This window comes from Anaerococcus porci (assembly GCF_009696575.1).
GTDB classification, from domain to species: domain Bacteria; phylum Bacillota; class Clostridia; order Tissierellales; family Peptoniphilaceae; genus Anaerococcus; species Anaerococcus porci.
The window spans coordinates 1-230686 of sequence record NZ_VULQ01000002.1 but is presented as its reverse complement, the minus strand read 5'-3'; the positions used below and the strand labels follow the sequence as shown (position 1 = coordinate 230686).

The following is a 230686-nucleotide window of genomic DNA, read 5'->3' as shown; positions in this document are numbered from 1 at the left end:
CTTTCACCCCTATACGTTGAAAAAATATTTGAAACTATAAAGATTTTAAAAGAAGAAGGCTCTACAATATTATTAGTTGAGCAAAATGCTAACCTTGCTCTCGACATATCAGACAGGGCCTATGTACTTGAAACTGGTAGGATAGTAAAAGAAGATAAGGCAGAAAACTTAAAAAACGACCCAAGCGTTAGAAGTGCATATTTGGGAATATAATTATAGGAGTCTTATTTTAGACTCTTATATTTTTTTCTTTAATTTAAACAAAATATCTTGATAATTCAAACAGAATAATTACACAATTATATAATAAACTTTACAAACTTGTTTTATAGTAATGATAGATAAGAAATAGGAGGTTATTTATGAAAAAAAATAAGTTAATCTTAGCTTTAATTATTGCAAGTACAAGTAGTATAGTTCTACCAACTTCAAATGTCCAAGCAGCTAATATTACAGATGTAGAAGGTCAAGAAACTAAAGAAGTTGTAGAAAAAAATATAGCTGATATTCCAAAAGATGATGAAGTTACATATCCAAAAAATGAAAAAGATACAAGAGAATCCGATGGAACAAATAAATTCAATAGGGCTACTGAAACTGAAAGGGAAACTTTTGGTGAAGATAAGAATGTAGTAAATATTGATAAAAATGTTAAGGCTAAACTAGATGAAACTAAGGGAGAATATGGTAAAAAGAATGGTGAATATGCTAATAATAAGCTTAAAGCCATAGATACTCCTGTTAAAAACGTAGTTATAAATCCAGGTGAAAATGAAAATAAAGTTGCAGTAACTTGGTTTGGCAAGTCAGAGATAAGGGATAGTTCAAGACTTTACTTTAATGGAAAAGAATACAAACCTGAAAGGGCAAGAAAGACAGGGGACTCTAATGGTTACTCTACTTATACAGTTCTTTTAGATATAAAACCAGGTGAAAATTATGAATATTATATAAAAAATGATAATTATAAAACTGAAAAGAAAACACTAAAAACTAAAGCTTTAGGAAATGATAATGAATTCTCCATGGTTTTAATTGGAGATCCACAAATAGGTTCTGGTGATAGTGTATGGGATTCTAAAGGACTTAATAAAAATACCCAAGCTAAGGTAGATCAAGATAAAATCGACTTTGCTAAGACAATAGAGATTGCAAGAAAGCTTGACCCACACTTTTTTTTATCAATGGGTGATAATGTTGAGATTGCAGGATATGAAGGAGAATATGATTACTTCTTTGATAATGACCTATTTAGAGAAAAAATATTCTCATCAGTAGTTGGAAATCATGAAACTTACATTGATAAGAATGATACAAGCTTACAAAATACTGTATTTTCTGATCATTTTTATCTTCCAAATGAATCAGAACTTGGATCAATTTCATATGAAAATGAAGATGGAACAAGAACATACATACCTGGAGATTATTGGTATAGCTATGGAGATACTCTTTTCTTAAATATAAATTCAAATGAAAGAGATTCAAATATCCATTCTAAATTTATTGAAAAAGCAATAAAAAATGCCGAAGAAAAAAGAGGTTCAAACTTCTCGTGGAAAGTTGTATCCTTCCATCATGCTCCATACTCCACAGCAACCCACACCTCAGATGATGACATACTTCAAAGAAGAAGTGAGCTAGTAAAAATATTTAATAATAACAATATAGATCTAGTATTGAATGGACATGATCATATTTATGTAAGAAGTGGTCATATGCTTGCAGGTGAACAGGCCCTAGATTTTGAAAAAGCTTATGGAACACACAAAAATGATCCTAATGCAGGTATTAAAGATAACTTCACAAAAACGTATAATAACTATATCTATGATAATGGTAAAGTAGTGGTTGATGGAATAAGTTTAGATTATGGTTCTAATGAAGTTACAGATCCTAGGGGAACACTGTTTTTAACAATGTCTGCATCAGCAGGAGCAAAATTTTACAATCCTATTGGAGAAGATCAATGGTTTGTTCAAAGATCTTTAGATGATAGAAGTCAATTATTCTCAAAACTTACTTTCTCTAAAAACCAGTTTAGACTTCTAACAATGGATACTGATGGTAATATAGTAGATTCATACACAATAAATAAAACTGACGAACATATTAAAAATCCTAATAATAAAGAAAAAACTAACTTTAGCAAGCTTGAAGCATATATAAGAAAAATTCAAGGAAAAAAGCTTTTACTTGATAAGGAGAATATAAGAGCATATAACTATGCAATTGAAAATGCAATCAAGGTATTAAATGATAAGAATGCAAGTCAAGAAGAAGTTGATAGTGCAATAGAAGTTCTTAACACAAGATTATCAGGTGTAGAATTTCTAAGAGAAGATAATAAAAATACAGACAATAAAGACTCAAAAGTGGATAAGAATGTAAAAGATTCTAAAGATAAATATTGCCAAAAAGATAAGGAAGTATCTATAAAAAAAGAAATAAAAGCTCAAAAGACAAAAGTAGAGAACTTTAAAAAAGACTCAGACTTTGAAAATAAAAATTTCATTAAATCTTCTAATGTAAAAACAGGTGTCACATCCCTATCTTCAATCTTAGGATTAATTTCAATATCAATACTTGGCTTATCTAAAAGTAAAAGAAAATAACATTTAAGTAAGAAGACCTCTAGCAGGTCTTTCTTTACTTGTTTTTTTATTTCTTTTTCTGTAAACTAGATATAGTTTAGAAAGGATATGAAATGAGACTAAGGTTTAAAGAAAACGCCATTCCAGAAATGAAAGAAAATCCACAAATATTTTTTGGTGGAGAAGATAAAAAGGGAAAGTGGCACGAAGAATTTAATAATAAAGAAGAAATTCATTTAGAAATTGGGGCAGGACGTGGTGATTTTATAAGTCAAATTGCGTTTAATAATAAAAATACCAACTTTATAGCCCTTGAAGTAAATACTAATGCCTTTGTAGTAGCAAGTAGAAAGATTAAAGAAAATGAGCTTAGAAATGTAAGAGGACTTATAGCAGATGCAGAAGACCTTGAAAAAATTTTTGAAAAAAATGAGATAGATAAGATATACCTTAATTTTTCAACCCCATGGCCTAAAACCCGACATCACAAAAGAAGACTAAGTCATAAAAGATTTTTAGATAGGTATAAAAATATAGTGAAAGACAAGGCTGTAATTGAGCTTAAGACTGATAATGAAGATTTTTTTCTTGCATCAATTAAATACTTTGAAGATTTTAGTATGACAATTTTAGAAGTTGATAGAGATTTAAGTGAGGAAAAAAGCATTTATATTAGTGAATATGAAAGAAAATTTAGAGATAAAGACATGCCTATTTTTTATGTGAAGGCAAGGTTCAATCTATGAATATAACTATAGTAAGCGTAGGCAAAATAAAAGAAAAATATTTTAAGGATGCTATAGATGAATACAAAAAAAGGCTAAGTCCCTTTACTAAGCTTAAAATCACAGAAGTTTCAGACGAAAAAGCTCCAGAAAATTTATCAGAAGCTGAGATTGAAATCGTTAAAGATAAAGAAGGAGAAAGAATATTAAAAAAGATAAATGATACTGACTTTGTCATAAGTCTTGAGATAGAAGGCAAAAGTATTTCGAGTGAGAAATTTTCTAATATGATAAAAGATGAGATGAACTTTGGTGGAGGTCGAGAACTAATTTTTGTGATAGGTGGTTCTAATGGTCTTTCTAAAAAGATAAGTGATAGGGCAAATTATAAATTGTCTTTTTCAAAAATGACCTTACCTCATAAACTTATGAGACTTGTTTTAATTGAGCAGATTTATAGGGCATTTAAAATAATAAACAATCAACCTTATCACAAATAAAACTAAACAAGCTATTGTAGTATGAAAAATTCATATTACAATAGCTTATTTTTATTCTTCTATAATTTCAATTGAAAAACCTTGTGGATCTTTAATAAAGTAAAACTTTGCTGATCCATCAGATAAGCTGCCTATTTTTTGGCTTACAATACCCATTTTTTTGTGTTTCTCGTAGGCTTTTTTAAAGTTTTTTACTCCAAAGGCCATATGTCCATAATATGAACCATGTTTATACTTACGTCCATCATGATTATAAGTTAATTCTAGCTCATATTTCTCATCTTCACTCGCCATATAAATTAGTGAAAATTCATCATCATCATCATCAAAATCCTTTCTACTTGTTATATGCATATTTAACGCATCTTCGTAGAATTTTATACTTTCTTTATCGTTATCTGTGTATATACATGTGTGTAAAGCTTTAAATTTCATATTACCTCCTAAGTATTATTACTATACCCAAATATAAAGGAAATTATAAGTTATCTAATTAAAATGAATATTTATATAGGTATTGCTATACTTTATTTAATTTTTAAAGTATAAATTAGCAAATAAAACGAATGAGAAATTCTTAAATTAATGGCTAGCTTTAATATACTTATCTTTTGCCAAAACAAACGGAAGTGGTATAATTAAAAATATATCAAGCAAAATTTTATATAATAGTATTACAAAAAAATAAAAACTCTTAAAAAATATTTGACAAGATTGCAAATAAAGCTTATACTATTAAAGTAATGTTTAGCCCAGATAGCTCAGTCGGTAGAGCAGGGGACTGAAAATCCCCGTGTCGGTGGTTCGATTCCGCCTCTGGGCACCAGTATATGCGGAAGTGGCTCAGTGGTAGAGTATCGCCTTGCCAAGGCGAGGGTCGCGGGTTCGAATCCCGTCTTCCGCTCCATAAGGCGCCATAGCCAAGTGGTAAGGCAGAGGTCTGCAACACCTTTATCCCCAGTTCAAATCTGGGTGGCGCCTCCACACAACAAGTCCTCGAAGAGGGCTTTTTTTGTATCTAAAATGAAAGGATATATATGTTAATTATTAGCCATAAGTCAAGAAAAGAATTTACAGATTATTTAGATTTTAAAAAAATCCCATATATAAAAACTATAGACAATCCTAATCTTGATGAAAGAATAGCAGATCATCCAGACCTGTCTTTGTGTAAGGTAGATGAAAATACTATTATTATAGATGCTAGTGTAAGCTCGTACTATAAGGATAAACTTCCTCATATTAGAATTATCAAAGGAGAAAAAGTGTCATATAAATATCCTAATGACTCTATATATAATGTAGTTTCCTTTAAAGAATTCTACATTCACAATAATTTTACTGAAAAAAATATAAGAAAATATTTTAAAAATAAAGACCACTTGTTTGTAAAACAAGGATACACTAGATGTTCTACAATTGTTTTAAATGACTCATTACTTACATCTGATTTAGGTATATATAAAAGACTTAAAGATAAGCTAAAAATTTATCTTTTAAATGAAGAAGAAATTGAGCTTGATGGATTTTCTAAAGGTTTTTTGGGAGGATGTTTTGGGCTTGTAGATGAAAAAATTGCCTTATTTAATGGAAATATAGAAAGATTGTCCTCATATGATATAATTAAAAGTATAATAGTTAAAGAAAAATTAGATTTATTATATCCAGACAGTAATTTATTAGATACTGGGTCATTAATTTGGATTTAGTAAGGAAGGAAATATGAATATAGTAAAACCACAAACAATAGCAGGAGTTATGGAACTTTTGCCAGAAGATCAAATAGTATTTGATAAAATCAAAAATACAATAGAAAAAACTTTTTTATCTTATCAATTTTTGCCAATTGATACACCAGCAATAGAAAAAAATGATATTTTATTTGCCAAGGGTGGTGGAGAAACTGAAAAACAAATATTTGCCATAGATTCATCAAAAAAAGATATGTCTTTAAGATTTGATCTTACAGTTCCTCTTGCAAGATACGTAGCAGAACACTTTTCTGAATTAAATTTTCCATTTAAAAGATATCAAATAGCAAAAGTTTATAGGGGTGAAAGAAATCAAAAGGGAAGATATAAGGAATTTTACCAATGTGACATAGATATAATTGGAAATAATTCTTTATCTATCCACAATGATGCTCTTATACCTAAGGTTATTTATGATATATTTCAAAAACTTAATTTTGATGGGATAACTTTTCATATAAACAATAGAAAATTATTGAATGGATTTTTTGAATCTCTTGATATAGAAGAAAAGGAAGAAGTTTTAAGGACAATTGATAAAAAAGCTAAGATTGGTGATGAAAAAACAAAAGAACTTTTAGATGAAATTGTTGGAAGTGAAAAAAGTGAAGAGATTTTAAAGCTTATTAACACAGATAAAGGCAATGAAGCAACTTTATCCTACCTTGAAAACTTAGATTTGAATGAAAATTATAAAAAGGGTTTGAAAGAGCTAAAGGAAGTATATAAGTATATGCTTAAATTTGGGATTGATGATAAGTCAATTCTTATAGACTTATCTATTACAAGAGGGCTTGATTATTATACATCTACAGTTTATGAGACATTTTTAGATGGATATGAATCAATAGGCTCAGTTTGCTCTGGTGGAAGATATGAAAATTTAGCTGAAAACTTTTCAAAACAAGCCCTTCCTGGAGTAGGATTATCAATAGGTCTTACTAGATTATTCTACCAATTTCAAGAACTTGGGCTTATTGAAAAATACAGGGAGAATTTTACAGATTCTCTTATTATACCAATGGATGAAAGCCTAAATTTCTATGCAATAGATATAGCAAATAAGTTAAAAGATGAAGGGTTTAAGATTGATATTTATCTTGAAGATGGCAAGTTTAAAAAGAAGATGAATTATGCAGATAAGATAAATGTCAAGAAAGTAATAATAATTGGTCAAGAAGAATATGAAAAGAAACTAGTTTCTATTAAAAATATGGAAAATGGTGAGCAAGTAAGTGTCGATATTAATAAAATATCAGAATATTTAAAATAGAGGAGTATTATGACCTATAAGATAATTACCGACAATTCAAGTGATATGAATGTTGAATTTTTCAAAAATTCTAATATTGTAACCATTCCTATGCAATCTAGTATGGGGGATAAGATTTATGAAATAACAGGAGATAAAATTGATCTTTTAAATAGTTTTTATGAGCATATGATAGAAGGAAATAGTGTTTCTACAAGTCAGGTCAATTTAAAGGCTTTTGAGAGTTGTTTTGAGGATATTCTAAAAGATGGGAAAGATGTTCTATATTTAGGTATATCTGATAAGCTATCTGGAACTTTTCAAAATGCACAAACAGCAAAAGAAAATTTAAAAGATAAGTATAAAGATAGAAGAATTGAAATCTGTAATCCTCGTCAAGCATCAACTGGCGGAGGTCTTATGATGGAAATTTTAGAAAAAAAACAAAAAGATGGTCAAAGTCTTGATGAACTTTTGGAATTTATAAAAGAAAATTCTAAATTTCTTGCATCCCAATTTGGTGTGGATAGTTTAAAATACCTATATAAGGGTGGAAGAATTAGTAAAACACAAGCGGGAATAGGAGATTTCTTAAGAGTAAAACCACTTATTCATATTGATGATGAAGGTGCGTTGGCTATATTAAAGCTTGAAAGAGGAAACAAAAAAGCTTTAAAGACTCTAATAAGTAATTTTAGGGATAATTGGAGAGATGATATATCTAATAAAGTTTTAATAGGTTATGCCTACTATGATGAAAATGCCAAAAAGTTAAAAGAACTTTTAGAACAAGAATTTCCAAATGCAGAAATTAAGCTTGCACCAATAGGTTCTCTTATAGGAAGTCATGTGGGTCCAGGTATGTATTCAATTTCATATTTTGCTAAAAAAAGATAGGAGATTCATGTTAAAAGATAAGAAAAATGCCATAATTTTTTCCTTGATTGCAATGTTATTGTGGGGAAGTGCAATTCCTTTAATAAAATCAACATATATTGAGCTTGGTGTAGAAAGTTTTGATACCTTTTCTAAAGTATATATAGCTGGAATAAGGTTTTTTATGGCGGGTATACTTGCCTTTTTATACGCAATTATATTAGGAAAAGAAAAAATATCTTTATCGAGAATAAATTTAAAGTTTGTTATTATACTTGCACTTTTTCAAACAAGCCTTCAATATTTTTTCTATTATATAGGACTTTCTAATACTACAGGTGTTAAGTCATCTATAATCCAAGCATCAAACTCATTTATGATTGTCTTGATATCACTTGTACTTGTTCCTGAAGATAAGTTATCCATAAATACAATTTTTGCCTTGATTATAGGAACATTGGGTATAGTTTTAGTAAATTCGAATAAGGGATTTGGTGGTGGATTTAAGATAACAGGTGAAGGTTTTATTTTTACATCAACGTTTATAAATGCCCTATGTTCAGTTTTAATAAGAAAATATTCAAAAGGTCAAAGTCCATACCTATTAAATGGCTTCGCTCTACTTATAGGCTCCTTGCCTTTGTTAATATTTGGTAAAATTCTACAAGTTAATGAACTCTATTTTACTCCTAAGGCTCTTATTATGTTATTATATGGTGCTTTTATAACGGCTACTTCATTTACTATATGGACAATAGTGCTACAAAACCATTCAGCGAATAAGTTTGGAGTATTTAAATTATTTATACCAATCTTTGGTTCAATCTTATCCGTTATAGTATTGGGTGAATCATTTACAATAAGACTATTTTTTGGACTGATTTTAGTACTTTTAGGTTCATTAGTATTAATAAAAGGAAAAACTAAGAAAAAAGTTATTGAATAATTAACTGGCCCCATAAATTGTTTTTTGATATGTAATCTTTTTATTGGATAGACCTAGTAAAAGGACCATATATAATTAGATACAATTTATGGGGTTATTTTATTGATTCTTATTAGATTTTTTTATTATTGGTCTTTTTAAATTGTTTGAAAGCTCATAAATAGGTCTTATTAATTCAAAATTTTTTTTATCCTTATATCTTACAATCTTCATTAAGTCGAGTGCCCAATTTATAAGATATTTTGATAGGTAGAAAGCATATATATCATTTGCAAGTATAGATCGTCTACCATTTATAACTATATCGTTTCTAATTTCTTTAAAGTAGTCTATAAGTACCCTTCTATTGTATTTATTAAATAGAACTTCAATTAATGCTATAAGGGATACTATATATTTATCTTCTATATAATTTATGGTAAAAACTATAGTATTATCAAAATTTAATACTATATCTTCATTTTTTTCATGTCCTTTATAAAATTCAAAATATTTATCCCTATCAAATCCTTCAAAAAAATTAGGATAAAGTCCATAGGTGAAATTTGAATGCTTAAGATATTCTTTAAAAAAAGAAAGGTCATTTGAATTATCAAATATAGTTATGAAAATTGGAGAAAGAATTACTAAAAGTCTTAAAATTTCATCATCTTTATCATTTTCTATAAGAAGTTTTATTCTATCAGATTCATTTGATTCACCAAATTTATAATAAGAAAGTTTTTTTAAATTTTTCCTTATTTCAAATGAATTCTTACCTTCATAAAAAAAAGCTTTCCCATCCTTAAATATTATTACTTTCATTGTCTAATATTTTCGAATTTTGCCTTAGTTACTTTTGCCAAATCTTTTGGATTAAGAACTATGGAAACACCAACTTTTCCACCTGATACAATCATTTTATCAAGCTCTTTTGCACTATCATCAATAAAGACAGGAAAGTTTTTTTTCATAGCAAGAGGACTTGTTTCTCCTCTTTGGTAGCCTACAGTTGACTTTAACTTCTTGGTTGGAAGGATTGATATGGATTTAACCCCAGCAATTTTAGCAGCCTTTTTCATATCAATTGAGTCATAACTTCTTACAAGATATATTATTACATATCCATCCTTAGAAAGACAGGCTATAGTCTTAAACATAATATCAAGGTCTTCATGAGCTTTTTCACCTGCATCCACAGCAGAGATAAATTCTCCATCTAAGTCGTATTCTATCTCTTCATATTCTATATTATTATTTTCTAATATTCTCATCGCATTTGTTTTAGTATTTGCCATAATTAACTCCTCATAATTTTATATTACTCTAATAATCCAAAAAATCATTTTTTATGATTCTAAATGGGTATAGATTAATTATAAGAAACTAGGAGATTATAAATGATTGAAAAAATTATAATAACATATATCTATCATTCATGTTATACTGTAGAGATAGGAGACTATTTTATTATATTTGACTATTACAAAGGAGTTTTAAATATACCAGAAGATAAAAAGGTTATCTTTGTAGCAAGTCATGGACATTCTGACCATTATACATCTGAAATACTTAAAATACCTAATATGGAAAAATATACCTATATTCTTTCAGAAGACATTGCTTACTTAGAAAGTGAAGACAATATTATATATATAAAGGATAGTAAGCTTGGTATAGACCAATTAAAATCACTTTATTCATCAAAAAATGTTCTTTTGATAGGAAAGGATAGGTATAAAGATATTAAGATAGGTAAGGAAAGCATTGGGATAAAAACATTTGGGTCAACCGATGTAGGAATATCTATTCTACTTTATGTAAGTGGAATATCTATATTTCATGCAGGAGATTTAAATTATTGGGCATGGAAAGATAATGATGACAAAACTGATAAGAAGGAGTATTATTCTTTTATCGAAGAAGTTGAAAAGATAAAAGAATGCTCAATAGATATAGCCTTTTTCCCAGTGGATTATAGACTTGAAGAAAATTATTACAAAGGACCAAAGATTTTTGCTAATAGCGTAAGTCCACAATTGATGTTTCCCCTTCATAGTGGAGATCATGAAACAATAAGTCAAAGATTTAAAAGAGAAGTAAAATTAGATTCTACTATTTTTAGGCCAATAATAGATAAGGGTCAAAAAATAATAGTAGATATAAAGGAATAAGAGGTAAAAATGGAAAAAATTGCAATTTTGGTCGATTCTGGATCTGATATCGACATAAAAAAAAGCGAAGAATTTGGCATTTATATGATGCCTTTTTATGTGAATTTAGATGGAAAATTTTATAAGGAACAATTTGAGCTAAGTCCAGATGATTTCTATAAGTGGATGGAAAAAAATGAAAAATTACCAAAAACTTCAATTCCATCACCTGGAGAATTAAAAGAAAAATTTGATCAGATAGTAAATGATGGATATGAAAAGTTAATTATTATAACAATTTCTAAAAACTTCACTGGTTTCTATAACTTATGTAAGCAAATGGACTATAATAAACTGGATATTAGGGTGATAGACTCAAAATCAGTGGCCTTAACTACAGGTCTTTTGGCTATATATGGTAAAAAGTTAATTGATGACTGCTTAGATATTGATGAAATTGTTGAAAAAATAGAAAAAAAGAAGCAAGAATCAAAAATATTTTTTACCTTAGATACCTTTAAATATATAATAGCTGGTGGTAGGGTGCCAAGAGCCTTTGGCAAGGTTGGAGAATTACTAAATATAAAACCTATAATCTTGTGTGACCCAAATGATGGGAAATATCATATAGTTAAAACATGTAGAGGTGAGAAAAAGGTTATAAAAGAAATGGAAAAATTAGCCAATGAATACTTGGGTAAGCTTGATAAATATTATATGATAATATCCAATGCAGGATATAAAAGAGGGCAAGAAATTTTAGAAGAGAAGCTTGAAAGTTTTAAAGAAAAATCAAGTCTATTTTTAACATCTAAGATAGCACCAAGTCTTGGGGTAAATACAGGACCAGGTCTATTTGGTTTTGGATTTTTGCCATTGGATTGATTAATAGTAATAAATAAAGACCTGGCATCGCCAGGTCTTTTGTAAAATTCACTTATTTAATTTCTAATGAGTTTTCCCATAAACCATGAATGTTGCAATAGCTTAGTGCAAAAAGTGTACCTTTTTTCTCGGATTTAAATTCACCTACTGCCTTTGGTACTGAGTAAACTTCGGATTCACCATGAGCTGAGAAATTATAATCTGCTACTTCTATAGGTAACTTGCTACCTTCTGGAATGAAAAATACTTTTATCCAAACTATATGGTGCTCTAGTGTATTAGGGTGTTCAATTTCTGTTCCTACAGCAGCAGAAACTTCATATTTACCTTCATCTAGTTCTTTGTATTCTAATTCTGGTACGTGTTTTTCGTTTTTCCAATCACCTGATTGTACTGTTTGTGTTAATAACATTTATTCCTCCTAAAGTTTTTATCTACATTTTTATTATTACCCTATTTTTATGAAAATTAACATTAGTTTTAATTTCTTTTTAAAATGAGCTCTTATTTGATATAATAAACTTATTATGGAAAAAATTTTAATTACAACAAGCTTTGGACTTGAAAGTTTGGTTAAAAGACAATTACAAGAGGAAAATTTCAAAAATATAAAAGTAGATAATGGAATGCTAACTATAAACGGAAGTCTAAAGGATATGGCATATCTTAACCTATCATTAAGAGAGGCTGATAGAGTCTATTTAGAAATAAAATCTTTTGAGGCAAAAACTTTTGATGAACTTTTTGAAAAAATGAAGGCTATTGATTGGTTTGATTATATAAGAGAAGATGATAATTTTATGGTCAATGCAAGAACATTTAAGTCAAAACTTCATTCAATACCATCTATTCAATCAATAGGGGAAAAAGCTGTGATTGAATCTTTACGAAGAAAGTATAAAATAGGAACTTTCAAAAAGACAAACGCTAGGGTAAAAATTGAACTAATGATTGAAAAAAATGTGGTATCAGTATGTTTTGATACATCTGGAGATGGACTTCATAAGAGGGGCTATAGAGAAGATTCTGTTAAGGCACCTTTAAGAGAAAATCTTGCAGCGGCCTTAGTTGATCTTTCATTTTATAAATATGATAGGTTTCTAGTGGATGGATTTTGTGGATCTGGAACTATTCTAATAGAGGCTGCAAGGAAAGAAAGAGGAATACTTCCTGGAATAGATAGGAATTTTGATTTTACTAAGTACCTATTTTTTAATACTGAAGAATTTGAAAAAATAAAAAAGGAAGCATATGAGCGAATAGATTTTTCTAAAAAGCTCAATATTTTAGGGTCTGATATTTCAAAAAGAGCAATAGAGCTTTCTAAAATTAATGCCTTAAATGCTGGAGTTGAAGAAGATATAACATTTATAAATAATAACTTTAAAGATATTAATCTGAGGGATAATTATGGAATCTTTATATCAAATCCACCCTATGGAGAAAGACTTTCAAGGTTTGATACAAAAGAAGTAAATAATCTTATAAATAATAAGTTTAAAAAACTTTCTACTTGGTCTTTGTTTATTATTTCATCAGATAAGAATATTGACAAAAATATAAAAAAAAGACTATCAAAGAAGAGAAAACTATATAATGGAGGTCAAAAAGTAGATCTTTATCAATATTTTGGAAAAAAAGCCCAGATTTAAATAGAAAAATGTAAATTTAAGGGTACTATAAATACAGCAATAATTGGAGGTGCTTATTATCACAAATGAAGATAAAAAGACAAGTATAAGACATAAAATCTTAGTTTTTGCTCTTATTGTACTTGGAATATATATTATAGGAGGAGTAATATTTAATTTTATTACCCTACCAAATACTTATGTTAACGGTAAAAATGTATCTTTTGCTTCAAAAGATACTGTAGTAGGAGATTCAGTTGATGATTTTGAAATTAATATTGAGGGAGAAGACGAAAGAAAATTAAACTTTAAATCCCAAGATGTAGATTATAAAGCTAATATTCCTAAGGAAGCAAGTCTTGATCAAAATCCCTTAAAGTGGCCTATAAGTTTTTTTACTAAAGAAAATTATAAATTTGATTATAATATAAATTATGATGATAATAAACTTGAAGAAATAATTAAATCATCAGAGCTTATGAACAATATAACCAAACCAAAAGATGCAGAAATAGCATATGATGGTCAAAAATTCATATTAAAAAAAGAAGTTTTAGGAAATGAAATTGATTATAATAAGCTAAAAAGTGCAGTGGTAGACGCCTTACAAACTAGAAATGCAAACATAAAACTTGATGATTCTTTTTATAATAGACCTAAAAGGCTTGCAAATGATTCTAATATTAAAAAAGAATTAAAAGATGCAAACGAAGTTTTGGCTTTGAGTTTTAAATTTAATATTAATGGTTTTGATAAGAAAATTGAGGGAGAAACTCTTGCTGGCATGATTGAGGATAAGGATGGAAAGCTAAGCCTTAATTATGAAAAAGTATATTCTTATGTAGAGAATATGGCCGAAGAAACTAATACCTATGGAAGAAATAGAAAGTTTAAGGCAACAGATATAGGAGAAATCACTGTAAATCCTGGAGTTTATGGATTCAAACTTAATATAGATGAAACTATAAATTCCCTTTATGATGCTTTTAACCAAAGGAAAAGCCAAGAAATTGAGCCAGTTTATGAAAGGTATGGATTAAAAAGACTTGAGGATGGAACAGATTTAGGAAATACCTATGTAGAAGTTGATCTTTCTAGACAGCATATGTGGTATTACAGAGATGGCGAATTATTATTATCAACTGATATAGTTACAGGAAGGTTATCAGAAAATGCTCTAACTAATGTAGGTGTAGGTTCAATTCTATCAAAAGAAAGAAAATCAACACTTAAGGGTACAGATTTTGATGGGTCAAAATATGAGACCCCAGTTGAATATTGGATGCCTATTGGTTGGGATGGTGAAGGATTCCACGATGCCCCATGGAGAGGAGCCTTTGGAGGTAATATTTATCAAAATAATGGTTCTCATGGTTGCTTAAATATGCCACCATCACAAGCACAAAAATTATTTGAACTAGTAGATGTAAATACACCGGTAGTAGTATATGAATCATCTACTTCATATTCGCCACAAATGGCATATTAAGGATTTAAAAAGTGCTATCTTAATGATAGTCACTTTTTATCTTTATATAAGAATATATAAGTGAAAGGAAGAAAAATTGATAAAGATTGAAAATTTAAATTTTTCTTATAAAAATGAATCTGATGAAAATATTGAATATACTCATGCTCTGAAGAGTTTATCACTTGAGATTAATGATGGGGAATTTGTTGCAATTCTTGGTCACAATGGATCTGGGAAATCAACCCTTGCAAAACTTTTAAATGGACAAATATTTCCTACAAGTGGTGATATATGGATAGCAGGTATGAATACAAAGGATGAGGATAAAATTTGGGATATAAGAGAAAAATGCTCTATGGTATTTCAAAATCCTGATAATCAAATGGTTGCAACAACTGTAGAACAAGAAGTTGCCTTTGGACCTGAGAATCTACAAGTTGAAAATCCAAAGCTAAGAGAAAGAGTAGACGAGGCTATAAAGCTTGTTGGTATGGAAGATTATGTTAAAAAATCACCATCAGAGCTTTCTGGAGGTCAAAAGCAAAGAGTTTCTATAGCAGGTGTAATCGCCATGTTATCTGATTGTATAATATTTGATGAGCCAACAGCTATGCTTGATCCACAAGGTAGGGCTGATGTAATGAATATAATAAAGACTTTAAATAAGGATATGAATAAAACTGTAGTTCATATTACCCATTACATGGAAGAGGCAGCTATGGCTGATAGGATAATAGTTTTAAATGAAGGTAGAAAGGCTCTTGAAGGAAGTGCTAGAGAAGTGTTTTCTAAAGTTGATGAAATGAAAGCTTTAGGACTTACAGTCCCTCAAGTTACAGAAATTGCTTTTAAACTTAGGAAAGATGGCTATAGATTTGATAAATTACCTTTAAATATAGAAGAATTTTTGGAGTTAATATGAATATAGAACTAAATAATGTTGACTATATCTACAATGAAGATACTAAAAATCCATCTTATGCCTTAAAAAATATAAATTTAACCATAAAAAAACATGAAATCATAGGTCTTATTGGTCAAACAGGTTCAGGAAAATCAACCCTTGTTCAACTTTTAAATGGACTTTTAATCCCAAGTAAGGGTGATGTTATTGTAGATGGAGTAAATACAAAGGAAAAAAATAAAAGAAGAGATATTAGATTTAAGGTAGGACTAGTTTTTCAATATCCTGAAAATCAATTATTTGAAGAAACTGTAGCAAAGGATATAGGATTTGGTCCTAGAAATATGGGACTAGATGATAAAGAAATAGATAAGAGAGTAAAATCATCTATGGAAGCTGTAGGTCTTGATTTTGAAAAAATAAGTGAGAAATCTCCATTTGAACTTTCAGGAGGTCAGCAAAGAAGAGTTGCTGTAAGTGGTATTATATCAATGAATCCTAAAGTATTAGTCCTAGATGAACTAACAGCAGGACTTGATCCTAAAGGAAGAGATGATATATTCGAAGAGATTTTAAAGCTTTATAACAATGATCCAGAGCTTACAATTGTTTTAGTTTCTCATTCAATGGAGGATGTGGCAAAGTATGTGGATAGGGTTATTGTAATGAATAAGGGAAAAGTATTTTCAGATAAGTCAACCTATGAAACATTTACAGAGACAGATTTATTATCAATAGGCCTTGATATACCACAAGTATCAAAATTTATGAAAGCTCTTAGAAAAAATGGTGCAAATGTTAGAGATGATATATATACTGTAGATGATGCAGTAATTGAGCTTAAAAGATATTTGGAGGCAAAAAATGAATAACATAGCAATAGGTCAATACCTACCATATGATACCTTTATTCATAGACTTGATCCAAGAGTTAAGCTTGTTTGTTCATTATTATTTATAATAACAATATTTTTTGTAGAAGACTTTATTGGATACATTCCATTTGTAATTATTCTAGCTTTAATGATTTGGGTTGGAAAAATACCTGTAAAATCTCTTGTAAAAAGTATTAAACCTTTGATTTGGATACTACTTATAACTGGACTTATTAATTTATTTACAACAGAAGGAAAAGAGCTTTTTACAATATTTTCTTTAACAGCAACATATGAAGGTCTTTATAAAACAGTATTTATGTTTATAAGGATTATAATGATTGTTGTATCCACATCAGTACTGACATTTACTACAAGTCCTATGGAATTAACTGATGGACTTGAAAAGTTATTTGGACCTTTAAAAAGATTTGGTTTTCCAGCTGGAGAGCTTGCTATGATGGTTTCTATTTCTTTAAGATTTATTCCAACTCTTTTTGAGGAAGCTCAAAGAATAAAAATGGCACAAATGGCAAGAGGAGCTGACTTTGAAAGTGGAAATATAGTAAATAGGGCAAAGAATATGATTCCTCTTTTAGTTCCATTATTTATAAATTCTTTCAAAAGAAGTGATGATCTTGCAACTGCTATGGAGGCAAGATTATATAGAATAGGACGAAGGCGAACTAGACTAAATGAAATCAAAATGTCAAATATAGATTATGTAGTTCTTATTTCTTTTATAGTATTTTGTGCTATTGTAATAGCTATATATTTCATATAATATGTCTATACAAAATATTTTACTAAGCATCCAATATGATGGAACAAATTTTTCTGGATTTCAAATTCAAGAAAACAAAAGAACTATACAAGAGTGCCTAGAAATTGCAGTAAGAAACGTAACAGGTGAAAAAAATAGGATAATTGCTGCAGGTAGAACTGATAGTGGAGTCCATGCAAATTTAATGTATGTAAATTTTTTAACTGCCACAGATATCCAGGCAGATAAGTTTCACTTCCACTTAAAAAAATTCTTACCAGATGATATTCTGGTCCTATCATCAAGAAAGGTAGATAAAAATTTCCATGCAAGATTCTCTGTAAAGACTAAAACCTATAAATATGTGATATCACTTGAAAAAGTTCTTCATCCTATTTATAGAAATTATATGGAAAATATAACTTATAAACTTAATTTTTCTTTATTAGAAAAAGGACTTTTAATATTAAAGGGTGAACACGATTTTAAAGCATTTTGTATTAATGAAAAAAATGATACAATAAATACAGTTAGAACTATTAAAGATTGCTACTTTAGAGTAGAAAATAATAAGCTATATTTATTTTTTATAGGTGAAAGTTTTCTTCATAATCAAGTTAGGATTATGGCAGGTAGTTTAATTGAGCTTTCTCGAGGTAAAATAAGCTTAGAAGATTTTAAAAATTATTTTAATGAAGAAAATACTAAAAGAGCTAATCCTACTCTGAAGGCAGGAGGCTTGTACCTTGATAATATAGACTATAAGTTTTTGATAGGAGACAGTGATGAGTAAAGAGAATAAAAAAGAAAAAAATAAATTCAAATTAGATAAAAAGCAAATTGGCTTGGGCTTATTTGCCTTACTTATACTAGCCTTAATATTTTTTTTAACTAGGAATATAAATTTTTCACGAGGCTCAGAAAAGTCTTCTGATGAGATAAGCGAAAACTCTTATAATTCATCAAAAATCATGAGAGTAGACTTAAATGATATCAAAGAAATCCAATTTGACCTTAAGACTTGTGATGTAAGGATAGAGGAATCTTCAACAAATCCTTATGTTGAATATACAAATTTATACAAGGGTGATTCGTCTTATGAAGTAGATGTAAACTTTAAGGATGGAAAATTAATAATTTCTTCAAATATAAAGGGAAAAGAACTTTATATGAAAAATAAAATCCAAATAGTCAGGATATTTCTACCTAAAGATAGTACTATAGAAAAGTTAAGTGGCAGTGTAGGAGCAGGCGATATTAAGATATCATCTTTAAATGTAAATGACATGGATCTCAAACTTGAAAGTGGTAATATAAGTTTTGAAAATTCTAAACTTGTAGGTTCAGTCACAAATAATGTAGGTTCTATATTAGTGAAAGAGTCTGAACTTAAAGATACGTTATTTAAAACATCTATTGGAAATATAAGACTAGAAGATTCTAAGCTTTTAAGCAATGAAAGTTTCACATCTGATAACGGAGATATAATAATAAAGACAAAAGATCCTATTGAATCATTTAATATAAAGGCAAAACTTAATATAGGAAATTTTGTTATCGGGAATGTATCTTATAGAAATATATTAGATGGGTATGTCTTAGATAATAAGAAAGACAAGACAATAGATTTAACAACTAAGGTGGGAGATATATTGTTTAACAAAGGTGAGGGAGATAAAATAGAAGATGAAGAATATTTCACATCCCCTAAGTCAAATAATAGTGACGAAAACTTTGAGACTCCAGTTGATAAATCAGAAATTAATAGTCCTATTAATAAAGATGAAAAAGATAAAAATGTGGAAAATAATGATAATAAAGAAAATAATTAAGTTTTATGCTTAATTATTTTTTTTACCTAAGAAAAGGTGGAGAATGGATATTTTAGAAAATTTAAAAAAGTATTTTGGATATGACTCTTTTAGAAAGGGACAAGAAGAGCTTATAAGAAATATCTTGAATGGGAAAGATTGTCTAGGGGTACTTCCAACAGGAGGTGGTAAGTCAATATGCTATCAACTACCAGCTTTAATGATGGAAGGATTAGCCTTAGTTATAAGCCCCTTGATTTCACTTATGAAAGATCAAGTTGATTCTTTAGTTGAAAATGGTATAAAGGCAGGATTAATAAATTCAAGTCTTGATATAGAGGATTATAGAAATACCCTAAGGAAAATTAAAAATGGAGAATTAAAAATCTTATATATATCTCCAGAAAGATTAGAAAATGATTTTTTTATCTCGTTTATTAAACAATGTAATATATCTTTTATAGCTTGTGATGAAGCCCATTGTATATCACAGTGGGGACATGATTTTAGACCATCATATAAACTCATTCCTAAAATTTATGATCAACTTGGAGGAAATCTTCAAATTACAGCATTTACTGCTACAGCTACCAAAAATGTAAGGGATGATATAATTGAAAATTTAAAACTTAAAGACCCCTTTGTAAAAATCACAGGATTTGATAGAGAAAATATACTATTTGAAGTGAAAAAACCTAATGATAAACTAAAATTTTTAGAAAATTACTTAAAAGACAAGGCTGATTTATCTGGAATAATTTATGCATCTACTAGGAAAAGAGTTGATAAGACCTATATGAAACTTAAAAATAAAGGATATAGGGTAACAAGATATCATGCAGGTCTTAGTGAAAATGAAAGAAAAAATAACCAAGAGGACTTTTTATATGATAGGAAGAATATAATAGTAGCAACAAATGCTTTTGGTATGGGTATTGATAAGTCAGATGTAAGATATGTTATACATATGAATATGCCAAAAGATATGGAGTCTTACTACCAAGAAGCTGGTAGAGCTGGAAGAGATGGGGAAAAGTCTGATGCAATTCTACTTTATTCTGGACAAGATATAATAGTTAATAAGTATCTTATATCACAATCACAAAATAAAGAGTATCAGTTTGTAAAGCTTAACAAACTACAAAGTATAATTTCCTATGTCAATACAAATATGTGTTTAAGGAAGTACATCCTAAATTATTTTGGTCAGGATGCAGAAGATTCATGTAATAATTGTTCAAATTGCTTAGACACTTATGAAAAATTAGATGTAACTATAGACAGTCAAAAAATCCTATCTTGTATATATAGGCTAGATCAAAGATATGGAATGACTACTGTAGTTGACTGTCTTAAAGGATCTAGAAGTCAAATATCTAAAGAAAAAGGCTTAGATAAGATATCAACCTTTGCAATTATGAAAGATTCATCAAAAAAATATATCAAAGATTTAATAGGTGTTCTAGTTGCAGATGGGTATATAAGGGTATCAGGACTTGAATTTCCTATTTTAAAACTTACTGAAAAGTCTAAAGAGGTCTTGTTTGACAAGAAAAATATATTTATTAAAAACATAAAAGAGGATAAGTCAAAAATAAAATATTCCACAAATTATAGTAATTATGATTTATCCCTCTTTAATAGGCTTAAAAAACTCAGATTAAATTTATCCAAAAAAAGAAATATACCCCCATTTATAATCTTCTCTGATGCATCCTTAATAGATATGGCAAAAATAAAGCCACAAAATGATGAGGATTTTTTAAGAGTAAAAGGAGTAGGAGAAAAAAAACTTATCCAATATGGGGATATATTTATAAAAGAAATAAGCGAATACCAAAATGAAAATAGGTTAAATTTAAAAAATTCTCCTAAATTAAATGATATTAAAAGTTAGGCTTATACATGTACACATTTATCAGTTTTATTCAAAAAAGAGTATACATTAATTCGAAAAGCTAGGTTTCTTGATGAATAAAATTCAAAATAAAAGCACTATGAAGTATTTGTAAAGAAAAATTAAAAATTAAATTTCAATAGAAATAAAAAAGAAGAGTAAAATACTCTCACTGCTATATTTAGAATAAAAAATACCAGAGATAGTAATAAACTAACTCTGGTATAAGGTTTAACTTTATTAGCTTACCTTAAATTTTTTTAAAAGATTTTGTATAGTGATTATAATAAAGTAATAGAATTTTTTCTTAATTCATCTAACATTTCTTTTGGCCAATATGAAACTTGCACTTCTCCAATATGAGCTTTTTGTAAAAAGAACATACATAGCCTTGATTGGCCAATTCCACCACCTATAGTTTGAGGTAATTTACCTTCTGCAAGCATCTTGTGGTAGTCAAGTTTCATCCTATCTTCGCAATTTGAAATTTTTAATTGTTTTTTAAGGGTTTCTTTATTTACTCTTATTCCCATAGATGATAATTCAAGTTGCTCATCTAAAACTGGGTTATAAACTATTATATCTCCATTAAGTTCCCAGTCATCATAATCAGGAGCTCTCATATCATGTATTTTATTATTAGAAAGCTCTTTACCTATTTGCATTAAAAATATAGCCTTATATTTTTCACATGCAAGTTTTTCTCTTTCCATACTATCTTTTGCATCAGGAAACTCATCTAATAGCTCTTGTGAAGTAATAAACTTTATGTCGTTTGGTAAAAGTTTTAATCTTTTTGGAATAAGCTTGCATAGATATTCATCTAGAGCTCTTAAAGTATTAAATATAGTTAATACTGTAGCTTTTAGATATTCGATATTTCTATCTTCTTCTTTAATGATTTTCTCCCAATCCCATTGGTCTACATAAAATGAGTGGGTATTATCAGGAATTTCACATCTTCGGATAGCATTCATATCAGTGTATAAGCCTTCATACATTGCAAAATTATATTCTTTTAGTGCATATCTCTTCCATTTAGCAAGTGAGTGGACAATCTCACATGACTTATTGTCAGCTTCAGGAAGGGTAAAGCTTACAGGAACTTCAACACCAGATAGGTTGTCATTTAATCCAGTTGAATTTTCTACAAATAAAGGCGCTGAAACTCTCTTTAAATTCAAATTGTTAGATAGATTTATTTGGAAAAAATCCTTTATTTCTTTAATTAATAATTGTGTCTTATATAAATTTTTATCACTTTGATAGTTTTCTGGTATTCTTAACTTAGACATATACTCTCCTATATTAAATTATTTACTATTAAATTATATTGTTTTTAACCTAAATTACAAGAAAAACTAATAATTAACATAAATTTTACAATTACCTTATCTAATCAAAATAAACTTTCCTTATTATCTATTGTGAAGTTACAAATATTAAAGGAGTAAATAATGAAGATTAAAAATGCAAAAGTATTAGTAGCTGCTCTTTCTTTATCAATGATTTTGGTGGCTTGTGGAAATAGTGAAAAAAGCAATAAAACTAATGATACATCAAGTACTGAAACAACCGAATCGTCAAACACAGATAAACTTACTTCTGAAAAAGGTAAAACATCTGAATCTAACCAAGAAGATTTTGATATTACTGTAGTATCAAGAGAAGATGGTTCTGGAACAAGAGGTGCATTTATAGAACTGGTAGGACTAGAGGCTAAAGAAGGTGGAGAAACAAAAGACCTTACTACTGATGAAGCTGTAGTTCAAAATTCAACTAATAGCGTTATGCAAACTGTATCCCAAGATCCATCAGCTATCGGATATGTGTCATTAGGTTCTGTTAATGATAGTGTTCAAAAAGTTAAAGTAGATGGAGCTGAAGCTACAGAAAAAAACATTGAATCTGGAGAGTATACATTACAAAGACCTTTCAACCTAGCTTTTAAAGAAGATAAATTAGATGAACTTGGAAAAGACTTTCTAAACTTTGTATTAAGTGAAGATGCTCAAAATATAGCTAGTAAAGAAGGATATATTAAAGTAGAAACAAAAGACTATAAACCAAAAGAAGTTGAGGGAAATTTAACAATAGCTGGTTCTACATCAGTGACTCCTTTAATGGAAAAACTTGTTGAAAAGTACAAAGAAATTAATCCGAAAGCTAAGATTGAAATTCAATCTACTGGTTCATCTGCAGGGATAGAATCAACAATATCAGATGTAAGTCAAATAGCTATGGCATCTAGAGAGTTAAAAGATGATGAAAAAGAAAAATTAACTGTTGAAGTTATTGCTAAAGATGGTATTGCAGTTGTAGTAAATAAAGATGATACAAAAATCAATAATCTTACAAAAGATCAACTTAAAAAAATATTTTCAGGAGAAATTAAAAACACTTCTGAATTAAGTAAATAATTAAAGTAAAGGTGGGATTGTTGCAAAATTATGAATATTTAATTCATTTTGCAACAGCCCGTTTTTTTTGAAAATTTTAATAAATTTTACATAGATTTTACAAAAGATTTATCTATTCGATACAAGAATTTAATAATATTATCTATAGAAAAATATTAGGAGTATATATGATTAAAAGAATTGTATTAGGCTTGACCTTAATATTTTTTCTTAGCTCTTGTTCATCAACAAAGTCCAACGTTGATGAAGGTGATAATTTTGATATTACTGTAACAAGTAGGGAAGATGGGTCAGGAACAAGAAAAAGTTTTATAGAACAAACTGGACTAGTTAAAAAAGGAAAAAATGGAGAAGAAGAAGATATGACCACAGATAATTCAATGGTAGTAAACTCGACAAACGGAGCAATAAAAGCAGTATCAATTGATAAAACCGCTATAGCCTATGTTTCACTTACTGCCTTAGATGATTCTGTAAAGCCTGTAAAAATTGAAGGAGTAATCCCTAGTAAGAAGACTATTGAAAGTGGAGAATATAAACTTCAAAGACCTTTTTCCTTAGTTTATGACAAGGAAAATTTATCAGATGTAGCTAATGATTTCTTAGAATTTATAAAAAGTAAGGAAGTTAAGGATATTATTGAAAAAAATGACTTGGTAGCACTTTCAACAGAAAAATCATATCAATCAAAAAACCTTGAAGGAAAATTAACTATAACTGGCTCTTCATCCTTAAGTTCTATTATGGAAAAACTTTCTGAAAAATATGAATCTTTAAATAAGGATGTTGACATAGAAGTTTTATCAAATGAATCCCTTACAGGACTTAAAAATGTAAAAGATAATGTTGTAGATTTAGCTATGGTTTCAAATAAGCTAAGCGATGAAAGTTTAAGCTTTGAAGTGTTTGCAATAGACGGTATAGCAATAATTGTTAACAAAGAAAATAACTTTATAAATGATTTAAGTATAAAAGAGCTTAGAGATATTTATAAGGGAGAGATAATTAATACAGGAGAGTTGAAAAAATGAAAAATACAAAAGAAAGAATAGGGGAGATTATATTTTTATTTTCTGCTATTATGGCTATTTTTCTAATAATTCTTATAACATTTTTTATATTTAGGTCTGGTATAAGTTTTATTAGCCAATATGGTTTGATTAATTTTATATCTGGAAGTAAATGGGCTCCAACTGCAAAACCACCTTATTTCGGTATTGGTCCTATGATTATAGGTTCAATTATTGTAACAATGCTATCAGCCTTAATAGCTATACCTTTTGGTCTATCTATTTCAGTGTTTATGGCTTATTATTCTAAAAAATCTTATGGATTTCTAAATGGACTTATAAATTTAATGGCAGCTATTCCATCAATTATTTATGGTTTTTTCGCAATGATGGTACTAGTACCGCTTATAGCAAAAACATTTAAAACTGGTGGGATGAATATGCTTACAGCCAGCCTACTTTTATCAATTATGATCTTACCAACTATGATTAATATTTCTCAAAACTCCCTTGAGCAAGTTCCTAAAACATTTTATACAGGTTCTCTAGCCTTAGGAGCTACTAAAGAAGAAACAATAAGAAAGATTATGATTCCATATGCTAAAAGTGGTATTTACTCATCAATAATACTAGCCATAGGAAGATCTATTGGTGAAACCATGGCGGTTTATCTAGTAATTGGTAATCAACCAAGACTACCGGGATCTTTACTAGATGGTGTTAGAACTCTTACAACAAATATAGTTTTAGAGATGGGATATGCTTCAGGACTCCATAGAGAGTCACTAATTGCAACTGGTATGGTATTATTTATATTTATCTTAATTATAAACATAATATTCAATTTTATTAGAAATAAAGACCAAGCTAAGATGTAGGAGTAAAAAATGAAAAAATCATTTAAGATATTAATTTATGCACTATCAATGTTGGGATTTGCAGCAGGTGGGATTATTATAGCCTATATACTTATAAATGGTATACCTAACATTTCACCTTCGTTATTTGAATTTGAATATACATCTGAAAATGTATCAATAGTTCCTTCACTAATTACAACATTTTTTACAATTGTAATAACCTTAGTAATTACACTACCAATAGGAATTTTTACAGCTATTTACTTATCTCAATATGCAAAAAATAAGTATTTAATAAAAGCTGTTAGATTTGCTACAGAAATATTATCATCAATTCCTTCAATAGTATATGGTTTATTTGGTTATTTATTTTTTGTAGATACCTTAAAACTAGGCTACTCACTTATAGCGGGATGTTTGACTGTAGCAATAATGATACTTCCAACCATAATTAGGACAACAGAAGAGGCTATACTAAATGTAAATCCACTTCAAGCACATGCTTCTCTTGCTCTTGGAGCAACTAAAATACAAACTATATTTAAAATAATTATTCCAGAGGCAATCAATGGTATACTTGGAGGAATATTTTTATCAACGGGTAGAATAGTTGGTGAGTCAGCCGCTCTAATATATACAATGGGTACAGTAGCAAAAACACCAATCTCACTTCTTGATTCGGCAAGGACAATGGCAGTACACATGTATGTTCTTTCAACAGAAGGTTTTCACGTTGAGCAAGCTTATGCAACAGCGGTATTACTTTTAGTATTTGTCATAATTTTGAACTTTATATCAGGAAAGATTTCAAGGGCTATTGTAAAATAAGGAGATATTAATGGAAACAAATAAGATTAAAAATGAGGATTTAAATAGTTTAGATAAAGATAAAAAAAGAATTAAAACTTTTTTTGGAGATGAAATTTATAAAACCCCAAAAAGAAAGACAGCTATAAATGTTAAAGGCCTTGACTTATATTATGGAGATTTTCAAGCTCTTAAAAAAATAAATATGGAAATTAAAGAAAAAGGTATAACAGCCTTCATAGGTCCTAGTGGTTGTGGTAAGTCAACAACACTAAAATGCTTCAACAGAATGAATGATCTAGTTGATGATTGTAAAATTGAAGGTTTAATTGAAATAGATGGGAAAGATATAAATAAAAAGGATGTTGATGTTGTAAGATTGAGAAGAAATGTAGGTATGGTATTTCAAACACCTAACCCTTTTTCAAAATCTGTTTATGATAATATAATTTATGGGCCAAAAATAGATGGAATCAAGGATAAAGATGAGTTAGATTACATAGTAGAAAAATCTCTTAAGGCAGCAAGTGTTTGGGATGAGGTTAAAGATAAGCTAGATCGAAATGCACTCTCTTTTTCTGGTGGACAACAACAAAGGATTTGTATAGCAAGGACTTTATCAGTAAATCCAGAAATAGTTTTAATGGATGAACCAACAAGTGCACTTGATCCAATATCTACTGCTTCTATTGAGGAATTATTAGAAGACTTAAAAGAAAAATATACTATAGTAATTGTAACTCACAACATGCAACAAGCTGCAAGAATTTCTGATCAGACAGCGTTTTTTTTGACAGGTGAGGTTATAGAAATGAATGATACAAAGGAAATTTTTAATGACCCAAAAGACAAAAGAACTGAAGATTATATAACAGGAAGGTTTGGCTAATATGAGAACAAGGTATATAGAAGACTTAGCTAATATTAGAAAGATGGAAAAGAATGTATCAGAGTTAATTAAACTTTCTTATGATAGGTTTAAATTATATATAGAAAATGGACAAAAAAACAACCTTGAAGAGATAATTGATCTTGATCATGATATAAGACAATATGCAGCTGATATAGAGAGATTTTGTTATGACATATTAGCCTTACAGCAACCAGTTGCAAGAGACTTAAGATTTTTACAAATGTCAATTAAACTTGCCTCTACTTATAAGAGAGTTTCTAATCACATAGCTCAAGCAGCAGCCATACTGTTGGAATTTCCTTTAAGAGATGAAGAAAAAGACTATGTTGATGCCTTTATTAAAAATCAAAAATTAATGAATGAAAATGGTATAAAAAGTTTTGAAAACAATGATAATGAGCTAGCCTTAAGGACAATTGAAGATGATGAAATAAACAATGAATTATTTGAGGATTGTATCCATTATTTAGTAAAATTAACCAAACAAGACCAAATTTCTCCAATGGAATTATCTGAAAAAGTTTTATTCTACAAGTATTTTGAAAGACTTGGAGATAGGCTTGCTAAAGTTGCAGATTACACTACAAGATTATGATATATGTGGTAGAAGATGACAAGGCTATAAGAAATTTAGTTATGTATGCCTTGTCAGAAAAGGGATATGATGTAAGAGGTTTTGAAAATGGTCTTGATGTAGTTGATCAGGTCAAAGATGATAAAGTAGATTTGTTGATACTTGATATAATGCTTCCTGGAAAAGATGGTATGGAGATTCTTGAACAAATAAGAGAATTTTCAGATATACCAATAATAATGCTTACAGCAAGAAATGATGAATATGAAAAAGTCCATGGTCTTGAAAGTGGAGCAGATGATTATATAACCAAGCCTTTCTCAATTCTTGAATTGATATCAAGAGTTAAAGCGGTTTTAAGAAGAAGTGATAAAAACGATAGGCAACATTTAAACTATGATAATATTGAAGTTAATATAAAAAAGAGAACAGTAAAAGTTGATGGAGAAAAAATAGAGCTTACCTATAAAGAATTTGAAATGCTTTTACTATTCTTATCAAATATAGGTAATGTTATCACGAGGGAAGACTTTTTGCTTAAAATATGGGGATATGATTATGAGGGAGAAACAAGAACAGTTGATGTTCATATAGCAAGTCTAAGAAATAAGCTAAAAAATGCTGGTTTACACATAAAAACAGTAAGAAACTTAGGATACAAACTTGGAGAAATATGAAAAAGATAATAAATAGAAATATTAATATAATTTTCACATCATTAATAATTCTATGCCTTGTTATCACTAATTTTCTTTCATATAAAGATAAAGTAAAGGCCCAAGAAGAATTTATAATGTCTTCTTTGGGCTTTATTTCTTATAGAGAAATTAGTAGTAATGAGCTTAAAAAATTTAAAGAAAGTTTTAATGATTTGGAAATACTTTTAAAAAATGAAGATGGTCAAATAATATATGACTCTGGTATTAATAAGATTAAAATAAAAAATTATGAATTTGAAAACAATAATATGGTAAAAAAGTCTAAGAAAAATTATTTCTCTTATAATACAAACCTTTATGCTATGAAAATTAATAACAAAATACTGGCTATAGGTTTTAAAAGTCCATCATTTATAAATTATTTGATTAGAAGGACTCACATATATTTATTAGCTATAGTTTTTATTTTATTTATAAATAAAATTCTAAGCAAGTCAATATATAGGGATTTGTTATTTCAATTCAAAGATTTATTTAAAAATAGCGAAATATTTGATGAATTTTCAAATAATCCTAAAGAATTTTTACTTAAGGAAAAGAATAAAATAGAAAACTTAGAAGCTCAAAATGAATCACTATTATCAAAAATCATGAATATAGAAAAAATCACATCTAATATGGAGGAAGGTTTTATATATTTTGATAAGAATGGGAAGGTAATTATCATAAATGACCAAGCTAAAAACCTTTTAGGTGTGGGTGATGATGTAAAAATAGATAATTTAATTGATAATGATGATTACAAGCTTACTTTAAGACAAACTAAGCTTTTAAAAAAAGGTAAGGATATAGACCTAGACCTTGATGAGATTTCTATAAAGCTATTTATAGATCCTATAGTTTATGAAGAAATAGATTCATACATTATTTTAATTATTGATGATTCAAAAAATAAGAGAGCAGAAGTTATGAGAAGAGAATTCACTGCAAATGTAACACATGAACTAAAATCACCCTTAACTTCTATAAATGGATATGCTGAACTTATAGCAACAGGTCTTGCCAAAAATGATGATGTTAAAAAGTTTGGAAAAATAATTAATGAAGAAGGAAATAGGCTGTTAAATATAATTGATGATATTTTAAAATTATCTAAGCTCGATGAAGAAAATTTAGAAGAGGACAGAACAATTATCAATGTAAAGGATATTGCTGATAAAGTTGTTATCAAATTTAAAAGAATTAGTGATAAGAAGAATATAGAAGTAATAAATGAAATAAATGATATATGTATAAGAACACATGAATCGCTTTTTACAGATCTAATAACAAATATATATGAGAATGCCATCAAGTATAATAAGGTTAATGGAAAAATATTTTTAAAATATCAAGTTGATAAAAGAAATACTAATTTAATTATAGAAGATACGGGTATAGGTATTAAAAAGGAAGATACTAAAAGAATATTTGAAAGGTTTTATGTGGCGGATAAGCAAAGAACAAGAACACTAAAGTCTACAGGTCTAGGATTATCTATTGTAAAACACATATGTAATTATCTAAACTATAATATAAAAGTAGAGAGTAAGTATGGATATGGGACTAGATTTGTTATTTCCATTCCTAATAATTGATTTTATTATTTCAATATATTTGATATAATTATGTCAAGTAATTATTAAGTTTAAGGAGAATTTATGAAGATACAAGTTTGTGCAGGAGCAAGATGTACTATGTTAGGCTCTGACATAATTTTTAATAGACTTTCGGAGTTTGTTGAAGAATTTAATAAAAGAATTGAAAATGATAATTTAGAAATAAGTGATACAAAAATTGAAATATCCATGATTACCTGTTATGAGGAATGCAAAAAGAATAAGAAAAATGCACCTATTGTATTAGTAGATGATAAGGTATTTACTAATGCTAAAACCGAAGTAATAATGGAATACATACTAGATACTGCTTTTGAAGCAAATTTTAATTAATATTTGTAAGAAAGATTGGATTAATTAGATGAAAGAAACATACATAAATATTTTAAATATTAGAAGAATGGCGTTTGAGCATATAGCTAAAATTGCCTTTGAAAATAGGCCATTATATGATATAGCTACAGAAGTTTTTGATATTCTTCCAGGAGAAGAGGCATCATATAGGGAAAATATCTTTAGGGAAAGAGCTGTTATGGGTGAAAGACTAAGGATGGGAGTAGGTCTTGATGCAAGAACTGCTGATAAGACAGGAGCTATTACAGATGGACTAGATGATGAAGATTATGATACAAGAAAGTATGAACCACCCCTAGTTTCTGTTATAAAGATAGCCTGTGAATCATGCGCTGAAAACAAGGTAGAGGTAACCAATACTTGTAAGGCTTGTATTGCCCATCCATGTGTAAATGTATGCCCAAAAAATGCTATTACATATACATCAGATGGTTCTATTATAGACCAAGATAAGTGTATAAAATGTGGTAAATGTGTTCAAGCTTGTCCGTATAATGCTATAGCTCATACAAAAAGACCATGTGCTGAGTCATGTGGAGTTAAGGCAATAAATAGTGATAGTCTTGGTAGGGCTGAAATAGATGAAGATAAGTGTGTAGCATGTGGTAGGTGTATAACTGCTTGTCCATTTGGTGCTATATCTGATAAAACAGAGATCTACCAGTTGGCTAAGTCACTTTTAACTAATAAGCATGTTTATGCTATAGTTGCTCCATCCTTTGTTAGACAATTTGGACCTATGGCATCTACTATTCAAATAAAAGAAGCTATTAGACAACTTGGATTTAAAGATGTTATAGAAGTTGGGCTTGGTGCTGACCTTACAACATTAAATGAAGCTCATGAATATGTAGAAAGTGTCCCAGATAAAATACCATTTATGGGAACAAGTTGTTGTTATTCATGGAAACTAATGGTAAAGAAGAAATTCCCTGAAATAAATGATAAAATTTCAGAGTCTTCAACACCAATGATTTATTCAGGAAAACATATAAAGAAAATGGACCCTGAAGCAAAAGTTGCTTTTATAGGGCCTTGTATATCTAAAAAACTCGAAGCAAGAAGACCAGAAGTTGCAGAAACTATAGACTATGTAATAACCTATGAAGAACTTATGGGAATGTTTCTAGCAAAAGATATAGATCCAGCTGAAATAGAGATTGATGAACAGTGGCAAGATGCATCAGAAACAGGAAGAAACTATGCTGTAAGTGGTGGGGTAGCAGAAGCTGTTAAAAAAAGAATTGCTGAAATTAACCCAGATCTTGATGTGAAAGTAGAAAAAGCAGAAGGATTAGCTGATTGTGTAAAGCTTGCACAAATGGCAAAATTAGGAAAAAAAGATGGGCTTCTTCTTGAAGGAATGGCGTGTGTAGGTGGATGTGTAGGAGGTCCTGGTACCTTGATATCAGAACTTAAGACATCAAAGGCTGTTAAACAATTTGCTAAAGAGTCAATCTATAAGTCACCATATGACAATAAAAATATTCCAGAAGAAGATAAACCAAAAGATTGATAATAAAAATGGGAATGTTGCAAAATGAATTAATTTTTGCAAATTTATTACAAGTCTATCTATGGCAATTGTTAGCAAGTATTCTTGTTCTCAATTGCCTAGAAAGTTACTTGTGATTTCATGCAAATTTTTAAATTCATTGTTGTGCAATGATCCCATTTTTAATTCTTATTAAATTTCTTGATTGTCTAGGTCTTCTTTTATAGCTTTAGCTAAATTTTCAATGTCTCTTTCTTGGTTTTCAGTCATGGAGGAATTTATAATAAAATCTTCTCCTATATATTTATGTTTACCACTTTCAAGAATGGACTTAGCTATATCTAATGATTTTCCACCCCAAGAATAGTTGTGGATAAATGAAATATGTCTGTTTTTATAACCTGTACCTACAAGTTCTCTTAAAAAAGCGTCCATTTTGTGATAAAGCTCAGCGTTATAATTCATAGCAACAAAAACTTGATTAGAATATTTGTGACTATCTGCAATTATATAAGAAAAATCAATATCTGATACATCTCTTAACCTGATATTTTCAACTCCGAGTTCATCAAGCTTAGATGCAAGTAGATCGCTTGCAAGCTCTGTATTTCCATACATAGATGAAAAAATAATATTAACACCCTTAGTTTCAGGTTTAAAGTTTGCCCATTTGTCATATTTATCCAAGATAAATGAAATAGAATCCTTATCTTCATAAACAGGTCCATGAAGTGGGAAAATAGCGTTTATTTTGAAACCTGATACTTTTTTTAATAAGTTTGTAACCATTTTTCCATGCTTGCCGACAATATTAATATAATATCTTCTATTCTCATCAAGCCAAGAATCATTATTAATATAGTATTTAGCTTGAATGTGTCCTTCTATGACATTAAAAGAACCAAAAGCATCAGCTGAGAAGAATAATCCTTCAGTAGTTTCATAAGTCATAAATACTTCTGGCCAATGTACCATAGGTGCAAATATAAATTTGAGATTTCTTTTGCCTATATTTAATTCATCCCCATCCCTTATCTCAATAAATCTACCATCAACAAACTTATCGTTTGGATAAAACTGTTTAAAAAATTTGATAGATTTAGCGTTTCCTACAAATTTACAATTAGGATAAGTTTTTAATATAAAGTCAATAGAACCACAATGGTCAGGTTCCATATGTTGAACAATTATGTAATCTAAATCTTCACCGTTAAGAACATAGTCAACATTTTCTAAGAAAGTTCTTAAGGCAGAAGAATCTACTCCATCCATAAGAACATTTTTTTCATCTTTTATAATATATGAATTGTATGATACACCATTAGGTAGAATGAACATATTTTCAAATCTTTTAAGTCCTCTATCATTGGTTCCAACCCAATAGATATTTTCATAAACTTTTTTTGTAAATTGCATATAACCTCCAATATTTTTACTACAGATATTATACCTTAAATAGGTTAAAAATAAATATCTTTTAACTATTATTAATAAAATCTTTATTAGCTAATTAAAATATTTTTAAAAATTAAAAAAACTTTTTCATAATATGAAAAATAAATTTTTAATATCTATTGTAGAGAAAAAATTTTGAATCTTATAAAAATGATTAAGAATCTAAATTTAGGATATATATTAAATGGGGTACTTGATAGTTGACAAATATCAAATATTTTTTATTAATATTCTTAAAACATATAAAAAATAAATATATTTGACAAAAAAACATTTTCAAGATAGAATGATACTGTAAAGAAAAATGGATATTATATTTTTTTAGGAGGAATATATGCGTTTTAAAACAACAGCAGAGCATGAAGCTTTACGTAAAAAAGTAAGAGAATTTGCTGAAGAAAAAATAAAGCCAATTGCTTTTGACTTAGACCAAAATAACGAATACCCAGATGATATTGTAAAAGAAATGGGTAAATTAGGATTTTTAGGAATTCCTTATCCTAAAGAATATGGTGGTCAAGGTCTTGATGTTATAAGCTATGCTATAACAGTAGAAGAATTATCTAGAGTAGACGGAGGTGTTGGTGTAATTTGTTCAGCACATACATCTTTAGGAACATGGCCAATTTTTGCTTTTGGTACAGAAAAACAAAAGAAAAAATATTTAATTCCACTTGCTAAAGGGGAAAAGATTGGAGCATTTGGTTTAACAGAAGAAAATGCTGGTAGTGATGCTGGTGGTACAGAAACAACAGCTGAACTTGATGGCGATAATTATATATTAAATGGTAAAAAAATCTTTATAACAAATGCGCCTAAGGCTGATACATATGTTGTATTTGCAGTAACAACACCTGGTATTGGAACTCATGGTATATCTGCATTCATAGTTGAAAAAGATTTCGAAGGATTTACTTTCTCAGACCACTATGATAAGTTGGGTATAAGATCATCAACAACTGCAGAACTTCATTTTGAGAATGTTAAAGTTCCTAAAGAAAACTTACTAGGTAAAGAAGGACAAGGATTTAAAATTGCTATGGCAACCCTTGATGGTGGTAGGATTGGTATAGCATCTCAAGCATTAGGTATAGGTCAAGGAGCTTATGAGTCAGCTCTAGGATATGCTAAGGAAAGAGAACAATTTGGTCTTCCAATAGCTCATCTTCAAGTAAATACCTTTAAACTTGCTGATATGGCAACATATCTAAAAGCTGCAAGACTTATGATTTATTCTGCAGCAGAACTAAAAGAAAATCACGAAAGATATTCAGCAGATGCAGCTATGGCAAAACAATTTGCATCAGATTTAGCTGAGAAAATAACATCAGAAGCTCTACAATTATACGGTGGTTCAGGATTTATCAAGGGTATAGATGTAGAAAGATTCTACAGAGATGCAAAGATTACACAAATTTATGAAGGTACAAATGAAATAATGAGAGTTGTAGTCGGAGCTCACACAGTAGGAAAAGCACCTAAGATGAAAGCGGCAGGTTCAAACAAGAAGTCTGGACCCATCGCAGGAGTTAGAAAACGTGAAATCTATGAAGGAGATCCTAAAGAAGCAGTTAAAAACCTTGTGGCAGCACTTAAAAAGGACGGATATGACTTCACTGTAGGCATTGATCCTTATACACCTGTTCAAGAAGCTGAAAGAATAGTAGTAGCTGGACGTGGTATAGGTGATAAAAAGAATATGAAACTTATAGAAGATTTAGCATATCAAGCAGGAGCAGCTATTTCATCATCTAGACCAGTCGCAGAAACATTAAAATATGTTGATCTTGATAGATATGTAGGTATGAGTGGTCAAACATTTAAAGGAAACTTATATATAGGTGTAGGTGTATCTGGGGCAGGACAACACTTAAAAGGAATTAAAAATGCTTCAACAATAGTTGCAATAAATAACTCTAAGAATGCACCAATCTTCTTAAACTGTGACTATGGTATAGTAGGTGATGCTATGGAAATTCTTCCACTATTAATTAAAGAACTTGACAATGGTGAAGAAAAGAAACCAGCACCACCAATGAAGAAAATGAAAAGATCTAAACCAAGAAAAATGGCACCTACAAACCCAATCTATGTAGATACAGGTTCTGGATACGAATACAATCCTGAAGAAGGAGATCCAGAAAATGGAATAGAACCAGGAACACCATTTGATAAATTACCAGATAATTGGGTATCTCCAGTTTCAGGTGAAGCCAAAGATCAATTTATTAAAATGGATGTACCAGAAGATAGAAAGTAGTTGGAGGAATATATGTATACAGTTAGAAAAGTTACAGACGACTTATATTATGTAGGTGGAGACGATAGAAGACTAGCTCTATTTGAAAATATTTTTCCTATAGATGGTGTATCTTATAACTCATACCTATTAATGGATGAAAAAACAGTATTAATTGACTCAATAGATTGGGCTGTTACTAGAGAATATATCATAAATATATCTAGAGTTTTAGGAGATCGTGATCTTGACTATATGATAATCCAACATATGGAACCAGACCATTGTTCTGCTATAGAATTAATTCTTCACTATTATCCAAATGTTAAAATAATTGCTAGTGAAAAAGCTGTATTATTTATGAGACAATTTGGATACCATATAGATGATAGATATATAGAAGTTAAAGAAGGGGATTCAATCTCATTTGGTAAGCATGAATATACATTTGTAGAAGCACCAATGGTTCACTGGCCAGAAGTTTTAATGACATATGACCTAACAGATAAGGTACTATTTTCAGCAGATGCTTTCGGATCTTTTAAATCAAATGATGGAAGACTTTTCGCAGACGAAGTTAATTGGGATAGAGATTGGTTAGATGAAGGTAGAAGATACTATACAAACATAGTTGGTAAATATGGTACCTTTGTTCAAGCAGTACTTAAAAAAGCTGCAACACTTGATATTAAATATATTTGTCCACTTCATGGTTTAGTATGGAGAAAAGACTTTGGATACATTCTTGATAAATATGATAAATGGTCAAGCTATCAACCTGAAGAAGAGGGTGTACTAATAGCTTATGCATCTATGTATGGAAATACAGAATATGCTGCACAAGCTCTAGCGTCAAAATTATGTGATAGAGGAATGACAAATATTTCCTTAAGAGATGTATCAAATACAGATGTTTCATATTTGATAGCTGATGCATTTAAATATTCAAATATAGTACTTGCTTCAGTAACATATAACCTTGGTATCTATCCAAAGATGAAAGACTTTATCCATGATATGGCAGCACTAAATATCCAAAATAGGGCAGTATCACTAATGGATAACGGTACATGGGCACCAACAGCAGCTGATAAGATGGAAAAATTCTTAGATGAAGAAATGAAATTAATAGACGTTCTTCCAGAACAAGTTAATATAGTTTCATCACTTAAATCTAATAAAGAAGCTGATATGGATGCATTAGTTGATGGTATATTTGAATCTATGAAGAAAAGAAGAGAAGAAATCCAAAAAGCTAAAGAACAAAAGAAATAAAAATAAAAACAAAATTGCCACAGGAAACTGTGGCAGTTTTTTTCTAAAAAGATATAATTAGAAAGTAAAGACTTTTTATGAGAGGTTTTATTGATGGATTATTTAAAATTAAGAGCAAGTAACTTTGAAATAAAAATAGGAGATATATCCTATAATAAAGAAATAATAAAAAAAGCTATAAAAGCGGCTGAAAAAGAAGGGGTAAATATCCTACTTTTCCCAGAGTTATCCTTAATAGGAGCAAGCCTTTATGATGGGTATAAAAATGAAGAAATTATAAAAAAATCCAAGGATGCTTTGATAGACTTAAAGAGATTTTCTAAAGATTATGACCTAATATTTAGTATAGGTCTTGTAATAAAAGATGGCTATGATCTTTTTAATACAGTCTTACTTATTAAATCTGGAGATATCTTGGGAGCATTTACTAAAGATAAGTTAAAAGATTATGAAAAAAATATCTTTTCTACTAAAAAAATAGACTGTATTAACGTAGAAGATGATTTTGTTGTAATTTTCAATCAAAAATCAATAAATATAGATGGTCTGAATATAGCACTTTCTATTGGGGAGAATGAGTATAAGGAAATCGCTGATTCTCTTATTTCAAAAAGTGAAGATAAAATTGATATAGTCCTAAATCCAGCATCATATATTAGATATGCAGGCTCTTTTAATGATGTTAAGAATAAAATAGAATTTTTATCCCAAAATACACTTTATTTATCAGCAAATTCAGGTTTGGGAGAAAGCTCAACAGACTTTGTATATGAAGGATTAAATATTATAGCAAATGATGGAAAAATCAAAAACTATAAGAGAAACGAAAGTGTGGATATAGTAAAGGGATTTGACCTTAACAAAAAAGAATTTCTAGATGGGCATCACTTTAATAATTTAGTAAATGATTTAGAATATTATGATAAATTTCCATATCTTCCAAAAGATTGTGATAAGAAAATGTATGTAGAAGATGTATTTGACATAGTTTCATCAGCTCTTATACAAAGAATGAAGGCTATAGGGTGTGAAAATGTAATTTTAGGATTAAGTGGTGGTCTTGACTCAACCATGACACTTTTATTTATAGTCCATGCTTTTAAAAAGGTGAATTTACCTTTTGAAAATATTCATCTTTATACCATGCCTGCTTTCGGTACAAGCAAGAGAACAAAATCAAACGCTTATAAACTATCCGAAGCTTTGGGCATAAAACTTAATGAAATAGTTATAAAAGATTCTGTAAATCTTCATTTAAAAGATATAGGACATGATGGCATAACTAAAGATATTGCATATGAAAATTCTCAAGCTCGAGAAAGAACCCAAATTCTTTTTGATATAGGTAATATGAAAAATGCATTGGTAATTGGGACAGGAGATAAGTCAGAAATCTCTCAAGGTTTTGCAACCTACAATGGCGATCATATGTCATCTTATACCCTAAACTCATCACTTACAAAAACTGAACTAAGATATATAGTTTCATACCTTGTAGAAGTTACAGAAAATGAAGATTTAAGGCAAGTATTAGATGATATTCTAAAAACCCCTATATCACCAGAACTTAAAAGCAATGATGATGGAAACATAAGCCAAAAGACAGAAGATATAATAGGACCTTATGAACTTATAGACTTTTTCACATATGAATTTTTAAATAATATTAGTGCAAAAGAAATTTATAAAAAAGCAAGTGTAGCTTTTAAAGAAGAATATAGCAAAGAAACTATTAAAAAGTGGTTAATATCCTTTTATAAGAGGCTTACAAATAGTCAATTCAAAAGGTCAGTATCTGTTGATGGACCAGCTATAACTAAGATATCTTTTTCTCCTAGGACTGGATTTATGTTACCATCAGATATGAGTTCTAAAATATTTGTAGAAAGCTTAGAAACTATATAATGAGAAACTTAATATTAATATTATTTTTGATTTTACTATTAGCTCTTGGTCTTTACCTATACATATATTATCAATGTAGGTGGGCTAAAGAAGTTAAGGTAAATTTATTAAGTGATAAAGTAGATAAGAAGTTAAAAATCACTCAGGTAAGCGACTTTCATTCCAATGTATTAAAAAATATGGATTATTTCAAGAATAAGATATTAAAATTTAATCCAGATATTATTATTCTCACAGGAGATATAAATGATTATGGAGTAAAAGAAAAATTTGATAAGGCAGTTGATTTTCTAAAGGAAATATCAAGCCTCGGTATAAAAACGTATTATATTACTGGTAATCATGAAGAAGCAGGACCTATGCTTGATGAGTTTATCAGTGAAATTGGGATGTTAAATATTGATTATCTGAAAAATGAAGGGGAGATTTTAAAACTTAAAGATAATTTAGTATATGTATATGGTATTACTTATTACAATTATGATTTTAGTAAATATGAACCTGAAGATAATAGTTTAAATATAATATTGAGCCATTACTCAAAAAATGTAAGAGATAATATAGATGATAGTATGGACTTTGTATTTTCAGGTCATACCCATGGTGGTCAGGTTAGAATTCCTTTTATAGGGGCCTTATTTGCTCCTGGAGAAGGAGTTTTTCCCAAATTTGATAAGGGAGTAAAGAGATATAAAAATACGACAATATATATTGATTCAGGGCTAGGAAATACCCTCATGAATTTAAGGTTTTTAAATAGGATACAATTTTCAAATATTACTATTAATAAGCGTCAGTAGTTTAATGGTAAAACAAAAGTGTCCGAAGCTTAAGATGGGGGTTCGATTCCTCTCTGGCGTGCCATTATTTATAAGATAGCTTATTTTTAGTATTTACAAGCTATCTTATTTTTTGTTCTTATGTTAGCATGAATTTTTGAAACTTTTCGGCGCTTTTTTCTTCTTATGCCTTGGTTATATGAATATAGATATTCTCGCTGTACTGTGACCTAGTTTATATTGTAAATTTTTGATACTATCCCTACTTCAAATAACAAAGATACGTTAGTGTGTCTTAAAGAGTGGAGTTTTATTTTTATTGATTTGTATTTTTTGATTACTCTTTCAAATCTTTTTTTGAACTGTTTAGTATTTTAAGTCACCTGATTGAGTAATACAGATGTATTCTTTTATATTTAATATTCTTGATTCTAATTGTGTTAGATGTCATTATCTTAAATGATTTGCTTATTGAAATAGTTTTATATGAACTTTTGGTTTTAGGACTTGCTATGACCTTTTTGCTTTGGATAGATTTTTGTTTACTATAAGGTTTTTTAAAAAAAGTCTATGTCTTGTACTTTAAGGTAGGATTTCTTCTTTTCTTAGTCAAGTATATATTATATAGACTAAAGAGGAATAGAAAGAAGGACAAGCCTTATTGTTAGTCAAGATTATTACAATGCCCATTTTTCTGATAGGGTTTGGCGAGATACGAGGGAATTATCAAGACGAATTGAAAGAAATATTGAATCGGTTGTAATTCAAGGTAAAAATCCTAGAGAGTTTGCAAGAAAACTAAGGGATTTAGTTAGTAAGGATATTAAAAATATCACAAGTGCTACTGAAAGGTTAGCCTATACAGAAAGCGGCAGGGTATGGATTCAAACACAAATAGACGCTTATAAAGAAGGTGGATATGAGTATCTAGAAGTAATGACAGAGCCTACGGCTTGTCATCATTGTAGTCCTCACGACGGTGATATTGTGAAGATATCAGAGGCAGTGGAGGGGGATAATATTCCACTTTGGCATCCAAGGTGTAGATGTACTACTGTTGCTTATTTTGATGATAAAATTGACTTGGGCAAATTTGGAAATGTAGTTGATGTTGATGATTTAGATGTTGATTGGGATTTATCATCAATTCATGCATTTGAAAAAATGGAATCTAGGAATATTAGTAAAACATTAGTTGAAGATATTATTAAAAATGGTAAAAGCGTGGAGCAAATTCCAAACGAAAAATACGCTTATGTATCGCCAAAAGGTGTTGTAATATTGCGAAAAGATGGTAAATTGATAACAACATGGAGTGAAAAAGATTTTGATGATAATATGAAAAATATTGTAAAAAAGTTATTTGGAGATGATAAGTGATGAAGATAGATAATATTATAAAGGAATGGGATCCATATTCTCTATTTCCTTATGCACCTCAAGATGAGTATAACTACGAGATAAAGCAAATTAAGAGTTTTATAAAATATGATAAAAATATTGATAACTTAGCAAAATTTTTAGAGAGTATTTTTGATGTAGAAGTTATTTATGATGAAAACAAGAAAAACTTTTTGGAAATTGCAAAAGAATTAGTATAATAGAATTAATCATAGAGGTTAAGAAATCTGCCGATAACGCTATTTTATAGAAATGTGGGAGAGGAGGCAGTCCCACCTATGTTTAAAGCACATTCGAGTTAGGATGTGCTTTTTTAGTACGAATTTATCTATTATTTAATTTCTTTCTTGACGCACTACTAAAACAGTAGTATTATTGTAGTGCGAGGAGGGATTAATGGCAGATAAAGTGTTAAATTTTAAAATACCTGAAGAATTGCACAAAAAAATTAAAGAAGAAGCTGATAAAAAGAGCTTATCAATGGCTGCATTAGTAAGGTTAATATTAATTGAATATTTTAAAAACAAGTAAAGAAAAAGACTAACCACCATCTCCACCATAAGGTTTCACGGACAGTGATTAGTCTTTATTTACAATAAATATACCATAAAAATTAAAAAAATCAACAAGACACATGGTGCGACCCGAAGGAAATTCCTTTTAAGGGGGTCACATATGTGTCTTGTTTTGTTTATATTATACCATCGTTTTAGAAATTAATCAAAGGAGAAAGATATGGATAGTTACAAGTTTCAAAAAGCATGTAAGGAATGGCTTATAAAATATTATTCTGAAAAGTTTGGTAAAAGTTTAGAGATTGAAGATATTTTTGTGGTTTGGTCTTGTAAGACTTTGCAAAATAATAAAGTGTTGATTTCTACCACCTTGTTTGATGGTGTGTATGTTGAGTGTACTTATAATGGAGATAAACAAGAAACTTATTTTGATATTTATAAAAAGCAAGAAAACATATTAGTTAGTAATGGAGAACTAATAGGATAAAATAATTAATTAATTAAGGCGGTTTGTACCGTCTTTTTTATTGTCCAAGCTTTAATGACGTTAAACTTTAAGGATAGTTAAGCATTATAACTTTAAATTATGGAGGTAATTATGGCAGAAGAGGTAAGATAAATTGATAGGAAGTACACTATATATATTGTTGTGAGTGTTTTACAAGTATTATTATAACTTTGGCTATTTGAGAAGTTTTGTGTGTCAGCTCCCCCCTGATTGAAGTGTACCCTCTTTACTGGACAAACCAGTAAGGAGGGTATATATCAGATAGCTTGTGAGCTGATACACAAAATTTTACACAGTCTCATTTCATTAGGTCTAACTTTATAGTCACCTTAGATTGCAACAGCTTTTATATGAGACTTTCTCTTCTTATTTCTTTAAAAAGTATAGAGTTTTCTTTGAATATATGAAGGTAAATATCTTCTGTTAGCTCTTTTAGTTTTGAGAAAGCACGTTTGTAAGTGTTACAGGCATCTTTTGGTGGGGTGAAATTTTTTGTGACTTTTTTTAGATTTCCTATTAAGTCTCCCATATCTTCGTGTTCTTTTTCTAGGTCATATATATGTGAAAGTATATTTTCACAATCTAGATTTTCAAATTTAGGAAAGGTAATTTTTTCTTCTTTTGCAAGGTGAGCTTTTAGGTGTCCCTTTATTTGTAAGAATATAGTATAGGTCTCTTTTAGCTCATATCCATGATTTTTATAATGAACTAGAAGAATCTTACTTAAAAGTTTGTCGATATCTTCAAGCATCTCTCTTTCTATGTCATGGTGGTAACTTTCTATATGACTTATCTTATCTTTGGTATTTTTATCTTTAAATTCATCAATACTTAAGTTTTTGATACTTTTATTTTCTTTTATAAATTCTTTAAGTTCACTTAGTATTTTATCTTGATTTAGCTTTCTTTTTTCTGTTGCAATTTTAAGACTGTCATCTCCATGGCAACAATAGTCAATATCTTTTTTGTTGAAATAATCTATACTTTGTGGTAATTTTTTTACTATATCATTTAATCTATCATCTAATTTTATTTCATTCATAATACTTCCTTTCTTTTTCTATATATAGAATAATATAAATATAAAAAAATTTCTGTAACTAAAGTTACAGAAATAGATTGTAGAAAGATTAGATAAACATCTTAGTTTTATTTAATTTTTTTGTTTCACTTTAGTGAGTTAAGCGAGCACGAGTGAAACAAAAAACCACCTGCTATGCAGGTGGGGGAATTAAGCTTTAGCTTCAAGCAACAAAAAAACTACAAAAACTATAATTGTTATATTCTAAACTGACCTTCCAAATTGTTTTTTTATGTCCGACTTTTGGGGCTAAGTTCATTGTCCAGTAAAGAGGGTAAATATCAAAATTTGGATATTGTTGCCAGTATTCATATTTTATAGGTTATTCAAACTACCAGCTAAGCTGATAGTTTTGTTTATTTATTTTCTTTAATATATGATATTACATCTTTAATTAAATCTTCTTTTTTATGATAAATTCTTGGTTTTTCAAATATATTTCCCTTCTTGTCAGCATAGGAAAGTCCTGTAACAAGTTTATTTATATATAAGAAATCATTCTGAAATATATCATTTTTCATTTCATTAAATTTATCATCTTTTTCATTTCCTTCAAGTCTAATATCAGTATAAAGTTGAAAAATAGCCATACCTCTCTCAAAGGCTATGCCCATTTCTGCTGCAAGACCCAAATCTTTGGTATCCATAAGGCCTATTAATATATCAGATTTTTTAAGTCTATCATAATCTGCTAAAAGTATCTCATAATTTGCAGCGAATCCTTTTGATTTATCATTTATATCCTCATTATCTGCAGGATTGTATAAATCAATTTCTGGAAATTCTTTTTCTATTTTTTCTTGTATTTCTTTAGCTTGCCATCTTTGACCTTCTGTGAAAAGATCACATCCTAAATATACTTTCATTTACTTATCCTCCTTATAATCATATACTAATTATATTATATCAAAAAAATTTTTAAAATTTACTATCATTAACAATCAAAGTATAATGTTATAAAAATAAATATTATAAAGGTGGGATTCAATGAATAAAATTGATTTTCTTAAAAGAATTGGACTATTTATTTTAGGTCTTTTTATTATGAGTGTTGGAATTGCAATGATAAAGTTTGCAGAACTTGGAGTTACTCCAATATCATCAATACCTAATGTTTTTAGTATAAAAACGACAGATATTAGCCTTGGAAAATTCATTATTATATGGAACATATTATTAATTATAGGTCAAATTTTGATTCTTAGAAAGAATTTTAAAATATATCAACTTATACAAGTTCCAATTTCGTTTTTATTTGGATACTTTACAGATTTAGGACTCTATTTTATATCTAATTTCAGAATTGACTCTTACCTACAATCTCTAATTTTTCTAATTATAGGTATTCTTATCCTAAGTCTTGGTATAAGTATAACTGTTGTAGCAGATGTTATCTTAAATTCTGGAGAGGCTTTTGTCAAAGTTATATCTGAGAAAAAAGATTTAGATTTTGGTAAGGTTAAGATTGGATTTGATACATCATGTGTAATACTTTCAGTTATTTTGTCACTAATATTTTTTGGAAGTATAGAGGGAACAAGAGAGGGGACAATTCTATCGGCCCTACTTACAGGTTCCATAGTAAATATTATCTTAAAACATATAAATGATCCTTTGCTTTCAATACTAAATATAAAAAAATAAGGGAGGTATCCCTTATTTAAAACTTATATTTATTTTATACTCTTCAAGATTCGCATCTACATTAAGTATCTCTTCAATTGCTTTCTTGCATTTTTTATTGGCTTCATCAAGTAAGCCTTTATCTATAGCTTTTTTTTCTACGACTTTCTTTTGAGTTTTAGAAAAATCATTATAATCTTCTACCTTAATTGGATTAAAAATAGAAGTTTTTTGATCAAAAACTTTCAAAGAATCTTCATAAATTTCATGGGAAAGAACCTTTGAATCAGGAAGACTTATATCAATATTCTTTCCTCTAATACTTATATCCATATCATCTAAGTCGACTCCAAAATTAATAAGACCATCATATGCTACTATAAATTTCTTTTGGGTAAAGGGTATATCAAATCCATTAAATTTATTTGAATTTTCAAATTGAGCCATATTTGTATAAGAATATTTAAGTGTAGTTAATTCTTTAACTCCTTCAATTTTACTTGTGATTATTTTATCATCTATTCTAGTTTTTTGATTTTCCTTATAATATTTAAATCCAAGAAATATAAGAGCTAATAATAAAAGTATTGTTAATATATTTTTGATTTTTTTACTTAATGAATTTCTCATAACTCCTCCTCCAATTATTTATCACTATACCCTTATCTTAAAATTTTCAACTTGAGAATTTTAAGATGTTTTAAAAAGTTTGAAATTGTTCTTGACTTTTAATTTTTACCTTGGTATTATGAACATGAACTAAGGATAAGCTCAAGAAAATTGGGCGAAAGTGTACCTAGGGATCTGTTAATTCAAGACCAAGCGGTACGATATTTTTTTGAAAGTATTACACCAGAGGGATAAAAGCCCAGGAGGATAGGTTTCTTAGCCTATCCTTCTGGGTTTATTTTGTGCACTTTAGTGAGTTGAGTGAGCGAATGCGAGCGAAATAATAAACCACCTGCTATGCAGATGGAGGAATTAAGCTTTAGCTTCAAGCACCAAAAAATCCTCCAAAAAGTATAATTGTGATAGTCACATGCACAATTAAATAAAGGAGGATAAGTTGGACAAAAACACTTTATCACATACCAAATGGAGATGCAAATATCATATAGTTTTTGCACCGAAATATAGAAGACAAGTAATATACAAACAATTAAGAAAAGATATAGGAAGTATACTCAGAGAACTATGTACAAGAAAAGGAATAAATATAATTGAAGCAGAGCTTTGCCCAGATCATGTGCATATGCTATTGGAAATCACACCAAAATATTCGATATCACAAATAATGGGATATTTAAAAGGCAAAAGTTCACTGATAATCTTTGATCGTTATGCTAACTTAAAATATAAATAAGGAAATAGACACTTCTGGTGCAGAGGATATTATGTAGATACAGAAGGAAGAAATGAAAAGAAAATAAAAGAATATATACAAAATCAATTAAAAGAAGATTACTATGCAGACCAAATAAGTATAAAAGAGTACTATGACCCGTTCACGGGAGAGTCAGTAAATAAAAAAAATAAAAAAACTGCTTAAGCAGTAGTTGGGATAGTGTTGCATGTGACAGAATACTCGACAGCCCCAATAGGGGCGTGCCTATATTCGCGCCTTATAGGAGCTGTGCAAACTACCAGCTAAGCTGGTAGTTTTGATTTATATATAATCAAAATCTTATTAGAAAAAATAAATGACAAATTAATTGCAATATGATATAATACAATATATTAATATATTTAGAAAGGAAAAACTATGAGAATAAATACAATATGGATAACAGGTGCTCATGGTAGATTAGGCTCTACCTTAGTTAGATACCTAGATCCACTGGAAGCTGAAATTATAGCTACAGATAAAGAAGAAGTAGATATTACAAATCAAAATGAAGTTAATTTATTTATAGATAGAAATAGACCAAAAATTATAATTAACTGCTCTGGACTTTCTAAAAGACAAGAATGTGAGGATAATCCAGATAAGGCATATTTATTAAATGCGTTGGGAGCAAAACATATTGCCATATCATCCAATAGAGTAAGGGCAAAATTAGTTCACTTATCGACAGCCGATGTATTTGATGGAGAAACAATTCATCCATATAAGGAAATTGATACACCAAAGCCAAAAACAGTTTATGGAAAAAGTAAATATTTGGGTGAAGAGTTTGTAAAAACATTTGCTAATAGTTATTTCATAGTTAGAGTATCAAGACTTTATTCTAGAGAAAATAACTTAGTTGAAAAAATTATTGAACAAGCCAAAAGTGGTCTTGTTAAAGTTCCTAAATCAAGATATGGATCACCAACTTCCACTTACGAACTTACGAAATTTTTATTATCCATAATGGGTACAAATGCTTATGGAATATATCACGCTTCATGTGGAGGAACTTGTTCTTTTAAAACTTTTGCCCAAAAAATAATAGATTTTACAAAGATAGAAGCAGAAATTGAAGAAATTAGGGATAGTGATAGGGTAGAATTTGAACCTGCTTTTAGGGGGATGGATAATTACTTCCTAGACTTACTAGGTAAAAATACTTTTAAATCTTGGGAAGATGCCCTAGAAGACTATCTAAGAAAGGAGTACGGCTATGGAGCGTAAAGTAAATAAAAAAACAGGTCTTACTTCAAAAATATTTATAGCACTTATATCTGGTATGATACTAGGAATTATAATGCACTACTTTGTACCAGCAGGACATATCAAAGATGACATCCTAATTGAAGGGGTCTTTTATGTGATTGGACAAATGTTTATAAGGGCTATGCAAATGCTTGTTGTCCCTCTAGTATTTTTCTCAATCGCAGATGGTTGTAGAAATATGGGAGATACGAAGACTTTAGGTAAGGTTGGTATAAGAATAGTATCATTTTATCTATTAACCACAGCTTTGGCTATAGTTATTGCATTAATTATAGCATCAATAATTGGACCTGGTAAGGGAATGAATATGAGTCTTGGATCAAATGAATTTGCAATGGAGACAGCTGAGAAAACTTCAATGAAAGATACAATTCTTAATATGATTCCAACCAATCCAATAGAAGCCTTAGCAAAGGGAAACATGCTACAAATAATAATATTTGCAGTTATAGTCGGACTTTTGATAGCTGGAATGGAAGATAGGATGGAAACTTTAGGAAATATTATAACTGAAATGAATGATCTTATGATGAGCATGACCATGGCAGTTATGAAAATTGCTCCAATAGGCGTATTTTTCCTTATTGCAAGAACTTTTGCAAATTTAGGATATGATGTAATCTTATCCATGTTATCCTATATGGCGTCAGTTATATTAGGTTTAGGATTCCAGCTTTTTGTAGTCTATTTATTATTACTTACCGTTTTTGTAAGAATAAATCCTTTTGTTTTCTTGAAAAGGTACTTTCCAGTAATGACCTTTGCTTTTTCTACAGCTTCATCTAATGCAACTGTACCAATAAATATACAAACCTTAGAAGACATAGGTGTAGATAAAAAAATATCATCATTTACTATCCCATTAGGAGCTACAGTAAATATGGATGGTACAGCAATAATGCAAGGTGTAGCTGTTGTATTTATAGCAAATGCTTATGGAATTAACTTAAGTTTAAATGACTTTTTAACAGTAATATTAACAGCAACTATAGCATCAGTTGGTACAGCTGGTATACCATCAGTTGGTCTAGTAACACTTTCAATGGTACTTACTTCAGTAGGACTTCCAGTTGAAGGTATAGCAATGATTATGGGTATAGATAGAATTCTTGATATGGCAAGGACAGCTATTAATATCACAGGAGATGCTGCAGGTACAATAATAGTTGCAAATACTGTAGGAAATTTCGATAAAGAGAAATTTAATAAAAGAACATAAAAATAGGTTTTTAATGCTTTCATAGTATAGATAAATTTATAATGAGTTAGAAGTGAAATTCTAGGAGACTGTGTAAAATTTTGTGTATATAGACCTCCTGATTGGGATAAAGAAAAGCTAATCAGGAGGAATTTTTATGCCAAGAAAAAGACCATAAACAAGAGTAAGTAAAATAGCGAAAATATTAATTTAAGAATATCAATCCCAAAATATACAAGATATTCAACAAGAACCTAAAGAACTTTTAGATAGCACAATGGAAGGAAATATTAAAGTCCTAACTTGATGAGCATATATACTATAAATACCGTCAAAAAACACTAAGTATAAAAACAAGAAATGGTTCCAGCAAGAAAAGAGTTAGGTCATCATATGGCAACATAGATATATCTATTCCACGAGATAGAGAAGGAAGTTTTAAACCATAGACTTTAAGGAAATATGAAAAAGATATTTTCAACATAGAAAATCAAATAGTATCAATGTATGCAAAACACATGGAACATAGTCAAAAAAGTAGACAAATAAATAGAACTGTAGGTCATTTGTCTAGACAAATGATGCGAAATATTTTATTGTATTGTTAGGAGGTCTTTTAGGACTATTAAACGTTATGATGAAGATTTTAAAATGTCCATTGTTTCTCTTCATGAGAATGGTCGCTCCATTAATTCTCTCGCTAGAGAGTATGGTGTTTCAGTTTCTACCGTTGCTAAATGTACTAAGCTGTATGCTAGTGTTTCTACTGAGACTGGCGAGGTTTTTACTGCTAAGCAAATTAAAGTATTGCAAAAAAGAAATGCTATCTTAGAGAAAAAAATTTAATTTTAAAAAAAGCCATTGCCATATTCAAAGAACGATTAAATGCTATTCACACTCTTAGGTTTGAGCATAAATTATCTACTCTTTGTAGGGTTTTAAATGTTAATGGGTCTACTTATTACAAGCATTTTTATGCTCCTGAGTCTAATAGAAGGGTTAGTGTAAATGATAGTGCTTCTAGATAAAATTTAGTTAAACAAGATTTTTCTTCCAGTATGCCTAATTGTGTTTGGGTTTTAGATATTACCTATCTTAAAGTTAATGGAAGGCATGCTTATCTTTGTGTTATTATTGACTTGTTTTCTAGGAGTGTAGTTTCCTAGAAGCTTGATTTTTCTATAAAATCAAGTCTTGTTTGTGATACTCTTAAGTCTGCCTTTATAAGAAGTGGTAATCCTGAAAATCTTATCTTTCATTCTGACCAAGGTAGCCAATATACGGGCATGATTTTAAAAATTTACTTGATGAATTAAGCATTACAGCTTCTTTTTCTAAAAAGGGATATCATTATGATAATACTGTTTTGTGAGTCTTTCTTTAAGTTTTTGAAGAAGGAATGTACAAATAGAAGGTCATATGAGTCTTTGGATGAGTTAAGAACTGATTTATTTGACAAAAAATTATACTGAGTGGGTCTGTAAATAGTTTTGTGTATCAATAGATGTTCATTCCTATAGGAATGGAGCCTATCTTAATTTTATATGAACTTAACAAACTGTCAAATTTTCATGAAAATTTGCAGCTGATTTTATAGTTTTTTTACCTGTTTTTAAAACCTCCCTTCAAAAAATATTGATAATTGGGATAAGATTTGATCCCAGCCACAAATTCTACTTGCCCATTTGCTTGAGGCATCTACCATTGCAAGGTACAAGCTTTTTTGTAGTGCGCAGTCATTTGGAAATATTGTTTTATTTTTAGTTACTTTTCTTAGTTGTCTATTGAAGTTTTCCTTTGTCTTTGTTGTATGTATTAATTTTCTTATTCCTTCTGGGTATTTGAAGTAGGTTAGAAGTTTAAGTCCAATTGTTTTGCCATGAATTTACACACATAGGATACTTTTTACATCACTTATCTTCAAATATGTCTAGGTTTGTTAAGACTAGTTCTTCTGTTGGTGCTTTACACAATCTCTTTGTCGACAATCTGAGGCCATCTGGCCTAATTTTTTTTGAGCTTTTTTTGGCAATCAGGACATATTCCTGTAAATTCAAAATTGTGTCCTTTTATCAAAAAGCCTGTTTCTGATTCTATTTCGTCTTCTATATTATGTATAGGACAATTATCTAAAATAAACCTCCTATTACAACTTATGCAAGTTATGAAGTGTTTATGGTTAATATCATTTAATTGAAAATATGATATACCGTCTGAATTTGTATTTTTTAATAGAAGATTTTCATCAGCCATTGTATTTAGATTTCTATAAATAGTTGATAGATCTAGATTTTTATTCTTTTTTTTACATATATCAAAAATTTCTTCAGCAGAAACAGGTTCTTCATTTGCAATAATAATTTCTAAAATTAATATTCTTTTTTTGGTAACTCTCAACTTCTTGTCTCTTAGTATTTCTTCTATATTCACCATTTTCACCTCTATTTTAATAATATACCATATTGACAAAAAATAAAATAATAATATAATATTCACTGCAAATGATTTGCAAGAAGGAGGTTATATGAAAAGAAAATTACTAGGTATCTTGTTAGTGCTTTGTGTATTTATAACAGGGTGTGCAAAAAATGAAACGAAAGATAAAATAAATTCAAATGAAGTAAATAAAAGTGAAAACAAAGAAACTATTTATGCATCTTTTTATCCTATATATAATTTAACAAAACAAATTGCAGGGGATAAGTATAATGTAGAATCTTTTACTAATCTTAATACAGAAGTTCATGATTTTGAACCATCAGCAAAAGAAATGGCAAAACTTTCAGGTGCAAAGCTTCTTATCTTAAACGGAGCAGGTTTGGAATCATGGGCAGATAGTGTGAGAAATTCAGTAGATGTAGAAATTTTAGACTCATCAAAAGGTGTTGATTTAATAAAATCAGAAGAAGATGACCATCACCATGAAGATAAACACGATAATCATGAAGATGAGGATAAACATGATCACCATGAAGAAGGGGATCATCATGAGCATGGTTTATACGATCCACACATTTGGTTGTCTCCTAAGAATGTAATAATTCAAGCTAATAATATAGCTAATAAATTAGGAGAAATAGATTCAACTAACAAAGAATATTACCAAGAAAACTTTGAAAAAATAAAAAAAGAACTTGAAGAAATTGACAGTAAGTATAGTGACTTATTAAAAAATAAGAAGAATAGAAAGATTTTAGTTGACCATGAAGCTTTCTCATACCTTGCAAGAGATTATAATCTCGAACAAATTGCCTTAACTTCAATTACATCTACTAATGAAACAGATGCTAATACTATGAAAAAAGCTATAGACTACATTAAGGATAATAATATAAGTGTTGTATTTTATGAAAAAGGTGGTTCTGATAAAAATGTAAAAACTCTTGCCGATGAATTATCTATTGATATAAAGCCTATAAACACTATAGAATATGCTAATGATGAAGATTTGAAAGAAAATAAAACTCTTCAAGAATTACTTAAAGAAAATCTCGAATTAATAGAAAGCAGTCTAGAATAAATGAAAGAGGTAGAAGTTAAAGACTTATATTTTTCCTATAATAAGGAAGATATCCTTAAAGGGTTAAGTTTTGACCTTTATCAGGGAGATTTTTTGACGATTCAAGGTGAAAATGGATCGGGAAAATCTACTTTAATAAAATTGCTATTAAATGATTTAAAAAAGAAATCTGGAGAGATTAAGTTGTTTGGAGAAGCTATAGAAGACTTTAATGACTATACAAAAATTGGTTATGTACCCCAAATCAATGATTCCAGTAAATTGTCCTTTCCCATAACTAGCAGGGAATATGTAGTATTAAACTTATATAATAAGTTCAATATTTTTAATAGACCAAGTAAAAAGTGCTTTGAAAAGGTAGATGATATTTTCGATATTTTAAATATAGGGAATTTGATAGATGAGCCCTTTAACAAGCTTTCAGGAGGACAGGCTCAAAAAGTTATGATAGCTAGAGCTATGGTCAATGATCCAAAAGTACTTCTTTTAGATGAGCCTACAGTTGGGGTTGATGAAAAATCTAAAAGAAAATTTTTAAAGCTTCTAACACACTTAAATGACAAACACAATATCACAATTCTTATGATAAGTCATGAGATGGATATTGTAAGAGATTTTTCAAAAAGAGAAATTAGACTTAAGAATGGAAGGATAGTAGATGCTTAGTTATGCATTTATGCAAAGAGCCCTACTTGTAGGACTAATGCTTTCTATAATAATACCTATGATTGGTATTGTGATGATAAATAGAAGGACATCAATGATAGGTGATGCTCTTTCTCACTCATCACTTGCAGGGGTTGCCCTAGGACTTATAATTGGTATAAATCCTATATTTACATCTGTATTAATATGTATTATAGCAAGTTTTGCAATTGAGTTAATAAGGAAAAAATTTAATAGTTTTGGAGATATGGCAACAGCAATTATAATGAGTCTTGGTATAGGACTTGCAGCTATTATGTCGGATTTTACACCTGGTGGAACGAGTTTTGAATCATTTTTATTTGGTTCAATAACAAGTGTATCTAAGGAAGATTTAATTATAGTAAGCGTGATTTTTTTACTAGTATTATTATTTAGTCTTTACCTTTATTATCCACTTCTTTATAATTCTATTAGTCCTTTAATGGCGAGACTTTCTGGAGTTAATTCAAAACTGGTATCATCTATATTTACATTTTTAACTGCAATAACGGTTGCTATTTCAGCAAAAACAGTAGGAGCTTTGATGATATCATCTTTAATGGTTTTACCTGTTGCAAGTTCACTTATGATATCAAAATCATATAAGGAAACTTTTATAAAGTCTATAATTATAGCAATAATTTATATGATGTTAGGTATATCAGCAAGTTTTTATCTAGGAATAAAGCCAGGAGGGGCTATAGTTGTTATAGCAGTAATTGGAATGGTACTTTCTTTAATAATCCAAAAATTCAAAAAGATGGGTTGATGCAAATTGAATTAATCTTTGCAAAATCAATTACAAGTCTCTCTAAGATAGTTTGATCTTAATGAGAAAGTAAGTTTGTTAGCAAATTATCTAAGAGAAACGTGTAATATTGCAAAGATAGAAATTTACAATATGCATTGACTCTTTTTTTGTGCTTATTTTTCTATGTTATAATTATTAAAAGAGATAAATAGAAAGGTTAGATATGAAGATTATAATTTCACCTGCAAAAAGGTTTATACAATATGATAGAGAAAAAACAGAAGATTTAATATTTGAAAGAGAGACAAGAGAGCTTGTAGAAATGATGAGACAATATAGTATTTCGGATCTTGCCAATATGTTTTCTTGCAACGATGAGCTTGCTATAAAGGCATATTATGACTATAAGGAGTTTGATTTTGATAATTTAAAAAATCCAGCTCTTTTTTCCTATGATGGTTTAGTTTTTAAGCAATTTAATAAAGAAGATTTTAATGATCTAGATTATTTAAATAATCACGTTTATATAATATCAGCACTTTATGGTTTATGCAGACCCTTTACAGGTATAAGTGATTATAGGCTCTACATGGATTCTAAAAAATTAGATATGCATGGATTTTGGGCTGATAAGATTTATAAAAAAGTATATGAAGATGAAGACTATATAATTAATCTTGCCAGCAAAGAATATTCCTCTCTATTAAGAAAATATCTAAAAAAAGGGCAAATCCTTCTGACCTTAACATTTAAAGAGAATAGAAATGGCAAGATAAGGTCAATAGTATCTTATACAAAGCAAATGCGTGGAAAGATGTTGAAATATCTTATTAATGAAAAAATAAGTGATATTGAAGATATTAAAAAGATTCAGATAGATGACTATATTTATGATCAATATAACTCAACAAAAGATGAACTTATTTTTGTGAGGGAAAATTAATGAGAATTCTTCACTTATCAGATCTTCATATAGGTAAAATGATTGGAAATTACTCTCTACTTGAGGAGCAAAAGTATGGATTGGATCAGATTCTTGATATTGTTAAAAGAGAAAATGTAGATTTAATTATCATTGCAGGAGATATTTTTGATACATCCATTCCAAAAAATGAAGCTATGAAAGTTTATGATGACTTTATAAATAGTCTTGTTTTCAAATTTAAAAAGAAAGTAATTGCTATAGCAGGCAATCATGATTCAGGAAAAAGGTTAGAAATTTCTAAGAGTTTTTTTGAAAAATCAAATTATTTTGTTTATGGAGACAGTTTTTTTAACAAAATTAGTTTTGAAGATTCATTTGGTACTATTAATTTCTATCCTATACCATTTATATCCCTTGCTCGTGCAAGAAGTGAAATAGATCCAAATATAGAAAGTTTTAATGACTTATATAAGATACTACTTAAAGATATTGATTATGAGGATAGAAATGTTCTTATAAGCCATTGTTATGCTAATGAAAGTGCAAATGAAGATACATTAGAAATACAAGAGGGAGAAAAACCCTTAAGCATTGGTGGAAATGATGCAATGGATGCTCATTTATTTATGAAATTTGACTATGTAGCATTAGGACACCTCCATAGAAAGCACTTTGTTCTAGATGAAAAAATAAGATATTCTGGAAGTTTTATGAAGTATTCTTTTTCAGAAGTAAATCAAAGAAAAACTGTGAGTATAATAGACTTAAATGATAATCTAAAGATAAAAGAAATAGAGATTAAAGCTTTAAATGATTTTAGAGTAATAGATAATTATTTTGAGAAAATCTTAAAAATGAAAGATTCAAATGATTATATACAATTTATCTTAAAGGATAAAAACCCAATTGATTCACCGATGGCAAAGTTAAAGCTTAAATTTCCAAATGCTGTTAGTATAAAATATCAATATGATCAAAACCTAGATATAAGTGACAAAATTGATATAGATATCAAAAATTTATCAACTCTTGAAATAATTAAGAAATTTTATGAATTTAAAATGGATGAGAAAATGCCGGAAAATGAAGAAAGTATACTAAAAAGGGTGCTAGAATGAAGCCTATAAGTTTAGAAATGTATGGTTTTATGACATACAAGAATAAAACTTCTATAGATTTTACAAAGCTATATGATTCAAAGATATTTCTAATATCAGGAGATACTGGTAGTGGAAAAACTTCAATTTTTGATGCTATTAGTTTTGCCTTATTTGGAGAAATTCAAAGAGAAGGTTTTGATAAAAAAGATATAAGAAGTGATTTTTTAAGTGGCAATGATAAAGAAACTTATGTAGATTTGAAATTTGAAATAGATAGAAAACTTTATAGGGTAAAAAGAATTCCAAATCAAATAGCCAAAAAGACAAGACATAATGTAAGTGTAAAACATAGTGCACAATTGTATGAATATAAAGATAGTAAGGAAATACTATTAGCTGATAAGATAAATGATGTTGATAGGCTTATAAAAGAAATTATTGGCCTTGATAACAATCAATTAAATAGGGTCATGATTCTTGCCCAAGGAGAATTCTCAAAGTTTTTAAAATCCTCATCTGATGATAAGGCGGAACTTTTATCAAAAATATTTAGAACTAATATCTATAAAGATATAGAAGAATTATTAAAGGAAAAAAGTAGGGACTCTAAAAAAAACCTTGATAACATATCAAAAAGTTTGAAAATAGAAATAAGAAAAAATGAATTTCTTGATGATATAATTACTGATGAGCAAATAGAGCTTAAAGACTTTAAGATAATCTATGATATTATAGATAATTATAGTAAAAAAGCAAGAGAAAAATTATCTAAAATAGAAATTGAAAAAAATAAGGTAAATATTAATCTTGAAGATAAAAACAAAGAATATAGTTTATACAAAAATCAAAATGATCAAATTAAAAATCTTAATAACTTAAAAAATGATAAAAGTAAACTATTAATAAAAAAAGAAGATTTCTTAGAAAGAAAAGAAAAATTGTACTTAAGTCAAAAAGCAGATATGCTTTATCCTTACTACAAAAACTTGTGTGAAAGTAAGAAAAATATTAAAACATATGATGAGAAAAAATCTCAAAATAGAAAAAAATTAGAGTATTTAAAAATATCAAAAGAGTCTTTGGATAATGAAAAAGATGAGATAGATAAAGTAAAATCATCACTTGGTAAAAAAAGAGAAAATATTTTAAAGGCTAATGAGATATTAAAAGACTTTGATGAATTAAAAATATTAGCAGATGAAGTAAATAAATTTAAAAAAGACTTTGAAAAATCGAAAGAATTAAAATCCTTGATAGAAAAAAAAGATGAAGAAAGAAATTTACTTAAAGATAAAATCAATGAAAAATCAGATATTATAATTAAGCTTAATGATAAAATTCAAGAATTAAATGATAAGGGACTTAAAGCAAATAAGATAAATCATGAAAATAAAAATTTATATAATCTTTCTGTAGAAAATGATAAAAAAATTGAAGAATTTAATATATCTAAAAAAAATATTGTAGACTTATCTAAAGACTTAGAAAAGTCTAAAAGCTTACTTAAAAAAGCTAAAAACATAAGAAGAAACAAAATAATTAATACTTTTAGAAAAGAGATTGATGAAAGGGGAGTCTGCCCAGTCTGTGGAAGTATCCACTATGAAAAGATTACCTTTCTAGATATAGAAGATTTAGACTTTGATAAGATAAATGAGGAATATATAAGTATTAGAAACAATATAGAATATGAAAAAAATAGAAAGTTTTCTATAAATTATGACCTAAAAGAATCTAACTTTTATAAAGGAAGACAAATAGAATTAGATAAAAATCTAGACAAATTAAAAGATGAAATAAAGGAAGCAAGAGAGAAGTCAAAAGATATAAGTGATGAGAAAGAAATCTTAGATAAAAAATTAAATGACTTAAATGAAGAAATAGATTCTTATAAAAAAGAGCTTTTAAGATTTAAAAATTTTGATGATATTGAAAAACTTGAGCAAAAATATGATATAAAAAAAGAGGAATTAGGGATTTATAATAATGATGAGATTTTAGAAAAATCAAAAAAAGAAAAATATTTACTAGAGCAAGATGAAAAAATGATTAAAGATTATGAGGAAAAACTTTATGCAATAGATAAAGAATATGAATCATTAATCTCTTTAGATAAAACATATGATAGTTTTATAGAGGAAAATAAAAAAAGAAGAGACTTACAAGAGGGGGAATTTAAGGAGAAATTGAATAAACACTTTGAAAGTAAGAAGGAGTTTTTATTAGTACTTAGTAAGGCTAAAGAATATTTATCTAAAAAAGATGAAATTGAGGAATACTTTAATAAGCTTAAAACTATTGAAATAAAAATTGAAAGTTTGGAGCAATATAAAGATAAGGAACCAATTGATTTAAATATTGTTTTAGATAGGATAAGTTTATTAAAAAGTAATGTTAAGAAAATAGATGATAAAATATTTGACTTAAAACTAAGATTATCTAAATTATCTAATACTAAAGATCAAATAGAAAGTATAGATAGAAACCTAAATGAACTTCATAAAGAAGATGCAATTTTGTATAAGTTATCAAAGATATGCGATGGTTCATTGTCTAAGAAAAAAGGTGTAGAAAAACTTAATCTTGAAACATTTGTCCTTACTAATTATTTTAGAAAAATTTTACATTATGCAAATATTAGGCTTAAAGATATGACTGATGGACAATTCATTATGAAAAGAAAAACTGAAAGTTCTGACAAAAGAAAAAACTTTGGTCTTGATATAGAAATATTAGATGCCAATACTGGAAAACTTAGGAGCGAAGCTTCACTTTCTGGTGGAGAAAGTTTTATTGCATCACTTTGCTTAGCCCTTGGTCTATCAGATGCTATTAGTCAAGAAAATGGTGGTATTAAAATAGATACTTTATTTATAGATGAAGGTTTCGGAACATTGTCTGATGATTATTTAGATAAGACTATAAGAACTATAGAAAAACTATCTTATAACAATAAATTTATAGGTCTAATTTCCCATGTTAAGGAATTAAAAGATGCAATTGATGCAAAAATTGAAGTCACATACTCAAAAACTGATGGTTCAAGTTTGGAGGTCATTGTATGATTAATATAATTATGAGTAAATTTCCAGAAGAAAATTCACTTTATATATATAAGGAAATAGAAAATAAACTAGAAAATAAGGAAAAATCTTTTTTAATAGTTCCAGAACAATATACTCTTGAAAGTGATATGGATTTTATAAATAGCATAAAATTTAATGCTGTTATGGATGCTAAGGTTTTATCATTTAAGTCTTTAATTACTTACTTAAAACAAAGACTTACTATAAATAAAAAAGAGAGCTTGAGTAAAACATCTAAGACAATTATTATTACATCTATTTTATACAAATTAGATGATAAGCTAAAACTTTTTTCTAATAAAGCTGATGATGTAGATTTTGTAAATGAGTTATCTGAATTTTTTTCAAATATCAAGGAATACTATTTTGATGATGATTTTTTTAAATCAATAGAAGAAAATGACAATATAGACTCTATGACAAGACTTAAATTTAAGGAAATTAAGCTTATTTATGACAAATACTGTGAGAAGATTAAAAAAACTTATCTTGATAGTGAAGATGAGTTATCTTTTATAAAGGAAAATATTAAAAATTGTGAATTTTTAAAAAACACTAATTTTTATTTTGATAAGTTTGATTTATTATCTGATTTAAGACTTGATTTTATTAAGGAATTAATAAAAATAGGAGCAAAAATAAGTGTATCTATATCTGTAGATAAGGAATATTATGAAAATAATATGTCAAATGACTTGTCCATATTTGATCAAGGATTTAATTTCATAGAAAGATTAAAAGAACTTGATAAGATAAGGATTATACCAATAAATAAAAGAGATTCTTTTGAAGATATAAAACATCTTTATGAAAATTTTGAAAAATATAGGCCAAAAATTTATCCTAAAGAGCCTCAAAATATATATTTTCTCGAGTCTATTTCATCAACAAATGAAGTCGAAAATGCAGGTTTAATTATAGAAAAACTAATAAGAGAAGGAACTTCTTTTTCATCAATAGCCATAGTAATGGCAAATGCCAGTGAGTATGAAAATATTATAAAAAGAATTTTTGATAGGCTTAATATAGCTATATTTATAGACAAGTCTAAAAAAATGACAGAAAATTCTGTTCTCAAAACTTGGCTATCTTTACTTAGGATAATCGTCTTTAACTTTAGAAAAGAAGATTTAGAAAGCTTTATTAGAAGTGGTTTGCTAGATTTTGGAGAAAATTCCCTTCAAAGAGTAATTAGCTTTCAAAATTATATGAGTGAGAGAAAAATAAAAGGTTCTATGATTTTCGAAGACAAGTATTTTGAACTTGATGAAGAATATTATGAAGGGAAAAAAGAGCTTAAAGATGAGAAGCAAAAAGAACTTTTAGCTGTAAATTCTATTAGAAAATCAATAGTTGAGCTTATAAAACCACTTTATGAGTATAGGAAAGACATACATAAGGCAAGTGAACTTGTAAATCTTATATATTATACACTCGACAACAATCTTATAAAAAATGGATTTAGACATTATCAAGACAATATTAAAGAAAAAGATCTTTCTATATATGAAGAAAATAGTCAAATATGGAATAAGTTTATGACTATATTAGAGCAAGTTGTAGCTATTTTAGGTGAAGGTATGATTAGTTTAAATATGATATATAAGCTTATAGAAAAAGCTTGTGAAAATACTACAATATCAATCATTCCACCTGCCATAGATCAAGTATTAATTGGGGATTTTGATAAAGATAGAATCAATGATAGGGATATTAAAATCTTTATTGGTATGAATGACCTATATTTTCCAAATTCTAACAATTCATATACTTTAATTTCTGAAAAAGAAAAAAATCAACTAAAAAATGAAAATATAAATCTTAAAATATATGAAGACAATAAGGATGATAAGAAATTACTTAATTTATTGAGGATGATAACTACATCTAAGAAAATTTTCTTTTCTTATTCTCTCATAAATAAGTCAAATGAAGCTATGAATATTTCATCAAGTCTTGCTGATATCATACAGATTTTTCCAAAAGCAAGTATAAGAAAAATAACAGGCCAAAGATATGACCTATTGAAGTATTCAAAAGATAAGCTTGATGAGTTTTCTTATGCAAATCTGTGGAAGGTTAAAAGAAATGAAAAAATAAAGGATGATGAGAAAAATATAACAAGAACCTATCTAAAATTTAAAAAAGATTCAAAGGAAGATAAAATTTACAATGATGCCAAAACAAGATCTTATGGCTTATTTTTAAAGGGCTTTAATTATAGTAAAGATAAAAAGATCTTAAATAAAAATATAGCATTTAATTTATATAATAAAAATAAGTTCACTGTATCAGAAATAGAAGCATATGCCAAGTGTCCTTATAAGTATTTTGTAAATTATGGACTTAAAGCAAGAGACTTAGAAAGCTTAGATATTGACTATATGGAACTTGGTAACATAGTTCATTATAATATGGAGAAGATTTCTAGAAAACTTATAAATGAAGATATAGATAAGATAGATAAGGAAAGTTTAGATAAGCTTGTAGAAGATAACTTTAAGCAATCCATTAAGCTTTCACTTGATAAGGTTAGGGCAAGTGATAATAAAAACAAATTTATTCTATCAAATATATATGAATCTAGTAAGAATTCATCTAAAAAAATACTAGAACAAATTAAACAAGGTGAATTTAAGATAGATACTGTTGAAGAAAAGTATGGAAAAAATCAAGCCTACCCAGAAGTCTATGTAGATGGTAAAAATTATCTTGAAGGAAGAATAGACAGAATAGATAAGTATGGCGACTATATAAGAATAATAGACTACAAAACTGGTTCAAAAGATATAAAAATTGAAAATATCCTTAATGGAATTGAACTTCAATTGTTTGTATATATGATTTCTGTAAAGGGAAAAATTTCAGAGAAAAGTAAAGATTATTTAAAACCTGTAGCAAGCTTTTATCTTCCTCTAAAAGATGAGGTCAAAAGTCTTAAGTCAAGTTATGATAAAGAAAATATAGAAAAAATTTATAATGATAAACTTAAAATGAATGGACTTATAATTAAGATAAATGAAGAAGTTTTAAAACTTCTTGATACAGATTATGATGGGAAAAATTCAGATATATTTAAAATTCAAAGAGGAGCAAAAAATATATTTACTGTAGAGGAAGAAGAAGTTCTTGAAAGGTTTATTAAAAAACTTATTTCAAATTATATAATAGAAATTAAAAGTGGAAATATAGCCCTAAATCCTATAAGGATAAATGAATCTACTTATGAATGTCAGATTTGTCCATATAGATCTATTTGTAAATTCGACTATAGTATAGATCAAGACAAATTTAAGGATATAGATAAGAACTTAAGTATTAAAGATATAAAAAAGGAGCTCGATAATGAGTAAGTTCAATCCTACAAAAGATCAAGCCTTAGCCATTAATGAAAGAGGTAAAAATATAATTGTTTCGGCTGCTGCAGGAAGTGGTAAAACGAGAGTTTTAGTTGATAGGGTAGTAGGACTTATGCTTGAAGAAAAAATCTCAATTAAGGAGATGATTATAGTTACCTTTACCAACAAGGCTTCAGTTGAGATGAAAGATAGGATAAGACTTAAATTAAATGAACTTTTAAATAAAGAAAATTTTGATAGGTCTTTTATAAAAGAGCAGATTAGATCATTAAATGATGCTTATATAAAAACTCTTCATGCTTTTTGTGCTGATATGTTAAGGGAGAATTTTTATCTAGTAGATAAACTATCTCCTAGCTTTAAGATAGCAAGCGATTCACAAGAAGCTATATTAAGAAAAGATGCAGTAGATGAATTATTTGAAGAAAATTATGCCAAAGATTATGATTCATTTAGGCAATATTTACATAATTTTGCTAAAAGTCGTAATGATGAAGATGCTAAATATGTAATAGAAAAAGTCTATGATTTTAGCCAAAGTCAAATTAATCCAGAAAATTGGCTTGATGAAAAGCTAAATATAGATAATGATTTTAATAAATTTACTGAATTCATAGAGAAAAAGGTAAAAGATTTACTTAAAAAAGCCATAGTCCTTGAGACTTATATAATAGATAGGGCTATGAGAGATAAGTATATTTCAATGATTGAAGAAGATAGGAAATTATTTGAAAAAATATTAACTCATATAAATGATGGCAATTGGGATAGAGTGGTTAATTTATTTGATAATTCGCTAGCACGTATGGTAACAAAGTCAAAAGCAGATGATCCTTATAATAACTCCTATATAAAGCAAAAAAAGAATTCATATAAGGATGATTATAATGCTTTAAAGGAAATGATTAAAAATACAGATTCTATTACAAGGTCATTTTTTAATCCTTTAGAAGAGAGATTACTAAAAGAGATAAATAGACTAGTAAAAGATTTTTCGAAGATATACAAAAGAAAAAAAAGAGAGAAAAATTATTTGGATTTTTCTGATATGGAGCATGAATTTATAAATTTATTAGAAAATGAAGGTTTAAGAAATAAACTTAAATCTGAGTTTAAATATATATTCTTTGATGAGTACCAAGATTCAAATGATATACAAAATTATATAGTTGATAAAATTAAAGGAGATAACAATTTGTTTTTTGTAGGAGATGTTAAGCAGTCAATTTATGGCTTTAGAAATGCAAGACCAGAATTGTTCTTAGAAAAACTTGACTTATATGAGAAAGATTCAAAATCTACAAGGATAAACTTATCTAAAAACTTTAGAACTGATAAGGATATAATCGATTTTAATAACTATATATTTGATAGGCTAATGACAAAAGATTTATCAAATATAGCCTACAAAGATGATAATCATAGGTTAAATCCTCACAATAAATTTGACGATCCATATCCTAAGGTTTCTATAAGAGCATTAAATAAAAATATAAAAGAAGAAACATATATAGTAAATGAGATAGAAAATCTTATAAAATCTGGAATCGAATATAGAGATATAGCAATCTTACTTAGGTCATCATCAAAGTCCTATCTAATTGAAAATGAGCTAAAAAAAGCGTCTATACCTTTTGTATCTGATATATCTAAAATATCATTTAACACAATAGAAGTTGATTTCTTTATTAATATATTAAAATATATAGCAAACCCAAAGGATGATATAACCCTTTTAGCTATACTTAGAAGTGAGATATTTAACTTTAGTGAAGATGATTTATCTCTTATAAGGCTAAAAGGTGAGGGAAGAGAATTTTATAAGGCTTTTGAATCCTATCATGAAATGTTTGATGATGAAATTGCCTTAAAGATTTCGGATTTTTTAACAATCTTTACAGACTTTACCTATATATTATCTTTATCAAACCTTTTTGATTTTGCTAATACTATTTTTGAAAAATCAGGACTATATGATTTTCTTAAGGCAAGAGATAGGGGTGATGAAAGGGTAAAAAATATAGAGGCTTTTATAGAACTAATGGATGATTATGATAAGACTAATGATAATTCATTATTTGGATTTTTATCATATGTAGATAATCTTAAAGGACAAAATAAAGGAAATCTTCAAAGTTCAAGAGATTTATCAGATGAAGAAGATCTTGTAAGAATTATGACAATACACAAGTCAAAGGGTCTTGAGTTTAAGGTTGTAATTCTTGCAGATTCAGCTAAAAGATTTAATACCCAAAATAGCAAAGAAGATTTACTATTAGATAAGGATTTAGGAATAGGAATAAATGTAGCTGATTGGACTAATAAGGTTAAAATCTCATCAATAAGAAGAGATTTAATACTTGAAAAGTCGAAGCTTTCTGATAAAAGAGAAGAAATGAGAGTGTTATATGTAGCCCTAACTCGTTGTGAAAGAAAACTTATAATAGTTGGTAAAAAAGATTTGGATGAAGACAGCCTATTAAAACTTGATAGTAAAGATTCTCTTCTAGATTTGAATTCCTATATGGATTGGATTATAAAAATTCTTATGGAAGATAAGATTATGGGTGAGTTTATTGATAAGGATTTTACAACAGATTGCTTTTCAGGAGGTTCTTTAGAAATTTCTTATATAAACGAAGAGATTAAGGGTATAGAAAAAGAATACTTGTCTGTAGATGATTTCATAGATTCAAAATCAATTGATGAAAATATTTATAAGGATCTTAAAAAAATCCACGATTTTACTTATCCTAAACTTGATGAAACTAATAGATCTTTGAAAAAATCAGTAACAGAAATTGCTAAAGATTTTGATAAATCTAGTGAAGGGTATGAAAAATCATCTTTTGATATAAAGGAGATTGAATTGGATTTTAGAAAACCATCTTTTATTGATGATAAGATTAAACTAACTCCAACAGATAAGGGATCTTTAATTCATAAAGTTTTTCAAGAACTAGAAGTGAAAGTTTACAGTGAGAATGAAGTTAAAGAACAGCTAAATAAGTTGGTAAATTTGGGAAAAATCAAAAAAGATTATTTAGCTTATATAGAAATTGATAAGATTTTGGCTTTTTACAATTCAAAAATAATAAAAGATCTTATAAAGAAAGATATAAATATAAAGAAAGAAGAATCTTTTCTTATGAAATATTTTGACTTTTATGTAAATGGTCAGATAGATATGATGTTTGAAAAGGACGACGTTATACTTATAGATTTTAAAACTGACACTATAAAAAGAGAAGGCTTTTATGATAGACAACTTCAAATATATAAAGAAGCTATCGAAAAAGCCTTATCTAAAAAAGTTTCAAAGTTATATATATACTGGTATAACTTTAAAGAATTTGAGGAAATTAATAAAATCCACCATTAATATCAAAAATAGAGCCAGTAATATAAGCTCCTTTATCTGATATTAAAAATTCTATAAGATTTGCAACTTCTTCTGAATTTGCAAATCTTTTTTGGATTAAATCTTCTTTAAGATATAATATATCCTCATATGTAAGGTCATTTTTTGTCATGTCTGTATCAACTATACCAGGAGCTATGGCGTTTACCCTTATATTTGATGGTATAAGTTCTTTTGAAAGAGCTTTAGTAAAAGCATTTATACCTCCCTTCGACGCTGAATAAGCAACTTCCATACTTGATCCGAACTCACCCCATATAGATGAAATATTGATAATGACCCCATCTTTATTTTTGATCATATTTGGAATAGCTCTTTTTGAAGTAAGGAATATAGAAGAGAGATTTGTATCTATAAGTTCCCTCCATTTTTCATATTTCATATCTTGTATTAGTCCAAAGTATGAAATTCCAGCATTGTTAATGAGTATATCAACATTGTTGAAGTTTTTTTCAGCTAAATCAAATAGTCTATTTATGTCTTCTTTCTTTTTTACATCACATTTAACAGCTATAACAAAAGGATTGTCCTGTCTAAGTTCTTCCATAAGCTTAATAGCTTTTTCTTCACTTTTATTATAAGTTAAGACCAATTTATAAGATTTATTTAATTTTCTTGCTATAGCTTCACCAATTCCTCTTGACGAACCTGTAATAATTACTGTTTTCATACTTTGATTATAACATAAGAATAAGGGTAATATATAAAAATAGGAGGTTTATATGAAGTATATTAAGTTAAATGATAATAAAAAGATACCTCAAATAGGTTTAGGAACTTACAAAATAACAGAAAGAAAAGTGATGGCAAATGTTATAGAAGCTGCCTTTGAGTCTGGCTATGAATATATAGATACAGCCAAATTTTATGATAATGAAGATATAATAGGGGCTGAGCTTAAAAACTCCAATAAGAAAAGAGAAGAATATCAACTTGTAACAAAGGTTTGGCCAACATATTTTGGAGAAGACTTAACAAAAAAATCTATAGATGAATCACTTGAAAATTTGCAGACAGATTATATAGATATTATTTTATTACATTGGTATGGTAAGGATTATGATAAGGCTTGGAAGGTTTTTGAAGAATATAAAAGGCAAGGTATTGTAAAATCTATTGGAGTATGTAATTTTGAAATAAAGCAACTAAAAGAGCTTTTAAAAATAGGAGAAGCTCCAGTTCTTGATCAACTAGAATCAAGCCCTCATTTTCAAAACTCTAAAACGCTTGAGTTTTTAAAAGAAAATAAAATTGTCCACCAGGCATGGTCACCTCTTGCTAGGGGAAGATCTAATCTTTTGGAAGAAGATGTAATAAAGAATCTTTCTAATAAATATAATAAAACACCTGCCCAAATAGTTTTGCGTTGGCATATAGAAAGAGGAACCATGGTTATACCAAAATCATCTCATCCTGCAAGGATAAAAGAAAATATAGATATATTTGATTTTGAACTTAGTGATGATGATATAAAGGCTATTAAATCATTGGATATCCAAAAAAGATATTCTAATGATCCTGAAGATGAAATTTGGCTTAAAGAGCTACTAACTAAATAAGTTGATAAATTGTTTAAATTCACTTGTTTTAGTTGAATATTTATTAATTAAAAGTTTTTAAAAAAAGGTTATTTGGATCTGTAAACAATTCACAGATCCTTTTTTAACCTCAAAAACACTTTAAGTTTATAATAGCAGTAGTTTTCGGATTATTTATGATTTAAATTTATCTCATTTCATAGATTTCTTTTATTTCATTTTCATTTATTCCAACCATGGCTTCTCCCAAATCTTTTGAAATCTCAAGAATTATCTCGGGATTATCATAGTTTTCTACAGCTTTTACTATAGCTTTTGCTCTCTTTTCTGGATTTCCAGATTTAAAAATACCACTTCCTACAAAAACGCCATATGCACCTAATTGCATCATGAGGGCAGCATCAGCAGGTGTTGCAACTCCACCAGCAGAAAGATTTGCTACAGGAAGTTCTTTATGTTCTCTTACATATCTTAATAGATTAACATCTACTGCCAAGTCTTTTGCATAAGAATAGATTTCATCATCATTAAGAACTGAGATTCTTTCAATTTCTCTATTTATTTCTCTCAAGTGTCTTACAGCTTGAACTATATTACCAGTTCCTGCTTCTCCTTTTGTTCTAATCATAGAAGCACCTTCTGAAATTCTCCTTAAGGCTTCTGATATGTTTCTTGCTCCACAAACAAAAGGAGTTTTGAACTTTGTTTTATCAATATGGTTATAGTCATCTGCTACTGTTAAAACTTCTGACTCATCTATATAGTCAACTCCTAGAGCTTCAAGAATTTGAGCTTCAACAAAGTGCCCAATTCTTACTTTCGCCATAACTGGAATTTTGACAGCTTTCATAATTTCTTCAATCATCTTAGGATCACTCATCCTAGATACACCACCAGCTACACGTATATCTGCAGGAACTCTTTCAAGAGCCATTACAGCACTTGCACCTGAATTTTCTGCAATTTTTGCTTGTTCAACATTCATTACGTCCATTATTACTCTTTTTTTATATCTTTCATTTAAATTTTTACTAGTCATAATTTTCTCCTTTCTTTAATTACCTATAATTATATGTTAAACTGTAACTAATAAAAGCAACAATATATAGAAAATAAAGAGGTACAGATGTATTTAAATTTAAAAAATGATGAATCTTTCCTATATGAGAAGATATATAAAGCTTTAAAAGAGAAGATTATTAATGGGGATATTATGGCATATGACAAGCTTCCTTCTATTAGAAATTTATCAAAGGACATAAATGTTTCTGTTAATACAATAAAAAAAGCTTATTATAAATTAGAAGAAGAAGGTTATGTTGAAGCAGAGGATAAGAGTGGCTTTTATGTAAAAAAAATTGATGATTTAATTGTCTTAGATAAGAGAGAAAATTTTAAAGAAAGTGATTATATAAAAGTTTATAAGTATGATTTTGGTATAAGTGGGGTAGATTATGAAAACTTTCCTTATAAGATTATGCAAAAATACATGAAAGAAGCTATCGATAAAAAAGATATTAAAATTTTAGATAAGGGATCTTTTAAGGGATATAAACCTTTAAGGGCTGCTATATCAACTTATCTTAAAAGTGCAAGGAATATAGATATATCTTATTCAAATATCATTATATCATCATCAACAGAACACTTATTTACCCTAGTGAAAATGCTTTTAAATGACCAAAGTCTTTATGCCTTTGAAAATCCAGGTTATGCTTTTGGTAATAAGTTTTTCACCTTTGATTTAGAAAATCCAATTCCTCTTGATATGGATAAGGATGGGGTAAGGATAGATAAGATATCAGACTTTAAGTCAATTTGCGTTTTTGTAACCCCATTTCATCAATTTCCTATGGGTACAGTTATGTCTATTCAAAGAAGAGTGGAGTTACTTAATTGGGCTTCAAAGTCTGAAAATAGATATATAATTGAAGATGACTATGATTGTGAGTTTAAATTTAGAGGTTTTCCTATAGAAAGTTTAAAGTCTATGGACAAAAACTCTGATGTTATATACTTTGGATCTTTTTCAAAGCTTCTAGCCCCATCTTTAAGAATTTCTTATATGGTTTTACCTGATAAGTTACTTAAAAAATATGAAGAAAATTTTAAAGATTTATCAAATACAGTTTCCAACTTTTTACAAAAGGCCCTAGCATCATTTATAGAAAGTGGTGAATTTGAAAAACATATAAATAGGATGAAAAATATTTACTATAAGAAATTCGAATTAATAGTAAGAAAAATTGGAGAAATTAATGAAATTAAATTTATTTCAAAACCAAATTCACTTATACTTCCCATTGAAATAGACGAGTCTGTCGATATTGGTAAATTTATGTCCTTACTAGAAAAAAATTCCATAAGGATAATACCTTTAAGTAGGTTTTTATTTAATAAAAAATTTAGCCTAGATTGTTTTTTTATATTAGGTTTTGCCAATTTGAGCGAAAAAGAAATTATGGAAGGATTTGAAATTATAAAAGATATAATTTCAAAATCAAAAAAGAATAGGACCTAAACCTATTCTTTTAAATTATTTATTCTCTTTGTTTTTGATGTATTTATCAATATTTTCAGCAGCTTTTTTACCAGCTCCCATAGCAAGGATTACTGTTGCAGCACCACTTACTGCATCTCCTCCTGCAAATACACCATCTTTTGTTGTCATTGTTGAATCATCTATTATAATTCCACCCCAAGATTCGGTTTCTATATCATCATTGGTTTGTTTGATAAGTGGGTTAGGGGATTGACCTATTGAAATTATTACAGAATCGAAGTCTACTTCTTCATATTTTCCAGTAGGTATTGGTCTTCTTCTTCCAGACTTATCTTCTTCTCCTAATTCCATTATTTCAAGTTTAACTTTCTTAACCCAACCATTTTCTCCTTCTATTTCGACAGGATTGTGAAGGTTCATAAAGTTTATTCCTTCTTCTTTGGCGTGGTGACTTTCTTCAGCTCTTGCAGGCATCTCTTCAAATGATCTTCTGTAAACAACAGTTACATCAGCACCCATTCTTTTAGCACTTCTTGCAGCATCCATTGCTACGTTACCACCACCTACAACACATACTTTCTTACCTATGTGAACTGGTGTGTCATATTCTGGGAATTTATATGCCTTCATTAGGTTCATCCTAGTTAAAAACTCATTTGCAGAGTAAACTCCATTTAAGTTTTCACCCTCAATTCCTAAAAATTTTGGAAGTCCTGCACCTGTTGATATATAAACTGCCTCATATCCTTCTTCAAAAAGTTCATTTATCTCTTTTGTTCTTCCTATTATAGTATTTCTTTGAAGCTTAACTCCAAGACCAATTACATTTTTAAGTTCTTTTTGAACAAGGGTTTTTGGTAGCCTAAATTCAGGTATACCATACATTAATACTCCACCAGCAGTGTGAAAAGCTTCAAATAAAGTAACCTTATATCCAAGTTTAGCAAGATCTGCTGCACAAGAAAGTCCTGAAGGACCACTTCCTACTACAGCGACTTTTTTATTTTGTCCTGTAACTTCAACAGGTTTATTATAATCTTTATTCATATGATAATCTGCTACAAATCTTTCGAGTCTACCTATTGCTACCGCTTCTCCGTTTTTAGCCCTAGTACAAACACCTTCACATTGATTTTCTTGAGGACATACTCTTCCACATATGGCAGGAAGGTTATTTGTACTTGCTATTATTTCATAAGCCTTATCAAGATTACCTTCAACAACTTGATGGATAAATTCTGGTATTCTTACAGATACTGGACAACCACCTACACAAGGTTTGTTTTTACATTGAACACATCTTTGAGCTTCTTCTTGAGCCATTTCTAAATCATAACCTAAGGCTACTTCCTCAAAGTTTTTATTTCTAACACTTGGATTTTGTTCAGGCATAGGAACCTTAGTTTTACTCATATTAAATTTTGCCATTTCTTATATCTCCTGTTAGTCTACAAATGTGTTCTCTTTCTTCTTGTTGGTAATTACGACCCCTATTCATAGCTTCATCAAAGTCCACTTCAAAGGCATTAAAATCAGGTCCATCTACACAAGCAAATTTCATTTGACCACCTACAGTTACCCTACAGCATCCACACATACCAGTACCATCAACCATAATTGAGTTTAAAGATACTATAGTTGGTATATCATATTCTTTTGTTACAAGAGCTGTATTTTTCATCATAATCATTGGACCTATTGCCAAGACTAAATCATATTTTTTTCCATTTTCTATATTTTCTTTTAAAACTTCTGTAACAAATCCTTGTTTTCCATAAGAACCATCATCTGTTGTAATATATAGATTATCAGAAGATTTTTTTAGTTCATCTTCAAGTATAATTATGTCTTTGTTTTTAAAGCCCATTATTACATCAGTATGGGCACCTATTCTATGTAAGTATTTTGTTTGAGGATAAGCTATAGCTGTTCCAAGTCCTCCACCGACTACACACACGTTTTTACCCTTATATTGATCAAGTTCAGTTGGTTTTCCTAAAGGACCTACAAAATCTAAGAATCCATCTCCTGCCTTTAATTCATTCATCCTAATGGTAGTTCCACCAACAATTTGAACGATAATTGTAACATTTTCATCATCGGTTTCAGAAATAGTAAAGGGAACTCTCTCACCCTTTTCATCTATTCTTAAAATTATAAATTGACCAGGTTTTGCTCTTTTAGCAATATCTGGAGAATTTACAACAAACTTAATGGTTGAATTATTAAGGTTTGTTTTTTCAATTATCCTTGCCATGTTTCCTCCTATATGTTTCTCATTAATATTTTAACAATATATCAAAAAAAATCAAGTGAATTACTTAATATTATATAGTAAAATAGTATAATATCTATGATAAGGAGGAGAAATGGAAAATAGAACATATTCTGATAAAGAATTAATCAAAAAGTTTATTCCTTATTATAAAAACTATAAGGATATACTTGCTAAAGATTTGTTTTCTGCATTTTTGACAACTGTATGTGAACTTTTGCTTCCTATACTTTTATCAATATTGACAGACAATGCATCAAACTCTAGTTTAACTTTTGATATTATTATAAAATTAACATTACTTTATATTTTGACAAAATTAGTTGAAGTAGCAGGTAGGTATTTTATGCAATCATATGGACATATTATGGGAGCTCATATAGAAAAGGACATGAGGGCTGATATATTTAAACATTTTATGACTATGTCAACAGCCTTTTTTAATGAAACAAAGATAGGTCAGCTAATGAGTAGGATGACTACAGACCTATTTGATATAACTGAATTTTCTCACCACTGTCCAGAGGAATTTTTTATAGGTTTTATAAAATTAAGTATATCATTTATTGTTTTAATGACTATAAACATACAACTTACACTTTTGATATATATAATAATTCCGATTATGGTTTATGCAGCGAGGATTAAAAGAAGAGCCTTTTCAAAATCTGTAAAAAGTGAGAAAAAACAAATAGGCGAAATTAATGCTTCGATTGAGGATACTCTTTTAGGAATTGATGTTGTAAAATCTTTTGCTAATGAAGAACTTGAAAAGAAGAAATTTAAAAAAGGAAATGATAAGTTTGTAGATATTAAAAAGGTAAAATACTACAACATGGCAAGCTATAATTTGATTAATCAATTATTTGCAGGACTTATGTATGGAGTTTTGATCGTAGTCGGGGGATATTTTGTTATCAAAAAAAGCATGAGCCCAGGTGACTTGGTTGCATTTGTTTTATACCTTAATACTATTATTGCTACAGTAAATAGACTTGTGGAGTTTACTGATCAATACCAAAAAGGTATAACTGGTATAGAAAGATTTAATGAGGTTATGAATCTTAGAAGTGATATTTTTGATAGAGAAGATGCGAAAGAGCTTAAAAATGTTAAAGGTAGCATTGTATTTGATAAGGTGTTTTTTAAGTATCCAGATCAAGCTGAAGATGATCCTTGGATATTAGATAATATATCCTTTAATATAAATGTAGGAGAAAATATTGCCTTAGTAGGTCCATCTGGTGCTGGTAAGTCAACAATAACTAAGCTTATACCAAGATTTTATGAAGTAAATAAAGGTGAAATTAGAGTAGATGGAATAAACATTAATAATTTAACTTTAGAATCTTTAAGAAATAATATCGGTATAGTTCAACAAGATGTTTACCTATTTGGGGGAACCATAAGAGAAAACATTGAATATGGTAAGGAAAACACCACAGATGAAGAAATAATTGAAGCTAGTAAGCTAGCAGGAGCCTACGACTTTATTATGGATTTTCCATATGGTTTTGATACCTATATTGGTGAAAGAGGAGTCAAGCTTTCAGGAGGTCAAAAACAAAGGATATCAATAGCAAGGGTATTTTTGAAAAATCCGCCAATATTAATCCTAGATGAGGCTACATCATCGCTTGATAACACAAGCGAGGCAATAGTTCAAGAATCTCTTGAAAAGCTAACCAAGGGAAGGACTACTCTTACAATAGCTCATAGACTTTCCACAATTATTAACGCAGATTCAATTATTGTATTAACAGAAGATGGTATAGCTGAAAGAGGAAGCCACCATGAACTCTTAGATAAAAAAGGTGTATATTATAAGCTTTATAATTCTAATAACGAAGATTTATTTGGTTAGACATTGAAATTATAACTTGGTATAATCAAATAATAGGAGAGAAAAAATTGAAAATTATATTTGGAAAATTCATCCATAGTATAGCTTGTGCATTAAATTCAATATTTAATTTATTAATTAATATATTAAATGCTATAGTTATGATTTTTGAAGGATTAGGCCAAGTTCTTATGCTAATAGGTTGTTCGGTTATTTTTATATTTCCGATATTTTTCATAGCCTTGCCATCTGAGCTTGTGTTTTTAATCTTACTTATAGCAGTAGTTCCCTTTTTAGGAAAGTCCTTTATTTCACTTTTAAGGTATGGAAACTATACCCTAATAGAGTGGATGTATGATAAGGCGGATAGCCTTATTACTGGAGATAAAAAGGGTTTTGATAATATATCTGATTATGCTAATAAGTATAGGATGGAAAAAGAAAGAGAAAGAAGAAGAAAAGCTGAAGAAGAAAGACAAAGACAACAAGAAGAATTCAATAAAAGATTTGAAGAATTTTTCAAAGGATTTAGCTTTACAGGCTATGATTCTAATGAAGGCTACAGTGGATATAGGAATAATAATGGATATAAGGGTGCCTTTGTAAATGATTTAGGCTTTAAGGAAAAGTATGAAAATTATTGTTCTATTTTAGGGGTTAATCCTAATGCAGATCAGTATGAAATAAAACTCGCCTATAGAAAGCTTGCAAAAAAATACCACCCAGATGTAAGTGATGATCCAAATGCCACAGAAAAGTTTCAAAAAATTAATGAAGCTTATAATTTCTTATCTCAAGAAAATATTAAAAAGTATAAAAATATGTAGGACTATATCTAAAACTTTCCTTATTTTTTTGAGGAAAGTTTTTTATATTAGAAAAGGAAACTAATATGAAACATAATGAAGATGATATAAATAAACTTTTAGAAATTTCGTCAAGAGCAGGAGCTATGATGCTTAAAAATGGAGCGGAAATTTATAGGGTTGAGGATACTGTAGAAAGAATTATAAGATCTTTTTATGATGCAAGAGATATAGATGTATTCGCAACCTTCAATGCTATGATGTACTCATTTAATGTGGATGGTAAAACCTATGCAAATGTTAAGCGTGTAAAAAATAGGGGTAATAATCTTATCTTGGTTGATAAAGTTAATACTTTTTCTAGAAATTTTTGTAACCATGAATACAGTCTTGATCAAGCTCTATATGAATTAGATAAGATTAGGGATTCATCAAAAATTAAAAAATATATAAATATTATAGGAGCTGTTCTTGCATCAACGGCCTTCCCTATTTTAGTTAATAGCAAGAATCCTAATTTTATAGACTTACCTGTAACCTTTATAGTTTCTTTAATAACTTATATCCTCTTTATAGGAGTAGAAAAGAAAATGTTCGGTTATTTTATAGAAAATTTCATTGCAGGGCTTTTAGTTTCAATCTTAACTATTATAATAGGTAAGTTTGTTGTAGGATTTAATTCGGCAAATGTTATAGTATCTTCAATGATGCCTTATGTTCCTGGATTTACCTTAACTAATTCAATAAGAGATTTAATGAGTGGAGATTCTACAAGTGGACTTGTTGGAATAACTATGAGTTTATTTGTATCCTTAGCCTTGGCTATAGGTGTTGCAGTACCAATGACGATTTTTTAAGGGGGAAATATGCACTTATTTTTAGGATTTATCTTTTCTTATATTTCATCAGTAGGATTTGCTATGTTATTTTCATCCCCAAAAAGAGCTATTAAATTCTCAGCACTAGCTGGTGCAATAGGATTTTTAATCTATAACATAGCAGGAGATTTAATAGGAGGGGTTTTTCTTCCAATATTACTTGGAGCTTATGTTACAGGTATTCTTGGAGAGATATTTGCAAGAGTTTTTCACATGCCTGCTATATTATTTATAATTCCGGGCATAATAAACTTAGTTCCAGGAAAGGGAATATATAACACCTTATTTTATTTTGTAGATAACCAAAAGTCCTTAGCTTTCACAAATCTATTTGAAACACTTGTAACAGCAAGTGCAATTTCATTTGGGATTTTATTAGCGTCATCTATATCTAAGTCACTCATGGGTTTTAAATTTAGAAAACCAAGTAAAAAATATGATTGGAGAAAGAAAAAATGAAAAAAATAATATATTTAGCAGGTGGATGTTTTTGGGGAGTTGAAGCATATTTTAAGGACATTAAGGGAGTTAAAAATACTAAAGTAGGTTATGCTAATGGAAATACTGAAAAAACAAGTTATGAAGATTTAAAACAAACAGACCATGCTGAAACTGTAGCCGTTCAATTTGATGGAGATGAAAAAACACTTAAAAGAATACTTGACTATTTTTATTACATTATAGATCCATTTTCTATAAATAAACAAGGTAATGATGTAGGACGTCAATATAGGACAGGTATCTATGCTGATGATGAATTAAATTTATCATTTGCTAAGAAATTTTTAGAAGAAAAGCAAAAAAATGAAGATAGAAAAATAATGGTTGAAGTAGATAAACTTTTAAACTTTGTAGTAGCTGAAGACTATCACCAAGATTATTTAGAAAAAAATCCTAGAGGATATTGCCATATTGATTTATTAGATAAACCGGATCTAGACTAATCTAGGTCCTTTATTTTTTCCAAAGTTTGCTTAAAATAAATCTTTTGAAATTTTTATTAAATATCTTTCTAATACTTAATATATAATAATATACAAAGAAATTTTGCTTTTTAAAAACTTTACCATACAATGCTTGTACTAGAATATTTTTTGTGATATTATTCTAAAAAGAAAGGATAGTATGGATTATATCAATAGAAATAATTTAACTCAAAATCAAATAAAATTAATGGATTTAAAGGTTCGATTAGTTAAGGCGTTTTTTGAGCTTAACTTTTCAATTACAGGTTACAATAAACTTAGTCAAAAATCTTATGATTCCAAAAGTTCAAGCGATAGGATATTTATGGATTCTTATATTTACTTGTCTAAAGATAGGCTTTTTGATTTTGTTTATAAATTTGATAAAAATAAATTAGATAATTTTTCTTACAATCCAAATGACCCATCTATTGCAAGTTTCTTAAAAGAAATTGAAGATATTAAAAAGTTAGATGATGATGAAATTAAGATATTAAAAACTAAAATAGAAAGAAGAATTAAAAAAATAGAGGGGGCTGCAAATGATATTGAATATATGTTATTGGGTTCTCTTCCAAAAAATTACTATAAAAGTTAGGAGAAGATTATGGCAATTAAATATGATATAGTTGAAAATTTAGGTGTACTTTCCACAAATGCTAAGGGTTGGACAAAAGAATTAAACCTTGTTTCATGGAATGAAAGAGATCCAAAATATGATATTAGAGACTGGAATGAGGATCATACAAGGATGAGCAAGGGTATTACCTTAACAAAAGAAGAAGCTGAAGTGCTAAAAGAAGTATTAATTGATGAATTCAAGTAAAAAAGAGGCTGTTGCGAAATTATGAACTTCTATCATTTCATCATTACAAGCGACTAATAGACAGTTTGAAAATAGCCTGCCAGCTCATGGAGGCCAAATTGTCATTGTAATGATTTTGGAACTATTAATTCATTTTGCATCAGCCTCTAAATTTTTATTTTAAACTCGCTTTTATAAACCAAATTTCTTTATTATAAGCTTCAATGTGCTCTTCCATAGTATTAGTTATTTGAAAATCATCATTTTTATCTGCTTCTTTTCTTATTTCTAGAGCAAGTTCTTTAAATTTATTTAAATCTTCTAGATAAATTTCTAAAGCTTTTCTAATTTCTATATCTTCAGATTTTGAAATTTCATCAATTGTTGTAAGATTAAGATATGATTTTAGGTCTGCGTTTGGATAGTAACCTTGCATTTTTTGAATTTCTGCAATTTCATCATATCTTTCAAAAAATGCATTATATTGGCTTTCAAAGTATTCGTGTACTCTAACAAAACTTTTGCCTACTATATTCCAATGAAGATGGTGTAGTTTTATGTTTTCAACCATTATGTTTGCTAAATATATATCCAATTTTTTATTCATTATATACTCCTTTTTTAATTTGATTTTTAGAATCATTTTAATTATAGTATGATTATATTATAATAAAATATATTCAACAAGGAACAAATATGTTAGTTAAAAATAGGAGATTTATGAAAGAATATAGTAAAGGTTTAGAGCTTATTGAAGATTTATTTAGCAAAAGATGGGTGCCTGAAATAATTCATTCTATAGGAATAGGTAATAATAATTATAAAAAAATTCTAGATTCTATATCTTATATTTCTCATACAGAGTTAAGTAGGAAGATAAAACTTTTATTAGACTATGGAGTCATAAAAAGAGACGATAAAGATAAGGCGTATAAGCTTACTCAATTTGGCTTTGATGTAGACCATGTTTTTGGTCATATTTATGACATATCTGACAAGTATTTAAAAAGGGATTAAGATTTAAATTAAGAGATTTTAAAGTATAATACAGCTTAGGTGATATTATGATTTATTTTGATTATGCTGCAACTTCAATAAAAAGAAATGAAATACTAGAATATATTTTAAAAAATAAGGAAAATTTTGATGGGAATCCAGATTCTCTTCATACATATGGAAGAAAAGCTAAAAAAATCCTAGAGGACTCAAGAAGAAAGATTGCAAAGTCTATCAAAGCAGATAGCAATGATATAATTTTTACATCTTCTGCTTCGGAGTCTAATAACACAATCTTATCTAATTTTAAAGATGATTTAATTATAACATCTAAGATAGAACACGATTCTATCTTAAATGCTGTTAATAAGGATAAGACTATTTATTTAGATGTGGATAAGGATGGATTTTTTACACTTGATGATTTAAAAGAAAAGATGACAAGCGATGTCAAGCTTGTATCTTTGATGTTTGTCAACAATGAAGTAGGCTCCATTGAGCCTGTTAAAGAAATAGGGAAGTATCTAAAAGAAAGAGATGTTTTCTTTCATATCGACTGTGTTCAAGCTTATGGACATATAGACATAGATGTTAATGAACTAGCTTGTAACTCTCTTTCTCTTTCAGGGCATAAGATAGGCGGTATCAACTCATTTGGAATACTTTATGCTAATAAAAGTATAAAACCTCTTATAAGAGGAGGAGAGCAAGAAAAGAATAGGCGTGCTGGAACAAGTTTTGTGATGGGAGCTTATTCTATGGCAGAATCTATAGAAAAAACCATAAAAGAAAGAGGGAAAATAAAAGAATTAAAGACTTATTTTGTAGAGAAATTAAAAGAATCTAACTTTATTTTCGAAATAAATGGAAGCCTAGATAATTCGTCAAATCACATACTAAACTTATATTTTCCTTATGTTAAAAATGAATTTTTGTTAACATTTTTAGATATGCATGGTGTATGTATATCAGTTGGTTCTGCTTGTAGAGCAGGAAGTATAGAAGCAAGCAATGTAATTAAGGCAATGTATAATGAAGATAGGGCCATGCATTCAGTAAGATTTTCTTTTGGTTTTACAAATACAAAAGAAGATATAGATTATACATTTGAAATTCTTAAAAAGGTTAGGGGTATAGATGGAGAAAACTGATAAGAAGGATATAAAGGTGGTAGTTGGCGTAAGTGGTGGTGTTGACTCATCAGTTGCAGCCTTACTTTTAAAGCAAGAAGGTTACGATGTAACTGGAATATTTATGAAAAATTGGGATGAAGAAGATGAAAATGGGGTTTGTACTGCAGAGGTTGACTATGAGGATGCAGTTAAGGTATGTAATCAGATAGGTATTCCATATTATTCTATAAATTTTGAAAAAGAATATTATGATAGAGTTTTTTCATATTTTCTAGATGAGTATAAAAAAGGAAGAACTCCTAACCCTGATATAATGTGTAATAAGGAAATTAAGTTTAGAGCCTTTCTTGATTATGCCAAAGATTTAGGAGCAGACTATCTTGCTACAGGTCACTATGCAAGAGTTGAAAGAGATGGAGAAGAAGTTAAAATGCTAAGGGGAGTTGATAAAAATAAAGACCAAACTTACTTTTTATCTCAACTATCCCAAGATCAAATAAAAGACGTTCTTTTTCCAATAGGAGAACTTGAAAAGAAAGAAGTAAGAAAAATAGCCAAGGAAAATAATCTTGCTACAGCAGATAAAAAGGATTCAACAGGAATTTGCTTTATAGGCGAGAGAAATTTTAATGAGTTTTTATCAAACTATCTTCCTGCTAAGAAAGGCAAAATTGTAGATATAGATGGAAATGTTATGGGAGAACATTATGGACTAATGTATCACACCATAGGTCAAAGAAGAGGTCTAGGCATAGGTGGTGAAGGAGAAGCGTGGTTTGTTTGTGGTAAGGACTTAGAAAAAAATGAACTTATAGTATGTCAAGGAAAGAATAATGAGAGATTGTTTTCAAATAGGCTAATCGGATCTTTACTTTCAAGTTTGTCATCTAAGGGCTTTGCTAAAGAATTTGATTGTACATGTAAGTTTAGGTATAGGCAAAAAGATATAAAATCTAGGGTAAAAATCTTAGAGGATGGTAGGGTTGAAATAAAATATGATAAGACAAAGGCTGTAACTCCAGGTCAAGCTGCTGTATTTTACGATAATGATATTTGTCTTGGTTCATGCATAATAGATGAAGTTTACAATGATGATAAAAGATTGAAAGTTTAAAAGAGTAAGTTTGCTTGCTCTTTTTTATTTATTTAAATATCTTAACTTTGGACAAAAAGTCTTAAAATGCTATAATTTATATATGAATATACTAGCAGATGAAAATATTAGAATAGACAAATACATATCAAATAAATTTGAAGAAATCCCAAGAGAAAAAGTAAAAGATTTTATAAAGGATAAGAAAATCCTGGTGGATGAGAAAAAAGTAAAGCCGAGTTATAAACTTGAACTTGGAGATATGATAAATATATCAGATGAATTATTTAAAAAGCCAGAAATAAGGCCGGAGAAGATGGACATAAAAATCATCTATGAAAATGAGGATTATGCAATTATTGATAAAGACGAGAATGTAATGGTCCATCCTGCAGGCTCTATAGTAACAGCAACCCTAGTTAATGGCTTATTAGAGAAGTTTGGTTATGACAATCTGTCTCATATTGGTGGAGATGATAGACCTGGTATAGTTCACAGACTTGATAAGGATACTACAGGTTTAATGCTTATAGCCAAAAATAATAAATCATATAAATATTTTAAAGACTTATTTGAAAAGAGGAAAGTAGATAAGGAATATTTTGCCATATGTCATGGGATTTTTGACAATAAAAAAGATACAATTGAAACCTTTATTGACAGGGACCCTAATAATAGGAGAAAAATGGCAGTTAGACCAAGTGGAAGAAAGGCTATAAGTAAGTATGAGGTTATAAAAGAAGCTAATGGTTTTTCTCTAGTTAAGGTAAAAATTCTAACAGGAAGGACTCATCAGATAAGAGTCCATATGACCTATATAAATCATCCTATTTTAGGAGATCCTGTTTATGGAAATGTGGGGCATAAGTTTAATTTAGAGCACCAATTATTACATTGCCATAAACTTGGTTTTGTTGATCAAAGCGGAGAATATAAAATCTTTGAAACAGAGGTTCATGACGATTTTAAGAAATATCAAAAAGTTTTAAAATTAGGAGATTAGCATGTATTCAAAAATTAATACTGTAAGTCTTCTTGGCCTTGAAGGTAAGGCTATAGAAGTAGAAAGCGATATCACATCAGGGTTACCTGCCTTCAATATCGTAGGTTTACCAGACTCATCTATAAAAGAATCTAAGGACAGAATAAGGGTAGCCTTAATTAACTCAGGTTATAAATTTCCCCAAGGTAGGATTACTATAAATTTATCTCCTGCAGATATAAAAAAAGAAGGTACCCAATTAGACCTTCCCATAGCAGTATCTCTTTTAAGAAGTATGGGAGTAATAAAAAAAGAGAGAAACGACTTTATCTTTATAGGGGAACTTTCTTTAGATGGAAGAATCCTTCCTATAAGAGGAGCACTTGCTATGCTTATATCTATGAGAGAAAAAGGATTTAAAAATTTTATTATTTCTGATGGAAATAAGGATGAATGTTCAATTATTAAAGATTGTAATACTTATCCATTTATTAATATAGAAAGTCTGGTTACTTATCTTAATGGTGAAGTAGAAAAAAATCCATATAAAGCTAGATTAAATGATAATATTGAAGAAGATAAGTATGACTATGATTTTTCAGATATAAAGGGGCAAGATTCTTTAAAAAGAGCTTTGCAAATATCAGCAGCTGGAGATCATAATTTATTGATGATAGGTGCTCCAGGAAGTGGAAAAACTTTCTCTGCAAAACATTTACCGTCAATATTACCTGATATGGACTTTGAAGAAAAAGTAGAAGTTACAAAAATATATTCTGTAATGGGACTATTGGATGAAGGAAAGCTTATAAATAAAAGACCTTTTAGGTCCCCTCATCACTCTGCAAGTGAAGTTTCTTTAATAGGTGGAGGGGCAAATATACCAAAGGCAGGAGAGATAACACTTGCTCACAAGGGAGTATTATTTTTAGATGAATTTCCAGAATTTTCAAAAAAAACTATTGAGGCCTTAAGAGAACCTTTAGAAAATAGAGAGATAAACATATCAAGGTCAATGGCTAGTATAAAATATCCTGCAGATTTTATTTTGATAGCAGCAATGAATCCATGTCCTTGTGGAAACTATGGAAATCCTTTAAAAGAATGTACATGTAGTCACAATGAAATTAGAAGATATTTATCAAAATTATCATCTCCAATCCTTGATAGGATTGATATACATATTGAAATTAAGCCTGTAAAATATGAAGAATTAAAAGATAATATGAAGACTAAATCATCAAAAGAGATGAAGTTTGAAGTCCAAAGGGCAAGATTAATTCAAGAAGAAAGGTATAAAAATGAGTCCATATCTACAAATGGAGCCTTAAATACTAGACTTATGAAAAAATATATAAAATTAGATGATAAATTAGAAAAAATAGGACAAATGGCCTTTAACAAATATAATTTTTCAGTAAGAAGCTATAATAAAATAATTAAGATGGCAAGGACAATTGCTGACCTTGAAAATTCTGACATGATTTTAGATAAGCACTTATTAGAAGCCATAAGGTATAGGTCACTTGATGGTAAGTATTGGAGTGTCTAATGGATAATAATTTAATAAATATTAATATTGACCTTTATATAAATGATCTTATAAAAAAAGCTCTTAAATATAATTCATCAGATATTCATATAGAACCTATGGATAAGACTTTTGCTAGAATTAGGTTTAGGGTAGATGGGAAGCTTATAAATATAACCGAGATGACATATGAAGAATATAAGAAGCTTATAACAAGAATAAAGCTTTCTTCAAAGCTTGATATAGCTGAAAAGAGAAGACCTCAAGATGGGTATTTAAAGCTTGATAGGTTTCCCCATATAGATTTTAGAATATCATCCTTAAATACTATAGTTGGTGAGAAATTAGTTTTAAGAATTCTTTCTCTAGATTATTTTAAAAAATCTTCCAACCTTTTAGGCTTTAGTGAAAATTCAAAAAATATATTACAAAAAGCCATAAAAAATAAGTCGGGTATGATTATTTTTACAGGTCCCACAGGTTCTGGTAAGTCAACTTCTTTATATTCACTTCTTAATCATTTAAATGATGATAGTGTAAATATAGTTACAATAGAAAATCCAGTCGAAATAAATGTTATGGGAATAAATCAAATATCTGTGAATAACAAGATAGATTTTAGCTTTGCAAATGCCCTAAGATCTATTTTAAGACAAGACCCAGACATAATAATGATAGGTGAGATAAGAGATCAAGAAACAGCGAAAATGGCTATAAGGGCGGCAATTACAGGTCATTTAGTGCTTTCAACTCTTCATACGACTGATGCCATATCATCGATAGCGAGGCTTAGAGACTTGGGAATTGAAGACTATCTTATAGGTCAATCTGTTTCAATCTTAGCAGGGCAAAGGCTCGTAAGGAAACTTTGTGATTGCAAGATAAAAAGAAAGATAACTATAAGTGAATATAATTTGTTAAAAAGATATTTTGATATTAAAAAAGATCAAGAAGTTTATGATGCATGCGGTTGCAATAAATGTAATGACGGATATTTAGGAAGGGAGGCAGTAGAAGAGGTATTGGTATTTGATGATGATTATAAGAAGCTTCTTTTAGAAAATAAAGACTATAGTAAAAATGAACTTGATAGGTTGTACAAGATTAAGGATTTCAAGTCTATGACTTACAATGGTCTTAGGAAAGTTCTGGATGGAGTTACAAGTTTCAGTGAAGTTTTTGATTCCATATATTATATTGATTAAAGAAAATTATATTAATCAAAAAGGGTGAAAATTATTATATAAGTTTTGATAGCATAATATTAAACTATATTAGTTAATATGGGTAAGGTTTGGTGAAATTATAAGAAGATTTTTATAATATAGTATTAATCTTATAGTAATAAATGTCTATTATAGTCATATTTGATATATTTTTATCTTTTGTAAAACGTAAGTTTCAATACTTGCGTTTTTTTAGTTTAAATTTAATATTTTCTAATTTTCATACTATATTAATATATCAACTATTATACTTTTAATTTGTAAAAGTTCTGAAATACATTGGAAATAGTAGTTTTCAGATGTTTTTTTAGAAAAAATGTAGCACTATTTACTATTTTTTATAAAGTTTGCAGTATTTACTCATGTATTTAACTTTAGGATGAAATAAAATAAGACTACAAGGTGGTGAAAATATGAAACCTGAAATAGTAGCAATGGGAAATGGTTCTAAGCTATGTTCGTTCTGTATGTTTATTTTTAGTACCAACTCTCATTGAATTTGATGGAATTGTTGAATTTGTAGCTTTCTTCTGATAAATAGAAGACTTTTATTTTACAAAAATTAGATTTAAAATCTTATTTATGTAGTCTCAGATATAAAGATATTAAAAAATTATTATAAGCTCTTATTAAAAACTATGAGAGATTTTAAAAAATTAAATAAAGTCATTACAAATATAAATAATAAGTATAATTTTTTATCAGATGAAAGACTGAGTTCCTAATGTTAAAAATTGTGGGTAGTTTAATAATAAATTAAATTATAAGTTTAGGAGACTATTTATATGAATATAATTGAAGTTAAAAATATGAGCAAAAATTTCAAAAGTAAAAAGTTATTTAATGATTTTTCTATAGAAATTGAGGCAAATACAGTCCATGCAATAGTAGGTCCTAATGGTTCTGGGAAAACTTCTCTTTTAAGAATACTAACTGGACTATATGACAAAGATGATGGAGAAGTTAAAGTTAAGGGAAATCATACAATGCTTCTTGAAAATGACTATTTGTATGAGGATAAGACAGGACTTGAAAATATTAAGATATATGGATTATATTTTGGATATGGTCTAGATAATTATCAAAAATATTCTGACTTGTTAGAAATTACAAATGATCTGGGTAGAAATGTTTCTACATATTCTAAAGGTATGAAGAGGAAATTGTCTTTACTAATTATTGTAATGATGAATAGAGAGATAATATTTTTAGATGAGGTTACTAGCGGAGTAGATCCAATATCAAGAGTTGAGATAAGAAAGCTCATAAAATTACTAAAGGATGAAGGTAAGACCATAGTAATTACTAGTCATGACCTGTCAGAAATTGAAAAAGTAGCAGATAAGGTTTCCATGATAAAATCAGGAGAGCTACTTTTTTCGAAGAATATAGACGAAATAAAGGGAGAAAGCTTAGAAGATTTATTTATAGAGGAAGGTAGAAAATGAAAAATAAGATGAATATTAATAGGGCTTGTCGCTACTATTTAAGTAAAGACAGGGATTTTATTTTAAATTTATTATTATTTACTTTGATTTCCCTTGGCTTTATTTTTTTACTATATAAGGGGATCTTTGATTCAAGAGGAAATGATTATATTATATTAATGCTATATGTACTAATGCTTGGAATTTCACTAATTATGTCTAATTCTATGGTTGTCAATTTAACAGTCAAGGATAAATTAAATAAACGTATAGAATTTATTCTAGCATCAGGAGTAGATATAAAAGATGTGATTAAAGCCTATGGGGTAGAAATGTGGAGACTATCTTCCATTGTTCCCTTTATGTTGTTTTTTCTAACTTATGTCCTAGTAGACTTTCAAATCGAATTTAAGTGGATTGTGGGTATATTTGTGACAATGATAGGAATGACATATTTTGAAATACTATTTTTTAATATTATAAGTTTATCCCAAAAAAACTTTAAGTTTTTCAAAAATATAGTTTTCTTTGGAACAACAATTTTAATTTACATGATAGGCACATTTTCAGAGAAGATTCTCTCTTTAATAGAAAAATATAATCTAAACCTTATCTATATAATATTAGGGATAAATCTAGGATTGGGATTAATTTTTGCAATCTCGTCCATGAAAGATTTAAGCAAGATAAACAATGAATCTGTAATTAATAAAGAAGGGTCATGGTCATGAAATTAGTTATTGATGATCTAGGAAAGCTTTTAGATAAAAATGCCGTATTAATGTCGATTATGGCACTTATCTGCTCCTTTATGGCTCTGTTTTTTACTGATGAAGGAAGCCAAGAAATAAACAATATTATAGATATAATTAAAATTGATGGGATTGTAATACTTTTCCTGATTTTTGGAATAGAACTCGCTAAAAATACCTTGGTAGCAGATAAAATTAGCAAAAAGCTTGAATTTTTACTTGCAAATGGATTTTCTATGAAAAAAATTCTAGCCAAATATTTGTTTAGTATCTATTTAGGAACATTAATTATAGTTCTTCCAAGCTTAATATTAAATTTACTAAAACTTGAGATTAGCTTAATTATTATTTTAAATTTGATTGTATCAAGTTTTCTTTACAGTCTAATAATCGTCTTGATAATACTTGGTACTATAAACATGAATAAAGTAAATTCTCTCCAAATTCGCTTGATAGGACTATCCTTAGTAGTCATGATATCTTCTGTCCTAGTATATAATTTTACAAATTCCTTGCTTTGCTACTTGATGACTAAGCTTTTGATTTTAGGATCAATAATAGTATTTTTGGGTATAAATATCAATAAAGAAAGGATTGTAGTTAGCTACTATTGAGATATGTATAAGAAATTAGAAAAAATTGTGATCAGCCATTTAATGATAATTTTATTTTGGGGTCTTCTTTTTAAAAACAAGATGTTAGTAAAAGAAGGCCCGATTTTGAATGCAGTTTCACTTATTTTAGTTTTTACTTTATATGGACTTATATACACAGAAATTTCAAATAAAAAAATACCTCAAAGATTTTCTGTTTTGGTAATTTTTTCGTCACTTTTGCCTTTGGGTTTGATTCTAATAAATGATTTACCTTATAAGCTTGCCTTTTTTCTTATAAGTCTTATCTCAACAAGCCTATTTATTAAAAGATACATAATTTTAGATAATGTAAAATATATAAATATCTTGCCTATATCTAGAAAATCCACCCAAATATTTACTATTGGACTTGTATTTTTTATTTTTGTGGTGATTTATTTATTTGATATAGATACGGTAATGATAAATATATTTATCCAAATAATTTTCCTTATTACAGAATTTTTCTTTATCTTATTTTTAAAGGAAAAAGAATTAGCTTTTGAGAAAACTTTCAAACTTTATTACCTGTCAGACTATATGGCGAGTGAAAGAGATGAATTTGCAATGATTATCCATGATGATATTATCCAAGATATATTTGCAAGTAAAAATTACCTTTCTTCCAAAAATCCTGATATAGAATATTCAAAAAAGATTTTGACTAGTCTTGAAAAGAAAGCAAGAAATATAATGAAATTCTATCAGTCTTCTTTATTTGAAAAAGCTAATCTGGAAACATCATTATCTGCAATATTTGATAATGTATCTTCTTTATATCCAAATAAAAATATTAAAATTACTAAACTTATCTATAGTGATTTAACAGAAGATAAAAAATTAATTAGGTTGATTTCAATAATATCAAAGGAACTTATAAATAATGTATATAAGCATTCCGATGCGAAATATTTATCTTATGAGCTCTATAAAAAAGGAAATCTTGTTTATATAGAGATGGAAAGTGATGGCGCAAGTCTTGTTGATTTTAATAAAATTAGGGAATCAAAAAGAGGAGTTTTGCTTCTTAATCTATTAATAGATTCAAATTCAGGAAATATTTCTTATGGATTAAATAAGGATATACTTACAACTAAAGTTTCCTTGGAGGTGGAAAGAGATGAAAATTATTTTGTTAGATGACCATAAAATATTTGGGGAGTCCCTTAAGATGCTTTTAGAAGAGCAAGATGAAATTTCATGTGCTTATGTATCAAAAGCTCAAGAGTTTCTAAAAATGATAAAAAAAGAAACTTATGATATTTTCTTAATTGACATAAATCTAAAAGATGATAAGACTGGTCTTGATTTAATTAAAGATTTGCTAGCTGATAACCCCAAACAAAAGATAATAGTTTTAACATCTTATGATTTAGATAATTACAAGGATATGGCCTTTAAGTTAGGAGTAAAAGATTTTATAAATAAGTCTGTAGAAACCCACGAACTATTAGAAAGAATCAAAAATGTATATAAAGGAAACTATAAGATAATAGACAAATATATAGCTGATCCTCTAACAAAACGAGAGATAGAAGTATTAAAAGAGTTAATAAAAGGAGAAAGTAAAAAGGAGATTGCAAAGAAGTTATTCATAAGCGAGAGAACTCTTTATAATCATATAGCTAATATCTATGATAAGTTGAGAGCCAAGAATATAGTTGAAGCTTATAATAAAGCAATGGAAATTGGATACATTAATCCAGTTATGTAAAAATCATTTTACAATTAATTAAGAAGATATTAATACATAATTAGGTAATCAGTTGATAATAAAATTTTCAAGTCTATCTTAAACAAAATCTTCATTCTATTAATGGAAAAAGAAGGAGATAAGTATTTAAATAATAAATCATATCGAAAAAACTGCTGGAAAATCGTATCTTAATTGATATCCTAAATTAGACTATATAATAATCAGCTATGAGATGGATTTTTAAGCTGTTAGTTCACTATATATCACCGTTAATTGTTATAAATGAGCAAGTGGGTAAGATTTTTTTAGAATTTATATAAGACTCTAATTTTAATAAACGATATTAGTTAATATGGTAATAGCTTATGGAATTATGGAAAGATTTTTATAATATAGTATCAATTTTTCTAGGAATAAATGTTTATCACAGTCATATTAGATATGCTTTTATCTTTTGTAAAAACGTAATTTCCAATAATTGCGTTTTTTTTAAATTTAAATTTGACTTTCTCTGACCTTCATAGTATATTAATATTAGCAGTTGAGATGTATGACTGCTAAACAATATGGAAAAATAATTTGATGGAGGATAATATGGCAAATTTAAAGAAATATGACTATGGTTTTTTGGACAATAATTTTAATGACTTTTATAATATGATTGATTCATTCTTTAATGGAAATGATAGAAGATCATCTTTGGTAAATAATACTACTTTTAAGGTAGATATAAAAGAGGATGATGAATCATATAAAGTTATAGCTGAAATGCCAGGATTTACAAAAGATGATATAAACATTGAAATTGATGATGATAGGTTAACACTTAGTGCAGAGAAAACAGAAGAAAAAGATGATTCTAATAATGAGGAAAAATATATCCATAGGGAAAGAAGATCATCTAAGATGACAAGAACAATGCATTTTGAAAATATAGATTCTGAAAATATTGAAGCAAATCTTAGTGATGGACTTCTAGAAATTAAACTTCCTAAATTAAATAAAGACAAATCTAAAAAAACTATTGAAATAAAATAATTTATTTAATATTTTAGATAATTTCAAACATACTCATAAAAGTGCAGGATAGTACCTGCATTTTTTTATGCCATTTTTTAGAATACATTTATGGTATAATTTAAAGTAAGAAATAAAAAAATGGAAGAGGACTTGATGAAAGATAAGAAAAAACTTGAACATTTGGCCATAATTCTTGATGGAAATGGAAGGTGGGCTGAAAAACGATCACTTTCAAGATCTTTAGGACATAAAGAAGGCTCAGAAAATGTTGTAGATATAGCACTTTATGCAAAAAAAAGGGGTATAAAATACCTCACCTTATATGCCTTTTCTACAGAAAATTGGAAAAGACCTAAAATTGAAGTTAATTATTTAATGAAATTATTAGCAAAATTTATAAAAGATAAAACAAATTTGCTAATGGAAAATGATGTAAAATTAAATATTATTGGAGATATATCTAAATTGCCAGATAAAACTATAAAGTCCTGTCTTGATGTGTGTAAACTCACAGAAAATAACAAAAGTCTTGTTTTAAATATGGCAATAAACTATGGTGGAAGAAGTGAACTAGTTAAGGCTTTTAAAGATATGGCTAAGGATGGTTTAGATTTTAATAATATAGATGAAAATACTATTTCATCTTATCTTTATACTAAAAACATGCCAGATCCTGATCTTTTAATAAGAACAGGTGGAGACTTAAGAATTTCAAATTTCTTAATATATCAGCTTGCCTATACAGAATTTTATTTTACAAAAACTTTATGGCCTGATTTTAAATACAAAGACTTAGATGAGGCTATTGATTCTTATTTAGGACGTGATAGGAGATTTGGAGGATTGAATGAACCTAGCTAAAAGACTTTTTGGAGGGGGGTTAATTTTAATTTGCTTAATTCTTATAACATATTTTGGAAGACCATACTTTGCTGTAGGTTTTACTATTTTTTCATCTATAGCAGTATATGAGCTTATACAAGCATTAAGAAATATAGACTATAATGTTCCAAAAAGATTTGCTCTAATAATTAATGCATTTTTTATGGTAAACGCCTATTTTGGAGATCCTAATATATTTATAGTAGGTATTATTGCCATTCTTATATCTATATTTGTATTTATGATATTTAACAAAAAGTTTAAGATGCAAGATTTTTTTGCCCTTCTTTTTGTAGTTACCTATATATCTATATTTATGTCAAATGCAATTCGTATAAGGGATGTTAGATATCTATATATGCTATATGTTATAGCTTGGGGTTCTGATACTTTTGCCTTTATTTTTGGAGTAAGTATTGGAAAAACTAAAATTAAGGCAATTGAGAAAATATCTCCTAATAAGACTTTAGAAGGTTTTATTGGTGGAGTATTTGGAGCTATTTTATTGAATTTAATTTATATAAAAATAATAGGCTTCGAACAAAGTCTTTTATTGGTCGTTTTATTTACCATAGTTTCAGCAATCCTTTCTGAGACAGGTGACTTGGTAGCTTCATTTATAAAAAGAAAATGTGGGATAAAGGATTATGGTAACTTAATTCCTGGACATGGGGGCATACTCGATAGATTTGACTCTATTTTATTTATAAGCCCTTGTATGTTCTTATTTACCCTTATATAGGAGAGAAGATGAAATCAATAATTATATCTATAATAATGTTCTTATTTTTGATATTAATTCATGAATTTGGACATTTTATTGTTGCTAAGAAAAGTGGGATAAAGGTAAATGAATTTGCCATAGGTATGGGACCTAAAATTTTTTCTAAACAAAAGGGAGAAACCTTATATTCTATAAATTTATTACCTATAGGTGGTTATTGTGCTATGGAAGGTGAAGATGATACTAGTGATGATGAGAGGTCGTTTGATAAGGCGCCAGCTTATAAAAGATTTTTAACTATTCTTGCAGGTCCTCTTATTAATCTGATATTTGCAGCTTTTATTTTTACTTTTGTAGTTTTTAATACTGGTATAGCTTCAAATTCAATTGGTGGATTTACAGAAAATTCACCAGCAAAAGAAAGTCTTGAAATCAATGATGAGATTATAGGGATAGCAGGGATAAAAGTAAATGAATTTTCAGATATATCAGAAATATTAACTACTTATTATAAGACAAATTCTAAGGATAAGGAAGTGTCAGTTAGGGTTAAAAGAAACGGTGATATTATAGAAAAGAAAATCAATCCAAAGTTTGAAAATGATATGCCTTTATTAGGTATAACACCAAAACCGAGAGATGTATCTTTAATAGAAGCTATTGGTCTTGGCATAAAACAAGTTTTTCAAATGATAGGGATGCTTTTTTCAATACTTAAAAATCTTTTTACAGGTAAACTTTCTTTTAATGCCCTTTCAGGTCCAGTTGGAGTTGTTAAGGAAATGGGAAGGCAAGTTAATTTAGGTTTAATGAATATATTATTTTTTCTTGCCTATATATCAGTAAATTTAGGATTTTTTAATCTTTTACCTATTCCAGCTCTTGATGGCTCAAAGTTATTTACATCTCTATATGAAATGATAACAAAGAAAAAAATCAATAAAAAACTTGAAGAAAGAGTAACAATAGTTGGATTTGTCCTTCTTTTATCTTTAATTTTAATAGTAACAATAAAAGACATTATAAACTTATTTTAAAGGAGTAAAAATTGAAAAAAACAAGAAAAGTGTATGTAGGAGATGTTGCCATAGGAGGAGGATCTCCTATTTCTATTCAATCAATGACAACAAAAAAAACTAAGAATATAGATGAGATTGTAGAACAAATCAATGCGTTTGAAAAAGCAGGATGTGATATATCAAGATCTGCTGTAAATTCTATAGAAGATGCTAAGGCGATAGGTGAGATTAAAAAAAGAACTAACCTACCTTTCGTAGCAGATATTCAATTTGATTATAAACTTGCTATAGCTGCAGTTGAAAATGGATGTGATTGTCTTAGGATTAATCCTGGGAATATAGGTGGCTCTGACAAAGTTAAAATCCTTGTAGAAAAGTGTAAGGATAAAGATATACCAATAAGAATAGGTGTAAATTCAGGGTCTGTTCATAAGGATATGATTGAAAAATACCATGGTGTAAATGTTGACTCATTAGTATATTCTGCACTTGAAGAAATTAAAACATTAGAAGATTTAGACTTTTACGATATTGTTATTTCAATAAAATCATCCGATGTAAATACAATGATTGATGTTAATAGAAAAATATCAAAACTTTGTGACTATCCACTTCATCTTGGAGTTACAGAAGCAGGACCACTTTACCAAGCCCTAGTTAAATCATCTGTAGGAATAGGTTCTTTATTAAAAGATGGAATAGGAGATACTATAAGAGTGTCTATAACAGGTGATCCTTTAGAAGAATTAAAGGCCGCCAAAACTATACTTAAATCTTTAGGTTTAAGGCGTGATGGAGTAGATCTTGTATCCTGTCCTACATGTTCAAGAACCACAGTAGATTTAGACACTATAGTAAAAGAAGCTGAACAAAGATTAGAAAGTCTTAAACTTAATCTTAAGGTGGCTATAATGGGATGTCCTGTAAATGGGCCTGGAGAGTCAAAAGAAGCTGATTATGGTATAGCTTGTGCAAATGGATATGGTTTTTTATTTAAAAAGGGAATAACACTTAAAAAAGTGAAGCAAGAAGAAATAGTAGATACACTTATAGAAGAAATATTGAAAGATAATAAAGATGAAAATTAGCCTAAATTCTTTAATACAAAGTAAGACTGACCATTATATAGAAAAAGCTACTTATTCTAAAAAATTAAATAAGCTTAAGCTTACTATTGTTGGTGCAAGTGATGAAAATATAAAAGAAAAACTTGAAAATTATTTTTCTTATACTAATCTTTCTTTAAACTTTGTAGAAACTAAAGCTAAAAAAGACATAAGTGAATCTATAGATGAATTTTATGAAAACCAACCCCTACCAGCTTATATTGATAATGGTTTATATGATGATATCTATGATATGGAAAGATTTGATGAAAAAAACCAGGATAATAAAAATAAAGATTCAAAAGAACTTTCAATAAAAGTTGAACCTAAAAAGGACGAAAGCTCTGAAACGAGTTTAAGAGATAGAAAAAAAATAGAACTCGAGTATATGATTCAAAATGCAAGGAATCAAAGGACAGAAAAAAAGGAAGAAAAAAATTCATTCGATATACTAAAATATGGCAGAAATATAAAATCTGAATTATTTAAGATAGAAGACATATATGATAAAAAAGGGCTTAATCTTTCTTTAAAGGGAGAAGTGTATGACATAGACATTTTTGAATCAAAAAGAGGCAACTTTATCTATTCATTTGACCTTGAAGATGAAAGTGATGCAATAGCTTGTAAAATGTTTGTAAATCCAAGAAATAAGGCAAAACTTGATAAGCTAAAGGATAGTGTTTACGTTCAAGTTGAAGGCGTACTAAACTATGACAACTACGCTCATGAAGATGTTTTTACTGTAAATTCTATGATTGAAGATACTAAAAAACTAAGACTTGATACTTATCCTAAAAAAAGAGTAGAGCTAGAAATTCATACAAAAATGACAAACCTAGATGGTTTTGTAGATATGGACCAGTTAGCTTCAAGACTTAAATCTTGGGGGCATGAGGCTTGTGGTATAACTGATACTGAAACCCTCCAAGCTTTGCCAGATATGTATGGTAAACTTAAGAAAAATAATATTAAAATGCTTGCAGGAAGCGAGCTATTACTCGTAGATAGAGATTTAAGAATTCTTACAAACAATCACAAAAAGGATATTTCCAATATTTCTGATATAAAAGATGCTGATTTTGTAGTATTTGACCTTGAAACTACAGGACTATTTAGGTATTCTGATAAGATTACAGAAATAGGTGCTGTGAGAATTTCTAATGGAGAGGTTGTAGAAGTTTTCGATGAGCTAGTTAATCCGGAAAGAATTATTCCTGATAAGGTAGTAGAGCTTACAGGTATAAAAAATGAAATGGTAATGGATAAGCCAAAAATTGATGAGGTTCTACCGAAATTTTTGGAATTTTCTAAAGATGCAATTCTTGTTGGTCAAAATGCTGATTTTGATATAGGTTTTATAAGAGAATCTTGTGAAAATTTAGGCTATGAATTTAAGCCTGTATATATGGACACTCTTCCTATGGCAAGGGCAGTATTTCCTGATATGGGAAGATTCTCCCTTGATAAGCTTGCTAAAAAGCTAGGACTTAGTGCCTTCAACCATCATAGGGCAAGTGATGATGCTTTAGCAACAGCCAAAGTCTTCATTAAACTTTTTAAAAAAATGAAAGACCTTGATCCAGAAATTAAAATTTTGAATATAAATAAATTTAAAACAGACTGGTTAATTGCAAGACATGAGGATTTTTCTTCTATAATTTTTGCAAAAAATTATACTGGACTTAAAAATTTATATAAGATAATTTCTGAATCTAGGATGAAGTACTTTTATAGGGAGGCAAAGACACCCTTTGATATTGTAAAAGAAAATAGAGAGGGTCTAATCCTTGGTTCTGGAGGAAAGGATGGTCTCTTATTTAAGGCTATAAGAGATAATTATGATGAAGAAATAATTGATGAAATTTGTGAGTTTTTCGACTTCTTCCAAATTGAAGCTATGGGAGTTTTTGCTGATGATTTAGAAAAAGGAGAAATAAGAAATAAAGAGCAGATTATAAATATTAATAAAAAGATAATTATGCTTGGTGAAAAACATAATAAGCTTGTAGTTGCAACAGGTTCTGTAAGGTATATGGATAAGAAAGATTATGTACTTAGAAATATTCTTCATAAGGGTCAATTTTTTCATTATGAGGAGAAAAATCCACTTTACTATCTTAAAACAACTGATGAAATGTTGGATGAGTTCTCATATCTTGATGATAAAATAAGGTCTGAGGTTGTAATTGATAATACTATAAAAATATCAGAATTAATTGATGATATAATGCCAATTCCTCATGAAACTTTTCCTCCAAAAATAGAAGGATCTGATAAAAAGCTGAGAGATACTACTTATCAGAAAGCTTACTCTATATATGGAAATCCACTTCCTGAAATTGTGAAAACAAGACTTGATAAGGAACTAGATTCGATAATTTCAAATGGATATGCAGTTTTATATATAATTGCGAAAGAGCTTGTGGAAAAGTCTAATAAAGATGGGTATTTAGTAGGATCTAGGGGTTCTGTAGGTTCATCATTTGCAGCTACCATGGCAAATATTACTGAAGTAAATCCATTAGCACCACATTATATTTGTCCAAAATGCAAGCACTCTGAGTTTATAACAGATGGCTCTATTGGAGCCGGAATTGATCTTCCAGATAAAAAATGCCCAGAGTGTGGAGCAGATATGTTAAAAGATGGCCATGATATACCATTTGAAGTTTTCCTAGGTTTTGAAGGGGATAAGGAACCTGATATAGACTTAAACTTCGCTGGAGAATATCAACCAACTATCCACAAATACACTGAAGAACTCTTTGGAGAAGGTAAGGTATTTAGGGCTGGGACTATAGGTACCATAAAAGATAATACAGCCTTTGGTTATATTAAAAAATATATGGAAGATAAGAATATCAGTCTTTCAAATGCACAAATAAGAAAATATCAAAGAGGACTTTTTGATGTAAAAAGAACAACAGGTCAACATCCAGGTGGACTTATGATAGTTCCAAATGACAAGGACATATATGACTTTTCACCTGTTCAATATCCGGCTGATGATGGAAGTGATGATATAAAAACAACTCATTTCACATATAATATGATGCATGGAGTTATATTAAAGCTTGACCTTTTAGGTCATGATGTACCAACAATTATTAGAAGTCTTCAAGACTTAACAAATACAGATCCACTAAAAATTAAGATGGATGATGAAAATGTAATGAACATCTTCTCGTCAACAAAACCTTTAAATATAGTCCATGATTTTTCAAACAATGAAATTGGAACATTGGGTATACCTGAATTTGGCACAGGTTTTGTAAGAAGCATGCTTAAAGATACTTTTCCAACCAAATTCTCAGAAATGACAAGAATATCAGGTTTATCCCATGGTACAGATGTATGGCTAAATAATGCTCAAGATTTGGTTAAGTCAAATAAAGCTGATTTTAGTCAAATCATTTCAACCCGTGATGATATCATGAATTCACTAATTAATTTAGGACTTGATAAGAAAAAATCATTTCAAATAATGGAAAAAGTTAGAAAAGGTAAACCATTAAGTGATGAAATCTTAGCATATATGAGAGATAATAATGTTCCAGAATGGTATATTGAGTCTTGCCTTAAGATAAAGTATTTATTTCCTAAGGCCCATGCAGTAGCATACTGTTTGATGAGTTATAGGATTGCCTACTATAAGGTATATTATCCAAAGGCCTTTTATGCAACTTATTTTACTACTAAACTTAATGACTTCCAATATTCAGTAATAATAAAAGGACTTAAGTCAATTCAATATGCTCTTAATGAAATAAATGAGCTTGAAAAACCAACACAAAGGGAGAAGAATCTAAGGAGCTTATTAGAGGTTGCAGAGGAGATGGCTGCAAGAGATATAAAAATAAAAAAAGCAGACCTATATAAGTCTGAAGCTTGTAAATTTATCTTGGATGAAGATGGAGAAATTCTACCACCACTTTCTGCGATTGATGATGTATCAGAGGCCATGGCCAAAGATATAGTAGAAGAAAGAGATAAATCTAAGTTTATTTCAATAGAGGATTTAAATAAAAGAACCTCTCTAAATAAAAATGCCTTAAATTCACTTAAAAATCTAGATATAGTTGACGGAATCCAAGAAGAAAATCAAATGTCTTTATTTGATTTATAATAAAATGGAGAATACCTAAAAGGTATCTCCATTTTTCCTTTGGATTTTTTTAATAGTCTTTTTAATTAATATAGATGCTTTTGTACTTAGCATAGATGGTGATTTCAAAATAGCAAAGTCATTAAAAAATATATCTTTGGCATTTTTAATAAAGTTAACATTATTTTTTTGTCTAAATGATATTAGAGATGTCCTATAACCACGAATCCTTAATTCGTTTATTTCTTTCTTTACAAGTTTTAAAGCTTCATCTTTCTCATAAGAAATATTTCTTCTTAGTCCCTTTTTATATATAGGTTTTAAATCAGATGGGTTTAAATCGCTCATAAAAATACTTATTCTATTTGAAACTTTCTTATCCATAGATCTGTAAGCCTTAAAGGCTGTACTATCCCTATTAAATCCTCTTCCATGATAGGAAAATACCTTATTACTATCTAAAGACTCATCAAAATCTTTAAGAATGTTTATTATAGTATAATAATCATAGGAAAGATATGAAATAATTCTTATTTTTATATTTGATAATTCTAGACTTTTAGCGAGGATATAAGCTGATATAGCTATATCATTTTCCATGCCAATCATTGATGCTGAAGAATCAAGAATAAGATCAACTGAAAGAGAGTTTATTCTTTTATAGTCTTTTCTTTCAAAGATATCTCCATTATTTAAAATTGCTCTATAAGAAAGCTTTGGATTAAGCCTACCAATTTTTGATATATAAGTATCATCATAGCTTATATTATTGTTTATTTTTCTAAAGCTCTTACTTAATTTTCTTATTTCAAAATCATATTGGGATTTTTTAGAATAGTATTTTTTCTTATTTTTTGCTATTGCCTTCTCTAACATATTTCTACTTTCTTTATCTTTAATCTCTTCTTTAATGGACTTAGTAAACCGTAATCTTTCAAGTTTATCTTCATCTTTACAAATATCTTGCTCAAGAATACTTAGTTTTTTATAATCTATAATTGACTTGCCAAATAATTTTTCAATTTCATCTTTCTTTTTTTCTCTTTTTTTAAATTTATAAAATGATAAGGGATTTTTAATATTATAATCCAGATTGACATATGAAGGATTAATTGCCCTTTCAAAAGAATGAGGAGTTTTATAATTGAAATGCTTTCTAAAAATCTAAGTCTAATCTCTTTTGCCTTAATATCATTATCAAAATCAAAGTATTTTTCATATATACTTTTAAATTGATTTTTTAAAGATTCTTCATCATTAATACTATAAAGATCTTCTAAAAGGTTAAGCTCACTTTTTTTAAGTCCCTTAAATTCTTTATTCAAAATATTGGCCATATGCTTTGATGTAAGTAGATAGACTTTTATATTCCTATATGAAAGAGTTCTTCTATTAAGATCGTTCTTATTAGAAAAAAAATCTCTAGCATAGTCATTTCTTAAGTTTTGAATGTTTATTCTTTTAGTATGGTTAAAAATATAATTTTCAAGACCAAGCCAGCTTAAACTATCATATCTATCTTGATACTTTGATTCTTTCCATGTGTTAAATAACTGCTCTATATTGTCCTTTCCAAATACCTTATAGGATAGACCAATAATCATATTAAAATAAAAACTTGGATTAGAACTTATATCATTGCCTACAAATATAGGATCAATAGAATAGTCTTCTGCCATATCCCATATAAGATTATAAATTCTTTTCCTATTGGCGTTTTTAAAGTCATTCATTAAAAACATCCTTATAGTATGTTCTATCCTTAAATCTTGTCATAATTAGATCCTCTATAAGTTTTTTTTCAAATTCATCAAAACTTTTATTAACTACGGTGAGTTTAAGTGCATTTTTAAGGTTCAAGCCTTCTTTTATTAGGTCAAAACTATCAAATAAGGATCTCAAGTCAGGACTTACAGTTAAAAGCTCCCCATTTTCAGCTTTAAGCCTTAGGTCAAAGAAAAAGGATGTAAAGTTATCTATATATTCATCTTTCATATTTTTATATTGACTTTTAATTAATAATTTCAAGTCATCTTTTTTTATTATAGGCATTTGAATTATGACAAATCTAGATAAAAGAGCTTCATTTAAATCTCTAGTTCCCTCATAATCGTAGTTCATTGTAGCTATAAATCTTGTGGCAGGATGAAGCTTGAGATTTTCATATCCAGGAATCTCTAGCATTCTCCTGTAGTCAAGAATTTCATGAAGAACGGCGATTGCTTCATTTTTTGCCATATTTATCTCATCTAAAACACCGAATCCTCCATATTTAGCAGCTTTATAAATTGGACCAGGTCTAAATATGATTTTTCCATTTTTTAGAGTATCACCACCAATAAGGTCATATGCATCAATATTTATATGAAAGGAAGAAGTCCATAAGGGTCTATTAAAAAGATAAGCTAAGTTTTCAACAAGTACATTTTTGCCTGTTGACTTATCTCCAACTAATAGGAGGTTTTTCCCTGCAAGAATTGAACTTATAGCTTCTTTATAAATTTCTTCACATACATAAGGAAATTTTGCTTTCTTAATTAGGTCTTTGACACTAGGATCTATATCGTAACTATCTCTAAATATTTTAATTTTATTTTCTAATTCTTCATTAATCATTTCTACCACCTAAGGATATTATACTTAAATAGATTAACATTTAAATTGAAAATGTTATGCTTAGTAGTATAATAAAAATAGAAAAAGAGTGGACAAATCCACTCTTTTAATATGTAAAGGGGAAGGTTATGGATTTAATAAGTAGATTAAAAGAAAATTTAGAAACAGGTATTAATAATCTTGGCTATGAGCTTGTAGATTGTGAGTTTGTTAGTGAAGGTAAAAATAAAATATTAAGATTTTTCATATATAAGAAAGGCGGAGTTACAATTGATGATTGTGAGAAAGTATCTAACTTCTTAAATGAAAAATTAGACGAATTAGACCTTATAAAATCCTTCTATTATCTAGAAGTATCTTCTCCTGATCTTTCAAGACCCCTAAAGACTGATAGAGACCTTGAAAGAAATAAAGATGAGCTTTTAAACGTTAAGCTTAAAAATGGGGATGTTATTCTTTGCCATATCAAAGAAATCAAGGATGATTATTTGTTATTAGACAAAGAAGGAGAAGATTTAAAAATTGCTAAAAGTGATATCAAAACTATCAAAATAGAGATAGTATTCTAGGGGGAAAGATGAATAAAGAATTTATATTAGCCTTAGAGGAAATAAAAAAAACCAAGAATGTTGATAAGAAGATAATTCTTGAGGCATTAGAAAAGGCCTTGGTTAAGTCTTACCAAAAAAACTATGATAACAATGAGAATGTTGATGTAAATATAGATGAAGAAACTGGTGAGATTGAAGTATATTCTCTAAGAGATGTAGTTGAAGAAGTAAGTAACCCTTATGCAGAAATCACTTCGACAAAGGCTAAAGAGATTGACTCAAAGCTTAAAGTTGGAGATGTATGTAGGGTTAAAATTGCACCTAAAAATTTTGGAAGGGTTGCAGCACAAACAGCTAGAAATATTGTTATACAAAAAATTAGAGATGCCCAAAGAGATTCTGTTTACAGTGAATATCTAGATAGGGCCAATGATATTATAACAGGAATAGTTCAAAGACAAGATAAGTATAATGTATATATAAATCTTGATAAAATTGAAGGAATTATCCCTACAAAAGAGCAAGTTGATAGTGAAGTATATACACCTAATCAAAGAATCAAGCTTTTAATTAAGGATGTTAAAAATACAACAAAAGAACCTCAAATAATTCTCTCAAGAAGAGATAAAAACTTGGTTGAAAGATTATTTGAATTGGAAGTTCCGGAAATAACCAATGGTATAATTGAAATTTATGCCATAGATAGGGAAGCTGGTTCTCGTACAAAGATTGCTGTATATTCAAATGATCCTGAAATAGACTCTATTGGAGCATGTATAGGGTATAAGGGAAGTCGTGTAAATTCTATAGTAGAAGAATTACAAGGTGAGAAGATAGATATAATAAATTATGACAAGGATATAAAAGTTTATATAAAAAATGCCCTATCTCCAGCAGAAATTATAGATGTCCATATAAATGAGAAGAAAAAACAATCTTTAGTCATAGTAAGAGAAGATCAACTTTCATTAGCCATAGGTAAAGAAGGTCAAAATGCAAGACTTGCTGCAAGGCTTACAGGTTGGAAGATAGATATAAAAAGTGAAGCAGAATATAAGTCATTAAGCCAAGCAGAAATAGATGACATACTTGGCCTAAATGAAGAAGAGGCAGAAGAAAATGAGTCTGAAATAGTAGAAGATAGTAGTAAAAATCTTGACGATGAAACTGCTACAAAAGATATATTAGAAAATGATTCAAACTTAAAAGAATTAGAAGAGATTTCTAAAGATAATAAATTAGAAGATTTTGAAGTGTCTGATAAGGATGATCCAGATGATGATGATTTACTTAATATAGAAAAAGAAGATTTAGAATCCTTATCAGATGATCTAGATTCACTATTGGATGATTCAAACGATTATTTATAGATTTATTAAACTAATATGGTGAGATAATGAAACAAAGAAAAATACCACAAAGAAAATGCATAGTTTGTGGAGAAAACAAAGATAAAAATGAACTTATAAGAATAGTTAAAAACAAAGAAGAAGGAATAATACTTGATCCTACTGGAAAGAAAAATGGTAGGGGTGCCTATATATGTAAGGATGAAAATTGTATAAATGAGGCAAAAAAGAAGAGAAAATTAGAAAAAGTTTTTAAAACTGAAATTAGTGATAATCTTTACGAGGAGATAATTGCTATGAAATAAAAGAGGTGATTATATGGCTAAGAAGCTTAGAATATATGAATTAGCAAAAAAATACGATGTAACTACTAAGAAAATGTTAAGTTTGTTAAATGATGAATTTGGACTTGATATAAAATCACACATGTCTATGTTATCAGGGGATGACTTAGCAATAGTTGAGGAATATTTTAAGGAAGAAGAAGAAGAGGAAGAGGAAGAAGTTATAGAAAATACAAAAGAAGAAAAAAAGAAAAAAGATAAGTCTCAAAACAAAGACAAGACATTTAATAAAAACAAGAAGAGAAAGAAAAATAAAAAGCAAAATAAAAGGTCAAAAAAGTCAACAAAAAGACAGGCAAAAGAAGACAATAATAATGATGATGGAATAATTCAAATACCAGAGTCAATATCAGTAAAGGCTTTTGCTGATAAAATAAATGAAAATGCTAACCAAGTAATAATGAAACTTATGGGACTTGGTGTAATGGCAGGTCTTAATGACCAAATAGAATTTGACCAAGCAGAACTTATTGCACTTGAATTTAACAAAGAAATCTCAAAAGAAGAAAAATTAGATGAAATTGAGATGCAAGAAAAAGATCTTGACTTTGAAGATAATGAAGAAGACTTAGTAACTCGTCCTCCAGTAGTTTCAGTAATGGGTCACGTAGACCATGGTAAAACATCAATCCTTGATGCTATAAGAAATACACAATTTGCATCAGGAGAAGCAGGTGGAATAACCCAACATATAGGTGCATCAACTGTAAATATCAATAATAAGGAAATTGTATTTTTAGATACACCAGGCCATGAAGCCTTTACTCAAATGAGAATGAGAGGGGCTCAATCAACAGATATAGCAATCCTTGTTGTAGCTGGTGATGATGGGGTAATGCCACAAACAATAGAGGCTATAAACCATGCTAAAGCTGCTGAAATTCCAATAATAGTTGCAATTAATAAAATGGATAAGGAAGAATCAGATTCTAATAGAGTAAAACAAGAGCTTACAGAATATGGTCTTATTTCAGAAGATTGGGGTGGAGATACTATTATGGTAGAAGTATCTGCAAAAACAGGTGATGGAATAAAAGACTTACTTGAGATGGTACTTCTTGTTGCTGAAATGAGAGAGCTTAAGGCAAATCCAAATAGGGATGCTGTAGGTATAATAATAGAAGCCCAACTTGATAAGGCAAGAGGAGCTATAGCAACAGTCCTTGTACAAAAAGGAACACTCCACGATAAAGACTACGTAGTAACAGGATCTTCATCAGGAAGAATAAGAGCTATGTTTAACTCAAAAGGAGAGACTATATCTGAAGCAGGTCCATCAACACCAGTTCAAATCTTAGGTTTATCTGATGTTGCTGAAGCAGGAGATAAGATATTTGCTGTAGAAGATGAAAAAACAGCAAGAGCCTATGCTGATCGTGCTAAAGAGCAAAAAAGAGAAGAAAGACTTATCCAAAAATCAAACACTAATCTTGAAGATATGTATGAAGGTATTGAAGAAGGTGAGCTAAAAGAACTTAATATCATAGTTAAAACAGATGTTAAGGGTACTGTAGATGCAGTAAGTTCTTCATTCGCTAAGCTATCAAATGAAGAAGTATTTGTAAATGTAATTGCAGGAGCAGTAGGTGGTATTACAGAGTCAGATGTCCTACTAGCTCAAGCTTCAAATGCTATAATCATAGGATTTAATGTACGTCCAACCCAAGGTGCTTTACAAATGGCTGAAGAAAATAATATTGAAATAAGAACATATTCAATAATCTATGAAGCTATAGAAGATGTAGAAAAGGCCCTTAAGGGTATGCTTGATCCTGAATTTGAAGAAAAAGTTCTGGGACGTGCCAAAGTTCAACAAACATTTAAAGTTCCAAATGCAGGAACCATAGCAGGTGTTCTAGTAACAAATGGTTCTATACCAAGAAGAGCAAAGATAAGATTATTAAGAGATAATGTAGTAATCTTTGATGGAAATATAGAATCTATGAAAAGATTCAAAGATGATGCAAAAGAGCTCAATAATGGCTATGAGGGTGGTATAGGTCTTGAAAAGTTCAATGACGTTAAAGAAGGCGATGAATTAGAAGCCTATGAAATGATAGAAAAAGAAAGAGATTTATAATGGATAAGAGAAGAAGTTTGAAAATATCTTCACAAATGCAAAAGGAATTATCAAAAATACTTGCAGAAGATATAAATGACCCTAGGCTATCAGAAAATGTCATAGTATCCATTACTGAAGTTGAAGTTACAAATGACCTTTCATTTGCTGATATTTATGTATCAGTATTAGGAGATGAGAGTAAAAAAGAATCAGTAATAGAGGCATTCGAAGATGCAAAAGGATTTATCAAAAGACTTATAGGTGAAAGAATGAGACTTAGGTCTATGCCTAAATTTAGGTTTAAATATGACAATTCTATAGAGCGTGGTGTCTATATGGATAAACTAATTGCAGAAACAATTGCAAAGGATGAGAAAAATGCCGGAAATAGAGAAGATTAGCAAAAGTCAACTTGATAAATTTAAAAAATTAATTGATGAGGCTAAGAATATTGCAATATCTGCCCATATAAATCCAGATGGGGATGCGCTAGGTGCATCCCTTTCTCTTAGGAAATCTTTAGAAAAATATGGTAAATTTGCTGAAGTTATACAAATCAGTGAAGTAGATAATTACCTAAAATTTTTTCCTGATTTAAGTCAATATAAAAAACCAAGCTTAGACGAATATGATTTATTTATAATAGTAGATTGTTCAGAATTTGATAGGATAGATAAGGCAATAGAAATATGCGAAAAATCAAAGAACACTATAGTAATTGACCATCATAAAGGTGGAAAGATAGATACAGACTTAAATATAATTTACTCAGATTCTCCAGCCACATGTGAGTTAGTTTATGAAATAATTAAAAGACTCAAACTTCCTATAGATAATGAAATAGCAACACTTCTTTATATAGGTCTGGTAACAGATACTGGAAGATTTTTATACTCGAATATAAGTGAATTAACTTTTCTTACAGCAGCTGAACTTATAAATGAAGGTGCAGACTATGAGTATGTTTATAAAAATCTCTATCAAAATAAGGAAATTTCTAAATTAAGATTTGAAAATCATATCCTTTCTAAAGTTGAATTCAACAAACCATATGCCCTAGTTGGGGTAAGTAAGAAAATGTGTGAAGACTTTTCGATGCAAATGGGAGATAGTGAATCAGTTGTAAATATGCTTAGAGATTTAAAAGGAATTGAAGTGGCCTGTCTTATAAAAGAGTATGATGATGGTGAATATAAGATTTCTTTAAGAAGCAAAGAATGGCTAGATGTATCCAAAATTGCAAGAGATAATAATGGAGGAGGACACATTAGAGCGGCTGGCTTTTCACTTTATGAAAAAAATATGGAAGATGCCTTAGATACTATGAGAAAAATCTTAAAAGAGGCCATAGATGACTAATGGAATTCTTTTAATAGATAAGGAAAGTGGGATATCATCTGCAAAGTGTGTCTATATGTTAAGAAAAAAATTATCTATAAAAAAAATAGGTCATGCAGGCACACTTGATCCCCTAGCAACAGGACTATTACCTCTTCTAATAGGTAAAGCGACAAGAGTTTCAAACTTTTTGATGGATGAAGTAAAAGTTTATGAGACTCTTGCCTTTTTTGGCGAAAAAACAGATAGCCAAGATAAAACTGGTAAAATAATTGCTAAATCATCTAATTTATTTAGCAAAAAAGACTTAGAAATGACAATTAAAGGTAAATTTATAGGAGATATTGAACAAATACCTCCCATGTATTCTGCCCTAAAATATAATGGTCGCAAATTATATGAGCTTGCACGAGAAGGAAAGAATGTAGAAAGGAAAAAAAGAAATATAAAAATCTATGATTTTGAAATCCTTTCATTTGACTTTCCTTTTGCAAGATTTAAGATTACTTGTTCAAAAGGCACTTATATAAGAACACTTGTAAATGATTTGGGAGAGGAATTAAAAACTTTTGCCAATGTACATGAGTTAAGACGAATAAAAGTGGGAGATTTCCACATAAAAGATTCTATAAAAAGCGAAAATTTAGAAAATATTCCTATGGTTAAGATAAAAGAAAAAATAATTCCAATAGATAAGGCCTTATTAAATATGGACAAAATAATTCTAGATAAATCAAATTTAAAAAAATCTATAAATGGTATGACAATAAAACTAGCCAATAAAAATGATATAGAAAATATTAGGGTATATGTGGAAGATGAATTTATAGGAATAGGAAAGATTTCAAATAATGCATTGAAACTAAAGAGGGTATTTTATGAAGGATAATATTAAAGTATTTGACCTAGACAATAATCAAATTGAACTTAGTCCTAAGGCTGTAAGTTTGGGAAATTTTGATGGAGTTCATAGGGGACACCAAAAACTTATGAAAGAAAATATAAAAATATCCAGAAATTTCGGACTTACTCCGTCTGTCCTATTGTTTAAAGAAAATACCAAGAATATATTAAATGGAGAAAAAGAATATCTGACAAGCCTTGACGACAAAATAGAAATATTAAATGATATGGGAATAGAATGTTTCTGTTTTTTAGAATTTTCAGAAGAATTTAAAAATTTAAGTCCCAGAGAATTTATCAAAGAAATCTTATATGAAAAACTAAATACCAAGTATGTCATAGTTGGGGATAATTATCGCTTTGGGAAAATGGCCAAAGGAGATATAAATACATTAAAATCATATGAAGAGGACTTTGGCTATAAGACAAAGGTGGTAGATTTTGAGCTTGATAATGGAAGAATTATAAACTCAACAGATATAAGAAAAATGGTAAAAGATGGGGAAATAAAAAAAGCAAACTTTGATTTGGGACATCCATTTAAGATAAAGGGAAAAGTTGTAAAGGGAGCACAAAGAGGAAGATTATTGAATTTTCCTACAGCAAATCTTATGCTAAACTTCAACTATATAAAAGCTAAATCTGGAGTATACTTTACAAGAGTAAGAATAGATAAGGAAAGCTACTTTGCCCTAACAGATATAGGAACCAATCCAACCTTTGGTCCAAATGATATAAAAATTGAAACCTATATATTGGATTTTTCCAAAGATATATATGGTAAAAATATGACCGTAGAATTTCTAGAATACTTTAGGCCTGACTATAAATTTAAAAATGCAGAAGAGCTAATCGAACAAATGAAAAAAGATAAAACTAGAGGATACAATTTAATAGATAAATATAGAAAAGAGTAGTTTATAACTGCTCTTTTTTATTTAATTTAGAAATATTTTTAGTTTGATAATATATATAATATATACATAATTAAGTTTGTGAAAGGAGAAAACTTATGAAAAATTCTAAGAAAATAGCTGTGGCATCTTTATCATTTATATTGGCTTTACCTACATTTACTAGTTTAGCAAATAGTTCAAATGTAGCGGTAACTGGATCTAATACTATAAAATTAGATGAAAAAACTGAAAATGAAGAATTAAAATCAGATATAGGTCATATGGAATACAAATCAGAAAAAAATTCAGACCATAAGATTAATAATAAAGAAGAAAAATCTCAAGAAAATAAAAATGCTGACAAATTAGATTCTGAATTAAAAGAAAATCTAAGTATTAAAGAAGAATCAAATTTAAATAATGATGTAAATGCAAAGTCAAACTTAGAAGAAAGAACGAAACTATAACTAATCTTACTAATTCTAATGAGAAAATCAATATAGAAAATGATTCTAACAAAGAAGAAACTAAAAATGCTAAATCATCTCATGAAATTGATGATATTTATCAAAAAGCAATAAAAGACTACACAAAATCTAACTTAATTCCTGTTGTTTTAAATATGCATAAAAATTTTGTAGAAGATAGATCTGAGTATTATATATCAAAAGAATTTGACGATAAGCTAACCAAAAAAGCTAACGAATTGAAAAAATTAATTAAAGAAAATAATATTGATATAAATGATAAAGAATCATTAGTTATGGCTAGTGATGATATAATAAAGGTTGCTAGAGAACTAAATTATATGTTTAGAACTGGAAAAGAAGACTTTCATTCAAAAATATTTCATGGCTTGAGCCTAAGTGGTAATGGTAAGAATAATAATTTAGATGGTAGCAAAAAAGACACAGGTAAAGAAGAAACAGGAAAAGAAAATTTAGGCGAAAAACCGGGAACAGAAGAACCAGGTGAGAAACCAGAAAATAAAACAAGCAAAGAAATAAAATCTATAAGAAAATTAAATAATAATGAAGTATCAAATCCAAAAACTGGTGTTTCTAGTCTTTCAAGTATTCTTGGACTAATTGCAACATCAAGTATTGTCTTATTTAAATCTAAGAGAAATAGATAAGTTTTAAAATAATCTATAAATAAAAATGCACTAAACTGAAAAACAGTAGGTGCATTTTTATTGTAGATAAAAACTAGAAAGAATTTATTCTAGTTTGTTATGAAATTATAATAGTATATACTCATTTAGATATCAGGATTAACCTATTGATTTTCCAGCTTTAGGACCAGAGTCTAGAGTATAGATTTTTTCTATATTTATTATTATAGTTGCAGCCTTTGGTTTTACACCAACAGTTTTTTCTGCAAGAGCTATATGTTCATCATCTGTATAAGATTTGGCTCTTCCTTCAAATCTATATCCATGATTATTGTCTCTATCAACATAACAGATAATAATTTTACCATTATCCTTGATATTAGCATGATGTCTACCACCAGTATTTTCACAGTAGATAAATTTGCCATCTTCAAGTATTCTCATGGTTCTTTTAGGCCCAATGTTAGGAAGTCCATTATTATCAACCGTTGCTATATAGGCAAGTTGTTTTGAGATTAATTCTTTCATATCATCAGTAAATTTCATTACATACTCCTTACTCGTTAATTGATAATTAAATTCATTATCAATTATATTTTATAATAATTTCATAAAAATTACCAGTATTTTTTAAAAAAAGTTGAATTTTTTAAGTCAAAAATATCTTTGCAAAATAAAATATATTTGGTATAATATCAAAGATACCTTAACTATGGATTAAGTTTCCTCGAACTGTTTCATGGTTTGGGCGTATTGAAATTTAGGAGGATAGATATATGTTAAACAAAGAAGAAAAAACACAAATAATAAAAGATTTCCAAAAAGATGAAAAAGACACAGGTTCACCAGAGGTACAAATTGCTATTCTTACAAAAAGAATCAAAGATCTTACAGAACACTTAAAGGCTAATAAGAAAGACCACTCTTCAAGAAGAGGACTTTTCAAAATGATTAGACGTAGAAAAGGTCTTTTAACATATCTTATGAATAATGATATTGATAGATATCGTCAAATCATTGAAAAACTTGGATTAAGAAAATAGTTAAATATGGCGGGATTTTCCCGCTTTTTTTGTAGTTAGGAGAAAATATGGAAAAAACTTATGAATATAAGTCACAACATGGATCAGATTTTTCTATAAAAATCGGAAAGCTTGCTGAGCAAACTAATGGAGAATGTATAATAAGACGTGGTGATACAATTCTCTTAGTTACTGCTGTTGCAAGTGATAAGCCAAGGGAGGGAATTGACTTTTTCCCATTAATTTGTGACTATCAAGAAAAACTTTATGCTGTAGGAAAGATACCAGGTGGATTTATTAAAAGAGAAGGCAAGGCTACTGATGATGCGGTTTTGATTTCTCGTCAAATGGATAGACCTCTTAGGCCACTATTTCCTGAAAACTTCTATAACGATGTACAAGTTATAGCAACACCATTTTCAGTTGATGAAGATAACGAACCAGATTGTATGACTACAATTGGTGCCTCAATTGCTTTGGGAATATCTGATATCCCATTCTTTGGACCAGTTGCTGCAGTTAATGTTGGATATGTAAATGGTGAATTTGTTGTAAACCCAAATATGAATCAAAGAGAAAAAACTTCTTTAAATCTTACAGTAGCAGGTACCGCAGATGCTATCAACATGGTAGAAGCTGGAGCAAATGAACTTTCAGAAGAAGAAATGCTCGAAGCTATGATGATAGCTCACGAAGAAATAAAATCAATGTGTGCCTTTATCCAAACTATTATAGATGATATTGGTAAAGAAAAGATGGAAGTTGAAAAAGAAGTTGAAACTGAACTTCAAAGAAAAATTAAAGATAAATATACAGAAGAAATCAAAAACTCTATAAGAACAACTGATAAGGTTAAAAGAGAAGATGATATATTTAAAATAGAAGAAGCTTGCAAAGAAGACTTCTTAGAAGAATATCCAGAAAGTGAAGATGAGATTCACAAGACTGTAGATTCTATCATGAAAAAAGAAGTTAGAAGAATGATTTCTATTGATAAGATTAGGCCCGATGGACGTAAGATGACAGAAATCAGACCACTTTCTGCAGAAGTAGGTCTTCTACCTCGTACCCATGGTTCAGGTTTATTTAAACGTGGACAAACTCAAGTATTATCAGTTCTTACTCTTGGTTCGCCTGGAGAAGAACAAGTTATTGACTCTATGAATAGAAAAGAGGTAACAAAAAGATATATACACCAATATAATTTTCCACCATTTTGTGTAGGAGATATAAGACCTCTAAGAGGTCCAGGAAGACGTGAAATAGGTCATGGACGTTTGGCAGAAAGAGCTTTAATACCTGTCTTGCCGGATCAAAGTGATTTTCCTTATACTATTAGGGTTGTAAGTGAAGTGCTCTCATCAAATGGTTCATCATCACAAGCTTCAATTTGTGGTTCAACACTTGCCTTAATGGATGCAGGTGTACCAATTAAGAAACCTGTGGCAGGTATTGCTATGGGACTTATAAAAGAAGATGATTCTATATCAATTCTAACAGATATACAGGGATTGGAAGATCATCTAGGCGATATGGACTTTAAGGTAGCAGGGACTAAAGATGGTATAACAGCTCTTCAAATGGATATGAAGATTGCAGGAATCAATAGAGAAGTTTTAAAAGATGCTTTATATGATGCCAAACAAGCAAGATTTAAAATCCTTGATGTTATTACAGGAGCAATAGAAAAGCCAAGAGATGATCTTTCAAAGTATGCACCAAGAATTTTTTCCATAGACGTAGATCCAGAAAAAGTTAGGGATGTAATTGGTTCTGGTGGAAAGACTATCAATAAAATAATTGATGCAACAGGAGTTAAGATAGAAACTGAAGATGATGGTCATATAACCGTTGCATCAAATGATGGTGATAGTGGAAAAAAAGCTATAGAGATGATTAAGTCAATAGTAACAAATCCTAAAGCAGGAGATATTTATGAAGGTGAAGTTAAAAGAATTATGAACTTCGGTGCCTTTGTAGAAATTGCTATAGGTAAAGAAGGACTTTTACACATATCTCAAATCGATACAAAGAGGACTGAGAAGGTTGAAGATGTTTTATCAGTTGGAGATAAGATAAGAGTTAAGGTTACAGATATTGATAGACAAGGTAGGATTAATCTTTCAAGAAAGGCCCTACTAATAGAAGAAAAAGAAAAATCTAATAAAGAAGATTAATAAATATACTAACTACAAAGATATTAAAGGAAGGCCCTTTGTGGCCTTGTCTTAAATATTTGTAGAGAACTTGAAGCTGCCTAATGGCAGTTTATTTATTTTTCTTGTTGTTATATAATCTAAAGAGAGGTATATATGGCAAATACTAATAGCAATAGGAAAAGAAAAAAAACTAAATATAATAATGGTAAAAAAGAAAAGAATTTTAATAAGAAATCATTTTCAGTTTTTATGATGTTCTTATCTTTTGTTTGCTTCATTTTCCTACTTCTACCAAATACAGGAAGTTTAGGAGATTTTATTACATATAATAGTTTTATGGCCTTTGGACTTATTTCATACCTGGTTCCTATTTCAATATTTATAAGTTTCTTATATGCTTTTTTGGACAAATATATTAAAAATATTAAGATGTTTTTAATATCCTATATTCTTATACTTTTTACTGGTATAATTTTATCTTTAAAATATCTATCAAGCTCTTTGGATATTTCACTTAGAAATACAGAAAAAATGATAAAAACTAGTGGAGGTTTAATAGGTACAAGGATAGGTTATCACTTAGAAAGTTTTATAGGTGTAGTTGGAATAATCTTATTTTATTTAATTCTTTGGTTTATATTATTAAAAAATATTAGTGGACTATCTTATAAGGATTATTTTATCACGATAAAAGATAAGATTATTATAATTATAAGTTTTACAAGTGATAAATTTAAGAAAGTATACAATAAAATCAAAACAATTATAAGAGAGAAAAAACTTCAGAAAATAAAAAATGTAAAATTCAAGCAAAATGTAAGAGATTTTGATAAAGATAAGCTTATAATTAATTCAAAAAAATCAAATAAAAAAGAAAATTCAGATGAGAATAAAAAAGACATAGAAAACAAAAAAAATGATGATTTTGACAAGGTTTTTGAAACCGCAAAGATAAATTCATATAAGTCGAAACAAGTTGATTTTTCAGATTTTGATGAAACTTATAAACAAGAATATAGCATAAATTATAAGTATCCTTCGATTGATCTTTTAGATGATAGGGATGATTCAAGTGAAGAAGATAGAGAAGATATAAAAGATAAGGCCCAAAGAATAGAGGAATGTCTTGATTCATTTGGTATAAAGAGTAAGATTGTTCAAATAAATATAGGACCTACTGTAACTTGTTTTGAATTAAAGCCACAAAGAGGGGTCAAAGTATCAAAGATATTAAATCTTTCTGATGACCTTTCCTTAGCTCTTGCAACAAGTGATATAAGAATAGAAGCACCGATTCCTGGGAAAAGTCATGTTGGAATTGAAGTTCCAAACTCACAAAAAGAGGTTGTAGGCCTTAAGGAAATGATAGCAAGTGATGAGTTTATTAAAAATGATAGACAACTTCCATTTGTCTTGGGTAAATCTATATCAGGAAGACCAATGGTTTCTGCTATTGAAAAAATGCCTCATCTTTTAGTGTCAGGAGCAACAGGCTCTGGTAAGAGTGTTTGTATAAATACAATAATTATGTCAATTCTTTACAAGCATTCTCCAGACGAGGTAAAACTTTTACTTATAGATCCGAAGATAGTAGAGCTATCCATTTATAACGGTATACCACACCTTATAATGCCAGTAATAACTGATCCTAAAAAGGCTTCATCATCTCTATTTTGGGCGATAAGGGAGATGGAGAGAAGATATAAATTATTTGAAGAAAATCATGTAAGAGATATATCATCATATAGAGCATATCAAGAAATGGATGAAAAAATCGAAAAACTTCCATATGTTGTGATAATAATAGATGAGTTATCTGACCTTATGATGACAGCGGCAGGTGAGGTTGAAGATTATATAACAAGACTTGCTCAAAAGTCTAGGGCATGTGGTATACATTTAATAATAGCTACACAAAGGCCTACTGTTGATGTAATAACAGGTACTATTAAGGCAAATATTCCATCAAGGATTGCCTTTGCTGTTACAAGTCAAATTGATTCAAGAACAATTCTTGATATGAGTGGAGCTGAAACTTTACTTGGTAAAGGAGATATGTTATTCTCCCCATCTGATGCAATGAAACCTATGAGAATTCAAGGTGCTTTTGTTTCAGATTCTGAGGTTTTAAGGGTGGTTAATTATATAAAAGAGTCCAGAGAAAATGAATATGATCAAAAGGCTATAGAAACAGTAGAGGAAAAGACCAAGGTAGTTGAAAATGAAGATGAAGATGAACTAATTGATGAAGCTATTGAGATAATTATTAGTGAAAATACTGCATCAGTTTCACTTTTACAAAGAAAGCTTAAGATAGGTTATGCTAGAGCTGGAAGAATAATTGACCAGCTTGAAAATAGAGGAGTTATAGGAGGCTATGAAGGAAGTAAACCTAGAAAAGTTTTGGTAGATGAATCTTATTTAAAAGGAGAATGATATGAATATAGCTAATAAAGTTACAACAGTAAGAATGTTTATGGTTCCAATATTTGTGGTATTATATTTAATTTTTGGTAAAATGTATAATATAGTTGCAATAATTTATGCTATAGCAGCTCTTACAGACGCTCTAGATGGACATCTTGCAAGAAGTAGAAATCTAGTTACGACATTTGGTAAGTTTATGGATCCACTTGTAGATAAAATTTTAACTATGGCAGGTTTTATTCTATTAACTTCATCAAATATAGTTCCTAACTGGGCAGTTATTTTAATTATAGCAAGAGAGTTAATAATCACAGGGCTAAGAACACTTGCAGCAAGCAATAATATTACAATAGCAGCAAGTAAAGGTGGAAAGGCTAAAACTCTAAGTCAATGTATTTCTACTGTTTTACTTTTATTAAACAATAACACACTAAATTCTATTGGACTAGTAATATTTTATCTAGCTGTAATTCTTACAGTTTATTCAGGCATAGATTATTTAGTTAAAAATAAAAAAGTACTCAACTTAGATGATATGTAAAGGATGTGAAAAATATGGCTAACGATAAAGAGAAAGCTTTAAGTCAGGCATTTAAAAATATTGAGAAAAAATATGGTAAGGGTGCAATCATGAAAATGGGCGAAGCACCTAAGATTGATGTATCTGTAATACCAACTGGGGCAATAAACCTTGATATGGCTCTTGGGGTTGGAGGACTTCCAAGAGGAAGAGTTGTGGAAATATTTGGACCTGAATCATCAGGTAAGACAACTCTTACCCTTCATTGTATAGCAGAAGACCAAAAGCTAGGAAATACTTGCGCTTTTATAGACGCAGAGCATGCCCTAGATGCTGAATATGCAAAAAGATTAGGGGTTAATATAGACGAACTTATCCTATCTCAACCAGATACAGGAGAACAAGCTCTAGATATAACAGAATCTTTAGTAAGGTCTGCAGCAGTAGACTTAGTTGTAATAGATTCAGTTGCAGCCTTGGTTCCTAGGGCTGAAATTGAAGGAGAAATGGGAGATAGCCACATGGGTCTTCAAGCAAGACTTATGAGTCAGGCTTTAAGAAGACTTACTGGTGTCATTTCAAAATCTAACACAACTGTAATATTTATAAACCAACTTAGGGAAAAGATTGGTGTTATGTTTGGTAATCCAGAAACAACAACAGGTGGTAGAGCTCTTAAATTTTACTCATCAGTAAGACTTGATATAAGAAGAATAAAAACAATCCAACAAGGTGACCAAATGATTGGTAATAGAACCCGCGTTAAAGTTGTTAAAAATAAAGTGGCTCCTCCATTTAAGGTAGTAGAATTTGATATTATGTATGGAACTGGTATATCAAAATCTGGAGTTATTTTAGATGCTGCAGCAGATAAGGATATAGTAGAAAAGGCTGGTAGCTGGTATTCTTATAAGGGAGAGAAGCTTGGTCAAGGTAGGGAAAATGTTAAAGAACTACTAGAGAAAAATGAAGAGCTTTTATCTCAAATAGAACAAGAACTTAGAAATTCTATAAATCCTAGTAAAAAGGACAAAATAGAAGAAGATAAAAAAGAAGATACACAAGAAGAGCTAGACATAGAAGAATAAAAGAAAGCTGTTGCAATTAATATTTTGCGACAGCTTTTTTAGTCAAATAAGGAAAGTTGGGTATGGTTATTTTTTGAAAGATTTGACAAGGAAATACCAAGAAGCCTGAATTTTTCGTTTGAAATAAGTTTTTCTAACAAATCTTTAGAAATAGAAGCTATATCCTCTTTTTTATATATAGGAACTTCTTGAGTATGAGATCTGGTATGAGTTTTAAAATATTCTGTTTTAATTTTAAGATTTAAAGTATAAGCTTTAATATCCCTATCATTCATATCAGATTCAAGTATTTTAGCGATTTCATCTATATAAGAATGAAGAATTCTCAAATCCAGGGTATTTTCCTTGAAAGTGAACTCTCTTCCTATAGATTTTCTTTTAGATGATATTTCTACTTTCCTATTGTCTTCTCCTCTTATAACGTGGTATACATAAGAGCCTTGTTTTCCAAAAAGATTTTTTAAAAATTCTTCATCTAATGATAAAAGGTCTTCTATTTTGTGAATTCCTATATTTCTAAGCTTCTTAGTTGACTTTCTTCCAAGGCCATGAACTTTACTTATATCCAAATCTTTAAGTATATGAGGAATATCAGAGGAGTTAATTTCTTTAATGCCTAGGGGTTTATTCCAATCACTTGATATTTTAGCTAAAAATTTATTATAGGATATACCAATAGAAACACCTATTCCGGTTTTTTCCATTACCTCTTTTTGAATTCTTTTGGCTTTATTAATTCTGTTTTCTTTATCTTCAACTAAGAGATAAGCTTCATCTATAGAGACTTGTTCTTTTATTTTGGCATATTTTTCTATAATATCAAAAACCTCTATTGATTTTTCCTTATAATATTTTTTGTCGACACCAACTATTACTAGATTAGGGCAGAGTTTTTTGGCTATAAAAACTGGCATAGCAGAGTGAATACCATACTCTCTGGCCTTGTAATTTGCTGTAGTAATGATTGATTTATTAGAAAGTCCACCAACAGCCATAGGATGATTTTTAAGTTTGGGATATCTAACTTCTTCACAAGAAGCATAGAAGGCATCGCAGTCTATATGTAATATATTATTCATTTTATCACCACAAACATTATACTCGTTTTTTAAACTTTTAAGATAAGTATTTCCTTTATGGACTAAAGCGGTATTTATTTGTTATAATTAAAAAAGGTGATATATATGAGAATTGATAAATTTTTAAAAAATTCTAGAATAATTAAGAGAAGACAAGTAGCAAAAGATGCATGTCTAAATGAAAGGGTTAAGCTAAATGGGGATTTGGCAAAACCGGGAAGTCTTGTAGAAGTGGGAGATATAATTGATATAAGCTTCGGTAAGAGCAATCTTAAAGTAAGGGTTCTTGAGATAATTGATGGTGCCAAAAAAAACAACGCAGAAGCTATGTATGAGGTTATAGATGAATAAGTATGAAAGATATATAAAAAATAGAAGAAAAAAAAATACACGCTTTTTACTTTTTGTAATATTAATATTTTTTATAGTATTTTTTATATCAAGGTCTTACAATCAAAGCCTACAAAGAAAATCAAGTGATTTAACTGAGCAGATAAAAACTACTGATAAGAATATAAAAAGTGTTAAAAATGACATAGAAAATATTAAAAAAGATTATGAGAATAGAAATACCGATACCTTTAAAGAAAAAATAGCAAGAGAAAAATTAGGCATGGTAAAAAAGGATGAATATGTCTACAAAGACAATAATAAATAGGTTTTTGCAAACAATAAGAAGAGAAAATCTAATAAATAAAAATGATACTATAATAGTTGGAGCAAGTGGAGGGCCTGATAGCCAGTTTTTAATCTATCTTTTAAATGAAATAAAAAAGGACTATGAACTTGAAATTATCCTTGCCCATCTGAATCATTTACATAGAAAAGATGCTTACAAGGACGAAGAGCTTGTAAAAAAAACAAGTGAAGATTTAGGGCTTAAATTTTATTCTGACCATAAGTCTATGGATGAATATGCTAAAGAAAAGTCACTTTCGTCTGAAGAAGCTGGAAGAGTTTTAAGGTATAAATTCTTTGAAAGAATTAGAAAAAAAGTAAGTGGAAATAAGATTGCCATAGCCCACAATATGGATGATCAAGCTGAAACTGTTCTTATGAGAATAATTAGAGGTACTGGTATTGAGGGACTTAGGGCAATGGATTATAAAAATGAATTCATAATAAGGCCTATAATGGATTTTTCAAAAAGTGAAATTGTAGGATATTTAAATGAAGAAAAAATCCCCTACCATATAGATTATACCAATCTTGAGATTGACTATACTAGAAATAAAATAAGACTTGATATAATCCCAGAGATAGAGAAAATAAATCCGAATTTTAAAAATTCTCTTATCTCACTTTCAAATCTTGCAAAAAGTGATGTAGATATATTAAGAGATATTGAAGATAAAAAGCTTAATGAAATAATAGTAAAAAAGGATAAAAACTTTATATCCTTTGATAAAAAGAGTTTTGAAAGCTTAGATAAAGGTCTAAGAAATAGAATTTTAAGAAGATCTATTTCACATATAAATGGAAATATTAATAATTTTTCCAAAAAAAATCTAGATGACTTTTCACAAATTACAAGACTAGATTTAGGAAAGAAAATTATTAAGAACGACTTAATACTTTATAAAAATTATAAAACTTATGATTTATATAAAAATACTTACTATAATAAAGAAGAAGGACTTATATTTTTAAATATAGGTGATATTAAAGAGTTCTCATCTTATAAAATAAGCTTACATTTAGTCAATAAAGAAGATTTTAAAAGCATAAATAAAAAAGGATCAGTTTTTTTTGATTATGAATTAGTGAATTTGCCTATTAAGATAAGAAGCCGAAGGTCTGGTGATAGCTTTAATTTTTATAATAACAAGAAAAAAAAGTTAAAGGATTTCTTTATAGATGAAAAAATAGATAAGAATATGAGGGATAAAATACCCTTAGTTTTTATAAATGATAAATTGGTTTGGATAGTTGGTCTTAGAAGGTCTGATGATTATAAAATCACTCATAAGACAAAGAAAATTTTGATGATATGTGCGGAGGAAGTATGAGAGAAGAATTAGAAGAAAAAATAGAAAAAGTCCTAATAGATGAAGAAAGTTTGACTAAGAGAATAAAACAACTTGCAAGTCAAATTAATGAGTATTATAAAGATAAGAATGAACTTGTAATTGTTGGGATTTTGAAAGGTTCAATTATGTTTATGGCTGAGCTTTCTAAAAATATCAATATTAATTGTACTTTAGAATTTATGGACGTTTCAAGCTATGGGGCATCTACAGAATCATCAGGAAATGTTAAGATTATGAAAGATCTTGATACAGATATTACTAATAAGGAAGTTTTATTGGTAGAAGATATTATAGACACAGGTAGGACTTTAGAAGCACTTAGGAGATCCCTTGAAAAAAGAGGGGCAAATTCAGTAAAAATTGTAGCACTTCTAGACAAGCCTGAAAGAAGACTTATAGAAATTAAAGCAGATTGGGTAGGATTTAAGATACCAAATGAATTTGTAGTAGGCTTCGGTCTTGACTATAATCAACTTTATAGAAATCTTCCTTTTATAGGGGTTTTAAAAAGAGAAGTTTACGAGTAAAGTAATAAGGAAAATATACTTATAAATTTGGCTTGTTTCATTAATGAAAAAAGCCTTATTTTTTAAGTTTAAATAAAAGGAAAGGAAATATCATATGAATAATCAATTTGATAAGTTTATTATAATAATTTATCTAGGACTTATAGCTTGGCTTATCTATAAGTTATATAAGTCAAAAAAATCGAAAAGAGAACTTGAGGGTGATGTAAGAGGATTTGGTAAAAGATCAAGTACAATGGAGTATATCCTATTTGCGTTATTAATCTTTACAGGTGTATTTAACTTGTATACAGGATTTAAGACAAAAAATCAAACAGCCCTAATTACAGCTACTGTAATGATAGTAATGGGTATAGTGTTTTTTCTAAATACAAAATCAAAACTTTATGTAGCAAAAAATGGTCTACTTTTAAATGATTCTTTTTATACCTACAAGGAACTTAAGAAATGGGGATTTGATAAGGAAAAAGGAGATCTTGTAATAATTACAAAAAAAGATCATCAAGAAGGAAGAGAACAAGCCCAAGTTAAAGTTGAAGATATAGAAGAGATAAATACACTTATTAGAAAATATAAGCTAGGTAAATAGCTTGAAAAATTACTTTAAGTGATGTATTATATTAGAGTTAATATAATAACGATATGAAAATTAGGAGAATGTATGCTACTTGTAGTAGATGTTGGAAATACAAATACTGTTATCGGTGTTTACAACAAAAATAAATTAAAAACAAGATTTAGAATAACAACGAATCTGATTGCAACAAGTGATGAGTTAGTGCAAACAATCTATAATATACTTGTAATACATAATATTGATAAGAATAATATAGAAGCTACTATTATTTCATCAGTTGCTCCAGATGTCCTTTATTCATGGCAATCAGCCAATAGAAAGTTTTTCGAAAGAGAGGCTATGATTGTAGGTATTGGAACAAAAACTGGCATTGATATAAAATATGATAATCCAAGGGAAGTTGGTACTGATAGAATAGTAGATGCTGTTGCTGCATATGAACTTTATGGTGGACCTACTATAGTTGTAGACTTAGGAACTGCATCAACTTTTGATGTAGTAAATCAAAAAGGCCAATATTTAGGTGGCTCAATTGCTCCAGGATTTAAGACAAGTCTTGATGCACTAATATCAAGAACAGCACAGCTTCCAAGAATAGAACTCCATGATCCAAAGACTGCCATTGCTAAAAATACAATAGAATCAATAAATTCAGGAATGGTTTATGGTTATATAGGTCTTATAGATGGAATTATAGGAGAGCTTATAAAAGAAGTAATTGAACTCGAAAATGTCAGTGAAGAAGATATTAAAATTGTATCAACGGGTGGTTATTCTGAGCTTCTAGCATCTGAAAGTAGGTATATTGAAATAATAGAAAATGATCTTACTTTAGAAGGCTTAAGATTAATATATGAGAGAACAATTAAAAAATAAACAGATTATGCTAGCTCCATTAGCTGGTGTATCAGATGTAGGATTTAGGTTAATCTGTGAAAAATATGGGGCAGACAAGACTTTCACTGAGATGGTTTCTTGTAATGCCCTTTATTATGATAATAAAAAAACAGATGATCTTCTTTTTATCTCTGAAAGGGAAAAAAATTGCAATGTTCAAGTATTTGGTAGAAAGCTTGATGTAATAGAAAAAGTTATAAAAGATAAAATTGAAATAATGGATAATATTTCTGAAATATCATTTAATATGGGTTGTCCTGTTGCAAAAATCACAAAAAATGGTGAAGGATGTCAACTTATGGCTGAACCAAAAAGAGTTGAAGAAATATGTAAAATACTGAGAAAATCTTCTAAGAAAAAACTAAATATAAAGTTTAGACTTGGTATAGATGAAAATAATAAAAACTATTTAGAAATTGGAAAAATTGCCCAAGATTGTGGAATAGACTATGTAATTTTACATGCAAGAACAAAAGAGCAATTTTATTCTGGGAAAGCTTCTTGGGAAGATATAAAAAAACTTAAAGAAAATTTATCCATACCAGTTATTGCAAATGGGGATATATTTTCTGTAGAAGACTTTATAAATATAATGGAAGAGACCTTGGCTGATGGGGTAATGCTTGCCAGAGGGGCTATGGGTAATCCATTCTTATTTAGAGAAATTAAAGAATATATAAAAAATGGCAATTATAAAAAACCAAGTCCCAAAGAGCTTATAGATCAAATTATAGAACAATATGAATTAGAGCTTTTATACAAAGATGAAAAGCTTGTAATAACTCAAATGAGAAAACATGTATCAGCTTATTTAAAAGGGCTTGAAAATTCTAGTAAAATACGTGATAAAATAAATAAATTAAAAAATATAGATGAAGTTATGGATGTACTTAACAATTATAAATCTATGTTGAAAGGATGATAAAATGTCAGAACAAAAAGAAGTAATACTATCAAAAGAATATTTACAAAAATTGCAAGATGAACTTGAATATTTAAAAACTAAAAGAAGACCAGAAATAGCTGAAAAAATTAAAGTAGCTAGATCTTTTGGTGACCTTTCAGAAAATGCTGATTATGATGAGGCAAAAAATGAACAAGGTGAAGTAGAATCAAGAATTGCAAAAGTTGAAGATATGATAAGACATGCTAAAACTTTTGAAGAAAACTTAAACTCAGAAGAGGTAAATGTTGGTAATGAAGTTTTAATCTATGATGAAGAATTTGATGAAGAGTTAACTTATAAGATTGTAGGTACTGCTGAATCTAACCCCTTAGAAGGATTGATATCAAACGAGTCGCCTGTAGGTGAAGCTTTATTAGGTAGAAAAAAGGGTGATAAAGTAGAAGTAAATACACCAAATGGTAAATGTTACTATGTAATAAAAGAAATAAGGTAGGAGACTTTATGGCTAAGAATATGAATCAAGATCCTAATGAAATGCTTCAAATTAGAAGAGAAAAGCTTGAAAAACTCAAAGAAGATGGAAAAAATCCATATGAAATTGTAAACTTTAGAAATAGAACTTTATCAAAGAATATTAGAGATAACTTTGAAGAATTTGAAGGTAAAAACGTAAGAATTGCTGGAAGAATAATGGCAAGACGTGGTCATGGTAATATGAGCTTTATGGATATCCAAGATTCAAAAGGACAAATCCAAATAGTAAATAGGAAAAATATCATGGGAGATGACTTCAGAGAAACCAAAGCTTATGATATAGGGGATTTAGTAGGGGTAGAAGGTAAAGTATTTAAAACAAATCAAGGAGAAATTTCCATAGAATCAGAAAAAAGTGAACTTTTATCAAAATCACTTCAAATCCTACCAGAAAAATGGCATGGTCTTAAAGATCCTGATATTAGATATAGGCAAAGATATGTTGACCTAATAGTAAATCCAGAAGTTAAAGAAGTATTTATTCTAAGAAGTAAAATAATTTCAGAAATAAGAAAGTTCTTAGATAATAGGGGATATCTTGAAGTAGAAACTCCAATCTTAAATACTATAGCAGGTGGAGCTAGTGCACGACCATTTATTACTCACCACAATACCTTAGATATAGATATGTATTTAAGAATTGCAAATGAACTATACTTAAAAAGACTTATAGTAGGTGGCTTTGACAAGGTATATGAAATGGGTAGGATGTTTAGAAATGAAGGAATGGATACAACACATAACCCTGAATATACCTCAATTGAGTTATATGAAGCATATTCTGACTATGAAGATATGATGAAAATTACAGAAGAAATGATTTCTCAAGTTGCTCAAAATGTTCTAGGAACTACAAAAGTTCAATATGGAGAACATGAAATAGAACTTAAAGCTCCTTGGAAGAGAATTACAATGATTGATTCTATAAAAGATGCATGCGGAGTAGATTTTAATGAGATTAAATCATATGAAGATGCAGTTTCCATTGCCAAAGAGAAAAATGTAGAAGTAAAGGATACATGGGGAGAAATAGTAGCAGAATTCTTTGATGAATTTGTAGAAGATACTTTAATTCAACCTACATTTATATATGATTACCCAGTAGACATATCTCCTCTTGCTAAAAGAAAAAATGATGATGAAAATCTAACTTATAGATTTGAAGCATTTATATCAGGAGCAGAGATCGGAAATGCTTTCTCTGAGCTTAATGATGCTGATGATCAAAGGGGTAGATTTGAAAAGCAAGTTGAAAAAAGACAAAAAGGTGATAGCGAAGCCCAAATGATGGATTATGACTTTGTAAATGCACTTGAAGTGGGACTTCCTCCAACAGGTGGATTAGGTCTAGGAATTGATAGAATAATAATGTTACTTACAAATCAAAAATCTATAAGAGATGTTTTACTATTCCCAACAATGAAGCCAGTAGGTAAGGAAAAGGTAGAAAACAGGGATTCATCAAAAGAAACTTACGACAAACTTACGACAGAAAAAATTGACCTTTCAAAAATAAAGATAGAACCTTTATTTGAAGATATGGTTGATTTTGATACATTCTCAAAATCTGATTTTAGAGTTGTAAAAGTTAAGAACTGCGAAGAAGTTCCAAAGTCAAAAAAACTTTTGAAATTCACATTAGATGATGGTTCAGGAAAAGAGAGAACTATTTTATCAGGTATCAAAGATTATTATGACGCAGATTATCTAATTGGAAAAACTTTGCTTGCAATTTGTAACCTTCCTGCTCGTAAGATGATGGGAATTAACTCGGAAGGTATGATTATATCTGCTATTTGTGAGAATGATGGAAAAGAAAATCTTAACTTAATAATGTTGGATGATAATATTCCAGCTGGAGCAAAATTATATTAAAAAACATGATAAAACTAAATAATATATTATAAATTGGGTTATTGCAGAATGAATTAATCGTTACGAATCATTACAAGCTCCTTCAAGACAATTTCACCTCCTTAAGAGGCAGTCTATTCTCATTGTCTATGAGTAACTTGTAGTGATAAAACGTTAGAAATTCATAACTTTGCAATAGCCCTTTTTTGTTCTAATAAAGGAATTCATACATGAATTTTAATTGGAGAAAAGTTTTGTTTTCGTATAGGTTTAGTAAATAGATTTATATATAAGAATTAGTGGATTAATGAAAAGATGTATTATCTTTATTTATTACACAAATTAAATTATTGATATATTAACTAACAAAGATGATATCTATGAGAAGTATATGAATTAAGGAAAAAAATTAATTATAACCTAGAGCAAGAAATATAAATATAGGTATTCTTTGGTTTGGCTTTTTGCTAGAATACACAAAAGTTAGCTGTAATTGATAGAGTCCGTATAATTGTGTAAAAAGAAAAAGGTCATTTGAAACCCAAACTAGTACAATGTTTTTAACCACAAAAACCAACTAGGAGGAACAAATGATCCAATTACATTTTACAATTAATCAAGAAGAAATACAAAATTTAATTAATGAATCTGTAGATAATAAAATTGCCAAATCTATCTTAACAAAAGTTTTTAACGAGCTTATGGAAAAAGAAAGAGATGAATATTTAGAAAATACAGCCTATCAAAGAGATCCTAGTAGAACTACTTATCGTAATGGATACTATGAACGTGACTATACAACCAAAATAGGAACATTAACTTTAAGAGTACCTAGGACAAGAGATGGTAAATTCTCAACAGAAGTCTTTGAAAGATATCAAAGAAATGAAAAAGCACTACTAGTAAAAGTAATAAAAGAAACATTCGTAAATGTAATATGGCAAAGATGCCAGGTACATTATTATGGACTAGACTGGTGTTATTAAGTTTGATAAAATAAAATTAGATTTTACTAAATATGTGCTAAATAATGAGATGATTTTATACATTAATGAAAAAATGTTTGATAATATCAAAAAAATGATAGTATATGAAAGACACTTACTGATTTAAAACCTTAGGATTATAACGATTATATGATGGTATTTTCTATTTTAAATGGAAATAATATTTTGACTTTTGAAGGAGAGTGATTTACATATGAATTTAGCGGATCCCAAAGATATTACTGTTAAAATAGTTTTATTGATACCGATTATTTTAACATTATTTTCTTCATATATGATAGATAAGACAAATGGAAATATTATAGCAGGATTTAATACTATGGAAGAAGACAAGAAAGAAGAGCTAATAAGAAAAGGATATCTATCTAAAGTCAAAAAAATGACTTTTACAATGAGTATACCTTTAGTTATTGCCTTTTTGTCTAGTTTTTTTGTTAAGAATATTAAGCTTTATAATGATATTCTTATGGGAGCATGGGGGTTGTCTGGAATAATTACGATTTTAGGAATTGTAGTTATAAATTATTCTATGAGAAGTTAATATTTTTTATAAATTGCTAATAAATAAGCCAAAATAACGTATTAACCGTAGATAGAGAAATTTTCTATTTACGGTTTTTATTTGATGAAAAATCTAATCAAGTAATATGATTTAGCAACATTTTACGAATATATGGAATTTCATATAGGAATTAAAACTACATTAGAAGCTTATAAGCAGAATTTTTATTTTAGGGATTTTAAAGAATTCCCTTTGTAGAATGAGTATGGTAAAAGACTTGAGTTACTTATTTATGTTCCATCTATTAAAATTTGAAAACATTATAGAATTTTAGTGGATGTGGTCATTTGAAATATATTAAAAGATAATTAATTATTATTTTAAATATAATTATATTTTCATTGTATTATATTACGATATATTTATTAATTAAGTATTAATTGACACATACTAATAATGATGTATAATAAAAAAGTAAATGATTTCAATTTTTCTAAAGAGGAGTATATATGAATAAAAAAATAAAATTAACAGCTTTGGCTGTTGCCTTGTCATTAGCTTTTACAGCTTGTTCTAATAATAACAATAATACAGCAGAAACAAAATCAAATGCAGTTACTTCTGCAAAAAGCGATGAAGCTTCAAATAAAAAAATAGCATCTAATGAAGATAAGAGCAACGAAAAAAGCACATCTAATGAAGAAGATTCCAAAGCTAGTAAATTTTCGAGTGAAGATATAGTTTTAAGAAGATCTTTATCAGCTCCACATGGGGAGGGCTCATTTGCTAGAACTGTGGTGGTTACTCAAGCAGATAAGATAATAACAGCATCTTTAGATGAATTCCAATATTTTGATGAAAAAGAATTTAAAGCACTTCCAAATCAAGATGGAGAAAAAGAGTTCAAAAAAGGGGCTAAAGAAGGTAAAATCTTAGGTTCTAAGGTAGAAAATAGCGATGCTTACTCTAAACTAATGGAAGAGAAAGCTGGTTCAACTGTTACTATTAAAGATAATTTCAAAGCAATTGAAAACTTTGTTTCAGGAAAAACCATCTCTGAAATAGAAGAAGTTATAAATAATGCTGAAGATGGAAAAGCTATAGATGCAGTAAGTGGAGCAACTCTAGTAGATACAAAAGCATATCTTAAGTCTATAGTTTATACAGCAAAAAATGATAAATTTGCTGTAAAAGCCGATACACAAAGTGTTGACAATTTAACACTTAAATCAGCATTTGGAGGTAGAAATACAGATAATTCAGTATCAGATGTATTTGTTTTATTACAAAATGATAAGATTGTAGCAACATCAATTGATGAATATCAATATTTTGGTGAAAAAGGTGTTCCAAATTCAGATAAAAAGTTTGGCGAAAACTATGCTGATAAGAAAAATCAATTGGCTTCTAAACTTGAAAACGATAGGGAATATTCAGCTCTTATGAAAGAACATGCTAAAGCTAAAAATGACATATCTGAAAATTTCAAGGCTATAGAAGAGTATACAAAAGGAAAAACAGCTGAAGAAATCAAAAAGATAGCAGATGAAAATGAAAAAGGAAAAGCTATAGATGAAATTAGTGGCGCAACTCTTACAGATGCAGTTGGTTATCTAGATGTAATCTATGATGCAGCAAGTAAATAGAAATTAGGGGCTGTTGCAAAATTATGAATTTATAACGTTTCATCATTACAAGTTACTCATAGACAATTTGAGAATAGTCTTCCAGCTCATGGAGACAAATTGTCGTTAAGAGCTTGTAATGATTTTGGAACGATTAATTCATTCTGCAACTGCCTCTTTTTTTGTGATAATTTAACTTTTATATTAAATGCTAAAATATTATAAAAGGAGTTAATATGATAAAAAATATAATATTTGACCTTGATGGGACTATTTCAAAATCAGGAGAAGGTATTATTAAGGCTTTTGAATATAGTCTAGATAAGATGGATATAATTTATAAAGTCGATGATTTAAAAAATATATAGGCCCACCACTTAGAGAGTCTTTCGTAAAAGAAGTAGGAGAAGCCAAGGCAGATGAAGCAGTAGATTATTATAGATATTATTATTTTGAAAAAGGAATGTATGAGACAAGTATGTATGAAGGAATTGAGGAGTTAATTAAATACCTATACAATAATTCTTATAGACTCTTCGTTGCTACGAGCAAGGGTAGGGAATCTAGCTTAAAAATACTTGATTATTTTGGAATAGGTAATTATTTTACTTATGTAGAAGGTTCTACAGAAAGTTTGAATACAAAAGTTAGGGTTCTTGAAAGTCTACTTAGAAAAAATAATTTAAAAAGAGATGAGTCTATAATGATAGGTGATAGGCTATATGATATAAATGCAAGCTTTAAACTTGGACTTAAATCTATAGGTGTAGAATATGGATATGGTAATATAGGTGAATTTAAAAGGGCATCTTATATAGTGAAGGAGCCTTTAGAAATTAAAGATATATTAGAAAAAATTAACTAAAAGCTTAAGCTTTTAGTTAAAAAATTCTTTATAAAGTTTTTGGATTGCAAGTTTTTCATTTTCTTTTTTGATAAAAACAAAAAGAGAGTTATTGCTTGCACCTTGTATTATTGCTTCTAATTTAATATTTTCTTCATCAAAAGTTTTTGATATTTTATATAGGGTTTGTGTCATGATATTCTTTAATCCCTCCCCAACAATTGCTATAGCTGAAAGATCGTCTATTATTTCAAATTCATCAAAATCAAAGTTTGTTTTAATAGTATTTATTATATTTTGCATCTGAAATTCACTAGTTATGTATTTCTTACGAATTAAAATAGATAAGGAATCTATGCCTGTAGGTATATGTTCTACTGGTATATGTTGATATTCAAATATATCAAGAAGCTTATTAATATATCCTACTTGCTTGTTCATAAGATATTCTGTAATATTAAAGGCAAGAAAATCACCAACATTTGATATACCTATAATTGGGTTTTCCTTAATATTATTTCTCTTAGTTTCTATAATGGTTCCACCATTATTAGGGTCGTTGGTATTTTTAACTTGTATTTTTATATTATTCTTCAAAAGAGGTGCTACTGCATCTTCTTGAAAAATCTCAAAACCATTATAGGATAACTCCCTCATTTCCCTATATGTAATATTTGTTATAGGTTTAGGATTATCAATTAGATTTGGGTGGGCAGTATAGATGTATGACATATCTGTAAAGTTTTCATAAATATCACATTCTAGACCACGAGCAACGATTGAGCCGGTTATATCTGAGCCACCTCTTTGGAATGTTATAATTTTACCTTGAGGTGATATAGCATAAAAACCAGGAATTATAAAAAGTCTATCATCATCTTTAAATCTTTTTATATTATTATAAGTTTCTTCTAAGATTATAGGTTCATTTATTGTGTGTTCAACAAGTATTCCAGCCTCTTTTGGTGATAGATAAGAACATTTATATCCTAAGGAACTGATATATTTTGCAATTAGTCTTGCGTTAAAGTCTTCTCCGCATGATTTAATTGCATTTTCGAGATAAAAAGAATCATCTATTTCATCTAGGTATTTATTTAAGATAAGTCTAAAATCATCAAGTAGCTTTTCATCAAGTTTAAGATCTAAGACAATCTCTTCATATCTTTTTATAATATTTTCGAGTTGTTCTTTATATTTTGGATCTTTATTCCTGTACTTCTCATATAAATCTATTAATAGGTCTGTAACCTTAATATCATTACTATATCTTTTTCCAGGTGCAGATACTACAACAGCACAAATCTCTTTATCATTTAAAACAATATCACAAACTTTTTTAATTTGTGTAGAATTGGCCACTGAAGAGCCTCCAAATTTTGCGGTTTTTTTCATAATATTCCTTTCTAAATTTTAAATATTTAAATTTAATCATTATTATACATTAAAACATATTTGTTTAGCAAATCATATTTCAAATATGGCTATTTTTATATTTTCATATAAAATATATATTATAGGAGGAAATATGCTAGGAAAAGATTTTTACAAGAAGGAAACACTTAGTCTTGCTAAAGATTTAATTGGAAAGACTTTAGTAAGAAATATAAATAATATAAAAATGAAATCAAGAATTGTAGAAACAGAAGCTTATCTTGGGGTAAATGATAGGGCTTGTCACACCTTTAATGATAAGATGACCGAAAGAAATAAAATATTATATATGGATTGTGGAACTCTTTATATTTATCAAACCTATGGAATTCACTTTCTTCTAAATATATCCAGTTTTGGGGAAAAAGTTCCAGAAGGAGTTTTAATAAGAGCAGTAGAACCTTTGTCAAATATAGATCAATTTGCTATTAATAGGTTTAATAAAAAATACAATGAATTATCTAACTATCAAAAGAAAAATATCACTAATGGACCAGCAAAGCTTACCAAAGCTCTAAAAATAGATAAAGATTTAAATGGAAAAAATATTTTTTCAAGAAGTCTTTATATCGAAGATTCCAATTTTTCTTTTGAAATAGAGGTAGATAGGAGAGTTGGTATAGATTATGCAAAAGAGGCGAGAAATCTTCCGTATAGATTTTTTATAAAAAATAATCCCTATGTCTCTAAATTTAAACAAGATTAGGCCCATAATTATAAAATATTTTAGATAATAATAATAAAATATTTGACTTATAGGACTATTAGTGATAAATTATTACATAACAACTTAACAATGTAGTCAAGAGGTCGCGGTTATGATTAGTAAATCATTGAAAGGCATAACCGCCGAAATACCCCATGGTGTTGGTTGTATTCAAAATATGGATGCAACTGTCAATAAGGATGTGCCAATCCTTATTGGAGAACTTACTATATTGCGGCGAAAGGAAATCATGGGCCTTTTGCTCATGATTTTTTTAATGGGAGGATTTATGTTAGATAATAATTTTGAAAATAAAGATGGAATTTTGTATATAGGAGGAGTAAGTGTTGAAAAACTTAAAGATAAATATCAGACTCCCTTATATATATTCGATCAAAAAAGTTTAAAAAATAGGACAAAGGCTTTTGTAGATAATTTTAAATCTTTAAAGTTTGATACAGAGGTGGTTTATGCTACTAAGGCTTTCTCAAATCTTTATGTATTATCACTTTTAAATAATTACAATATTTTATTTGATTGTGTTTCAAAAGAAGAGATTTTTGTATGTCTTAAAGCAGGAGTTGACTCTAGTAGAATTCACTTTCATGGAAACAACAAAAGTAAGGATGAGTTAGAATATGCAATAGATAAGAATATAGGACTTATAATTATCGATTCAGTCGATGAGTATTATCTTTTAGATTCTATATTAAATGAGAAAAATAAAAAGATTGATGTTTTAATTAGAATTAATCCAGATGTTAAGACTGATACTCACAAGTTTATACAAACTTCTAATGCCGATTCTAAATTTGGTTTAAATATTAGAGATAAAAATACAAAAATCTTTATAAGTAAATCCTTAAAAAATAAAAACATGCATATACTTGGCTTTCATGCCCACATAGGAAGTCAAGTTAAAAATCTAGATTTTTTCAAAGAAGAAGCAAAAATTATGCTTAAATATATGAAAGAAATTGAAGAAGATAATTCATATAAGTTTAGTCATATTAATTTAGGTGGAGGTTTTGGAACAAAAGAAAGAATTGAAGATAGGGATTTAGATATTGAAGTATTTTTAAAAGATTATATAAAAACAATAGAAAACTTATTAGTTTATTATAAAATAAATATAAAAAATGTTGGCATTGAGCCTGGAAGAAGCTTGATTTCAAAATCAGGTTCTATGCTTTATACAATTGGCTCAACAAAGAAAACACTAGAAGGATTTCCATTGATTTTTGTAGATGGAGGCATGAGCGATAATATAAGACCTAGCCTTTATGATGCTAAGTATTCGTCTATTTTAGCTAATAAATTAAATAATGAGGCTAATATAATTTATAGAGTAGGTGGAAAGCTTTGTGAGTCAGGAGATATACTTATTGATGAGGTGAAACTTCCTAAGGTAGAAAGAGATGATTTACTTCTTATCCCATATTCTGGTGCCTATACTTATTCAATGGCATCAAATTATAATAAGCAAAGAAAGGCGGCGGTTGTATTTGTTGAGGATGGATGTGATTATTTAGCTGTAAGAAGAGAAAGTTTGGATGATTTAATTAGTAGAGACGAAATTTATAAAGGAGAAATTAATGAAAGAATTTAATGTAGCGGTAGTTGGAGCAACAGGTCTTGTTGGAAGAAAGATTTTAGAAATACTCGATGAAAGAAATTTTCCTATAAAAAATTTAAGAGCTCTTGCTAGTGAAAAAAGTGCAGGAAATAAAATTAAATTTAGGGGAGAAGATGTTACAGTTGAAAAGCTTGATGAAAATTCCTTTTCAAATAAAGACATTGATCTTGCCCTATTTTCTGCTGGTGGAGCTGTATCTGAAAAGTATATTCCAATTGCTATCAAAAATGGCGTTAAATGTGTTGATAACTCATCATTTTTTAGGATGCATAATGATGTAATCTTGGTTGTGCCAGAAATTAATAAGGATAAGATTACAAAGGATACTATGTTAATAGCAAATCCAAATTGTTCTACAATTCAATCAGTCTTGGCACTTAAACCAATATTTGATAATTTTAATATAAAAAGAATTGTCTATAATACATATCAAGCGGTATCTGGTGGAGGTGAAAGAGCCTTAGAAGATTTATACAATAAAACAAATTATAAGTGGAAATATAAGATTTTTAATAATGTTCTTCCACAAATTGATGACTTTACAGAAAATGGATATACAAAAGAAGAAATGAAAATGATAAATGAAACAAGAAAGATTCTTGGAGATGATAGTCTAAAAATCACTGCAACAACAGCAAGAGTTCCTGTTGAAAATTCACATGCTATTTCAATAAATATTGAGCTAGATAAGGATTTTGATCTTGATTACATAAAGAAAATTCTTGAAAATCAAGAAGGAGTAAAAGTTGTTGATGATATAGAAAATGAACTTTATCCTCTTCCAACTAAGGCCACAGGATACGATGATGTATTTGTAGGAAGAATTAGAAGAGACTATTCATTAGAATATGGATTAAATTTATGGTGTGTAGCTGATAATATTAGAAAGGGAGCAGCAACGAATGCAGTCGAAAATGCAGAACTTTTAATGGAGGTATAGATGTTATTTGAAGGTAGTGGTGTTGCAATTGTAACGCCCTTTAATGAAGACTTAAGTGTAGACTATGAAGCTTATAGAAATTTAATCAAGTTTCATTTAGAAAATCATACAGATGCAATAGTTGCTCTTGGTACTACTGCTGAAGCAGCTTGCCTTAGTGAATGTGAAAAAATGAAACTTATTGATATTAGTATAGATGAGATTAAGGGTAAGATTCCATTAATAGTAGGTACAGGCTCAAATAATACAAATGAAGCAATAAGATTTTCTAAAAAAGTATCAGAAATTGATGGGGTTGATGCACTATTACTAGTGACTCCTTACTATAACAAGTGTAGCCAAGAAGGTCTTTATAAACATTATAAAGAAATAGCTAATAATTCGATAAAGCCAATAATACTTTATAATGTGCCAGGAAGAACTAATGTAAATATTGAAGTAGAAACAGTAAAAAGGTTAAGTAAGATTGAAAATATTGTTGGAATTAAGGACGCTAAGGGAGATTTAGCTTATACAACTAATCTTAGAAAAGTACTTCCTAAAGATTTTGCTATATATTCTGGAAACGACGATGTAATTACACCTCTTATGAGTGTTGGGGGAAATGGAGTTATTTCTGTTCTTGCAAATATATATCCAAAAGAAGTTCATGATTTAGTTAAATATGCCTTAGATGGAAATTTTGAAAAATCAGCAAGTATTCAATTAAAATATTTTAATCTTATAAAAGCCTTATTTGTGGATGTAAATCCTATAGGGATTAAATTTGCAGGATCTGTATTAAAACTTTATAAAAATGAACTTAGACTTCCTCTTACAAAAGCAAGCGAGAAATGTGAAATTCTAATAAAAAATGCCTTGGAGGATTTAAATGATTAGAGTACTGGTATCAGGTGCAACAGGTGCAATGGGTGAGGTTCTAATTGATCTTATAAAAAAATCAGAAGATTTCAAAGTAAGCGCTGGTTTTTCTAAAGAAGATAAAGTGTGTGATGAATTTACTATTTATTCTGATATAAAAAAAATAAAAGAAAAATCTGATGTAATTATTGATTTTTCATCTAAGGATAGTCTTGATTCGATTTTATCCTTAGCCTTAGATAAAAATATTCCATTAGTAATTGCATCAACTGGATTTGATGATAAGGACCTAGAAAAGATAAAAAAAGCTAGCGAGAAAGTTCCTATTGTCCAATCTGGAAATTTTTCGCTAGGCGTAAATGTAATGGTATATGTATCAAAACTATTATCAAAACTTTTAGATGGTTTTGAGATTGAAATTATTGAAGCTCATCATAATAAAAAAAGGGATGCACCTAGTGGGACTGCAAACATTCTTTTTGATGCTGTAAATGAAGCAAGGGATAATAAACTTTCTAAGCTTTATGGAAGAGAAGGATTTTCTGATAGTAGAAATCCAAATGAAGTTGGCATCCATTCTTTAAGAGCTGGAAGTATAAATGGTGACCATGAAGTAGTTTTTGCAGGTCTTGATGAAGTAGTAAGTATATCTCATCACGCTCAAAGCAAAAAAATATTTGCCATAGGTGCTTTAAAGGCAGCAAAGTATATTTTAGATAAAGAAAATGGTTTAATAGATATAAAAGAAATTTTAAATATAGGAGAATAATATGATAAGAATAGGAATAGTTGGTTATGGAAATTTAGGGAAATCATGTGAAAGTCTCATAAAAAGATCAGATGATATGGAACTTTTTGGAATATTTACAAGGAGAGACTTAAAGGAAGATAAGTTTTATTTATTAGATGATATTAATGATTATAAGGATGATATAGATGTATTGATACTTTGTGGTTCATCTGATAAAGATATACTTATTCAAGCCCCTAAGTTGATTGAAAATTTTAATACTGTTGATAGCTTTGATACACATAAAAAAATCTATGATTACTATAAAGAAATGGATAAACTAGCAAAAGATAATAAAAAGACAGCATTAATATCAACAGGTTGGGATCCAGGTTTATTTTCTTTAATTAGAACCTATGCTGAGTCAGTACTTGAGGACGGAAATACCTATACTTTCTGGGGAAAGGGTATAAGTCAAGGACACTCTGCTGCAGTAAGATCAATAGATGGTATAGCTGATGCAAGTCAATATACTATTCCAAAGGAAGACTACATTGAAAAGGTAAAAAATGGTGAAAATTTAGAATTTAAAGCAGAAGATGCTCATGTAAGAGAGGTTTTTGCAGTAGCCAAAGAAGGATATGACCTAAAAGAATTAGAAAAAGAAATAAAGTCAATCCCTAATTACTTTGATAAGTATGAAACAAGTGTTCATTTTATAAGTCAAGATGAACTCAACAGAAATCACAAGGGAATGCCTCATGGAGGAAGAGTAATTAGAAGTGGTAAGTCGGCTAATAATAACCTATCAACCATTGAATTTAGACTTGATCTTGATAGTAATCCTGATTTTACAGCAGCAGTAGATTTAGCCTATGCTAGGGCTATTTATAGATTCAATAAAGAAGAAAAATATGGTGCTTATACAGTACTTGATATAGCACCAAAATACTTATCTAAAAAAGATTATGACAAACTTTTAAAAGAAAATATTTAAAAATTGGCCTTTTGGCCAATTTTTAATTAAAATATATCCAATTAATTGCTTTTTCTATGATTTCAAATTCAATATTATTAGATTTGAAAATTTCTCCATCAATATTTGCAAGAATATCCTCTTTTGCTTTTATAAGACCTTTTTTAACCTTTATTTCCTTAAGATACTTTGAATTTTCAAGTTTTCCATACTTATATCTGACTATAAGAGATGGAAGCAGCAATGTTGGTATTTTTTTAGCATAAACTAAATTTAAAACTCCATCATCAACTTTTGCAGATGGAGCTGGGTTAAAACCAGATCCATAAAATCCACCATTGCAAATAGCTGATAAAAGAAACTTATCATTGAATTTTAACATATTTCCCTTATCATCTTCTAATTTTAAATATAGGTCTTTATAAGAAATCTTGGGAATAGATTTTAAAACTCCAAGTAGATAGGCTTTTTTTCCAAGATTTGGATTTTTATCGAGAATCTTGTAAGCATTCTCTAAAACAATAGTGTCAAAACCTAATGATAGAACATTTATGCATATTGAATTATTTACCTTAATTAAGTCAATCTTTTTATTTTTGAAATTTAATAGACTATTGATTGAAAAATTCTTGTAAGAGAAATTTTTAGAAAAATCATTAGCAGTTCCCATTGGTATGAGTCCTAAAGATGAATTATTTCTATCATATTTATAAATAATTTCAGCGATTTCATTTAAAGAACCATCTCCGCCTGCAACAATAATAGCTTTTTTAACATCCTTGTTAGATTTAATAAAATCATAAGTCGCAATTTTAGCGTGATTTTTATAGTTTGTTTCTATGATTTTAACATCGTTTTTTCTATTTTTATAAAGTTTTTTTAAATCATTTTTTCCTATATCAAATTCAGTTTTACCAGACTTTGATGATAGGATATATAATATTTTTTCCATAAATCACCATCAAATATAGAACTATTATAACATGAGTAAAATGTTTTATAAAAAAATGTTATAATAAAATCTAAAGTATAGAAAGGAGATAAGATGAATTTTGTTGATTATCTTGAAATAGAATATATAAAAGATAAGGATGGGGAAATCTTAACCAGAATACCTATAAAAAATTATTGTCTAAATATTAATAATATAGTTCATGGAGGGGTTATTATGACCCTAATTGATACGGCATGTGGTAAGAAAGCATCTGAAATTTTTGGTGAAGTAGAAATTGTAACAACTGAAGGCTATACAAATTTTTTAAGACCAGCCCATGATACAGCTTATTTATATGCAAAATGTAATGTTAGAAAGAAGGGTAGACATATTGTAAATATAGATTGTGATGTATTTGATGACAATTGCAAACTTATTGCTATAGGAAGATTTTCTTTTTTTAAGCCAAATTAATTACCATATTTTAACTTCTTATGATATAATAAAAAAAGTTCAATAGCACGCCGACACCTTGGTGTGTTAAAGTAAAGGAGTTAAATATGAACAATGAAAGAAAATTCTCGTCTAGATTAGGTTTTATCCTAACGGCGGTAGGAAGTGCAGTTGGAATGGCGAATGTCTGGGGCTTTCCTTATAAGTTTCAAGACGGAGGTCTAATCTTTCTCTTGTTTTATTTGGTGTTTGTATCCATTTTTGCCTATGTAGGTTTATCTAGTGAATTTGCAATAGGTAGAAGAGCTGAAACAGGAACTCTAGGTTCTTATGAGTATGCTTTAAACTCCAAGAAAAATAATGAAAAACATAGTTTTATAAGTAGAAATATTGGATTTATTCCTCTAATAGGTTCGCTATTTATAGCTATAGGTTATGCAGTAATTGTAACTTACGTATTAAAGGCCTTGGTAGATTCTTTAAGTGGTGAACTTCTAGTAAGAAATAGTAAAGATTGGTTTGAATCTTTTTCACAAAAAGATTATTCAGTTGTTTTTTATCATTTTATAATTATAGCAGTAACACTTTTTACTTGTTTAAAGGGAGCTCATACAATAGAGAAGTCCAATAAAATTATGATGCCAGCATTTTTTATTTTATTTGTAATTATAGCAATTTATATTCTTTCTTTACCTAATGCTTTAGAGGGATATAAGTATATGTTTAGGCTAGATTTAGATAAGTTAAATCTTAAAACTATGGTTAATGCCATGGGACAAGCTTTCTTTTCTCTTTCTGTAACAGGTAGTGGGATGATTGTTTGTGGTTCTTATCTAAATAGGGATGAGGATATAATATCTGTAACAAAGTCAACAGCTATATTTGATACTCTCGCAGCACTTTTATCATCGTGTGTAATTGTGCCTTCTGTATTGGTTTTTGGCCTAGAACAAGCTGGTGGACCAGGACTTTTATTTGAAGTATTACCAACTGTTTTACAAAATATAAAAGGTGGTCGTATATTTGCAATCATACTTTACACAGCTGTTATTTTTGCAGGTGTATCTTCCCTTCAAAATATGTTTGAAGTGATTGTAGAATCAATAATGCATAGATTTAAGAAAATAAGTAGAATTAAAGCCTTAACTATTATTGGTCTTATAACTTTTATAGTAGGAGTTAATATGGAAACAATAAATGAGTGGGGACCTTGGATGGATCTTGTTTCCATTTATATTATACCTATAGGTGCATCTATAGGAGCTATAACTTGGTTTTATTTTTGGAAAAAGGAAGAATTATTGGATGAAGTTAACCAAGGAGCAGATAAGAAAGTTTCTCTTAAATGGTATAGGCTTGGAAGATATGTATATGTACCAATAGCAATTATTTTATCAGTTTTAGCCTTAGTATTTAAAGTAACATTTTAATGGAGAATTTTATGGAAAATAATGGAAAATTTACTAATAAGTGGGGATTTATTATGGCTTGTGTTGGAAGCGCAGTAGGCCTTGCCAACGTGTGGGCTTTTCCTTATAAGCTTGGAATGAATGGAGGACTCTCCTTTTTAATTCCCTATCTATTTTTTGTATTTATATTTGGAAGAGTAGGACTTGCTGCTGAAAGTGCGGTGGGTAGGAAGTATAAGTCAGGCCCTATGGGTGTTTTTAAAAGTGTTTGGAAAAGTAGGGGTAATGAAAAAGTAGGAAAAATTATTAGGTGGATTCCTTTAATTGGAGTTTTTCTTTTAGCAATAGGTTATACAGTTGTTATAACTTATGTACTAAAAGCTCTTTTAGATTCAATAAATGGAAGTCTATTGAGTACTGATTCAAATGTGTGGTTTGAGTCAATATCTACTAAAGATTTTGTCTTATTAAAAGAACATCTTTTACTAGTAATTATAGTTTTTTTAACACTTGCATATGGAACTAAAGGTATAGAGAAAACTAACTCATTTATGATGCCTTTATTTTTTATTTTATTTATACTTTTAGCAGTAAGAATTGCTTTTTTAGATAAGGCGTTTGAAGGTTATAAGTTTATTTTTAGTATGGATGTAAGCAAATTGTTTGATATAAAATTGTGGATTGCAGCTATGGGACAGGCATTTTTCTCCCTATCTCTTGTATCAACAGTTATGGTAGTTTATGGCTCCTACCTTCCTGAAAGTGAAGATATAGTTCATAATTCTACTATAACCGCTGTACTTGATACTATTGCAGCAATGCTTTCGTCATTTGTTATGCTTCCAGCAACATTTGCATTTGGATTTTCTCAGTCAGAAGGACCAAAGCTTATTTTTGTAGTTTTACCTAAAGTTTTACAAAATATATCTGGAGGAAGATTATTTGCGGTTATTCTTTATATAGCTATAGTATTCGCAGGAGTTCTATCTGTTCAGTCTATGATTGAAACTGTGGCAGAAGCTATTACATCTAAATTTAATAATTTAAATAGAAATTTAGTTTTAGTAGTATTAATGGCAATAGTATTAATGGCAGGATTATTTTTACACCCTATAGCTAAATGGGGAGTTTGGATGAATTTTGTTACAATCTATATACTCCCTATATCTGCTATAATGGGTGCAATATCATGGTTTTGGGTTATGAAAAAAGAAGATCTTTTAGATGAGATAAATAAGGGTACTAAGATAAAACATAAAAACGCTTGGTATTATCTTGGTAGATACTTGTATGTACCAATGGCCTTAATTTTATGCATTATAGCTATAAGATATCAAATATCATTTTAGGAAAATCAACAAAACTTTGTTATATTATAGATAAAAAAGGAAAATCATGTGAAATATACTAGAAAAATTATAAAAATCTTATTATTTTCTTTGATATTTTTTTCTTTATCATCATGTAAAGTAAAAAATGAAGAAAAAATCAATTCAAAAGAAGTCGTAAGTATTGTAAAGCTAATTGATGATATAAAAAATCCTGAAAAAACAAGTGATAAAGATTATAAGTCAAATATTTCAACCAAAATAGTAAATGATAAAGAAAATAAGAAGAATAATAATATAGAAAAAATAAGAATAAAAGCATTTGGAGATATAATGGCTCATATGTCACAAGTAAATCATGCTTTTTATTCAACAGGTCAAACAGCTTATGACTTTTCTAGTCAATTTTCATATATTAAAGATTTTGTGAGTGATTCTGATATTTCAATAGGTAATTTTGAAACTTCAGTAAATCCTGACAAGGAAGCATCAGGATATCCTATGTTTACCACACCAGTAGATTATATTAAAGATATAAAAGATACTGGATTTGACATCTTAACTACTGCAAATAATCATTCCGCAGATTCAGGAGAAAAGGGAATATTCGACACTATATCTTATATGGATAAAAATGATATAGACCATGTTGGGACAAGAATTAAGAATGGAGATAGAATTTTATATAGGAATGTAGGAAATATAAAATTGGCAGTTCTTTCCTATACTTATGGTATAAATGGTCTTGAATCTATTATTACAGAAAATGAACCAGAAGATTTAATAAATTATTTAGATTCCGAATTAATTAAAAATGATATAGAAGATGCCAAGAAAAATAAGGCAGATTTAATAATTTGTTATCCACATTGGGGAAATGAATATGAATCTTACCCTAGTCAAGCTCAAGTAGAACTTGGAAGAAATATGATAGAATGGGGAGCAAATATTGTCATAGGAAACCATCCTCATGTAGTTCAACCAGCAGAATCATATAAAGCAAAAGATGGAAGAGAAGGATATATTGCATACTCATGTGGTAATTTTATTTCCATGCAATCATTAGAAGGCTTGGGAGATATTAGAACTGAACAAACTGTAGCCTTTGATATTAGAGTTGAAAAAAATATTGCTACTGGTGAAATTAGACTTGATAAGGTAGAATTTTATCCTATATGGGTAGGCCATGGATATGATGATTATGGCGCATATGCAAAAGTATATAATACAACTGATTTTCTTGAAGGCGGAAAATATTATGACCAAGTAGATGAAGTTCAAAGAGAAAGAATTAGGCAGGCTGACTCAATGGTCACAGATACGATTAATACTAAAGTGGACTAAAAGAAAGGCTCAACTGAGCCTTTTTTTATTATTTGATTTGTGATAAAATAATAATAGTATTTGCTGAGGAGTTAATATGGGTTTTATAACTAAAATAGATATATCAATATTAAATTTTATACAAAATACTCTAAAATCACCTTTATTAGATAACCTTATGACGAGTATAACAGCTCTTGGTAATATGGGTATATTTTGGATATTGTTGATATTAATATTTCTTACAACAAAAGAGTATAAAAATATAGGAAAAATAATGATTTTTTCCTTAATTGTAAATACTATAATAGTAAATTTAATATTAAAACCTTTGTTTGATAGGGCAAGACCTTTTGAGATAGTTGATGGAATAAAGCTTTTGATACTGAAGCCAACCGATCCATCCTTTCCATCTGGACATGCAGCAATTTCATTTTGTATGCTTACAGTAATACTCTTGTTTTCTAAATCAAAAACGATAAATATAATGGCAACAATACTTACGTTTTTAATAGCATTTTCTAGATTATATCTCTATGTTCACTATCCTTCAGATGTTATTGTAGGATCGATATTGGGAATAACTTGTGCAATATTAGGAATTAAATTTTACTATTCTAGAAATGCAAAAGAAATTAGAGTGAAGTTAAGAAAGCTTTATAAAGACATAAAAGATTTTAGAAAATTATAAAAAATTTGCAAGGAGTTTTAATTAATGATATAATATACAAGTATTATTAATGCTGGTGTGTCGGAATTGGCAGACGAGACAGACTCAAACTCTGTTGCTTTTCGGAGCGTGTGGGTTCAAGTCCCACCACCAGCACCATTGATTTTTTATTTTTCCATGTTTGCAGGCTTAGGCCTGCTTTTGTTTTAGAATGAAAATGATAAGAAAAAAAGTAAGGAAATTATGAAGGATATTATAATATTAATACCAGCCCTAAATCCACCTAAAGAAATTCTATTTAACTACATAAATGATTTAAGGAAAAAAGGATTTGAAAGAATTTTAATAGTGGATGATGGCTGTAGTAAAGATTATGAAAAATTTTTCGACGATTTAAAATGTAAGGGTGTAGAAATATTTAAGCACTATAAAAATTTTGGGAAAGGAAGAGCATTAAAGAATTCTTTTAATTATATATTAAATAATTACAATGATTTTTCTTATGTCATAACAGCAGATTCAGATGGTCAACACAATGTATCTGATATTGAAAATATAGCTAATATTCTTAGACTATCAAAAGAAAATAAACTTTATTTAGGCTCTAGAAATTTTAATAAAGATAATGTTCCTTTTAAAAGTGCATTTGGAAATAAAATAACTAGCTTTGTTTATAAAATTATGTTTGGTGATAAAATTTATGATACTCAAACAGGTCTCAGAGCAATATCAAAAAAACATTTAGAAGATTTCTTAGATCTTGAAGGCGAGAGATTTGAATATGAGATAAATATGCTTATCTACTCTTCAAAAAATGATATAGAAATTGAAGAAATTCCTATAAAAACAGTATATTTTGACAACAATAGTGAAACCCATTTTAATCCAATAAAAGATTCTTTTAAGATTTATTTAGTGATGTTTAAGACATTTTTTAAATTTATCTTATCATCTATTTCATCTTGGATAGTAGATATAAGTTCATATACATTACTTGTAAAAATCTTAAAGAATATGTTTACAAGCTTTTCACCTATCATATGGATTTCAACGATAGTTGCTAGGATTATTTCTGGCTTATTTAATTATACAGTAAATAAAAACTTGGTTTTTAATGATGATGTCAATCATAAGAACGTATTTCTTAAATATATTTTTCTATGGTTAAGTCAATTAATATTATCTGCATTTTTAGTAGATAAGATATATTATATGATAAATTTAGATTCATCTATTATAAAGATAGGAGTAGATAGCCTTATATTCTTAGTATCATTTAAGATACAAGATAAGTATATTTTTAATTAAAGAATATAATAGTTTTATGTTTTTTATTTTGATAAGTTTAGAATCGGCAAAATAAAAATCTATACAGTATGATTTTATCAATAGGAGATATTATGTTAGTTATAAATTTGATTCTTATAAGTTTTTCTTTTTTAGGATTTTCTTTGTTTATTAAAGAACAAATTAAAATCTCTACATCATTTATACCATTTTTATATGTTTGTGTAATATCTAGTTTTGTATATATTTTAGCACTTTTTTCAATAATGAAGATAGGCATATATGTGTTTGATATAATACTTTCAATATACTTTATATTTATAATAGTCAAAAAAAAAGAAGCTTTACTAAAATTGAAGGATTATTGTTTTTTTTTAGTTTTACTCATAATCTTATTTTTAATACTTTTTAATAAAAAAATGCTTCATTACGATAATTTTAGTCATTGGGCTAGAATATCTAAATTTTTGATTGAAACAAATAGACTAAATAATGAAGGTGATAAATATATTTTATTTAATACTTACCCTCAAATGTCCGCTTATTTTATATATGCTATAATGAACTTTTTTTCATACTCAGAATTTGGTGCAATGTTTGTAAATGGATTTGCTATACTTAGTGGGTATTTTGTATTATTTAGTAAATTCAAGAAAAATTTAGTAAGTGTTTTTTTGTTTTTTATTTTAGCAATAACAGTATTATATTTTAATACACCAGTAAATAGTTTGTTAGTAGATACGCTTATATCGACAAGTGGTTTTGCAAGTATGATATATGTTTATGAGAATGATTTTATAAATAATAAGAGTAGTTCTTTAATGATTTTTCCAATAATACTTTATACAAGTCTTATTAAAAACTCTAGTGTTTATTTTACAATTCTTATAGTATTCTATTTAATATATAAATATATAAGAAAAGATTTAAAACTTGTAATTTTCTCTCTATTAAGCTTATTTATAAGTCAAAGATCTTGGTCATTTCATATTCATAAAACTTTTACTGAATTTGGCAAACATAGTCTAGATATAGAAAGTTATAAGACAAATTTTTCTCTTAAGACAAGTGAAGACATAAGATTAATAAGTGAGAGATTTATAAATGCAATTTTAGAGCAAAAAATTATATTTTTATTTTTTATAGTTTTAGTTATAGTATTTTTATTAAGTAATAGAAAAAATAAAGTTTTAAAAATAATTATAAGTTTAGCTACTATATATATTATTTATCAATTAGGTAATTATTATATGTATTTATATTCAATGCCTACGTTTGAGGCTATAAATCTAGCTTCATTTGATAGATATAGTAAAACAATTGACCTTTATTTAATATTATTAGCTATATATTTATTAATTAATAAATCATTTAGAAACTTTTTAATTATATCTATTTCAATTATTTTACTTACAATTGTAACACTTATTAATTATAAGGATATGTATAATAACTCAGAAAATATATTTGTAAAAAATAAACTTGATCAGTTTTATAATAGTATGCCAGAGCATAGCAAAAATATTTTAATAGTATTAAATGAAGATAAAATCGGATATTATAAATATATGATAGGATATATTTTTCAAAAAGATAATACGGATATAATCACAAAGAATAATATTTCGTCTATAAATAAAGATGATTATGATTATGTTATTGACTTAAGTAAGTAGTTTATTGGCTACTTACTTTTTTAATTTAGATTTTAAAATATGTTATACTAATATAAAGGAGAATTGTATGAGTAAAAAAGTAATGCTAATAGATGGATCTAGCTTGATATTTAGAGCTTTTTTTGCCCTCCCAAATCTTACAAACGCTGATGGTGTTATGACAAATGGTGTTTATGGATTTTTGACAATGTATTTTAAGGCTGTTGAAGAATACAAACCTGATTATATACTTGTAGCTTTTGATAAAAAGACTAAAACTTTTAGACACAAAGAATTTGAAGATTATAAGGCAAATAGGGATAAGGCTCCAAATGAACTAAATTATCAATTTGGTATTTTAAAAGATATACTAGATTCTTTAAATGTTAGATATTTGGATATAGATGGTTATGAAGCTGATGATATTGTTGGAACTTTTGCAAAAATTGCAAAAGATGATGGACTAGATACTGTAATAATTACTGGGGATAAGGATTATTTTCAACTTGTAAATGAAAAAGTTGTAGTTTATCTTACACGTAAGGGAATATCTCAAATGGAAGAGATTACAGAAAAAACTATTAAAGAAGAATATGGTCTATCTCCAAAACAGCTTATAGATGTTAAAGGACTTATGGGGGACAAAAGTGATAATATTCCGGGTGTTGATGGAATAGGTGAAAAAAGAGCTATTAAGTTCATTCAAGATTATGGTTCTATGGAAAGTCTCTATGAAAACTTAGATGAAATTTCAGGAAAGAAGACAAAGGAAAATTTAGAAAATTCTAAAGCTATTGCCTTTTTAAGTAAAAAGATAGGTACTATTGTAACTAATGCTCCAGTAGAAATTAAATTAGATGATATAAGGGTAAAAGAACCTGATTTAAATTCTTTAAAGGAAAAGTTTTCAAAATATAACTTTAATAAATTTCTAGAAAAATTTGAAGATAGTGAAGAAAAGATAAAAAAAAGTTTGGACTTTTCTTATGAATTTAGCAAAAATTATGAAATAATTGATGAAATTCAAAAAAGCCAAAACTTCTATTTTAAGACTATCTATGATGGAGAAAATTACATCCATTCAAAACCACTTTTTATTGCTATAAAATCAGATACTTCAAAAACTTATATATACGACTTGGATGATGATTTTGTTAAAAACTTCAAAGATATATTTGAAGATAAGCTAATAAATAAAGTGTCATTTGACATAAAAGAAGATATAGTTCTTCTTAATAAAATAGGTATTAATGTAGAATTACCATATGATGATGTAATGCTTATGCATTATCTTATTGATCCATCAAGGTCTTCTTATGATATTAAGGCTTTATCACAAGTATATCTTAAATATGAAGTTGAAAATAAAGAAGTATTGCTAGGTAAAGGTAAGAAGAAAAAGTTATTTATAGATTTGAATAAAGAAATACTTGGAAAGTATATGGCATCAACACTTAATGCCATAGAGGACTCCAAAGATATCTTAATCTCAAAGCTTACTGAACTTACAATGTTTGACCTATATAAGGATTGTGAAATAAAGCTTTCAAAAGTTTTATCAGAGATGGAAATTGTTGGCTTTGTTTGTAAAAAAGAAGAACTTGAAAAGATTAAAGAGGAAGTATCAGTTGAAATCAAATCGTTAGAAGATGATATTTATGAGCTTGCTGGATCTGAGTTTAATATAAATTCTACTAAACAATTGGGAAAAGTTTTATTTGAAGATTTAGATCTACCAATTATCAAAAAAACTAAGACTGGATTTTCTACAGATGCTAAAGTTTTAGAAAGGCTTAGAGATAAACATGAAATTATACCAAAAATAGAAAAATATAGGGAGTTATTTAAATTAAAATCAACCTATCTTGAATCTTTAGAAGAATGTATAGATGAAGATGGAAGAATAAGATCTACCTTTAAACAAAATGTTACAGCTACAGGAAGACTTTCTTCAACTGAACCTAATCTTCAAAACCTACCTATAAGAACTGATGAGGGTAGGAAAATAAGAAAGGCTTTTAAGGCAGATGAGGGAAAGATTTTAGTTGATGCTGATTATTCACAAATTGAATTAAGAGTTCTAGCCCACCTTTCAGATGATAAAAAGATGCAGGATGCCTTTTCTTATTCTGTAGATATTCATACAAAGACAGCATCAGAAGTATTTAATACGCCAATTAATGAGGTTACAAAACTTCAAAGAAGTGAGGCAAAAGCGGTAAACTTTGGGATAATTTATGGAATCAGTGATTATGGTTTAAGTCAAAACTTAAATATTCCAAGAAAAAGGGCCAAAGAATATATAGATAATTATCTAAATACTTATCCACAAATAAAAGAATATATGAAAAAAATTGTAGATAAGGCAAAAGAAGATGGCTTTGTAAAAACTATCTTTAATAGAAGAAGATATGTGCCTGAAATAAATTCTAAAAATTTCAATGTAAGAAGTTTTGGCCAAAGGGTTGCACTTAATACACCAATTCAAGGTTCTGCAGCAGATATTATAAAATATGCCATGATAAAAACCTATGAGAATTTAAAAAAATCAAAAATAGATGCAAAAATTATTTTACAAATTCACGATGAAATAATCCTTGAAGTAGGAAAAGAAGATGAGAATAAGGCTAAAGAAATTTTAGAAAAATCTATGCAAGATGCAGCAGATTTGAAAGTTCCACTTTTAGTTGATATAGATTCTGGAGATAGTATGTATGAATCCAAGTAGGATTGTAATTACAGGAACTATTGCTAGTGGTAAGTCATCCTTATCACAAATTTTAAGAGATATGGGGTATGAGGTTATTGATGCAGACTTAGTAAATAGAGAACTTTTAAAAGAAGGTGGTAAAAATTATATTGCTATAAAAAAAATAGATGCATTTAAAGGAGCTTTTTTAGATGGTAAGCTTGATAAAAAAGTTTTGGCTTCAATAATTTTTGATGATCCCCAAAAAAGAGAAATTTTAAATAAAATAAGTCATAAAAATATTATTAATCATATCAATCATATGATAGAAAATTATAAAGGTAATTTAATTTTTGTTGAAATTCCTTTGTTTTTTCAAATGAAAGAGAAATTTTCATGTGATTATATATGGCTTGTAAAAGCAAATAGAAATATACAGATTAAAAGGCTAATTAAAAGGGATAAGATAAGAAAAGACTACGCTATAAAAAAAATAGAAAGTCAAAATCAAAGTCTAATGGAAGAAAAATCAGACATTGTATTTGATAATAGTTCTGACTTATCTAATCTTAAAGAACAAGTGAATAGAGCCTTAAAAGATTTGGAGAAAGTATGAAGGTATTAAAAAGTATACTTAAAATATTTGGACTAATAATTATAAGTTTTTTGATGGTGGTTGTGATTAGTTTTTCACTAATAGCCTACCAAACATCTAGACAAAAAATAGCCTATCAAGAAGAAATATATAAATATTCAGAAAAATATAATGTAGATCCTTTGCTAGTATCATCTATTATAAAAGTAGAGAGTGATTTTGATATAAATGCTCATTCTAGTCAAGATGCAATGGGACTTATGCAACTTTTAGAAAATTCTGCAAAACACAGTGCAGAGATTTTAGGTGAAGATTATTTACCAGATAAACTTAAGGAAGTAGACTATAATTTAAATCTTGGAGTGGGATACTATAATTATTTATATAAATATTATAACAATAAGGATTTAGCTCTTGCTGCATATAATGGTGGAATAGGTAATGTTGATAAGTGGATTGAGGATGGAATAATAGATAGGTATGATCCAGAAATTAGTAATATTCCAATTGAAGAAACCAGACAATATGTTATAAAAATTAATGCAAACTATGATTTGATGCAAGTTTTCTATGAAGATGGGCTTCCAACGCAAGAAGATTTATCAAATAGGAAAAAATTAGCTATTAAAAACTATAAGAGTTTTTTAAAGAAAATAAAAACAGATTTGCTTTAATTATTGAATAATATCGTGAAATAAACTATAATGTGTTTATACATAAAAAATGAAAGGAGAGATTATGGCTCTAGAAAATTTGTCATTTGACAATGGAGTTAAGATTCCAGAGTTTAAGGAATTAAGCGAGAATAATAATCTAAAAATCGCTAAGATTCCTTTAAAGGTTACTATTCCTTTGACTCAACACATTGGAGCTCCAAGCAAATGTTTAGTTAAGAAAAACGACGAAGTCGAAATAGGACAGCTTATAGGTGAGGCTGTAGGTAATTTCTCAGCTAATATCCATTCATCAGTAAATGGTAAAGTAGACAGTATAATTGACATTCAAACAGCTAGCGGTAAAAATAGTAAGGCTGTAGTGATTAACACTGAAGGCTATGACCAAGAGATGAAGTTTGAAAAAGAAGAAATCCTTAATTTAACTAAAGAAAAAATAGTTAATAGGATGAAAGAAAATGGTCTTGTAGGTATGGGAGGAGCAGCATTTCCTGCACATATAAAATATTCACCAAATAAAGCAATTGATACTGTTATTATAAATGGTGCAGAATGTGAACCTTATGTTACATGTGATGATCTTCTTTTAAAAACAAAACCTGAGATAATAGTTGATGCACTTGAACTATTAGTCATGGCTGTTGATGCAAAAAGGGGAATTATTGCTATAGAAGATAATAAGCCAAATGCTATAGAAAAAATAAAAAAAGCATTAGCTGATAAGAACTCCTCAAAACTTGAGCTTGCAACTATGGTGACAAAATACCCTCAAGGTGATGAAAAAAGAATTATAAATGCAGTTTTACATAGAGAAGTCCCATCAGGTGGCTTGCCAATGGATGTTGGTGTTATTGTATCCAATGTGTCAAGTGCTAATGCAATTTATGAGGCAGTTTATTATAACAAACCTCTTATTGAAAGATACGTTACAGTAACAGGACATGGCATTAAAGAACCATCTAATTTCCTAGTTAGGATTGGTACTAGCTTTGAAGATATGATAAATGAAGCAGGTGGATTCAAGGAAGATTTTGGTAAGGTTATAAATGGTGGACCTATGATGGGTATTGCTCAACCAAATATTAAACAACCAGTAGAAAAAGCTTCAAATTGTATCTTAGTTTTAAATAGAGAAGAATCTAAAGCACCAATTACAAATCCATGCATTAGGTGTGGAAAGTGTGTAAGCGTATGTCCAGTGGGATTAATGCCTTTATTAATTCATAAATATTCACTTAAAGAAAAATTTGATAAGGCACAAAAGTTAAACATACTTGATTGTATAGAGTGTGGCTCATGTTCATATATTTGTCCTTCCAAAAGACCTTTAGTAGAGGCTATAAGATTTGGAAAAAGACAAATACGTCAAGCAGGAAAGTAGAGGAGAATTAAATGCAAGCGCAAAATAAATTAGTAGTATCATCCTCTCCTCATTTAAGAAGCGAGAGAACTGTTAGTAAAGAGATGCTCGATGTAATAATCGCCTTGGTTCCAACAGGTTTAGCGGGCGTTTATTTCTTTGGAATTAGAGCATTAATCTTAATCTTATGTTCAGTTATAAGCTGTGTGGTAGCAGAGTTTATTTCAAATAAGGTAATGAAAAGAGAGTCTACAATAAATGACTTGTCAGCAGTAGTTACAGGTTTACTTTTAGCTTATAACCTACCTGTTACAATGCCAATTTGGCAAACAGTTATAGGTGCGGTTTTTGCTATAGTTATATGTAAGCAATTTTTTGGTGGTATAGGACAAAATATTGTAAATCCAGCCCTAGGAGCTAGAGCATTTTTACTTGCTTCATGGTCAAGTTCAATGTCTTACTTTGTAGCACCGGGTGGAGTTTCAGCCGTATCAGCTGCAACAGCATTATCTGATAGGTCTAAACTATCACTTATAGATATGTTTATAGGAAATATGGGTGGATGTATTGGTGAAGTTTCAACACTTGCCATTTTGATTGGAGCCTTATATCTAGTTTTTAGAAAAGTTATTTCTTTAAGAATACCTTTAGTTTACATATTAACAACAGCAGTTTTATTGGTTATTTTTAACAAATCTTTTGATGGAATATTAGAACAACTATTGTCAGGTGGTTTGATGTTAGGTGCATTTTTCATGGCAACTGACTATACAACAAGTCCTGTTACAAAAAATGGCGAGATAATATTCGCAATAGGTTGTGGACTTATAACATCTGTTATTAGGGTGTTTGGTGGCTACCCAGAAGGTGTATCTTATTCAATACTTCTAATGAATTTACTAGTACCACTTATAGATAGTAAAACAATGCCAAAGGTATTTGGTCATGCTAATGATAAGGGGGAAAAAGATGAGTAAAGCATTAAAATTAGGAATCAAATTATTAATTATAACAGCTGTGTCAGCCTTGGTTCTAGCTTTTACAAACTCAATTACAGAGCCAATTATAAAAGAAGCAGATCAAGAAAAATTAAACGAATCATTAAAGGTGGCTTTCCCAGAGGCAAATAATTTTGAAGAAGTAAAAGGAAATTTTCCTGCTTCTATAGTAGGAGTATATAAGGCTGATGGAGACAAGGGTTATGTATTCGATATCATTTCTAAGGGTGGATATGGTGGAGACATCGAGTTCATATTAGGTGTTGATAGTGACAATAAAATAACAGGATTTTCTCCATTGAAACATTCAGAATCTGCAGGATTTGGTCTTCAAATGGAAGAAGATTGGTTTAAAGAAGGTGTTAAGGGAGTAAGCATGGACAATAAGGTTGGTGCTTCACAATCTGGATCTGAAAATGAAATTGTAGGAATTTCAGGAGCAACACTATCTACAACTTCTATTGTAAATGGTATCAATACTGCAAGAGAAGTATTAGAAAGCATAAAGTAGGGGGATAGATATGGAAAGACAAACTGGAAAACCTATAGATGTTCAAAAAGAAAAAGAAAGAAGAAAAAAACATTCACCTAAGCTATTAAAAGTATTTAAAGATGGGATATTTTCAAATAACCCAGTTTTCGTACAAATGGTTGGTATGTGTTCTGTACTTGCTATATCTTCATCCTTATCAAATGCGATAGGAATGGGGGCTGCTGTAATATTTGTACTTACTTTGTCAAATCTTGTTATTTCACTTTTAAGAAATTTTATACCTGATGAAGTAAGAATACCAGCATTTATAGTTGTAATTGCAAGTTTCGTTACTATGGTACAAATGCTAATAAAAGCATATTTGCCAGCACTTGATGAATCACTAGGAATCTTTATTCCACTTATAGTTGTAAACTGTATAATTCTTGCAAGAGCTGAAGGCTTTGCTTCACAAAATGGACCACTAGCATCAATTGTTGACGGTCTTGGACAAGGCTTGGGTTATACTATAGCTATATCAATACTTGCAACGATTAGAGAATTGTTTGGTAATGGTACTCTATTGGATATTAGAATAATTCCAAAAGATTTTACAGTTGGATTTTTAGTACAACCTGCATCTTCATTTATTATATTAGGTATTATGTTTGCTGTAGCAAGTGCTATATCAAATAGTAAAAAGAAAAAAGCAAATAATTAGGAGGAAATTATGTCTAATTTATTTTCAATAATTATTGCATCAATATTTGTAAATAACTATGTATTAGGACAATTTTTAGGTATATGTCCTACCTTAGGTGTTACAAATAAAGTAGAGACTGCTAAAGGAATGGGAGCTGCTGTAATTTTTGTAGTTACACTTTCTTCTATTATTACTTGGGTTATTCAATATTACATATTAAATCCATTAAATATAGGATACTTGCAAACCGTAGTTTTCATACTAGTAATAGCTGCCTTGGTGCAAACTGTAGAAATGATAATGAAAAAGTCAATGCCAAATCTATATGAAGCCTTAGGTGTGTATTTACCACTTATTACAACAAATTGTATTGTTTTGGGTGTAGCAATAAAGAATATTAACGATTCATATAACTTGTTAGAGACAACAGTAAACTCAGTTGCTGCTGCAGTAGGATTTTTGATAGCTTTAGTAATATTAGCATCAATAAGAGAAAAGGTTGAAGACAATGATCTTCCTGAAGCTTTCAAAGGTGCTCCAATATCCTTGATTATTTTAGGACTAATGTCAATTGCCTTCATGGGATTTGCAGGATTAGCATAGAGGAGAAGTAAAATGATGAATATAATAATACCAACAATAGTATTAGCTGTTTTAGGTTTTATCTTAGCTATGTTATTGGGTGTAATAAGTACAAAATTTGAAGTAGAAACAGATCCTATTGTTGAAAGAGTAAGAGATGCACTACCTGGTGCAAACTGTGGTGCTTGTGGATATCCAGGCTGTGATGGATGTGCGAATGCTATAGCTAAAGGAGAAGCTCCAGTTTCAGCTTGTGTTATAGGCGGTCAACCTACAACAGATGCTGTTGCAGAGGCCATGGGTGTTGAACCAGCTGGTGCAGGCGAAAAAAAAGTAGCGGTAGTTAAATGCAATGGAACCTGTGATAATGCTAAAGACTTATTTGAATATCAAGGTTTAGAAGATTGTAGAGCTCAAGTTAGCTTATTTGGTGGAAAAAAAGCTTGTAATTATGGTTGTGTAGGATGTGGTTCATGTGTTAAGGCATGCGACTTTGATGCTATACATATGCAAAATGGTGTAAGCGTTGTTGACAGAGAAAAGTGTGTAGCATGTGGGGCTTGTGTAGATACTTGCCCAAAAAATATAATTGAGCTTGTACCATATTCACAAAAGGCAATTGTTATTTGCTCATCACATGACAAGGGAAAAGATGTAAGAGGAAATTGTAAGGTAGGTTGTATAGGTTGTTCAATATGTGCAAGAACTTATCCTGAAGGATTCTCAATGGAAAATTTCCTATCAAAAGAAACTATATCAAACGAACTTGATATTGAACTTCTAAAAGAAGCTGCTGAAAAATGTCCAGCTAAATGTATAGAAGTAAGGTAATAATTTTAATAAAACTATTTAAAGTTAATCAATCTCAAAGCATTAACAAAATCAATTATTTATTGGTATTGTTGATGCTTTTTTAATAGAAATAATTAAAATTATAAATTTTTATAAAAGTTTTAAAAAATATTAAATATTAATATGTATCTTTTAGATAGAATCAATTATTATTCCTTCAATATAAGGATTTTTTTCATATATGTTCTTTTAGCTAGATTATCTTATAATTTATATTTATAAATAGCTTATATAGGATGTCTAAATATTAAAATATAGGAAAAAGATGAGATTTAATCAGCTTTGTAATATTTTGGATTTTTTGATTTTAATTTGTATTTTTTTCTTTTAAGCTTTAAAAATTGACATTAACAAAGCTTAAATGATAAACTTTAAAAGAGGTATTTTATGAAAATTAAAAGAAGAGATTTGATTGTTATAGTGTCGCTTTTGCTATTGAGTATTTTGATGGCTTTTTTTGTGCAAAGATTTAAATCTAATGTAAATGGGGATTATTTATTAGTGGAGTTAAATGGAAAAGAATATGGAAAATATCCACTAGATAAGGATAAGACCTTTAAAATAGAAATAGGTAATGGTAAGTACAATGTTGTAGAAATAAAAGATGGTAAAGTAAATATGAAAGAAGCAAATTGTAGAGATCTTATTTGTACCCATATGCCAGCTATAAGTAAAAGTGGAGAAACAATAGTATGTCTGCCACATAGACTTATATTAGAAATTATAGAAGAAGATGATGAAAAAAGCAAAGATGATGGAATAGATAAGGTGGTAGGATGAAGGAATCAAATGTTAAAACTTATATAAATTTAAGCTTACTAACAGCCCTATCTCTTGCTATATCTTTAATAGAGTCTATGATACCTATGCCCGTACCAATACCTGGTGCAAAGCTCGGTTTTTCAAATATAGTTATATTTGTTTCAATATACATTTATGATTATAAGAAATCACTTTCTGTTAGTGCTTTAAAATCACTCTTACTTGTTTTAATAACAGGACAGGTAATGTCATTTTTCTATTCTTTTGTAGGGGCTATTTTTTCAACCACAGCAATGTATATAGGATTAAAAAAAATAGGAGATGATTTCTCATTAATTGGTGTAAGTGAACTAGGAGCTTTCTTTCACAATTTTGGGCAAATAATAGTTGCAGCGGTATTTATGTCTAATTTAAAGATGTTTTATTATTTTCCTATACTAGTTTTTATAGGGATTTTTACAGGATTTTTTGTGGGATTAAGTACAGGTTTTATTATTGAACATTTAAAAAAAATAGGTGCAGTATAACATGAAAAAAATTATGGATATAGACAAATCTTTAAGACCAAGAGAAAGATTAAAAAATGAAGGATATGAAGTGTTAAGTGATGAAGAACTCTTAGCAATTTTAATTTCTACTGGTTCTCAAGGTAAAAATGCTATAGAACTTTCTAAGGATATTCTTGACAAGTTTTCTAGTGATGAACTTATTTCAATTACTGTAGAAGAACTTTGTGAAATTGAAGGTATAAAACTTGCTAAGGCAAGTAAGATTATAGCAGGTATTCAATTCGGTAGAAGACTATCAGAAAGAATACTAAATAAAGAAATAGTCAAAATTAAGTCATCTAATGATGTTTACAAGTTGATGAAAAATAAATTTTTAGACACAAAAAAAGAACATTTCTATGCTATATTATTAGATACTAAAAATGTTATTATATCAAAGGAGTTAATTTCTACTGGTGATTTAAATTCCTCCATAGTAAATCCTAGAGAGTGTTTTGTTGTGGCAGTAAGAAAGAGTGCTAAATCCGTAATTTTTGTTCACAATCACCCTAGTGGAAATTCAAATCCATCAAAAAGTGATATGCTAACAACTAATAGACTTATAGATGCAGGAAAAATATTAGATATTGAAGTACTAGACCACATAATAATAGGACTAGATGAATATTATAGTTTTAGAGAAGAAAATTTTATATAGGAGTAAGATTAGATGAATTTTAGAATAATAGCAAAGGACCTAGCAATCGACTTAGGTACTTCAAGTATTGAAGTTTATAAAAAAGGTGAGGGTGTGGTAATATGTGAACCATCACTATTAGTACTTGATCATCAAAATAAGGCTATAAAAGCTATAGGGGAGCCTGCTAAAGATATGATAGGTAAGACTCCGGATGATATTATTGTTCAAAAACCTATAGAAAAGGGAGTAATATCAGATTTTAACTTGACTGAAGCTATGCTAAATTACTTTTTTCAAAAAATAAATCCAGGTTTTTCAGTAATTCAACCAAGGGTAGTTGTTTGTGTCCCAAGTGGAATTACTGATATAGAGAAAAGGGCAGTTGAAGATGCATCTTTACATGCTGGAAGTAGGGATGTAATTATGGTTGATGAATCACTGGCTGCTTTATTTGGTATAGGACTTAGTCCAGAAGATCCAAGAGGAGTTTTAGCTTTAAATTTAGGGGCAGGTACAAGTGAAGTTTGCCTTGTTAGTTTAAATGGAATTGTTGCCAGTAAAACTATGAATTTAGGTGGTGATTACATAGATAAAGAGATTGTTTCATTTCTAAGAAACAATAAAAAGATTGAGATTGGGATAAATACAGCAGAGAATATTAAAAAAGAAATTTTATCACTTAAAATAAGTGATAAAGAAAAGTCAATGAATGTAGAAGGTAGAGACTTAATAGACGCTAAGCCTAAGCGTATTAAATTAAGAAGTGAAGAGTTAGCTGAAATTATTCTTCCTTTTGCAGATAAGATAGTAGATATGATTTATCTTGTTTTAGAAAAAACACCGCCAGAACTTTCGGCTGATATAAAAAATGATGGTTTTATAATGACTGGTGGTTTATCTAATATAAAAGGACTTAAAGAATTTATAGAAAAGAAAATAGATCTTAAGGGACACGTTTCAGATAATCCAGAACTTGATGCTATAAAAGGAGCTGGAATTATACTTGAAGATCCTGATAGATTTTTTAAATATAAAAGTAGGTAGTTATGTCATATAGGAGAAAGAAGAAAAGTAATAAATCTTTTATAATTACAATAATTTTATTAATTGTATTAATATTTACATCAAATATGTCGGAAGGACTAGTTAAGGCTGGTAATAATCTAACTAATACAATTTTTCAACCAATAAATAAAGTTTCATATGCAATATCTTCAGAGATAATAAATGCTGTAGAAGATACATTTGGCTCCAAAAATACAAGATCTGAGTTAGAAAAGATGAAGGCAGAAAATAATAAATTATTAAAAGAAAATGCTAATTTGTCAGAGATAATTAATAGAGAAGATTATTTAAAAGCAGAAAGAAATGCAATAGAAAATAGTGACTATAATTATATAAAAGCACAAATTATTAATTCTGATGTTAACTCTATGCATGAATCATTCTTTATAGACAAGGGAAAAAATGATAGTATTAGGGTAAATGATGTTGTACTTCAAGCTATAGGAAACACTGATTATTCATCAGCAGTAATAGGTAAAATTGTTTCTGTAAATGATACTACAGCAGAAGTTGAAACCATCAAAAACTCATCTAATGACGTTTCTTTTATTAATTCAAGAAGTGGTGATTATGGAGTTATAGATGATTACAAGAATAAAACTATAAGTGGTTATATGCTTGAAGTAGATAGTGATGTAAAAGATTCTGACATTCTTTTGACTTCAGGAATAGGTGGAGTTTATCCAAAAGGGTTATACCTTGGAAAAATTTCTAATGTAAATATGTCCAATGATTCTTTAAGAAAAAACATTACAGTAGATTCTCCAGTAGATTTTTCTCACCTATATAGGGTTTTAATACTACAAAATAAAGGGGGGACAAAATGAATAAATTTAAAACATTAATTGTTGTCTTTGTGAGTTTTATCTTACAAATCACAGTTTTTTCTAAAGTTGATATATTTGGTGCAAATATTAATTTAATCATAGCTATGACAATAGCTTTATCATTAACATTGGGACCAAAGACTGGAGCATATTCAGGTTTAATTGTAGGATTATTGGAAGATTTGATGTTCGCAGATGTAATAGGTATAAGGGCACTTTCTTATTTTCTCATAGGAACATTTGTAGGAAATGATAGATTAAGGTTTAAGAGTGATAAAAATACTGGACTTTTGTTAAGTTTTGTATTCACCTTTATTAACTTTTTATTTGTAGGTCTTATAACTTATTTATTTAAAGGAGATTTACAAGTAATTAAAAACTACCTTTTTATACCAGTTATAATTGAAGCGATATTAAATACAGTGATTTATTTGATTTATCATTTAGTAGTAAACAAAATTATGTATATTCCAACATATAGAATATGAGGTGTAGGTTTTGAAAAAACAAAAAGAAAATAGGCTAACCTTGGTTCAAGTAATATTTGGCTTCTTATTTATTGCAATAGCTATAAAATTATTTTCTTTAATGGTAAGACAAGGAGACTATTACAGAGATTTATCTGACAATAGAAAGGTACAAGAAGTTGATGAGATAGCTAGTAGAGGAGATATCCTTGATAGAAATGGTAATGTTTTGGCTACAACTGTACCTTCTTTTGTAGTTCAACTTTATAAAGATCAATTAACAAACTTAAAAGATGAAGATAGGATAAAGGCTATTAATTCTTTGGTTAATATTTTAGAAGAAGCAGGAGTTAATTATCAAAACGAATTTGATATTAGATTAAATTCTTTCCAATATGAGAAAAAAGATGATTATTTCAATGAAGATAAGTCTCCAGAAGATAAGATTGTAGATATAATTGTTGATAATAATTTAATGAGAGAAATTGTAACTTCAAATTCAAATGAAAATGGAATACAATATGATACTATGAAAACAGCTTTGCTTGCTTTGAAAAAAAGAGGGATAGATATACCCTTATTAGTAAGTAATGATGAAAATGGTCTTAACTTAAAATATAAGGATAATGCTGAGAGTAAATTAAAGTCTATAGGACATAGTATTAATGATGATCCCGTTAGTGTAGTGGTTGAATCAATTGGAGATGATAAATCTGTAATTAAAAATATTTTAGAAAATAATCAAGCTAGAATATTAGCTTATAATATAATTAAAAAACAAGGTCTAAATTCAAATATTATTTTAAAAGACTATGCTATAAGTGCAGACGAAAAATTCATACAAAAAAAAGCAAGCCTTAATAATATTTATCCTAGTATTGATTTAAATTCTAAGGCAAGTGATGATTTTTATGAAATAGTTAAAAAGTCATCTGTCAAAGAGTTTCTAAAATCTGCAAGTATAAATGAAAAAGATGGGTCTTATATGATACCAGCCAATGAACTTATAGAAAAATTGGAAAATAAAGGGATTTATGCAAATTTTACAACAGAAGTAAAAACTGAAACAAAAGATGATAAAAATATTTATTCTGTAGACATCAAATTTAAAAATTCCCAAGCAGGTGATCCTGTAGAAGAGCTTGCTGTACTTGCTGATAAAAATAATCTTTTAAAACCTGTTATTTTAGATAAAAATTATAAGTATTTAGCTCAAAATGCCAATACTCTAAATAATGTCTATCCTTCAATTGATATATCAGAAGATGACATCAAGGATTGGGATTATACCTTTAATATTGATAAAAAGGACTTTTTTGAATATTATGCTACAAAAGATAAGCTTCATGACAAGGATACTGTAATAAAAACTCTTAGTAAGTCAGATAGTGCTAAGGAAATTCTTGATTATATTAAACTTATATCAGGAATAGAAAATGATAACGATTATGAATCTATAGGTGTGCTTACTATTGATAATCTAATAAATAGGCAAGGATCTTTTGGTTTTAGGCCTATAAATTTGGTTTATAATCTAGATGAAGCTACAGTATTAAGAATAGAAGAGAATATAGATAAGGCAAAGGGAATAAGTGTTGCAACAATTCCTATAAGGTCTTATCCTAATAGAAATTTAGCAAGTCATATCCTAGGTTACATGGGGCCTATTGCAACAGATAATGAAGTTAAAAAATATGTTAATGAAAAATCTTATCTAAGAGATGAAATTATAGGTAAGACTGGAGTTGAGGAATCATATCAAGATAGCTTAAGGGGAAAAAATGGTAAATCAGTAGTGACTGTAGATTCATCTGGTAATAGAATTGAAACTTTATCAAAAACTGATTCAGAACCAGGCAATGATGTATATCTTTCAATTGATGCTAATTTGCAAGCACAAGCAGAAAATTCTCTAAAGGATGTACTGGCTGCTCTTAGACAAGGTAAATCATATAGTTCAGAATATGGAAATTTCACTCCTTTAAGATCAGCTCCTAATGCAACAAGTGGAGCAGTTGTAGTAAGTAATGTTAAAACAGGAGAGGTTCTCGCTATGGCTTCCTACCCAAGTTATGATCCAAACTTATTTGCGACAGGAATATCTGCGACTGATTGGGAAAGCCTACAAGTTCCTGATGATGCTAGTGTACTTGAGGCAAGGCCGATGATGAATATAGCAAGTCAAACAGCAGTAATGCCAGGTTCAACCTTTAAACTTGTAACAAGTTTAGCAGCACTTGAAAAAGGACTTGATCCACAAAAAACAAATTTGTGTAATGGTTTTATGGACATTGGTAATAAAAGATTTTCATGCTTAATTTGGTCAGAAACAGGTGGTACTCATGGTGAAGAGACCTTATATGGCGCTATAAGAGATTCATGCAACTATTATTTCTATTGTTTAGCTTTGGGAGAAAATCCAGCAACTGGAAACTCCTTGGGCATAAAGTTAGAGTTAAATGATATAAGAAAAGCAGCCGAGATGTTAGGACTTAACAATATTACTGGTATTGAGATAAATATACCCCAAGAAAGTAAGGGTAATATTCCATCAACCGATAAAAAACTTGAAGTAACAAAAGCAATGATGAAAAAATATCTTGATGGAAATCTTAAAAAATATATTAAGGAAAACACTAAAAAAACTCAGGCAGATTTAGATACAGATATTGATACAATACTTAAGCTTGCTGAAAATCCAAATTCTTTAGATAGAAATGGACTTATAAAAATGATAGATGAGATGGGATATGAACCTATAGAAATAAAAGAAGGGGATAGTGCAGGTCTAGTAGATACCTTAAAATATACTTATTTAAATCAAGCACAATGGGATATTACTGATATGTTAAATATAGTTATAGGTCAAGGTCAAAACTCCTACACTCCACTTCAAATGAACAGAGTGATATCTACTTTATCAAATGGTGGATATTTAAATAAATATACACTAATAGATAAAGTAACTAAGCATAACTCTAAGGATGTCTTATTTGAAAATCAAACTGAAAACAAAAAGATTGATATAAAAGATTCAAAATATTTAGAAGATATTAAATATGGTACTTTATTAGTATCTCAAAATAATCCAATCCTTAAAACAATTCCACTGGATATAGGTACAAAGACAGGTACGGCTGAAGTAGAAGGAAAAAATGCAGATGGAACTTTGTATGATCCTTATGCATGGATGGTTGGATTTGCTCCATATGATGATCCGGAAATAGCTGTATCTATGGTTTTAACCCAAGGAGATACTTCCTATAATTGTGCTCCTATAATGAGAGATATAATATGCAAATATTTTGATATTAAAATAAATCCAGAAGACCAAAAAATAAATAATCTAAAAAATGAACAAGAGCAAGGAATAAATCCAGCTGATAGACTTGGCGAGATTAATCAAGTAGATGAACATGAACATGGAGATGAATAATGCAAATATATTTAATTGAAGGTAAGCTAGAATATAGGCTTCCTTTTATGAATAATTTATCAAAGGATTTGTCTAAAGATAAAAGATGTCTATTAATATCATTTAAGAGAAATACTAGTCTGAATTTAGAAGATATTTACGACATGGAAGGAATGATTACATATGATATATGTGATCATTTCTTAAACTATGTTAGTTTAGAAAATGTGATTAACAAAGCAGATAAAAATATAGATTTTATAATAGCTCCTCTATTAGAGGATAAGTATGAAATAAAAAAGGATGATATAAATAAATTAATTGAGGACTTATCTTGCTATGATTATTTGATTTTTGATAACTTAGCTAAGAATATGATTGAAAATAAAAAAACCATAACGATAGTCAGCGATGAGGATATAAATAAGAAAATAGATGCAGATTATTTTTTTATCGAAGCAGAGGATGGCTTTGATGAGAGAATAGTGAGAAATGAAATCCTTGAAAAATCTTCTAAATTTTTAGGTGTAAAAAGAAAAAATGAAGACTATATAGATATTATTAACAATCTTAAGGATGACAAAAAAGCTGATATTGAGAAGCTTAGCTTTATAGAAAAAATAAAAATGAAATTTAAAAAATGACAGATTATATATTTATAGATGACAAAAATAAGGCCTTTGGTAAGGTAGTAGAAGATAAGCTTTATGAATTGAATTTTTACAATCCTGAACTATATAATATATACAGGGCTAGAGTTGTTGGAAAAATAGATTCCATAAATGCTTATTTTTTATTATATGATAAAGATAAAAGGGGCTTTTTAAAAACAAAAAAAAGCTTTAAAATTGGAGATTCTATTATCGTACAATTAGTAAAAGAAGGATTTGATGATAAACTTCCAACTATGAGTGCAAATTTCAGGATAGAAAATGAAGAATATTATCTATATAGATTTAAAAATAAAGGCTATCCTAAGTTAAAAAAGAACAGAATTTATAATAAGAAGTCATACAATGATTTGATAAATCTTAGAGATAAGATTATAAGAGAAGAAAACTTTACACCTAGTCCAAAGTTAATATTATCTCAAAATGAATTAGACTTCTATATTGAAGAAAATAAAGAATTAGAATTAGCTAAGGTGGATATAGTAAATGATAAATTATTTAAAGAGTCTTTAAAAAGTGTAAGAAAAGATAAGCTATATAGAGGCAATCTATCAATTATAATAAATGAGTTAGAAACTCTTACAGTAATAGATGTAAATTCATCAAAGAAAAATTCTACTCTTAATGAAAGCGACTTTTTCTATCAGATAAATAAATCCATACTCGAGTTTATTTTTTATAATATAAAATTAAGAAATATAGGAGGTATGGTTATTATAGATTTTTTAAGATCTAGTAGAAATGATAATTTAATTAATTTAGTTAAAGAAACAATTGTTAAATTCTTTGAAAATTATGAAATATTTGGATTTACTAAGATGGGTTTATTTGAATTAAGTATTGAAAGGAAAGGAGAAAGACTTAAAGATAAATTAAAAAAAAGGGGCTACCTCAAATAGCTCCATTTTTATTTTGGAAATTTCTTACTATGTTTTCCTTATATTCCTTTTTTAAATTTTTTAATTTAATTTCAAGCTTTAAAGCTTCACTTTTACTATTTATCTCTTTAAAAAAAACCAACTTACAGGGTCTACGACTTCTTGTATATTTAGCTCCTAATCCGCTATTATGTTTATTTAACCTATCATCAATGTTTTTACACCATCCAGTATAAAGACTGTTATCAGAGCATCTTAACATATAGACATATCCATAAGTCATTGGTATAAGTCCTCTAAAACATTCTTAATAATATCATAAGAAAATGCCCTATTAGCTAAAAACCTAAATACTTTATCCTTATCATGACCTAGGTCAAACCTTTTTTGAGCTAAAAAATTAGCCTTTTCGTATTCATCCTTATAAGTAATTTTATCCAGATATTTATCAATTAACTTATCATCTATATGCTTAGCCTTTAACCTAAACCTGATTTTAGCCTTAGACCAAGATGAAATTTTTGACTTATCATTAACAAAGCTTCTTACATAGTAATCATCATCTATAAAATTAAAGGATTTTAAGAATTTAATAACCTTACTAATGTTATCATCTGAAAATCCCTTTCTATACATTTTATTTCTTAAATCAAAGCTAGTATTGTTAGAATATGAAATTTGTTTTAAGGCATAAGATTTACATCTATTATAGTCATTTTCATTTAAAATTTTCTTATAAAGATTAAAATCAACTTCATCACCAATGTTTATATCTAAATTATTATAAAACTCATAAGATAAATAAAAAATTTCGTTTGATATTGTAAGTTTTATAATATTTTCTTTTTCTGAGTAATCTATATTTTCTAAAATCATAAAGACTCAACAGCATTCATAACTATAGGAATTATCATAGATAGGGCTATAACAATAGCGAAAATTTTTAAGATAAGTTTACTTTTTGACTTTTTTTTCATGAAATCACCTCAATTTCTAGTCAATCCTAAAAATATTTTACTATAAGAGTTCTTTTTTGTAAAACTATAAGTTTTTAAAAAAACTTGCATTAACCATTAAAACGTGGTATTATAATCAAGTCAGAAGAGACAACTTAGAGTAAATATGAAAAATAAAAAGAATATTTTTAAATTTATTTGACAAGTAGCTTGATTGGATGTATACTTATATAGTAAGTTATTTACTTGGTGGGTATGGTCCAGTTGGTTAAGACACCTGGTTGTGGCCCAGGAGATCGAGAGTTCGAATCTCTCTACTCACCCCATATGCGGGATTGGCGGAATTGGCAGACGCGCTAGACTTAGGATCTAGTGAGATTTTCTCGTGAAGGTTCAACTCCTTTATCCCGCACCAATATTTAAAAGAAGTGTTAGTGTTTTAACGCTTCTTTTTTTGTTGTGGTTAATGAGTGGGAAATGGATTGTTTATCCCACTTTTTTATTTGATTTTTTGTGATTCTTTAAAATATATTACTCTAAATATTAGATTTAGGAGTATGTGTGCCTTAAAATTAGTAAAACCTATTAATTTTTGCAAAGCTTTGCCATCTACATTATTATTATGTACAAAAATTATAAAGGTTTAATTAAAAGAATAAGATATCTTTTTCTTAATATCAGCTTTCTTAAAATCTGGATAATACATTTTTTATTAAAAGTATTTTCTCTAATATTTCTATTTTCAAAAACACTTCTCTAAAAAAATATATTTTAAGTTTTTTTCGTCAAATATATAATTTAAGTATAAAGTCTACAAATTATATCAATAGTGGACGTAATTATACATTAGAATCAGCAAGTAAGATGATTGTAAGAACTACTTTAAATCAAATGACGGGCGAGATATCTATGGATAATGCTAAGGATATGGGGCAAGATTTGATGGAGATATCGGCTCATGCTGGAGCTAGACCAAGCCATGCGGTATGGCAAGGGCAAGTTGTGTCTATATCGGGTGAGAATAGTAAGTATTTAAGTTTAGATGACATTGGATATGGAGAAGTTACTGGATTTATGGGTGCAAATTGCAGGCATAATTGGTATCCATTCTTTGAGGGGATATCAGAAAAAGAGTGGACTAAAGAAATGCTTGACGATATAGATCCAGAGCCTTTTGAGTTTGATGGTAAGGAATATACTTATTATGAAGCAACCCAAAAGCAAAGACAGATTGAAAGAACTATAAGAAAATATAAGCATAGGGTTATGATGTATGAAAAGGTGGGAGATGAAGAAAGTAAGCTAATAGCCCAGGTAAGATTACAAAGGCAAAGACAGTTATATAAAGATTTTAATAAGGCTGGAAAACTTCGCCCTGCCAGTGTAAATACTAACGTTTATGGGTATAATAGAAGTAAGGCAAGTAAGGAAGTTTGGGCGAATAGAAAATTAAATCAAACTTTATATGGGGATTATTTAGGTACAAAGAATTATAAAGATGCTGATAGAATTGTTAATAGGATAAAAGACAATAATCAGATGTGGCTACTTGAAGGTTTTAAAAAAGCTGTTGATAATGAAGATATTTCTGTTTTAGTAGGAATTGACAGATACATTGAATTTTCCAAAGAAATTGATGATAAACTAGTAGGTATAACAACCAAAGATGGGATAAAAATAAATGAATACGGGACCCATTTTATAGATAGAGTTATCGGTCAACATGCCCATGATGATATACCTAAAAAAGGTATGAGAAGGGGCGTTGACATAAACGAAATAAAAAAATCATTACTGAATCCTAATAAAATAAAACGCAGTATTGTAAAAAATGAAGAGCGAAACCAATATATAAATAGTGCAGTAAAAGTTACTTTAGATATAGACAGAGGTAGGCTAATACAAACTAGTCAAAACAAAAAAAGAAGGTAATTATGTTTATAATAACAGATTATGAGAGAGAGTTTATTACTAAATATCTTAAAAATGGAAAAGAAAAAATTAAAGAGGCAGAAACGTTAAACGATTTAGAAGATTTATTATCGGATATAGATTTGGAATTAGTCTGTGGCGAAAATGGTATGGATGAAAATTTTGATTTGACTGATTTTGGAAGAAAAGCTCAAAATATTCATGATGACATTTTCTTTAGAAATCATGATTATGATGAAAAAACATACTCTTATATAAGCAACTATTAATAACATATGAATTTTAAAATAAAGCACACTAGCACTTGTTAGATGTGCTTTTTTTAAGGGGAGTAATTATGGAAAGTGAAAATTGTAATGGTAATGGTATAGGTTTTTTCGGTTTATTAACCTTGTTGTTTATATTTTTAAAACTCACTAATCATATTAATTGGTCGTGGATTTGGGTGTTGTCGCCCTTATGGATAAGTTTATTAATTGGGATAACATTTATAGTAATAGCTTTAATAATAAATAAAAAAATAATCTAAAATAATCGTGCGATAATCGTGAGTTATTACGTTTAGAGGTAGTCATAGCCTAGTAATAATCATGAGTTAATCGTGCGATTTTTTTTGGAGCTTTAGTTTAATCAGGAAAAACACCAGACTCCAAATCTGGAAGATAAAGGTTCAAATCCTTTAAGCTTCGCCATGGTCAAAGCAGACCTAAAATGCAAAAAAACAAATATCTAAGTCAGAGCAACGACTTAAAAAGCTTAAAAGGAGATGTTTTATGAAGACGGAAGAATTAAAAGAGATAGGTTTAAATGATGAACAGATAGCGGCAGTTTTTAAGTTAAGAGGAAAAGAAGTTGAAGATTATAACCAACTTAAAAATAACTTTGAAACTTTAAAAACTGAAAATGAAAATTTTAAAAATCAAGTTGCAAGTGCAAATGAGCAGATAGAAGCGTTTAAGGATATGGATATTGAATCAATTAAGGCAAGTGCTGAAGAATATAAAAACAAGTATGAACAGGCACAAATCAAAGCTAAAGAGGATATGGACAATATAACTTTAAATAATGCTATAGATTTAGGCTTGGTTAATGCTGGTAGTAGAAACTTAAAGGCAGCTAAGGCTTTACTTGATATTGATAGTCTAAAGGATTCTAAAAACTTAAATGATGATTTAAAGGCACAAATTGAGGGGCTAAAAGAAAGTGATTCATACCTATTTAAAACTGAGGAAGAACCAAAGCAAAGAAGCATGGGTAAGTCTGGATCTATAGGAGAAAAGGAATTAAAAGATATGACTTATGAGGAAATGCTTGAAGCTAACAAGAAAGGTATTTTATAGGAGGATTTAGATGCCTAAATTATTTGATAAGACATATTTTAATGCAGAAGTATTTGAAAAATACGTTGATACAATCGAAAGAGAAAGAACTAATTCAATAAATAGAAAAAACATTACAGCACTGGTCAAATATTTTAATAAAATGGGCTGTTGCAAAATTATGAATTCTAAAGTTGAATCATTACAAGTTACTTTTAGACAATTTGAGTATAGCCTGTCGGCTTATAGAGTCCAAATTGTCGTGGAGGAGTTTGTAATAATTTTAGAACGATTAATTTATTCTGCAATAGTCCATCGTACTATAGACAAAATATATTAAAATTTTAAGGATTTATCTGATTTATCCATAGGCTGAGTCAAGTGAAAGCTTGACTATTTTTTATAAAGATTTTATTTTTCTGATTTGGGTAGATATACATATAGTAAACTATCTAATAAAATTTTAAAACTTATAACTTATAACTTTATGAAAATTTCAAAATAGGATATAATTTTACTAATAGGAGGAAAAGTTTTGCGCAATATTAAAAGAGTAGTTTTAAAATTAAGTGGAGAAGCGCTTGCCAAAGACAAAGGATTTGGATTTGATGATGCTACAATAGACAATATTTGTAACAATATCAAAAAAACCAAAGAAATGGGTCTTGAAATAGCCATAGTTGTAGGCGGAGGAAACTTCTGGAGAGGTAGAAGTGGTAGAAATGTTGAAAGAGCTACCAGTGATACTATAGGTATGTTAGGAACAGTTATGAATGGTCTTAGAGTTCAAGATGCACTTGAGAAAATGAATCTTGAAACAAGACTAATGACAGCTATAAATATGCAAGAAGTAGCGGAACCATATATAAGAAGAAGAGCAGCAAGGCATCTTGAAAAAGGGAGAGTCGTTATTTTTGCAGCTGGTACTGGACTTCCATATTTTTCAACAGACACTACAGCTTCTTTAAGAGCTCTAGAAATTGGTGCAGATGTAATACTTTTAGGAAAGAAAGGTACTGATGGTATTTATGATAAAGACCCTAATAAGTATGACGATGCAAAAAAATATGATAGGTTAACCTACAGTGAAATTTTACAAAAGAGATTACAAATTATGGACTCCACTGCGACAAGTTTATGCATGGACAATAATATGCCGATTTTAGTTTTTGGTATAGATGATCCAAGTAATTTAGTTAAGATAGTTGAAGGAAAAGAAATAGGAACAATTGTAAAGGAGAGTTTTTGATGTACGAGAAGATTATTAAGGATACAGAATCTCAAATGAAAAGGGCGGTAGAATCATTCGAAATTAGAATTTCCAAAATTAGAGCAGGTAGAGCCAATGACTCAATATTAGATGGGATTACATTTTCATATTATGGAACCCAAACACCAATCAATCAAGCCGCAACAATTTCTATACCAGAACCAAGATTGTTAGTTATTAAGCCTTGGGATAGGTCAAATATTAAAGAGATTGAAAAAGCTATTAATAAATCAGATATAGGAATCAATCCTCAAAATGATGGTGAAGTAATTAGGCTTCCTTTTCCATCTCTTACTGAAGAAAGAAGAAAAGAATTGACAAAGCAAGTATCAGAATATTCTGAAGATAGCAAAATCCAAATTAGAAATATAAGAAGGGATAATATGGATGTTGTAAAAAAAGCAGAAAAAACTGGGGATCTTACAGAAGATGATAGATATTCTATAGAAGAAGAAATTCAAAACATTACTGAAAAATATATTGATAATATAGATATAATAGTAGATAAGAAAAATAAAGAATTATTAGAAGTATAATTGAATAATATTAACTTAAAAAAGCTCAAGGAATTTTTTAATAAATATATTGGAAATATTAAAATTAACTCCAATATCTTAGCTTTATTTTTAAAGCAACTCGCCTTATTGCTTGATTCATCAATATCGCTTTATGATAGTTTAGAAATAATAATTAGTCAAGGACTTGATAAGAAGCTTAATAAGTCTTTGACTAATATAAAGGCAAAACTTAATGAAGGTTACCAGGCTTATGATGCCTTTAAATTTGAAGAAAAAGCCATGGGACCTTTAATTATAGCTTTTATAAAAAGTGGTGATGAAAGTGGAAACCTTTCTTATATATTAGATGAATTATCAAAATATTTAACCGAAGACAGCAAAAATAAAAGTCAGATTAAACAGGCTTTTATATATCCAGTAATACTTTTGTTAGTGACATTTATAGTTATTATTATAATGACTACAAAAGTTTTGCCCACATTTATATCGGTATTCGAAAATAGTCATAATGAGCTTCCACTGGCTACAAGATTTCTTTTGTCAATATCTGAGTTTATGACAAAGAATGGACTAAATATATTATTAATATTAATAGTATTATGTTTATTTTTAATATATTTAATGAGTAAGAAAGAATATAGAATAAAAATAGATAGTATTTTATTTAAGTCTTTTCTATTTAAAAAATTTAGGATGCTTAATGTAGAATACCAAATCACTTCTCTGCTTTATATATTAAAAAGAGGTGATATTTCTATAATTGATTGTATGGATATAATAAAAGATTCTTTTAAAAATAAATATATTAAAGCTAAGTTTGAAAATATCAAAAGCAGCCTAAGGCATGGCTTGTCCTTATCAGATGCAATTAGTAAAGAAAATATATTTTCAAATCTTATGATTTCTATGGTGAAAATTGGAGAAGATAGTGGTAATATGTCAAGATCTTTGGAAAAGGCATCTTCTTATTATGCCAATGAATATATTTTTAGGCTAAAAAGAATTTCTGCCCTCGCTGAACCCGTTCTTATACTTATAATGGCAACGATTGTAGCATTTGTTGTATTTTCTGTAGCAATACCGATGTTTGACTCGGTAAATAATATAGATTTCTAAGGAGGATAGTTATGAAAAAGATAAGAAAGAGAAATGGTTTTACCTTAATTGAGCTTGTAATAGTGATAGCAATCATAGCAATACTTGCAGCCATTGCTATACCTAGATATCAAAAGTCTAAAGATCAGGCAGCTATAACTGCTCATAATTCAAATGTATCTATGCTTAAGACAGCTGGGTTGGTTAAGCTAAATGAAATGAATGGCGTTGGCGAAGAAGTTACTTGGACAAAGGAACAACATGAAAAAGCTTATGTAGATAAGTGGCCTGAACTTCCAAGATTTGAGAATGATAATTTTGATAATAAGGTAACATATACTGTAACTATAGATCCTAAAAATGAAACGGTTACTGTAGATCCAGATGAAGTCAAATGATATACTGGATATTTGTATTTTTTCTGGGAACCATATTTGGTTCCTTTTCTCATTTATTAGTAGATAGGAATATTAGACAAATAAGTATAATATATCCAAGAAGTCATTGTCCAAACTGTAAGCATAAGATTTCTAACATTGATCTTATACCATTAATTTCTTTTATAATGCTTAGGGGAAAGTGTAGAAATTGCAACTATAAGATAAGCTTAACTTATCCCTTATTTGAATTGTTAGGTGCTGTTCTTTCAGTACTGGTCTTTAGATATGGAATTACTATTCAGAGCATTATTATTTTTTTTAGTTTGATTCTTTGCTTAGTAATATCAGCAATCGATATCAAAAGCTTATATATAGATATGGTATATATTTACATATTAATGTTTTTAGGACTCATTTATAGGTTTTTTTACCTATCTTTTAATATAGGATTTCTAAAAATTGTATTGATATTCTCCTTTATTTTCTTATTTATATATATTATTTCAAAAAGAAATATTGGAGATGGTGACTATTTTTTCTATCTAAGTTTATTTTTATTTATAAAGAATGAAAATATTGTAGAATTTTTATTTTATTCTATTTGGATAGGAGCTTTTTTTGCTATAATAATGGCTATTAAAAGAAAGTCTACTAAAATAATGATTGCTTTTTGTCCATATATATTTTTGTCTTATCTTTACATTATAAATATATGAGGTGGGTTATGAAAAAAAGAGGATTTAGCCTTGTAGAGTTGATTATAGTTCTAGCAATAATCTCTGTATTATCAAGTGTTTTTATTATTAGAAGTGGTATCTATAGAAATATAAAAGAAAAAAATGAAGCTAAAACCCTATTGGCAGATCTTAATTATTGTAGGGAAAAGGCGCTTTCTAGTGGTCACATCTATAGCTTTAAAGCTGTTGATGATACATATACTATAAAAAATATTACTGATATTAATAATAATGATGATAAATATGTAAAGTTTAGGTATTTAAGGGCAAATAAGACATACAAACTAAAATTTAGGTCGAATGGTGTTGTAGTTAATGCTCAGACTATTTATTTTAGTTCAGATAAGAGAAGATATGGATATATAATTTCTCCAATAGCAGGAAGGATAAGAATGAATGAATAAAAAACTTAAGGCTTTTACTTTGGTTGAAGTAATAATTGGTCTATTTTTAATTTCAGTAATTGCAATGTATCTTCTACCTTCCCTATATTCTGTATATAATGATTCAGATAAAATAAAAAGTGATTCAAGGTTAATTTTTGCTATGCAAGAAGTACTAGAATTATATAAGGAAAATGATGAAGGCACATATATAGAAAATTGTAATGGTTTTGACATAAATGTTGAGATAAGTGAATATAATTATAAGTTAAAACATATAAAAGTTTATAAAAATAAATATGTTCTTGACTTGGTGGTAGAAAAATGAAAAAACGTGGATTTACTTTATTAGAACTAATATTGGTTTTATTTATAAGTTCTATATTGATTTTATTGATAAACAATTTAATCTTTGTAAATTTCAAATTAAGCAATAGAAGTTTTCATCAAGAAATGGACTACAAGAATTCTACTAATTGCATGCTTTATATAGAAAATCTTATAAGAAGTTCTAAAGAAATAGAAGAAAATAATTCTAAATCAAATTTTATTCTTTACGTTCAAAATGAAGAATCACTATCCACTTATAGGTTTGAACAAAATGGCAATAATCTTTATGCATATATAAGAAATACTGATTCTAGAAAAAATAGGGAGGTAGCTGTTCCTATAGGTATTTGCAAAAATTCCAATATTGTTTATGATAAAAAAAGGCAAGGATTTGATATAAGTATTGATTTTATAGAAGAAGAATCGACTTCTTTTTATAAAACTTTTATAGGAAAAACTTATGAAAAATAAGGCATTTATAAGTATATATGTATTAATAATTCTTAGCATTATATCCATAAGTCTAAGTTTCATTTACAGGCAAAGTTTGAATAACCAAGATTTAAATGAAGATATTTACAATAAGAAAAAAATAATTTATAAACTTGAATCTTTAAATAATATAGCTCTAAGTAATGATGAGAGGCTTACTGAGTTTTTAGAAAAAATTAACGAGAACAAAGCTAGTAGACAAAAATTTTCTTATAAGATTGATTATATGGGAGAAGAAGAGAAATTATTAATATCGAAAATATCTGATAATAATTTTTTAATGGAAAAAGATATTTCATATAAAAAGGTAAGAGCGGAAAGTAAAGTTTTCTTGGAATTATATGATAAGTACCAACTATACAATGAAGATAAGATAATTCTTAATGACAAATTTGATGAATTTTTTAAAAATTTAAAATTCAAAGAATATGAATTTAAAGAATATGAAAAACTTGTTTTAGACAGGGACTTAGATTCAAAGATAAAAGTTACAAATGAGCTTATAATTAAAAATGATAGAAAAAATTCAATAGTAGAAGCTAAATCAAGCGAAAATAATGATAATAAGAGTCTAGATGATTTTAATGATAAATCAAAGACAGCTTGTAAAATAAGTGGTATACTTATAATTGATGGAAATTTAATATTAGAAAAGGATTTAGAAATTAATGGATTACTTATTATAAGTGGTGATATAAAATCGATAAATGATTGCAATTTAAGCTTAAACGGACAAATTATTGCAAAAAATGATTTTGATATAGACTATAATTATGATAAAAGCAGGTCATATGATTTCATAAAAGATATTTACAATCCTAAGATTCTAAAAGTTAAATCAAAAGAAGTATATTAAAGTATTTATGGAGGATGAAATGAAAATATTAGTAATTAACTGTGGTTCTTCATCACTTAAGTATCAATTATTTGATATGGATAATGAAGAAGTTCTTGTAAAGGGTCTTGTAGAAAGAATAGGAATTGATGGATCAAGACTTAAGCAAGAAAAAGGTGAAGATGAATTTATAATTGAAGAAGACATGAAAGACCATACCCAAGCTGTAAAACATGTATTTGATGCTTTAACAGATGAGGATAATGGTGTTATATCAAATCTTTCTGAAATTGATGCAGTAGGACACAGATTCGTACACGGTGGTGAAAAAATTACAAGCTCTGTGCTAATAGATGATGAGGTTAAAAAAGCAGTTAAAGAATATTCTAAATTCGCACCATTACACAATCCAGCAAATATGATGGGACTTGAAGCTTGTGAAAAACTTCTTCCAAATGTTAAAAATGTTGCAGTATTTGATACAGCATTCCACCAATCAATGCCAGAAGAAAATTTCCTTTATGGAATTGATTATAAATACTATGAAGAACAATCAATTAGAAAATATGGTTTCCATGGAACAAGCCATGACTTTATAACTCAAAAAACAGCTGAACTTCTAGGAAAAGATCAAAGTGAACTTAATATGATTTCATGTCATTTAGGAAATGGTTCAAGTATATGTGCAGTTAAAGATGGTAGGTCATATGATACAAGTATGGGACTTACACCTCTTGAAGGTCTTGTAATGGGAACAAGAAGTGGTGATTTAGATCCAGCTGTAGTAACATTTTTAATGGATGAATATGGATATGATACTAAGAAAATAGATAATGTATTAAACAAAGAATCTGGGGTATTGGGAGTTTCTGGAGTATCTTCAGACTTTAGAGATTTAGAAGATGCAGCTAATAATGGAAACAAGAGAGCTGAGATAGCACTTAAAATGTTTGCAAATAGAGCCAAAAGATATATAGCAGGATACATGGCAGAAGTTGGAAATGTTGAAGCTATAGTATTTACTGGAGGAATTGGCGAAAATTCAATCACTATGAGAGAAGATATAATGAATGGATTTGAACAATTTGGTATAAAGATTGACTCTGAAAAGAATAATGTTCGTGGAGGAGCTCACCTAATATCTACAGATGATTCTAGAGTAAAAGTATTTGTTGTTGCAACTAATGAAGAATTAATGATAGCTAGAGATACTAAAAGACTAGTTTAACTTGACAATTTTAAAATTAGCTTATATAATATTTAAGATTGCTAAAACTCATAGCTAGGAGGTGTTAGAATGGCAGTACCTAAGAGAAGAACATCAAAAACAAGAAAAAATAAAAGAAGAGCTTCAGCTTACAGATTAAACAAAGCATCTTTTGTAGAGTGTCCAAATTGTAATGAACCAATGTTACCACATAGAGTTTGTCCAAGCTGTGGTTATCATAAAGGCAAAGAAGTTCTTGAGTTAGATTAAGATAGTGGTAACACTATCTTTTTTTTAATTTTAAAAAAAGAGGAAATTATGAAAATTATAGTAGATACTTATGGAGCTGATGATGGCATCGAAATACCTATAGAGGGTACTATAGAAGCCTTGAAAGAAAAAGATTTTATACCAGTCTTTGTTGGAGATAAAGAGGAAATTGAAAATATAATTTCACAAAGAATAGATATCTATGAAATTATAGATGCAAAAGATAGAATAGATAACAATGAAGATCCAGTAAGAGCTATAAGAAAAAAGAAAGACTCAAGCCTAGTAAAGGGATTTGAAAAATTAAATGAAGATAATTATAGTGGTCTTATTTCGGCAGGATCAACTGGAGGACTTTTAGCAAGTGGCTTATTTATTTCTGGAAGAATAGAAGGAGTAAAAAGAGCTTGTATAGCAACAAGTTTACCAACTTTTGAAAATAAAACACTTTTATTAGATACTGGAGCAAATATGGACTGTAAGGCAGAGTTTTTAAGAGACTTTGCAATTATGGGAAGTGTATTTGCAAAAAATGTACTTCATATAGACAATCCAACAGTTTCTTTATTAAATGTGGGAGTGGAAGAGCATAAGGGAAATAAAGTAAGCAAGGAAACTTATGCACTATTAAAAGATACAGACCTTAATTTTAAAGGCAATATCGAAGCAAGAGACCTTTTTACTGGAAAAACTAATATAGTAATAGCTGATGGATTTGATGGTAATATTGCTATAAAAACTGCAGAAGGTATAATTAGCCTGCTTAGTAAGGAAATTAAAAATTCAATATATAAATCATTGAAAACTAAAATTGGTGGAGCACTTTTAAAGGATAGTTTAAAAGAAAATTTATCAAAGTATAATACGGATGATATAGGTGGAGCACCACTTTTGGGTATAAATCAATATGTCTATAAGGCACATGGAAATTCTAATAAAAAGGCTTTTAAGTCAGCAATTCTTGGACTTATAGACTATATAAATACAAATACAATTGAAAAAATAAGAGGAGAATTAAAATGATTAGAGACGAATTAATAGAATTAGTATTAGAAAATTTAGATATTGACAGGGATGATATTGATTTTGACAAAAATATATCTGATTATGACATAGATTCAATAGATATGCTTGATTTTATAATGGCAGTAGAAGATAAGTATGATATTGAATTTTCTGATGATGAACTAGATGAGATAGAAAAATTCTCAGATGTAGTATCTTTAATTGAAAGCAAAAATTAATGAATTTATCAAAAGAAAGACTTGAAAAAATAAAAAAATTTGAAGAAAGTATAGGTTACACATTTAAGGATAAAAATCTTATAGATGTGGCCTTTACACATTCTTCATATATAAATGAAACAAAAGAAGAAAATAAGCTTTCTAATGAGAGACTAGAATTTCTTGGGGACTCAGTTCTTGATTTAATTGTAAGCGAAGAGCTTTATAAAAATCATAAAAATTACCCTGAAGGTAAGCTTACAAAAATCAGATCGAGAATTGTTTGTACTTCGTCATTTTCGAAAGCAAGTGAAAAATTCAACTTATCTGATTACTTATTATTTGGAAAAGGTGAAATTAATCATCAAGGAAAAAATAAGAAGTCTGTTAAGGCAGATACTTTTGAAGCATTTTGTGCAGCACTTTATCTAGATGCAGGTTATGATTATCTTAAAAATTTTTTACTTAAAAATTATTTAGGAACTGTTAAGAAACTTTTAAATGATGACCTTCTTTTTATAGACTATAAAACTAAACTACAAGAATATTTTAATAAGACTTCAAAAATTATATTGAAATATAAGCTTGTAAAGGAAGAAGGACCAGAGCATGACAAGACTTTTTATATGGAAGTTTATGCGAAAAATAAAAAGCTAAGTCAAGGCTTTGGAAAAAATAAAAAAGAAGCTGAGCAAATGGCTGCAAAGAAAGCATACAAGAAGTTAACAAATGTCTAAAAAAGAATATATTATTCCAATCTTTATACCTTTTTTAGGATGTCCACATGATTGTGCATTCTGTAATCAAGTTAAGATTACAAATTATAAGGATTCAATAAATACAGAAAATACAATTAAACAAATTGAAAGCTACCTATCTTATTTTCCCAAAAATGATAATTTAAAGGAGATAGCATTTTTTGGCGGATCTTTTACAGGGCTAGACACAACTCTTATGATTTCTTATCTTAAAATAGCACTAGACTACAAAAAGAAGGGAATTATTGATAGAATCAGATTATCGACCCGACCTGATTATATAAATAATTCTATTCTTGATATATTAAAAAAATATCAAGTAGATATAATTGAGCTAGGTATCCAGTCATTGGATGATGAAATTCTAGAAGCAAATGAGAGAGGGCATACAAGTCTGGATTCTCTTAATGCATCAAAACTTATAAAAGAATATGGTTTTATCCTAGGTCATCAAATTATGCCAGGACTTTTTAAGGATTCTTATGAAAAATCTATAGAAACAGCTATAAAGTCTGTGAAAATGGAACCTGATATGGTTAGAATCTATCCTACGCTTGTAATAAAAGATACTAAACTCGAGATCTTATATAATGAAGGTTCATTTGAAGCTTTAAGCCTTGGTGATGCTATAAGAGTTTCATCTGAAATATATATGATTTATTTCTATAAAAATATTAATATAATTAGGGTAGGTCTTCAACCTACTGATAATATAAACAAAGGTAAGGACGTGGTTGCAGGTCCTTTTCATGCTGCTTTTAGGCAATTGGTAGAATCTTTCATTAATAGGATTTATTTAGAAAAATTAATAAGAGACTATAATTTAAAAGAGTTCATAAAAATCAATATAAATCCTCGAGAAATTTCCATAATAGCAGGAAATAAAGCTTCAAATAAGAAATACTTTTATGATAAATATGGAATAAAGCTTAATTTCAAAGAAAGTGATAAGTCATATATATCTTATAAAAATGTAAATATAACATATGATATAGGTAAATTTATAAAAAATTATGTGGAGAAAACTTACGGTGGTGAATTAGTATAAAACTTGAAAGCGTTGAATTAAAAGGATTTAAGTCTTTTGCTAAAAGGACTAAAATAAAATTTGATAATCAAATTACTGCAATAGTTGGTCCGAATGGATCAGGAAAATCCAATATAGCAGATGCTGTAAAATGGGTGCTTGGAGAACAATCTGCGAAATCACTCAGGGGAAAGAACATGAATGATGTAATCTTTCAAGGAAGTGATGATAAGAATCCAATGAATATGGCGGAAGTGAATCTGTCTTTTGAAAATAAAGATAGGAAACTAGATAGCAACTATGATCTTATAAAAGTATCAAGAAGAATATATAGAAATGGAGATAATGAATATAGATTAAATGGAAAAAGAGTAAGGCTTAAGGATATAAAGGAACTATTTTTAGATACAGGTATTGGAAAAGAAGGATATTCTGTAATAGGTCAGGGGAGGATAGATGAAATTTTAAATTCATCTAGCCAAGAAAGACGAAATATATTTGAAGAGGCAAGTGGAATTGCAACCCACAAGTATAGAAGAGAAGAATCACTTAAAAAACTAAGTAAGGTAGATGAAGATCTTGAAGTTATCCAAAGGGAATGGGAATATAAGAAAAAAGATAATGAAAGATTAGAAGATGAAGCTAAAAATTTTGATAAGCATAAAGAAATAGTCGATAAGTTAGATTCTCTATCTCTAATATATTTAAAGTCTAAATCAAAAGGATTAAATGACAAGAAGAAAAGTTTATATAAAAAGCTAGACGAGATAAATCTTAAAAAAGAAGAAAAAACTGCCTATTTTAATAAGGTAAAAAAAGCTCTTGAACCTATAGCTAAAGAGTCGAATGAATTAGAAGAATTAAATGATTCTATGGAAAATGAATCTCAAAATCTCGAAAAAAAGATTGTAGATTTTAATAATCAAATTAAACTAGATTTTCAAAAGTTAGATTATAATCAAAAAGATTTAGATAGAAATACAAAAGATAAGGAAAATTATAAAAATAAATTAGAAGATACTCAAAATACACTTGAAATTGAAAACAAAAAATTAGAAAAAACTAAACAAGATATTAAAAATATGCTTAGTCTTAAAAGCAAAAAAGATAAAGAGAAGTCGAATATAATAATAGATCTTGATGGAAATAAGAAAAACTTAAAGAATATTTCCAAAGAAATATCTATTCTTGAAAAAAATGTATATGATTATGATTTAAATCAGAAAACTAAGTCTATTTTAAAAAAACAAAGAGAAGAAGAAAACCAAAGAATAAAAGAAAGACTTAAGAATTTAGAAAAAGATATTGAAAAAATATCTTCTTATAGTGAAATTCTAAGAAACAAATATCAAGATTTAAATGATAAGAAAGAAGAAAGCGAAAATAAACTCAGTGATATTTCAAAAAAAATTAATGAAAATTCCAATGAGATAGAAAGATTAAAAAATCTTATTAATCAAAATAATATCTCTAGTAAAGAAGAAATTTCAAACTATAAGATTCAAAAATCTCTTTTAGAAAAACATGAAGGGTATTTTTATTCTGTTTCTGATTTTTTAAACAAAAGTAAGGGAACCAAAATAGAAGACTTATATATTGATACTTTAGCAAACCTAATAACGGTTAAAGAAGGATATGAGAATATAATAGAAAATCTTATAGGACAAGGTCTACAAAATATTGTAACAAGGACTAAGATAGAAACTAGGGAAATAATTAATTTTGTAAATAAAAATAAACTAGGAAGGCTTACATTTTTACCTATTGACTCTATTAAACAAAGTAGAAAACCAAAAGTTAATGAAGACGAAGTAATAGCTATGGCATATGAGCTAGTAAGATATGATCCAAAACTTGAACATATTGTTAACCATTTTTTATATAATACAGTAGTTGTCAAAAATATAGATGATGCAATTAGTTTATCTAATAAGATAAAAGGGTATAGAATAATTTCGTTAAATCTTGATCTCATAAATACTTGGGGTTCAATGGTTGCAGGCGTCAATAAATCCAGAAGTAGTAATACTGCTATACTTAATAGAAATAAGAAAATAAGTGATATAAGAAATAGGATTTTAAAATTAAGAGAAGATAAAAAAGACTTATCAAAAAAAATTACTATAGAAGAGAATAAGTTTAATGATAAAATTAAAGAAAAAAACAAGATTAGTCAGTATCTAGATGAGTTAAAAATGTCTATGGATAAGCTTAATAGAGAAATTGATAAGTCAAACTATGAATTAGAAAGTAATAGAAAAAGAATTAATGAATTAAATGAATCACTTAAATTAGAAGATTTAAAAGAAGATGACTCAAACATTGATGTTTATAAGAAAAATTTAGAAAATCTAAAAAAAAATAGAGAATCTTTAGAAAAGGTAATTGAAAATCTTACAACCACTTTGAATGATTTATCTAATAATATATTTAAATTAGAAAATAATATTGAAATAAATAAAAGGGATTTAAATATATATGTTAATAATATAAGAGATAAAGAAAGTGAAATTCAAAATTTACAAGATTCTATATCTTATTCTAATAAATTTGAACAGTCTATAAAAAAAGATATAAAAAAATTAGAAGATACAATTGAAAAAATAAGACTTAAGATTGAATATTCAAACAAAAGAAAAATTGAATTAAAAGATAAAGTTAAAGCTATACAAAATAACATCGAGGATAAGAAACTAAAAAATTCTAAACTTATTATCGAAGCAAAAGAAATTGAGAAACTATTAAATGATCTTTCCATGCAGAGTGTGAAGATAAATTATAGTCTAGAGTCTATATCTAAGGACTATAAAAATTTGGAAGATGAAATTAGACCTTTTATATCTGAATCAATTGAGCTCCTAAAAGATAAGAAAATCTTTGATGATAAAATTTCTGTTAAAAAAGAAGATTTATTTAAATTACAAAAAGACCTATCAAAAGTAGGATTTTTCGATGAAAACTCTAAAGAATCTTATAAAATATCAAAAGATGAATTTGATTTTCTAGATAAACAAAAAACTGATTTGGAAGAGTCAAAAAAAGATATAGAAGAAATGATAAAAAAACTTGAAGTAGAGATGAAAAAAGAATTCATTAAAAATTTCAATATAATAGATGATAAATTTCAAAGAATATTTAAAGAATTGTTTATGGGAGGAAAGGCGAAACTTAGCCTTGACTCAGATGATTTCTTAAATGCAGGAATAGAAATAAGTGCATGCCCACCAAATAAAACTACAAAGTCACTTTCACTTTTATCAGGAGGGGAAAAGTCTTTGACAGCAGTAGCTTTATTGTTTGCAATATTTGAAACAAATCCAGCACCATTTTCACTATTAGATGAAATTGATGCAGCAATGGATGAATCTAATATAAAAAGATATATAAATTATCTAAAGTCTTTATCAGATAAAACACAGTTCATAATGATAACCCATAGACAAACCACTATGCAATTAGCTGATAAAATCCATGGTGTAACTATAGAAGATAACGGAATTTCAAAGATATATTCTATTGATTTTGATAATTGAAGCTAAATTCTATTAAAGTAAAGTATTTAAAGGAGGCTTATATGGCAATTAGAAATATAAGACAAGTTGGAGATCCAATTTTAAGAAAAAAATCAAAAGAAATTAAAGAAGTTACAGATAAAATAAGAGTTTTACTTGATGATATGGCTGATACAATGTATCAAGCCGATGGTGTGGGACTTGCAGCACCACAAGTAGGTCTTTTAAAAAGAGTTATAGTAGTAGATGTTAGAGATGAGGATGGTTTAATCAAGCTAATTAATCCCGAAATAATAGAAGCTGATGGCGAACAAATTGGAGTAGAAGGTTGTCTTTCTGTACCTAATTTTAATGCAAATGTAAAAAGACCAGCACATGTTATAGTAAAATATTTAAATGAAGATGGAAAAGAAAAACAGATAGAAGCAGAGGGACTTAAGGCAGTCTGTTTATGTCATGAGATTGATCATTTAAATGGCAAACTTTTTATTGATGATTATGAAGAGGAAGTCAAAGATGTACAATAGAAAAATAAATATATGTTTTATGGGAAGTCCAAAGTTTGCTCTAAAAACTTTGGATGTTCTTTATAATAATGAAAATATAAACGTAGATTTAGTTGTTAGTGGTAAAGATAAAAAAAGAAATAGAAATAAATTTAGACCAACACTTGTTAAACAATATGCCCTTGATAAAGGAGTTGATGTCTTAACTCCTGATTCTGTAAACACTGATGAATTTCTAAAAGAACTTACAGATAGAAAAATTGATTTTATAGTTGTAGTTGCCTTCGGGCAACTTATAGGAGAAAAGCTACTAGATAAATTTGAAAATAAGATTATAAACCTTCATCCTTCATCTCTACCAAAATATAGAGGAGCTAGTCCAATCCAATATACCCTCTTAAATGGTGAGAAAATAACGCATGCTACAGCAATGCTTATAGAAAAGGGGATGGATAGTGGAGATATATTAAATCAAAAAGAATATGAAATAAAAGAGGAAGATGATTTTATAAGTTTAAGTGAAAAGATGTCGGATCTTGGGAGTAAGGCGATTCTTGAAGCTGTTCTTAACTATGAAGAAAAGTTTGCCAAAAGAATAAAGCAAGATGACACTAAGGCAACTTTCACAAAAAAGATTGATAAGAAAATGGGTAAAATCGATTGGAATGGAAATAAGCAAGATATAGTAAATAAAGTTAGAGCATTTGTAGAATTTCCTAAGGCATATTTTAATTATAAGGGTGAAAATATAAAGATTCTTAAGGCTAAGGCGATAGTTAAAGAAGACTCTAAACCATCTTTTGTATATGAGGCTAATAAAAATGACTTGATAGAGATAGGATGCAAAGATGGGGCTATAAAAGTAGAAATTATACAATTTCCGGGTAAAAAAGCTATGGATGTAAAATCTTTTTTATTGGGAAATGACTTTGAAAAGGGAATATACATAGATTAGTATGGATGACTTTAAGTTGATAATAGATGGACTTTATGAAGTTTTTTACGAAAACAAAAAGTCTACAGATATTTTAAATAAAATAGCAAGCAAGAGAGAGGATATTTCATATATAACAAGAAGTATATACGGAGTTATTGAAAGAAAACTCTATCTTGACTATATTATTAGTAAATTATCGAAGATAAAGATAAAAAAATTAGATAAAAAAGTCCTTCTAATTCTCGAAGTAGGTATATATAATATTCATTTTTTAGATAGGAAAAACTATGCTATTGTAAATGAATTAGTAAATGTTACCAAAAAAGAATCTAATAAATCAAAAGGTTTTGTAAATGCTATTTTAAGATCTTTTATAAGAGATGAAGAAAATTTATCTAAGATAAATATAAAAAATGAATACGAGTACTTATCTATAAAATATTCTTGTCCAATTTGGATAATCGAATATCTAAACCTATCCTATGATGAAGATTTTACAAAAAAATTTCTTTTATCATTAAATGATAAAAGATTCATATCTATAAGAGTAAATAACAAAAAAATAAGCAAAGATGATTTGAAGAAAATTCTAATAAAGAGGGGATATAAGGTTTCAGATTCAAAAATTTCCAAATTGTCTTTAAGAATTACAAATCCAAGTAAACTTGCAAGTACAAATGAATTTAAAGCAGGTCTTTTTACTATCCAATCTGAAGCATCCATCAAAGTATGTGAAGAACTTAATCCTAAAGAAAGATCAAATATTCTTGATCTATGTGCAGCACCTGGGACAAAGACTTCTCTTATAGGAGAATTAGTAAATAATAATGCAAATATTATTGCAAATGATATTTCTTTTAATAAACTATCAAAAATTAATGAAAATATAGAGAGATTAAACCTTAAAAATATTGAAATTACAAATTTTGATGCAAGTGAATATATAGCTGAATATAAAGAAAAGTTTGATTATGTTCTTTGTGACCTACCTTGTTCAGGACTTGGTGTTATGGATAGAAAACCTGAGATAAGATATAATAGAGATATGGATGGAGTGAAAAAACTAGCAAGTCTTCAAAAAAGAATATTAGATAGGGCATTTATGTATTTAAAAAAAGGAGGAATTCTTCTTTATTCTACTTGTACTCTGGGTATGTATGAAAATTTAGACAACTATATTTATCTTACAAAAAAGAAAAGACTAAAAAATATAGCAATAGATGATAAACCATATATTGAATACACTCCATTTGAAGATAATACAGACGGATTTTTTATGACGAAATTTGAAAAGATATAATTATGAAAAGAACTATTAATGACAAATCAATTGAGGAATTAGAAGAAATATTTGATAATTTAGGGATTAAAAAATTTAGAGCTAAGCAAGTTTTTAGGCAAATTCATATTAATAAATTAAATGATTTTTATAAGATGACTGATCTTTCTAAGGATTTAAGGAAAAGACTTGACTCGCTTTTTTACTTTCCTAAATTAAAAATAGTAAAAAAATTCAAATCTAAACTTGATAATACCAAAAAATATTTAATAGAATTAGATGATAAAAATATTATAGAAGCAGTTTTCATGCAATATGAGGATAGGGTGACAATTTGCATATCATCTCAAGTTGGTTGTAGGATGGGATGTAAATTTTGTGCCTCTACAAAAAATGGTCTTGAAAGATCCCTGCATGTATCAGAGATTATAGAAGAGATTTATCTATTAGAAAGAGAAAATTCAACTATAAACAACATAGTAGTAATGGGCATAGGAGAGCCTTTAGATAATTTTGATAATATTATTAAATTTATAGAAATAACAACAGATCCTAGAGGAAGAAATCTTTCTCATAGATCCATTACTATTTCAACTGTAGGACTTGTTGATAGGATTAGAGAACTTGCTGATTCTAAATTAGATGTAAATTTAGCAGTATCTTTACATTATGCCTTTGATGAAAAAAGAAAAAAATATATGCCAACTGCTAACAAATATAAGATTTCTGATATAGTGAAGGCTTGTGATTACTATTTAGATAAGACAAAAAGAAGAGTATCTTATGAATATGTGGTAATAGACAAGGTAAATAATCTAGAAGAAGATGTTAAAGAATTGTCTAAACTTTTTAAAGGTAAAAATATCCACATTAATTTGATACCTCTTAACCCAATTGAAGAGTTTAGACACTCAAAAACTAAATCCAGCATTATGAATCAATTTCAAAATAAACTCAATAAATATGGTCTCAATACTACAATAAGAAGATCTATGGGAAGGGATATTGATGCATCATGTGGACAACTTAGAAATAACTATGCGAGGTAGAAATGAAATTTAGTACGATTTCTAACATCGGCAAGGTAAGAAGTCAAAACCAGGATTACTATGGAAATTTAGAAATAGATAATCAATGTTTTTTTATTGTAGCTGATGGTATGGGTGGTTATAAGGGTGGCGAAATAGCCTCAAGGCTTGCTACAAAATATTACATAGAGTTTATTAAAAATTCTGATATAAAATCTTATAAATCACTTATAGACTTACAAGAAGACGCCTTAAAGGATGCAAATATTAAAATATTAGACCTTTCAAAGACCCATGAGGAATATTCTAATATGGGTACTACAGTGGTTTGTGTTTGCCTAGATTATGATAAAAAAACTTATCATATAACCCATATTGGGGATTCTAGAGCATATATTTATACTGATAATGAATTGCACCCTATTACAAGAGATCATTCTTTGATTAATGACTTAATTGATTCTGGATCTCTTACAAAAGAAGAAGCAATGAATTTTGATAATAAGTCTGCTATAACGAGAGCTGTTGGAGTAAGTGAGACTCTTAGACCAGAATCGAGATCTTGCGATATGAAAGATGGAGATTATGTCTTGATGGTTACTGATGGTTTAACAAACGAAGTATCAGACTTAGAGATTGAATCTATAATAGCTTCTAATAATTCTGCAGATATAATATCTAGTAATCTTGTCGATTTAGCAATAAAAAAAGGCGGTCATGATAATATCACAGTTACTACAATTATGATTTGAGGTTAGAATGGATAATATAATATTAGGAAATAGGTATCAGTTAAGAGAACTTATTGGCGTTGGAGGAATGGCCAAGGTCTATAAGGCTACTGATAGACTATTGCAAAGAGAAGTTGCAATAAAAGTATTAAAAGATCAATATGAAGAAGATGATGAGTTTGTAAAGAAATTCTCAAATGAAGCCTTATCTGCGGCTAGACTTAGTCATGTTAATATAGTAAGTGTATATGATATAGGTGAAGATTTAATATCTGGTAAAAAAATACATTATATAGTAATGGAATATGTCAATGGAGAAACCTTAAAAGATCTTATTGATAAGAATAAAAATGGACTTTCAAATCATGATATAGTTGACTATTCAATACAAATTGCTCAAGCCTTAAGCTCAGCTCATCAATCAAATATAATACACAGAGATATAAAGCCACAAAATATATTGATGGATAAATATGGCTTATTAAAAGTCACAGACTTTGGAATAGCAAGAGTATCAACCAATGCAACTATAACTTATACATCATCGATTCTTGGAACGGTTCACTATATTTCACCAGAACAGGCTAAGGGAAAATTTGTTGATGAGAAATCAGACCTTTATTCTCTAGGCGTAGTTATGTATGAAATGGCAACAGGAAAAGTCCCTTTTGATGCAGATAATTCTGTTGGTATCGCTGTAATGCATATACAAGATGAGGCTGTTGAGCCTAAAGAGATAAATAAAAATCTATCCAACAGACTAAATGATATAATAATGAAATTACTTGAGAAAAATCCTCAAGATAGGTTTACAAATGCTAAGGAGCTAATAAGAGCCTTAGAAGATGAAAATTATAATATAGGATCTATAAAAAAAGAACAAACAGCCAAAATTCCTGTAGTTGAAGATAATATAGAAGAAACAAGCTTTATTCCTATAGTTGAAGAAAAGATTCCTGCAGAAGAAAGAAATGATGAAGATAAAATTTTAGAAGAGAAAAAAGAAGATAAAGAAGATGATGAAGCTATATATGTCAGTCCTGGAGATGATAATAAAAATCTTAAAGAAAAAAAGAAGAAAAGAAAAATTTGGCCTATATTTCTTGTAATTTTAGCTTTAGCTTTAGGCGTATTTTACTATGTTAGAAGTTCTAACTCAAATATGGTTGAAGTTCCTACTGTATTAAACTTAAGTGAGGATGAGGCAGTTAAGCTTCTAAAATCAAAAAACTTAAAGGCTAATGTTTCACGCTATGCAGAATCTAATAACTATGGTGAAGGAAAAGTAATGGAACAAGATCCAAGTCCCAAGGCAAAGGTAAAACCTTATTCAACAGTAAACTTAGTTATAAGTCAAGGTAGAGAGGTTAAAGTTCCAGACCTTTCAAATATGACTGTAAGTCAAGCAGAAGAAAGCTTAAAAGAGGTAGGACTTTCTTTAGGAAAAACAAATAGCGAATATTCTGATACAGTCGAAAAAGATAAAATTATTAGTCAAAATCCAAGAGTTGGAGAAACAGTACAAAGTGGTAGTGAAATTGACATTAATGTAAGTCTTGGTAAAAAAGAGCCAGAAGTTAAGAATGTAAGCGTACCTAACCTTGTAGGACAAACTGAGGAAAAGGCAATATCTATTGCAGAAAATTCTTCTATAAGTGTAAGAAATATAAATTATGAATATTCTGAGTCAATCGAAAAGGGAATAGTAATTTCACAATCTATATCAGCAAATACAGAAGTTGCAGAAAATTCTAAGATAGATCTTGTGGTATCAAATGGTAAGGATCCAAGTCGCAAAGAAAATACTGATAATAAATCTAATGAAGAAGAAAAAGATGGAAAAGACAAGAAAAAACAACAGGAAGCTGTAAATGTTAGTTTTTCAATTACTCCACCAAAAGATAAAGAAAGTTTTAATATAAAAATATATAAGCTTTCAGATGATAATCAAAAAACAGATTTATTATATAACCAAAATCATACTAGCAAAGAAGTTGGAGATGATGGTACCTTAAGTTTAAATTTTAAGTCAGTTGTAGGTACAAGGGTTCAAATTTTAGTTGATGGAGAATCCAAAGGAGTATATGAAGTAAATAAATGATTGGTAAAATAATAAAAGCCCAAAAAGAAATATACTATGTTTTAGCTAATGATGAAAGTTATATGTGTAAGGCAAGGGGAGTTTTTAGAAATCAAAATATAAAACCTTTAGTTGGGGACAATGTTGAGTTTGAAATTAGAGAAGATAATAAGGGATATATAAATAATATCTTAGAGAGAAAAAATGAAATCAAAAGACCAAATATAGCGAATATTGACCAAATCTTATATTTTGTAACTATAAAAAATCCCAGTCTAAACTTATTTAATATAGATAAGTACTTAGCCATGTGTGAATATATAAATATAGATGTTGCTATAATATTATCCAAAAAGGATTTAGCTGAAGAAAAAGACTTGGAATTTATAAGAATGTATGAAAATATTGGTTATAAACTAATATTTATAGATAATTATAATGACTTTCCAAAAGACAAAATTATGAATCTTTTAAAAGGTAAAACATCTGCAGTTTCTGGGTCATCTGGCGTTGGTAAATCTACATTTTTATCAAACCTTGTTGACTATGATATTGAAATAGGGTCAATATCTGAAAAGTCAAAAAGAGGTAAGAATACTACTAGACATATAGAAATATTCAATCTAGGTAAAAATACCAACATTTTTGATACACCAGGATTTGATAGTTTTGACCTAGACTTTATAGATGATGAGAAAAATCTTAAATACTGTTTCAAAGAATTTGACAATAAGTCATGTAAATTCAATAATTGTAACCATATAAATGAACCAAAATGTAAGGTTAAAGATGATTTACTAAATGGATATATTAGCAAGACAAGGTATGAAAATTACTTAACTTTATTTGATGATATAAAAAGAAGGAGAGAAAAATGGTAGAATTAGCACCATCACTTTTGTCATCTAACTTTTCAAATATCCAAGCTGACTTGGATAAGTTAAAAGATGCAAATATAAAATATCTTCATCTTGACATAATGGATGGGATTTTTGTGCCAAATATTTCATTTGGCTTTGGATTAATAAAATCAATTAGAAAAAATAATGATTTTATTTTTGATACTCATCTTATGATAGATGAGCCAATCAGATATTTAGAAGAATTTAAAGATAGTGGATCTGATATAATTACTGTTCATTATGAAGCATGCTCAGACCTTAATAAAACTCTTGAAAAAATAAGAAAGTTAGGACTTAAGGTAGGACTAACTTTTAAACCAAAAACAAAAGTCGAGTGTATACTTCCATATCTTAAAAAAGTAGATGTATGTCTTGTTATGAGTGTAGAGCCAGGATTTGGTGGTCAGTCATTTATGGAAGATTCATTAGATAAAGTAAGAAATATTAAAAAATATATTGACGAGAATGAATTAAATTGCCTTATTGAGATTGATGGTGGAATAAAAACACATAATTTAAAAAGGGTGATTGATAGTGGAGTAGATCTTGTAGTAAGTGGATCAGATATATTTTCAAATGGTGAAATTAAAGACCAAGTTTTTAAATATTATAAAATATTTAATTCATAAAAAAGGACAGTTGCAAAAGTAATCTTGCAACTGTCCTTTTTTATGAAAAAATAATGCTTTTAGCACTATTGTCATTAAATATTAAGCTTTTTCAACTTTACCGCTTTTCATACATTTAGTACAAACGTTGATTGTTTTAACGCTTCCATCGATTTTAGCTCTTAATTTATGAACGTTTGGTTTAAAGTTTCTGTTTAATCTTCTATGGGAGAAAGTAACTTTGTTACCGAATTTTGTACCTTTTCCGCAGATATCACACTCTCTTGCCATACTTTACACCTCCAAGTCTTAGTTTAATCTTAGTCATTATATCAAATTTATATTAAATTATCAAATATAATCGCCTTTAGCTATTATATATAAAAAAAGACAAAAAATCAAATAAGAGTATAATAAAATTAGTTAAAGTAAAGAAAATAGATAGGAGGCTTTATGGATTATAAGTCAGTATATGAAGGTAAAAATTTTGGAATTATACTTTTTGATGAGCCTTTAAAACTTCATACAAATTTTGGAATAGGTGGACCATGTGATGTATTTGTGGAGCCTAGCAAAGAAGATGAATTAATTAATCTTATAAAATTTAATAAAGAAAATAACATAGAAACTACAATTATAGGAAATGGCACTAATATTCTTGTAACTGATAAAGGGATAAGAGGGTGCGTTATAGCCTTATCAAATAATTATGATAATATTGAAATAAAAGAAGACCACCTCATAGTTACAAGTGGAACTTTGTTATCAAAAGCATCAAAACTATCATTTAAAAATGAACTTACAGGAATGGAAGAGGTCTCAGGAATCCCTGGTACTATAGGTGGGGCTGTAGCTATGAATGCTGGAGCTTATGGGAGAGAGATGAAAGATATAATTGAATCTGTAAGACTTATAGATAGGTCTGGTAATATAGTTGAACTATCAAATCAAGAGATGGATTTTTCATATAGGCATTCTAAAGTTTTTGATGACGATTTAATTGTATCCTCTGCAAGCTTTAGATTGAAAAAAGGAAATCCTGAAGATATAAATGAAGCTTATAAAGATTTCACATATAGAAGAACAAGTAAGCAGCCACTTGAGAAAAAATCGGCTGGGTCAACCTTTAAAAGACCGGTAGGATCTTTTGCTTCAAAACTTATAGATGAAAGTGGACTAAGGGGATACTCTAGAGGAGATTGCCAAGTAAGTGAAAAACACTGTGGTTTTATAATAAATAATGGTGATGCCAGTTTTGAAGAGATGGATAATTTTATAAAGGAAATTGCATCTATAGTTAAGGAAAAAACTGGTTTTATTCTAGAAAGAGAAGTTAAAATACTAGGTGATTTGTAATGAAGGTTAAAATAATTACAGGTCTTAGTGGCTCTGGAAAAACCACAGCCTTAAGAATACTTGAAGACTTAAATTATTATGCTATGGATAATGTGCCAGGATCCTTAATAGAAAGTTTTATATATTTAAGCAAGTCACAAGATAAGCCAATAGAAAAATTAGCCTGTGTAGTTGATTTTAGATCAATGGAAGTAGAAAAAAATCTTAAGGAAACTTTAACAAATCTTAAAAAAATCAACAAGGATACAAGCATCATATTTCTAACAAGTAGGGATGATGTAATAATTAAAAGATATAATGAGTTAAGGCGACCTCATCCTTTAGGCTCTTTTGGTGATGTTAAAGATGGTCTTGAAAGAGAAAAGATAATGTTATCTGATATAAAAGATATGGCAGATTTAATCATAGATACTAGTAATTATAATAACAAAAACCTAAAACAAGTTCTATTGAATATATCTGATAGGAAAGAGAGTTTTATTATTAACTTATTTTCTTTTGGATATAAAAATGGTTTAAGTCTTGACTTTGATGTAGTATTTGACATGAGATTTTTACCTAACCCTTATTATATTGATGATTTAAAACAATTAAATGGCACCGACAAAAAACTTAGGTCATATTTAGATGAATTTGAAATAGCTCAAGAATTTAAAAATGAAGTTTATAAAAACCTAATTAAACTTATACCATATTTTGCTAAAGAAGGAAAGAATTCTATATCAATAGGATTTGGATGTACAGGTGGTCAACATAGATCGGTTTATATGTGTGAAAGTATATACGAAAAGTTAAAAGAAACAAATTATATAGTAATAAAAAAACATAGGGATAAGGATAAATGGAGAAAATAAAATACTTAAAAAGACTGCCCTTTGAAAGTATAAAAAATGCTAGAGACCTTGGAGGTATGCCTACCTTAGATGGAGAAATTACCTCTTGGTCTAAATTTATCAGATCTGCAAATCTTGATGATATCACAGATAAGGATATATCATTATTAAAAGATTTAAATGTATCTACTATAATAGATTTAAGACGTGATGATGAAGTTTATAAAAACCATAAGAGATTAGAAAAAATAAATGAAAATTTTTCTTACCATCAGGTTTCACTTTCACCAAGGGCCATGAGATATGAAGAAATACAAAGAATAATAGATAAAAAAGATTCAATAGGAAAATCATATATATCTATAATAGATAATTACAAGGCTATAAGAAAGGTTTTTGAAATACTAGCAGATAATGATAAGGTTACACTTTTTCATTGCCAAGAGGGAAAAGATAGAACAGGAATCATAAGCATGGTATTATATGGTTTAGCTAATGTAGCAAGGTCGGATATAATTGCAGATTATGAGATATCTTCAGCAAATCTTGGTTATATTGAAAGGTATGATCAAGATGAAAAGGGATCTATTTTTAGAGTAACCAACCCTTATAATATGAAAGAGGCTATATCTTACATAATTAGAAAATATCAAAGTTTTGAATCTTATCTGTATTATGCTAAACTTGATAGAAATTCTATAGATAAATTAAAAAAGAAATTAATTGAATAGAGAGTGATTAGATGTCTTTTTCAAAAAGATGTAAAAAAGAAATATTAAAAAAAGAGCCTGAAACAAGTCAAATAGATGTGGAATTATTAGCCTACCTATACTTCTCAGGTTCTATTAGAATTAGAAATAATTCATACAAAATATTATTTAAAGCAAGTGAGAATATAGAAGCAAGATATATTTATAAAATTATAAAGGCAAAATATGATTATTCTCCTGCCATAGAAATTCAAAACAAAAGAAAATTTTCTAAAGATAGATCATATGTTGTCATAGTTGAAGATAGTTACATAGCAGATTTAATACTTGATTTAGCAGATTATTATCAAATATTTGATTTGGAAAAATTTTTAAAAAAAATAAAAACTCAAAAAGAAAAAAAAATTATATTGAAACTAGCTTTTTTGTTAAAAGGCTCAATCAATGATCCTTACAGAGGTTATAACCTTGAAATAAATTTATCTGATAAAAATGAGGTTTATTTAATAGAAAAACTTATGAAAGATTTCAATATAGATGCAAAAATAAATAAAAGAAATGATAATTATAGTGTATATATAAAAGATTCAGATAAGATATCAGACTTTCTAGCTATAATTGGAGCAAATAAATCCTTATTTGACCTTGAAAATGTAAGAGTTATTAAATCAATAAGAAATGATATAAATAGGCAAAATAATTTTGATAAGGCAAATATAGATAGAACAATAAAAGCATCTTTTAATCAAGTAGAAGCAATCAATAAGCTTAAAAGAAATAAAATTTTTGATAATCTATCAAAAGAATTAAAAGAACTTGCTGACTTAAGAGTAGAATACCCTTATATTTCTATAGAGGAATTAGGAAAGATGGCAAATCCTCCTTTAAGTAAAGCCAAGGTTAATTATAGATTACAAAAGTTTATAAAACTTGCAGAAAGTGATAATAATGATGAGTGATTTTACACATTTACACCTACACACAGAATATTCTTTATTAGATGGATTCACAAAAATTGATAAGCTAATTAAAAGGCTTAAAGAGTTAAATATGAAATCTTGTGCCATAACAGATCATGGCCAAATGTATGGAGTTATTGAATTTTATCAAAAATGTAAGAAAAATGGCATAAAACCAATAATTGGTTGTGAAGTTTATGTTTGTGAAGATGATTTATCTATAAAGACACCTGCTAATAAAAGATACTATCATTTAATACTTCTTGCCGAAAACAACGAAGGTTATAAGAATCTTTTGAAAATAGTTTCAAAAGGATATACTGAAGGATTTTATTATAAACCTAGAGTTGACTTTGATACTATAAAAAAATATTCAAAAAATATAATTGCCCTATCAGCTTGCTTAAATGGTGAGATTAATCAAAGAATTTTAGAAAATGATATAAAAAGAGCCTATGAGACTTGTGAAAGATACTTAGGTGTTTTTGGTAGAGATAATTTTTATCTGGAAGTTCAAAACCATGGTTTGAAGGAACAAAAAAAAGTAAATGAAATCTTATTAAAGATGCATGAAGATCTTGATATTGAATTGGTTTGTACTAATGATGTTCATTATGTCGATAAAAAAGATGCTTATTATCAAGATGTACTCTTGTGTATACAAACAGGTTTTTTACTTAAAGATGAAGATAGGATGAAGATGCCAGTTGATGAATTTTACTTAAAAGATTCTTCTATGATGAAAGAAATTTTCAAAGAATTTCCTCGTGCATATGAAAATACTAAAATAATTGCAGATAGGTGTAATGTTGAAATTAAATTTCATGAGCCACATTTGCCTTATTTTACAAAACTTCCAAAAGATTTATCTAATCTAGAATATTTAAAAAAACTTGTATATAAAGGGCTAAAAAGAAAATATAAAAATATAACAAAAGAGATAATAGATAGGACAAAAAAAGAAATCAATGTAATTAATAATATGGGTTATGTAGATTACTTTCTTATAGTATGGGACTTTGTAAGATATGCAAAAGACCATAATATAGCAGTAGGCCCAGGAAGAGGATCTGCAGCAGGTTCTATTATTTCATATGCCCTAGATATAACTAAAATTGATCCTTTAAAATATAATTTACTTTTTGAAAGATTTTTAAATCCTGAAAGAGTATCTATGCCAGATATAGATATAGATTTTTGCTATGAAAATAGGGACAAAGTTGTAGATTATGTCTATGAATTATATGGAAAAGACCATGTATCTCAAATTGTAACTTTTGGTAGAATGCAGGCAAGAAACGCAATAAGAGATGTTGGTAGAGTTATGGATGTATCCTATAATAAGGTAGACAAGATAGCAAAACTTATTCCTCAAGCAATAGGAATGACAATAGATCTTGCCCTAGAAAATACAGAAAAATTAGCCCATGAATACGAAAATGATGTGGAAACAAAAAGAATGATTGATACAGCAAGGGCTATAGAATCTCTACCACGTCATACATCAATTCATGCAGCAGGAGTAGTTATCTCAAAAGATATTTTAACAGATATAGTTCCTCTTTCCATGAGCAATAATCAGATAGTAACTCAATTTAATATGGTAGAAATAGAAGAATTAGGGCTATTGAAGATGGACTTTTTGGGTCTTCGTAATTTAACCGTAATACAGGATACTGTAGAAGATGTAAAGAAAAACAAAAATATTGATATAAATATTGAAGATATAGATGAAAATGATTCAGAAGTTTTAAGTCAATTTACTAAAGCTGAAACTATAGGTATATTTCAATTTGAATCAGCTGGTATGAGAAATTTCCTAAAAAATTTAAAACCTAGAAAATTTGATGACTTGGTAGCAGCAAACTCATTATTTAGACCAGGTCCTATGGATCAGATTCCAAATTATATAAAAAATAAAAATAATCCAAAAAATATCACTTACATTGACGATAGTCTAAAACCTATACTTGAGCTAACATATGGAATTATTGTCTACCAAGAACAGGTAATGCAAATAGTACAACAACTTGCTGGATTTTCCTTAGGAGAGGCAGATAATCTAAGACGTGCCATGAGTAAGAAGAAAATGAGTGTCATGGAAGAAAATAGGGATATTTTTGTAAATGGAAAACTTGATGAATCTGGAAATGTGGAAATTAAAGGTTGTGTTAGAAATGGTATATCAAAAGAAAAGGCTAATAAAATATATGATGAGATGATATCTTTTGCCAAATACGCATTTAACAAATCGCACTCAGCTGCATACTCATTAGTTGCCATGCAAACTGCTTATTTAAAATATAATTTTAAGGAAGAATATATGGCAAATCTTTTAACTTCTGTAATGGGAAATACTTCAAAAGTATACCTTTATATTTCTGAAGCTAAAAGGTTGGGAATAAAAATTCTACCACCTGATATAAATAAATCAAAAAAAAGATTTGTAGTAGATGATAATAAGATAATATTTGGTCTATCAGCTATAAAAAATGTTGGAGCAAATTTGATAGATGCTATAGTTATGGCAAGAGGAAATTCTAGATTTAATAATTTTAAAGAATTTCTTGAAAGAGTAAATGAGGTTGATAGGACTGCTTTAAATAAAAAGGCTTTAGAATCTTTGATAAAGGCTGGGGTATTCGATTCTTTGGGACATAATAGGTCAACTCTTATTGCAAGATATGAGAATGCTTTAATATCTGTTCATGAAAATGAAAGGATAAATGTAAAAGGTCAAATCAATTTATTAGATTTTGCAAATCAGAGTAGTACTTATAAAAAAAACCAGGAATCTATCAAAGAAATAAATGAATATTCTCAAAAAGAGAAATTAAAGAATGAAAAGGAGGTCTTAGGTTTTTATATATCAGATCATCCTTTGAATGCAATTAATAAAAAATTAGAAGGTTTTGTTAATTTTAATTGTGGTATAAATGAAGAATTAGATGAAATTAATATTGACAATTATGATAAAAAAGATGTAATATTGCTTGGAATTATTACTAATAAGTCCGAGACAATGACTAAAAAGTCTACCCTAATGGCATTTTTAAATATTGAAGATATGTCAGGAACTATAGAAACAATAATTTTTCCTAATATATACAAAGACTATAGGTCAATGATAAAAGAGGACGGAGTTGTATTAGTTAAGGGAAGGCTTAAATCAACTGATAATGAACTTAAGTTAATAGCATCCTCATTTATAGATGTTGAAGATCCGGATTTTAAAATTTTATATATAAAATTGAAATTTATAAGGTATAATGAGATAAGAAATGATTTGTCAAACTATAGAGGAGATACACCTGTAGTTTTATATTTCTATGATAAAAATAAAATCAGATATATGAAAATAAATCTTTGGATAAATAAAGAATCTGATCTTATTAACTTATTAAAACAAAAATTAGGAAAAGAGAATGTTATATTAAAGTAAGGAGATAAAATGAAGACAATTGGTATACTTACTAGTGGTGGAGATGCTCCAGGTATGAACTCTGCCATAAGAGCGGCGGTTAGGACAGCTCTTAATAATGGAATGAGAATAAAGGGTATCAGAAATGGATATGATGGTCTAATGAAAGGCGACATATACGAAATGAATGTATCATCAGTTGCCGATATAATCCATAAGGGAGGTACCATACTTGGTACAGCAAGAAGCACTGAATTTAAAGAAGCAGAAGGTCAAAAAAGAGGAGCACAAATACTCACAGACTACGGTATAGAAGGACTAATAGTTATAGGTGGAGATGGTTCATATAAGGGAGCTAAAGCACTATCTGATCTAGGTATCAAAACAATAGGAATACCAGGAACAATTGATAATGATATGGGTTATACTGACTTTACTATCGGATTTTTTACAGCAATTGAAACAGTAATAGATGCTATAGGAAAATTACGTGATACTTCATCATCACATGGTAGAGCGGTTGTTATAGAAGTTATGGGACGTCATTGTGGAGATTTAGCTTTATTTTCAGGGCTTGCTGGTGGAGCAGAATCAATAATAGTTCCAGAACATAAATTTTCTATTGATGAAATAGTTGAAAAAGTAAATCATGGTAGAAAAAGAGGTAAACTACATCATCTAATCGTACTTGCAGAAGGAGTAGGTAATCCTTATACAGTAGCAAAAGAAGTAGAAGAGAGAAGTGGAGTTGAAACAAAAGTAACGGTTTTAGGTCACGTTCAAAGAGGTGGTTCACCATCTGCTACAGACAGACTTTTAGGCTCTATTATGGGAGCTAAGGCTGCTGAACTACTAAAAGATGAAAAAACAAATATTGCATTAGGCTATACTAATGGACAAATTACTCAAGTAAGCCTTGATGAAGCTGTCTCAATAAAAGGTGACTTTAATGAAAGTCTATATGAATTAGCCAATAAATTATCAAAATAAGAGGAGGATAGTATATGACACCTGAGATACTAAAAAAAACTAAGATAGTTTGTACTATAGGACCAGCTTCAGAATCACCTGAAGTTTTAGAAAGATTAATTAAAAATGGTATGAATGTTGCAAGGTTAAACTTCTCTCATGGTAGCCATGAGGAACACCTTGAAAAAATAAAAACAATAAAAAGAATTAGAAGAAAACTCAATGTACCTTTAGGAATAATGCTTGATACAAAGGGACCTGAAATAAGAATAGGAAACTTTGATAAAAAGGAATATTTTTTAAAACCAGATGATACCTTTGTTCTAACAACTAGAGATGTAATTGGAAATCAAAATATAGTTTCAGTTTCTTATGAAGGGCTTCCTAGAGATGTAGAAAAAGACTCAATTATTTCTATTGATGATGGTTTAATCCAACTTAAAGTTTTGGAAATAAAAGATGGAACAGACATAGTTTGTACAGTCCAAAATAATGGTGTAATTTCAAATCATAAGGGAGTTAATCTTCCAGGAAGAGTTACCAATTTACCAGCTATCACACCAAAGGATGTTGATGATATCAAATTTGGTATAGAAAATGGAATTGATATGATAGCAGCTTCATTTATAAGAAAAAAAGAAGATATCTTTGATATAAGAAAAGTACTTGAAGATCATGGCGGAGAAGATATCCTAATTATTTCAAAAATTGAATCACAAGAAGGTGTAGATAATGTTGATGAAATAATTGAAAATAGTGATGGAGTAATGGTAGCTAGGGGAGACTTGGGTGTTGAAATTAGAACTGAGTTAATTCCTTTAGTACAAAAAGATATTATTAGAAAATGTAATAAAGCAGCTAAACCAGTTATAACAGCAACTCAAATGCTCGATTCTATGCAAAGAAACCCAAGACCAACAAGAGCTGAAACTACTGATGTTGCTAATGCCATAATAGATGGGACTGACTGTGTAATGCTTTCAGGTGAAACAGCTGCTGGTAAATATCCAGTTGAAGCTGTAAAAACAATGAGAGATATTTGTATTACAACAGAACTATCTGATGACTTTGAAGAAAATATCTATAAGACAAATATTGACTCAGAGATTACAACAACAAACTCAATTTCAAGATCTACATGTACTATAGCAAGTCAATTAAATGCAAAGGCAATAATTACATGTACATCTTCAGGTAATACAGCAAGAGCTGTATCTAAATTTAGACCAAGAACAAATATAGTTGCTTGTACTTTAGATGAAAGAGTTGCGAGAAAACTTTCAATTTCTTGGGGAGTATATCCTGTAGTAGTAGAAGCAGCTAAAGAAACTGATGAACTAATAGAAAGAGCTATAGTAGGTGCTTTGAAAGGAAATTATGTTCAAGAAGGGGACCTTACTGTAGTAACAGCAGGAATTCCTCTAGGAGTATCAGGAACAAGCAATCTGATAAAAGTTCACGTAATTGGAGATATAATTGCAAATGGAACAGGTGTTGGTAATAAATCAGTATCTGCAAAAGTTGTAAAAGGATCTACAAAAGAAGAACTTGAAGGAAAATTTGAAGATAGTGATATAATTGTAGCAGAATATACAGATAAAGATCTTAATGAATTTATGGAAAGATCTTCAGGAGTAATAGCTGAAAATGGAGGACTAACAAGTCATACAGCAGTTGTATCAATTCATTTTGGAATACCAGCAATACTTGGAGTAAAAGGTATCTTCGATGCTGTAGAAGATGGAGAAGTAGTAACTCTAGATCCTGTAGGAGGAATCGTATATAAGGGAGAAGCAAAGGTATTATAATGGTAATTAAAGATATCAAAATAATTGATATCCTACAAGATGGTAGGGGAGTTGGAAGAACAGACACAAAAATTGCTTTTATAGAAAAGGCGATTTTTGGTGAAACTTGCCATATAAAAGTAAATAATGAAAAAAAGAATTTCTATGAAGCAGAAAAAATTAAAACTTCAAAGAAATCTCCCTACTATAGAAAACCACCATGTCCATATTATAATGAATGTGGTGGTTGTTCTATTATGGATATAAACTATGAGACACAAATTGACTTAAAGAAAAATTTAATAAAAAATGCCATAGAGAAATTAGCCAATATAAGAATTGATAAAATTGAGTTAGAAAAAAGTCCAGAGTTTTTTTATAGAAATAAGATTAGATTGAAAGTGGACAGAAAAGGAAGACTCGCCTATAACAAAAAATATTCAAATGACCTAGTTTTGATAAAAGACTGCCTACTTGCAAGGGACATAATTAGAGATAATTTAGAAGAAATAGAAAAATTAACTATGGACATATCACAAAAATATCCAGAGTCTATAAGTGAGATAAGTATTAGGACAAATAATAAAGAAATAATGCTTAATTTAACTATTAATAATGAAAAAGCTAACTCATACATTAAGAAAAATTATATAAATTCTAAATTTCATATTAATTTAATAACTGATAATAGTTTAGCTAATATATCAGGTAAAGATTATCTATTATATAAGATTGATAAGAATAAATTCAAAATTTCCTTAAATGATTTTTATCAAGTAAATGATTTTATGGTTGATAAATTATATAAAATAGCAAAATCTAATCTAGATAAAGACAAAAAAATTCTAGACCTATTTTGTGGGTCAGCTACAAGCTCTATTGCTATAAATAAAGATCATATAATAGGCGTCGAGATAAATAAAAATGCAATAAAAGATGCAAATGAAAATGCAAAATTAAATGAGCTAAATGATTATAAATTCATAGCTAAAAATGCTAATTTTATAAATCAAAAATTTATAAAAGAAAATAATGTAGAAGCAGTAGTACTAGACCCACCAAGAGCGGGACTTAGTAAAGAAATAATAAAAACAATTTCAAAAACAAATATTGAAAAAGTAGTATATATATCCTGTAATCCTCAAACTTTGGCAAGAGATATAAATAGATTTCAAAATAATGGTTATAAAATGAAAAATATAAGAGCAGTTGATATGTTTCCACAAACTATGCACGTGGAGACGATATTATTGATATCAAGGATAGAAGATTAATAACAGAACAATGGCGAAGTCAAGGGGTTGGAGATTTTATGCTAAATCTAAAAACTCATAAATATTAAAACAAGTTCTATGGAAAAATATAGAAAGAGAAAATGTAGCGTAAAAATTTTCTACAACTGGGTAATAAAGAACAAAAAGACCAGAGAAAATATTATACTCACTCTGGTATTATTACAACTTTGTGGGTCAAATTATAACCACGTTTTTAAGATTAAAAGTTAATTTTATAAATCAAGGTCAGGAACAATTTGAATTTTATAATCCGGATAAAGGTCTTTGACTTCTTTATTTATTATTTTAAGGGCATCTTCTATTTTAATGTCAAAGCTCAAAACAACATCAAATCTTAAAGAAATTTTATCGATATCGCAGTAAAATCCATGGACTTGTAGAGCCCAATCATGAGATAAAATTTTCTTTTCGACAGTTTTTCTAATTTCTGTAGCTTTTTTGTCTTTAGTATTAAAAGAATATACACCGAGAGCAATTAAAATTACTCCAGTTTTTTTATAAATCTTGTGTTGTAATTTTCTTGTCAACATGTCAACCTCATCGACTTGCATTTTGTCTGGAAGTTCAACATGAAGGGAAGAATAGTATTTATTAGGACCGTAATTAAAAAGCGCTAAGTCGTATACTCCAAGAACTTGTTCTTCTTCACTAACTAACTCTTTTATTCTCTCTACCATTTCATGATCAGCTCTGTGACCAATTAAATCATCAACAGTTGATAGCATTATTTCAATTCCAGCCTTAATCATGAAAATTGAAATAATTATACCAATATAAGCTTCAAGAGAAATTCCCCAAATTGTAAAAATAATTGCAGACAAAAATACAGAAAAAGAGAGAATTGCGTCAAATAAAGCATCAAAACCCGATGCAATTAATGCAGTAGAATTAATTTTTTTGCTTTGTTCTTTCACATAATTTCCCAAAATAAATTTTACGACAACTGCCAAACCAATAACTACAATAGAAAGTATTGTATAGGATGCAGGACTTGGATTTAAAATTTTCTTCACAGATTCAACCAAAGAAGTAATTCCAGCGTAAAGAACAAGAGCAGCAATAATCATCGAAGATATGTATTCAATCCTTCCATAACCCATTGGATGCTTTTTGTCTGGAGCCTTGCTGGCAATTTTTTCGCTTATGATAGTTACAACAGAAGAAAGAGCATCAGATAAATTGTTCACAGCATCTAAAATCAGTGCAATAGAATTAACAAACAAACCTAAAATTGCATTAAATATTGCGAGAAACACATTGATTAAAATAGCAATTATACTTGTCTTTATAATTGCCTTTCCACGATTTTTTAAGATATTGAAATATCATAACTCTCTTGTGACATAATAACCCCTTTTTATTTAAAATTTATGATTAATTTTTACGCCTTTTTAATACCCATAAGTTTATTGTTTAAACAAAGAATAGAGAAATGGATAAGAATGAAAAGTATATAGTATAAACAAAATAGTAAACGACATGCCACTTATAATTTAAGCGAACCAAGTCCTGTTTTTTGATTTTAAAATAGTTTTAACTTATAGTATCAATATATTTGGGATAATATTGATTTGCCAAAATTCAAAGCTCAGGATGATTCAGGAATTTTTTCAATCATGGAGCAAATAAAAAAGAATAAAAATCGCTTTTTAGAAATCGAAGAGTTTATAAGTGCAAACTCAGTTTTAAATTATGTAATTTATTACAATGTATTAAAATCATTATAATGGAAAAGATAAGGATAAAAAAATACTGTTATTCATCTTTCAAGTTAAAGAATTATAGAAATATCTAATTATTTTTGGAAAAGTGATATTTAGCGGTAAGTTAAATAATAAATTTTAGTATTTGACTAGTCCCTTAGGGACGGTGATATCCTTTAAATAGAGGAGGGATATTATGATTATAAGTGAAGTTCAAAACAGGACGGGTCTTACAAGAAAGGCTATTAAATATTATGAAGAAAGAGGACTAATTAATCCCAAAAGACTTGAGAATGGGTATAGAGATTACAGTGATAAAGATATTAAAATTTTAAAAAAAATTTCTGTGCTTTCTAAAGTTGGATTAAGTGTAGCTGAAATTAAAGGAATACTACATTCACAAGATTCTTCATTATCTACGATTTTAAGGAATAAGGAATTTGAATTAAATATTGAAGAAAAAAAGAAAGAAATTCTTGAACTTATAATCAAGGGAGAAGAGCAAGCTACGATAAATAAAAAACTTGATTTGTTAGAAACTAATAAAACTATCTATGAAAGATTAATGGATAAATTTCCGGGCTATTTTGGACAAGTTTTATTTTCAGCCTACAAGATATTTTTAAATGAAAATCTAGATAAAGATGGGAAAAAAGCCTTTGAAAAATATATAGAGTACTTAGATAATTTACCAGAATTTCAATTGTCTAATGACGAAGGTAAATACATTGAAAAATTAACTAAATCTTTTTCTATGGCAGATTTAGAAAAAATTAATGAATCAAAAATTGAAGCAGTGAATAATATAAAAAAATGGTTTAAAGATAATGAAAAATTTATTTTTGACTATGAAAAATATAAAAAAAGTGATGAGTATTTAAATAGTGAGGTTAAGAAAATACAAGATAGATTTCAAAAATACATGGTGGACAATGGATATTATGAGATTGCAATTCCACTCATTAGAAAATTTAGTAAATCCTATGATGAATATTATAATAAATTAATACAAGCCAATAAAAAATATTTAAAAGAAAAAAATTCTTATTCTAGATAAAAATGTATTTTGGGAATAGGGTTGTGGACTATAGGTATGATTTAATTAATATACAATTAAGAAATCGAAATGTCTTAAATTATGAGGAATATAGGAGCTTATGTAAGAATTCTAATTAACATAATATTATAATAAAAAGTTGTGCCTTTTTTGACACAACTTTTTATTACATATTTATTATATCTCCAAGAATAGATGCCGCAGCTGGGATTGAGCGAGACTTGCTGCCTATTATTGTGAGATCGCAAAGGGTATCTGTTTTATATTTAACAGATTTGTTCTTACTATTTACGAAGTATAGACTGTCATTTTCTGAAACTAGGTACATTTATATAGCTTCAATTGAATTTATTTCAGCTCCTGCGAGGTCATATAACCACCTATAGTACACACTATTCAAAGATGTAAATTTTTTCCTTTGCAAGATTATTTAGTTTTTTATATATTGGATTAAATCTGAAAATCTTTTAGGAATTTAATAAATTTTTTTTCTTTATTGGAAAGGGCTTTATTTTTAAGAAAAAATAAATTTACATTTCTTTTAGAATAAGTCAAGTCCATAATATTGTGTAAATTATCCTAGTCCAATATTTACTATTTCATTCTAATATACAATTTAGAAGATGTTATCCAATCCTCATTGATATCAATGAGGATTGCGCCTATTAGTCTAATAGCTGAGTCTTCATTTGGAAATATTCTAACGACTTTCTCTCTCCTTCTAACTTCTTCGTTTAGTCTTTCTAAGCAATTGGTTGATTTAAGTCTACTATGAATTACTCCATTAGATAAATAGGAAAAAGCATCTTCAAAGCCTTCATCTAAGGTGTTTAAAGAGGTTTGATATTTCTTTTCTGTTTCATATTTTGAGAAGATTTCTTCTTTCATTTTTCTTGCTAAGTTTATATCTTGGATTTTAAATAGGGCTTTGATGTCTGTTCTAAAGTCTTCAGTGTTTTTCTTTGGTGCTTTTGATAGGATATTTCTTAAGAAATGTACCTGACATCTTTGCCATATTACATTTACGAATGTTTCTTTTATTGCTTTTACTAGAGCTTTGTGAGCATCTGATATTACCATTTTAAGTCCAGATAGTCCTCTAGCTTTTAAATATTCAAAGAAGTTTGACCATGAATTTTCACTTTCACTAGAACTTAGGTCTAAGCCTATGATTTCTCTATTTCCTTTTTCAGTTGTTCCTATTGCAATATGACAAGCTTTTGATACTACACGATTGTTTTCCCTTACTTTTATGTAGACCACATCTACAATTAGATACGGAATTTTTAGTTTGCTTAAATCACTATTTCTCCATAGCTTTACTTCTTCGTCAAGCTCTTTAGTTAAAGATGATACAAAGGATTTAGAATATGCTTTGCCACATATATTTTCTATCACCTTGGATACTTTTCTTGTTGATACTCCTTGAACATACATTTCTAGCATGGTTGAAAGTAGTGCTTTTTCATTTCTTTGATATCTTTCAGATACTTCTGTTGAGAATTTACCATCTCTTGTCCTAGGTACTCTTAAAGTTAATGTTCCTATTTTGGTTGTATAGTCACGTTCATAGTATCCATTACGGTAGGTGATTCTGTTAGGATCTCTTTGATAGGCTGTATTTTCTAAATATTCATCTATTTCTTTTTCCATAAGCTCGTTAAATATTTTACTTAGAATAGTTCTTGCCATATCATTTTTAACTTCTTAGTTAATTAAGTTTTGAATATCTTCTATGTTTAATGTAAAATGTAATTGGGTCATTTGTTCCTCCTAGTTTAGTTTTGGTTTGTTAAAAACATTGTACTAGTTTGGGTTTTAAATGACCTTTTTCTTTTTACACAATTATACGGACTCTATCTATATTATAACTAAGGATTGAATATGAAAAATAATATTAGATTAATTAAAGATAGATTAAACAAAGATTTATTTTCTAATATACATTCATCATGTATAGAATGCGAATATAGTGATTGTAAAGGAGTTATACACATTATTGAAAGTGAAGTAGATGAATTATTGGATATAGGGGCGGAAATTGTTTGTTTGAATGATAATATAAATTTATTAAATACATTTGATAATGATGAAAGTGGAAACATTGATTTAATGCATCAGTCCCCAACATGTAAGTTGCGAGATTAAAAAGGAGAATGTAGAATTCAAAAAAACAAACCATTATTTTGTATGCTCTTTCCATTTATGATAGTCAATTATTTGGATGGAAAAATTTATTGGGCATTAAGTAAAAAATGTTCGTATTATGATTACTTAGTATCTAATTTTAAAGTAGAAGATATTATAGATAAATTTATTGACTATCTTGAAGAAATTCCAAGTCAAATATATAACGAAATAACAAGTGTATTTATCAACACGAAAGAAGTAGTCCACTATATTTATAGTGATGAAGAAGTCAAAATAATTAAAGAAATATAAATAATATATATATATTATTTATAAATAAATTTAAGGAGGTGAATTTATGTCTAAATGCAAAGGTAGTATTTCTACAAAAAATGTTGTGAAAATTAGAATAATTAAGAAAGCATAGGAAAACACAAGGGCTGTTGCATAATCAATAAATTGTTGATTTTCAATAAAAAGACTTCATATAGAAAATTTCAATAAGCTAGCAGAGAGAGTGAAATTTTTATATGGTATTTCTTGTGATGATACAAGACAGTCATAGTTTTGCAGCAGCTCATTATTTTAAGGGGAATTTATGAAAATTAATTTACGAAAAAAATTTATTATTGTTATTCATGGAATTTTGCTTATTTTAATTTCTTTGATAATGGTTTTTTATCCTATTTACATATCTAAATTTATAGATAATATTTCAAATATCTACAGATTGAAAAATGTTTTTTTAGTGATTGTATTACTAATTATAGCTAAGGGAATTTTTAATATTTTTGATATGTTATTGGAAAATTATCTAAATTATTCATTAGAGTATGATCTCAAAAAAACTTTGATGTCTAAGTTGCTTGATAGTTCTTATCTAAATATAATTAGAGAAGATGAAGGAAAACTGATTAATTTAAATAAGGATGTAGATTCTTTAATAGATTTTTATATAAACTTCTTGTCGATAATATTTAAAAATATTTTAATTCTTTCTGGCATCTTTATTGTATCAGTAAATAAGTTATCTTATTTTTCATCTTTATTTATTGTGATGATTATAGTTTTTTTAATCTTATTAAATAAAATTAAGAAAAAATCTAAAAGCAAGGATAAAAACACCAAGGTTGCTTATGATAGAATGATAAGTTTATTCTCTGAGACTTTTACTTTATTAGAGGAATTTATATACATAGACAAAGATACTTATTTAATAAATAGGTTAAGAAAATCAATACTGAAATTTTTCAATTACGAAGTTATATCAAACTTTATTTCTTATGAGTATTGGATTAGTTCTATTTTTGTATTTTCATCCATGAAGATAATTGTGATGATATCAGGAATATTTTTAATCGAAAATGGACTAGTAACTTTGGGAAGTTTGTATCTGTTTATATATTATATTGATTTAATAGAAGATCCAATTATGGAAATACGATTGCAGTTAGAGACCCTACCCAATATAGGTGTTGTCAAAGAAAGAATATTTGATTTTTTAGATTTGAATTCCAGAAAACTAGAATATGGAAATTATGTTTTGAGTGAAAAAGTATCCAAAATTGAGTTTACTAATGTAAGTTTTGCCTACTCTGAGAATGAAATTCTCAAAGATTTTAATTACACTTTTCGAAAGAAAAAATATCTTATAAGAGGAGCTTCTGGATCGGGAAAGTCAACACTGATTAACTTGATGGTTAGGCTATTTGATCCAATTGATGGCAGTATAAAATATAATGATATGGACATAAGGATGCTTAAGAAAGGGTATATCAGCGAAAAGATAGAATACATAGATCAAAAAATTGAATTATCTAATGAAGCTATCATTGCTGATGTGATTAGTGAAAATCAAGAATCAAAAAAAATTCTTAATAGTTTTCTTCCAAATAAAGATTTTGCTACTCCATTGGATGAATTATCTAATGGTGAATATAGGAGTTTGTATCTGTTAAAGGCTTTAAATTCAAATAAAGATATCATAATAATGGATGAAACGTTTTTGGGGATTGATGAAGGTAAATGTGATACTTTCTTTAAACTTGTTGATAATATGGATAAGATAATAGTTATTATCAGTCATGAAGAGAGAATTATTGCTAAGGTAGATGAGGTGATTGATTTTGGTAAAATTTAATGTAAAAACTATAATTAAAGAATATCCTAAATACTTTGTACTAGACTTGCTAATTTGGCTTTTAGCACATAATATTCCCTTGGTATTATCATATCTAATAAAACTTTATTTTGATTTAAATCAAAATAATAATCTGTTAATCATTGTATTTTTATATACTATTATCTTTTTGTTGAGATTTCCACTTATAAAATTGGGAGCAGATATAGATATTAAGGCTCAACATAAGTGGGCCAATGTTATGTATGAGAGAATTATTAGCAAGTGTCTTGAATCTAGAAAAGTGTCGGATTCTAATAACCAAATATTTATAGATATCATTCAAAATGATGTTAACTCAATAGTATCCTACATATCATATGGAATAGATACCGTGTGCAATGTATTTGCTTCTATAATAGCATTTATAATAATTGCCTCAATAAATATTTATGTAGCTATTGTTATACTAGTAGTTCCCATACTTATATTTTTCATTTTAAATATTCTGAAAGATAAGCTTTATGAGAAAAGCGTGGCTATCAGAAATAATGAAACCAACCTTATAAAGATATACCAAGACGCCATAGGTGAAGGCAGAAAAATAAGGATTGAGTCTCTTGAGAATAAATATTTTGATATCTATAATCAACATTTAAAGAAAAATAAGAGTGATAAGTTTAAGTATAGCTATTTCAATATTATGATAAACACTATCAACCAATGTTTAGTAGATTTGAATTTAATAGCTATACTATTAGCAGTGATATATTTTAGAAACTTTTCTGTAGGGGACCTTGCTTTATTGATAAGCTATAGTTTTATCATAAATGACTTATCGACATATGTATCGACATTTGTAGTTATAAACAATGATTTGAAAGTGAGTTTAGATTCCTTTAATGATAAGCTGAACTTAAATTTATGCAAAGATAAATCTAGTTTTAATGTTGATAAGATACTAAATAGTATAAGTTTGGGTAAAGTAAATGTACTAATTGGAGAGAATGGATCTGGTAAGAGCAGAATTTTAAAAGAGCTTGCAAGTAATAGAGAATATTGTTTGGTTCTTAAAAAATCATCAGTATTAAGTGAAGATTTATATGAGAATATAGTTACTGACAGTAAGCCTAATAGGTATAGAGAAATTGTAGATATTTTTTCATTAAATGACTTGAAAGATAGGAAAAAATTAATTAATGATGAATTATCAGGAGGACAAATAGATAGGATTGCTATAGCCAGAACTCTGATTTCAGGTAAAGATGTGATTTTAATCGACAATAATTTATTTTCTATAGATTTTGCTATTAGATCATTAATATTTGAAGAATTTGAAAATACTGGCAAAACATTTCTATTCACTGATACTAAATATAGGAATGAATACAAAAATTTCAATATTATATATTTGAAAGATTGTGAAATTAAATGTAACACTAAAGTAAAATAAAAAATCAGGAGAAAAGTTGCAAAAAATAAGTGGTCTAAAACAATTTTAGAAGATAAATATATGATTATTTTAGATGAACTAATATCCTCTATAGATAAAGATAGTGATATTAAAACTACTGAATTATTAAAAATATCAGTAATAATAAAATAATTGTATTATTACTCATAGGGGAACTACCAAATTTTTGTATAAACTCTAACTTATAAGTTTTATAGATTATTACTCATTCATCATATACAATCAAATCTACTATTTGATTGTATATGGTGAATTATTTATTTTCTCTATCATCATTTTCAATTCATATTTTACCAATCAAAGTCCATATGAACTCTATTAGAAAATTTATTTTTATATTCTGAAATGGTATCAAGAATTACACATATGCTGGTGGTAAGGAAGATGTACTACAAAAACACGAGTGGTATTTCAATACAAACTGCCATGGTCCATACCTTGGAAGTAAATTTTCATATATAGCGAATGAGGTTAATAAAAGACTTAGAGGCAATACTTCAGTAAGTAGATCAAAAGTTAGACTTTATAGAGTTAGAAGATTTTGGTCTGATGCAAAAAGTCAGAGTAGTAAATTTGGAACGTACTCCAAAATTTAGATAAAATAAGGAGTCAATAACTTCAATTATCTATATACTTACTTTATAAGCAAAAGTTGACAAAGCCATACTGTTATGCTATAATAATAACGGTTAAAACAGAAATAACAGTAGGTGGTGAAAAATGGATATACAAATAAATAATTCTTGTGATGATCCTATATATTTACAAATAAAAAATCAAATTAAAGCACAAATAATTTCTGGACAGTTAGTAGTTGGAGAACAGCTACCTTCGATAAGGTTTTTAGCAAAAGAATTAAGAATAAGTATGGTAACAGCTAAAAGAGCTTTTGATGAATTGGAAATGGATGGTTTCATTAATTCAGTTCAAGGCAAGGGGAATTTTGTTGCTCCACAAAATAAAGAACTTATACGCGAAGAATACTTAAAGGAAATTGAATCAATGTTACAAAAATCAGTTGAACTGTCAGAAATCGCAGATATATCAATTGACGAACTGATAAACATGTTAAAAAGTTATGAGGAGGGTGAATATGAGTAATAACGCAATTGAAATTTGTAATTTAGTAAAAGAATTTGACGATTTTAAATTAGGACCAATAAATATTTCTATTCCTAAAGGAACAATAGTTGGATATATCGGTCAGAATGGTGCTGGGAAAAGTACAACCATAAAATTATTATTGGGATTATTAAACAAAGATGCAGGAATCATTAAAATATTTGATAGCCAAGATTATAACAGTATTAAAATAAAAGACAATCTAGGTGTGGTATTTGATGATTTGTTAATTCCAGATGAGATGACTTTATTAGATGTTGAAAGATTCTGTTCTAGAGTTTATTCAAAATGGGATAGGGATTTTTTCAACAAGTTAAAAGACAAGTTCAATTTGCCATCGAAAAAAATTATAAAAAATTATTCTCGAGGAATGAGGATGAAACTTTCAATAGCAATAGCTTTATCACATAATGCTGAAATTCTTATATTAGATGAACCAACAAGTGGATTGGATCCTATTGTCAGAGAAGAAATATTAGATTTACTATTAGACTATATGCAAGATGAAAATCACACAATATTAATATCATCACATATTTTATCAGATTTAGAAAAAATTGCCGATTATATTGCCTTCATAGATGAAGGTAAAGTTCTATTTTTTGAAACAAAGGATCAATTAGAAGAGAACTATGCACTTTGTAACTTATCAGATAAGGAAGTAGAAAATATTGACGATAAAGCAATTATAGGAAAAAGAGTGCACTCTTTTGGTCAACAACTATTAGTTAAAAGAGATCTTGTTCCAAATGGAATAACACTACAGAAGCCATCAATAGAAGATATAATGGTATATTTTGTGAAAGGAGAAATTAAATGATAATTGCTTTAATTATAAAAGACATAGCAACTTTGAAGAGGACACTTTTATTATCATTTATATTATGTATTGCACTAAGTGTTTACTCCATATACAGTAAAACTTTAATTATGATTCCATTGATGTGTGTTTTTATGCCATTAATTCTAAATTCTATAGCTTTTGGCTATGATGTACAATCTAAATTTGAGCAATTTGCTTTCTCAATGCCAATCAAAAAAAGCTCCTATGTTTTTAGCAAATTATTCTTTTCATTTGCATTTAGTTTAGTAGCTTCAATTATTATTTTTATACTTCTATTAATTGAGGATAAGATTGGTATAGATAAAATAATACTAATATCAATTTTAAGTGGTGTTTCAATAAATTTATTACCTGCAATTCAGTTACCATTCATTCTTAAATTTGGTGCGGAAAAAGGCAGAATTATTGTTATGATAACATTCTTGATAATATTTGCTATATCCAATTTATTAGGAAAATTAGATATTATACCAAATTTAATAGATATTTTGAGCTTTTATTCATTTAAGATAAGCATCTTAAGTATAATAATCTTATTCCTCGTAGTCCTTGGAGTTTCCATAAAATCATCAATTAATATTATGGAAAAAAAGCAGTATTAAAAATGCTTTTTATATTTGTTAGGATGATAGTGCATGGAAAAACAATTCATTTATATTTCTGCGACAATATTGTTGATTTTGGGGTTAGTGGATTTTGGAAGAAGTTATATATTGAGAAATAATACTGATTATACTAGTGGCAAGATAATATCAATATGGCAACCTAATCCTAAATCCGTAAAAAAAGGCAATTCAAAATGGGCAAAATTTAAGTATTCTGTAAATGGGAAGATTTATGTATCAAAGAATAAGATTCAAGTGCCTATGAACATGCAAATAGGAGATAGAATGAAAATAAAATATAGTAAGAAAGATCATGAAAAAATATACAGTTTTTCTTTAAAAAGAGCCATTATGTTGTGCATAGTTTCTGCGATGCTATTTATTGTTGGTAAATTTGACTTGTTATAAAGAGGTGTAGGAAATTAGTAAAATACCTACAGTATGGGTTTATATTTTAATTGCAATTCCAATATTCAGATTAATTTATTTATGGGTGAAAGATAAAAAAGATCATTAGTAAGTCTTAGATATGATTATCCACGAAGCTAAAAGAAAAGTGGATAAAAATTGATAAAATATTAGAGTTAGGAGCCTGTGCCAACTTATGGTACAGGCTATTTTCTTATTTCAATACATTATAACGTTAAAAAATAAGGGGGTGCAAACATGGTTTATAGTCATTTCAAAAGCCAAACATTAAATTGTATCCAACTAGTGAGAGTTTTAGAAATGGAATCAAGAATTGCATATACACTGGTGTAAAAGATGGAGTCCTACAAAAACACGAGTAGTATTCCAATCTGATCCATACCTTGGAAGTAAATTTTCATATATATCAAGTGAAGTGAATAAAAGACTTAGAGGAAGTACATAAGTAAGTAGACCAAAAGTTAGACTTTATAGAGTTAGAAGATTTTGGTCTGATGCAAAAAGCCAGAAAGATGCATTTAGAAATTTAGATAATGCTAAAAGATGTGCCAATAGATTTGGATTAAAAGTATTCGATGTAAATGGGAAGCTAGTTTATCCCTTAGGAAAATCAATCGACCAATTAGCTAGAGAAGTCATTAGAGGAGATTGGGGAAATAGATATGAGAGAAAAAGAAGATTAATTAACGCAGGATATGATTACTATGCAGTTCAGAAAAGAGTTAATCAGTTAATTTAATAGGATAATCAAATCCTGATGATTTCAATTTAGAAGTTTATTAGGCTTTTCTATTTTGGGCAATATGCAAATAAAAAACATTTCAAACTGGTATAATATAATTAACTATTTAATGTTTGGAGTGGAACGATGAAAAACAGCAAAAATTTTAATCTTTTTTTAATGGACGGAGAAGTTACGGGAAGAATAAAGTGTACCCTATCTAATTGGACAGGAATTGCTTATAAAATTCCTAGACCATATCTTGACAAATGCAAAGATAGAGCCGATTTAAAGCAAAGTGGAGTTTATTTTTTGTTTGGTAAAAATGATAATGGAGATGACGAAGTATATATAGGTCAAGCAGGAATAAGGAAAAATGGTGAGGGAGTTTTATTTAGAGTAGCTGAACACCTAAAAGATGAAGCTTATTTTTCTGATGCAGTTATGTTAACTACACAAAACAACTCATTTGGTCCAACCGAAATCTCCTACTTGGAGAATAAATTCACCAATATGGCAATAGATGTTGATAGGTATAAAGTAAGAAATGGAAATGATCCAAACCCTGGGAATGTGACGGAGGAAAAAGAATCAGAGTTGGAAGATTTTATAGAATATTCCAAGATGGTCTTAGGGGTACTTGGATATAAACTTTTCGTACCAATACTAGATAACAAAATTAAGTCTAATGTTAAAAAAGAGCCTCAAGAGGAGGAAGTTTTATATCTATCAAGAACAAGTAGGAAATCAAATAGATTAATAGAAGGAAAATGCAAAAGGACGAGTGAAGGATTTGTTGTATTAAAAGATAGCATGATAGAGATTATAGATTCAAAAAGCTTACCAAAGAGTATAAAAGAACTAAGAGATAAGTGCAGGACTAATAATGAAATAATAGATGGGAAGCTAACAAAAAACTATCTATTCAATAGTCCATCATATGCAGCGATGTTTGTACTTGGCATGAGTAGAAATGGAAAAACCGATTGGAAAAATAAAGATGGCTTAACCTTAAAAGAGTTAGAAGAAAAAGAAATTCAATAGAAATTAAGGTATTAAGACTGTAAAAATGAAGTGCACCCATAAAACTGGACATAATATTTAATTAATTGAGACTGTGTAAAATTTTGTGTATAGAAACCTCCTGATTATGGTAAAGAAAAACTATAAAAAGCAGCTGCAAATTTTCATGAAAATTTCCAGCTGCTTTTATAGTTTTTTTACCTGTTTTTAAAACCTCCCTTCAAAAAATATTGATAATTGGGATAGGATTTGATCCCAGCCACGAATTCTACTTGTCCATTTGCTTGAGGCATCTACCATTGCTAAATATAGGCTTTTTTGTAGTGCGTAGTCATTTGGAAATATTGTTTTATTTTTGGTTACTTTTCTTAGTTGTCTATTGAAGTTTTCCATCGCGTTTGTTGTATATATTAGTTTTCTTATTCCTTCTGGGTATTTGAAATATGTGAGAAGTTTAGCCCAGTTATTTTTCCAAGAGCTTACACACATTGGGTATTTTTTATCCCATTTTTCTTCAAATATTTCTAGGTTTGTTAAAGCTAGTTCTTCTGTTGGTGCCTTGTATACTGTTTTTAAGTCTTTCATTAATTCTTTTATATCTTTGTAGGATACATATTTAGTTGAGTTTCTTATTTGATGGATTATACATTTTTGTATTTCGGCTTTTGGATATACTGCTTCTATGGCTTGGCTAAATCCTGGAAGGTTGTCTGTTGAGAATATTAATACATCTTCTAGCCCTCTTTCTTTTAGCTGGTTTAATACTAAGAGCCAATATTTGCTTGATTCGTTTTCTCCTACCCACATGCCTAGTATTTCTTTAAAGCCTTCTAGATTGTAGCCTAAGGCTATATATACTGCTTTTTTGACTACTATGTTGTTTTCTCTTACATGGTAGTGTATGGCGTCTAAGAAGACCATAGGATAGATTTTTTCTAGTGTTTATTTTGCCACTCTTCTATGGTTGGTAGTATTTTATTGGTTATTTTACTTACCATTGTTTCTGATATTCCAAAACCATAGATATCTTTGATGTGACTTGATATGTCTCTTGTTGTCATTCCTTTGGCATACATTGATCTTATCTGATTTTCTATGTTTGATATGTCTTTTTCGTATTTTTTTAATGATTGTGGTTCAAATGTCCCTTCTCTATCTCTTGGTATCTGAAGTTCAAGCTCTCCAAATTTAGTTTTTAAGTTTCTATGGTAATATCCATTTCTTGAATTGCCAGAGCCATAGCCTTTATATTCCCATTTTTCATAGTCTAAAATACTGTTAGTTCTGATCTTAATAAATCATTAATGGCTATTTCTAACTGTTGCCTAAAAAATTCATTAATATCTAATCCTTGGGCTAGTATTTGTATTAAATCTGTGTTAAAATTCTTCATAAGAGAACTCCTTGTTAGTTTATGTTTTTTTCTTTTACTTAACAAAACTTTACAAGTTTGAGTTCTCTTTTTCTACTTTACACATAATATTTTATACTATGGAAGCACTTAATATAAGAGAAAAATATATAGGTTTAAGCAAAATTTTATAGACTTGTTAGAAATTTGTTATATCTCCTTGCTATAATAGTTATAGATTAAGCAAGGAGGTTATTATATGACAAATGAAATATTAAAAATAAATGACTTAAATAAGTCTTTCGCCAAAAGAAAGGTTATTAATAAGTTAGATTTAACTGTCAGTCGAGGAGATATATATGGATTTATTGGAGCGAATAGTCAAGGAAAAACGACGACAATCAGAATGATTACGGGTCTAGTTTTCCCTGATTCAGGTGAAATATTAATCAACGGGAAGTCAGTTTTTAATGAAAAGAAAACTTCATTAAAAAATTTAGGTGCCATGGTCGAAGCTCCTAGATTTTATGAAAATCTATCAGGATATGAAAATTTGAAATTAATGGCAAATCTTATTGATAATGTAGGGGAAAAAGAAATACAAGAAGTGCTTGAACTCGTTCATCTAAGTGATAGACAAAAAGATAAGTTTTCTAATTATTCTATGGGAATGAAGCAAAGACTGGGAATAGCCAATACCTTACTTGGAAATCCAGATTTGATTATTCTTGACGAACCGACAAATGGTCTAGATCCAAATGGAATGGAAGAAATAAATGAACTCATAATTTATCTTGCGAAGACTTTTCAAAAGACTTTTTTTATATCCTCCCATCTTCTTCACGAGATGGAAGGGATATGCAATCGTATAGGGATTTTACATCAGGGAAAATTGTGTGTAGAAGGTGAGCTTAAAGAACTCCTTTTTCAATCTAATGTAGCAAATCTTAAAGAATTATATTTTCAGAAAGTAGGCTACCATCATGCTTAATTTGATTTACAATGAATATTTAAAAATAAAAAAAACAAAAGTTATAGTTATATTTTTATTGTCCCAAATAGCCCTTATATGGATTAATGCATCTGTCTATAATCCAAAAGATTCTTCATGGGAACTTGCTAGCATATTAACTTTTCCTAGTGATATGTTAGACATATATACTCAACTTTTAATTTTTTTTGTGCCAATTATTATATCCCAGATAGTGACAGAAGATTTGCTAGGGGGAACTTTGAAATTAAACATAATGAATGAACCTGTTAGGTATAAGCATTTACTGTCAAAATTATTAAGTTTTTTATTAGTAATTTTGTTTAGCACCTTCTTCTTTTTGCTTACTTGTTACCTTATAGGGGTGATTTATTTAAATAATACCTGGCAAATTGATTTTTACCGTAGGGGTTCAAGTAGTCTAGATGATTTTTTATATACTCTTGTAAATTATTCGAAACTACTTATGCCTATTTTTGCCTATGGTTCAGTGACTATGCTACTTGGTCTATTTATAAAGAGCTCAATATCGGTGAATATAACGATGATTTTTCTTTGTGTGTTTTTCTTTAATACACAGATAGGTCAAAAGTTAACCTCACTCCAAGTGATTGGATACAGGGACATACTTCCAATTATCGTACTATCGCTGCTGATAGGAGTATTTTCCTTTTTGTTTGGAACAGTATTATTTAAAAACAAAGATATTTTATATTAGGTAGGTGAAGGAAAATGAGCAGATATCTAGGAAATGAATTGTATAAAATAATAAAAAATAAATATATATGGCTTTTCTTTTTGACAATACTAGTATCTCACATTATAAAAGTGTTTCAGATGGGTATGGTATCAATTAATCCGCCATCTTTTGCTTTGATGGCAATTCCTGAAGCCTTGCTATTTGTAATTTTATTTGTAGTCTATATTTCATCCTATCTTATTGCTTCCGATTACCAGAAAGGAACCTTAAAATTACCTATAATCATTGGGGGTGAGCGTTCAAAAGTTTTCTTATCTAAGTTTTTAATAGCAACAGTAGGGATTATTACAATTATATTATTTAATATAATTTCAGCCTACTTGATTGGAGAAATCTTTTTAAAAACTGGTAGTGAAATAATGTTTAATGGAGAATTGCTATATATAAGGGGCAAACAATTAGAAGGCATGTATGGTTTTGCTGTTATTTTTCTTGGTACACTAACAGCCATATTACCAGCTCTAACTTTAACACAGTTGCTTATGTTTCTTGCATTTTTTTTAAGAAATTCAAATGCAGTTTTTGGAATCGGGGCAGCATATTATATATTAAGTTTAACAATACCAGAAAAGCTAAAAATTTTCTTTGTAACAAATTACATGTATAAACTACCAGCTTTCTTTATAAGAGGAGAGATTGCTTATGATCAATCAGTACAAATGATTATAGTATCGATTATTTCCTCTATTATTTTATATTGTATAAATATATGGTATTTTAAAAAGATGGATATTCATTCATGAATGCTCAGGAGGTTAAGTATGAATAAGATATTGGTGATAGAAGATGAATTGGATATAGCAAATATAATTTTAGATTATTTAGTTAAAGAACGATTTGAAGTAAAGATATGTCAAGATGGAAGTTTAGCCATGGATATATTTCATGTCTTTAACCCTGACTTAGTTATTTTAGACTTAATGCTTCCTGGCATGGATGGGTATGAAATATGTCGAAAAATTAGGGAGGTCTCAAATATACCCATTATAATCCTATCTGCAAAAGTCGAAGAATTCGATAAAATTATGGGTCTGAAGCTAGGTGCGGATGACTATGTAACAAAGCCCTTTAGGATGAGAGAATTACTTGCTAGAGTCCAGGCCATGCTTAGACGAAGTCAAATATTTAATAAGGGCTTATCTAATCCTATAAGCTTCAAAGAGTTAAAAATTTATCCTAGTGAACACAGGGTAGAAAAAAATGGGACAGTCATAGACTTATCACCAAGAGAATTCGATGTTTTAATTTATTTAGCATCAAATCCAGGACAGGTGTTTACACGAGACCAGCTATATAATCAAATTTGGGGGCTTGAAGCCCTAGGAGATATAAGTACAATAACGGTTACTGTTAATAGGCTACGTCAAAAATTAGAAAGTGATCTAAACCATCCAGAATATATCCAGACTGTTTGGGGAGTGGGGTATAAATTTGGAAAATAACTCATTAAGCAAAAAATTAAGTATATTTCTTTTGGTTATTATTAACATCCCTATTCTTCTATTAGTTGTTACTGGAATCCCCATTCATCCTCCAGCTAACATTTTAGGTTCAATTTTTGGACTAATTCTCCTTATTTCAGTTCCTATTGTTATCGTTAATATTATATTTTTGAATTATATTCAAGATATGATACTAAAGCCAATCAAAGAATTATTAGATGGTCTAGAAGAAGTAAGCCAAGGCAACTACCAAATAAGGCTTGAAAACCATCAGAATGATGAAATAGGAGATTTAATTAGAAAATTTAATGAAATGACAAAAGCCTTAAATAAATTATCATTAATGAATTCTAAGTTAGAAAAAGAAAAGCAGTCTATAATTAATGCCATATCTCATGATCTAAGGACACCACTAACTGTCATCCAAACCTATGTAGATTCCTTAAGAGATGATATTGCGCTAACAGAAGAAAAGAAAGAATCTTATTTTAATATTATTGATAGTAAGATAAGTCAATTGGAAGAGAGAATCGAGCAGTTGAGAAATTTTTCAATTTATGTGAATTCAAAGGGTGAAATGAAATCAAATATTTCTATAAAGAAAAGCATGGATAAAATAATCAAAGGCCTTAGCGAATCCTATCAATTAAATTCATTAAAACTTTCTTATAAAAATGATGTTCTTGATGAAAGTTTATTAACTATAGATAAGAGAGAACTAGAAATTCTCATTGAAAATTTATTTATAAATGCTTTGAAATATAATGACAAAGAGCTTCCGGTTATAAATATAGACATTGAAGAAGATGGGGATCATATTTATATACGTTTTGAAGATAATGGTATTGGGATTAGGGAAGATAATTTAGATAAAATATTTGAACCCCTATATAAAGTGGATGACTCAAGACCATCAAAAAATGAAGGTATGGGCCTTGGGCTTACAATTATAAGAGAAATAGTAAATAAAGCACAGGGCAGCATTGAAGTAGAAAGTGAAGTTTTTAAAGGGACGGCATTTTATATTGAACTTCCAAAAGCCAAGTAGTAACTTTAAAAATAAAAAGTCGATATATTTCCAAGAACAAGCAAATCGAAAAATTGGGGATGTTATTAATGCTGACCACTCAAGCTATGTGGAGTGCATAGCGTTGAAACAAAGAGCGAAATCGTAAAAATCCTGCATTTTAAGCAGTTTTACAAGCATTATGTGTTTAATGAAGATGGTGACGGAGGACGAAAAAAAGTTCTGAATAATTATATTGATGTTTATGTTTGCATTGATATGGTGTGTGGAGATACAAAGAATGATTTAGGAAGTGAGGAATAAGAAATGATGAGGTGGATAATAAAGATAATCCTGTTTCCAATCAGTTTAATAATGAGCATCCTCACCACCTTTCTAACATTCCTGCTCGGCATAGGAACGGCACCGCTATATTTGCTGATGATGTTTTGTATATTTGGAGCAATAGCATCTTTTTTACAAAAAGAAGTTACCATCGGAATCGAAGCATTAATTATTGGTTTTTTAGTAAGTTCATACGGAATACCGATGATTGGAGCAACCATTATAGCGTTCCTTCAGGGAATCAATGAAGCGATAAAATCAATCTAAAAAATTTCATAAAAATGGTTATCAAAGGCGATAGAGAAAACTATCGTCTTTTTCTTTGCAAATTTTCAAGGATAGGAGGTGAAGCGATGGATTTTGACTATTTATATAACAGAAAAGCAGAGAGATTCAACTTTTGAAAGTACCAGAAATATTAGTCGATGGATAAGCATTTAAGGGATTATCGGCAGAAGCGATCATACTTTATTCCATACTTTTAAAACGAACAGGAATATCCTTTAAGAATAACTGGATAGAATTTTCATATGTAAATCAGCTAGAAAGAAATAATGAGCTAAAGACAGTAATTCAAATTTTGGAAAAGATAGATGGAGTTATTGCAATCATAATAGCTCTTGATAGTGATATAAGATGAGGTATTGATATTAGTGAATCTTTTTATGATATAGGTGTTTGACTGCTTTTTTTAACTGGATAAAATTAATAAAGGGAGAATATTATATGGAAATTTTGAGAATATTATTACCACTATTTTTAATATGTATTTTAGCTGTTTATTTGATTAATAGTTCTAAGAAAAAAGCTAGATATAAGTCTAATAAAGACAAACAAAAAAATGAAAATTATATGTCTTAAGGTATGTTTATTGGTATGTGTCTAGGAACTGCAATGGGAATAGCATTAGGTAAGGAAAATTTAGCTATTGGTATGTCTATTGGGATGTTATTAGGTATGATAATAGGGTTGAATAGCAAAAATAGAAATAACTAATTTAAAATTTGGCATCTACAAAAGTAGGTGCTATTTTATACATAAAATTAGGAGATGTAATATAAACATTTTAAATAAAATATTTAAATTGAGAGACAAAGCTAAAGACTAGGAGAGAATTTTTTCATCATCTTTTTAAGAAGAGCAGTTATAAATTCTATTTTAACAAAGCTAAAGAAAGAAGTAAAGAGTAATTCTATGAATGAAGTAGAAGAAAGATTAAACAAATTCTGATTTATCATTGTTAACCATAGATTTAGTCAATATTTTATATTCAAGGAAATTTGAAGATTTAAAGACAGGTTAAGGAAAATTTTACAGGCAACTTCCTTTTTCTTATAACAAAACTAGCTCTCTCAGTTTGAAGTTATACACTTGGAATAGTTTAAATAATTATTACATCACTTTAATATGATATTATTTTAAAATAAATTACGTTATAAATACAAAAGATTGTATATTTATTTAAAATATTTTGGGTGTTTTAAAAGCTTATTTTAATACCTTTATTTAAGGCGTAAATGCACTAAAATTCTAGATTTTTATTCTGTTTTTATAAAAAACAATAACAGCAATAAAACTAATATAACATATTTATAGAATTAATATAATTTTTATTTGTAAATATATAAAATCTATGATATCATATATCACATAAATAGATTAATGTACGAAAGCTATTTAAAATATTAAAAGTTTATCACGAAGATAGCTAATGGGAAAACGTACTTATATTTATAATTTTTATAGGGGGAAAATATGGAACTGAAAAAAAGTAAATTATTAGGCTTGACATTAAGTGCCTTGATGCTTTTTGCTGGTTGTGCCAAGACTGTAGATAAACCTGCTGACAATGCATCAAGCACTGAAGGTGGATCTTCTAGTAATGTAAGCACAACTGAAAAAGTTGGAACAGCTGATCCTAATAAGGATATTCTAAAAATTGTAGTTGGTTATGATGCATCATCATTGGACCCATCTGCACAAAACGAGGTGGCAGCTTCAAATATCATGATGCAAATATTTGATGGTTTGGTAGTAATGGAAAATGATGGGACAATCAGTCCTGGACTTGCTGAAAGCTGGGATGTTGAAGGAAACCAAAAATATACTTTCCATTTAAGAAAGGGGGTAAAATTCCAAAACGGAGAACCACTTACTGCAGATGATGTTGTATTTACCTTAGATAGGGCTGCTAAAGCTCCGGCTGTTAAAGAATACTATGATGGAATTGACCTAGATACACTAAAAGCTGTAGATGAAAATACAGTAGAATTCTCACTAAAAGAACCAAACTCAGTATTTTTGGCATATTTAACTCACCCAGGTTCTTACATCATGAATAAAAAAGCAGTAGAAGAAGCTGGTAAGGAAGTTGGCTCTAAACCTTGTGGAACAGGACCTTATGAATTGGTTTCTTGGACTAAAAACGACAAGGTAGAATTAAAAGCATTTGATGATTACTGGGGAAAAAAACCAGCAATTCCAAATGTAGAGTATCGTACAGTTACAGAAATTACAAACAGGGCTATTGAGGTTGAAACAGGAAATGCTGATATAGCTTATGATATTGGGGTATTGGATTTAGATAAACTTAAAGATAATCCTGATATCAATGTAATCAGAAAGAAGCAAAACTCTATAACCTATTTAGGATTTAATGGTAAAAAAGCACCATTTGATAATGTAAATGTTCGTAAGGCTATAGCCCACACCTTGGATATACCATCAATTGTAAATTCAGTATATAAAGGACTAGGAGAGCCATCAATAGCTATGGTCCCATCAGATATTAAATATTCTAAACAAAAAGAACTAAAATTTTATGACGTAGATATAGATGAGGCTAAAAAACTTCTAGAAGAGGCAGGGGTTGGAGATGGATTTGAAACAACAATCATCACAAACGAAAACCCTCTAAGAGTAGATATGGGTACAATCATCCAATCAGAACTTGAAAAAGTTGGAATTAAAGCAAAGGTTGAAACACTAGAATGGTCAACTTTTCTAGAAAAATTGAAAGATCCAACAGCATATGATATGTACATGCTAGGATGGGCTACAAATATAGCTGATGCTGACGTAATGCTTTACGCCTTACTAAATAGTGGTGCATCTGCTGAAGGAAGTAACTATTCACACTTTGAAAACGAAGAATTTGATAAACTTTTACAAGAAGGCCGTTTAACAGAAGATGATAGTAAACGTTCAGAAGTCTATGGTAAAGCACAAGACATTCTTTACGATCAACTACCAATATTACCACTTGTTACAACAGAACAAGCTTTCGCAGTAAGAAGCTATGTAAAAGGTTTTGAACCTACATCATATGCTTATCACAGAATAGCACCTGTTTCTTTTAATAAATAATTAAAAAAAGTAAAGAAAAAATAATAAACTCATAAGTAAACAGAAAGGGTATATCCTTTTCTGTTTCTTATGTAGGTACACTATTTAAAGGCCGAGGGGTCTTAAGAAAGAAGGAATACATAATATGATTAAATACATAATAAGAAGAATTTTATTGTTAATCCCAACCTTAATAGGGGTTACTTTTATAATATTCACTTTATTACATTTCACTCCAGGAGATCCCGCTTTAAGTATATTAGGAGAGAACTCTTCTACAGCAGAAGCTGAACAGCTGAGGGAAGAATTGGGCTTAAATGATCCTTTCCTAGTTCAGTATGGAAATTATATGAAAAAACTTGTTGTAGATCATGATTTGGGAATATCTTATAGGTCAAAAACATCAGTATCAGGTTTAATTAAACAAGTATTTCCAAATACTATTAAACTTGCTGTCTTATGTATTACTATAGCGGTATTGATTGGTGTACCATTGGGAATAATATCGGCAATAAAAAGGTACACGATCCTAGATAATGTAGTTATGTTGTTTGGTCTTTTTGGACTAAGTGTACCTGTTTTCTGGCTAGGTTTAATGTTAATTATTGCATTTTCAGTAAATCTAAACTTACTGCCACCATCAGGTTTTTCAACACCTAAACAAATGATTTTACCAGTAGCAGCACTGAGTTTACAATCTATAGCTGTAATTATGAGAATGACACGTTCGTCAATGCTTGAAGTTTTACAACAAGACTATATAAGAACTGCAAAAGCTAAGGGTTTAAAGCAAAAAACTACCATAGTGATTCATGCTTTGAAAAATGCCTTTATACCGGTTCTTACAAGTATTGGTTTGCAATTTGGCAACCTACTAGGTGGAGCTGTTTTAACAGAGTCAATCTTCTCCATATCAGGTTTGGGAAGACTTATGACAGACTCAATTAAAATGAGAGACTTCCCTGTTGTTCAAGGTGGAGTTTTGGTTATAGCTATTGTTTATTGTTTAATAAATTTAATAGTTGACTTGTTATACGGATTCTTAGATCCTAAGATTCAAAGTCAATATAAGTGAGGAAATTTCATATGAAAACAACAAAAACATTAAAAGCAAGCAGATCTTCAAGTTTTAAATCTTTTTGGTATAGGTTCAAAAAGAATAAGCTAGCGGTTGTTGGCTTGATTATACTTTTATTATTAGTTTTAATAGCGATATTTGCAGATTTTGTAGCCCCATATTCATATGATGTTCAGGATATTTCAAATGCATTTGCAACAAACACTCGTGAACATATATTGGGAACAGACAATTTTGGAAGAGATATATTCTCAAGAATAGTTTATGGAGCAAGAATATCATTAACAGTAGGTATTATTTCTGTAGGTATAGCTACAATTTTGGGCGGATTTTTAGGAGCTATTGCAGGATACTATGGTGGTAGAATAGATAACTTTATAATGAGGATTACAGATATTTTACTATCTATACCTCAACTTCTTTTGGCTATAGCAATAGCTGCAGCACTAGGAACAGGTGTCAGAAATCTAATGATAGCAGTTGGTTTATCTTCTATACCTACTTATGCAAGAATTATGCGCTCGTCAGTAATTTCAGCTAGAGAACAAGAGTATGTTGAAGCTGCAAAGCTATCAGGAGCATCGGATTTTCGTATAATATTTAGACACGTTCTTCCAAACTGTATAGCTCCGATTATTGTACAAATGACCTTAGGAATAGCATCGGCTATACTAAATGCAGCCTCATTAAGCTTTATAGGACTAGGCGTTGAAATACCTGCTCCTGAATGGGGTGCTATGCTTTCAGAAGGGCGTCAATATATAAGATATGCTCCATTCTTGACACTATATCCAGGTATAGTTATCTCTATTACTATATTTGCTTTAAATATAGTTGGAGATGGCTTAAGAGATGCACTAGATCCAAAACAAAAGAGGTAATCTATGACAGAAAAAGTAATAAAAAATAAAGTAAAAAAAGTTGACCATTCTGGTTTAGAGACCTTGGTTGAATTTGATAATCTTCATACGAATTTCTTTACAGAAGGAGGGACTGTTCAAGCTGTAAATGGGGTTTCCTTCAAAATAATGAAAGGGGAAACGGTTTGTGTAGTAGGAGAATCTGGGTGTGGGAAATCAGTAACAAGTTTTTCTTTGATGAGACTTATAGAAGAACCTACAGGAAGAATTGTTGGTGGACATATATATTTTGATGGTCTTGATATTACAAAACTTTCAGATAAAGAGATGCAAAAAATTAGGGGAAACCGTATAGCCATGATTTTCCAAGAGCCTATGACTTCTTTAAATCCCTCACTAAAGATTGGCTATCAAATTAGTGAAGTATTAAGAAGACATAGAAAATTTAGTAAGGAAGATGCAAGGAAAGAATCCATAAGTCTATTAAATAAAGTTGGAATCCCAAGACCTGAAGCTATAAATGATTCATATCCACACCAGCTATCAGGTGGTATGAGGCAACGTGCCATGATAGCCATGGCTCTAGCTTGTGATCCTGACCTTTTGATAGCTGATGAACCTACTACAGCCTTGGATGTAACTATTCAGGCACAAATTTTGGAATTATTAAGAGATTTAAAGGAAAATTCAAAAACATCCATTCTATTTATTACTCACGACCTGGGAGTAGTTGCTGAGATGGCAGACTATGTTGTAGTTATGTATGCAGGAAAAGTAGTAGAACAAGGATATGTTGAAGATATATATGGTAATCCTCTCCATCCTTACACAAAAGGACTTATGAAGGCAAAACCTATGATAGGAATAAAACAAGATAGACTATACACAATACCAGGACAAGTTCCAAATCCAATTAATCTCGGAGATAAGTGCTATTTTTCAGATAGATGTTCAAAATGTTTTGACAAGTGTTTGAAAAAAACACCAACTCCTGTGGAATTTGATGAACACATAGTATCTTGTTGGTTATATGATCAGGAGGAAAAAGATGGAAAATAAAAAACCGATTCTGGAAGTAAGGAATGTAAAAAAATATTTTCCAATAACAGGGGGATTTATTAGACACAATGTTGGTGATGTAAAAGCTGTGGACGGAGTATCATTTGACTTATATCCTGGAGAAACCTTGGGTATAGTAGGAGAATCCGGCTGTGGCAAGTCAACTCTTGCAAGAGCTATACTTGGGCTTTATGAAGGAGTAGAAGGTAGTGTAAAATACAAGGGTAAAGAACTTGTTGGCATGGATAAAGATGAAAGAAGAAAACTAAGTACAGATCTTCAAATGATTTTCCAAGATCCCTACTCTTCTTTAAATCCACGTATGACAGCAGGTCAAATTGTAGCAGAACCTTTGTCAAACAACGGCTTGTATAAAGATAAAGAAGATATGAGGGAAAAAGTAATAAACACAATTGAAGAATGTGGTCTTGCTGGTTATCACGCAACAAGATATCCTCATGAATTTTCAGGGGGGCAAAGACAACGTATAGGTATAGCTCGTTCCCTTGTTTTAAATCCTAAAATTGTTATTTGTGATGAGGCTGTATCTGCTCTAGATGTATCAATTCAGGCTCAAATTATAAACCTATTAATGAATCTACAAGATGAAAGAGGTCTTTCTTATATATTCATATCCCACGACCTTTCTGTAGTGGAACATATTTCTACACGTGTAGGAGTAATGTATTTAGGAAACTTTGTAGAAATGGGTTCCAAAGAGAAATTATATGAAAATCCTCTTCATCCTTATACCCAAGCCTTACTTTCTGCAGCTCCTGTAGCAGATCCTAGTGCTGTTGTCGAAAGGCAAATTTTAGAAGGTGATCTTCCATCACCAGCAAACCCTCCAAAAGGTTGTAAATTCCACACTAGATGTCCATATGCTCAAGAAAAATGTGTAAAAGATGCTCCACAACTTTTAGATATTGGCGAAAATCATTCGGTTGCCTGTCATTATGTAAATAATTTAAAGCCAAGAACACTAAAATCATCAACAAATGAAGTGACAATTAAGGAGTAATATGATGGATTATACAGAATACGCAATGAAACTAACCAAAGAACTTTTACAAACACCTTCTCCAGGTGGATATACCTTTAAACAAAGAGAACTTTGTAAAAAACGCTTTGAAGATATGGGACTTGAAGTAAGAAGAACAAAAAAGGGTGCTATTTATGCAGTTCTTCCTGGAAAAAGTGAGGGAAAAGCAAGAGCTGTTGCAGCCCATATCGACACATTAGGTGCCATTGTAAAAGAAATAAAAGATGATGGCTATCTTAGAATAACAAATATAGGTGGCTATGCTTGGCAATCTGTAGAGGGAGAAAACCTAATTATTCATACCAGAGAAGAAAAAGAAATCACAGGAACACTTTTGCCTGACAAGGCTTCTATCCATGTATTTTCCGATGAAGTAAGAGAAGCTTCAAGAACAGAAGATTCCGTTCAAGTAAGACTAGATGCTGATGTTTCTTCAAAAGAAGGTGTTTTAAAACTAGGTATAAATGTTGGAGATTTTGTAAGCTTTAATCCTAGAACAGTAATCACTGAAAACGGCTATATAAAATCAAGATATCTTGATGATATGGCTTGTGTAGGAGTTTTATATGCAGCAGTAAAACAGATTTTGGACGAAAAAATGGAGGTTTCTCACACAACCTACCTATTTTTGACAGACTATGAAGAAATAGGTCATGGACTTTACGGAGTATCTGATGATGTACATGAAATTTTGGCACTTGATATAGGGACTGTAGGCTCTTATCACACATCTTGTGAGAAAAAGGTAACTATACTTGCAAAAGATTCCAGAACACCTTATGATTATGAATTTCGTCATAGACTTGAAGAAATAGCAATTAAAAATAATATTGACTACGCAACAGACGTTCACTTTCGTTATGGTTCTGATGCAACAACTTATGCCCTACAAGGAACAGATTTCAACTTTGCTTGTATAGGACTTGGAGTAAATGCAACCCACCACTATGAAAGAAGTCACTATGATGGATATAAAAATAATATAGACTTATTAAGAGAATATATGCTAAGTGAATATTAATCTGCAAATATCTTGGAAAAATCGAATAAAAATATTAATTTTAATAAGTAAATTAAGGCATAAAGACTTAAGGAATTAGGAATTAAAAAAAAACTAATCCAAAAAATCTTTAGGTTGCTATATAAAGACTATGACTTTTATTGCTCATAGTCTTTTAAAAATCATTTACTTGAACAAATAATTCTAATTTTTTTAAAGCTTATTGTTTTTATAAGTCAATACATCTATGATATTTTCATCCTTATACAAAATTATTCCTCTTTAAAATATAATTCAAGTTTTATTTTTTCTCTTTAGTTATCTTATCAGTATTTCTTTATATCAATATGTAGATGACCAAAATTATATTTTAAAACTCGATAAAAAATCTTATGTTTGCTATACTTAGTGAGTAGCATATTTACAAGTATGTTTGTTTTAGGTTTCCTATTATCTAATATGTCTTGAAACAACAGTCTTGGATAAATTTATTAGTTAATTTATATTTGTGATATTTTTTACTCAATTAGCCAGCTATTCTATTGCCAATCTCCTTGTTCTTAAAACTTTATTATAAATATTTTTTATTAAAATTATTTGAAACTTTCAAATTATATTTTATATATAAGATGGAGAGATTTGGTATATTTTCTATAAAGCTTTAGCTAGGGAAATAGTCTTAATTTATATTTAAGGCGGTCAAATATTAAAACGGAGAAAATTTCTAAAAATTAAGAACAGTGGAAAGTCATACCTTTATTACTATTAAGGCAGTAAAATTTAGTCTTTCTATTTTTGATTTATATTTACTTAAATTGTCTTGCAAATGACATGTTTATCAAAAAAAGTAATAAGAAAAATAAATTTAAATAATAGCTACATAGAAGATTATATTGATAAAGTCTAAATATTATAATATTATTTAGAAAAACATCTAAATAGTATTGACAAAAAGGCAAACATAAAGCACTATCTATTTAGATAGAATTCTAAATAGTGAGAGGATGGGTGATATCAATATGGCTTTTGCTGATACCTTTAAGGTACTATCAGACCCGGAGAGAAGAAAAATTTTAGAATTGTTAAAGAAAGGTGCAATGTCTGCTGGGGAAATAGCTTCAAATTTTAACACAACTGGTGCCACTATTTCATATCATTTGAAAATTTTAAAAAATGCGGATCTTATTTTTGAAAGGAAAGAAAAAAACTATATTTATTACCAGTTAAATATATCGGTATTAGAGGACGTTATGATTTGGATAGCGAGTTTAAAGGAGGGTGACACAAATGCTAATGAGGAATAGAAAGACTTTAATTTTAACAAGCATAATCATATTATTACCTATTTTAATAGGGTTATTATTATGGGATAAGCTTCCTGATACGATGGCGACGCATATTGGATTTGATAATGAAGCCAACGGGTTTAGTAGTAAAATTTTTGGAATAGTTGGACTTCCACTTATTTTGTTATTAATCCATTTATTTGCTTCAGTAGTAACTGCTAAGGATCCACGCAAACAAAATATAAGTGATAAGATGTATACTCTTGTTTTGTGGATAATACCTTGTATTTCTATATTTGTATCAGCTTTTATGTATCTATATAACTTGGGAATTAGATTAAATATTACTTTATTTTTTAGCGTATTTATTGGACTAATTTTCATAATTATAGGAAATTATCTTCCAAAGGTAAGGCAAAATTATACTTTAGGAATTAAAATACCTTGGACACTTGCAAATGAAGAAAATTGGAATAAAACACATCATTTAGCTGGGATTTTATATATTGTTTTGGGTATATTTCTAATTTTGGCAACTTTTATCGATTTGTTTAAAAATCTTTTTCCTATGCTAATTGTAGTCATTATAGCTGTTTTAATTCCAGGAATTTATTCATTTCTTTTACATGTAAGAAATGGACTTTAAATATAAAGTAATATAAGAATGTATGCTATAATTTGAAAAACTCAGAAATCTGAGTTTTTTCATGTTCAAAATTAATAGGTGAGATATTGGCTGGACTTCCCTTGCATCTATATAGAAAAGAAAATTCTTATTTTATTTATCAAATCCTATATCTTTTAATTAAATTATGGGGACTAAGTATTAAAATGGGGGGAAATTCTTAGAAAAAGTAAGAACAATAAAAAGCTTTATGATCACACTCTTAATTATTTTAAAGGAAATTGAAATTGATCTTTCCGTATATAATTCATCTTTGTTAACAATTGGTCTAGTCAATTATCTTTATACATGAAAAAGAAAAGCATTAGAAAAATTCAATGTTTATAAAAAACATTTATTAAAAGAAGAATATTTAATTTCAAAAAAAATATTTGAAGAATTACTTTTTAAAGAAATTGTTTCAAAAGACAATATAATTCATTGCTATAATTAGAATTTTTCCAATGATAGCAATATATAAAACATTGAAAGAGAAAGAAATAGATTCTCTTGAAAAAACAGGAAATATTTTTAATGAAACAGAGGTTTATCCTAGAGCTAAGTTTTTGAGAAAAATAATGAAAATCCCTTACATTTATTTGTTAGTTCCTAAGATTATTGAAAAGATTGTGAAAACATCATATAGGCAATCCCCAGAAGGTTTCCAAATTGAATTCGTAAAAGCAGATCGTAATTTGTGCCAATTTAATATAAAACAATGCATATATTATAATTATTGTAAAAAATATGAAGTAGCAGAGTTTTGTGATATTTTTTGCTCAGGCGATGATGTATCAGGAGCAGCTTTAAAGCCAAATATTATTTTTGAAAGGAAAAATACATTGGCTAGGGGAGGTGAATATTGTGATTTTTACTATAGAATAAAAAAGTAGGGAAAATATGAACTGGTAAAAAATGTAATTAATATAAATTAGTCGCACAAAAGTCAAGTCCAAAATATTGTGTAAATTATCCTAGTCCAATATTTACTATTTCATTTTAATATACAATTTAGAAGATGTTATCCAATCCTCATTGATATCAATGAGGATTGCGCCTATTAGTCTAATAGCTGAGTCTTCA

226 protein-coding genes, 8 tRNA genes, 7 pseudogenes and 1 riboswitch (1 of these 242 cut by a window edge) are annotated in these 230686 nt (G+C 28.6%); of the genes and pseudogenes, 212 read left to right on the top strand and 29 right to left on the bottom strand.

Features of this window, described 5'->3' with window-relative positions; translation table 11 throughout:
- From FYJ26_RS02715 to rlmH, 4 genes are all read left to right on the top strand, one after another.
- Positions 1-213 carry the final stretch of an ABC transporter ATP-binding protein gene (locus FYJ26_RS02715; RefSeq protein WP_154539370.1) on the top strand. 495 nt of this gene lie to the left of the window's left edge, so the window shows 213 of its 708 coding nt (coding positions 496-708); its start codon lies beyond the left edge, outside the window; the stop codon is at positions 211-213.
- A 149-nt stretch (positions 214-362) separates the two neighbouring features.
- On the top strand, positions 363-2615 hold the full coding sequence (locus tag FYJ26_RS02710; protein ID WP_154539368.1) for a metallophosphoesterase family protein: 2253 nt from the start codon (positions 363-365) through the stop codon (positions 2613-2615).
- A 92-nt stretch (positions 2616-2707) separates the two neighbouring features.
- Entirely contained in the window at positions 2708-3340 is a 633-nt protein-coding gene (gene trmB, locus FYJ26_RS02705) for a tRNA (guanosine(46)-N7)-methyltransferase TrmB (RefSeq protein ID WP_154539366.1), read from the top strand.
- Positions 3337-3819 (top strand): 23S rRNA (pseudouridine(1915)-N(3))-methyltransferase RlmH, encoded by a 483-nt coding sequence (gene rlmH, locus FYJ26_RS02700; RefSeq protein ID WP_154539364.1) that lies wholly within the window; start codon positions 3337-3339, stop codon positions 3817-3819. Before trmB ends, rlmH begins: the two co-directional genes overlap by 4 nt.
- A gap of 51 nt (positions 3820-3870) precedes the next feature.
- On the opposite strand, the gene FYJ26_RS02695 is transcribed toward rlmH, so the two are convergent.
- Positions 3871-4254, bottom strand: coding sequence for a VOC family protein (locus tag FYJ26_RS02695; protein ID WP_154539362.1), 384 nt, complete (start codon positions 4252-4254; stop codon positions 3871-3873).
- 315 nt (positions 4255-4569) lie between these two features.
- Here FYJ26_RS02695 and FYJ26_RS02690 point away from each other — a divergent pair.
- The 7 genes from FYJ26_RS02690 (at position 4570) to FYJ26_RS02660 (ending at position 8644) form a co-directional block, all read left to right on the top strand.
- Positions 4570-4645 (top strand) — tRNA-Phe (locus tag FYJ26_RS02690).
- A gap of 6 nt (positions 4646-4651) precedes the next feature.
- Positions 4652-4726: transfer RNA gene (locus FYJ26_RS02685), tRNA-Gly, on the top strand.
- Between the two features lie 3 nt (positions 4727-4729).
- Positions 4730-4803, top strand: a tRNA-Cys gene (locus tag FYJ26_RS02680).
- A gap of 53 nt (positions 4804-4856) precedes the next feature.
- A complete protein-coding gene (locus FYJ26_RS02675) occupies positions 4857-5528 on the top strand; it encodes a DUF6873 family GME fold protein (protein WP_154539360.1) in 672 nt (223 codons plus the stop codon).
- A 13-nt stretch (positions 5529-5541) separates the two neighbouring features.
- Positions 5542-6843 (top strand): histidine--tRNA ligase, encoded by a 1302-nt coding sequence (gene hisS, locus FYJ26_RS02670; RefSeq protein ID WP_154539358.1) that lies wholly within the window; start codon positions 5542-5544, stop codon positions 6841-6843.
- Between the two features lie 9 nt (positions 6844-6852).
- Positions 6853-7719: a DegV family protein gene (locus FYJ26_RS02665; RefSeq protein WP_154539356.1), complete on the top strand. Its 867-nt coding sequence runs from the start codon at positions 6853-6855 to the stop codon at positions 7717-7719.
- Between the two features lie 7 nt (positions 7720-7726).
- Positions 7727-8644 carry a DMT family transporter gene (locus tag FYJ26_RS02660; RefSeq protein ID WP_154539354.1) on the top strand — a complete coding sequence of 306 codons (918 nt, stop codon included), beginning with the start codon at positions 7727-7729 and terminating at the stop codon, positions 8642-8644.
- Positions 8645-8743: 99 nt separating this feature from the next.
- On the opposite strand, the gene FYJ26_RS02655 is transcribed toward FYJ26_RS02660, so the two are convergent.
- Positions 8744-9448 (bottom strand): hypothetical protein, encoded by a 705-nt coding sequence (locus FYJ26_RS02655; RefSeq protein WP_154539352.1) that lies wholly within the window; start codon positions 9446-9448, stop codon positions 8744-8746.
- Positions 9445-9921 carry an aminoacyl-tRNA deacylase gene (locus FYJ26_RS02650; RefSeq protein WP_154539350.1) on the bottom strand — a complete coding sequence of 159 codons (477 nt, stop codon included), beginning with the start codon at positions 9919-9921 and terminating at the stop codon, positions 9445-9447. Before FYJ26_RS02650 ends, FYJ26_RS02655 begins: the two co-directional genes overlap by 4 nt.
- A gap of 102 nt (positions 9922-10023) precedes the next feature.
- On the opposite strand from FYJ26_RS02650, the gene FYJ26_RS02645 reads away from it, so the two are divergent.
- Together FYJ26_RS02645 and FYJ26_RS02640 are read left to right on the top strand one after the other, a co-directional pair.
- A complete protein-coding gene (locus FYJ26_RS02645) occupies positions 10024-10797 on the top strand; it encodes an MBL fold metallo-hydrolase (protein WP_154539348.1) in 774 nt (257 codons plus the stop codon).
- A 9-nt stretch (positions 10798-10806) separates the two neighbouring features.
- The gene (locus FYJ26_RS02640) at positions 10807-11661 is read left to right on the top strand and encodes a DegV family protein (protein WP_154539346.1); all 855 of its coding nucleotides are present in this window, start codon (positions 10807-10809) and stop codon (positions 11659-11661) included.
- A 52-nt stretch (positions 11662-11713) separates the two neighbouring features.
- Here FYJ26_RS02640 and FYJ26_RS02635 read toward each other — a convergent pair whose 3' ends face one another.
- Positions 11714-12073 carry a desulfoferrodoxin family protein gene (locus tag FYJ26_RS02635; protein ID WP_154539344.1) on the bottom strand — a complete coding sequence of 120 codons (360 nt, stop codon included), beginning with the start codon at positions 12071-12073 and terminating at the stop codon, positions 11714-11716.
- Positions 12074-12188: 115 nt separating this feature from the next.
- On the opposite strand from FYJ26_RS02635, the gene FYJ26_RS02630 reads away from it, so the two are divergent.
- The 8 genes from FYJ26_RS02630 (at position 12189) to recQ (ending at position 21013) form a co-directional block, all read left to right on the top strand.
- Positions 12189-13313, top strand: a complete 1125-nt coding sequence (locus FYJ26_RS02630) for a THUMP domain-containing class I SAM-dependent RNA methyltransferase (protein ID WP_154539343.1) — start codon at positions 12189-12191, stop codon at positions 13311-13313.
- A gap of 49 nt (positions 13314-13362) precedes the next feature.
- The gene (locus tag FYJ26_RS02625) at positions 13363-14781 is read left to right on the top strand and encodes a L,D-transpeptidase family protein (RefSeq protein ID WP_176269431.1); all 1419 of its coding nucleotides are present in this window, start codon (positions 13363-13365) and stop codon (positions 14779-14781) included.
- Between the two features lie 76 nt (positions 14782-14857).
- A complete protein-coding gene (locus tag FYJ26_RS02620) occupies positions 14858-15685 on the top strand; it encodes an energy-coupling factor transporter ATPase (RefSeq protein WP_154539341.1) in 828 nt (275 codons plus the stop codon).
- On the top strand, positions 15682-16539 hold the full coding sequence (locus FYJ26_RS02615; protein WP_154539340.1) for an energy-coupling factor transporter ATPase: 858 nt from the start codon (positions 15682-15684) through the stop codon (positions 16537-16539). The genes FYJ26_RS02620 and FYJ26_RS02615 overlap by 4 nt, the downstream gene beginning before the upstream one ends.
- A complete protein-coding gene (locus tag FYJ26_RS02610; RefSeq protein WP_154539339.1) occupies positions 16532-17326 on the top strand; it encodes an energy-coupling factor transporter transmembrane component T family protein in 795 nt (264 codons plus the stop codon). Before FYJ26_RS02615 ends, FYJ26_RS02610 begins: the two co-directional genes overlap by 8 nt.
- A gap of 1 nt (position 17327) precedes the next feature.
- Positions 17328-18098, top strand: a complete 771-nt coding sequence (gene truA / locus FYJ26_RS02605; RefSeq protein ID WP_154539338.1) for a tRNA pseudouridine(38-40) synthase TruA — start codon at positions 17328-17330, stop codon at positions 18096-18098.
- A complete protein-coding gene (locus tag FYJ26_RS02600) occupies positions 18091-19137 on the top strand; it encodes a DUF4097 family beta strand repeat-containing protein (RefSeq protein WP_154539337.1) in 1047 nt (348 codons plus the stop codon). The genes truA and FYJ26_RS02600 overlap by 8 nt, the downstream gene beginning before the upstream one ends.
- Before the next feature lie 43 nt (positions 19138-19180).
- Entirely contained in the window at positions 19181-21013 is a 1833-nt protein-coding gene (gene recQ / locus FYJ26_RS02595; protein ID WP_154539335.1) for a DNA helicase RecQ, read from the top strand.
- Between the two features lie 281 nt (positions 21014-21294).
- On the opposite strand, the gene asnA is transcribed toward recQ, so the two are convergent.
- Positions 21295-22308 (bottom strand): aspartate--ammonia ligase, encoded by a 1014-nt coding sequence (gene asnA / locus FYJ26_RS02590; protein ID WP_154539333.1) that lies wholly within the window; start codon positions 22306-22308, stop codon positions 21295-21297.
- Between the two features lie 162 nt (positions 22309-22470).
- Between asnA and FYJ26_RS02585 the strand changes: the two genes are divergently transcribed.
- From FYJ26_RS02585 to FYJ26_RS02540, 10 genes are all read left to right on the top strand, one after another.
- The gene (locus FYJ26_RS02585) at positions 22471-23433 is read left to right on the top strand and encodes a substrate-binding domain-containing protein (protein WP_154539331.1); all 963 of its coding nucleotides are present in this window, start codon (positions 22471-22473) and stop codon (positions 23431-23433) included.
- A 167-nt stretch (positions 23434-23600) separates the two neighbouring features.
- The gene (locus FYJ26_RS02580) at positions 23601-24464 is read left to right on the top strand and encodes a substrate-binding domain-containing protein (RefSeq protein ID WP_154539329.1); all 864 of its coding nucleotides are present in this window, start codon (positions 23601-23603) and stop codon (positions 24462-24464) included.
- Positions 24461-25321, top strand: a complete 861-nt coding sequence (pstC, locus tag FYJ26_RS02575; protein WP_154539327.1) for a phosphate ABC transporter permease subunit PstC — start codon at positions 24461-24463, stop codon at positions 25319-25321. The genes FYJ26_RS02580 and pstC overlap by 4 nt, the downstream gene beginning before the upstream one ends.
- A 9-nt stretch (positions 25322-25330) precedes the next feature.
- Complete coding sequence (pstA, locus tag FYJ26_RS02570; RefSeq protein WP_154539325.1) at positions 25331-26131, top strand: phosphate ABC transporter permease PstA; 801 nt, start codon at positions 25331-25333, stop codon at positions 26129-26131.
- A gap of 10 nt (positions 26132-26141) precedes the next feature.
- Positions 26142-26999, top strand: a complete 858-nt coding sequence (pstB, locus tag FYJ26_RS02565; RefSeq protein WP_154539323.1) for a phosphate ABC transporter ATP-binding protein PstB — start codon at positions 26142-26144, stop codon at positions 26997-26999.
- Between the two features lies 1 nt (position 27000).
- Complete coding sequence (locus FYJ26_RS02560) at positions 27001-27618, top strand: phosphate signaling complex PhoU family protein (protein WP_154539321.1); 618 nt, start codon at positions 27001-27003, stop codon at positions 27616-27618.
- Entirely contained in the window at positions 27615-28274 is a 660-nt protein-coding gene (locus FYJ26_RS02555; RefSeq protein ID WP_154539319.1) for a response regulator transcription factor, read from the top strand. The genes FYJ26_RS02560 and FYJ26_RS02555 overlap by 4 nt, the downstream gene beginning before the upstream one ends.
- On the top strand, positions 28271-29893 hold the full coding sequence (locus FYJ26_RS02550) for a sensor histidine kinase (RefSeq protein WP_154539317.1): 1623 nt from the start codon (positions 28271-28273) through the stop codon (positions 29891-29893). Before FYJ26_RS02555 ends, FYJ26_RS02550 begins: the two co-directional genes overlap by 4 nt.
- Positions 29894-29956: 63 nt before the next feature.
- Positions 29957-30247, top strand: a complete 291-nt coding sequence (locus tag FYJ26_RS02545) for a (2Fe-2S) ferredoxin domain-containing protein (RefSeq protein ID WP_154539315.1) — start codon at positions 29957-29959, stop codon at positions 30245-30247.
- 28 nt (positions 30248-30275) lie between these two features.
- The gene (locus tag FYJ26_RS02540) at positions 30276-31784 is read left to right on the top strand and encodes a 4Fe-4S dicluster domain-containing protein (RefSeq protein WP_154539313.1); all 1509 of its coding nucleotides are present in this window, start codon (positions 30276-30278) and stop codon (positions 31782-31784) included.
- 171 nt (positions 31785-31955) lie between these two features.
- On the opposite strand, the gene FYJ26_RS02535 is transcribed toward FYJ26_RS02540, so the two are convergent.
- Positions 31956-33179, bottom strand: a complete 1224-nt coding sequence (locus FYJ26_RS02535) for an FprA family A-type flavoprotein (protein ID WP_154539311.1) — start codon at positions 33177-33179, stop codon at positions 31956-31958.
- A 373-nt stretch (positions 33180-33552) separates the two neighbouring features.
- Here FYJ26_RS02535 and FYJ26_RS02530 point away from each other — a divergent pair, with 373 nt between their 5' ends.
- From FYJ26_RS02530 to FYJ26_RS02490, 9 genes are all read left to right on the top strand, one after another.
- Positions 33553-35478, top strand: coding sequence for an acyl-CoA dehydrogenase family protein (locus FYJ26_RS02530; RefSeq protein WP_154539309.1), 1926 nt, complete (start codon positions 33553-33555; stop codon positions 35476-35478).
- Positions 35479-35490: 12 nt separating this feature from the next.
- Complete coding sequence (locus FYJ26_RS02525) at positions 35491-36732, top strand: FprA family A-type flavoprotein (protein ID WP_154539307.1); 1242 nt, start codon at positions 35491-35493, stop codon at positions 36730-36732.
- 93 nt (positions 36733-36825) lie between these two features.
- Complete coding sequence (gene nadE, locus FYJ26_RS02520) at positions 36826-38637, top strand: NAD(+) synthase (protein ID WP_412030661.1); 1812 nt, start codon at positions 36826-36828, stop codon at positions 38635-38637.
- Entirely contained in the window at positions 38637-39437 is an 801-nt protein-coding gene (locus FYJ26_RS02515; protein WP_154539303.1) for a metallophosphoesterase, read from the top strand. Before nadE ends, FYJ26_RS02515 begins: the two co-directional genes overlap by 1 nt.
- Positions 39428-39501, top strand: a tRNA-Arg gene (locus FYJ26_RS02510). The genes FYJ26_RS02515 and FYJ26_RS02510 overlap by 10 nt, the downstream gene beginning before the upstream one ends.
- A gap of 554 nt (positions 39502-40055) precedes the next feature.
- Positions 40056-40796 carry a DUF4258 domain-containing protein gene (locus FYJ26_RS02505; RefSeq protein ID WP_326831234.1) on the top strand — a complete coding sequence of 247 codons (741 nt, stop codon included), beginning with the start codon at positions 40056-40058 and terminating at the stop codon, positions 40794-40796.
- The gene (locus FYJ26_RS02500) at positions 40796-41017 is read left to right on the top strand and encodes a DUF1871 domain-containing protein (RefSeq protein ID WP_154539299.1); all 222 of its coding nucleotides are present in this window, start codon (positions 40796-40798) and stop codon (positions 41015-41017) included. The genes FYJ26_RS02505 and FYJ26_RS02500 overlap by 1 nt, the downstream gene beginning before the upstream one ends.
- A gap of 196 nt (positions 41018-41213) precedes the next feature.
- The gene (locus FYJ26_RS02495; RefSeq protein WP_154539297.1) at positions 41214-41348 is read left to right on the top strand and encodes a toxin-antitoxin system HicB family antitoxin; all 135 of its coding nucleotides are present in this window, start codon (positions 41214-41216) and stop codon (positions 41346-41348) included.
- A 204-nt stretch (positions 41349-41552) separates the two neighbouring features.
- Positions 41553-41819 (top strand): DUF6275 family protein, encoded by a 267-nt coding sequence (locus FYJ26_RS02490; protein ID WP_154539295.1) that lies wholly within the window; start codon positions 41553-41555, stop codon positions 41817-41819.
- A gap of 367 nt (positions 41820-42186) precedes the next feature.
- Here FYJ26_RS02490 and FYJ26_RS02485 read toward each other — a convergent pair whose 3' ends face one another.
- Positions 42187-42882, bottom strand: coding sequence for a DUF542 domain-containing protein (locus tag FYJ26_RS02485; protein WP_154539293.1), 696 nt, complete (start codon positions 42880-42882; stop codon positions 42187-42189).
- 395 nt (positions 42883-43277) lie between these two features.
- Positions 43278-43787, bottom strand: a complete 510-nt coding sequence (locus tag FYJ26_RS02480) for a nucleoside 2-deoxyribosyltransferase (RefSeq protein WP_154539291.1) — start codon at positions 43785-43787, stop codon at positions 43278-43280.
- A gap of 121 nt (positions 43788-43908) precedes the next feature.
- Here FYJ26_RS02480 and FYJ26_RS02475 point away from each other — a divergent pair, with 121 nt between their 5' ends.
- Positions 43909-44565, top strand: coding sequence for a YczE/YyaS/YitT family protein (locus FYJ26_RS02475; RefSeq protein ID WP_154539289.1), 657 nt, complete (start codon positions 43909-43911; stop codon positions 44563-44565).
- 12 nt (positions 44566-44577) lie between these two features.
- Here the strand turns inward: FYJ26_RS02475 and FYJ26_RS02470 are convergent, their stop codons facing one another.
- Entirely contained in the window at positions 44578-45174 is a 597-nt protein-coding gene (locus tag FYJ26_RS02470) for a DUF4230 domain-containing protein (RefSeq protein WP_154539287.1), read from the bottom strand.
- Between the two features lie 436 nt (positions 45175-45610).
- On the opposite strand from FYJ26_RS02470, the pseudogene tnpA reads away from it, so the two are divergent.
- From tnpA to FYJ26_RS11425, 7 genes and pseudogenes are all read left to right on the top strand, one after another.
- Positions 45611-46093 (top strand): annotated as a pseudogene (gene tnpA / locus FYJ26_RS02465) (IS200/IS605 family transposase).
- A gap of 213 nt (positions 46094-46306) precedes the next feature.
- Positions 46307-47158: an SDR family oxidoreductase gene (locus FYJ26_RS02460; protein WP_154539285.1), complete on the top strand. Its 852-nt coding sequence runs from the start codon at positions 46307-46309 to the stop codon at positions 47156-47158.
- On the top strand, positions 47148-48419 hold the full coding sequence (locus tag FYJ26_RS02455) for a dicarboxylate/amino acid:cation symporter (protein ID WP_154539283.1): 1272 nt from the start codon (positions 47148-47150) through the stop codon (positions 48417-48419). The genes FYJ26_RS02460 and FYJ26_RS02455 overlap by 11 nt, the downstream gene beginning before the upstream one ends.
- 293 nt (positions 48420-48712) lie before the next feature.
- Complete coding sequence (locus tag FYJ26_RS11330) at positions 48713-48847, top strand: transposase (protein ID WP_176269534.1); 135 nt, start codon at positions 48713-48715, stop codon at positions 48845-48847.
- Between the two features lie 139 nt (positions 48848-48986).
- The gene (locus FYJ26_RS11435) at positions 48987-49244 is read left to right on the top strand and encodes a transposase (protein ID WP_412030664.1); all 258 of its coding nucleotides are present in this window, start codon (positions 48987-48989) and stop codon (positions 49242-49244) included.
- 212 nt (positions 49245-49456) lie between these two features.
- On the top strand, positions 49457-49564 hold the full coding sequence (locus FYJ26_RS11430; RefSeq protein WP_407654226.1) for a DDE-type integrase/transposase/recombinase: 108 nt from the start codon (positions 49457-49459) through the stop codon (positions 49562-49564).
- A 186-nt stretch (positions 49565-49750) separates the two neighbouring features.
- On the top strand, positions 49751-49870 hold the full coding sequence (locus FYJ26_RS11425) for an IS3 family transposase (RefSeq protein WP_154539279.1): 120 nt from the start codon (positions 49751-49753) through the stop codon (positions 49868-49870).
- A 140-nt stretch (positions 49871-50010) separates the two neighbouring features.
- On the opposite strand, the gene FYJ26_RS10985 is transcribed toward FYJ26_RS11425, so the two are convergent.
- A complete protein-coding gene (locus FYJ26_RS10985) occupies positions 50011-50214 on the bottom strand; it encodes a transposase (protein ID WP_320595436.1) in 204 nt (67 codons plus the stop codon).
- A 188-nt stretch (positions 50215-50402) separates the two neighbouring features.
- Positions 50403-50831, bottom strand: coding sequence for a Fur family transcriptional regulator (locus FYJ26_RS02430; RefSeq protein WP_154539277.1), 429 nt, complete (start codon positions 50829-50831; stop codon positions 50403-50405).
- 91 nt (positions 50832-50922) lie between these two features.
- Between FYJ26_RS02430 and FYJ26_RS02425 the strand changes: the two genes are divergently transcribed.
- The 8 genes from FYJ26_RS02425 to FYJ26_RS02390 all read left to right on the top strand — a co-directional run bounded on the left by FYJ26_RS02425 (position 50923) and on the right by FYJ26_RS02390 (position 65208).
- The gene (locus tag FYJ26_RS02425) at positions 50923-51918 is read left to right on the top strand and encodes a metal ABC transporter substrate-binding protein (RefSeq protein ID WP_154539275.1); all 996 of its coding nucleotides are present in this window, start codon (positions 50923-50925) and stop codon (positions 51916-51918) included.
- Positions 51919-52584 carry a metal ABC transporter ATP-binding protein gene (locus FYJ26_RS02420; protein ID WP_154539273.1) on the top strand — a complete coding sequence of 222 codons (666 nt, stop codon included), beginning with the start codon at positions 51919-51921 and terminating at the stop codon, positions 52582-52584.
- Positions 52577-53374 carry a metal ABC transporter permease gene (locus tag FYJ26_RS02415; protein ID WP_154539271.1) on the top strand — a complete coding sequence of 266 codons (798 nt, stop codon included), beginning with the start codon at positions 52577-52579 and terminating at the stop codon, positions 53372-53374. Before FYJ26_RS02420 ends, FYJ26_RS02415 begins: the two co-directional genes overlap by 8 nt.
- 205 nt (positions 53375-53579) lie before the next feature.
- The gene (locus FYJ26_RS02410) at positions 53580-54299 is read left to right on the top strand and encodes a YaaA family protein (RefSeq protein ID WP_154539269.1); all 720 of its coding nucleotides are present in this window, start codon (positions 53580-53582) and stop codon (positions 54297-54299) included.
- Positions 54299-55399: a metallophosphoesterase family protein gene (locus tag FYJ26_RS02405; RefSeq protein ID WP_154539267.1), complete on the top strand. Its 1101-nt coding sequence runs from the start codon at positions 54299-54301 to the stop codon at positions 55397-55399. The genes FYJ26_RS02410 and FYJ26_RS02405 overlap by 1 nt, the downstream gene beginning before the upstream one ends.
- Positions 55396-58446 carry an AAA family ATPase gene (locus tag FYJ26_RS02400; RefSeq protein WP_154539265.1) on the top strand — a complete coding sequence of 1017 codons (3051 nt, stop codon included), beginning with the start codon at positions 55396-55398 and terminating at the stop codon, positions 58444-58446. Before FYJ26_RS02405 ends, FYJ26_RS02400 begins: the two co-directional genes overlap by 4 nt.
- Positions 58443-61820 (top strand): PD-(D/E)XK nuclease family protein, encoded by a 3378-nt coding sequence (locus FYJ26_RS02395; protein WP_154539263.1) that lies wholly within the window; start codon positions 58443-58445, stop codon positions 61818-61820. The genes FYJ26_RS02400 and FYJ26_RS02395 overlap by 4 nt, the downstream gene beginning before the upstream one ends.
- The gene (locus FYJ26_RS02390) at positions 61813-65208 is read left to right on the top strand and encodes a UvrD-helicase domain-containing protein (RefSeq protein ID WP_154539261.1); all 3396 of its coding nucleotides are present in this window, start codon (positions 61813-61815) and stop codon (positions 65206-65208) included. The genes FYJ26_RS02395 and FYJ26_RS02390 overlap by 8 nt, the downstream gene beginning before the upstream one ends.
- On the opposite strand, the gene ymfI is transcribed toward FYJ26_RS02390, so the two are convergent.
- Positions 65189-65917, bottom strand: a complete 729-nt coding sequence (ymfI, locus tag FYJ26_RS02385; protein WP_154539259.1) for an elongation factor P 5-aminopentanone reductase — start codon at positions 65915-65917, stop codon at positions 65189-65191. The genes FYJ26_RS02390 and ymfI overlap by 20 nt on opposite strands.
- Positions 65918-65969: 52 nt before the next feature.
- Between ymfI and FYJ26_RS02380 the strand changes: the two genes are divergently transcribed.
- Complete coding sequence (locus FYJ26_RS02380; RefSeq protein WP_154539257.1) at positions 65970-66806, top strand: aldo/keto reductase; 837 nt, start codon at positions 65970-65972, stop codon at positions 66804-66806.
- Positions 66807-66972: 166 nt separating this feature from the next.
- Here the strand turns inward: FYJ26_RS02380 and pdxS are convergent, their stop codons facing one another.
- Positions 66973-67824, bottom strand: a complete 852-nt coding sequence (pdxS, locus tag FYJ26_RS02375; protein WP_154539255.1) for a pyridoxal 5'-phosphate synthase lyase subunit PdxS — start codon at positions 67822-67824, stop codon at positions 66973-66975.
- Between the two features lie 87 nt (positions 67825-67911).
- Between pdxS and pdxR the strand changes: the two genes are divergently transcribed.
- The gene (pdxR, locus tag FYJ26_RS02370; RefSeq protein WP_154539253.1) at positions 67912-69306 is read left to right on the top strand and encodes a MocR-like pyridoxine biosynthesis transcription factor PdxR; all 1395 of its coding nucleotides are present in this window, start codon (positions 67912-67914) and stop codon (positions 69304-69306) included.
- 15 nt (positions 69307-69321) lie between these two features.
- Here the strand turns inward: pdxR and gltA are convergent, their stop codons facing one another.
- Both gltA and FYJ26_RS02360 read right to left on the bottom strand, forming a co-directional pair.
- Positions 69322-70716: an NADPH-dependent glutamate synthase gene (gene gltA / locus FYJ26_RS02365; RefSeq protein ID WP_154539251.1), complete on the bottom strand. Its 1395-nt coding sequence runs from the start codon at positions 70714-70716 to the stop codon at positions 69322-69324.
- A complete protein-coding gene (locus tag FYJ26_RS02360; RefSeq protein WP_154539249.1) occupies positions 70703-71545 on the bottom strand; it encodes a sulfide/dihydroorotate dehydrogenase-like FAD/NAD-binding protein in 843 nt (280 codons plus the stop codon). Before FYJ26_RS02360 ends, gltA begins: the two co-directional genes overlap by 14 nt.
- A 112-nt stretch (positions 71546-71657) precedes the next feature.
- On the opposite strand from FYJ26_RS02360, the gene FYJ26_RS02355 reads away from it, so the two are divergent.
- From FYJ26_RS02355 to FYJ26_RS02325, 7 genes are all read left to right on the top strand, one after another.
- Entirely contained in the window at positions 71658-73427 is a 1770-nt protein-coding gene (locus FYJ26_RS02355) for an ABC transporter ATP-binding protein (RefSeq protein WP_154539247.1), read from the top strand.
- Positions 73428-73474: 47 nt separating this feature from the next.
- The gene (locus tag FYJ26_RS02350; protein WP_154539245.1) at positions 73475-74233 is read left to right on the top strand and encodes a J domain-containing protein; all 759 of its coding nucleotides are present in this window, start codon (positions 73475-73477) and stop codon (positions 74231-74233) included.
- Between the two features lie 65 nt (positions 74234-74298).
- Positions 74299-75069 (top strand): threonine/serine exporter family protein, encoded by a 771-nt coding sequence (locus tag FYJ26_RS02345; protein WP_154539243.1) that lies wholly within the window; start codon positions 74299-74301, stop codon positions 75067-75069.
- Positions 75070-75078: 9 nt separating this feature from the next.
- Positions 75079-75549: a threonine/serine exporter family protein gene (locus FYJ26_RS02340; protein ID WP_154539241.1), complete on the top strand. Its 471-nt coding sequence runs from the start codon at positions 75079-75081 to the stop codon at positions 75547-75549.
- Positions 75546-76034 carry a peptide-methionine (S)-S-oxide reductase MsrA gene (msrA, locus tag FYJ26_RS02335; protein WP_154539239.1) on the top strand — a complete coding sequence of 163 codons (489 nt, stop codon included), beginning with the start codon at positions 75546-75548 and terminating at the stop codon, positions 76032-76034. The genes FYJ26_RS02340 and msrA overlap by 4 nt, the downstream gene beginning before the upstream one ends.
- A gap of 181 nt (positions 76035-76215) precedes the next feature.
- Positions 76216-76653, top strand: coding sequence for a hypothetical protein (locus tag FYJ26_RS02330; RefSeq protein ID WP_154539237.1), 438 nt, complete (start codon positions 76216-76218; stop codon positions 76651-76653).
- A gap of 9 nt (positions 76654-76662) precedes the next feature.
- Entirely contained in the window at positions 76663-76881 is a 219-nt protein-coding gene (locus tag FYJ26_RS02325) for a YdbC family protein (protein ID WP_154539235.1), read from the top strand.
- Positions 76882-77035: 154 nt separating this feature from the next.
- Here the strand turns inward: FYJ26_RS02325 and FYJ26_RS02320 are convergent, their stop codons facing one another.
- Positions 77036-77467: a Dps family protein gene (locus FYJ26_RS02320; protein WP_154539233.1), complete on the bottom strand. Its 432-nt coding sequence runs from the start codon at positions 77465-77467 to the stop codon at positions 77036-77038.
- Positions 77468-77580: 113 nt separating this feature from the next.
- On the opposite strand from FYJ26_RS02320, the gene FYJ26_RS02315 reads away from it, so the two are divergent.
- From FYJ26_RS02315 to FYJ26_RS02235, 17 genes are all read left to right on the top strand, one after another.
- Positions 77581-77877, top strand: a complete 297-nt coding sequence (locus FYJ26_RS02315; protein WP_195837839.1) for a winged helix-turn-helix transcriptional regulator — start codon at positions 77581-77583, stop codon at positions 77875-77877.
- A gap of 47 nt (positions 77878-77924) precedes the next feature.
- Positions 77925-79007 carry a cysteine desulfurase family protein gene (locus FYJ26_RS02310; protein ID WP_154539229.1) on the top strand — a complete coding sequence of 361 codons (1083 nt, stop codon included), beginning with the start codon at positions 77925-77927 and terminating at the stop codon, positions 79005-79007.
- Positions 78994-80103, top strand: coding sequence for a tRNA 2-thiouridine(34) synthase MnmA (mnmA, locus tag FYJ26_RS02305; RefSeq protein ID WP_154539227.1), 1110 nt, complete (start codon positions 78994-78996; stop codon positions 80101-80103). The genes FYJ26_RS02310 and mnmA overlap by 14 nt, the downstream gene beginning before the upstream one ends.
- Before the next feature lie 82 nt (positions 80104-80185).
- Positions 80186-81085, top strand: coding sequence for an RluA family pseudouridine synthase (locus FYJ26_RS02300; RefSeq protein WP_154539225.1), 900 nt, complete (start codon positions 80186-80188; stop codon positions 81083-81085).
- 1 nt (position 81086) lies between these two features.
- Positions 81087-82616, top strand: a complete 1530-nt coding sequence (locus FYJ26_RS02295; protein ID WP_154539223.1) for a YifB family Mg chelatase-like AAA ATPase — start codon at positions 81087-81089, stop codon at positions 82614-82616.
- A complete protein-coding gene (locus FYJ26_RS02290; protein WP_154539221.1) occupies positions 82616-83800 on the top strand; it encodes a GspE/PulE family protein in 1185 nt (394 codons plus the stop codon). The genes FYJ26_RS02295 and FYJ26_RS02290 overlap by 1 nt, the downstream gene beginning before the upstream one ends.
- Before the next feature lie 806 nt (positions 83801-84606).
- The gene (locus tag FYJ26_RS02285; protein ID WP_154539219.1) at positions 84607-85269 is read left to right on the top strand and encodes an ABC transporter ATP-binding protein; all 663 of its coding nucleotides are present in this window, start codon (positions 84607-84609) and stop codon (positions 85267-85269) included.
- Positions 85266-85979, top strand: a complete 714-nt coding sequence (locus FYJ26_RS02280) for a beta-carotene 15,15'-monooxygenase (RefSeq protein ID WP_154539217.1) — start codon at positions 85266-85268, stop codon at positions 85977-85979. Before FYJ26_RS02285 ends, FYJ26_RS02280 begins: the two co-directional genes overlap by 4 nt.
- Positions 85976-86614 carry a hypothetical protein gene (locus tag FYJ26_RS02275; protein WP_154539215.1) on the top strand — a complete coding sequence of 213 codons (639 nt, stop codon included), beginning with the start codon at positions 85976-85978 and terminating at the stop codon, positions 86612-86614. Before FYJ26_RS02280 ends, FYJ26_RS02275 begins: the two co-directional genes overlap by 4 nt.
- 3 nt (positions 86615-86617) lie before the next feature.
- Complete coding sequence (locus FYJ26_RS02270) at positions 86618-87778, top strand: histidine kinase (RefSeq protein ID WP_154539213.1); 1161 nt, start codon at positions 86618-86620, stop codon at positions 87776-87778.
- Positions 87756-88349 (top strand): response regulator transcription factor, encoded by a 594-nt coding sequence (locus tag FYJ26_RS02265; RefSeq protein WP_154539211.1) that lies wholly within the window; start codon positions 87756-87758, stop codon positions 88347-88349. Before FYJ26_RS02270 ends, FYJ26_RS02265 begins: the two co-directional genes overlap by 23 nt.
- Before the next feature lie 576 nt (positions 88350-88925).
- On the top strand, positions 88926-89369 hold the full coding sequence (locus tag FYJ26_RS02260; protein WP_154539209.1) for an Hsp20 family protein: 444 nt from the start codon (positions 88926-88928) through the stop codon (positions 89367-89369).
- Between the two features lie 120 nt (positions 89370-89489).
- Positions 89490-90212 carry an isoprenyl transferase gene (locus FYJ26_RS02255; RefSeq protein ID WP_154539207.1) on the top strand — a complete coding sequence of 241 codons (723 nt, stop codon included), beginning with the start codon at positions 89490-89492 and terminating at the stop codon, positions 90210-90212.
- Entirely contained in the window at positions 90199-90975 is a 777-nt protein-coding gene (locus FYJ26_RS02250; RefSeq protein ID WP_154539205.1) for a phosphatidate cytidylyltransferase, read from the top strand. The genes FYJ26_RS02255 and FYJ26_RS02250 overlap by 14 nt, the downstream gene beginning before the upstream one ends.
- 8 nt (positions 90976-90983) lie before the next feature.
- A complete protein-coding gene (locus FYJ26_RS02245) occupies positions 90984-91994 on the top strand; it encodes a M50 family metallopeptidase (protein ID WP_154539203.1) in 1011 nt (336 codons plus the stop codon).
- Positions 91995-92005: 11 nt separating this feature from the next.
- Entirely contained in the window at positions 92006-93064 is a 1059-nt protein-coding gene (ispG, locus tag FYJ26_RS02240) for a flavodoxin-dependent (E)-4-hydroxy-3-methylbut-2-enyl-diphosphate synthase (protein WP_154539201.1), read from the top strand.
- Positions 93054-97211, top strand: coding sequence for a PolC-type DNA polymerase III (locus FYJ26_RS02235; RefSeq protein WP_154539199.1), 4158 nt, complete (start codon positions 93054-93056; stop codon positions 97209-97211). Before ispG ends, FYJ26_RS02235 begins: the two co-directional genes overlap by 11 nt.
- A 15-nt stretch (positions 97212-97226) precedes the next feature.
- Here FYJ26_RS02235 and FYJ26_RS02230 read toward each other — a convergent pair whose 3' ends face one another.
- The 3 genes from FYJ26_RS02230 to FYJ26_RS02220 all read right to left on the bottom strand — a co-directional run bounded on the left by FYJ26_RS02230 (position 97227) and on the right by FYJ26_RS02220 (position 99806).
- Positions 97227-98066: a cobaltochelatase CobT-related protein gene (locus FYJ26_RS02230; RefSeq protein ID WP_154539197.1), complete on the bottom strand. Its 840-nt coding sequence runs from the start codon at positions 98064-98066 to the stop codon at positions 97227-97229.
- Between the two features lie 116 nt (positions 98067-98182).
- Positions 98183-98923, bottom strand: coding sequence for a hypothetical protein (locus FYJ26_RS02225; protein WP_154539195.1), 741 nt, complete (start codon positions 98921-98923; stop codon positions 98183-98185).
- Complete coding sequence (locus FYJ26_RS02220; RefSeq protein ID WP_154539193.1) at positions 98916-99806, bottom strand: ATP-binding protein; 891 nt, start codon at positions 99804-99806, stop codon at positions 98916-98918. Before FYJ26_RS02220 ends, FYJ26_RS02225 begins: the two co-directional genes overlap by 8 nt.
- A gap of 128 nt (positions 99807-99934) precedes the next feature.
- Here FYJ26_RS02220 and FYJ26_RS02215 point away from each other — a divergent pair, with 128 nt between their 5' ends.
- The 10 genes from FYJ26_RS02215 (at position 99935) to FYJ26_RS02170 (ending at position 108384) form a co-directional block, all read left to right on the top strand.
- Entirely contained in the window at positions 99935-100375 is a 441-nt protein-coding gene (locus tag FYJ26_RS02215; protein ID WP_154539191.1) for a ribosome maturation factor RimP, read from the top strand.
- An 8-nt stretch (positions 100376-100383) separates the two neighbouring features.
- Positions 100384-101727: a transcription termination factor NusA gene (nusA, locus tag FYJ26_RS02210; RefSeq protein WP_154539189.1), complete on the top strand. Its 1344-nt coding sequence runs from the start codon at positions 100384-100386 to the stop codon at positions 101725-101727.
- 26 nt (positions 101728-101753) lie between these two features.
- A complete protein-coding gene (gene rnpM, locus FYJ26_RS02205) occupies positions 101754-102011 on the top strand; it encodes an RNase P modulator RnpM (RefSeq protein ID WP_154539187.1) in 258 nt (85 codons plus the stop codon).
- 13 nt (positions 102012-102024) lie between these two features.
- Positions 102025-104130 (top strand): translation initiation factor IF-2, encoded by a 2106-nt coding sequence (infB, locus tag FYJ26_RS02200; protein WP_154539185.1) that lies wholly within the window; start codon positions 102025-102027, stop codon positions 104128-104130.
- A complete protein-coding gene (gene rbfA, locus FYJ26_RS02195; RefSeq protein ID WP_154539183.1) occupies positions 104130-104513 on the top strand; it encodes a 30S ribosome-binding factor RbfA in 384 nt (127 codons plus the stop codon). Before infB ends, rbfA begins: the two co-directional genes overlap by 1 nt.
- Positions 104491-105471, top strand: a complete 981-nt coding sequence (locus FYJ26_RS02190) for a DHH family phosphoesterase (RefSeq protein ID WP_154539181.1) — start codon at positions 104491-104493, stop codon at positions 105469-105471. The genes rbfA and FYJ26_RS02190 overlap by 23 nt, the downstream gene beginning before the upstream one ends.
- Positions 105464-106339, top strand: a complete 876-nt coding sequence (gene truB, locus FYJ26_RS02185; protein WP_154539179.1) for a tRNA pseudouridine(55) synthase TruB — start codon at positions 105464-105466, stop codon at positions 106337-106339. Before FYJ26_RS02190 ends, truB begins: the two co-directional genes overlap by 8 nt.
- Complete coding sequence (locus tag FYJ26_RS02180) at positions 106329-107270, top strand: bifunctional riboflavin kinase/FAD synthetase (protein ID WP_154539177.1); 942 nt, start codon at positions 106329-106331, stop codon at positions 107268-107270. Before truB ends, FYJ26_RS02180 begins: the two co-directional genes overlap by 11 nt.
- A 95-nt stretch (positions 107271-107365) precedes the next feature.
- On the top strand, positions 107366-107716 hold the full coding sequence (locus tag FYJ26_RS02175) for a hypothetical protein (RefSeq protein ID WP_154539175.1): 351 nt from the start codon (positions 107366-107368) through the stop codon (positions 107714-107716).
- A 155-nt stretch (positions 107717-107871) separates the two neighbouring features.
- Positions 107872-108384 carry a hypothetical protein gene (locus FYJ26_RS02170; RefSeq protein ID WP_154539173.1) on the top strand — a complete coding sequence of 171 codons (513 nt, stop codon included), beginning with the start codon at positions 107872-107874 and terminating at the stop codon, positions 108382-108384.
- 138 nt (positions 108385-108522) lie between these two features.
- Here the strand turns inward: FYJ26_RS02170 and FYJ26_RS02165 are convergent, their stop codons facing one another.
- Positions 108523-108909 (bottom strand): pyridoxamine 5'-phosphate oxidase family protein, encoded by a 387-nt coding sequence (locus FYJ26_RS02165; protein ID WP_154539171.1) that lies wholly within the window; start codon positions 108907-108909, stop codon positions 108523-108525.
- A 230-nt stretch (positions 108910-109139) separates the two neighbouring features.
- Here FYJ26_RS02165 and rpsO point away from each other — a divergent pair, with 230 nt between their 5' ends.
- The 5 genes from rpsO (at position 109140) to recA (ending at position 115579) form a co-directional block, all read left to right on the top strand.
- Positions 109140-109406, top strand: a complete 267-nt coding sequence (gene rpsO, locus FYJ26_RS02160; RefSeq protein WP_154539169.1) for a 30S ribosomal protein S15 — start codon at positions 109140-109142, stop codon at positions 109404-109406.
- Between the two features lie 47 nt (positions 109407-109453).
- Positions 109454-111562 carry a polyribonucleotide nucleotidyltransferase gene (locus FYJ26_RS02155; RefSeq protein WP_154539167.1) on the top strand — a complete coding sequence of 703 codons (2109 nt, stop codon included), beginning with the start codon at positions 109454-109456 and terminating at the stop codon, positions 111560-111562.
- Between the two features lie 135 nt (positions 111563-111697).
- Positions 111698-113980, top strand: coding sequence for an FtsK/SpoIIIE family DNA translocase (locus FYJ26_RS02150; RefSeq protein WP_154539165.1), 2283 nt, complete (start codon positions 111698-111700; stop codon positions 113978-113980).
- Between the two features lies 1 nt (position 113981).
- Positions 113982-114512: a CDP-diacylglycerol--glycerol-3-phosphate 3-phosphatidyltransferase gene (gene pgsA, locus FYJ26_RS02145; RefSeq protein ID WP_154539163.1), complete on the top strand. Its 531-nt coding sequence runs from the start codon at positions 113982-113984 to the stop codon at positions 114510-114512.
- 14 nt (positions 114513-114526) lie between these two features.
- Positions 114527-115579: a recombinase RecA gene (gene recA / locus FYJ26_RS02140; RefSeq protein WP_154539161.1), complete on the top strand. Its 1053-nt coding sequence runs from the start codon at positions 114527-114529 to the stop codon at positions 115577-115579.
- Between the two features lie 38 nt (positions 115580-115617).
- Here the strand turns inward: recA and FYJ26_RS02135 are convergent, their stop codons facing one another.
- Positions 115618-116658, bottom strand: coding sequence for a DNA polymerase IV (locus tag FYJ26_RS02135; RefSeq protein WP_154539159.1), 1041 nt, complete (start codon positions 116656-116658; stop codon positions 115618-115620).
- 105 nt (positions 116659-116763) lie between these two features.
- On the opposite strand from FYJ26_RS02135, the gene FYJ26_RS02130 reads away from it, so the two are divergent.
- The 14 genes and pseudogenes from FYJ26_RS02130 (at position 116764) to FYJ26_RS11415 (ending at position 127983) form a co-directional block, all read left to right on the top strand.
- A complete protein-coding gene (locus tag FYJ26_RS02130; RefSeq protein WP_154539157.1) occupies positions 116764-117009 on the top strand; it encodes an RNA-binding S4 domain-containing protein in 246 nt (81 codons plus the stop codon).
- On the top strand, positions 117002-117316 hold the full coding sequence (locus tag FYJ26_RS02125; protein WP_154539155.1) for an FtsB family cell division protein: 315 nt from the start codon (positions 117002-117004) through the stop codon (positions 117314-117316). The genes FYJ26_RS02130 and FYJ26_RS02125 overlap by 8 nt, the downstream gene beginning before the upstream one ends.
- Positions 117291-118667, top strand: a complete 1377-nt coding sequence (gene tilS, locus FYJ26_RS02120) for a tRNA lysidine(34) synthetase TilS (protein ID WP_154539153.1) — start codon at positions 117291-117293, stop codon at positions 118665-118667. Before FYJ26_RS02125 ends, tilS begins: the two co-directional genes overlap by 26 nt.
- Entirely contained in the window at positions 118664-119215 is a 552-nt protein-coding gene (hpt, locus tag FYJ26_RS02115) for a hypoxanthine phosphoribosyltransferase (protein ID WP_154539151.1), read from the top strand. Before tilS ends, hpt begins: the two co-directional genes overlap by 4 nt.
- A gap of 94 nt (positions 119216-119309) precedes the next feature.
- Positions 119310-119804 carry a DUF986 family protein gene (locus FYJ26_RS02110; protein WP_154539149.1) on the top strand — a complete coding sequence of 165 codons (495 nt, stop codon included), beginning with the start codon at positions 119310-119312 and terminating at the stop codon, positions 119802-119804.
- A 72-nt stretch (positions 119805-119876) separates the two neighbouring features.
- Entirely contained in the window at positions 119877-120668 is a 792-nt protein-coding gene (locus FYJ26_RS02105) for a type III pantothenate kinase (protein WP_154539147.1), read from the top strand.
- On the top strand, positions 120646-121611 hold the full coding sequence (dusB, locus tag FYJ26_RS02100) for a tRNA dihydrouridine synthase DusB (RefSeq protein ID WP_154539145.1): 966 nt from the start codon (positions 120646-120648) through the stop codon (positions 121609-121611). The genes FYJ26_RS02105 and dusB overlap by 23 nt, the downstream gene beginning before the upstream one ends.
- A 4-nt stretch (positions 121612-121615) precedes the next feature.
- Positions 121616-122089 carry a transcription elongation factor GreA gene (gene greA / locus FYJ26_RS02095; protein ID WP_154539143.1) on the top strand — a complete coding sequence of 158 codons (474 nt, stop codon included), beginning with the start codon at positions 121616-121618 and terminating at the stop codon, positions 122087-122089.
- Between the two features lie 8 nt (positions 122090-122097).
- Entirely contained in the window at positions 122098-124005 is a 1908-nt protein-coding gene (lysS, locus tag FYJ26_RS02090; protein ID WP_154539141.1) for a lysine--tRNA ligase, read from the top strand.
- 569 nt (positions 124006-124574) lie between these two features.
- Positions 124575-124901: pseudogene (locus tag FYJ26_RS02085) on the top strand (transposase); the annotation flags it as partial.
- 283 nt (positions 124902-125184) lie between these two features.
- Entirely contained in the window at positions 125185-125532 is a 348-nt protein-coding gene (locus tag FYJ26_RS02080) for a DUF3784 domain-containing protein (protein ID WP_154539137.1), read from the top strand.
- Between the two features lie 470 nt (positions 125533-126002).
- Positions 126003-127139 carry a hypothetical protein gene (locus tag FYJ26_RS02075; protein WP_154539135.1) on the top strand — a complete coding sequence of 379 codons (1137 nt, stop codon included), beginning with the start codon at positions 126003-126005 and terminating at the stop codon, positions 127137-127139.
- 215 nt (positions 127140-127354) lie between these two features.
- Complete coding sequence (locus tag FYJ26_RS11420) at positions 127355-127486, top strand: HAD hydrolase-like protein (RefSeq protein ID WP_268234514.1); 132 nt, start codon at positions 127355-127357, stop codon at positions 127484-127486.
- On the top strand, positions 127483-127983 hold the full coding sequence (locus FYJ26_RS11415; protein ID WP_412030663.1) for an HAD-IA family hydrolase: 501 nt from the start codon (positions 127483-127485) through the stop codon (positions 127981-127983). Before FYJ26_RS11420 ends, FYJ26_RS11415 begins: the two co-directional genes overlap by 4 nt.
- A gap of 12 nt (positions 127984-127995) precedes the next feature.
- Here FYJ26_RS11415 and FYJ26_RS02065 read toward each other — a convergent pair whose 3' ends face one another.
- Positions 127996-129357, bottom strand: coding sequence for an aspartate kinase (locus FYJ26_RS02065; RefSeq protein ID WP_154539133.1), 1362 nt, complete (start codon positions 129355-129357; stop codon positions 127996-127998).
- A gap of 133 nt (positions 129358-129490) precedes the next feature.
- Between FYJ26_RS02065 and FYJ26_RS02060 the strand changes: the two genes are divergently transcribed.
- The 6 genes from FYJ26_RS02060 to FYJ26_RS02035 all read left to right on the top strand — a co-directional run bounded on the left by FYJ26_RS02060 (position 129491) and on the right by FYJ26_RS02035 (position 135266).
- Entirely contained in the window at positions 129491-130102 is a 612-nt protein-coding gene (locus tag FYJ26_RS02060; protein ID WP_154539131.1) for a DNA-3-methyladenine glycosylase, read from the top strand.
- Positions 130103-130191: 89 nt separating this feature from the next.
- Positions 130192-130336: riboswitch (Lysine riboswitch) on the top strand.
- A gap of 55 nt (positions 130337-130391) precedes the next feature.
- Positions 130392-131711, top strand: a complete 1320-nt coding sequence (lysA, locus tag FYJ26_RS02055) for a diaminopimelate decarboxylase (RefSeq protein WP_268234513.1) — start codon at positions 130392-130394, stop codon at positions 131709-131711.
- Positions 131698-132678 carry an aspartate-semialdehyde dehydrogenase gene (locus FYJ26_RS02050; protein WP_154539127.1) on the top strand — a complete coding sequence of 327 codons (981 nt, stop codon included), beginning with the start codon at positions 131698-131700 and terminating at the stop codon, positions 132676-132678. The genes lysA and FYJ26_RS02050 overlap by 14 nt, the downstream gene beginning before the upstream one ends.
- Complete coding sequence (dapA, locus tag FYJ26_RS02045; RefSeq protein ID WP_154539125.1) at positions 132679-133557, top strand: 4-hydroxy-tetrahydrodipicolinate synthase; 879 nt, start codon at positions 132679-132681, stop codon at positions 133555-133557. It begins immediately after the preceding gene.
- Complete coding sequence (gene dapB / locus FYJ26_RS02040) at positions 133550-134308, top strand: 4-hydroxy-tetrahydrodipicolinate reductase (RefSeq protein ID WP_154539123.1); 759 nt, start codon at positions 133550-133552, stop codon at positions 134306-134308. The genes dapA and dapB overlap by 8 nt, the downstream gene beginning before the upstream one ends.
- 1 nt (position 134309) lies before the next feature.
- Positions 134310-135266: a diaminopimelate dehydrogenase gene (locus FYJ26_RS02035; protein ID WP_154539121.1), complete on the top strand. Its 957-nt coding sequence runs from the start codon at positions 134310-134312 to the stop codon at positions 135264-135266.
- Positions 135267-135288: 22 nt separating this feature from the next.
- On the opposite strand, the gene FYJ26_RS02030 is transcribed toward FYJ26_RS02035, so the two are convergent.
- Positions 135289-136197: a diacylglycerol/lipid kinase family protein gene (locus FYJ26_RS02030; protein ID WP_154539119.1), complete on the bottom strand. Its 909-nt coding sequence runs from the start codon at positions 136195-136197 to the stop codon at positions 135289-135291.
- Between the two features lie 93 nt (positions 136198-136290).
- Here FYJ26_RS02030 and FYJ26_RS02025 point away from each other — a divergent pair, with 93 nt between their 5' ends.
- The 26 genes from FYJ26_RS02025 to FYJ26_RS01900 all read left to right on the top strand — a co-directional run bounded on the left by FYJ26_RS02025 (position 136291) and on the right by FYJ26_RS01900 (position 162523).
- On the top strand, positions 136291-136653 hold the full coding sequence (locus tag FYJ26_RS02025; protein WP_154539117.1) for a PaaI family thioesterase: 363 nt from the start codon (positions 136291-136293) through the stop codon (positions 136651-136653).
- Positions 136654-136739: 86 nt separating this feature from the next.
- Positions 136740-138062, top strand: coding sequence for a sodium-dependent transporter (locus FYJ26_RS02020; protein WP_154539115.1), 1323 nt, complete (start codon positions 136740-136742; stop codon positions 138060-138062).
- A gap of 11 nt (positions 138063-138073) precedes the next feature.
- On the top strand, positions 138074-139390 hold the full coding sequence (locus FYJ26_RS02015) for a sodium-dependent transporter (protein WP_154539113.1): 1317 nt from the start codon (positions 138074-138076) through the stop codon (positions 139388-139390).
- Between the two features lie 48 nt (positions 139391-139438).
- A complete protein-coding gene (locus FYJ26_RS02010) occupies positions 139439-140713 on the top strand; it encodes a CapA family protein (RefSeq protein WP_326831227.1) in 1275 nt (424 codons plus the stop codon).
- Positions 140714-140789: 76 nt separating this feature from the next.
- Positions 140790-141383 carry a phosphatase PAP2 family protein gene (locus FYJ26_RS02005; RefSeq protein WP_154539111.1) on the top strand — a complete coding sequence of 198 codons (594 nt, stop codon included), beginning with the start codon at positions 140790-140792 and terminating at the stop codon, positions 141381-141383.
- A 51-nt stretch (positions 141384-141434) separates the two neighbouring features.
- A tRNA-Leu gene (locus FYJ26_RS02000) sits at positions 141435-141521 on the top strand.
- Positions 141522-141605: 84 nt separating this feature from the next.
- Positions 141606-142670: a glycosyltransferase gene (locus tag FYJ26_RS01995; protein ID WP_154539109.1), complete on the top strand. Its 1065-nt coding sequence runs from the start codon at positions 141606-141608 to the stop codon at positions 142668-142670.
- Positions 142671-142762: 92 nt separating this feature from the next.
- Positions 142763-144325, top strand: a complete 1563-nt coding sequence (locus FYJ26_RS01990; RefSeq protein WP_154539107.1) for a hypothetical protein — start codon at positions 142763-142765, stop codon at positions 144323-144325.
- A gap of 67 nt (positions 144326-144392) precedes the next feature.
- Entirely contained in the window at positions 144393-147032 is a 2640-nt protein-coding gene (polA, locus tag FYJ26_RS01985; protein WP_154539105.1) for a DNA polymerase I, read from the top strand.
- Positions 147019-147609, top strand: coding sequence for a dephospho-CoA kinase (gene coaE, locus FYJ26_RS01980; RefSeq protein ID WP_154539103.1), 591 nt, complete (start codon positions 147019-147021; stop codon positions 147607-147609). Before polA ends, coaE begins: the two co-directional genes overlap by 14 nt.
- Entirely contained in the window at positions 147606-148262 is a 657-nt protein-coding gene (locus tag FYJ26_RS01975) for a lytic transglycosylase domain-containing protein (protein WP_154539101.1), read from the top strand. Before coaE ends, FYJ26_RS01975 begins: the two co-directional genes overlap by 4 nt.
- A gap of 64 nt (positions 148263-148326) precedes the next feature.
- Complete coding sequence (gene rsxC, locus FYJ26_RS01970; protein WP_154539092.1) at positions 148327-149643, top strand: electron transport complex subunit RsxC; 1317 nt, start codon at positions 148327-148329, stop codon at positions 149641-149643.
- An 11-nt stretch (positions 149644-149654) separates the two neighbouring features.
- Positions 149655-150599: an RnfABCDGE type electron transport complex subunit D gene (locus FYJ26_RS01965; RefSeq protein ID WP_154539090.1), complete on the top strand. Its 945-nt coding sequence runs from the start codon at positions 149655-149657 to the stop codon at positions 150597-150599.
- A complete protein-coding gene (locus FYJ26_RS01960) occupies positions 150592-151131 on the top strand; it encodes an FMN-binding protein (protein ID WP_154539088.1) in 540 nt (179 codons plus the stop codon). Before FYJ26_RS01965 ends, FYJ26_RS01960 begins: the two co-directional genes overlap by 8 nt.
- Positions 151132-151141: 10 nt before the next feature.
- Positions 151142-151813: an electron transport complex subunit RsxE gene (gene rsxE / locus FYJ26_RS01955; protein WP_154539086.1), complete on the top strand. Its 672-nt coding sequence runs from the start codon at positions 151142-151144 to the stop codon at positions 151811-151813.
- A gap of 9 nt (positions 151814-151822) precedes the next feature.
- Positions 151823-152398: an electron transport complex protein RnfA gene (locus FYJ26_RS01950; protein ID WP_154539084.1), complete on the top strand. Its 576-nt coding sequence runs from the start codon at positions 151823-151825 to the stop codon at positions 152396-152398.
- Positions 152399-152410: 12 nt separating this feature from the next.
- Positions 152411-153208, top strand: coding sequence for an RnfABCDGE type electron transport complex subunit B (locus FYJ26_RS01945; RefSeq protein ID WP_154539082.1), 798 nt, complete (start codon positions 152411-152413; stop codon positions 153206-153208).
- 408 nt (positions 153209-153616) lie between these two features.
- Positions 153617-154009 carry a NusG domain II-containing protein gene (locus FYJ26_RS01940; RefSeq protein WP_154539080.1) on the top strand — a complete coding sequence of 131 codons (393 nt, stop codon included), beginning with the start codon at positions 153617-153619 and terminating at the stop codon, positions 154007-154009.
- Entirely contained in the window at positions 154006-154518 is a 513-nt protein-coding gene (locus FYJ26_RS01935; RefSeq protein WP_154539078.1) for a Gx transporter family protein, read from the top strand. The genes FYJ26_RS01940 and FYJ26_RS01935 overlap by 4 nt, the downstream gene beginning before the upstream one ends.
- A gap of 1 nt (position 154519) precedes the next feature.
- Complete coding sequence (radC, locus tag FYJ26_RS01930; protein WP_154539076.1) at positions 154520-155197, top strand: RadC family protein; 678 nt, start codon at positions 154520-154522, stop codon at positions 155195-155197.
- A 12-nt stretch (positions 155198-155209) separates the two neighbouring features.
- Positions 155210-156223 carry a rod shape-determining protein gene (gene mreB / locus FYJ26_RS01925; RefSeq protein ID WP_154539074.1) on the top strand — a complete coding sequence of 338 codons (1014 nt, stop codon included), beginning with the start codon at positions 155210-155212 and terminating at the stop codon, positions 156221-156223.
- A gap of 2 nt (positions 156224-156225) precedes the next feature.
- Positions 156226-157071, top strand: a complete 846-nt coding sequence (mreC, locus tag FYJ26_RS01920; RefSeq protein WP_154539072.1) for a rod shape-determining protein MreC — start codon at positions 156226-156228, stop codon at positions 157069-157071.
- Positions 157068-157559, top strand: coding sequence for a rod shape-determining protein MreD (gene mreD, locus FYJ26_RS01915; RefSeq protein ID WP_154539070.1), 492 nt, complete (start codon positions 157068-157070; stop codon positions 157557-157559). Before mreC ends, mreD begins: the two co-directional genes overlap by 4 nt.
- A 10-nt stretch (positions 157560-157569) precedes the next feature.
- Positions 157570-160974, top strand: coding sequence for a penicillin-binding transpeptidase domain-containing protein (locus FYJ26_RS01910; protein WP_154539068.1), 3405 nt, complete (start codon positions 157570-157572; stop codon positions 160972-160974).
- Positions 160974-161597: a hypothetical protein gene (locus FYJ26_RS01905; protein WP_154539066.1), complete on the top strand. Its 624-nt coding sequence runs from the start codon at positions 160974-160976 to the stop codon at positions 161595-161597. Before FYJ26_RS01910 ends, FYJ26_RS01905 begins: the two co-directional genes overlap by 1 nt.
- Positions 161594-162523 (top strand): ribonuclease E/G, encoded by a 930-nt coding sequence (locus FYJ26_RS01900; protein WP_154539064.1) that lies wholly within the window; start codon positions 161594-161596, stop codon positions 162521-162523. The genes FYJ26_RS01905 and FYJ26_RS01900 overlap by 4 nt, the downstream gene beginning before the upstream one ends.
- Here FYJ26_RS01900 and FYJ26_RS01895 read toward each other — a convergent pair.
- Both FYJ26_RS01895 and FYJ26_RS01890 read right to left on the bottom strand, forming a co-directional pair.
- The gene (locus tag FYJ26_RS01895; protein ID WP_154539062.1) at positions 162516-162785 is read right to left on the bottom strand and encodes a GIY-YIG nuclease family protein; all 270 of its coding nucleotides are present in this window, start codon (positions 162783-162785) and stop codon (positions 162516-162518) included. The genes FYJ26_RS01900 and FYJ26_RS01895 overlap by 8 nt on opposite strands.
- The gene (locus FYJ26_RS01890; RefSeq protein ID WP_154539060.1) at positions 162782-163378 is read right to left on the bottom strand and encodes a regulatory protein RecX; all 597 of its coding nucleotides are present in this window, start codon (positions 163376-163378) and stop codon (positions 162782-162784) included. The genes FYJ26_RS01895 and FYJ26_RS01890 overlap by 4 nt, the downstream gene beginning before the upstream one ends.
- Before the next feature lie 329 nt (positions 163379-163707).
- On the opposite strand from FYJ26_RS01890, the gene FYJ26_RS01885 reads away from it, so the two are divergent.
- From FYJ26_RS01885 to rpe, 32 genes are all read left to right on the top strand, one after another.
- Positions 163708-163784, top strand: a tRNA-His gene (locus FYJ26_RS01885).
- Between the two features lie 3 nt (positions 163785-163787).
- A tRNA-Leu gene (locus tag FYJ26_RS01880) sits at positions 163788-163873 on the top strand.
- A gap of 278 nt (positions 163874-164151) precedes the next feature.
- Complete coding sequence (locus FYJ26_RS01875; RefSeq protein WP_268234516.1) at positions 164152-165390, top strand: phage minor capsid protein; 1239 nt, start codon at positions 164152-164154, stop codon at positions 165388-165390.
- Between the two features lie 2 nt (positions 165391-165392).
- Positions 165393-165659: a hypothetical protein gene (locus FYJ26_RS01870; protein ID WP_154539056.1), complete on the top strand. Its 267-nt coding sequence runs from the start codon at positions 165393-165395 to the stop codon at positions 165657-165659.
- A 68-nt stretch (positions 165660-165727) separates the two neighbouring features.
- Positions 165728-165919, top strand: a complete 192-nt coding sequence (locus FYJ26_RS01865; protein WP_154539054.1) for a hypothetical protein — start codon at positions 165728-165730, stop codon at positions 165917-165919.
- An 86-nt stretch (positions 165920-166005) separates the two neighbouring features.
- Positions 166006-166082 (top strand) — tRNA-Trp (locus tag FYJ26_RS01860).
- A gap of 81 nt (positions 166083-166163) precedes the next feature.
- Positions 166164-166730 carry a phage scaffolding protein gene (locus tag FYJ26_RS01855; protein ID WP_154539052.1) on the top strand — a complete coding sequence of 189 codons (567 nt, stop codon included), beginning with the start codon at positions 166164-166166 and terminating at the stop codon, positions 166728-166730.
- A gap of 10 nt (positions 166731-166740) precedes the next feature.
- Positions 166741-167049, top strand: coding sequence for a hypothetical protein (locus FYJ26_RS10775; RefSeq protein ID WP_195837838.1), 309 nt, complete (start codon positions 166741-166743; stop codon positions 167047-167049).
- Between the two features lie 195 nt (positions 167050-167244).
- Entirely contained in the window at positions 167245-167958 is a 714-nt protein-coding gene (gene pyrH / locus FYJ26_RS01845) for a UMP kinase (protein WP_154539050.1), read from the top strand.
- Positions 167958-168515 (top strand): ribosome recycling factor, encoded by a 558-nt coding sequence (gene frr, locus FYJ26_RS01840; RefSeq protein ID WP_154539048.1) that lies wholly within the window; start codon positions 167958-167960, stop codon positions 168513-168515. Before pyrH ends, frr begins: the two co-directional genes overlap by 1 nt.
- Entirely contained in the window at positions 168516-169613 is a 1098-nt protein-coding gene (locus tag FYJ26_RS01835; protein WP_154539046.1) for a type II secretion system F family protein, read from the top strand.
- 11 nt (positions 169614-169624) lie between these two features.
- On the top strand, positions 169625-169990 hold the full coding sequence (locus tag FYJ26_RS01830; RefSeq protein ID WP_154539044.1) for a prepilin-type N-terminal cleavage/methylation domain-containing protein: 366 nt from the start codon (positions 169625-169627) through the stop codon (positions 169988-169990).
- Entirely contained in the window at positions 169987-170688 is a 702-nt protein-coding gene (locus tag FYJ26_RS01825) for a prepilin peptidase (protein WP_154539042.1), read from the top strand. The genes FYJ26_RS01830 and FYJ26_RS01825 overlap by 4 nt, the downstream gene beginning before the upstream one ends.
- A gap of 8 nt (positions 170689-170696) precedes the next feature.
- Positions 170697-171113, top strand: a complete 417-nt coding sequence (locus tag FYJ26_RS01820; RefSeq protein ID WP_195837837.1) for a pilus assembly FimT family protein — start codon at positions 170697-170699, stop codon at positions 171111-171113.
- Positions 171106-171420 (top strand): competence type IV pilus minor pilin ComGE, encoded by a 315-nt coding sequence (comGE, locus tag FYJ26_RS01815; RefSeq protein ID WP_154539038.1) that lies wholly within the window; start codon positions 171106-171108, stop codon positions 171418-171420. Before FYJ26_RS01820 ends, comGE begins: the two co-directional genes overlap by 8 nt.
- Complete coding sequence (locus FYJ26_RS01810; RefSeq protein ID WP_154539036.1) at positions 171417-171893, top strand: prepilin-type N-terminal cleavage/methylation domain-containing protein; 477 nt, start codon at positions 171417-171419, stop codon at positions 171891-171893. Before comGE ends, FYJ26_RS01810 begins: the two co-directional genes overlap by 4 nt.
- Entirely contained in the window at positions 171883-172770 is an 888-nt protein-coding gene (locus FYJ26_RS01805) for a hypothetical protein (RefSeq protein ID WP_154539034.1), read from the top strand. The genes FYJ26_RS01810 and FYJ26_RS01805 overlap by 11 nt, the downstream gene beginning before the upstream one ends.
- Positions 172771-172789: 19 nt before the next feature.
- The gene (locus tag FYJ26_RS01800; protein ID WP_154539032.1) at positions 172790-173977 is read left to right on the top strand and encodes an acetate kinase; all 1188 of its coding nucleotides are present in this window, start codon (positions 172790-172792) and stop codon (positions 173975-173977) included.
- 69 nt (positions 173978-174046) lie between these two features.
- Positions 174047-174226 carry a 50S ribosomal protein L32 gene (gene rpmF / locus FYJ26_RS01795; protein ID WP_154539030.1) on the top strand — a complete coding sequence of 60 codons (180 nt, stop codon included), beginning with the start codon at positions 174047-174049 and terminating at the stop codon, positions 174224-174226.
- Between the two features lie 48 nt (positions 174227-174274).
- A complete protein-coding gene (gene plsX, locus FYJ26_RS01790) occupies positions 174275-175249 on the top strand; it encodes a phosphate acyltransferase PlsX (protein ID WP_154539028.1) in 975 nt (324 codons plus the stop codon).
- Positions 175246-175470, top strand: coding sequence for a phosphopantetheine-binding protein (locus FYJ26_RS01785; RefSeq protein ID WP_154539026.1), 225 nt, complete (start codon positions 175246-175248; stop codon positions 175468-175470). The genes plsX and FYJ26_RS01785 overlap by 4 nt, the downstream gene beginning before the upstream one ends.
- Positions 175470-176186, top strand: a complete 717-nt coding sequence (rnc, locus tag FYJ26_RS01780; RefSeq protein ID WP_154539024.1) for a ribonuclease III — start codon at positions 175470-175472, stop codon at positions 176184-176186. Before FYJ26_RS01785 ends, rnc begins: the two co-directional genes overlap by 1 nt.
- Positions 176179-177255 (top strand): elongator complex protein 3, encoded by a 1077-nt coding sequence (locus FYJ26_RS01775; RefSeq protein ID WP_154539022.1) that lies wholly within the window; start codon positions 176179-176181, stop codon positions 177253-177255. The genes rnc and FYJ26_RS01775 overlap by 8 nt, the downstream gene beginning before the upstream one ends.
- Positions 177252-180767, top strand: a complete 3516-nt coding sequence (gene smc / locus FYJ26_RS01770; protein WP_412030662.1) for a chromosome segregation protein SMC — start codon at positions 177252-177254, stop codon at positions 180765-180767. The genes FYJ26_RS01775 and smc overlap by 4 nt, the downstream gene beginning before the upstream one ends.
- A gap of 41 nt (positions 180768-180808) precedes the next feature.
- A complete protein-coding gene (gene def, locus FYJ26_RS01765) occupies positions 180809-181273 on the top strand; it encodes a peptide deformylase (RefSeq protein ID WP_154539020.1) in 465 nt (154 codons plus the stop codon).
- On the top strand, positions 181263-182207 hold the full coding sequence (gene fmt / locus FYJ26_RS01760) for a methionyl-tRNA formyltransferase (protein ID WP_229771199.1): 945 nt from the start codon (positions 181263-181265) through the stop codon (positions 182205-182207). The genes def and fmt overlap by 11 nt, the downstream gene beginning before the upstream one ends.
- A gap of 1 nt (position 182208) precedes the next feature.
- Positions 182209-183489 carry a 16S rRNA (cytosine(967)-C(5))-methyltransferase RsmB gene (gene rsmB / locus FYJ26_RS01755; protein WP_154539016.1) on the top strand — a complete coding sequence of 427 codons (1281 nt, stop codon included), beginning with the start codon at positions 182209-182211 and terminating at the stop codon, positions 183487-183489.
- 2 nt (positions 183490-183491) lie between these two features.
- The gene (rlmN, locus tag FYJ26_RS01750) at positions 183492-184517 is read left to right on the top strand and encodes a dual-specificity RNA methyltransferase RlmN (protein ID WP_154539014.1); all 1026 of its coding nucleotides are present in this window, start codon (positions 183492-183494) and stop codon (positions 184515-184517) included.
- 2 nt (positions 184518-184519) lie between these two features.
- Entirely contained in the window at positions 184520-185248 is a 729-nt protein-coding gene (locus FYJ26_RS01745; protein ID WP_154539012.1) for a Stp1/IreP family PP2C-type Ser/Thr phosphatase, read from the top strand.
- Positions 185249-185255: 7 nt separating this feature from the next.
- Positions 185256-187328 carry a Stk1 family PASTA domain-containing Ser/Thr kinase gene (gene pknB, locus FYJ26_RS01740; protein WP_154539010.1) on the top strand — a complete coding sequence of 691 codons (2073 nt, stop codon included), beginning with the start codon at positions 185256-185258 and terminating at the stop codon, positions 187326-187328.
- Entirely contained in the window at positions 187325-188188 is an 864-nt protein-coding gene (gene rsgA, locus FYJ26_RS01735; protein WP_154539008.1) for a ribosome small subunit-dependent GTPase A, read from the top strand. Before pknB ends, rsgA begins: the two co-directional genes overlap by 4 nt.
- Entirely contained in the window at positions 188182-188838 is a 657-nt protein-coding gene (rpe, locus tag FYJ26_RS01730) for a ribulose-phosphate 3-epimerase (protein ID WP_154539006.1), read from the top strand. Before rsgA ends, rpe begins: the two co-directional genes overlap by 7 nt.
- 81 nt (positions 188839-188919) lie before the next feature.
- On the opposite strand, the gene rpmB is transcribed toward rpe, so the two are convergent.
- Positions 188920-189108 (bottom strand): 50S ribosomal protein L28, encoded by a 189-nt coding sequence (rpmB, locus tag FYJ26_RS01725; protein ID WP_154539004.1) that lies wholly within the window; start codon positions 189106-189108, stop codon positions 188920-188922.
- 162 nt (positions 189109-189270) lie between these two features.
- Between rpmB and murB the strand changes: the two genes are divergently transcribed.
- From murB to rlmD, 8 genes are read left to right on the top strand one after another with little or no spacing between them, the layout of a single operon-like run.
- Positions 189271-190173, top strand: a complete 903-nt coding sequence (murB, locus tag FYJ26_RS01720) for a UDP-N-acetylmuramate dehydrogenase (RefSeq protein ID WP_154539002.1) — start codon at positions 189271-189273, stop codon at positions 190171-190173.
- Positions 190173-191027: an RNase adapter RapZ gene (gene rapZ / locus FYJ26_RS01715; RefSeq protein ID WP_154539000.1), complete on the top strand. Its 855-nt coding sequence runs from the start codon at positions 190173-190175 to the stop codon at positions 191025-191027. Before murB ends, rapZ begins: the two co-directional genes overlap by 1 nt.
- Positions 191015-191737: a tyrosine-protein phosphatase gene (locus tag FYJ26_RS01710; RefSeq protein WP_154538998.1), complete on the top strand. Its 723-nt coding sequence runs from the start codon at positions 191015-191017 to the stop codon at positions 191735-191737. Before rapZ ends, FYJ26_RS01710 begins: the two co-directional genes overlap by 13 nt.
- An 11-nt stretch (positions 191738-191748) precedes the next feature.
- Positions 191749-192675: a DNA-binding protein WhiA gene (gene whiA / locus FYJ26_RS01705; protein WP_154538997.1), complete on the top strand. Its 927-nt coding sequence runs from the start codon at positions 191749-191751 to the stop codon at positions 192673-192675.
- Entirely contained in the window at positions 192665-196117 is a 3453-nt protein-coding gene (locus FYJ26_RS01700) for a DNA polymerase III subunit alpha (RefSeq protein ID WP_154538996.1), read from the top strand. The genes whiA and FYJ26_RS01700 overlap by 11 nt, the downstream gene beginning before the upstream one ends.
- A 9-nt stretch (positions 196118-196126) precedes the next feature.
- Positions 196127-197086, top strand: a complete 960-nt coding sequence (gene pfkA, locus FYJ26_RS01695) for a 6-phosphofructokinase (RefSeq protein ID WP_154538995.1) — start codon at positions 196127-196129, stop codon at positions 197084-197086.
- 14 nt (positions 197087-197100) lie between these two features.
- Positions 197101-198873, top strand: coding sequence for a pyruvate kinase (gene pyk / locus FYJ26_RS01690; protein ID WP_154538994.1), 1773 nt, complete (start codon positions 197101-197103; stop codon positions 198871-198873).
- Positions 198873-200126 carry a 23S rRNA (uracil(1939)-C(5))-methyltransferase RlmD gene (gene rlmD / locus FYJ26_RS01685; RefSeq protein ID WP_154538993.1) on the top strand — a complete coding sequence of 418 codons (1254 nt, stop codon included), beginning with the start codon at positions 198873-198875 and terminating at the stop codon, positions 200124-200126. Before pyk ends, rlmD begins: the two co-directional genes overlap by 1 nt.
- 233 nt (positions 200127-200359) lie before the next feature.
- Here rlmD and FYJ26_RS01680 read toward each other — a convergent pair whose 3' ends face one another.
- Positions 200360-201403, bottom strand: a complete 1044-nt coding sequence (locus FYJ26_RS01680) for a cation diffusion facilitator family transporter (protein ID WP_407926330.1) — start codon at positions 201401-201403, stop codon at positions 200360-200362.
- Between the two features lie 315 nt (positions 201404-201718).
- On the opposite strand from FYJ26_RS01680, the gene FYJ26_RS10770 reads away from it, so the two are divergent.
- Both FYJ26_RS10770 and FYJ26_RS01675 read left to right on the top strand, forming a co-directional pair.
- A complete protein-coding gene (locus FYJ26_RS10770; RefSeq protein ID WP_195837836.1) occupies positions 201719-201874 on the top strand; it encodes a hypothetical protein in 156 nt (51 codons plus the stop codon).
- Positions 201875-202046: 172 nt separating this feature from the next.
- Positions 202047-202907: a MerR family transcriptional regulator gene (locus tag FYJ26_RS01675; RefSeq protein ID WP_154538992.1), complete on the top strand. Its 861-nt coding sequence runs from the start codon at positions 202047-202049 to the stop codon at positions 202905-202907.
- A gap of 594 nt (positions 202908-203501) precedes the next feature.
- Here FYJ26_RS01675 and FYJ26_RS01670 read toward each other — a convergent pair.
- A pseudogene (locus tag FYJ26_RS01670) lies at positions 203502-204671 on the bottom strand (IS256 family transposase).
- Positions 204672-204791: 120 nt separating this feature from the next.
- Here FYJ26_RS01670 and FYJ26_RS01665 point away from each other — a divergent pair.
- The 11 genes and pseudogenes from FYJ26_RS01665 (at position 204792) to FYJ26_RS01615 (ending at position 213395) form a co-directional block, all read left to right on the top strand.
- Positions 204792-205055, top strand: coding sequence for a hypothetical protein (locus FYJ26_RS01665; RefSeq protein WP_154538991.1), 264 nt, complete (start codon positions 204792-204794; stop codon positions 205053-205055).
- 42 nt (positions 205056-205097) lie between these two features.
- On the top strand, positions 205098-205349 hold the full coding sequence (locus tag FYJ26_RS01660; protein WP_229771198.1) for a hypothetical protein: 252 nt from the start codon (positions 205098-205100) through the stop codon (positions 205347-205349).
- Between the two features lie 286 nt (positions 205350-205635).
- Positions 205636-207177 (top strand): ABC transporter ATP-binding protein, encoded by a 1542-nt coding sequence (locus FYJ26_RS01655; RefSeq protein ID WP_154538989.1) that lies wholly within the window; start codon positions 205636-205638, stop codon positions 207175-207177.
- On the top strand, positions 207164-208609 hold the full coding sequence (locus FYJ26_RS01650; protein ID WP_195837835.1) for an ATP-binding cassette domain-containing protein: 1446 nt from the start codon (positions 207164-207166) through the stop codon (positions 208607-208609). The genes FYJ26_RS01655 and FYJ26_RS01650 overlap by 14 nt, the downstream gene beginning before the upstream one ends.
- A gap of 365 nt (positions 208610-208974) precedes the next feature.
- Positions 208975-209205: pseudogene (locus tag FYJ26_RS10975) on the top strand (N-acetylmuramoyl-L-alanine amidase); the annotation flags it as partial.
- A gap of 145 nt (positions 209206-209350) precedes the next feature.
- The gene (locus FYJ26_RS01640; protein ID WP_154538987.1) at positions 209351-209731 is read left to right on the top strand and encodes a GntR family transcriptional regulator; all 381 of its coding nucleotides are present in this window, start codon (positions 209351-209353) and stop codon (positions 209729-209731) included.
- Positions 209724-210572, top strand: a complete 849-nt coding sequence (locus tag FYJ26_RS01635) for an ABC transporter ATP-binding protein (RefSeq protein ID WP_154538986.1) — start codon at positions 209724-209726, stop codon at positions 210570-210572. Before FYJ26_RS01640 ends, FYJ26_RS01635 begins: the two co-directional genes overlap by 8 nt.
- Positions 210569-211198, top strand: a complete 630-nt coding sequence (locus FYJ26_RS01630; RefSeq protein ID WP_154538985.1) for an ABC-2 transporter permease — start codon at positions 210569-210571, stop codon at positions 211196-211198. The genes FYJ26_RS01635 and FYJ26_RS01630 overlap by 4 nt, the downstream gene beginning before the upstream one ends.
- A gap of 33 nt (positions 211199-211231) precedes the next feature.
- The gene (locus FYJ26_RS01625; RefSeq protein WP_154538984.1) at positions 211232-211609 is read left to right on the top strand and encodes a hypothetical protein; all 378 of its coding nucleotides are present in this window, start codon (positions 211232-211234) and stop codon (positions 211607-211609) included.
- Positions 211610-211926: 317 nt separating this feature from the next.
- A pseudogene (locus FYJ26_RS01620) lies at positions 211927-212369 on the top strand (N-acetylmuramoyl-L-alanine amidase); the annotation flags it as partial.
- Between the two features lie 129 nt (positions 212370-212498).
- The gene (locus tag FYJ26_RS01615) at positions 212499-213395 is read left to right on the top strand and encodes a DUF4357 domain-containing protein (protein WP_154538983.1); all 897 of its coding nucleotides are present in this window, start codon (positions 212499-212501) and stop codon (positions 213393-213395) included.
- 186 nt (positions 213396-213581) lie between these two features.
- Here FYJ26_RS01615 and FYJ26_RS11410 read toward each other — a convergent pair.
- Positions 213582-214767 (bottom strand): annotated as a pseudogene (locus tag FYJ26_RS11410) (IS256 family transposase).
- Positions 214768-214984: 217 nt separating this feature from the next.
- On the opposite strand from FYJ26_RS11410, the gene FYJ26_RS01605 reads away from it, so the two are divergent.
- The 16 genes and pseudogenes from FYJ26_RS01605 to FYJ26_RS01525 all read left to right on the top strand — a co-directional run bounded on the left by FYJ26_RS01605 (position 214985) and on the right by FYJ26_RS01525 (position 230496).
- The gene (locus FYJ26_RS01605) at positions 214985-215716 is read left to right on the top strand and encodes an ATP-binding cassette domain-containing protein (RefSeq protein WP_154538982.1); all 732 of its coding nucleotides are present in this window, start codon (positions 214985-214987) and stop codon (positions 215714-215716) included.
- Positions 215717-216448: 732 nt separating this feature from the next.
- Positions 216449-217219 carry an ABC transporter permease gene (locus FYJ26_RS01600; RefSeq protein ID WP_154538981.1) on the top strand — a complete coding sequence of 257 codons (771 nt, stop codon included), beginning with the start codon at positions 216449-216451 and terminating at the stop codon, positions 217217-217219.
- Positions 217220-217237: 18 nt separating this feature from the next.
- The gene (locus FYJ26_RS01595) at positions 217238-217918 is read left to right on the top strand and encodes a response regulator transcription factor (protein WP_154538980.1); all 681 of its coding nucleotides are present in this window, start codon (positions 217238-217240) and stop codon (positions 217916-217918) included.
- Positions 217919-218087: 169 nt separating this feature from the next.
- Positions 218088-218966: a HAMP domain-containing sensor histidine kinase gene (locus FYJ26_RS01590; RefSeq protein WP_195837834.1), complete on the top strand. Its 879-nt coding sequence runs from the start codon at positions 218088-218090 to the stop codon at positions 218964-218966.
- A gap of 285 nt (positions 218967-219251) precedes the next feature.
- The gene (locus tag FYJ26_RS01580) at positions 219252-219536 is read left to right on the top strand and encodes a CD1845 family protein (RefSeq protein WP_459410833.1); all 285 of its coding nucleotides are present in this window, start codon (positions 219252-219254) and stop codon (positions 219534-219536) included.
- Between the two features lie 86 nt (positions 219537-219622).
- Positions 219623-219792, top strand: a pseudogene (locus tag FYJ26_RS10970) (replication initiator protein A); the annotation flags it as partial.
- A 341-nt stretch (positions 219793-220133) separates the two neighbouring features.
- The gene (locus FYJ26_RS11200) at positions 220134-220265 is read left to right on the top strand and encodes a hypothetical protein (RefSeq protein ID WP_268234509.1); all 132 of its coding nucleotides are present in this window, start codon (positions 220134-220136) and stop codon (positions 220263-220265) included.
- Between the two features lie 759 nt (positions 220266-221024).
- Positions 221025-222635, top strand: coding sequence for an ABC transporter substrate-binding protein (locus FYJ26_RS01565; RefSeq protein WP_154538978.1), 1611 nt, complete (start codon positions 221025-221027; stop codon positions 222633-222635).
- A gap of 124 nt (positions 222636-222759) precedes the next feature.
- On the top strand, positions 222760-223689 hold the full coding sequence (locus FYJ26_RS01560) for an ABC transporter permease (protein ID WP_154538977.1): 930 nt from the start codon (positions 222760-222762) through the stop codon (positions 223687-223689).
- Between the two features lie 11 nt (positions 223690-223700).
- Positions 223701-224573, top strand: coding sequence for an ABC transporter permease (locus tag FYJ26_RS01555; RefSeq protein ID WP_154538976.1), 873 nt, complete (start codon positions 223701-223703; stop codon positions 224571-224573).
- Between the two features lie 3 nt (positions 224574-224576).
- The gene (locus FYJ26_RS01550; RefSeq protein ID WP_154538975.1) at positions 224577-225611 is read left to right on the top strand and encodes an ABC transporter ATP-binding protein; all 1035 of its coding nucleotides are present in this window, start codon (positions 224577-224579) and stop codon (positions 225609-225611) included.
- On the top strand, positions 225601-226632 hold the full coding sequence (locus tag FYJ26_RS01545) for an ABC transporter ATP-binding protein (protein WP_154538974.1): 1032 nt from the start codon (positions 225601-225603) through the stop codon (positions 226630-226632). The genes FYJ26_RS01550 and FYJ26_RS01545 overlap by 11 nt, the downstream gene beginning before the upstream one ends.
- Before the next feature lie 4 nt (positions 226633-226636).
- The gene (locus FYJ26_RS01540) at positions 226637-227674 is read left to right on the top strand and encodes a M42 family metallopeptidase (protein WP_154539531.1); all 1038 of its coding nucleotides are present in this window, start codon (positions 226637-226639) and stop codon (positions 227672-227674) included.
- 998 nt (positions 227675-228672) lie between these two features.
- A complete protein-coding gene (locus FYJ26_RS01535) occupies positions 228673-228957 on the top strand; it encodes an autorepressor SdpR family transcription factor (protein ID WP_154538973.1) in 285 nt (94 codons plus the stop codon).
- Positions 228941-229585, top strand: a complete 645-nt coding sequence (locus FYJ26_RS01530) for an SdpI family protein (protein WP_154538972.1) — start codon at positions 228941-228943, stop codon at positions 229583-229585. Before FYJ26_RS01535 ends, FYJ26_RS01530 begins: the two co-directional genes overlap by 17 nt.
- Positions 229586-230067: 482 nt before the next feature.
- The gene (locus FYJ26_RS01525) at positions 230068-230496 is read left to right on the top strand and encodes an L-2-amino-thiazoline-4-carboxylic acid hydrolase (protein WP_154538971.1); all 429 of its coding nucleotides are present in this window, start codon (positions 230068-230070) and stop codon (positions 230494-230496) included.
- Positions 230497-230686: the final 190 nt, after the last annotated feature.

Coding starts and splice junctions, on each gene's coding strand:
- FYJ26_RS02710 (WP_154539368.1), top strand. CDS start 363: ATGAAAAAAAATAAGTTAATCTTAGCTTTAATTATTGCAAGTACAAGT.
- trmB (WP_154539366.1), top strand. CDS start 2,708: ATGAGACTAAGGTTTAAAGAAAACGCCATTCCAGAAATGAAAGAAAAT.
- rlmH (WP_154539364.1), top strand. CDS start 3,337: ATGAATATAACTATAGTAAGCGTAGGCAAAATAAAAGAAAAATATTTT.
- FYJ26_RS02695 (WP_154539362.1), bottom strand. CDS start 4,254: ATGAAATTTAAAGCTTTACACACATGTATATACACAGATAACGATAAA.
- FYJ26_RS02675 (WP_154539360.1), top strand. CDS start 4,857: ATGTTAATTATTAGCCATAAGTCAAGAAAAGAATTTACAGATTATTTA.
- hisS (WP_154539358.1), top strand. CDS start 5,542: ATGAATATAGTAAAACCACAAACAATAGCAGGAGTTATGGAACTTTTG.
- FYJ26_RS02665 (WP_154539356.1), top strand. CDS start 6,853: ATGACCTATAAGATAATTACCGACAATTCAAGTGATATGAATGTTGAA.
- FYJ26_RS02660 (WP_154539354.1), top strand. CDS start 7,727: ATGTTAAAAGATAAGAAAAATGCCATAATTTTTTCCTTGATTGCAATG.
- FYJ26_RS02655 (WP_154539352.1), bottom strand. CDS start 9,448: ATGAAAGTAATAATATTTAAGGATGGGAAAGCTTTTTTTTATGAAGGT.
- FYJ26_RS02650 (WP_154539350.1), bottom strand. CDS start 9,921: ATGGCAAATACTAAAACAAATGCGATGAGAATATTAGAAAATAATAAT.
- FYJ26_RS02645 (WP_154539348.1), top strand. CDS start 10,024: ATGATTGAAAAAATTATAATAACATATATCTATCATTCATGTTATACT.
- FYJ26_RS02640 (WP_154539346.1), top strand. CDS start 10,807: ATGGAAAAAATTGCAATTTTGGTCGATTCTGGATCTGATATCGACATA.
- FYJ26_RS02635 (WP_154539344.1), bottom strand. CDS start 12,073: ATGTTATTAACACAAACAGTACAATCAGGTGATTGGAAAAACGAAAAA.
- FYJ26_RS02630 (WP_154539343.1), top strand. CDS start 12,189: ATGGAAAAAATTTTAATTACAACAAGCTTTGGACTTGAAAGTTTGGTT.
- FYJ26_RS02615 (WP_154539340.1), top strand. CDS start 15,682: ATGAATATAGAACTAAATAATGTTGACTATATCTACAATGAAGATACT.
- FYJ26_RS02610 (WP_154539339.1), top strand. CDS start 16,532: ATGAATAACATAGCAATAGGTCAATACCTACCATATGATACCTTTATT.
- truA (WP_154539338.1), top strand. CDS start 17,328: ATGTCTATACAAAATATTTTACTAAGCATCCAATATGATGGAACAAAT.
- FYJ26_RS02600 (WP_154539337.1), top strand. CDS start 18,091: ATGAGTAAAGAGAATAAAAAAGAAAAAAATAAATTCAAATTAGATAAA.
- recQ (WP_154539335.1), top strand. CDS start 19,181: ATGGATATTTTAGAAAATTTAAAAAAGTATTTTGGATATGACTCTTTT.
- asnA (WP_154539333.1), bottom strand. CDS start 22,308: ATGTCTAAGTTAAGAATACCAGAAAACTATCAAAGTGATAAAAATTTA.
- FYJ26_RS02585 (WP_154539331.1), top strand. CDS start 22,471: ATGAAGATTAAAAATGCAAAAGTATTAGTAGCTGCTCTTTCTTTATCA.
- FYJ26_RS02580 (WP_154539329.1), top strand. CDS start 23,601: ATGATTAAAAGAATTGTATTAGGCTTGACCTTAATATTTTTTCTTAGC.
- pstC (WP_154539327.1), top strand. CDS start 24,461: ATGAAAAATACAAAAGAAAGAATAGGGGAGATTATATTTTTATTTTCT.
- pstA (WP_154539325.1), top strand. CDS start 25,331: ATGAAAAAATCATTTAAGATATTAATTTATGCACTATCAATGTTGGGA.
- pstB (WP_154539323.1), top strand. CDS start 26,142: ATGGAAACAAATAAGATTAAAAATGAGGATTTAAATAGTTTAGATAAA.
- FYJ26_RS02560 (WP_154539321.1), top strand. CDS start 27,001: ATGAGAACAAGGTATATAGAAGACTTAGCTAATATTAGAAAGATGGAA.
- FYJ26_RS02555 (WP_154539319.1), top strand. CDS start 27,615: ATGATATATGTGGTAGAAGATGACAAGGCTATAAGAAATTTAGTTATG.
- FYJ26_RS02550 (WP_154539317.1), top strand. CDS start 28,271: ATGAAAAAGATAATAAATAGAAATATTAATATAATTTTCACATCATTA.
- FYJ26_RS02545 (WP_154539315.1), top strand. CDS start 29,957: ATGAAGATACAAGTTTGTGCAGGAGCAAGATGTACTATGTTAGGCTCT.
- FYJ26_RS02540 (WP_154539313.1), top strand. CDS start 30,276: ATGAAAGAAACATACATAAATATTTTAAATATTAGAAGAATGGCGTTT.
- FYJ26_RS02535 (WP_154539311.1), bottom strand. CDS start 33,179: ATGCAATTTACAAAAAAAGTTTATGAAAATATCTATTGGGTTGGAACC.
- FYJ26_RS02530 (WP_154539309.1), top strand. CDS start 33,553: ATGCGTTTTAAAACAACAGCAGAGCATGAAGCTTTACGTAAAAAAGTA.
- FYJ26_RS02525 (WP_154539307.1), top strand. CDS start 35,491: ATGTATACAGTTAGAAAAGTTACAGACGACTTATATTATGTAGGTGGA.
- nadE (WP_412030661.1), top strand. CDS start 36,826: ATGGATTATTTAAAATTAAGAGCAAGTAACTTTGAAATAAAAATAGGA.
- FYJ26_RS02515 (WP_154539303.1), top strand. CDS start 38,637: ATGAGAAACTTAATATTAATATTATTTTTGATTTTACTATTAGCTCTT.
- FYJ26_RS02500 (WP_154539299.1), top strand. CDS start 40,796: ATGAAGATAGATAATATTATAAAGGAATGGGATCCATATTCTCTATTT.
- FYJ26_RS02495 (WP_154539297.1), top strand. CDS start 41,214: ATGGCAGATAAAGTGTTAAATTTTAAAATACCTGAAGAATTGCACAAA.
- FYJ26_RS02490 (WP_154539295.1), top strand. CDS start 41,553: ATGGATAGTTACAAGTTTCAAAAAGCATGTAAGGAATGGCTTATAAAA.
- FYJ26_RS02485 (WP_154539293.1), bottom strand. CDS start 42,882: ATGAATGAAATAAAATTAGATGATAGATTAAATGATATAGTAAAAAAA.
- FYJ26_RS02480 (WP_154539291.1), bottom strand. CDS start 43,787: ATGAAAGTATATTTAGGATGTGATCTTTTCACAGAAGGTCAAAGATGG.
- FYJ26_RS02475 (WP_154539289.1), top strand. CDS start 43,909: ATGAATAAAATTGATTTTCTTAAAAGAATTGGACTATTTATTTTAGGT.
- FYJ26_RS02470 (WP_154539287.1), bottom strand. CDS start 45,174: ATGAGAAATTCATTAAGTAAAAAAATCAAAAATATATTAACAATACTT.
- FYJ26_RS02460 (WP_154539285.1), top strand. CDS start 46,307: ATGAGAATAAATACAATATGGATAACAGGTGCTCATGGTAGATTAGGC.
- FYJ26_RS02455 (WP_154539283.1), top strand. CDS start 47,148: ATGGAGCGTAAAGTAAATAAAAAAACAGGTCTTACTTCAAAAATATTT.
- FYJ26_RS11430 (WP_407654226.1), top strand. CDS start 49,457: ATGCCTAATTGTGTTTGGGTTTTAGATATTACCTATCTTAAAGTTAAT.
- FYJ26_RS11425 (WP_154539279.1), top strand. CDS start 49,751: ATGATAATACTGTTTTGTGAGTCTTTCTTTAAGTTTTTGAAGAAGGAA.
- FYJ26_RS02430 (WP_154539277.1), bottom strand. CDS start 50,831: ATGGTGAATATAGAAGAAATACTAAGAGACAAGAAGTTGAGAGTTACC.
- FYJ26_RS02425 (WP_154539275.1), top strand. CDS start 50,923: ATGAAAAGAAAATTACTAGGTATCTTGTTAGTGCTTTGTGTATTTATA.
- FYJ26_RS02420 (WP_154539273.1), top strand. CDS start 51,919: ATGAAAGAGGTAGAAGTTAAAGACTTATATTTTTCCTATAATAAGGAA.
- FYJ26_RS02415 (WP_154539271.1), top strand. CDS start 52,577: ATGCTTAGTTATGCATTTATGCAAAGAGCCCTACTTGTAGGACTAATG.
- FYJ26_RS02410 (WP_154539269.1), top strand. CDS start 53,580: ATGAAGATTATAATTTCACCTGCAAAAAGGTTTATACAATATGATAGA.
- FYJ26_RS02405 (WP_154539267.1), top strand. CDS start 54,299: ATGAGAATTCTTCACTTATCAGATCTTCATATAGGTAAAATGATTGGA.
- FYJ26_RS02400 (WP_154539265.1), top strand. CDS start 55,396: ATGAAGCCTATAAGTTTAGAAATGTATGGTTTTATGACATACAAGAAT.
- FYJ26_RS02395 (WP_154539263.1), top strand. CDS start 58,443: ATGATTAATATAATTATGAGTAAATTTCCAGAAGAAAATTCACTTTAT.
- FYJ26_RS02390 (WP_154539261.1), top strand. CDS start 61,813: ATGAGTAAGTTCAATCCTACAAAAGATCAAGCCTTAGCCATTAATGAA.
- ymfI (WP_154539259.1), bottom strand. CDS start 65,917: ATGAAAACAGTAATTATTACAGGTTCGTCAAGAGGAATTGGTGAAGCT.
- FYJ26_RS02380 (WP_154539257.1), top strand. CDS start 65,970: ATGAAGTATATTAAGTTAAATGATAATAAAAAGATACCTCAAATAGGT.
- pdxS (WP_154539255.1), bottom strand. CDS start 67,824: ATGACTAGTAAAAATTTAAATGAAAGATATAAAAAAAGAGTAATAATG.
- pdxR (WP_154539253.1), top strand. CDS start 67,912: ATGTATTTAAATTTAAAAAATGATGAATCTTTCCTATATGAGAAGATA.
- gltA (WP_154539251.1), bottom strand. CDS start 70,716: ATGGCAAAATTTAATATGAGTAAAACTAAGGTTCCTATGCCTGAACAA.
- FYJ26_RS02360 (WP_154539249.1), bottom strand. CDS start 71,545: ATGGCAAGGATAATTGAAAAAACAAACCTTAATAATTCAACCATTAAG.
- FYJ26_RS02355 (WP_154539247.1), top strand. CDS start 71,658: ATGGAAAATAGAACATATTCTGATAAAGAATTAATCAAAAAGTTTATT.
- FYJ26_RS02345 (WP_154539243.1), top strand. CDS start 74,299: ATGAAACATAATGAAGATGATATAAATAAACTTTTAGAAATTTCGTCA.
- FYJ26_RS02340 (WP_154539241.1), top strand. CDS start 75,079: ATGCACTTATTTTTAGGATTTATCTTTTCTTATATTTCATCAGTAGGA.
- msrA (WP_154539239.1), top strand. CDS start 75,546: ATGAAAAAAATAATATATTTAGCAGGTGGATGTTTTTGGGGAGTTGAA.
- FYJ26_RS02330 (WP_154539237.1), top strand. CDS start 76,216: ATGGATTATATCAATAGAAATAATTTAACTCAAAATCAAATAAAATTA.
- FYJ26_RS02325 (WP_154539235.1), top strand. CDS start 76,663: ATGGCAATTAAATATGATATAGTTGAAAATTTAGGTGTACTTTCCACA.
- FYJ26_RS02320 (WP_154539233.1), bottom strand. CDS start 77,467: ATGAATAAAAAATTGGATATATATTTAGCAAACATAATGGTTGAAAAC.
- FYJ26_RS02315 (WP_195837839.1), top strand. CDS start 77,581: ATGAAAGAATATAGTAAAGGTTTAGAGCTTATTGAAGATTTATTTAGC.
- FYJ26_RS02310 (WP_154539229.1), top strand. CDS start 77,925: ATGATTTATTTTGATTATGCTGCAACTTCAATAAAAAGAAATGAAATA.
- mnmA (WP_154539227.1), top strand. CDS start 78,994: ATGGAGAAAACTGATAAGAAGGATATAAAGGTGGTAGTTGGCGTAAGT.
- FYJ26_RS02300 (WP_154539225.1), top strand. CDS start 80,186: ATGAATATACTAGCAGATGAAAATATTAGAATAGACAAATACATATCA.
- FYJ26_RS02295 (WP_154539223.1), top strand. CDS start 81,087: ATGTATTCAAAAATTAATACTGTAAGTCTTCTTGGCCTTGAAGGTAAG.
- FYJ26_RS02290 (WP_154539221.1), top strand. CDS start 82,616: ATGGATAATAATTTAATAAATATTAATATTGACCTTTATATAAATGAT.
- FYJ26_RS02285 (WP_154539219.1), top strand. CDS start 84,607: ATGAATATAATTGAAGTTAAAAATATGAGCAAAAATTTCAAAAGTAAA.
- FYJ26_RS02280 (WP_154539217.1), top strand. CDS start 85,266: ATGAAAAATAAGATGAATATTAATAGGGCTTGTCGCTACTATTTAAGT.
- FYJ26_RS02275 (WP_154539215.1), top strand. CDS start 85,976: ATGAAATTAGTTATTGATGATCTAGGAAAGCTTTTAGATAAAAATGCC.
- FYJ26_RS02270 (WP_154539213.1), top strand. CDS start 86,618: ATGTATAAGAAATTAGAAAAAATTGTGATCAGCCATTTAATGATAATT.
- FYJ26_RS02265 (WP_154539211.1), top strand. CDS start 87,756: ATGAAAATTATTTTGTTAGATGACCATAAAATATTTGGGGAGTCCCTT.
- FYJ26_RS02260 (WP_154539209.1), top strand. CDS start 88,926: ATGGCAAATTTAAAGAAATATGACTATGGTTTTTTGGACAATAATTTT.
- FYJ26_RS02255 (WP_154539207.1), top strand. CDS start 89,490: ATGGAAGAGGACTTGATGAAAGATAAGAAAAAACTTGAACATTTGGCC.
- FYJ26_RS02250 (WP_154539205.1), top strand. CDS start 90,199: ATGAACCTAGCTAAAAGACTTTTTGGAGGGGGGTTAATTTTAATTTGC.
- FYJ26_RS02245 (WP_154539203.1), top strand. CDS start 90,984: ATGAAATCAATAATTATATCTATAATAATGTTCTTATTTTTGATATTA.
- FYJ26_RS02235 (WP_154539199.1), top strand. CDS start 93,054: ATGAAAATTAGCCTAAATTCTTTAATACAAAGTAAGACTGACCATTAT.
- FYJ26_RS02230 (WP_154539197.1), bottom strand. CDS start 98,066: ATGTTAGAGAAGGCAATAGCAAAAAATAAGAAAAAATACTATTCTAAA.
- FYJ26_RS02225 (WP_154539195.1), bottom strand. CDS start 98,923: ATGAATGACTTTAAAAACGCCAATAGGAAAAGAATTTATAATCTTATA.
- FYJ26_RS02220 (WP_154539193.1), bottom strand. CDS start 99,806: ATGATTAATGAAGAATTAGAAAATAAAATTAAAATATTTAGAGATAGT.
- FYJ26_RS02215 (WP_154539191.1), top strand. CDS start 99,935: ATGGATTTAATAAGTAGATTAAAAGAAAATTTAGAAACAGGTATTAAT.
- nusA (WP_154539189.1), top strand. CDS start 100,384: ATGAATAAAGAATTTATATTAGCCTTAGAGGAAATAAAAAAAACCAAG.
- rnpM (WP_154539187.1), top strand. CDS start 101,754: ATGAAACAAAGAAAAATACCACAAAGAAAATGCATAGTTTGTGGAGAA.
- infB (WP_154539185.1), top strand. CDS start 102,025: ATGGCTAAGAAGCTTAGAATATATGAATTAGCAAAAAAATACGATGTA.
- rbfA (WP_154539183.1), top strand. CDS start 104,130: ATGGATAAGAGAAGAAGTTTGAAAATATCTTCACAAATGCAAAAGGAA.
- FYJ26_RS02190 (WP_154539181.1), top strand. CDS start 104,491: ATGCCGGAAATAGAGAAGATTAGCAAAAGTCAACTTGATAAATTTAAA.
- truB (WP_154539179.1), top strand. CDS start 105,464: ATGACTAATGGAATTCTTTTAATAGATAAGGAAAGTGGGATATCATCT.
- FYJ26_RS02180 (WP_154539177.1), top strand. CDS start 106,329: ATGAAGGATAATATTAAAGTATTTGACCTAGACAATAATCAAATTGAA.
- FYJ26_RS02175 (WP_154539175.1), top strand. CDS start 107,366: ATGAAAAATTCTAAGAAAATAGCTGTGGCATCTTTATCATTTATATTG.
- FYJ26_RS02170 (WP_154539173.1), top strand. CDS start 107,872: ATGCATAAAAATTTTGTAGAAGATAGATCTGAGTATTATATATCAAAA.
- FYJ26_RS02165 (WP_154539171.1), bottom strand. CDS start 108,909: ATGAAATTTACTGATGATATGAAAGAATTAATCTCAAAACAACTTGCC.
- rpsO (WP_154539169.1), top strand. CDS start 109,140: ATGTTAAACAAAGAAGAAAAAACACAAATAATAAAAGATTTCCAAAAA.
- FYJ26_RS02155 (WP_154539167.1), top strand. CDS start 109,454: ATGGAAAAAACTTATGAATATAAGTCACAACATGGATCAGATTTTTCT.
- FYJ26_RS02150 (WP_154539165.1), top strand. CDS start 111,698: ATGGCAAATACTAATAGCAATAGGAAAAGAAAAAAAACTAAATATAAT.
- pgsA (WP_154539163.1), top strand. CDS start 113,982: ATGAATATAGCTAATAAAGTTACAACAGTAAGAATGTTTATGGTTCCA.
- recA (WP_154539161.1), top strand. CDS start 114,527: ATGGCTAACGATAAAGAGAAAGCTTTAAGTCAGGCATTTAAAAATATT.
- FYJ26_RS02135 (WP_154539159.1), bottom strand. CDS start 116,658: ATGAATAATATATTACATATAGACTGCGATGCCTTCTATGCTTCTTGT.
- FYJ26_RS02130 (WP_154539157.1), top strand. CDS start 116,764: ATGAGAATTGATAAATTTTTAAAAAATTCTAGAATAATTAAGAGAAGA.
- FYJ26_RS02125 (WP_154539155.1), top strand. CDS start 117,002: ATGAATAAGTATGAAAGATATATAAAAAATAGAAGAAAAAAAAATACA.
- tilS (WP_154539153.1), top strand. CDS start 117,291: ATGTCTACAAAGACAATAATAAATAGGTTTTTGCAAACAATAAGAAGA.
- hpt (WP_154539151.1), top strand. CDS start 118,664: ATGAGAGAAGAATTAGAAGAAAAAATAGAAAAAGTCCTAATAGATGAA.
- FYJ26_RS02110 (WP_154539149.1), top strand. CDS start 119,310: ATGAATAATCAATTTGATAAGTTTATTATAATAATTTATCTAGGACTT.
- FYJ26_RS02105 (WP_154539147.1), top strand. CDS start 119,877: ATGCTACTTGTAGTAGATGTTGGAAATACAAATACTGTTATCGGTGTT.
- dusB (WP_154539145.1), top strand. CDS start 120,646: ATGAGAGAACAATTAAAAAATAAACAGATTATGCTAGCTCCATTAGCT.
- greA (WP_154539143.1), top strand. CDS start 121,616: ATGTCAGAACAAAAAGAAGTAATACTATCAAAAGAATATTTACAAAAA.
- lysS (WP_154539141.1), top strand. CDS start 122,098: ATGGCTAAGAATATGAATCAAGATCCTAATGAAATGCTTCAAATTAGA.
- FYJ26_RS02080 (WP_154539137.1), top strand. CDS start 125,185: ATGAATTTAGCGGATCCCAAAGATATTACTGTTAAAATAGTTTTATTG.
- FYJ26_RS02075 (WP_154539135.1), top strand. CDS start 126,003: ATGAATAAAAAAATAAAATTAACAGCTTTGGCTGTTGCCTTGTCATTA.
- FYJ26_RS11420 (WP_268234514.1), top strand. CDS start 127,355: ATGATAAAAAATATAATATTTGACCTTGATGGGACTATTTCAAAATCA.
- FYJ26_RS02065 (WP_154539133.1), bottom strand. CDS start 129,357: ATGAAAAAAACCGCAAAATTTGGAGGCTCTTCAGTGGCCAATTCTACA.
- FYJ26_RS02060 (WP_154539131.1), top strand. CDS start 129,491: ATGCTAGGAAAAGATTTTTACAAGAAGGAAACACTTAGTCTTGCTAAA.
- lysA (WP_268234513.1), top strand. CDS start 130,392: ATGTTAGATAATAATTTTGAAAATAAAGATGGAATTTTGTATATAGGA.
- FYJ26_RS02050 (WP_154539127.1), top strand. CDS start 131,698: ATGAAAGAATTTAATGTAGCGGTAGTTGGAGCAACAGGTCTTGTTGGA.
- dapA (WP_154539125.1), top strand. CDS start 132,679: ATGTTATTTGAAGGTAGTGGTGTTGCAATTGTAACGCCCTTTAATGAA.
- dapB (WP_154539123.1), top strand. CDS start 133,550: ATGATTAGAGTACTGGTATCAGGTGCAACAGGTGCAATGGGTGAGGTT.
- FYJ26_RS02035 (WP_154539121.1), top strand. CDS start 134,310: ATGATAAGAATAGGAATAGTTGGTTATGGAAATTTAGGGAAATCATGT.
- FYJ26_RS02030 (WP_154539119.1), bottom strand. CDS start 136,197: ATGGAAAAAATATTATATATCCTATCATCAAAGTCTGGTAAAACTGAA.
- FYJ26_RS02025 (WP_154539117.1), top strand. CDS start 136,291: ATGAATTTTGTTGATTATCTTGAAATAGAATATATAAAAGATAAGGAT.
- FYJ26_RS02020 (WP_154539115.1), top strand. CDS start 136,740: ATGAACAATGAAAGAAAATTCTCGTCTAGATTAGGTTTTATCCTAACG.
- FYJ26_RS02015 (WP_154539113.1), top strand. CDS start 138,074: ATGGAAAATAATGGAAAATTTACTAATAAGTGGGGATTTATTATGGCT.
- FYJ26_RS02005 (WP_154539111.1), top strand. CDS start 140,790: ATGGGTTTTATAACTAAAATAGATATATCAATATTAAATTTTATACAA.
- FYJ26_RS01995 (WP_154539109.1), top strand. CDS start 141,606: ATGAAGGATATTATAATATTAATACCAGCCCTAAATCCACCTAAAGAA.
- FYJ26_RS01990 (WP_154539107.1), top strand. CDS start 142,763: ATGTTAGTTATAAATTTGATTCTTATAAGTTTTTCTTTTTTAGGATTT.
- polA (WP_154539105.1), top strand. CDS start 144,393: ATGAGTAAAAAAGTAATGCTAATAGATGGATCTAGCTTGATATTTAGA.
- coaE (WP_154539103.1), top strand. CDS start 147,019: ATGAATCCAAGTAGGATTGTAATTACAGGAACTATTGCTAGTGGTAAG.
- FYJ26_RS01975 (WP_154539101.1), top strand. CDS start 147,606: ATGAAGGTATTAAAAAGTATACTTAAAATATTTGGACTAATAATTATA.
- rsxC (WP_154539092.1), top strand. CDS start 148,327: ATGGCTCTAGAAAATTTGTCATTTGACAATGGAGTTAAGATTCCAGAG.
- FYJ26_RS01965 (WP_154539090.1), top strand. CDS start 149,655: ATGCAAGCGCAAAATAAATTAGTAGTATCATCCTCTCCTCATTTAAGA.
- FYJ26_RS01960 (WP_154539088.1), top strand. CDS start 150,592: ATGAGTAAAGCATTAAAATTAGGAATCAAATTATTAATTATAACAGCT.
- rsxE (WP_154539086.1), top strand. CDS start 151,142: ATGGAAAGACAAACTGGAAAACCTATAGATGTTCAAAAAGAAAAAGAA.
- FYJ26_RS01950 (WP_154539084.1), top strand. CDS start 151,823: ATGTCTAATTTATTTTCAATAATTATTGCATCAATATTTGTAAATAAC.
- FYJ26_RS01945 (WP_154539082.1), top strand. CDS start 152,411: ATGATGAATATAATAATACCAACAATAGTATTAGCTGTTTTAGGTTTT.
- FYJ26_RS01940 (WP_154539080.1), top strand. CDS start 153,617: ATGAAAATTAAAAGAAGAGATTTGATTGTTATAGTGTCGCTTTTGCTA.
- FYJ26_RS01935 (WP_154539078.1), top strand. CDS start 154,006: ATGAAGGAATCAAATGTTAAAACTTATATAAATTTAAGCTTACTAACA.
- radC (WP_154539076.1), top strand. CDS start 154,520: ATGAAAAAAATTATGGATATAGACAAATCTTTAAGACCAAGAGAAAGA.
- mreB (WP_154539074.1), top strand. CDS start 155,210: ATGAATTTTAGAATAATAGCAAAGGACCTAGCAATCGACTTAGGTACT.
- mreC (WP_154539072.1), top strand. CDS start 156,226: ATGTCATATAGGAGAAAGAAGAAAAGTAATAAATCTTTTATAATTACA.
- mreD (WP_154539070.1), top strand. CDS start 157,068: ATGAATAAATTTAAAACATTAATTGTTGTCTTTGTGAGTTTTATCTTA.
- FYJ26_RS01905 (WP_154539066.1), top strand. CDS start 160,974: ATGCAAATATATTTAATTGAAGGTAAGCTAGAATATAGGCTTCCTTTT.
- FYJ26_RS01900 (WP_154539064.1), top strand. CDS start 161,594: ATGACAGATTATATATTTATAGATGACAAAAATAAGGCCTTTGGTAAG.
- FYJ26_RS01895 (WP_154539062.1), bottom strand. CDS start 162,785: ATGACTTATGGATATGTCTATATGTTAAGATGCTCTGATAACAGTCTT.
- FYJ26_RS01890 (WP_154539060.1), bottom strand. CDS start 163,378: ATGATTTTAGAAAATATAGATTACTCAGAAAAAGAAAATATTATAAAA.
- FYJ26_RS01870 (WP_154539056.1), top strand. CDS start 165,393: ATGTTTATAATAACAGATTATGAGAGAGAGTTTATTACTAAATATCTT.
- FYJ26_RS01865 (WP_154539054.1), top strand. CDS start 165,728: ATGGAAAGTGAAAATTGTAATGGTAATGGTATAGGTTTTTTCGGTTTA.
- FYJ26_RS01855 (WP_154539052.1), top strand. CDS start 166,164: ATGAAGACGGAAGAATTAAAAGAGATAGGTTTAAATGATGAACAGATA.
- FYJ26_RS10775 (WP_195837838.1), top strand. CDS start 166,741: ATGCCTAAATTATTTGATAAGACATATTTTAATGCAGAAGTATTTGAA.
- frr (WP_154539048.1), top strand. CDS start 167,958: ATGTACGAGAAGATTATTAAGGATACAGAATCTCAAATGAAAAGGGCG.
- FYJ26_RS01830 (WP_154539044.1), top strand. CDS start 169,625: ATGAAAAAGATAAGAAAGAGAAATGGTTTTACCTTAATTGAGCTTGTA.
- FYJ26_RS01825 (WP_154539042.1), top strand. CDS start 169,987: ATGATATACTGGATATTTGTATTTTTTCTGGGAACCATATTTGGTTCC.
- FYJ26_RS01820 (WP_195837837.1), top strand. CDS start 170,697: ATGAAAAAAAGAGGATTTAGCCTTGTAGAGTTGATTATAGTTCTAGCA.
- comGE (WP_154539038.1), top strand. CDS start 171,106: ATGAATAAAAAACTTAAGGCTTTTACTTTGGTTGAAGTAATAATTGGT.
- FYJ26_RS01810 (WP_154539036.1), top strand. CDS start 171,417: ATGAAAAAACGTGGATTTACTTTATTAGAACTAATATTGGTTTTATTT.
- FYJ26_RS01805 (WP_154539034.1), top strand. CDS start 171,883: ATGAAAAATAAGGCATTTATAAGTATATATGTATTAATAATTCTTAGC.
- FYJ26_RS01800 (WP_154539032.1), top strand. CDS start 172,790: ATGAAAATATTAGTAATTAACTGTGGTTCTTCATCACTTAAGTATCAA.
- rpmF (WP_154539030.1), top strand. CDS start 174,047: ATGGCAGTACCTAAGAGAAGAACATCAAAAACAAGAAAAAATAAAAGA.
- plsX (WP_154539028.1), top strand. CDS start 174,275: ATGAAAATTATAGTAGATACTTATGGAGCTGATGATGGCATCGAAATA.
- FYJ26_RS01785 (WP_154539026.1), top strand. CDS start 175,246: ATGATTAGAGACGAATTAATAGAATTAGTATTAGAAAATTTAGATATT.
- rnc (WP_154539024.1), top strand. CDS start 175,470: ATGAATTTATCAAAAGAAAGACTTGAAAAAATAAAAAAATTTGAAGAA.
- FYJ26_RS01775 (WP_154539022.1), top strand. CDS start 176,179: ATGTCTAAAAAAGAATATATTATTCCAATCTTTATACCTTTTTTAGGA.
- def (WP_154539020.1), top strand. CDS start 180,809: ATGGCAATTAGAAATATAAGACAAGTTGGAGATCCAATTTTAAGAAAA.
- fmt (WP_229771199.1), top strand. CDS start 181,263: ATGTACAATAGAAAAATAAATATATGTTTTATGGGAAGTCCAAAGTTT.
- rsmB (WP_154539016.1), top strand. CDS start 182,209: ATGGATGACTTTAAGTTGATAATAGATGGACTTTATGAAGTTTTTTAC.
- rlmN (WP_154539014.1), top strand. CDS start 183,492: ATGAAAAGAACTATTAATGACAAATCAATTGAGGAATTAGAAGAAATA.
- FYJ26_RS01745 (WP_154539012.1), top strand. CDS start 184,520: ATGAAATTTAGTACGATTTCTAACATCGGCAAGGTAAGAAGTCAAAAC.
- pknB (WP_154539010.1), top strand. CDS start 185,256: ATGGATAATATAATATTAGGAAATAGGTATCAGTTAAGAGAACTTATT.
- rsgA (WP_154539008.1), top strand. CDS start 187,325: ATGATTGGTAAAATAATAAAAGCCCAAAAAGAAATATACTATGTTTTA.
- rpe (WP_154539006.1), top strand. CDS start 188,182: ATGGTAGAATTAGCACCATCACTTTTGTCATCTAACTTTTCAAATATC.
- rpmB (WP_154539004.1), bottom strand. CDS start 189,108: ATGGCAAGAGAGTGTGATATCTGCGGAAAAGGTACAAAATTCGGTAAC.
- murB (WP_154539002.1), top strand. CDS start 189,271: ATGGATTATAAGTCAGTATATGAAGGTAAAAATTTTGGAATTATACTT.
- rapZ (WP_154539000.1), top strand. CDS start 190,173: ATGAAGGTTAAAATAATTACAGGTCTTAGTGGCTCTGGAAAAACCACA.
- FYJ26_RS01710 (WP_154538998.1), top strand. CDS start 191,015: ATGGAGAAAATAAAATACTTAAAAAGACTGCCCTTTGAAAGTATAAAA.
- whiA (WP_154538997.1), top strand. CDS start 191,749: ATGTCTTTTTCAAAAAGATGTAAAAAAGAAATATTAAAAAAAGAGCCT.
- FYJ26_RS01700 (WP_154538996.1), top strand. CDS start 192,665: ATGATGAGTGATTTTACACATTTACACCTACACACAGAATATTCTTTA.
- pfkA (WP_154538995.1), top strand. CDS start 196,127: ATGAAGACAATTGGTATACTTACTAGTGGTGGAGATGCTCCAGGTATG.
- pyk (WP_154538994.1), top strand. CDS start 197,101: ATGACACCTGAGATACTAAAAAAAACTAAGATAGTTTGTACTATAGGA.
- rlmD (WP_154538993.1), top strand. CDS start 198,873: ATGGTAATTAAAGATATCAAAATAATTGATATCCTACAAGATGGTAGG.
- FYJ26_RS01675 (WP_154538992.1), top strand. CDS start 202,047: ATGATTATAAGTGAAGTTCAAAACAGGACGGGTCTTACAAGAAAGGCT.
- FYJ26_RS01665 (WP_154538991.1), top strand. CDS start 204,792: ATGAAAAATAATATTAGATTAATTAAAGATAGATTAAACAAAGATTTA.
- FYJ26_RS01660 (WP_229771198.1), top strand. CDS start 205,098: ATGCTCTTTCCATTTATGATAGTCAATTATTTGGATGGAAAAATTTAT.
- FYJ26_RS01655 (WP_154538989.1), top strand. CDS start 205,636: ATGAAAATTAATTTACGAAAAAAATTTATTATTGTTATTCATGGAATT.
- FYJ26_RS01640 (WP_154538987.1), top strand. CDS start 209,351: ATGGATATACAAATAAATAATTCTTGTGATGATCCTATATATTTACAA.
- FYJ26_RS01635 (WP_154538986.1), top strand. CDS start 209,724: ATGAGTAATAACGCAATTGAAATTTGTAATTTAGTAAAAGAATTTGAC.
- FYJ26_RS01630 (WP_154538985.1), top strand. CDS start 210,569: ATGATAATTGCTTTAATTATAAAAGACATAGCAACTTTGAAGAGGACA.
- FYJ26_RS01625 (WP_154538984.1), top strand. CDS start 211,232: ATGGAAAAACAATTCATTTATATTTCTGCGACAATATTGTTGATTTTG.
- FYJ26_RS01615 (WP_154538983.1), top strand. CDS start 212,499: ATGAAAAACAGCAAAAATTTTAATCTTTTTTTAATGGACGGAGAAGTT.
- FYJ26_RS01605 (WP_154538982.1), top strand. CDS start 214,985: ATGACAAATGAAATATTAAAAATAAATGACTTAAATAAGTCTTTCGCC.
- FYJ26_RS01600 (WP_154538981.1), top strand. CDS start 216,449: ATGAGCAGATATCTAGGAAATGAATTGTATAAAATAATAAAAAATAAA.
- FYJ26_RS01595 (WP_154538980.1), top strand. CDS start 217,238: ATGAATAAGATATTGGTGATAGAAGATGAATTGGATATAGCAAATATA.
- FYJ26_RS01580 (WP_459410833.1), top strand. CDS start 219,252: ATGATGAGGTGGATAATAAAGATAATCCTGTTTCCAATCAGTTTAATA.
- FYJ26_RS11200 (WP_268234509.1), top strand. CDS start 220,134: ATGTTTATTGGTATGTGTCTAGGAACTGCAATGGGAATAGCATTAGGT.
- FYJ26_RS01565 (WP_154538978.1), top strand. CDS start 221,025: ATGGAACTGAAAAAAAGTAAATTATTAGGCTTGACATTAAGTGCCTTG.
- FYJ26_RS01560 (WP_154538977.1), top strand. CDS start 222,760: ATGATTAAATACATAATAAGAAGAATTTTATTGTTAATCCCAACCTTA.
- FYJ26_RS01555 (WP_154538976.1), top strand. CDS start 223,701: ATGAAAACAACAAAAACATTAAAAGCAAGCAGATCTTCAAGTTTTAAA.
- FYJ26_RS01550 (WP_154538975.1), top strand. CDS start 224,577: ATGACAGAAAAAGTAATAAAAAATAAAGTAAAAAAAGTTGACCATTCT.
- FYJ26_RS01545 (WP_154538974.1), top strand. CDS start 225,601: ATGGAAAATAAAAAACCGATTCTGGAAGTAAGGAATGTAAAAAAATAT.
- FYJ26_RS01540 (WP_154539531.1), top strand. CDS start 226,637: ATGGATTATACAGAATACGCAATGAAACTAACCAAAGAACTTTTACAA.
- FYJ26_RS01535 (WP_154538973.1), top strand. CDS start 228,673: ATGGCTTTTGCTGATACCTTTAAGGTACTATCAGACCCGGAGAGAAGA.
- FYJ26_RS01530 (WP_154538972.1), top strand. CDS start 228,941: ATGCTAATGAGGAATAGAAAGACTTTAATTTTAACAAGCATAATCATA.
- FYJ26_RS01525 (WP_154538971.1), top strand. CDS start 230,068: ATGATAGCAATATATAAAACATTGAAAGAGAAAGAAATAGATTCTCTT.